This is a genomic window from Methyloversatilis universalis FAM5 (assembly GCF_000214035.2).
GTDB classification, from domain to species: Bacteria; Pseudomonadota; Gammaproteobacteria; order Burkholderiales; family Rhodocyclaceae; genus Methyloversatilis; species Methyloversatilis universalis.
This window is the reverse complement of record NZ_AFHG01000059.1, coordinates 1-229,230: the sequence shown is the minus strand read 5'-3', so window position 1 is coordinate 229,230 and position 229,230 is coordinate 1. Positions and strand designations below refer to the sequence as shown.

Here is a 229,230-nt window from a genome sequence, read left to right as displayed (position 1 = left end):
CCGAACCCGCCTTCCGCACCTTCGTGTTCAGCCTGTTCGCCGAGCGGGTCGCCGAACTGATGCAACTGGTCGAAGCCATCGCCTTCCAGCGCCTCGACCAGCGCCTGGCCAGTCTGCTGCTCGGCCACGGCCAGACCCTGCACACCACCCACCAGCAGCTCGCCGACGAACTGGGCAGCGTGCGCGAAATCGTCAGCCGTCTGCTGAAGAGTTTTGCCGAACAGGGGTTGGTGGCGCTAGGGCGCAACCAGATCGACATACTGGATCCGGCGGGACTGAGGGCGCTGGCGGCGGAGGGCAGATAAGGTCAATAATCAGAAGCGGATCGGCTTCCACCACAAGAACTCTCCGGAACGAAAATCCAACTCCAGATAGATCTCGCCAACTGACTCTACCCAAGCGGAGACGCCAAACTTTCCAGCTTGTCCGGTTGCAGGGTCAGCATAAGGGCCATCGATACTACGAAACCACCTTTCGACTGTATCGGATACGTCGTGCCCGAGAAGTTTCATGGGCACAGCCAATCTTCTGACTTCACGGCCATGACCATCCAACAGGAGACAGTTGTCTGGATGTAATTCCTGTTCGAATGCAATGAAACCTGATTCATCTGGGAGCACTTTGATACTGAGTCGGCTATCTGGATCAGATAGCCCTTGCGGTTCGCCGTCGAAGCACCACGAATAAGCGACGACTGGGCCGAAGGTTTGAAACCCTCCTTCTGTCTCGGACCGATATCGAGTCAAATCGCGGTCAAGCAAAACCTCCCCTCTGTTGTTATGCAAAGAGAAACATTCAACCTTTTGCTTAATCATCTTAGCTCTCGGTGACCGATAACTTTGAACACTGTTGATCGCTCGGAGGGAGACAACACGAAATGCACTTGGTTGCCGCCTCCGAGGGCTCCGGATTGAGCGCCGACAATACCGATGTGCGCACTAACCGGACGATTGATCTCTAATTCAACAACGTGCCGAACATCAGCCTTCATGCCTTCAGTAATTGCGAGCGCATCCCGCGCGTACCGCTGATCGGGAACACTGTCGAAAGTGGCCCACCCCCCGTAGGCTCTATCTGTTTTTCCTGCTTGTATTGCAGCGTAGCTCATCTCATCTATCACCATACTCACTCGCGTTCCCGGTGCTAGAACGGCCTCCACAACGGTGGTGCCTGGCTGCCACGCCGGTTGCCAGTCAGCCACCTTGACCATGGCTGCGTTCACATCCTCAGCTGTCTTGAACGCAGTGATGCTCCCTCCTCGATCCCTCAGAGAAGATAGCCAATGCGATTCGACCGTCTGACTAAGACGCTGACCAACTACGCCCAGCACATTGCCAGATCCTGTCTTCGCGGCCTCCAGACTTCCAAGAATCCTCTGCCCACCTTTCGCAGCAACTGCACCGGTCCCAGTGATCAGTAGTAGCCCGTCAGTGACCAACGCGGCTCGCATTTGCTGAGCGGCATCTGTCTGCCCGCTCGCTTCAAGACGATCCGCCTCATCTAGTCTGGCCTTGATGGCAAATTCGATCGTATCTGCAGGCGCGGAGAGAAACTGTCCGGCTGCTCTTGCGATCTGACTAAGTACTGCACGCGCTTCGGGGTCCCCTGGCGCGCTGACGATCAGCACACCGAGCTGAATAGTCCCTGCAAGGCTAGAGACAACAGCCTGCGCTGCACCGTTAGTCGCGTTGTATGCAAGCGCATTCGTCATCCTCGCCCTGTACATCACCTCCTGCGCACGTATGCCCGACAGCTCCCGATCCGCCACAGAACCCGGTTCGATGCGCTGGCCCTGATAACTGGCGACCGCTCGGGCGAGGTCGAGATAGGCAGACTGGCAGGCGGTACTCGATGGCGCGCTGCAGGCAGATTGCAGAGCCTGATCGCGACTGCGATCAAGGCCGCCCAGCCGCTGCATTTCGGCGTGGTCTTCTTCGGTGCATCGGCTCGCGATGGCGCACTTCTGCCGGAGACGTTCGAGCGACTGCGATTCGGCGTGCGTCAGGTAGTTGAACAAGGTGACGTTCTGCGCCGCCAGGCCGCCGGATACCGGATTACCGCCGGCGGACTCGGCCACGGCGCCGCCAGCGAGCATGGAAAGTGCTGTGAGCAGAGCGTTGCCGCCTGTGCTGCCGCTGAGGCCGAACGCTGCATCCAGAGGCTGTTCGACCAGTACGGCAGTCATGGCGCCGAGCGCGCCGGCCATCGGATCGCCGCCCCGCGCGGCTTCGGACAGGGCGCCCAGTGCGGCATGCGCCAGCAGATGCCCGGGGGTGCCGGCCTGGCCGAAGATGCCGTCGCCGATGCGGCCGGATCCAAGGGCAGCGGCCTGATTGACCGCGGCGTTCAGCATGGCGGTGTCGAAGCTGCCGCCGGTCACTTCGCCGATCACACCGGCGGCCAGCGTGCGCGCCATGAAGCGCTCGAACGGTAGGTCGAACGCCGTGTTTGCCCACTGCGCCGATCCGGCGCTCAGACCGCCGCTCAGCCCGGCGCCGAGTGCCTGGCTGAAGTCGAGGCCGCGTCCGGACACTACCTGGCCGACCGACGAAGCGACGGTCTGGGACAGGAAAGCGCTGGCCATGGTGTTACCGAGCCCGGCGCTACCGAGCGCCGAGGCACCGGCAAAGGTAGAACCGGACGACGCCATGCCGCCGATGAAGGACGAGATTTCCGGACCGATCATCGACGCGACCACGAAGCTGGCGGCCATGCCGAGCAGATCGCCAAAACCGGAATCCTTCTCGAAGCGGTAATGCAGATCGTCGCGCGCCACACCGCGCACATAGTCGTCGCCGAGCTGTTCGACCAACCGTGCTTCGAAGGCGGCGGTCTCGGTGGCCGACTGTTCGTTCGACGCCGCGAGCACACGGAACTCGCCGGACAGCGACTCGATGCGATTGACATCCATCGACAGGCGGGCCGCCTGCATGAAGCCGCCTGGCTGGACCTGACTGCCTTCGACAATGAGGGTGCCACCGCTGACGTCGAATTCCTCGTAGTAGTAGGCAGAGCGCTTGCGATTCCTGAGCGTGTCCGCACTGACCGACAGCCCGCCGTCACTGAGGATGAAGCCGGTGTTGTCGATCACCTCGCCGTTCAGCACGATGTCGACGTCGCCGGCCATCAGGCCTCCGGGCACGATGGCCAGCTGTTGCTGCCAGGACAAAGGAATGTGCAGTTGAGGGCGCAGCAGTCCGCCCCGCTCGATGTACCAGAGCATGGGGACCTCCAGCGACGACAGCTGGCTGGCGCGCAGTGTCGTGCCCAACGCGATGCCGTGTTCGAGCGCGAAGGCCATGCCGTTGGCGGCCAGCAGCGCACGCTGCTGTGCGTCCGGCGACAACCCGGTGACCGGATCCCAGGCGAGACCGGGAATGATCCAGGCACGGTGGGTGGCGGCAAGCAGCGAGTCGCGCAGCGCGACGATTTCCTGCTCAGGGGTATAGGCGAACGGCGCCGGGCTGCGCAGCGCCGCAGGCAGCGCGCTCATCAGCTGCGGGCCTGTATAGGTCCCGGCCTGGCGCATCCCGGCGTCCGTGCTGTAAGTGCCCGTTATGTCGATCAGCGCCGGCGGCATCACGAGCGGTGCGGTCAGGTGGCCAAAGTCGGCAGCGACATCGAATCCGTTGCGGATGGACTGGGCATGCACCGCCACCGAGGCCGCGTGCAGTTCGCCGGTGTTCACGAAGCGAGAAGGCAGCGGGGCATCGCCAACCTGGCCGGCGGGCGGAGGGGTCGGGCCCGGATCGGCGGGACCGGCACCGAAGCGGCCACCGGCCTGGATGATGGCCGGCAGTACGCCGAGCTCGACCGATCCCGAGGCGCTGCGCCGCCACTCGATCGGATCCTTGCAGACATCACCGCCCTGCCCGCCGCAGGACGCGCCGCCGTCTGAGGCGAGACGTGGATCCACCAGCGAGTAGTTCGACTGCCAGGTCGCCCCGTAACGACGATCCTCGTTCAGTACATCCGGTGCACGCAGCGCGATGTCTCGCCCTGCCAGCACCCGCGCCCCGCGGTTCTCGAATGCGCTGGACCGAACCGACAGATCACGCCCGGCCACCATGGAGGCCGGCGCGCCAGGCTGCTCGATGCGCACGCTGCACTGCCCGTCGTACTCTGTCCGGCAGCCTTCGTAGTATTCGTAATCGACCGTACGCTGCACCAAGTCGATACGGGTAGCATTGCTGACCTTCTGCGCGACGATGTCGATGTCGCGCTGCGCTTCCACGGTCGCCGCGTTATCGAAGGCGCCTCCGGTACGCACCCTGAAATCACGCCCGGCGAACAGGACATCGCGGTTCAGGTGATCGCGGGTCGCCTCCGCAGACTCGGCATTCACGAGCGCCAGCAGGGTCGCGGGCAGTTCATCGCGCGCGAGTCTCTTGTCCGGTGCAGGCAGCAGCAGAAGATCCTGGGCGGCCCGGAAGGTACGGCCGCCGCTCTGTGGCGGAGAGGCTGCCTGGTCCGGCTTCGGCAGGAACAGGTACAGATCTCGACCGGCCTGGGCACGGCCACCGCTATCCGACGCATCCGGTGCCCACCAGAGCATCAGGTCCCGACCGGCTTCGATGTCGCCAATCTGCGCCCCGGCGAGATCGAGCAGGCCGTCCTGTCCGATCCGGATCCGGCCGCTGTTGTGCAGCCGCGCCGGTTCGCCCGATGACGTACCTCCACGACGCGCTTCGCTTCCCGGAAGGCCACGGTGCGCATCCGGCGCGGTCACTTCTCCGGCCGCCGCGTCCATGCGGCCACCGGCGCGGATCAGCCCGCGATTCCACGCTTCGACCGCACCGGACAGCGCCAGGTCACCGCCCGCCTCGATGCGCCCGTCGTTGGTCAGCGCAGACCAGCGGTCACTGTTGTCGGGCACCAGATCCATGCCCAGCCGGCCATCCGCCACGAGCGCGCCTTCGGCGCTCACGGTCAGCACGGTGGCGATCACGGTGAGGTCGCGTCCGGCCTTCACCTGAGCGTCTACGCGGGTATCCGAAGCACCCGAAGTGTACAGGGCGATATCCCGGCCGGCCGACACCTCACCGCGCAGTTCGACCGGTCGCGTGGTCGCGATCAGCAGATCACGCGCCGCATGCAGCGGAGCGGTGGTCCGCACGCCGATGTCACCGCCCAGCGCGATGAGCTGGATGCTGTCCGCGGCCACCGTCTGTCCGATGTCGATGGCCAGCGGCACATCGCCCGCCTCTGCACCGGTCGGGAAAGCGTCCGAGCCTGGCGGACGCAGCGTGTCGGCCTCGACCTGCACCGCGCCGGCCAGCATGCGCAGTTCTCCGCCGGCGCGTATGTCGCCGCGGCTGCGCAGCGTCTGCGCCAGCAGATCCAGCCTGCTGGCCAGTGCGGTCAGGCCACCCGGCCCGATGTCGATATGCCCGCCGGACACGTCAAAGCCCAGACCGGCACTGTCTTCGATCAGGCGGCCGGTGGTGAGCTGCACGTGCGGCGTTCCGATGAAGCCGCAGCCATCGCAGTAGATGCCGTTCGGATTCGCGATGATGACTCGGGCCGGCGTACCGGCGACCTCGACCAGACCCTGCAGCGTGCTCGCACTGCCGCCGCTGACCTCGTTCACGATCAGCGTGGCGGCGGTGCCACCCAGCCGGAGGTTGGCCTCGATATCGCCCGCCAGCACGCTGCGGGTGCGACTCACCGCGTTGTTCAGTACCAGTCCGCCCGCGCTGACGTCGAAGCGGTTCCAGATATTGTGCGAACGCCCGGATGCGTCGGGGCGCGCGATGTCGACAAGCGTGGTCGCGCCAGCATTGCCCACGACAGGCCGTCTGTCCGCAGGCGCCGCCATATCGGGCTCGGCCCCGGCGACCGCCGCGCTCTGCAACGTGATGACGGCCGCCATCAGACTGGCCAGAGAGCGATGCAAAGCGCGCGGGCGCAGCGCCTTCATTGCGCAGCACCGGTGGGCAAGCCTGCATCCAGCCGAACGGCCGCCGACAGCGCGGCCGCCTTCTGCTGCATCTGTTCGATCAGCATGAGCCGTCTGAGCACCGGACGAGCTCGCTCGAAATCCGGCACGTCGGCCGACCGTCTGTCCTCGAGCTTCATCAACAGCCAGACGCCGCCGAGCCGGATCGGATCGCCCACCTCGCCCGCCACCATACGCGTCAGCTGCTCAGCCACTTCGCGCGGTAGGCCCTGAGTGCAGCCTTCGCGTACCGGCAGCGGAAAGCTCACCCAGCCCAGATCGCCGCCGCGCGCGGCGGACGGCGCCTGCGAATGCAGACGCGCCAGCGCGGCAAAGTCCGCACCGGCAGCCAGCTGGCGCAGCGCGCCGTCGATCACCTCGCGATCGCGATGCAGCAGCATGCGCAGGTGGTACTCCTCGTCACCGAGGCCGGACAGAACGTCCTGGTAGCGCGCACGCAGGGCATCATCGGTCGGTTCGACCGGCGTGATCTGGCGGGCGACATAGGCTTCGATGGCCGCCCGGTGGCGGGCGTCGTCCGCCGCGGTCGTCACGGTCGGAGACCGGTCATCCCCCGCTGCCTGTGCGCGGCGCCACAGCACCGCTTCGATCCGGGCATGCGTCGCCGCATCATCCCCGGCGGGCGCCCCCTGTGCCCGGGACACGGACGTCAAGGGGCAGAACAGCATGCATGCGGACACGATCAGAGGACGTGTTTTCATGGACTCACCTCTTTCGGGGGCAGACGCGACGCGCTACAGCAGATAGCCGACCGATACATGCAGACGCCACCCGGAGGACAGCGCGTCCGGATGACTGAGAGGGGCGCTGAGCGCGGTATCCAGTGTCCAGCCGCCGGCCTGTGCTCGCACGCCAACGCCGGCGCTGGTCAGCGTGATATCGGATCCGCCGATCTGCCGCACGCTGCCGCCATCCAGATGGACGAAGGGCAGCAGTCGCAGCGCACCGTCAAAGCGCGACAGCGCATGTCTCAGTTCCATCCGCAACAGGTGACCGCGATCGCCGAAGGTCAGGTTCTCGGCGTAGCCGCGAATCGAGCCCATGCCACCGAGATAGAGCTGTTCGGCGCCCGGCAGCGCGTTGCGCGCGTACTGTCCGGTGTACTGCAGGGCCAGTTCGGTCGCTTCCGACAGAGGCAACGCCGCGCCTGCATTCAGCGTCAGACGGGAGAACTGGTAGTGGGTGTGATCCGGCGCCAGGTCGGCCGTGTCACGGACCGCGCCGAACAGCCGCAGACCACGAGACAGCGCCGGTTCGATGAAGTACTGGCCGTAACCGGTGCGTCCGGTATGGACCCAGGACACCCGCAGCACGCTGCTGCGCCGGGTCAGCAGATCGACGCCGCCGATGTCACGCGCGATCCGCGCGTGAGACAGGCTGACATCGAGCGCATGCCGGGCCTGCGCCGACAGCGACAGCACCCGCTGCCAGCCCAGCTGCAGCGTCTGCGCATCGCTGCCGAAGCGCAGGCCGGCGAGGGTGCTGTCTGACTTCGACGCCGACGCGGTCACCGACCACAGCGACCAGCCCGCCGGTACCGAAAGCGAGGCCAGCAGCGCTTCGCTGTCGGCGCTTCGCAAGGTGAGGAGCTGAAAGTCCTCATACAGGCCCAAGGCATGAACGCAGCGGTACGCGATGCGCTGGCGCGCACTGCCGGTCTGTTCGCTGCCCTGGTTGTCAGCGCCGAAGGCCAGAGACCACAGCCGTTCGTCGCCGTGCAGTGTCAGGTCCAGCACGCTGTAGCCGGGCTGCGACCCCGGCAGCACCTTCACCTGGGCCTGCATCAGCCGCAGGCGGTTGATCTGCTGGACCCCCTGCTCCAGCGCCGCCTGACTCAGGACGTCCTCCGGCACCAAGGGCAGGACCCGGTCAGCCACACCGAGCGGCGAGATCGACGCTACCCGGCCCGGCACCACCTCGATCTCGACCACGCCCGAAACCGGATCAAGTGCGGCGACGCGTGATCGGCTGGTGATCCAGCGGGCTTCGATCAGCGCCGCATCGATCCGCCGGATCAGCAGCGACAGCCGTTGAATGCCCAGCGGCTGAGCCGCGAAGACGAGACGGAGCCACTCGAGCGTGGCGGCATCCAGCAGCCCGCGCGCATGGATGCGGATGTCCGGCGCCGCTAGTGCTTCGCCCGGCTCATCCAGATCGGCCGGTGAACGCGCCAGGGCGGGTGCGTCGGTCGGCCCCGCAGCCGGCGAAGGCAATGCATCGGACCGCAGCCGCGAACGAGCCTGCTCGGTACGCTGTTCGTCGATCAGACGCTCAGCCGGCTCCAGCGCCCGGGCAGGAAACGTCGGCGAGGCCGTGACGGCAATCAGTGCGGTAATCAGGACAGGACGTTTCAACGGCGGCACTCCTGGAAGCGCATCCGGCGGAATATCCATTTGTCATTTATTGATGTCAAGCACCCCGCGATAACCGGCAATCGGATGATGTGTAACCTGGGTCACTGAGCCGGCCCCGCCGTCGCAGCACCATGTGGCCACGGATCACTTCAAGGGAGAACCATCATGAAAAGCAATGTGGGCGGCATCGACAAGATCCTGCGCATCGTCGTCGGCCTCGCGCTGATCGCCATGGCGGCAACCGGCACCATCAGTGCGTGGGGCTATCTGGGTGTGGTGCCGCTGCTGACCGGGCTGTTCAATTTCTGCCCGGCCTATCCGCTGCTGGGCATCAGCACCTGCAGCGTGAAAAAGGACGCCTGACGGCGCACTTCAGCCGCACACGGTCCGGATGTGAAGGCATCCAGGCGAACGCCGGTCGAGGCTGAAGCTGAGGCTGTTCAGCCGCGCGCGGCGCAGTGGTTGGCGATGCGCACGTAGTCGGCGACTTCGAGCGTTTCGCCGCGGCGTGAGGGGTCGATGCCCAGCGCGGCCCAGTCGGCCACGTCGAGGTGTTCGCGCAGGGTGTTGCGCAGCGTCTTGCGGCGCTGGCCGAAGGCGGCCTTGACGATGGCGGACATCCGCAGCGGGTCGCGCGCGGTGAGCTGCTCGACCGGGCGCGGCTTCAGATGGACGATGGCCGACATCACCTTGGGCGCCGGCCTGAAGGCGCCGGGCGGCACGTCGAACAGGTGGGCGCACTCGAAGCGGTACTGCAGCATGACCGACAGCCGGCCGTACTCGTCGGTGTCGGGCGCGGCGACGATGCGGTCGACCACTTCCTTCTGCAGCATGAAGGTCATGTCGCGGATGCGCTCGGCGTGCTCCGCGAGGTGAAACAGCAGCGGGCTGGAAATGTTGTACGGCAGATTGCCGATCACCCGCAGGTCGGGACCGAGCGTGCCGAAGTCGAACTTCAGCGCATCGGTTTCGTGAATCTCCAGCTTGGGCGCCAGGTCGCCTTCGCGCAGCCGCTGCGCGAGGTCGCGGTCGATCTCGACCACGTGCAGGCGGTCGAGCTTTTCGCTGACTGGCCGGGTCATGGCGCCCAGACCGGGGCCGATTTCCACGATCACCTGATCCGGCTTCGGATCGATGGCGGCGACGATCTTGCGGATGATGTTGCCGTCGACCAGGAAGTTCTGGCCGAAGCGCTTGCGTGCGCGGTGACCTTCCATGTCAGTGCGTCCGGCGCGCGCGCGCCATCGAGATCGCGGCGTCGACCGCCTCGATCAGGCTGCCGGTGTCGGCACGGCCGGTGCCGGCCAGATCGAGCGCGGTGCCATGATCGACCGAGGTACGGATCAGCGGCAGACCCAGCGTGATGTTGATGCCGTGGCCGAAGGTGGCGTACTTGAGCACCGGCAGGCCCTGGTCATGGAACATGGCGAGCACCGCATCGGCGCCGTCGAGATGGCGCGGTACGAACAGCGTATCCGCCGGCAGCGGGCCTTCGAGGTCGAGGCCGTCGGCACGCAGCGCGTCGAGCACCGGCGCGATCACGTCCAGCTCCTCCCGCCCCATGTGGCCGCCTTCGCCGGCGTGCGGATTCAGACCGGCCACCACGATGTGCGGCCGGGCAATGCCGAAATGGGCGCGCAGGTCATGGTCAAGGATGCGCAGCGTGCGCGCCAGCGATTCACGGTTGATGGCGGCCGGCACCGCGGACAGCGGCAGATGGGTGGTGGCCAGCGCCACGCGCAGCCAGGGACCATCGGCCGTTGTCCGGGCGTCTGCACCGGTGCGGCCGGCCAGCATCATCACCACCTGAGGCGTGCCGGTGGTGTCGGCGAGGTATTCGGTGTGGCCGGTGAAGGCGATGCCCGCATCGTTGATCACACCCTTGTGCAGCGGTGCGGTGACCATGGCGGCAAACTCGCCGCGCATGCAGCCGTCGCGTGCGCGGTCCAGCAGGGCAAGCACATAGCGCGCGTTGGCCGGGTCGACCCGGCCTGCGACCGCCGGCGCCGCCAGCGGCACGTGCAGCACTTCGAGTTCGTCCGCTCCCTCGGTGTCCGGCCGCGAGGCGTCGTACGGGCGCAGTGCGAGATCGATGCCGCAGACGCGGGCGCGCTCGGCGATCAGCCCGGCATCGCCGATCAGCACCAGCCGGGCGTCGAAGCGGCGGCCGGCCAGCGCGGCGCACAGTTCCGGGCCGATGCCGGCCGGCTCTCCGGTGGTGAGGGCGATGCGCGGACGGCTCACCGCTCGTCGTTCAGCCGGATTTCGACATAGGCGCGGTCGCGCAGCTGGCGCACCCAGTCCTGATACACCTCTTCCGCCTTGCGCTCGCGCAGCGCCATGCGGGCGGCGGCGCGCTGGCGCTCGGTCGACACGTCCTCGACCCGGCGCTCGACCACCTGGATCAGGTGCCAGCCGAACGGGGACTGCACCGGTTCGCTGACCTGACCCGGCTGCAGCGCGTTCATCACCTTCTCGAATTCGGGCACGGTATCGCCCGGATACAGCCAGCCCAGATCGCCGCCCTTGGCGGCCGACAGGTCCTGCGAATTGGAGCGCGCCAGTTCCTCGAAGCTGCCGCCGTTGTCCAGGCGTTCCTTCAGCGAAGTGAGCCGGCGGCGCGCTTCGGCGTCGCTCATCACTTCGGAGGTCTTGATCAGGATGTGACGGGCACGGGTCTGGCTGACGCGACCGTCACCGCCACCCACGCCGCCGCGCTTGTCGACCACCTTCATGATGTGGAAGCCGGCCGGGCTGCGCATGACGTCGCTCACCTCACCCACCTTGAGCTTGGGCAGCATGTCCGCGAACAGCTGCGGCATGCGGTCGACCGGGCGCCACCCCAGGCTGCCGCCGGACAGCGCGTCCTGCGCTTCGGAATAGGACGCGGCCACGCGCGCGAAGTCCTCGCCGCGCCTGATCGCGTCGAGCGCGGCATCGGCGCGGGCCTTCAGCCGCAGCAGCGTTTCCGGGCTCGCGCCTTCCGGCACCCGCAGCAGGATGTGGGAAATGTTGTATTCCTCCGGCTGCTCCGCCTTGCGCTGCGGGCTGGCGAGGTAATTGTCGATCTCGCCTTCGGTCACCACGACCCGGCTTTCGACTTCGCGGTCACGCAGCCGGCTCAGGATGATTTCCTTGCGGATGTCGTCGCGGAAACTGGACCACGAAATGCCATCGCGTTCCACTGCGGAGCGCAGCTGGGTCGCATTCATGTTGTTGCTTTCGGCGATGCGGCCCAGTGCGGCTTCGAGCATGCGGTCATCGACGCGCATCTGCGTCTCTTCCGCATGCTGCAGCTGGACCTTCTCGTAAATCATGCGCTCGAGTACCTGCCGCTCGAAATCCTCACGCGGCGGGGGCGTTACGTTGCGGCCGCGCAGCTGGGCCATCGCCTGGTCGGTGCGCGCGCGCAGTTCGTACAGCGTGATGGCGTCGCTGTTGACCACCGCGACGATGCGATCGACCTCGACCACGTCGGCGGGCGCGTTCCGGCCGGCCTGGGCATGTACACCGGCGACATGGAACAGCGCGCAGGCGCTCAGCAGCAGGGCGAAAAACCGAGTGTTCAGCATGGGGGTGTTCCGTCGGAAATCTGGGCGGTCAGTAGTCGCCGCCGAAGATCGGATCGGCAGTGCTCTGGTTGATCTGGCCATAGCCCGGGATGCTGCGCTTGAGCGCATCCAGCGGGTTGGAACCGATGCGCGAAAAGTCATTCAGCTCGAGCTGGAAGAACAGCGCGGTGCGGGTGCGCTGGACGTTGGTCGCGATACGCTGGAACACGAAACGACCGACCCAGCAGCCGCCGTTGTATTCGAAGCCGGCGAGGCCTTCGACCAGCCGGCGGTCGGCGATCGAATAGTTGTGGCGGGCCAGCGCATACCAGCGGTTGGTCAGCGGCCACTGCGCCGACAGGTCGAGGTCGCGTACCTCGGCCGTGGTCACGCCCTCGCGGCGGAAGCGGTAAGAGGTGTTGAACACCTGCGCCTCGCGCGGATTCCAGCGCGCGGTGATGCTGTAGCGCTCGGTCTGCGAAAGGTCGGTGTTGTACTGGACGGCGGCATCGATCCAGGTCTTGTCCATCAGCTCGCCGGACACCGCGGCCAGCGTGCTGGCGATATTGCCGGTGCGCGGCGTACCACCGGGCAGCACCACGTTCTGGTCAGCGAAGTAGAAGCGCTGACCCAGCGCCAGACGGGCGCGCTCGGCGCCGGTCTGCGGGTCGATGAAGCGCGAGATCGCGGCTGCGGTGACCTGGTTGCTGTCGGCGATGCGGTCCTGACCGACGTAGACGTTCTCCGAGAAGATCTGCGCGAAGTTGAAGTCGGCCAGCGCGCTGTCGAAGACCGGGAAGCGGTTCTGGTTCTTGTAGCTCGACAGCACGTAGTACATGCGCGGCTCGAAGGTCTGGATGTAACCCTGGCCGAACAGGTCGGAATCGCGCTCGAACACGGTACCGGCGTCGAGGCTGAAAATCGGTATCGAGCGCGACAGCGAGGTCGGCTGGCCAGCGTTGTTGGTGCCGCGGTCGATCTGGTAATTGGTCAGATGCACGCCGAACTTGGGCGTCACGAAGAAGTACGGGTTGCGCATCGGCAGCGACAGCTGCGGATACAGCACCGCCCGGCGCCCCTGGTCGCGCCGCACGTCGTCGATCGCGAAGTCGGTGTAGTTCGCCATCGTGCTGAACACCAGTCCGCCGGGCAGATCGGACTTCAGCGCATTGAAGGTGACCGACGGCATCTGGCGGTAGATTTCCGGCCGGTTGGCCAGCGCCTGGTACTCGGTCGCCTTGGCGTTCACCCGCCACCAGTCGCCGTTGTAGGACAGCGTACCCTCACGCGGCAGATAGCTGAGCGAGGTGATGGCCAGGCGGGAACCCAGGTCGGTGTAGTAGTCGCGGTCGGACACCGAATTGATGTTCAGCGTGCCGCTCAGCCGTTCGTTCAGCTGGTGTTCGTGCTGGAAGCTGAAGGCGTAGCGGTTGCGGTTGGCGATGCTGTCGTTCGGCAGGTAGTCCAGCCGCAGCTTGCCGGCGTAGTCTTCCTGCAGGTAGCGGAACTCGTTGCTGAGCATCAGGCCGCGCGTGCCGAGGAAGCGCAGCGCGACCGTGGCGTCCATGTTCGGCGCGATGTTCCAGTAGTACGGCATCAGGAAATCGATACCGGTACGGTTGGTCACGCCGAAGGTGGGCGTCAGGAAGCCGGACTTGCGGCGGTTGTTCAGCGAGAAGTCCAGCCAGGGCGAATACAGCACCGGCACGCCCTTGAACACGATCTTGCCGTTGCGCCCCTCGCCGACCTCGGAATCGAAATCGAGGTTCAGCGTATCGACCTGGGCGTACCAGTCCGGGCTGTCCGGGCTGCAGGTCGAATAGGTGGCCTTGTCCATGCGCACCCGGCTGTCGCTCAGGAATTCCATCTGCTCGGCTTCGCCGCGACCGGTGGTGGTGCGCAGGTTTTCGCCGGTCTGCAGATTGCGCCGTATCGTGTAGCGCGGCTTCTCGAACACGCCCTCGCCCCGCTCCAGCCGATAGCGCAGCGACGGCCCTTCGACCACGTCCTCGCCGCGCACCAGGCGCACATTGCCGTCGGCCTGCAGTTCGTCGGTCGGCGGCGCGTAGGTGATGGCGTCTGCGGTCAGCGAGGTGCCCGGGCGGCGCAGTTCGGCCGCGCCGACCGCGCGCATGATTTCGTCGGTGGTGCCGTCGAGCTGGTCGGCGGCGATCAGCGTGGCGCGCGATTCCGGGTGTTTCTCGACGTATTCGGACAGCGTGATCGCGCCGCGCAGCATCCTGCTTTCATCGTCCTCGGGCACGGCGGGCGGCAGCGCGCCGGTATCGGCCGCCGGGGCGTTGCCGGCGAGCTGGGTCACCGCGGCCCCGGCCGGCAGTTCGGACGGCGAACGGCGGCGCGCCACCGGCGGCGTGCCGAGCAGCGCGCGATCCACCTTGAGCGGCGGCATGTTGCGCGCGGTGGTCACGTTGCGATAGGCCGGCGGCTCGTCGACCGATGCGGGCCCGCCCTGAGCAGCGACCGCTGCACCGGCCGCACGCGACGGCGGATTGCGCACCAGCGAACGATCGACCTTGAGCGGCGGCATGTTGCGCGCCGTCATGCTGTCGGCGATCGGCGTGCGTCCGGCACGGCTTTCGTCCGGCACCCGGACCGGCGCCGCGGCAGCGGGCGCCGCCGCAGCGGGGGCCGTCCTGGCCGGCTGAGGGGCTGCGACGGCAGCCGGAGCGGCCGCAGGCGCAGCCGCCGGGGTTTCGCCGGGCGCCGCCACCGGGAAGGTTTCGGCGGTCTGCGGAGCGGACTGCGCGGCCGCGGGCCCCTGATTCTGATCCGGGGCGTGTTCGGCCGTCTTGCCGGTCGCGGCAGGCTTGGCAGCGCCCTGCTTTGCGTCGGACTGCTTTGCGTCGGCCTGTTTCGCCGGGCGCTGCGACGGCGGCAGCAGGCCAGGATCGACCTTGAGCGACGGCATCGCATCGGCCGCCTGCGCAGTGCAGGACATCCAGGCGAGAGAAAGGATGACGGAACGCCGGAGCACGGATGAAAGGGCTGGAAGCGGGCTGATCGCGGGTTGCACACCGGCCTTCGTCCGGCGCCGACAGGTCGGCGGTCCGTGCGCGGCCGCGTTATAGAATCGCGCATCTTATCAAACGGCACCCGCATCCCGGCCGGCGACGGCAACTATTTGCAAGCGGGCGCCCCGGACACCCCCGACCATGACCCAAGACCTGCGCCTCGATGCGCTTACCGCCTGGCTGCACGCACAGTTCCCGGGCCAGCCCCTGGATATCCGCCCGGCTTCGGCCGACGCGAGCTTCCGCCGCTACTTCCGCGTCACGCTGCCGGACGGCAGCACCCATATCGCGATGGACGCCCCGCCCCCGCAGGAGGACTGCCGGCCCTTCGTCGCGGTGCAGGCCCTGTTCGAGGCGGCCGGCGCCCACGTGCCGGCGCTGCGCGCGCAGGACGTCGAACAGGGCTTCCTGCTGCTGTCCGACCTCGGCAGCACCACCTATCTGCAGGTGCTGGACGCCGAAAACGCGCCCGCGCTGTATTTCGACGCGACCACCGCGCTGATTTCGATGCAGAAGGCCAGCCGCCCGGGCGTGCTGCCGGAATACGACCGCGACCGCCTGCTGGCCGAGATGGAACTGTTCCCTGTGTGGTACGTCGGCCGCCACCTGAAGGCCGAACTGAGCGAGGCGGAAACGACTGCGCTGTACGAGGTGTTCGACCGCATCCTGGACGTGAATCTGGCCGAGCCGCAGGTGTTCGTACACCGCGACTATCACAGCCGCAATCTGATGGTGACCGCCCCGAACCCGGGCGTGATCGACTTCCAGGACGCGGTGTACGGCCCGATCAGCTACGACCTGGTCAGCCTGTTCAAGGACGCCTACATCGACTGGGACGAGGAACAGGTGCTGGACTGGCTGATCCGCTACTGGCAGGACGCGAAGCGCGCCGGCCTGCCGGTGCGCGAAGACTTCGCCGAATTCCATCGCGAATACGAATTCATGGGCGTGCAGCGTCACCTCAAGGTGCTGGGCATCTTTGCGCGGCTGTACCACCGCGACGGCAAGGACGGCTATCTGAAGGACATGCCGCGGGTGATGAACTACCTGCGCGCCGCCGCGATGCGCTACCGCGATCTGGCGCCGCTGGCCCGGCTGCTGAACCGCCTCGAAGGCATCACGCCGCAGGCCGGCTACACCTTCTGACACCGGCCCGCTCCGCGATGAAAGCGATGATCCTCGCCGCCGGCCGCGGCGAGCGCATGCGCCCGCTGACCGACCATCTGCCCAAGCCGCTGCTGGCGGTGGGCGGCAGGCCGCTCATCGTGTGGCACATCGAAGCGCTGCGCGCCGCCGGCATCACCGATCTGGTGATCAACCATGCCCATCTCGGTCACACGCTGGTCGAGGCGCTCGGTGACGGCAGCGCACTGGGTGTGCGCATCGCGTGGTCGGCCGAGCCGGAAGGTGCGCTTGAAACCGCGGGCGGCATCGCCCACGCCCGCCACCTGCTCGGTGAGGCGCCCTTCATCGTGGTCAATGGCGACATCTGGTGCGATGCCGATTTCAGCGCGCTCGCCGCTGCGGCCACGGCGCTGTCGGCCGACGGCGACCTTGCACGGCTGCTGCTGGTGGATAACCCGCCGCACAACCCCGGGGGTGACTTCGTGCTGCGCGACGGCCGGGTGTTCGACGAAGCGGACGGACGGCTCACCTTTTCCGGCATCGGCGCCTACCATCCGGCCCTGTTCGACGGTGTCGATCCGGATGCCCCGGCGAAGCTGGCGCCCCGACTGCGCGCGGCCATGCGCGAAGGCCGGGTATCCGGCGCCCGTCACCGCGGCCACTGGCACGATGTCGGCACGCCGCAGCGGCTGGCGGAGGTCGACGCGCTGGCGCGCGGCGGACGCTGAAACCGCCTCAGTCCGGCGCGAGCGGCAGACGCAGTTCGACCCGCAGACCGCCGCCCTCGGCTTCGCCCAGCGCGATCTGTCCGCCCAGGTATTCCACCACCTCGCGTACGATGGCCAGACCGAGGCCGGAGCCGCTGCCGGCCGAGCCCGGAATGCGGAAGTAGGGCTCGAACACCCGTTCGCGCAGGTCCTGCGGAATGCCGGGGCCGGCATCACTCACCACCAGCCGCGCCTGGTCTCCGTCACGCTGGAGTTCCAGCCGTATCGCCGTACCGGCCGGCGCATAGCGCTGCGCGTTGTCGATCAGGTTGCCGACCATGCTGGACAGGCTGTTGGCGTCACCGATCACGGTCAGCGGCTCTTCACCCGCCTGCAGTTCCAGCGCATGTCCGCTGGCTTCGCACGACAGATGGCGCTGCGCCACCGCGTCGCGCACCACCTCGCGCAGCGACAGCGGAATGTCCTGCGTGCCGCGACCGGCCCGGCTGTGGGCGAGCATCTGTTCGGCCAGATGCACGGTACGGGCCACGCCTTCGAGCAGGCTGTCGAGCGATCTGTTGAGCCGGGCCGGATCTTCGGCGCGGCGCGCGTTCTGGGCATGGATGCGCAGCGCGGCAAGCGGCGTGCGCAGTTCGTGCGCGGCGGCGTCGATGAAGCGCCGCTCGCGCGCCAGCGCATCGCGCACGCGGCCGAACAGCGCGTTGAGCGCGCTGAGCACCGGCGCCATCTCCGCCGGCACCCAGGTCAGCGTGAGCGGCTGATCGTCGCGCGGCGAGCGGTGAGCGATGCGCTCGGCCAGATCCGACAGCGGCGCCAGACCGTAGCCGATCAGCAGGCCGTTGAGCAGCAGCAGCACGCCCAGACCGATCAGCAGCGGCGCGCCGGTCGCCCAGCCCAGCTTGGCCGACAGCTCCTCGCGCGCATCGACCCGTTCGCCCACCTGTATCCACACGTCGCCGGAATGCAGCACGAACACCCGCCACAGGCTGCCCGCCAGATCGTGGTCGCTGAAGCCGGCGCGCATCGGTGCCATCGGCATGGACGGGGCCGAGGACGACCGGGCCAGCAGCCGGAAGCCGTCGCTGCCGAAGTTCTCGTAATCGCTCCAGATCTGGTACGCGATGTGGGTTTCGTATTCGTGACCGAGCGGGGTTTCGATGTCGTGGTGACCGAACAGCCAGTCCTGCAGCACCGCTGCCCATGACAGCTGCTGCGGGCTGCCCAGCTGACGGTCGCGTTCGCCCGCTTCGAGCTCCAGTGGCACCGGCAGCGACATGACCAGCGGCGCATTGATGGTGGCGTGCTCGACCTGGCGCGCCATCAGGCTTTCCAGCACGCGGGCGGAGGTGGCGAGCCGGGCGTCGAACAGCTCGTCCGCCTCGTCCTGGCCGGCACGCACCGCCAGCAGGGCGGAGGTGCCCAGCACGAACAGAAGGATGAAGGCGCTGCCGGCCAGCAGCAGCACCCGCAAGGACACGCCCTGCAGCGCGCGCATCAGTCCTGCCGCGCCACGGGCAGCGGGTCGATCACGTAACCGACCCCGCGCACGGTGCGGATGAGCTCCGGATAGAACTTCTTGCGCAGGTTGTGGATGTGCACGTCCAGCGCATTGCTTTCCAGTTCGCTGTCCCAGCCGTAGATGTTCTCGACCAGCTGCTGCCGGCTCATCACGTGGCCGATGTTTTCCAGCAGCCGGCGCAGCACCATGAATTCGCGGCGCTGCAGCTCGACCGGGCGCTCTTCGTGGCTGACGGTCAGGCCCGAGGTGTCGAGCGCGATGTGGCCGTAACGGATGAGATTGGACACCGAACCGCGGGTGCGCCGCTCCAGCACCCGCAGCCGGGCCAGCAGCTCATCGAGGTCAAAGGGCTTGACCAGATAGTCGTCGGCGCCGGCGTCGAGGCCGCCGATGCGCTGTGCCGTGGTGTCGCGCGCGCTGAGCACCAGCACCGGCGTGACCACACCGGCCTCGCGCGCGCGGCGCAGCACATCCATGCCGTCCAGCCGGGGCAGACCGAGGTCGAGCACCGCAATGTCTATGCCGCCGCCGCGCAGCGCGGTCAGCGCCTGCACGCCGTCGCGCACCCATTCCACCGTGTAGCGGGCACGCTCCAGCGCGTCGAGTATGCCGGCGCCCAGCAGTTCGTCGTCTTCGACCAGCAGTACCTTCATCGGTCGGTTTATGTCGTAACGGAATGCCGTCATTCTGACTCCGACCGCGAACAATTGCACCGGCAGGGCATGCTCACCTGCCGTTCCATGGACAGGCGCACGGCTTACTTCAGCTTCTCGCGTACCTTGACCAGCAGCGCCTCGATCTCCTTGCGACGCCCTTCGTCCGCCAGCGGGCGGGTCGGGCGCGGCGGCGCCTGCAGGGCTGCTTCGAGCGATGCGCGCGCCTTTTCGTACTCGCCGTTGCGGAACAGGAAGTCGCCCATGAAGTAATTGCTGTCCATGCCCTTGGGGTTGATCGCCAGCGCCTTGGTCAGCAGCTCGCGCGCCTTGTCCTTGTCACCGAAGCCGATCGGCCAGCCCGGCACCTGATAGTAGAGCGAGCCGAGACTGGTGTAGGCGGAGCCATCCAGTGCATTCGGATTCTTGGTCAGCGCCTTTTCCAGCGCTGCGCGGGCCTCCTTGGCCAGCGACAGCGCGCCCAGCCCGCCCTTGGCGCCGGCGTGACTGGCGACGATGATGGCGTACCAGATGTCGGCTTCCGCACGGTCCGGGAATTCGGCCCGCACCGCCGCGGCGTCCTTGCTCAGGTGTTCGAAAGCCTGTTCCTGCTTGTCCGCCGGCTGGCGGTACTTGATCTGTTCCCACTCGGACTGCAGGCGGGCCACCGATTCATCGACGCCGGCGAAGGCCGGCCCGATCAGCAGTGCGGCGAACAGCGCGCACGAGGCGCGGAGGAATGCGTTCACGGTTTGACTCCCTGTTGTGCGTGACGACGGATGACGGGAAGCTGCTTCGCGAGACTGGAGTCGACCAGCGCGGGCAGCATGCGGTTGATGCGGACGAACAGCTTTTCCGGCCAGCCCAGATGGCGCTCGGCGCGCGGCCCGTCGAGCAGCTTCAGCAGCTCGGCGGCGACCGATTCAGGCGTATCGCTTGCCACGCCCAGTTCGCTGTTCAGCGCGTTCTGGGCGTCGCTGTTCAGCGCGGTGCGGGTGGCGCGCGGCGCGAGGTACTGCAGCTGTACCCGGCTGCCCGCCAGTTCCCGGCGCAGCGCTTCGGTGAAACCGCGCAGCGCGAACTTGCTGGCGCAGTAGGCGACGCTGCCCGGGTGACCGATGTCACCCAGGATGGAGCCGATATTGACCACCCGCGCCTGGGTTTGACGATGCAGCTGCGGCAGCAGCGCGCGGGTGAGCAGCATCGGCGCGACCAGATTGGTCTGCACGATGCGTTCGATCTGCGCGTCCGACTGGTCCTCGAACCAGGCCAGTTCGCTGACGCCGGCGTTGTTCACCAGCAGATTGGGGCCGCCAGGCAGCGCTTCCGCCGCCTGCACGATGGCGGCACGGCCGGCCGCAGTATTCAGGTCGGCGGTCACGGTGCGGATCTGCACGTCGGGCGCCTTGCGCACCAGTTCGTCAGCCAGTGCGGCCAGCCGGGTGGCATCGCGCCCGACCAGCAGCAGCGCGCTGGCGCGGCTGGCAAGCGCACCGGCGAGGGCGCGGCCGATGCCACCGGCGGCGCCGGTAATGACTGCACGCAGACCGCTCTTCATGCCGCGAGCGCCTGATCGCTGGCCGGCAGCGCGCGGAACAGGTCGCCGTACAGGCGATACATGACGCGCGCCACGTGAATCACCGCCAGTCTGTCCTCTTCGTCCGCCAGGCCGTCCATCAGCGTGGCGAAGAACAGCACGTGGTCCTGGTCCAGGCTGCCGTGCGAATTGAGATAGCTGAAGGCCGCCGGCGGCAGGTGCAGGGTCTGGGCGATGCGTTCGGCGGCGGTCGTTGCGATCTGCACGCTGGTGCCTTCGAGCACATGCACCATGCCGAAGAAGCCGACCGGGTTCTTGCGCGCGATCCAGTCGTAGGCGTAGGACACCATCAGTTCGGCCTCGAGGCCCGGTGCGGAGCGGCGCGCGGTTTCGCGGTCGCCGCCGCAGGCGACGATGTCGTCGAGTATCCACTCCTCGTGGCCGATCTCTTCCTCGATGTATTCGGCCACCGCGCGGCGCAGCGACTCGTGGGTCGCCGGCAGGCGCGCGCCGCAGGCCATGAGCAGCGGCACCGTGTGCCGCACGTGGTGGAAGGCCTGTTCGAGAAAGGCGCGGTACTGGGTCAGCGTGACCCGACCGGACAGCGCGTCCTGGATGACCGGTGCGGACAGCAGATGGGCACGTTCGGCAGCGGTTTCACGCTGCAGGCGTTCATGAAACGACATGTTCGGGCACTCCGTAGGCATGTGCGTACAGCACGGCGAGTCGTTCGCCGTAATGGGCCCACACCGCATCACGGCGTACGCGGCCGTTGTCGGTCGCCAGACCGTTTGCGGGTGAGAAGGGTGCGTCGGCGCGCAGGCGGATGCCGATGCGCGCGTAGTCGGGCAGGCGGGCGTTGGCCGCGTCCACCGCGGCATCCAGCGCAGCGTCGCTGATGTCGCCGCGCGGCACGATGACCGCGGACAGCGCCGGCTGCGCTTCGCCGAACACCACCACCTGGGCGATTTCCGGCGCGGCCAGCAGTTCGGCTTCCGGCCATTCCGGCGACACGTTGCGGCCAAAGCTGGTGATGATCTGGTGCTTGAGCCGTCCGGTCACATGCAGTCGGCCTTCGGCGTCGAGGTGGCCGATGTCGCCGGTCGGGAAAGGCGCATCCGGCAGTGCCGGGGCGCCGAGATAGCCCGGCAGGCGGGGGCCGTCGACCAGGATTTCACCGCGGGCCGACAGCGATACCGTCAGATGGGGCAACACGCGGCCGACCGCGCCCGGCGGATCGTCCGGCAGATTGAGCGCGACCACCGAACCGGCTTCCGACAGGCCGTAGCCTTCGCAGGCCGGAATGCCCAGTGCGCGGGCACGGGTGATCAGGTCGGGCGACACCCGGGCGCCGCCGACCGCGACCAGCTTCAGACCGCGCGGTGCCGGCAGGCCGGCATCGACCGCCGCCACCAGCGCGGTCAGCATCTGCGGCAGCAGGATCAGGCTGTCCGGCTGCCAGCGTTCGATCGCCCCCAGCGCCACCCGCACGTCGAAGCGGCTGGAACCGGTCAGTCCGACCTCGGCCAGCGGCGGCACGATGCATTGGGCACCGGCCAGCCAGGCGGTGTCGGCGCCGGCCACGTTCTCCAGCAGCACCGCCAGCGGCAGCATGCACAGATGGCGCCGTATGCCGAGTGTGCGGGCGATGCCGGCCAGCGAGCCGCTGACCGCCGCCAGCTGATTGGCGCTCAGGCACACGCCCTTGGGCTGTCCGGTGGTGCCGGAGGTGAAGGTGATCTTGGCGGTGGCCGGCGGCAGCGACCGGGCCGGCTGCGCCGGCCCGCGGAACAGCGTGAGCCGGCCGGACGTGAGCAGGCTGTCCTCGTCACGCCCGAGGCGGTGAGCCCGCAGCGGGTCGTCGGTCATCAGCAGGCTGACACCGGCGGCATGCAGCGCGTGCCGACACTGGTCGTCGGTGAAGAAGGTGGGCAGCGGCAGCAGCACCGCGCCGACCTGACGCACCGCGCGGTCCGCGATCAGCCAGTCCTTGCCGTTGTCGGCCAGCAGCGCGATCACGGCACCGGCGCAGGCACCGTCCTCGATGCATTCCTGCATGCGCGAAGCCAGCGCGTCGACCCGGCGGCGCACCGCGCTGGCGTCGAATTCTCCCTGCGGGCCGATCAGCGACGGCAGCCCGGTATGTACGCTCATGCCGCCTCCACCCCCACGGTGTGCAGACCGCTGGCGATGCGTCCGACCATCACCGTCGGCGTATTGCGGTAATAGCTGCCCCAGCGCGCCTCGCCATCGCGCAGCCGCGCCGGATCCGCCGGCGCCACCGAAAAGATGGGAATGCCGAGGCGAACGAAGGAATTGGCCAGCGCACGGGTGGCGGTGAACACCACGTAATCGAGGCCGCGCGCATACAGGTGACGGGTCGCCAGCGCGATCAGCGCCCGGCCCATGCCGGCGGACGTGGCCGCCATATTGCCCACCTCGGCCAGCGCACCACGCGACACCGGTTCGCGCAGCACCTGCGACAGCGCCTGCTCGAGCGGCTGGTCCAGATACTGTTCGACGAACACTTCCGGCCGCGAGGCCGGCAGCGAATAGCCGAGCGCCGCCTGCCATGCGCCGTCCGGGCCGCGCACGCCGAGCAGCGTGTCGGCGAAATGGGAAATCACCGCACCGTAGGTGCGCAGGAAGCAGCCGGCGATATAGCGTTCGATCGACGCCCTTGCCGGATGTCCGTGGCCGATCACCTCCAGTTCAGGGGCGCTGTCCTCGACCCGGACGCCGATCACGCAGGCCTGCAGCGCGGACGTGCTGCCGGCGACGGCGTGGCGGGGGGTCAGTGCAATCAGTGCGGCGGTGTGCGGCATCGGATGCCTCCTTTTCGATGGAGGCATGCTCGGCGGCGAAGATTAAGCCGGACTTAAGCCGACCGGAGCGGATGCAACAGAACGTTTCGACCGGAGAAGGCCCTAAACTTCCGACCTGACCGAAAGCCGGAACCCGACATGCACCCCTATTCCGAACGCCGTGCCCGCCTGATCGAACGCATGGGATCGGGCGTGGCCGTCATCGCCACCGCACCGGAACGCGCACGCAACCGCGACACCCACTACGGCTACCGCCACGACAGCTATTTCTATTACCTGACCGGTTTCGCCGAGCCGGAAGCGGTGCTGGTGCTGGTCGCCGGCGACACGCCGCGCAGCATCCTGTTCTGCCGCGAAAAGAACGAGGAGAGGGAAATCTGGGACGGCTGGCGCCACGGCCCGGACGCCGCGCGCGAGAAATTCGGCTTCGATGAAGCGTACATCTACGGCGAACTGGACGCGAAACTGCCGGAACTGATCGCCAACCAGCCGCGGCTGCACTACGTGATCGGCGAGGACGCTGGCTGGGACCAGCGCATGATGGCCGCGCTGAACGTGGTACGCGCCCAGGTGCGCGCCGGACGCCAGGCGCCGTCCGAACTGCTGGACATCCGTCAGCCGCTGGACGACATGCGGCTGATCAAGGATCTGCACGAACAGACGCTGATGCGGCAGGCGGCCGACATTTCGGCCCGCGCCCATCGGCGCGCCATGCAGGCCACGCGGCCGGGCGCGATGGAGTACGAGATCGAGGCCGAAATCCTGCACGAATTCCGCCGCGCCGGTTCGGAAGCGCCGGCCTACGGCTCCATCGTCGCCGGCGGTGCCAACGCCTGCGTGCTGCATTACGTGTCGAACGATGCCGCGCTGCGCGACGGCGACCTGCTGCTGATCGACGCCGGCTGCGAACTGCGCGGCTACGCATCGGACATCACCCGCACCTGGCCGGTCAATGGCCGCTTCAGCGCCGCGCAGCGCGACGTCTACCAGCTGGTGCTGGACGCGCAGGACGCCGCCTTCGCCGAAGTGAAGCCGGGCGCGCGCTTCATCGACTACCACGACGCCGCGGTGAAGGTGCTGGCCCAGGGCCTGATCGACCTCGGCCTGCTCAAGGGCACGCTGGACGACGTGATCGAGAAGGGCGACTACCGCCGCTTCTACATGCACCGCACCGGCCACTGGCTGGGCATGGACGTGCACGACGCCGGCGAGTACCGGCCGCGCGGCGGCGGCCCCAACGAATGGCGGCCGCTCGAGCCCGGCATGGTGCTCACGGTCGAGCCCGGCTGCTACATCCGGCCGGCCGACGACGTGCCGGAGGCGTTCTGGAACATCGGCATCCGCATCGAGGACGACGTGATCGTGACCGCGGACGGCTGTGACATCTACACCGCCGCCGCGCCCAAGACGATTGCCGAGGTCGAGGCGGTGATGGCGGAGGTGCGCGGATGAACGACGCGGCCACCCCGCCGGTGCTCGACGCCTTCATCGTCGGCGCCGGCCCGGTCGGTCTGGCCACCGGCTGTGCGCTGCGCGCCGCCGGCCTGACCGTGCAGGTGGCCGACGCCGGCAGCGCCGGGCGCGCGCTCGAGGACAGCCGTGTGATCGCGCTGTCGGCCGGCTCGCGCGACATCCTGCGTACGCTGCAGGCCTGGCCGGCGGCCGACGCCACGCCGATCGGCACCATACACATTTCGCAGCGCGGCCATTTCGGCCGCACCGAACTGCGCGCCGCCGATTTCGGTCTGGACGCGCTCGGCCATGTGGCCCGCGCAGGCAGTCTGGTGCGCGCGCTGCGCACCCGCGCCGCCGCGCTGGATCTGGACATCCGCTACGGGCTCGCGGTCACCGGCGCGCGCGAGGACGGTGACGCGATCGAGGTATCCACCGCCGACGGCCTGGTACGGGCGCGCGTGCTGCTGTGGTGCGAAGGCCGGGTCGCCGATGACGAGGCGCTGGCGCGCAGCCGCGACTACGGCCAGCACGCGGTGATCGCGCTGGCCACCCCGGCCTCGCCGCACGGCCACGTCGCCTACGAGCGCTTCACGCCGCACGGCCCGGTGGCGCTGCTGCCCTGCGGCCGCGACTACGCGGTGGTCTATACCTGCGACGCCGCCGAGGCAGAAGCGCTGCGCGACGAGACCGACGCCCGCTTCATGCAGCGGCTGAGCGACGCGGTCGGCGGCCGGGTGCGCTTCACCGCGCTCGGACCGCGGGGCGCCTGGCCACTGGCGCTGCGCATGCGCGCCGACATCGTGCGCGGCCGTCAGGTCTGGCTGGGCAACGCGGCGCAGACCCTGCACCCGGTGGCCGGCCAGGGCCTGAACCTCGCACTGCGCGACGTCGGCCAGCTGGCTGAATGCCTGCTGCCCTCCCTCGCCCGCCAGGACGGTGCCCTGGACGAGGCGCTCGCCCGCTACGCCCGGCTGCGCCGCACCGACCGCGCCGCCACCGGCGGTTTCACCGATTTCCTTGCCCGCGTCTTCACGCTGGGTGCCGGCGCCCCGCTGCTCGGCCCGCTCGCCGGCCACGCCCGCGGCGCTGCGCTGGCGCTGCTGGACGCTTTCCCGCCGGCCCGGCAGTTCGTAGGCCGGCGCATGATGTTCGGTGCCCGCGGCTGGTAGCCCGTCGCGATGACAGTGACACAGTTGCGCGCCGGCACGGGGGCGGCTGCCTAGAATGCGTCGCACCCCACGCCGGCACCGCGCATGCTGTTCAATTCCTACGCCTTTCTGTTCGCCTTCCTGCCGGTCGCGCTGGCCGGCTACGTCCTGCTCGGACGGCGTTCGGTCACGCTGGCGGCCGGCTGGCTGACGCTCGCTTCGCTGTTCTTCTACGGCTGGTGGGACGCACGCTACCTGCCGCTGCTGCTGGGCTCCATCCTGTTCAACTACGCGACCGGGCGTGCCATCGCCGCCCGTACCGGCCGGCCCGCCGCCGGCCGCCTGCTCGCGCTGGGCATCGGGGCCGATCTGGCGCTGCTGGTGGTGTACAAATACAGCGCGCTGTTCATCGACAGCGCCAACCGTCTGGCCGGCCTCGGCCTGCCGGTGCCCGAACTGATCCTGCCGCTGGGCATTTCCTTCTTCACCTTCACCCAGATCGCCTTCCTGGTCGATGCCTGGGCCGGCAAGGTGCACGAAACGCGGCTGGTCCATTACGCGCTGTTCGTCACCTACTTCCCGCACCTGATCGCCGGCCCGGTGCTGCATCACGGCGAAATGATGTCGCAGTTCGAACAGGCGCGGAATTACCGGCTGCGGCTCAACAACGTCCTGATCGGCAGCAGCATTTTCGTGTTCGGCCTGGCCAAGAAGGTGCTGCTGGCCGACAACCTGGCACCGCTCGCCGGTGCGGTGTTCGAGGGTGACGCACATCCCGGGCTGCTGACCGCATGGGGCGGCGTGCTGGCCTATACCTTCCAGCTCTACTTCGACTTCTCCGGCTATTCCGACATGGCGATCGGCCTGTCGCGGCTGTTCGGCGTGAAGCTGCCGCTGAACTTCGATTCGCCCTACAAGGCGGCGACGATTTCCGACTTCTGGCGGCGCTGGCACATGACGCTGTCGCGCTTCCTGCGCGACTACCTCTACATCCCGCTCGGCGGCAACAAGCACGGACCGGTGCGGCGCTACGCCAACCTGATGACCACCATGCTGCTCGGCGGCCTCTGGCACGGCGCAGGCTGGAACTTCCTGCTGTGGGGCGGACTGCACGGCGCCTATCTGTGCGTGCAGCACGCCTGGTCCGCCCGTTTCCGGCTGCCGCGACCGCTGGCGGTGGCGCTGACCTTCGCCGCGGTGGTGGTGGCCTGGGTGTTTTTCCGGGCCACCACGCTGCACGGCGCACTCGACCTGCTTGCCGGCATGGCCGGCCTGCACGGCGTGGCGCTGCCCGAGGCGGTGGGACGGCTGACCGGCGGTGCCGCCCCGATGCTGGCGGCCGCCGGTGTCCGCTTCCATCCGGGCGGCGGCGAGCAGTTCATCGCCACCTGGGGCTGGGTGACAGTGGCCGCACTGATCGCCTTCCTGTGCCCGAACACCCAGCAGATCCACGCCAGGCTGCGTCCGGCCATCGAACGCGTGGCACCGTCCGGCGGCCTGCGTTTCCGGCTGAGCAGACGGTGGGCAGTCGGCCTGGGCCTGGCCAGCACGGTGTGCGTGCTGTCGCTGTCGCGACCGTCCGAATTCCTCTACTTCCAGTTCTGAGTGATGGCGCCACGCACGCGATTCGCCCGCATCTGGCTGCTCACGCTGCTGCTGGCCATGGGGCTGGCGGTGGCCTTCAACCGCCTGATCGATCCCTGGGGCCTGCACGACGGCCCGCGCTTCGAGGGCGTGAACGCGGTCAAGATCCGGCCCGAACGCCTTCTCGGCGAACTGAAGCTGTCGCGTGCGCTGCGCCGGGCGCCGGACGCGCTCATCCTCGGCAATTCACGCGCGGACATCGGTCTTGACCCGTCCGACCCGGCACTGACGGCACTCGCTGCGCGGCCCTTCAACATGGCGGAGCCAGGCGCTGCGCTGACCAGCCAGGTGCGCTATCTGGAAACGCTGCTGGAAGCCGGCATCCGGCCGCGGCTGCTGGTGGTGGGGGTGGAACTGTTCGACGCGCTGAATCCGCCGGACGGCGATGGAAAGTGGTATCCGCGCACCGATGCCTGGCAGCGCCAGCGCACGGTGATGACGCAGAGCCTGATCACGCTGGCCGCCACCACCGACAGCGTACGCACGCTTTACGCGCAGCGCGACCGCTTTGCCGCCACGCTGCGCGACGACGGCTTCAATCCGCTGCACGACTATGTCGCGCTGGCCGCCCGTGATGGCTACCGGGCGCTGTTCCGCCAGCGGGCGGCAGAGAACGTGAAGCGCATCCGTGGCCGTCACTGGCCGCAGGATCTGCCGGCGACCGAGGATTTCGTGGCCCTGCGGCGCCTGCTCGACATCGCCGGCGAGCACGGCATGCGGGTCGAGGTCATGACCTACCCCTATCACATGCACATCCTCGGCGCGCTGGCGCGCGAGCGGATGGATCGCGAAGTGAGCGACTGGAAGCGGGTGGTGGCCGACACCGTGGCCGCCGCGGCGGCGCGCGGCGTACAGGTGCGTGCCTGGGACTTCTCGCTGCCGGGTGCGGACCGAGCGGAAGCAGTGCCGGCTGCCGGCGACCGACGCACCATCACCCGCGGCTACTGGGAAGGCGGCCATTTCAAGGCCACGCTCGGTGCGCGCATGCTGGCCCGGGCACTGGCGCCGGTCACGCCGCCGGATGACGACTTCGGCCGCCTGCTCACGCCAGCCGCCGCGGCCGCCGACTGGGCCGGTGAAACACGTCGCGTGCTGGCCGCGCGGCCGGATCTGCAGCGTGACCTGGACACCGCCTTCGGCGTCCCCGCCACGGAATGAGTGACAGGCCGCACGCCCGATGGCGCGACATTTCGCCGCGCCGCCGCATCGCGGTAGAATCCCGCCCTTGCCCGTTTGTCCACCGCCCCGTCCAAGCATGCAGTTCGTCGGCTTCAATCTGCGAAACAATCTGTTCGTCGCGCCCATGGCCGGCGTGACCGACCGCCCCTTCCGCCAGCTGTGCAAGAAGCTGGGCGCCGGACTCGCAGTGTCCGAAATGGTCACCTCCAACTCGCTGCTGTACGGCAGCGCGAAGACCCAGCGTCGGGCGAACCACGACGGCGAGGTGGCACCGATCTCGGTGCAGATCGCCGGCGCCGACCCGAAGATGATGGCCGACGCCGCCCGCCACAACGTGGACCGCGGCGCCCAGATCATCGACATCAACATGGGCTGTCCGGCCAAGAAGATCTGCAACGTGATGGCCGGCTCCGCGCTGATGCAGGACGAACCGCTGGTCGCGCGCATCCTGGAGGCGGTGGTGCAGGCGGTGCCGGACACGCCGGTCACGCTGAAGATGCGCACCGGCTGGAACCGCGCGAACAAGAACGCGCCGATGCTGGCGCGCATGGCCGAACAGTGCGGCATCCGCGCGCTGGCCATCCACGGCCGTACCCGGGCCGACCAGTACACCGGCCACGCCGAGTACGACACCATCCGCACCGTGAAGGCGGCGGTCAGCATTCCGGTGATCGCCAACGGCGACATCACCACGCCGCAGAAGGCACGCGAAGTGCTGGACATCAGCGGCGCTGACGGCGTCATGGTCGGCCGCGCCGCCCAGGGCCGCCCCTGGATATTCCGCGAGATCGAGCACTTCCTGGCCACCGGCGAACTGCTGGCGCCGCCCGAGGTGAGCGAAATCCACCGCGTGTGCCGCGAGCACGTTGAAGACCTGTACGGTTTTTACGGCGCCGAGAGCGGCCTGCGCATCGCCCGCAAGCACATCTCCTGGTACACCAAGGGACTGGTCGGATCGGCCGCCTTCCGCCACGCGATGAACCGTCTGGAAACGACGGACGCGCAGATGGCGGCGATCGACGAGTTCTTCGGCCGCATGGCGGCCGACAACGACAGGCTCGCCTACGAGCCGGATGCCGACGACGACGCGCAGGAACTGGCCGCCTGAACGCCCGACCGGGCGCACTCAGCACCGACCATCAGGGAGACGCCGCCATGAGCGGACGCAGTGACATTGCCGAGTGCGTAAGACACTCGCTGGAACGATATTTCCGTGATCTGGACGGGGAACCGCCGAGCGGCCTCTATGACATGGTGCTGCGCCAGATGGAGCGCCCGATGCTCGAGGTGGTCATGCGTGAAGCCGAAGGCAACCAGACCCGCGCCGCCGACATGCTGGGCATGAACCGCAATACGCTGCGTCGCAAGCTCACCGACCACGGCATGCTCTGACGCCCGCCGTCCAGAGTCCTGACCCCATTCCTCAACTTCCCACCGGAATAGCGCATGAAAGTACAGCGTGCATTGATCAGCGTGTCCGACAAGACCGGCATCGTTGAATTCGCCACCGCCCTGACCGGGCTCGGCATCGAACTGCTGTCCACCGGCGGCACCGCACAACTGCTGGCCAACGCCGGCCTGAAGGTGACCGAGGTGGCCGACCACACCGGCTTCCCGGAAATGCTGGATGGCCGCGTGAAGACGCTGCACCCGCGCATCCACGGCGGCCTGCTCGCCCGGCGTGAAGTCGAGGCCCACATGCAGGCGCTGGCGGAACACGACATTCCGACCATCGATCTGCTGGTGGTGAATCTGTACCCGTTCGAGGCGACCGTGGCCAAGGCCGGCTGCACGCTGGAAGACGCGATCGAGAACATCGACATCGGCGGCCCGGCCATGGTGCGCTCCGCCGCCAAGAACTGGCGTGGTGTCGGCGTGCTGACCGACGCCTCGCAGTACGCCGGCGTGCTCGACGAACTGCGCGCGACCGGCGCGCTGTCCGACGCCACCCGCTTCGCGCTGTCGGTGGCCGCGTTCAACCGCATTTCGAACTACGACGCGGCGATCAGCGACTACCTGTCGGCGCTGAACGCCGACGGCACGCGCAGCGAGTTCCCGGCGCAGTCGAACGGCCGCTTCGTCAAGATCCAGGACCTGCGCTACGGCGAAAACCCGCACCAGCGCGCCGCCTTCTACCGCGACCTCTACCCGGCGCCGGGTTCGCTGGTCAGCGCGAAACAGCTGCAGGGCAAGGAACTGTCGTACAACAACATCGCCGACGGCGACGCCGCCTGGGAATGCGTCAAGAGCTTCGACACCGGCGCCTGCGTCATCGTCAAGCACGCCAATCCCTGTGGCGTGGCGCTCGGCGCCACCCCGCTTGAGGCCTATCGCAAGGCCTTCGCCACCGATCCGACCTCGGCCTTCGGCGGCATCATCGCCTTCAACACCCCGGTCGACGCCGCCACCGCCGAAGCGGTCAGCGGCCAGTTCGTCGAAGTGCTGATGGCGCCGGCCTTCACCGCCGACGCGCTGAAACTGCTGGCCGCCAAGGCCAATGTGCGCGTGCTGGAAATTCCGCTCGACGGCGTCGATCCGAAGGGCGCGACCGCCTGGGCGCGCGGCCGCAACCTGCATGACGTGAAGCGGGTCGGCTCCGGCCTGCTGATCCAGACCGCGGACGAACCGGAATCGCTGGAAGGTCGCCTCAAGGTGGTCACGAAGCGCGCGCCGACCGCACAGGAAATGACTGACCTCACCTTCGCCTGGCGCGTCGCCATGTACGTGAAGTCGAACGCCATCGTGTATTGCCGCGACGGCGCAACGGTCGGTGTCGGCGCCGGCCAGATGAGCCGCGTTGACTCGACGCGCATCGCACGGATCAAGGCGGAACACGCCGGCCTGACCATCGCCGGTTCGGTGGTGGCGTCCGACGCCTTCTTCCCGTTCCGCGATGGTGTGGACGTGCTGGCCGAAGCCGGCGCGAAAGCCATCATCCAGCCGGGCGGCAGCATGCGCGACGAGGAAGTGATCGCCGCCGCCGACGAGCATGGTCTGGCCATGGTATTCACCGGCACCCGCCACTTCCGTCACTGAGCTGTACCCGCGCACGATTGAGGAAGGACGCGACATGAAACTGCTGGTCATCGGTTCGGGCGGCCGCGAACACGCCATCGCCTGGAAACTCGCGCAGAGCCCGCGCGTGCAGAAGGTCTATGTGGCGCCGGGCAATGCCGGCACCGCACTCGAACCCAATATCGAGAATCTGCCGATCACCGATTTCGCCGAGCTGATCAGCTTCGTCGAGAACGAGAACATCGCCTTCACCGTGGTCGGCCCGGAAGCGCCGCTGGCCGCTGGCGTCGTGGACTGTTTCCGGGTGCGCGGCCTGAAGGTGTTCGGCCCGACCCGCAAGGCGGCCCAGCTGGAAAGCTCCAAGGACTTCGCCAAGCAGTTCATGGTGCGCAACAACATCCCGACCGCCTGGTACCAGACCTTCACCGACGCGGCCGCGGCGCGCGCCTATGTCGACGAGAAGGGTGCGCCCATCGTGATCAAGGCCGACGGCCTGGCCGCCGGCAAGGGCGTGGTGGTGGCGATGACGCTGACCGAGGCGCACGCTGCCATCGGCGCCATGCTGCCGGGCGACGACGGTGGCAAGTCGCGGGTGGTGATCGAGGAGTTCCTGCACGGCGAGGAAGCCAGCTTCATCGTCATGTGCGACGGCCAGAGCGCGCTGCCGCTGGCCACCAGCCAGGACCACAAGCGCCTGCTCGACGGCGACGCCGGCCCGAACACCGGCGGCATGGGCGCCTATTCCCCGGCACCGGTGGTCACGCCGGAAATCCATGCACGCGTGATGCGCGAGGTGATCCAGCCTGTGCTCACCGGCATGGCGCTGGACGGCCTGCCCTACACCGGCTTCCTGTACGCCGGCCTGATGATTTCGCCGGAGGGCGACATCAAGGTGCTGGAATTCAACTGTCGCATGGGCGACCCGGAAACCCAGCCCATCATGATGCGGCTGAAGACCGATCTGGTCGATCTGGTCGAGGCGGCGCTGGAGTATCGCCTGTCCGAAGCCAGCACCGACTGGGACCGCCGGGTGGCGCTCGGCGTCGTGATGGCGTCGGCCGGCTATCCGGAAGCGCCGCGCAAGGGTGACGTCATCACCGGACTGCCGGCCGCCACCGAGGACAGCCACGTGTTCCACGCCGGCACCGCAAATCAGGATGAAGCGGTGGTCACCAGCGGCGGCCGCGTGCTGTGCGTGACCGCACTCGGCGACACGGTGAAACAGGCGCAACGCGCCGCCTACGCGCTGTGCGACCAGATCCAGTTCGACGGCGCCCAGTTCCGCCGCGACATCGGCCACCGGGCGGTGCGGCGATGAGTACGCGGGCGGAACAGGTCCGCGCCTGGCTGCTGGATCTCCAGGATCGCATCATCGCCGGCCTTGAAACGGCCGACGGCTCGCCCTTCCTGACCGACGGCTGGGTGCGCGGCCCGGAAGAGCGCCTGCAGGGCGACGGCCGTACCCGGCTGATCGAGGAAGGCAAGCTGTTCGAGCGCGGCGGCTGCAATTTCTCGCATGTGCGCGGCGACCGCCTGCCGCCGTCCGCCTCCGCCCACCGCGCCGATCTGGCCGGTGCATCGTTCGAGGCGATGGGCGTGTCGCTGGTGCTGCACCCGCGCAACCCCTATGTGCCGACCGTGCATCTGAACGTGCGCTTCTTCACCGCCCAGCCGCAGGACGGCGACGCGGTGTGGTGGTTTGGCGGCGGCATGGATCTGACGCCCTACTACGGTTTCGAGGAGGACGCGGCGCACTTCCACCGCACCTGCCGCGATGCGCTTGCGCCCTACGGCAGCGACACCTGGGCGCGCTACAAGCAGTGGTGCGACGAGTATTTCCATCTCAAGCACCGCAAGGAGGCACGCGGCATCGGCGGCGTGTTCTTCGACGATCTGGGTGCCGACGGCACGGTGGAATTCGATCAGGCCTACGGCCTGACGCAGGCGGTCGGCGAGGCCTTCCTCGAGGCCTATCTGCCCATCGTGCAGCGCCGTCGCGACCTGCCCTACGGCGAACGCGAACGCGACTTCCAGGCCTACCGCCGCGGCCGCTATGTCGAATTCAATCTGGTGTTCGACCGCGGCACGCTGTTCGGCCTGCAGTCGGGCGGCCGCACCGAATCCATCCTGATGTCGATGCCGCCGGTGGTGAAGTGGCGCTACGACTGGCATCCGGAAGACGGCTCGCCGGAAGCGAAGCTCTACACCGACTACCTGCCGCCGCGCGACTGGCTCGCCTGAAGGCGCTGCCCGCAAGGGCAGGCAGCGCTCGCCGCGATGAGGCCGGTTGAGGCCTTGCCCGCCATGGCGGCGGGGGCCGCAGCAGCGGCCCCCGCTACCAGCCCGAACATCCCGATCCGATCAGCCAAAAAAATGGGCACCCAATGGGTGCCCGAACCGGGACTGCAGGAAGAACTGCTGAGCGGCCCGCCGGCTTTCGGGCTTGTGACCCTGGGCCGACGGACCTGCTCGAACTCAGAAGCGGTAACCGATACCGACCGAATACAGCATCGGGTCGATGTTCAGCGAAGTCACCTTGGCGCCGGTACCCTTCACGAAAATGTCGGTATCGATACTCACGTACTTCACATCGACGTTGAAGAACCACTTCGGCGCGATCTGGAAGTCGGCGCCCACCTGGGCGGCCCAGCCGAAGCTGCTGCGGTCGATGCGCAGCGGCACGCTGCCGCCGAGCACGCTGCCGGCGTCGAGATCCACGCTGCTGAAACGGGTGTAGTTCAGACCCAGGCCGGCGTACGGACGGATGGTGCCTTCCGGATTGAAGTGGTACTGCAGGGTCAGCGTCGGCGGCAGATGCTTGATCGAGCCGATGCCCACGCCGCCCAGTTCGACGTCATGTTTCTGCGGGTAGGTCAGGATCAGTTCGGCCGCGATGTTCTTGGTGAAGAAATAGGTGATGTCGATTTCCGGGAAGGTCTTGTTCTCGGCCTTCACGTCGATCGGCAGGTTCAGGCCGCCGGAATTGTCATTGTCCGGATTCATGTACAGCGCGCGGGCGCGCACCATCCAGTTGCCTTCGTCAGCCGCATTTGCCACGCCGGCCACGGCTGCCAGCGCAGCCACTCCCACCCACTTGATCGCCTTCATTGTTGTGCACTCCAGAGAAAGTGAAATCGCATTCAGTGGTGTGCAGTATTCCGAAGGGCTGATATCCCTGCGTTGACCAAGGTCAATCGGCGCTCAGAACGCGTTGCGATGCAACACGCGAGGCCCGAAGGCCCGGATCGACCGTACCGGCGAGCACGCCGGCCCGGGTCAGGCGCGGCCGCGCAGCCGCTCGATGCGCTGTGCGCTGTCCGGGTGGCTGTCCAGCCAGCCAGCGCCGTTCTTGCGGCCACGGCCTGCGGATTCGGACAGGCGCTGCAGCATGTCCGCCAGCAGCGCGGGCGAGCGCCCCTGGGCGCGCAGCGCCGCGGCGGCATAGTCGTCCGCCTCGCGCTCCATGTCGCGCGAATAGCCGGACTGGATGAGCGCGGTCGGCGCCATCGCGATCACGCTGCTGACGTCGCCGGCATACCAGGTCATGAACAGCGCCACCGCCGAGCCCTGCAGCAGCATGCGCATGCCATGCCTCAGTTCGACATGACCCAGCTCGTGCATCAGCACCGCCATCACGCGTTCGTCATCGCCAGCCAGGGCGACCAGTTCGTCGGTCACCACCAGCGTGCCGTCCGGCAACGCGAAGGCATTGGCGCCCACCTCGCCGCCGTGGCGGAACACCAGCGCATGCGGCAGCGTCGTGCGATCGGCCAGCACGCCGCGCAGCCGCGACTGTTCGTCTTCCGACAGCCGGCTCGGCGTGAGCATGTGTTCGTCGATCAGTTCCAGGGTCTGGCGCGACAGACCGGCCACCACCGCCTCTGGCACGCGCGGTGCGGCGATTTCCGCTGCCCACTGCAGACCGTAGCGCGCCGCGCCCCACAGCACGACGACGAGCAGCGCGAGCGCACCGGCCACCATGCGCAGATCGAAGGCGCTGCGCACGGTCAGCCGGTCGCGCTGTCCGGTGGCGCCGAGCAGGCGCGCGAGCGCGGCGTGATCCCTCACTTCGGCATGGGCACCGTCTTCGAAGGTGATCAGCCGGGGCGCCGCCCCCATCGGTTCCGACAGCCGCAGGTTGGCCAGCGGCGCCCGGCGGCTCAGCCCTTCCGCAGCCAGCAGCAGCGCGTCACCGTCCAGCGACAGCGTGGCCGGCCATGCGCGCGCGCTGTGGCCATCGAAGTACAGCGCCGCAACCGTCAGCGGTTCAGAGGGCGATGTCGACATCGAAAATATCTGCAGTCTCTTCGCCGGTGGCCGACACCGCCTGCTTCTGTCCGGCCACGAAATCATCCAGCGGACCGGCACTGACCAGCGTCACGCTTTCGATCCGGTAGCGCGCGGTGCGGATGGCGGCGAACGGCGCGAAGAAGCCCAGCGTGCACACGATGGCGATCAGATTGGTGAGCGTGATCGCGTACAGCGTACGCGCCCGCGCGTGTGACTCGAAGCGGTGGGCGCCGAGCCGGGTGCTGTTCCACACCAGGTTCTGCAGGCGCGCGGTCAGATAGGGCTGGATCAGCAGGAACAGGGCCACCCAGCCCGCAAGCACGGCCATCGGCACGAGCACCGCCAGCTCGCGACGCCCTTCAACGGCCTCGATCATGAGCAGCACCATGCCGCCGATCACCGCCATGCCCAGCAGCAGCAGAAGCAGCAACACGCCGTACATGCGGTAGAACGCCGACACCGGTGCGGTGAACCGGAAACGGGTGGCGCCGAAGCGCGCGTTGTCCAGCTGGTAGCGCTTCATGCGCTGGTGCCACATCGGCGCCAGCAGATAGAGCGTGAAGAGCGACAGCAGCGGCCACATCAGGAAGGCCCGGTAGGCCCCCTTCGGGTCGCCGTCGAAACCGAAGCGCAGGCCGCGCCAGCTGGTATTGAGCGCGCGGAAGCGCAGCGAACGCATCAGCAGCAACGGCATCACTGCCGCGAGCAGCCCGAGCACCAGCATGCCGAGCAGCGGCGACACCTCGAACGAAATGTTGTAGCCGAGCAGCAGCAGGAAACCGATCACCCGGCCCTTGAGGATGGCGCGCGGGTCGCCGTGGTAGTCGAAGGCGGCGCCGCCCAGCGTGGTGTGGCGATGGAAGTACTGCAGCCGCCGGACCTTGGCCCAGGCGGAATAGATGCCCAGCGTGAGCACGGTGAGCAGCAGGTTGACGATCCAGATGCCGAAGTACTCGCCGCCCCGGCCGGAAAACACCAGCGCCTCGGAGCGCGGTGCGGTGTCGACCGCGAACGGGCTGGCGAAGGGGTCCGCGGGGGCGGACGGCGGCGTGTTCTCGAAAGGATTGTTCATGCGGGATCCGGGCGGAAGAACATGCCCTGATCATGACACAGCCGCGCTGCGCGCGTTCAGCGCATCAGTGCGGCCGCGCGGAAATGGGCCTGCGCCTTTTCCGGTCGTTCGAGGTGTTCGGCCAGCAGCGCCAGTTCGACATGCACGACACGCGAGGGCTGCACCGCCAGCGCCGCTTCGAGATAGCTCTGCGCCTTGCCCCACAGCTGCTGGGTACGGCACAGCCGGCCCAGCGCCAGCAGCAGTTCGGCGTCGTCCGGGTGATCGCGCAGCCAGGCCTCGGCCTTTGCGATGCGGCCGAGCGCGTCGCCACCGTCGGTGTGGGCATACAGGGCCAGCAGCGAGGACTCCCAGCCCTGCTCCAGCCGCGATTCGATCAGCTTGCGTGCCTGCGCGGTCTGGCCGGCGGCCACCAGCGCCTCGGCCATTGCGCGCACCACCTGCGCGTCCTCGCGCTCGGCGGCCGGCAGCGCCTTCCAGTAGGCGTCCAGCTCGGCCGGATCGAGATCGTGCAGTGCCCCCAGATGCGCCTGGCGGCGCACCGGCGCCGCCTGTTCCGGCGTCAGCGCGCGGTGCTTCTGCAGCAGGCGCACCACCCGCAGCAGGCCGCTCCAGTCGGCCAGACCGCGGCGCGCCCGCATCGCCAGACGCAGCGCGGCGACATGGCGCTGGCCGCCGGACTGCAGCACGTCGATGCGCTCCAGCGCCTCGCTGAATTCGCGCCGGTCGGTCAGGATGTCGGCTTCGGTCATCAGCCGCGCGGTTTTCAGTTCGTCGAAGCGCTCGGCCTGACGCAGCCACTCGTCAGCCTGCGTCTGTTCGCGCATCGCATGCGCGGCGCGGGCACCGATCAGCGCGGCCAGGCCGGGCGATTCGCCGCCCTCGACCGCCACCCGGGCGCTGCGCTGGGCATGGCCGTAGCGGCCTTCGAAATACAGGCGGGCGGCGTCGCGCAGCGCGGTCACCGCGCGGCGGCGGCGCTGGCGCGCGCGGTAGCGGGCCGCACGCGCCGGCATGCGCATCAGACCGTCGATGAAATGGAACACGCTGTACAGCAGCGCCACGCCGAGCAGCAGCGACACGATGAACAGGTTGAGCGACAGTTCGATGCGCCAGGGCGACCACTGGATGAGCACGAAACCGTCGTTCTGACGGGCCGCGATCACCAGCCCCACGGCCAGCGCGCACAGGCCGAGCAGCCACAGCAGCAGGCGCACCATCAGCGCTTCTCCTCGCGCTGCACGGTGGGCCGCTGGCGCTGGGCCTTGAGCTGGGCCAGCGCGCTCATCGATTCGTTGAGGCCGGGCAGACCTTCGCCCGGATCGACGCTGGCGAGCTGGCGCAGCGTGGCCAGCGCGTTGTCGGTCTGGCGGGCGCGGGTGTCGAAATAGCGCTCCACCCACTCGCGCGCCAGCCGCATGTCCTCGCGCCACACTGCGCCATTGCGCTGGAGCAGCGCGATGCGGGCGTTGATCAGCCGCAGCTTCAGGTTCTCGCGCAGGAAGAAGCTGTGTTCCGGCGACAGCAGGGCCGGGTCCGGCCGGTCCAGCCGTTCGATGCGCACCAGCTGGCGCACTTCGGCCCACACCTCTTCCGCCAGCCGCTCGACCAGGGTCGGTTCGGCCGCAGCCGCCACCTTGGCGGGCGCCGGAGAGCCGGCACGCGAAGGCGAGCGGTCGAACGCCAGCGGCAGGCTGTCGATCGAACCGAGCAGCGTATCGATGCGCAGCGCCTGACCGGACAGATCGGCCATCGGCGCGCGGCGCAGGCGCTCCATGTCGTTGGCCATCGCGCGGCGCAGCGGCAGGAAGCGGCCGGTATCCACCCGCGCCAGACGGGCTTCGGCGGTCGACAGCGCGCTGAGCGCCAGCTTGGCATCGCCGGCCAGCTGCAGCTGCTGCTGACCCAGCACCAGCGCGTGCTCGACCTCGGCCAGCACCCGCTCGTCGTAACTGCGCACCAGGTCGTCCGCCAGATATTCATAGGCTTCGATGCGCGCCCGCAGTTCGGCCAGCTGCACTTCCTGGCTGCCGAGGCGGTTGCCGTAGGTGGCGATGCCGGCGGCTTCCTGTTCGGACGCGTCGCGCGCCTGCGCCGCCTGTTCGCCCACCACCTCGACCCGGCGGTGCAGCTCGGCTTCGAGCGTACGCATGCGGGTGAGCATGAAGAAGCTGGCCACGCCCAGTGCCACCAGCAGCAGCACGGCCAGCCCGAGCGCCCACAGCGGCACCACGCCTTCGCGTTTCGCGGGCGGCACCGGTGTCACGGCAGGCGTGGCGGCAGGGGTGGGCGTCGGAATCTGTTCACTCATGTCGTTCGCTTCGGGTCGCACGGATGCGATGAAAAGTAGTCAGTCAGTCCGGCCAGCAGACCGGTGTCGGCCGGAGCGGTTTCGATCACGCGGCGGAAGCCGCGTTCGCGCGCCTGTTCGGCGATGCGGGCATGCGGCGCGAACAGCGGCAGTGCCTGCAGCGCGTCCAGACAGTCCAGCCCGGGCAGCGCCGCCAGATTGCGCAGCGATTCGGACGAGGTGATGGTGAGCGCATGCAGCCGGCCGGCGCGCAGCGCGGCGCACAGCGGCGCGCCGTCGCCGGGCGGCAGGCGGCGGTAGCAGGTGATGAACTCGACCGTCGCGCCGCGCGCGCGCAGCGTGTCGCCCAGCAGTTCGCGTCCGCCGTCACCGCGGAAGATGAGCACCCGCCGGCCGGCCAGTGCGGCGGCCGACAGTTCGGGCAGTTCGAGCAGCGCCTCGGAATCGTAGCGGTGCTGCGGCGTGATGACGCGGGCGATGCCGCGCGTGCGCAGCGCCTGCGCCGACTGTTCGCCCACCGTGGCGGCCGGCAGCGCGGCCGGCCAGTCGCGCAGCGGCAGGATGGTGTCCAGCGCGTGGCGCACCGCGTTGGCGCTCACGAATACCGCCAGCGCCGCACCATCCAGATCGGCCGCGGCGACAGCCGACATGTCGGCCAGCGCTTCGATGTCGATCAGCGGAAATTCGAACGGTTCGCCACCGGCTGCGCGCAGGGCGTCCGCCAGCGCCGCCGCCTGCGCGCGCGGCCGGCTGACCAGCACGCCGCATCCGGCCAGCGCACCGCGATCCTTCATGGGTGGGCGAGGTCGTCGAGAATGGCCTGCGCGCCGTCGGCCCGCAGAGCCTCCACGCAGTCCGCGGCCAGCGCTTCCGGCTGGGCGACGTTGCCGCGCACCTCGGCGGCGGCGATGCGGCTGCCATCCGGCATGGCCACCCGGGCACGCAGCCACAGTGCACCGCCCTCCACCACGCAGTAGGCGGCCAGCGGCACTTCGCAGGAGCCGGCCAGCGCGCGCGACACCGCGCGCTCGGCACGGACGCAGGCTTCGGTGACCGGACAGACCAGCGGTGACAGCCAGGCCGCCACTTCGGGACGCGAGGCCAGCGCCTCGATGCCCAGCGCACCCTGACCCGCCGCCGGCAGCGACAGTTCGACCGGCAGCAGCGCGCGGATGCGGTCGCCCAGCCCCAGCCGCTTCAGGCCGGCCGCCGCCAGGATGATGGCGTCGTACTGCCCCTCATCGAGCTTGCGCAGCCGGGTGTCGAGATTGCCGCGCAGGCTGCTCACCGTCAGATACGGGAACTGGGCGCGCAGCTGCGATTCGCGCCGCAGGCTGGAGGTGCCGACCACCGCGCCCGGCGGCAGGTCGTCCAGGCTGGCGTAGCGGGACGACACGAAGGCGTCCTGCGGCAGTTCGCGCTCCATCGTCGCCACCAGCGCGAATTCGTCGGCCAGGGTCATCGGCACGTCCTTCATCGAATGCACGGCCAGGTCGGCGCGGCCTTCGAGCAGGGCGGTTTCGAGTTCCTTCACGAACAGCCCCTTGCCGCCCACCTTGGCAAGCGGGCGGTCCAGGATCTGGTCGCCGCGGGTGGTCATGCCGAGGATGTCCACGGTCGCGGAGGGGTACAGCGAGGACAGTCTGTCACGCACATGTTCCGCCTGCCACATGGCGAGGCGGGACTCGCGCGACGCGATCACGATGCGCGTGGGCTTCGGGTAAGCTTGGTGCTCCTGCTGCGGGACCGACGGCGCGCGATCTGCCGCATCGAGGTCCGCCGGGCCGGCCGGATGATCCATATGGAAAAGAGGCGTGTGGTGGTCAGTTAGTCGAATGCACCGCGCGCCGGCGTGAACGAGTGCCTACAGGCAGCGCGCGACACGGCCCGAATTCTAGCAGCCCCGGATGGAACATCGCAGCGCCCCCGCCAGTGCAGGCCGGTGGTGCGCAGACATTCAGACATTGATTTCGGAAGGATTGCCAGTGAATCAACAGGCCCAGACGCCGGTCGCGGTGCACGACCGCTCGGCGGACGACAAGGACAAGCCGCTGTTCGACGACATCCGCCTGCTCGGCCGCATGCTCGGTGACGTGGTGCGCGAGCAGGAAGGCAGCCGCATGTTCGAGCTGATCGAGAACGTGCGCCAGCTGTGCGTGCGCTTCCGCCGCAACGACGATCTGGATGCCCGGGCCGAACTGGCCAAGCTGCTCAACGGCCTGTCGGACGACGACACCATCATCGTGGTGCGCGCCTTCAGCTACTTCCTGCACCTGGCCAATATCGCCGAGGACCAGCACCACATCCGCCGCGCCCGCGCCCACGCCATCGCCGGCGATCCGCCGCGGCCGGGCACGCTGGCCAGCGCGCTGGACAAGGCGCTGGAGGCGAACGTGCCGGCCGAGGAAATCCTCGCCTTCTTCCGCGACGGCCTCATCGTTCCGGTGCTCACTGCCCACCCGACCGAGGTGCAGCGCAAGAGCATCCTGAGCCAGGAAATGAAGATCGCCCGGCTGATCGACGAGCGCGACCGCATGCGGCTGACGCCGGACGAGCTGGAAGAACGCGACGAGGCGGTGCGCCGCACCGTCACCTCGCTGTGGCAGACCCGCATGCTGCGCCGGACCCGGCTGTCGGTCGCCGACGAGGTGGTCAATGGCCTGTCCTTCTACGACTACACCTTCCTGCGCGAACTGCCGCGCGTCTACAACGCGGTCGAAGACCAGCTGGCCGCGGCCTTCCCGGAGCACAAGCGCGAGATCGGCAGCTTCCTGCGCATGGGTTCCTGGATAGGCGGCGACCGTGACGGCAATCCCTTCGTCACCGCCGACGTGCTGCGTTCGACGCTGCGCGTGCAGTCGTCCAAGGCGCTGGATTACTACCTGACCCAGGTGCACATCCTGGACACCGACCTGTCGCCGACCACGCTGCTGAACAACGTGAGCGACGAACTGCGGGTGCTGGCCGCCACCGCGCCGGACAAGTCGCCGCATCGCGAGGACGAGCTGTACCGCCGTGCGCTGGCCGGCATCTACGCCCGCCTGGCGGTAACCGCGCGCACGCTGGACCAGCACGAAGCACTGTGGAAGGCGGTCGGCGACGCCGACCCCTACACCAGCGCGGAAGAGTTCGTGCGTGACCTGGACGTGATCCACGAATCGCTGGTCGGCCACAAGTCCTCGCTGATCGCCCGCGGCCGCCTGCGCCGCCTGCGTCATGCCGCGCGCGTGTTCGGCTTCCATCTGGCGGCGCTGGACCTGCGGCAGAACTCCGACGTGCATGAGCGCGTGGTGTCGGAACTGCTGGCCAACGCGCACGTGTGCGCCAACTACCTCGAACTGCGCGAGGAACAGCGGATCGAGGTGCTGATCAACGAACTGGGTACGCCGCGCCCGCTCACCTCGTCCTTCATGCAGTTCTCGGCCGAGACCGAGGGCGAACTGGCGATCGCGCGCACCGCGGCCGAAATGCACCGGCTGTATGGCGAGGCCGCGCTGCCGAACTACATCATTTCCAAGGCGGACGGCGTGTCCGACATGCTGGAAGTGGCGCTCATCCTGAAGGAAGTCGGCCTGCTCAACGTGCACGAGCGCCGCGCCTCGATGAACATCATTCCGCTGTTCGAAACCATCGGCGACCTGCGCAACGCACCGCGCATCATGGACCGGCTGTTCACCATCCCGATCTGGCGCGTGCTGCTGGACGCCCGTGCCCTCACCCAGGAAGTGATGCTGGGCTATTCCGATTCCAACAAGGACGGCGGCTTCCTCACCTCGGGCTGGGAGCTGTACAAGGCGGAAACCAAGCTGGTGCAGGTGTTCAAGCGCCACGGCGTGCGGCTGCGGCTGTTCCACGGCCGCGGCGGCTCGGTCGGCCGCGGCGGCGGCCCCAGCTACCAGGCCATCCTGGCGCAGCCGGGCGGCGCGGTACAGGGTCAGATCCGCATCACCGAACAGGGCGAAGTGATCGCGTCGAAATACTCGAATCCGGAAGTCGGCCGGCGCAACCTCGAAGTGCTGGCCGCGGCCACCTTCGAAGCGACGCTGCTGGGCAAGCGCGAAGCCGCCGCGCCGGCGGAATTCACCGACGCGATGGAAGAGCTGTCGGGTCACGCGTTCGCGGCCTACCGCAATCTGGTGTACGAAACCCCGGGCTTCGAGAAGTACTTCTGGGAATCGACCGTCATCACCGAGATCGCCGAACTGAACATCGGCTCGCGCCCGGCCTCGCGCAAAAAGGGCCAGCGCATCGAGGACCTGCGCGCGATTCCCTGGGTGTTCTCGTGGTCGCAGTGCCGGCTCATGCTGCCCGGCTGGTACGGCTTCGGCAGCGCAGTGCAGGCCTACCGCGCGCAGCACGCGGACGGCATGGCCCGCCTGCAGGCCATGGTGCATGAGTGGCCCTTCTTCGCCACCCTCATTTCCAACATGGACATGGTGCTGTCGAAGACCGACATCGCGATTGCCAGCCGCTATGCCGAACTGGTGGAGGACGAGGCGCTGCGCGAAGCCATCTTCACCCGCATCCGCAACGAATGGCAGGCCACGCTGGACGCGGTACGCCAGATCACCGGCGCGCCGGAACTGCTGTCGACCAATCCGCTGCTGGCCCGCTCGATCCGCAACCGCTTCCCCTACATGGAGCCGCTGAACCACCTGCAGGTCGAGCTGCTGCGCCGCTTCCGTGCCGGCAACCGGCACGACCGCACCCGCCGCTCCATCCACCTCACCATCAACGGCATCGCCGCCGCGCTGAGGAACAGCGGCTGAGGCAGCCTGCGGCCGGCGACGCGTCCCCCGCGATCGCCGGCCGTGGCCCTAGCGCTCGGCGGTGCGGATATCGGCGAACTCGGCGCGCACCTGGGCCCACTGCCGGCGGCTGACCGGCAGCCGCTCGTCCAGCCCCTTCAGCACCACCGACCAGTGGCCGTCGGCGCCGTCGCGCACATGTTCGAAACCGGCTACCGCGTCGCGGGCAACCAGACAGTTGCGATGGATGCGCACGAAGCGGCGCGGGAATTCCTGTTCCAGCGCGGCCAGTGACTCTTCCAGCAGGTATTCGCGCTCGCCGGTGCGGGCGGTCACGTATTTCAGCTCCGCCCGCAGGTAGAGGATGTCGGCCACCGGCACCAGCAGGATGCGGCCGCGTTCGCTGCACGACAGCTGACTGCGCCCTCCACCGGGGTCAGCGCTGGCGCCGGCCTGACGCTCCGGCACACGTCTGAGCGCATCGAGCAGGCGGGCGGCGCGCACCGGTTTCATCAGGTAGTCGGTCGCCTGCAGTTCGAATGCCCGCACTGCGTACTGGTCGTAGGCGGTGCAGAACACCAGCACCGGCGGCCGCGGCAGCGCCGCCAGACGCGACGCCAGCTCTACGCCGTCCATGCCCGGCATGCGGATATCGATCAGCGCGACATCGGCGGCCTCTGCCGCCGGCAGCGCCGCCAGCAGCGCGAGCGCATCTTCACCATTGGCCGCCTCGCCCACCACGCGGTTCGGCAGTTCGGCCTCGATGTCGGACAGCAGCGCGCGCAGCCTGAGCCGTGCGGGCGCCTCGTCGTCGGCAATGAATACGCGCAGCACCGTCATGCCATGCTCCGGTAGGGAAAGCGGATGCGCACCCGGTACAGCCCGTCGCGTTCGCCGGCTTCCAGCTGCGCCTCCAGGTCGAAGAACAGCATGAGCCGCTCGCGCAGATTGTCGAGCGCCATGCGGTTGCCGCCGCCGTGACCGGCGGCGCGGCCGGCCAGCGGCAGCGGATTGTCGATCTCGACCAGCAGGTCGCCACCGGCCCGCTGCACGCTGACCCGGACTTCGCCGCGGCCGGCCAGCGGCTCGACCCCGTGATAGACCGCGTTTTCCAGCAGCGGCTGCAGCATGAGCGGCGGCACCCTGGCGTCCGGCGGGCAGCCCTCGGTCTGCCACTGCACGTCCAGCCGCTCGCCCAGCCGCAGCCGCTCCAGCTCGATGTACTGCCGGCACAAGGCCAGTTCCTCGCCCAGCGTGACCAGATCACGGTTCTCGCGCATCAGCACGCGGAACAGGTCGGACAGCTCCTCCAGCGCACGCTCGGCCCGGCGCGGATCGTCGCGGATGATGCCCAGCACCGCGTTCAGGCTGTTGAACAGGAAATGCGGCCGGATGCGGGCCGACAGCGCCATCAGCCGGGCCTGGGCGATGGCCGGGCCGAGCGCGCGCTCCTGCACGGTGAAGTAGATCATTGCGGCGACGGCCGCGAACAGCGCCCACAGCGCTTCGCGCACCGGCCAGTCGCGGCCGACCGGCAGGTCCCAGCCCGCCAGCGCGTCCGCCGCCAGCGTGCTGGCCAGCGCCACCGCGGCCACCAGCGCCCAGCCCGCGCGCACCGTCAGCCGGGGGAACACCGGCGCGAGCAGGTAGAGCAGGCCCAGCGCCAGGATGAGCGGCGGCTCGACCCGGGCCGCCATTTCAAGCAGATCGAAAGGCAGCGCCTCGCCGCTGCGGTTGCGCGCCAGCAGCGCCAGGGCGGCCAGCGCATTGACCAGCAGCACGCTGCGCAGCATCACGCCGAGGTTGCGCCAGTCCGGTGCGCGTGCCGGCCTCACCGCACGCCCCTCCCGGGACGCGCGTCGGCCGCCCGCTGAGGCATTTCGCCTCGCTGGCCTATAATTGCCGGTTTCCCGCAGCGTGCCGAACGTCTTTCCATCATGAGCGCATCTTCGCAGTCCGAACCGACCAAGGCCTGGTCGGGCCGTTTTTCCGAACCCGTGTCCGATCTGGTGAAACGTTATACCGCGTCGGTGTTTTTCGACCAACGGATGTGGCGTCAGGACATCCAGGGCTCGCTGGCCCATGCCGCCATGCTGGCGAAGCAGGGCATCATCGCCCAGGCCGATCTCGATGCCATCCGCACCGGCATGGCGCAGATCACGCAGGAAATCGAAGCAGGCCGCTTCGACTGGAACCTCGATGACGAGGATGTGCACCTCAATATAGAGAAGCGGCTGACCGCGCTGGTCGGCGACGCCGGCAAGCGCCTGCACACCGGCCGCAGCCGCAATGACCAGGTGGCAACCGACATCCGGCTGTGGCTGCGCGACGCGATCGACACCATCATTGGCCTGATCCGCGACTTCCAGCGCGCGCTGCTCGATCTGGCCGAGCACCACGCCGCCACGCCGCTGCCCGGCTTCACCCACCTGCAGGTGGCGCAACCGGTCACCTTCGGCCACCACCTGATGGCGTATTTCGAAATGCTGCGGCGTGATGCCGAGCGCTTCGCCGACTGCCGCAAGCGCACCAACCGGCTGCCGCTGGGTTCGGCCGCGCTGGCCGGCACCACCTTCCCGATCGACCGCGCATTCGTCGCCGCCGAACTGGGTTTCGACGAGGTGTGCCAGAACTCGCTGGACGCGGTGTCCGACCGCGATTTCGCGATCGAATTCTGCGCCGCCTCCAGCCTGCTGATGACCCACCTGTCGCGCCTGTCGGAAGAACTCATCCTGTGGATGAGCCCGCGCGTCGGCTTCATCGATCTGGCCGACCGCTTCTGCACCGGCTCATCCATCATGCCGCAGAAGAAGAACCCGGACGTGCCGGAGCTGGTGCGCGGCAAGACCGGTCGCGTGAATGGCAGTCTGATCGCGCTGCTCACGCTGATGAAGGGCCAGCCGCTGGCCTACAACAAGGACAATCAGGAAGACAAGGAACCGCTGTTCGACACCGCCGACACGGTGATCGACACGCTGCGCATCTACGCCGACATGATGGGCAGCACGACCGCCGCCGACGGCACGAAGGTGTTCAACGTGCGGGTCAAGGCCGAGGCGATGAAGAGCGCGCTGCGTCAGGGCTACGCCACCGCCACCGACCTGGCCGACTGGCTGGTCAAGCGCGGCCTGCCCTTCCGCGACGCACACGAGGCGGTCGCCCGCGCGGTGCGTCTGGCCGAACAGAAGGGCTGCGACGTGTCCGACCTCACGCTGGACGAGCTCAAGTCCTTCTCGCCGCTGGTCGATGAATCGGTGTTCGCGGTGCTGACGGTGGAAGGTTCGCTGTCGTCCCGCAACCACGTCGGCGGCACCGCACCGGAACAGGTGCGCGCCGCCATCGCCCGCGCCCGGGCCGGACTGGCCGGCTGACGCGGAATGCTTCTGCCCGGCGCCGGTCATGGTCGCCGGGCGTCCGCCACGCCGCCATGATGCCGACCACACGCTCCCGCCGCCGCTTCACCACTGCCCGCCGGGCGCCCGCCCGGCTGCGGGAGGCCTGACATGGACCTGCTCGGCAAGTACCGCATCCTGCGCCTGCTCGGCGAAGGCGCCACATCGAAGGTCTATCTGGCGCACGACCCCTTCGGCCGGCGCGAAGTGGCGATCAAGGTGGTGGCCCGTGGCGCCGACGACGGCAGCAAGACCGAGCGCTACCAGCGCAAGTTCTTCGTCGCCGAGGCCTCGCTCGCCGGCAAGCTCACCCATCCGCACATCGTGCAGATCTACGACGCGGTGGCGGAAGCCGATCCGGCCTACATCGTCATGGAGTATGTGCGCGGCGGCACGCTGGAACGGCACATCCAGCCGGAAAACCTGCTGCCGGTCGGCGACGTGCTGGAAATCATCTTCAAGTGTTCGCGTGCGCTGGATTTCGCCTGGCGCCTGGGCGTCATCCACCGCGATCTGAAGCCGGCCAACATCATGCGCGCCGACGACGGCGCGGCTGCTGGCACGAATGTGAAGGTGTCGGATTTCGGCGCCGCGATGTCGGTGTCGGCCAACGAAACCCAGGTGTCGGGCGTCGGCTCACCGGCTTACATGAGCCCGCAGCAGATCAAGGAACACCCGCTCAATCACCAGACCGACATCTTTTCGCTCGGCGTGGTGATGTACCAGCTGCTGACTGGCCAGCTGCCGTTCCAGGGCAGCAACAACTACAGCATGATGTACCAGATCACCCACGCCGAACCGGTGCCGCCGTCCGCCCTGCGGCCGGAGCTGCCGCCGGCGCTGGACGACATCGTGATGCGCGCGCTGCAGAAGTCGCTGGACGACCGCTACCCGACCTGGGACGCCTTTTCCTTCGATCTGGCCGAGGCCTTCCGCGGCGAGGCGCTGCGCGAACAGGACACGCGGATCGCCGACAGCGAGAAATTCAATTCGCTGCGGGCCCTGCCCTTCTTCCGCGACTTCTCCGACGTCGAACTGTGGGAGGTGGTGCGACTGGGCGAATGGCACCGGGTGGCCGGCGGACAGATGCTGCTGCGCGAGGGTGACGCCGGCGACGGCTTCTTCATCATCGCCGCCGGCGAGGTGAAGGTGACCAAGGGCCGCAAGCTGCTGAACGTGCTGTCGGCCGGCGAATGCGTGGGCGAAATGGCCTGGCTCACGCCGGAGCGCGGCACCCGCGGTGCCGACGTCTCCACGCTGTCGGAAGCGGTGGTGATCCATTTCGCCAACGCCACGCTGGAACACGCCTCCGAAGCCTGCCGCCACCGCTTCGACCGCGCCTTCCTGCGCATCCTGGTCGAGCGACTCGCGCTGGCCAACCAGCGCCTGACCGGAGTGTGAGCCGATGAGCGCGCGGCCGACCCCGGACTACGCTGCCGGCGGCACCCTCGGGCGCTACCAGCTGCGCCGCATCATCGGTCGCGGCAGTACCAGCACGGTATGGCTGGCCTGGGACCCGGAAACGCAGCGCGAGGTGGCCATCAAGTGCATCGACCCGGATGTGCTGAACGACAAGGTGCGCGGCAAGCTGCACCGCAACCTGCTGATCAACGAAGCGTCGCTGGCCAACCGGCTGCAGCATCCGCACATCGCCGCCATCCACGACGCGGTGGTCGGCGACGACCACGCGTGGATCGTGATGGAGTACGTCGGCGGCGGCACTCTGGAAGCGCACATCCAGCGGCCGGCCCTGCTGCCGGTCGATCGCATCGTCGAACTGATGTTCAAGTGCACCCGTGCGCTCGACTACGCCTGCCAGCTCGGCGTCACCCATCGCGACATCAAGCCGGCCAACATCCTGCTCACCCGCGACGGCGACCTCAAGCTGACCGATTTCGGCGCCGCGCTGTTCACCACCGTGGAACGCACCCAGGTCGAGGGCGTCGGCTCGCCGGCCTACATGAGCCCGCAGCAGGTGCGGGAAATGCCGCTGAACCACCAGACCGACATCTATTCTCTGGGCGTGGTGCTGTACCAGCTGCTGGCCGGCGAACTGCCTTTCCAGGCCAGCAACAAGTACAGCCTGGTGTACCAGATCATCCACGTCGAACCGCCGCCCCCCTCCACCCACCGCCCCGGTCTGCCCCCGGCGCTGGACGATGTGGTGGCGCGCGCCATGCACAAGGACGTGGCGCTGCGCTACGCGACCTGGGCCGAGTTCACCCACGATCTGGCGCAGGCCTTCCGCAATCGCCGGCTCAAGCCGCGGGACAATGCGGACAACGATGCCGAACACTTCCGGCTGCTGCGCACGCTGGCCTTCTTCCATGAATTCAGCGACGTCGAACTGTGGGAGGTGGCGCGCTTCACCCGGCTCGAGCGGGTGGCCGCCGGCACGCTGCTGATGAAGGACGGCGAACAGGGCGACCGGCTGTACGTGATCGCCGAGGGCGAAATGGCGATCGCGAAGAACGGACGCACGCTCACCATACTGACCGCCGGCGAATGCTGCGGCGAAATGTCGGTGGTCGCACGCGAGCGCAAGCTCCGCGCCAACGACGTTCAGGTGAGTACCGACAGCCTGCTGTGCGTGATCGACGGCCACAGCATCCGCCGCGCTTCGGAAACCTGTCGCATGCGCTTCTATGAAGCGTTCCTGCAGGTACTGGCCGGACGGCTGTCGACCGCCAACATGCGACTGGCCGACAGCGGGGGCGCGCCCGCATGAGCCCGCTGGCCCGGGAGATCGCCGCCACGCTCGGACTGCAACTGACCGGCGAAGCCGCGCTGCCGCCCGGACGCACCCGCAGCGCGCTGAAGCTCGATACCGGCGCCGGCGCACTGTTCATCAAGACCGTGCCGGCCGAACACGCCGACCGGCTTGCCGCCGAAGCGGACGGTCTGGCCCTGCTGCGTGACAGCGGCAGCTTCCGGGTGCCGGCACTGGCCGGCACCGGCGTCAGCGGAGAAGTTGCGTGGCTGGCGCTGGAATGGCTCGCGCTCAAGCCGGTCAGCGGCGACGACGACGGACGCGCTTTCGGTCAGGCGCTGGCCGCGCTGCACGCGGTGCGGGGCGAGCACTATGGTCTGGGACGGGACAACTGGCTGGGCGACAGCCCGCAGGAAAACGGCTGGTCGGCCTCCTGGCCGCTGTTCTACGCACAGAAACGCCTGCAACCGGCGCTCGAACGGCTGATCGCGGGCGGCGAGCGCGGCGAACTGATCCGTACGCTGCGCGCGCTGGTCGAACGGGTACCCGCCCTCTTCCTCGACTACCGGCCGGTACCGTCACTGCTGCACGGCGATCTGTGGCACGGCAACGCCGGCATCGCGGATGGGCGGCCTGCCGTATTCGATCCGGCCGTGCATTACGGCGACCGTGAAGCCGACTACGCGATGACCGAACTGTTCGGCGGTTTCCCGGTGTCCATGTACGCCGCCTATCAGAAGGCGGCGCCACTCGACGCCGGTGCGCCCGCCCGTCGCGGCCTTTACCGGCTGCACCACCTGCTGAATCACTTCCTCCTGTTCGGTGAGGCCTACCGGCGCGAAACCGAGCGCACCGCAGCACGCCTGCTGTCCGAACTGCGCTGATACGCCTGCGCCGATGCAGTGCCGCAGCGCAGCCGACGCAAGACAAGGTCTTGAACGGACGTACACATATCTTTGTTTAGATTAAGATTTTCTTACCCAAGGTTTTTGTGTGCAGTGCAACAAAAACCTGTTGACATCGCGTCGACCACCCCTATAATCGTAGTCATGGTGCAGCGCAATACGGACTGAGTGAATCAGTCGGTGATCGGGCTGCACACAAACTCAAGTGGCCTCGTGGGTGTAGGTGTTCTTGCCCGGTCGTGGTCGCTCTTTCAACACAAGTATTGGAGATAACCACCATGGCCTTTACCCCGGAAAACATTGCCGCCGCCAACAAGAACGGCATCGAAGCCCTGCTGACCCTGGCCAACACCGCCTTCGCCAGCACCGAGCGTCTGGCCGCGCTGAACCTGAACACCGCCCGTTCGCTGCTGGAAGACAGCGTCGCGAACACCAAGTCGCTGCTGGGCGCCAAGGACGTGCAGGACATCGTTTCGCTGCAGAGCGGTTTCGTGCAGCCGGCGATCGAGAAGGTCGTTGCCTACTCGCGCAGCGTCTATGAAATCGTGTCGCAGACCCAGGAAGAGCTGAGCAAGGTTGTCGAAGCTCAGGTCGGCGAAGTGAACAAGGCTGTCACCTCGACCCTGGATCAGGCCGCCAAGCAGGCGCCGGCCGGTTCGGACGTCGCCGTCGCCGCCGTGAAGTCGGCCATCGCTGCCGCCAACAGCGCCTACGACAGCATCGCCAAGGCCACCAAGCAAGCCGTGGAACTGGCCGAAGCCAACGTGAATGCCGCGACCTCGGCCACCGTGCGTGCCGTCGGCGCTGCCAGCACCACCGCGAAGAAGAAGGCGGCTGCCTGATCCTTCAGCACCTGCTGCAAGAAAAAGCCCCGCTCCGGCGGGGCTTTTTCGTTGACGCGCCGGAACGCGTCATCCGGATCACACGGTCGGTCAGGCGTCTGGCGCGATCACCAGACCCCGCTTGAGCACTTCGACCCGCATGGCCGCCATCGCGGCGGGCACCTTGTCGGCGGCGCCCTTGGCGCCCAGTTCGATGTGCGGCGTCGCATGGCGTGCATTGCCGAAGCTGGGCAGGCTGAACACGGTGACGCCGTACTCGGCCTCGGTCGCCTGCATCAGGTCGAGCAGCTTGCTCTCGTGCGCATCGAACACGAACATCGACGCTTCCACCCAGTCACGGGTGTGATGCAGATGCACGTACTGCGTGTCCAGCACCCACTTCATCATCGGCCACGCCATTTCCGGGAAACCGGGCACGAAGTGGTGATGGCCGCAGCTGAAGCCGGGAATGCGGTTGAAAGGATTCGGAATGATCCGGCTGCCGGCCGGGAATTCGCCCAGACGCAGCCGGTTTTCGGTGGTTTCAGCGCCGAAGCGCGCACGGATCTCGGCTTCCGCTTCCGGATGCAGCACGCAGTCCACGCCCAGTGCGGCCGCCGCGGCCTGCCGCGTGTGGTCGTCCGGCGTCACGCCGATGCCGCCGCAGGAGAACACGATGTCGTCGCTCGCGAACGAACGGCGATAGGCTTCGATCAGCCTCGGCCGCTCGTCACCCAGGTAATGCACCCAGGACAGCTGCAGCCCGCGCTCGCCCAGCAGTTCGCGCACCTTGGCGAAATGCCCGTCCTGACGACGACCGGACAGGATTTCGTCACCGATGATGTAGAGGCCGATGGCCATTTTCAAGCACTCCTTCTTGCCGCGCACACGCGGCCGGTTCTGGGATGAAGGCGGTCCAGGCCGCCCTGATTGCGTCGGGATCGGGCCGGTCACAGGCCCAGTTCGGACCACATGGCATCGACGCGCTGCTTCACGTCGGCATCCATCTCTATCGTGCGCCCCCACTCGCGGCTGGTTTCGCCCGGCCACTTGTTGGTCGCGTCCAGGCCCATCTTCGATCCGAGACCGGCGACCGGGCTGGCGAAATCGAGGTAGTCGATCGGCGTGTTGTCGACGATGACGGTGTCGCGCTTCGCGTCCATGCGCGTGGTCATGGCCCAGATCACTTCCTGCCAGCTGCGGATGTCGATGTCCTCGTCCACCACGATGATGGTCTTGGTGTACATGAACTGGCGCAGGAAACTCCACACGCCGAACATGACCCGCTTGGCGTGACCCGGGTACTGCTTGCGCATCGACACCACCGCCAGCCGGTATGAACAGCCTTCCGGCGGGAGGTAGAAGTCGGTGATTTCCGGAAACTGCTTCTGCAGCAGCGGCACGAACACCTCGTTCAGCGCCACGCCCAGCATCGCAGGTTCGTCCGGCGGCTTGCCGGTGTAGGTGGAGTGGTAGATCGGATCGCGCCGCATCGTGATGCGGGTGATCGTGAATACCGGGAATTCGGCGACTTCGTTGTAGTAGCCGGTGTGGTCACCGAACGGGCCTTCGGGCGCATGCTCGTAGCCGGACGGGTGGTTCGCGTCGGGCCGCAGTTCGCCTTCGAGCACGATTTCCGCACTGGCCGGCACATCGAGGTCATTGCCCACGCACTTCACCAGTTCGGTCCGGCTGCCGCGCAGCAGGCCGGCGAACTGGTACTCGGACAGCGTGTCCGGCACCGGCGTCACCGCCCCGAGTATGGTGGCCGGATCGCAGCCCAGCACCACTGACACCGGGAAGGGCGTGCCCGGAAACCTGCGCGCATGATCGCGGAAATCCAGCGCACCGCCGCGGTGGGCGAGCCAGCGCATGATCACCCGGTTGCGGCCGATCACCTGCTGACGGTAGATGCCGAGGTTCTGCCGCTTCTTGTCCGGACCGCGGGTCACCACCAGACCCCAGGTGATCAGCGGCGCGGCGTCGCCCGGCCAGCAGTGCTGCACCGGCAGCGCGCCGAGGTCGACATCCGGCCCTTCGATCACGACCGTCTGACAGGGCGCGGACGACACCTTCTTCGGCGCCATCGAGAACACCTGCTTCAGCATGGGCAGCTTGTCCCAGGCGTCCTTCAGGCCCTTGGGCGGTTCCGGTTCCTTCAGCATGGACAGCGTGCGGCCGATGTCGCGCAGCGCCTCCGCCCACCTGTCGCCGCTGACCCCCATGCCGAGCGCCACCCGCCCGGGCGTGCCGAACAGATTGCCCAGCACCGGCATGCGATGCCCGGTCGGCTGTTCGAACAGCACCGCCGGCCCCTGCGCGCGCAGCACGCGGTCGCAGATTTCGGTCATTTCGAGATGGGGCGACACCGGACGCGTGACGCGCTTCAGTTCGCCCCTCTTTTCAAGCTGCGCGATGAAATCGCGCAAATCGGTGTATTTCATTCTGTATTCCGGCTCGGCTCGCGGCCGATGGTAAGCGAGAACGCGCCCTCGGCGCAGCGCCCGCCGACACTGACCGGTGGCGGCGCGCGGCGTTCCGGTCGACTGTCTCAAGCCGGGCGGCAACCGGGCTCCTCCATGGCTGTCAGAATGCCCGTCCCGCACTTCACGACCGCACCATGATTGCCTGGTACGCAGACCATTTCGTGCTTCCGCTGCCCGAAACCCACCGCTTCCCGATGGCCAAGTATCGCCAGTTGCGCGAGCGGGTGGCGGCCGAACTGCCGGATGTCGACCTGCGCGAGCCGGCCGCGGCCACCGACGCAGAACTGTGCCGCGCGCACGACGCAGGCTATGTCGACCGCGCCAGCCGCGGCGAACTGAGCGTGAACGAAATCCGCACCATAGGCTTTCCGTGGTCGCCGGAAATGATCGAGCGCTCGCGCCGCTCGGCCGGTGCCACGATGAGCGCCTGCCGCAGCGCGCTGCGCGAGGGCGTGTCGGTGAATCTGGCCGGCGGCACCCATCACGCCAAGCACGCCAGCGGCGCCGGCTACTGCGTGTTCAACGACGCCGCGGTCGCCACCTGCATGCTGCAGGCCGAATGCGGCATCGCGCGCGTCGCCATCGTCGATCTGGACGTGCATCAGGGTGACGGCACCGCCGACATCCTGGGCGACGCGGATGACGTATTCACGCTGTCGCTGCACGGCGACCGCAATTTCCCCTTCCGTAAGGAAGTGAGCCACCTCGACGTCGCGCTGCCCGACGGCACCGGTGACCAGGCCTACCTCGCCGCACTGGACCAGGCGCTGGCGACCATGAGCCGGCGCTTCGAACCGCAGTTCGTCATCTACCTCGCCGGCGCCGACCCCTTCGAGGGTGACCGGCTCGGCCGGCTCAAGCTCACCCGCGCCGGTCTGGCGGCGCGCGACGCCCGGGTGTTCGACTTCTGCCGCCAGCGCGGGCTGCCGCTCGCGATCACGATGGCCGGCGGCTACGCCGAACGGATCGAGGACATCGTCGCCATCCACTTCGCCACGATCTCCGCCGCACGCGCCCTGCACCGCCCCGCCGCCTGACCGGCCCCTCCGCACCCGGTTGACGCACCGGCCGCGCTTTCTGGTAACTTGCGCGCCAGATATATTCCATTGGAATATATCTACCACCCATCCTGCGGAGGAGTCTCGTCCGATGAACACCCGACATTTCGGCGGCGCCGTCGCGCTCGCGCTGCTCGCGGCGGGCTGCGCCGCGCCGTACAGCGAAACGCCGCTGGCCACCAATTTCCCGACCAGCAAACAACCCAAGGTGCAGGCGGCCGGCCATTGGGCCGCCATCGCACAGGACGTGGCGCGCCAGATTTCCCGCGATCTCAGCGACAGCGGCCCGCTGCACGTGCAGGAAAGCCGCGCCCCCAGCGAGTTCGAGCGCGCCTTTTCGCGTCAGCTGGTGTCGGCACTGATGGCCGAAGGCCGCAGCGTGAGCCGCAGCCCGGACGCAGCGAAGGTGCTGGCATTCGAAACGCAGACCGTGCGCTTTTCGCCGGACCGCTTTCAGAACCGCCAGATCGGCGGGCTCACGCTGATCGCCGGCGGCCTGTGGGCGCTGGCGGCGGTCGATGCCAGCGCCGCCGGCGTGGCCACCGCCGGCGCCGTCGCCTACGACGGGCATCAGGCGCTCACGTCGGAATTAGCCCGCGGCGATACGCCGGCCACCGAAATACTGATCACCGTGCATGTGAGCGAAGGCGACCGCTACATCGCTCACCGCAGCCTGGTCTATTACGCGGCCGACAGCGACCGCCTGCTGTACGAAGGCGGCAGCGGCGTACATGCGGTCCATCTGAAGGGAGGGCAGTGACATGCGCCCCTTACGCCGACTGAACGCCCTGATCTGCTGCGTCGCGCTGTGCGCGGCCGGCTGCACACCGGCCGTCAAGCCGGATCCGACCTACGACGAGGCGGCCGCAGACCGCTTCGTGCCGACCAACTACCGCGCCGCCGACGCGCTGATCGCGCAGATCGGCGACCGGGTGGGTCCGGGCAATCCGCTCATCATCGCCACCGTGGTGAACATCGACGCGCTGGACCAGTCCTCGACGCTGGGCCGGCTGGTGTCGGAACAGGTGTCGTCGCGCTTCTCCCGCGCCGGCTATCACATGGTGGAGATGAAATTCCGCAACAGCGTCTATGTCCGCCAGAACCAGGGCGAACTGATGCTCACGCGCGAAATAAAGGACCTGGCGGTGAGCCATCAGGCGCGCGCGGTCATCGTCGGCACCTATGGCGCCAGCGAGGACCGGGTGTTCCTGAACCTGAAGGTGATCGACCCGGCCAGCAATGTCGCGCTGGCAGCGCACGATTACGTGCTGCCGCGCGACACCGCGATGAAGGCGCTGCTGCGCAGTCGCTGAAGCGCCGGGCGGCGGGCGGAATCCGGCACTTCAGCGGCCGCGCAGCCACCTCAGGCCGAGCGGCCACAGCGTGCGCTGCATGTCGGAGTGGAAGGGTGCGAAATGGCCGATCTTCGTGAGCCCGAAGCGTGCCGGCAGGAACTGCACCCGGCGGGTGCGGGCGGCGGTGAACCAGTCCAGCAGACGCTGCATCGCCGCCGGCGTGGCGTACGGATCGTCCGCCGACGCGCAGGCCAGTACCTGACCTCGGTAGGCGGCGAAAGCCGCCCGCGCCGCCTCGCCGTCCGGCGCACCGGACGCGCCGGGCAGCCAGCGGTAAAGACGGTCGAATTCGGGCCACAGCCGCAGCCCCCATTCCAGCGCCACGCCACGCGGCAGGTCTTCCAGCCAGCCCAGCCGCTTGCCCGGGAAGTAACCGAGCAGCAGCGCCAGAAGCGGCATCAGCAGATGCCAGCGCAGCAGATAGCCGAAGCGCTCGCGCGGTGCGTAATCCGGCCAGTAGGCGTACTGCGAGCCGACCAGCAGCAGACGCGCCAGCCGGGTATTGGACGGCGCCGAGCCGAGGCAGAAGCCACCGATGCTGTGCCCGACGCCGACCAGCGTACGACCGGGAAAGCGCACCGACAGCCAGCGGATGGCGGCATCGGCGTCGAGTGCGCCCCAGTCGTGCTTGGTCGCACGCAGGCCGCGCAGGCTGCCGTAACGGCTGTCGCCGATGCCGCGGTAGTCGAAAGTCATGGCGGGCAGTCCGTGCGTGGCGAGCCAGGCGGCGAAGCGGCCGTAGTAGCGGGCCGCAACACCGGTCGCGCAGCAGATCACCACCGCAGGCCTGCTGCCGTCATCCGACAGCGGACACCACAGCCGGCCCTGCAGACGATAACCATCGGCTGCGCTGAACTCGAAGGCTTCGGGCGCGGCCGCCTCGACGCGGGTCATGCAGCCACGTCCAGCCGCAGGAAGTACACGTAATCCATCTCCGGCGCCGGCAGGCCGAGCCGGGTGATGACCGCGGACATCTGGCCACGGTGGTGGGTGCCGTGGTTGAACACGTGCAGCAGCGTGCCGGCCCAGGGCGTGTCGCAGGCAACGCCGGCCATGTTCGGGTAACGCAGGCGGGACGCCAGCTGCGCGTCGTCCGCTGCCTCGATCAGCGACGGCCAGCGCGCGGACTGAGCGCGCACCCTCGCGGCCAGCGCGACGCGATCCGTCTCCACTTCGTCCGCCAGCGACGTCGCCGCGAAAGGCGATCCGGTAAAACGGCCGTACCAGATCAGGTCAGCCAGCAGCAAGTGATTCAGCGTGCCGTGCAGGCTGCGGAAGAACAGGCCGTGATCGGCCCGGTAGTCGGCGTCGCTGACCCCGTCGAGCGCGGCGAGCAGACGCTCGCCGGCCCAGGCGTGGTAGCGAGCCATGCTCAGGCAGTGGGCTTTCATCATGTCGGATTCGGGGCAGACCGGACGCGGCAAGGTATCAGTGGATGCGGACGCGCGGCGCGACCGGCTCGTCGAAGCGACCGGCCAGCACCGACGGAATGTCGGAGCGGCCGAGGCCGAGGTCGCGCAGCTGAAGGTCGTCCATCGCCCGCAATTCTGCCCGGGCGCGGCGGCGGCTGCGCGCCTCGACCACGCGCCGCCGCAGGCTACACCACCATTCTTGAGCGGACATGGCGCACCTCCTGGGTCTCTCCGGCATAGCCCCACGAATCCGCCGGCAGATCGGTCACCACGATGTAGCTCGCCGGATGCAGCGGGCCGACCAGTTCGTCCAGCGCCTGCCACACCGCGGCGATGTAGTTCGCCTTCTCCGGCTTGGTATTGGTGCCGGCCGTCACCCGCACTTCGAGATGGAAGGCGGTGAGCGCCTCGCCCGCCGGCTCCGCGCCGACCGACCAGTGCTCGACATGACCGACCGCCAGCGCCGTCAGCTCGCGCTTCTTGCCCAGCACTTCGGCGGTGAGATCGGTGACCGCACGGACCACGGCCCGTCGGGTGTCCGGGTCCAGTGGGCGGGACAGATTCAGCGTGATCATCGGCATGGCGGCATCTCCTGAGTGAATGGCCGCATCATGCCGCTGGCAACTGTGCCGATGAATGCACAGAAACTGCGCATTGAACCGGTACAGTCGCACCCCTTCCCGGGCTGTACCGGAACGGCAGCCGGCAAACTGTACCGGTCGCTGGATGAAGCATCGCAGTACAGTAGCGGCGTCGTGATCCACCGCCAGAAAGGACGCTGCATGAACCGCTACGAACAGCTGGCCGACCGCCTGCGCGCGGACATCCGTGCCGGCCTGTATCCGCCGGGTCAGCGCCTGCCCTCGGTGCGGCGCATCGCCACCCAGCAGGGCCTGAGCATCGCCACCTGCATTTCCGCCTACCGCAAGCTGGAGGCCCAGGGCTGGCTGGAGGCGCGTCCGCAGTCCGGCTTCTACGCGCGCACGCCCGAAGCGCTACCGCCGCGTGCGCACCAGACCTGCGACGACGAATGTCCGGGCGAAGTCACCATGTCGGAGCGGGTGGCCCAGGTGATGCGCGCGTCCCACCGCGAGGACCTGATGGTGTTCAGCACCGCGATCCCGCACGCGGATTTCCAGCCGGTGAAGGACGTGCGCGCCAGCCTGAGCCGCGCGCTGCGCGCAGACGACGCGGGCAGCGCGCGTTACGGCGAATTCATCGGCGAGGAGGCGCTGCGGGTGCAGATCGCCCGGCGCGCGGTCGAATCCGGCTGCCAGATCCACCCCGACGACATCGTCATCACCACCGGCTGCCAGGAGGCGCTGACGCTGGCGCTGCGCGCCACCACGCAGCCGGGCGACATCGTTGCCATCGAATCGCCGGCCTTCTTCGGCACGCTGCAGCTGATCGAGTCACTCGGGCTGAAGGCGCTGGAAATTCCCACCGACACCCAGACCGGCCTCAGCCCGGACGCCCTGGAACTGGCGCTCGAAAAGTGGCCGGTGAAGGCCTGCCTCGCCTGCACCAGCTTCAGTAATCCGAGTGGCGCGCTGATGCCGGACGCCAACAAGCGGCGCATCGTGCAGATGCTGTCCTCGCGCGGCATCGCGCTGATCGAGGACGACATCTACGGCGAGCTGGCGCACGACGGCGAGCGGCCACGCGTCGCCAAGGCCTGGGACCGCACCGGCCACGTGCTGCTGTGCTCGTCCTTCTCCAAAACCCTTGCGCCCGGGCTGCGGGTGGGCTGGATCGTTGCCGGGCGCTGGCGGCGCGACGTCGAGCGCCTGAAGTACGGCTCTACCATGGCGACCGCGCTGCTGCCCCAGCGCGCGCTCGCCGACTACCTGTCCACCGGCCGCTGGGAACGCCACCTCGCGCGCATCCGCCGCCAGTACGCGGAACAGATGGAACGCATGCAGACCGCGATCGCGCGCCATTTCCCGGCCGGCACCCGGTGCACCCGGCCGGCCGGCGGCTTCATCCTGTGGGTGGAACTGCCGGACCACGTCGACGCGCTGGCGCTGCAGGCGAAGGGGCTGGCGGCCGGCGTCAGTGTGGCGCCCGGGCCGCTGTTCTCGCCGCAGGGCAAGTACCGCAACTGCATACGCCTGATGTGCGCGGTGCGCTGGGACGCCCGGGTGGATAACGCGATGGCGGCCCTGGGCAGACTGGCTGCGGGCTGATCAGGGCACGGCGCCAGTTTCCCGCAGGAAGGCATCCACACGGGCCGTGTAGTGACCCGGTTCGCCCAGGGTGCTGTTGATGTCGCCGTGCGACAGGTCGAGTGGCAGCAGCTCGATGCGTCCGCCGGTGTCGCGCACCCGTTGCGCGAAGGCGTCGACCTGATCGCAGGCCTGGCTGCGCCGGCTGGAGCACACCGCCAGCCAGGGCGGCGTCGGGCCGCTCAGCCGATGGCGCGGCGAGGTGGCCGCCCAGAACGCCGGATCGGTGCCGAAGGCGCGGTCGAACAGTGGCGCATGCCGTTCGGTCATCAGCCGCGGCACGTCCAGCGCGCCGCTGTCGAGCAGCACCGCCGCACGCCAGGGCTGCACGCCGGCCGGCGGAGCGGCCGCCAGCAGCGCCACCAGATGCGCGCCGGCAGAATGTCCCATCAGCACGAAGCGGGACGGATCACCGCCCCAGGACGCCGCCAGAGACTGCGCCTTCGTCAGCGCAGCGGCCACGTCGTCGCGCTGGGTCGGCACGTCGGCCTCGGGCAGCATGCGGTAATTGACCGACACTAGGATGGCCCCTGCGGGCAGCCAGTGCGCCACCTTGTTGCCCACCACCCGGCCGTGCGCCTTGTCGCCACGCCGCCAGCCTCCGCCATGCACCATGAAGATGACTGGCGCACCCCGCACGCCCGGCGGAACGAACACGTCCATGCGCTGCGCCGGGTCCGGACCGTAGGGCTGGTCGCGCAGCACGCGGCTGCCGGCGGGCAAGCCGGCTTCGGTCGGCGCGGCGTCCCCGCGGCGCGCGCTCAGGCGTTCGCGCAAGGGGCCGGCGTGCGCGGCGGACATGGACAGCAGGCAAAGCGCGACGGTCAGCGCCGCCGCACAAAGGAAGGTGACAGGACGCGGCATGCGGAACACTCCGTGAGATCAGGACTGTTCCGGTGGACGCGCGACGGCGCCGGCGCTTACGGACGCAGCAGGTAATCCAGCACGATGCCGGCGAACACCGCGGCGCCGAACCAGTTGTTGTGCAGGAAGGCGCGGAAGCAGGCCGCCCGCTCGCGGCCGCGGATCAGCGTCCAGTGGTAGCCGGCGATGCCTGCTGCCACCGCCAGCGACACGTAGAAGGGCAGACCCAGCCCTTCGCGCGTACCCCACCAGGCCAGCAGCGCCAGCGTGATCGCGTAGCAGCTCATGATGGCTGCCACGTCGAAACGGCCGAAGGTGATGGCCGAGGTGCGGATGCCGATCTTCAGGTCGTCCTCGCGATCGACCAGCGCGTATTCGGTGTCATAGGCCACCGCCCAGAACACGTTGGCGGCCAGCAGCAGCCAGGCCTCGAACGGCACTTCGTACAGCTGGGCGGCATAGGCCATCGGCGCGCCGAAACCGAAGGCGATGCCCAGATAGGCCTGGGGAATCGCGAAGAAGCGCTTGGTGAAGGGGTAGCTGGCGGCGAGGAAGAGCGCGGCAAAGGACAGCGCAATCACCAGCCGGTGAAGCGGCAGGATGAGGATGAAGGCGCACAGCGACAGCCCGGCCGCCAGCAGCAGCGCCTCCCGCGTGCTCACCTCTCCGGTGGCCAGCGGCCGGTTCTTCGTGCGCTCGACATGGCCGTCGAAATTGCGGTCGGCATAGTCGTTCATGACGCAGCCGGCGCTGCGCATCAGCACCGTGCCCAGCATGAATATCCACACCATGAAGGGCGACGGGTTGCCGCCGCCGGACACCCACAGCGCCCACAGAGTGGGCCAGGCCAGCAGCAGGATGCCGATCGGCTTGTCCAGCCGCATCAGGCGCTCCCAGGCATTCAGTCGGGCGGACAGGTTCATGGCGCAAGCTCCGAAATCGCGGGCAGGAACACCTCGGTCACCAGCAAAGGCCGGCCGTGCCGCATGAACAGAGAACGGCGCGCCCACAGCGGCCCGCTGACCGCGATGCCCTCGGCGCGCACCCGGCGATGCAGCGGATGCCGCCAGTCCAGCCTGCGCACCGCCAGCGGCGAGCGGGCGATGCGCGCGTCAGCGAACAGCAGCGCGCCCAGCGGCCGGCTGCCGACGCCGCGGAACATGTGCCACACGCCGTGCAGATCGCGCGGATTCACCACGCTGTGCGCGAACACCACCGGCCGGCCGTCGGCACGCAGCAGCACCTCGCGCGACACCGCGCGCGCGCGGCCGCAGCCGACCAGACTGGCTTCATCGGCCGCCAGTGCGGCGCGTCCGGTGCGCAGCGGCTGCACCGAAAAATGACGGCAGCGCGCGCGGATGCGGGCGGTCAGCGAATGCGGATCAGTCAGCCAGCCGCGCAGCGGCGGCGGCATGAACAGGGCCGGCGAGCGCCACGCGGTGCCGGCTCGGGACAGGGTCATCGGGGATGCGGTGAAGAAGCGGAACCGGCCCGCATGATACCGCCTCGGCCTAGCGCGCCGGCCGGTCGTCGTCCTTCGGCAGTTCGGGCGCGCGGTCGTCGTCCATCAGCATGCGATGGGCCGGCCCTTCGAGATCGTCGAACTGGCCGCTGCGCGCCGACCAGATGAACACCGCGCCGATGCCGATCGCGATCAGCACCGACATCGGCACCAGCAGCCACAGAATGTCCATCAGCTTTTCTCCGGTGCCCGCCGCTGCAGGCGCAGCGCATTGAGCACCACCATCAGCGAACTGAGCGACATGCCGACGCCGGCCATCCAAGGCGTGATCCAGCCCAGCATGGCCGGCGGAATGGCCAGCAGATTGTAGGCGAAGGCCCAACGCAGGTTCTGGCGTACCACGGCCAGCGTGGCCTGGGCGCTGTCCAGCCCGCGGGTGAGCGCGTCGAAACGATCGGACAGCAGCACCAGGTCACCCTGGGCGCGCGCCAGTTCGGTGCCGCTGCCCATGGCCACCGACACCTGGGCCTGGGCCAGCACCGGCGCGTCGTTCACGCCGTCGCCCAGCATGGCCACCACGGCACCCCGCTGCTGCAGCGCCTCGATGTGGGCGCGCTTGCCTTCGGGCGTCATCCGCGCCTGCGCGTCGGCAATCCCCAGTTCGCCGGCCAGTGCGGCCACCGGCGCCGGTGCGTCGCCGGACAGCAGGCTGATTTCGATGCCTCGCTCGCGCAGGCGTGCCACCAGTTCGTGCGCGCCCGGGCGCAGCGTATCGCTGAGGTCGAAGCGGACCAGCAGGCCGCCTTCGTCACCCAGCCAGACCGGCGTGACCAGACCTTCGGGCGGCAGCGGCTGCGCGGCACCCGACAGCGCGCAGACGTAATCGGCCCGGCCCAGCCGCAGCCGACGGCCGGCGATGCGGCCTTCTACCCCCTGCCCTGTTTCGGCGACCAGATCGCTGACCGCTGGCAGCGCACCCGGGGCGGCCGCACGCAGCGCGCGGGCGATCGGGTGGGTGGACGGCCCTTCCAGCGCCGCCGCCAGGGCCAGCGCTTCGTCGGCACGGCATCCGCCCAGCGGCTCGACCGTCTGCACGTTCATGTCGCCGGTGGTCAGGGTGCCGGTCTTGTCGAACACCACATGGGTCACCCGGGCCAGCGTTTCGATGGCATGCGGCCGGGTGACCAGCAGGCCGCCACGCGACAGCACGCCGGTGCCCACGGTCAGCGCCGCCGGCGTGGCCAGCGACAGCGCGCACGGACAGCTCACCACCAGCACCGCGACGAACACCGGCAGCGCCTGCGACGGGTCCAGCCACAGCCAGACGGCTGCGGTGAGCAGCGCCAGCACGATGAGCGCCTTCACGAAATGCACCGCCACCCGGTCGGCGAACTGCACCACCGCCGGCCGGCTGGCCGAAGCGCGGCCGATCAGCCGGCGGATCGCCGCCAGCCGGGTCGCCTCGCCGACCTGTTCCACCGCCAGCACCACCGGTGAGGCGATGTTCAGGCTGCCGCCGACCACCCGGTCGCCAGGCGCACGCGCCTGCGGGCGCGATTCACCGGTGAGCAGACTTTCATCGACCTCGCTGCGGCCATCGACCAGCCGGCCGTCCGCCGGAAACACCTCGCCGGCCGCCACCGCCACATGGTCGCCGGCGGCCAGTCGTGCCACCGGCACCGCTTCGGTCGCGCTGCCCGGCCAGGCGGTGAAACGCCGCGCCAGCGCCGGCATGACGCGCGCCAGTTCCTCCACCCCGCGCACCGCGCGCTGGCGGGCCAGCATTTCCAGATAGCGCCCGCCGAGCAGCAGGAACACGAACATGGTGACCGAATCGAAATAGACCACGCCCGAATGCGTCACCGTGGCCCACAGGCTGGCGATGAAGGCGCTGCCGATGCCGAGCGCGATCGGCAGGTCCATGCCGACCCGCTTCGCCGCGAGGTCGCGCAGTGCGCGCGAGAAGAAGGGGGCGGCGGAATAGCACACCACCGGCGCGGTCAGCACCAGACTGGCCCAGCGCATCAGCGCGGCGATGCTGTCCGGCAGTTCGGCGTCACCGGCGGTGTACTCCGGCCACGCGTACATCATCACCTGCATCATGCCCAGTCCGGCCACCGCCAGCCGCCACAGCGCGTCGCGGCGCTCGCTGCGCGCAAGCGATTCGGCATGCGCGCGGTCGTTCGGCCAGGCTTCGTAGCCGATGTCGGCCACTGCCTGCAGGATGGCCGACAGCTGCACGCGCGTCGGGTCCCACACCACGCGGGCGCGGCGGGTGGCGTAGTTGATGTCCAGCGCCAGCACGCCGGGCAGACGGCCGACATGCTGTTCGTTCAGCCACACGCAGGCGGCGCAGCGTATGCCTTCGATGATGAGCAGCGCCTCGCGCGCGTCGGCACAGGCCGGGTGGGCGACCGTGCGCACGAAATCCGCCTGCACTTCCGGCAGGTCGTAGGCGGCGAGATCGCGCCCCGAGCCTTCGGGCGCGCTGTCCGGCAGCGTGTCGCGATGCGCGTAGAAGGCCTCCAGCCCGCCGCCGGCGATTGCCTCGGCCACCGCGGCGCAGCCGGCGCAGCACATCGGCCGCGCCTCGCCGGCCACGCGGACGCGATAGCGCACCGCCCCCTCGACCGGCAGGCCGCAGTGGTAACAGTGGACTGCGGAGGCGTCGACAGGTCGCAGGTTCAGCGGAGCGTCCGGCGCATTCATCGCGGAGGCGGAGATCGGGTCATGGCGTCGCATTCTAGGCGGGCACCGCGCGGGTGCCCATGACGTGAGTCAAGCACGCCGGAGCGCGCGGATTCAGTAATTTCTTGCAATTCCGGCCCCCGCTCGCCGCAAGCAGCCGTTGCACCCGGGTCGCGGCTGGACTAAGTGTGAAGTTCACGCCGGACAACACTGGCCCTGACCACCACCTTCACGCCCGGGAGGTCTGTCGCGGATGAAAAGAGAAGCCTTTGCCCTTCGGGACGACGCGCCTGCGCCCTCGCCCCGCCTCCGACTGATGACCGGACTGCTGTCCGACGCCGGCATCACGCTGAACGGACACGCCCCATGGGACCTGCAGATGCATCACCCGCGCCTGCCGGAACGCATCTTCGCCCATGGCAGCCTCGGGCTGGGCGAAGCCTACATGGACGGTGACTGGGACGCCGAACGGCTGGACGAACTGTTCGCACGCCTGCTGCGGGCGCGACTGGACACGCGCATCCGGCCGGCCGCGCTGCTGCTGCACGCCTTCAGCGCCCGCCTGCTGAACCGGCAGACACCGCGCCGCGCCTGGCAGGTCGGCGAACGCCATTACGATCTGGGCAACGACTTCTACGCCGCGATGCTGGACCCGCGCATGACCTATACCTGCGGCTACTGGCAGGACGCGGGCGACCTCGCGTCGGCGCAGGAAGCCAAGCTGGAACTGATCTGCCGCAAGCTGGGGCTGCGGCCGGGCATGCATCTGCTGGACATCGGCTGCGGCTGGGGCAGCCTGCTCGGCTACGCCGCCAAGCATCACGGCGTGCGCGGCACCGGCGTGACGGTATCGCGCGAACAGGCGGACTGGGCGCGCCAGCGCTACGCCGGACTGCCGATCGAATTCAGGCTGCAGGACTACCGCGCGCTGGACGACCGCGAGCGCTTCCACCGCGTGGCCAGCGTGGGCATGTTCGAACACGTGGGGCGGCGCAACTTCCGCACGCTGATGGAGGTGATGCGGCGCGCGCTGATGCCGGACGGCCTCGCGCTGCTGCACACGATAGGCAGGAACACCCGGCGCGGGGTGACCGACCCGTGGATAGACCGCTACATCTTCCCGAATGGGGAACTGCCGTCGGCCGGCCAGATCGGCGACGCGGTCGATGAGCTGTTCGTGGTGGAGGACGTGCACAACTTCGGTGCCGACTACGACCGCACGCTGATGGCCTGGCACGGGAACTTCGAAGCGGCGTGGCCGCGTTTCGCCGACCGGCTGGGCGAACGCTTCCGCCGCATGTGGCGCTACTACCTGCTGTCCTGCGCCGGCGCCTTCCGCGCGCGCGACATCCAGCTGTGGCAGTGGGTGCTGTCGCCGCGTGGCGTGGCGGGTGGCTATCGCTGTCCGCGCTGAATCGCGGACCCGACAGACCGCTCAGAGCATGGCCATGCGCGAGCGGTTGAGCGGCGGATTCTTCGCCAGATAGCGGCGGATGCCGCGCAGGATGGCGTCTGCGAGCTTGTCCTGGTAGGCGTCGTCGGTGAGCCGCTTTTCCTCTTCCGGATTGGAAATGAAGGCGGTTTCGACCAGGATGGACGGAATGTCCGGCGCCTTCAGCACCGCGAAGCCGGCCTGTTCCACCTGCGCCTTGTGCAGCGTGTTCACGCCGCCCAGTTCGCCCAGCACCGCGCGCCCGAGCTTCATCGAATCGTTCATCGTGGCGGTCTGCGACAGGTCGAGCAGCGTGCGCGCCAGATAGGGGTCGCGCCCTTCCAGATTCACGCCGCCTATCAGGTCGGCCGAGTTCTCGCGCTGGGCCAGCCAGCGTGCGGCCGAACTGGTGGCGCCGCGGTCGGACAGCACGAACACCGAACTGCCGCGCGCGTCCGGCCGCACGAAGGCATCGGCGTGGATGGACACGAACAGGTCCGCCCTGACCCGGCGGGCCTTGGCCACCCGGGTACCGAGCGGCACGAAATAGTCGTCGTCGCGGGTGAGCACCGCGCGCATGGTCGGATCGGCGGCGATCTTCTTCTGCAGCCGCTGGGCGACCTGCAGCGTCACGTTCTTCTCGTAGCTGCCGCCACGGCCGACCGCACCCGGGTCTTCACCACCGTGGCCCGGGTCGAGCACGATGGTGACCAGGCGGCTCACGTCGTCGTCCGCCGCCTGCTGCGTGCGCCGGCCGCCGTCGCGCGACGCGGTCTGGCGCACCGGCTCCGGCGCCGGTTCAGGTGCCTGCTGCGGATTGCCCTGCGCCGCGGTCTGCGGCGGCGCATCCGGCTGGTCCGGGGCGACGTCGCCCTGATACTGGATGTCGCCCTGCCGTGCCAGCTGCATCAGCGGATCGAGCGGCTGCGCCGGATAGATGTCCATCACCAGCCGGTGGCCGTACTGACCGACCGGCGCCAGCGTAAACACCTGCGGCTTCACCTCGGTCTTCAGTTCCATCACCAGCCGCACCACACCCGGCTTGTTGCGGCCGGCGCGGATGAGCTTGATATAGGGATCGGCGTCGGAAATCTTGCCCGGCAGGCTGCCGAGCACGTTGTTCAGTTCGACGCCTTCGATGTCGATTACCAGGCGTTCCGGGTTCTGCACCGTGAAGTGGGCGAACTTCAGCGCGTCGCGGGATTCCAGCGTGATGCGCGTATATTCCAGCGACGGCCACACCCGCACCGCCATCAGCGAGGTGGCGGCGGCGCGCCCGACCGGACTGACTGACAGCAGCAGCGCGGCGCCGGAAAATCCGAGAAAATCGCGCCGGCTCAGGCTGCGGGCGGACGGCTTGCCACGACGGCGGACAAACGGCTTAAACATGCCCGACCTCCTTCACTGCAGGCGACGAGCTGCGCGCGGCGCGCTTCGCCAACCACGGCGAGCGCCACGCGGAGATCGGGCGACGGCAGGTGAGCGCCGGCCTTGTCCGGCCATTCGACCAGACAGACGCCTGCGTTTTCACCGGTTTGCCCGAAATATTCGTCCAGACCTGCATCGATGAATTCATCCGGATGCGCGAAGCGATAAAAATCAAAGTGATACAACGGGAAGTTTAAGCTAGAAATAGCATACGGTTCAAGCAAAGTGAAGGTCGGACTTTTTACTTTTCCGCTGTGGCCCAGCGCCCGCAGCAGCCCGCGCACCAGCGTGGTCTTGCCGGCGCCCAGATCGCCCTCGAGAAAAACGCACAGGCCGGGCGCCAGCGCGTGTGCCAGCCGCGCGCCCAGTGCCTCGGTGGCGGCGGTGTCTGCGAGGTCGATGACGACGGTCGAATCATTCATGGCGGTGTGCGCGAAATCGGATCGGCCGCCATTATCCGCCCGGGCGGCCATGCGATGAGCGATGCCCTGCCCTGCAGCCCGCTCGAGCTTGCGGACCGCATCCGCGCGTGGGCGCACGAACTCGGCTTCGCCTCGGTCGGCATTTCCGGCATCGATCTCGGCGAGGCCGAAGCGCGTCTGCTGGACTGGCTGGCCGCCGGCCGTCACGGCGACATGGACTACATGGCGCGCCACGGCGTCACCCGCGCCCGCCCGGCGGAACTGGTGCCGGGCACGCTGTCGGTCATCAGCGTGCGCATGCCCTACTGGCCGGACGAAGCGGCCGACGCGCAGGGCGTTCTGGACGACGGTGAACTGGGCTATGTGTCGCGCTACGCGCTGGGCCGCGACTATCACAAGGTGCTGCGCAGCCGGCTGCAGAAGCTGGCGGAACGCATCGAAACCGTGACCGGCCCGTTCGGCCACCGCGCCTTCACCGATTCCGCGCCGGTGCTCGAAGTCGAGATCGCCCGCCGCGCCGCGCTGGGTTGGCGCGGCAAGCACACCCTGCTCATCCACCGCGACGCCGGCTCGATGTTCTTTCTGGGCGAACTGTTCACCACGCTGCCGCTGCCGCCGGACGCGCCGCAGCCGGACCACTGCGGCACCTGCACCCGCTGCATCGACGTCTGCCCGACCGGCGCCATCGTTGCGCCCTATCAGCTCGACGCGCGGCTGTGCGTGTCCTATCTGACGATAGAACTGGACGGCCCGATACCGGAGCCACTGCGCCCGGCCATCGGCAACCGCATCTACGGCTGCGACGACTGCCAGCTGGTGTGTCCGTGGAACCGCCACGCGAAAAAGGCGATGGAGCCGGACTTCGCGGTGCGTAATGGCCTGGACCGCGCCCCGCTGACCGCGCTGTTCGCATGGTCGGAAGACGAATTCAACCGCCGGCTCGAAGGCAGCGCAATACGGCGCATCGGCCACGAACGCTGGCTGCGCAATATCGCGGTGGCGCTCGGCAACGCGCCGGCCGCTCCCGCCATTTCTGCCGCGCTGCAGGCGCGCGCCGACCACCCGTCGCCGGTCGTGCGCGAACACATCGCCTGGGCGCTGGCCCGACAACATTCTCCGGACACCCCGACATGACCGACCGCCTGAACGACCTCGAAGCCCGCATCTCGCTGATGGACGACCTGCTGGACGCGCTGAACCGCACCGTGTTCGACCAGCAGCGCGCAATCGAGGCGCTGCAGCTGCAGCTCAAGCACGTCTATGCGCAGGTGCAGGGCATGCAGCCGGCCGAGCGCGCCGACGCGCAGCAGGACATTCCGCCGCACTACTGAGCCGAGTGGCGCAACCTGTTGCGCGCGGGCACTCACGGGCGAAGCACCGGACTCCTGGGAGCGGCGCCCCGCCGCGATGCAGCGGCTGCCGGCCGCACCCGAGGCAGATCACTCCGCTGCCAGCCGCTGCGGACGCCAGTTCGCCACCGCCCACGCGAGCAGCGCGTCGCGCCCCGCGGTCAGGGCGTCCGCCGGCGGCGGGTGGCGCAGGAAAGCGAGCGCTTCGGCCAGATCGGCCCGCGCGTCGGACGGTTCCAGCGCCGGTGCGCGCGTCTGTTTCGACAGCTTCTCGCCGTGCGCGTCCAGCACCAGCGGCACATGGGCGTAGTCCGGCTGCGGCAGACCCAGCGCCCGCTGCACCAGGATCTGGCGCGGCGTCGAGGTCAGCAGATCGGCGCCGCGCACGACGTGGGTCACGCCCTGATCGGCGTCGTCGACCACCACCGCGAGCTGGTAGGCACAGTAGCCGTCGGCACGCCACAGCACGAAATCGCCGGCGTCCGCCGCGACATCCACCGCGATGCGACCGAGCACGCGGTCGTCGAACGCCACTTCGCCCGCCGGCACCCGCAGCCGCCAGGCACGCGGCGTGACGCCGGGACGGTCGCGGCAGGTGCCCGGATAGCGCCGCGCGCCGTCGGACGCCAGCGGCTGGGATTCGAGATCGCGGCGGGTGCAGGCGCAGCCGTAGGCGGCCCCGCTGGCGATCAGCGTGTCCAGCGCAGCGCGGTAAAGCGCGGTACGCCGGCTCTGCCACACCACCTCGCCATCCCAGTACAGCCCGAGCGCGTCGAGCTGGCGAAGAATGGTGTCGGCTGCCTCGCGGGAGCAGCGCGGCTCGTCCACGTCCTCGATGCGCAGCAGCCAGCGCCCGCCGGCCGCACGCGCGTCCAGCCAGCTGGCCAGCGCGGCCACCAGCGAACCCCTGTGCAGCGGCCCGGTCGGACTGGGCGCGAAACGCCCGACATGCGGCCGGGCATCGGCTACCATGCCGGCTCACTCCCGAGGATCACCATGGCCACCGTAGAACTGACCGAAGACAGCTTCAACAGCACGATAGAGAACAGTCCTTTCGTGATCATCGATTTCTGGGCGCCGTGGTGCGGTCCCTGCCGCAATTTTGCCCCGGTGTTCGAAGCCGCGTCGGAAAAGCACCCGGACATCGTGTTCGCCAAGGTGAATACCGAAGAGGAACAGGGCATCGCCGCCGCCTTCGGCATCCGCTCGATTCCGACGCTGATGGTGTTCCGCGACCAGATCGTGCTGTACGGACAGCCGGGCGCGCTTTCCGCCGGTCAGTTCGACCAGCTGATCGAACAGGCCAAGGCGCTGGACATGGACAAGGTGCGCGCAGAGGTCGCTGCCCAGCAGCAGGACGGCGCGGCCGGCTGAACGCCGCAGTACGCCGACACGGCCCCCAACGAAAAAGCCTCCTTGCGGAGGCTTTTTCGTTGGGGCCTGACGGACGCTCAGACGTTGAACAGGAAGTTCAGCACGTCGCCATCCCTGACCACGTATTCCTTGCCTTCGGCGCGCATCTTGCCGGCCTCCTTCGCACCCTGTTCGCCCTTGTAGGCAATGAAATCCTCGAAGGCGATGGTCTGGGCGCGGATGAAGCCGCGCTCGAAGTCGGTGTGGATGACGCCGGCGGCCTGTGGTGCGGTGTCGCCCTTGTGGATGGTCCAGGCGCGCACTTCCTTCACCCCGGCGGTGAAGTAGGTCTGAAGGCCCAGCAGATCGTAGCCGGCACGGATCAGCCGGTTCAGGCCCGGTTCGTCGAGGCCGAGGTCGGCCAGGAAGGCCTTCTTGTCCTCGTCCTCGAGGTCGGCCAGTTCGGCTTCGATCTTCGCGCACACCGACACCACAGGCGCACCTTCCTTCGCCGCGAACTCGCGCAGGCGGTCGAGGTAGGGATTGTTCTCGAAACCGTCTTCCAGCACGTTGCCGACATACATGGCCGGCTTGATCGTGAGCAGGCACAGCGGCTTGATGATTACCTTGTCGTCGTCCGACAGGCCCAGCGTGCGGGCCGGCTTGCCCTCGTTCAGGTGGGGCAGCAGCTTTTCCAGCACCGCCACCAGCTTCTGCGCATCCTTGTCGCCGGACTTGGCCTTCTTGCCGTCGCGCGCGATGGTGCGCTCGACCGCGGCCAGATCGGCCAGCGCCAGTTCGGTCACGATGGTTTCGATGTCGGCGATCGGATCGACGCGGCCATTCACGTGCACCACGTTCTCGTCGTCGAAACAGCGCACCACATTCACGATGGCGTCGGTTTCACGGATGTTGGCCAGGAACTGGTTGCCCAGGCCTTCGCCCTTGCTGGCCCCGGCGACCAGGCCGGCGATGTCGACGAACTCGACGATGGCCGGCTGAATCTTCTGCGGCTTCACGATTTCCGACAGCTGGGCGAGACGCGGGTCCGGCACCTCGACGATGCCGACATTGGGCTCGATGGTGCAGAACGGATAGTTCTCGGCCGCGATGCCGGCCTTGGTGAGCGCATTGAACAGCGTGGATTTGCCGACGTTGGGCAGGCCGACGATGCCGCACTTGAGGCTCATGACTGTTTTCCCTGGGTAGATGCCTGAGTGGAGGCTTTGGGCGCCTTGCCGGTACCCGGCTTGGCATTGAGCAGCGTGGACACGCGGGTCCAGTCGCCGGCCGCGATCATCGGCCAGGCGTCGAGCGCACGCGCGATGGCGGCGTCGATGTCCTGCTGTTCCTCGATGCGCGGGCGATGCAGCACGTAGTCGGCCACTTCGGTGCCCGGCGCGCGGTCGCGCGGGTGGCCGATGCCGATGCGCAGCCGCCAGTAATCGTGTGTGGACAGATGGGCGCTGATGTCCTTCAGACCGTTGTGGCCGCCGAGGCCGCCACCGAACTTCAGGCGCAGTTCGCCCGGCGCGATGTCCAGCTCATCATGCACCACCAGTATTTCGGCCGGTGCGATGCGGAAGAAGCGCGCCAGCGCCCCGACCGACTGGCCGGAACGGTTCATGAAGGTCTGCGGCAGCAGCACGGTGATGCCGTCGGCGCGCGACGACCCGGTGAAGCCGTTGAAACGCGCTTCACGGTTGAGCGTGATGCCCAGCTTGCGTGCCAGCCCCTCACAAAACCAAAACCCGGCGTTGTGCCGGGTTTCGGAATAGTCCGGGCCGGGATTCCCCAGCCCGACGACGAGCCGGGGCACGGCCTTGGAACCGTTCCCGGACATGGTCGCTGATTACTTCTCTTCGCCGCCTTCGGCCGCGGCTTCGTCCGACTTCGCGCCGCGCGGCAGCGTCAGCGTGGCGACCACCGGATCGGTGCCGTGGGTCAGCGCTTCAACGCCGGCCGGCAGCTTGATCTGCGACACGTGGATCGACTGGCCAACCGACAGGCCGGACAGGTCGACTTCGATGAATTCCGGCAGCTGGCTCGGCAGGCACTGCACGTCGAGTTCGTTCATCACGTGCGACACGATGCCACCCTGGAGCTTCACGCCCGGGGCTGCGTCGGCGTTCACGAAGTGGAACGGCACCTTGGTGTGCAGCTTGTGGGTGGCGTCAACGCGCTGGAAGTCCACGTGCAGCACCTGCAGCTTGTAGGCGTGCATCTGGGTGTCGCGCAGCAGCACGGTTTCCTTCGTGCCTTCGACGTTCAGCGTCAGCACGGATGCGTGGAAGGCTTCCTTGCGCAGGGCGTGGAAGATTTCGTTGTGGTCGAGCGTGATCGGCGTGGCGGGCTTGTCGCCGCCGTAGATGATGGCCGGGACCTGGTCGGCGCGACGCAGGCGGCGGCTCGCTCCGGTGCCCTGCGCATCGCGCTTCTTGACGTTCATTTCGATGGACATGATGACTCCTGGTGGATGAAGGGTCGCCCGCGACCAGGCGACCCGGGGTGTCCCGCTTCAGTTACTCCATGAAGAGGGACGAAACGGATTCCTCGTTGCTGATGCGCAGCAGCGTTTCGGCCAGCAGTTCGGCGATCGACACGACACGGATGCGGTCGCAGGCCTGGGCGGCGGGCGACAGCGGGATAGTGTCGGTGACGACCAGCTGGTCGAGATCGGAACTCTGGATGCGGTTGAGCGCCTCGCCCGACAGCACCGCGTGGGTACAGTAGGCCAGCACGCGCGCCGCGCCGTGTTCCTTCAGCGCCTGAGCGGCCTTGCACAGCGTGCCGGCGGTGTCGACCATGTCGTCCATGATGACGCAGGTACGGCCGGTCACGTCGCCGATGATGTTCATCACTTCCGACACGTTCGCCTTCGGGCGACGCTTGTCGATGATGGCCAGATCGCACTCGAGGCGCTTGGCGAAGGCACGGGCACGCACCACGCCGCCGACGTCCGGCGACACCGCCATCAGATTCGGGTATTCCTGCTTCCAGATGTCACCGAGCAGGATGGGCGTGGCGTAGATGTTGTCGACCGGAATGTCGAAGAAGCCCTGGATCTGGTCAGCGTGCAGATCGACAGTGAGCAGGCGCTGCACGCCGGCGGCCTGGAGCATGTTGGCCACCACCTTGGCGGTGATGGGCACGCGGGCGCTGCGCGGACGACGGTCCTGGCGGGCATAGCCGAAATACGGCATCGCCGCGGTGATCCGGCCAGCCGAGGCACGCTTCAGCGCGTCGACCAGGATCATCAGTTCCATCAGGCTGTCGTTGGTCGGCGCACAGGTCGATTGCAGCACGAACACGTCCTTGCCGCGGACGTTCTCGAGGATTTCGACGTTGACTTCGCCGTCGGAGAAACGGCCGACCTGGGCACGGCCCAGCGACATGTTGAGCCGCTTGGCAACGTCCGCCGCCAGTTTGGGATTGGCGTTGCCGGTAAAGATCATCAGGCTGTCGTAAGCCATGCTGCCTCGCGAAACTCGGTAGTTGCTGAATTCAAACCGGCTTGCGCCGGACCTGCTGTACGGCCGCCCTGCTCCGCCCGGCCAGTCTTTCCCGATCGGCGGATACCGCGACGTCCTGTTCCAGTTCGGAACTTGTTCAGGCAGATGACCGGTCTCGACCCGTCGGCATGCCTGCTGCCCTGAAAACACATCGGGCAGGCCCACACTGGCTGCGAGCCTGCCCGATCATATTTGGCTGAGGAGGAAGGATTCGAACCTTCGAATGCCGGAATCAAAATCCGGTGCCTTGACCAACTTGGCGACTCCCCAAACTCTGCATCGACCCCGTCGCACACCTGCGGTGCGCCGCGGTTTCAAACCTTCATTCTCCTGCAGGGCTGCTGCGGAACAGCGGATGCTCGTCGAGCCCCTGTGCCACGAATCCCTGCCAGCCTGCCGGCCACTGCGCCGCCAGCCTGTGCTGCAACTGCCTTGCCGCCTCGATGTCCGCGTACTGCGCGAACACGCACGCGCCCGAACCGCTCATCCTGACCACCGCTGCGCCGGCCTCGGCCGCCAGCAGCGAAATCGCCTGACTGACTTCCGGGTAGAGCCTCGCGGCTACCGGCTGCAGATCGTTTCGACCGAAAAGGCGATCAATCGAGGGCGATGCAGCAAAGTCCGCTATTTTGCAGGCTTCGGTATCGCGTGTCAAATCCGGATCGGCAAAAATCCGTGGCGTCGGCACCGACACGCCGGGCGCCACCACCAGATAGGCGGCCGGTGGCAGCTGCAGCGGCTGCAGACGCTCCCCGACCCCTTCGGCAAAGGCCGAGCGGCCAAACACGAATACCGGTACATCCGCACCGAGCGTGAGGCCGATCGCCTGCAGCCGCTCGCGCGACAGGCCGAGCTGCCACAGCCGGTTCAGCGCGATCAGCACGGTGGCCGCATCGGAACTGCCACCGCCCAGTCCGCCGCCCATGGGCAGGCGCTTGTCGACCTCGATGTCCACGCCCTGCGTGCAGCCGGTTTCCCGCTGCAGCAGCCGGGCGGCTCTCACCACCAGATCGTCGTCCTCGGGCACGCCCGGTACGTCGTTCAGCCGGTGCACCCGCCCGTCGGCGCGCGGCGTGAAGCGCAGGCGGTCGCCATGATCGAGGAAGCGGAAAGCGGTCTGCAGCAGGTGGTAGCCGTCGGCGCGGCGGCCGACCACGTGCAGGAACAGATTGATCTTGGCCGGTGCCGGCAGCCAGACGCCCCATTCCACCGCCACGGCCTGCAGCGCGCTCATTGCGGTGGAAACCACTCGTCGATGCGCAGCCGGAAGCTGTATTCGCCGTCGCTGGCGTCGATCTGGCGCGGCAGCGCCTCCGGGCCGGCGCCGTCGTATTCGGTGAATTCGACCCGCCAGTTGCGCTCGGACAGCACCGCGATGCGCCCTGCCGCGTCGCGTGCGCGGACGTCCGCACTGCCGGCACGCCCAGTCACCCAGACCGCGGCGCGGGACAGTGGCAGCTCCATGCCGAACACGGCGCGCGACAGCGCGTCCAGCGACGCCGCCTCGGTCACCCGCTGGCGCTCGTCGATCAGCCGCACGCCACGCTCGTCACGCACCAGCTGCGCCAGCACCTTGCCCAGCGGGCCGTTGACCTGCAGTTCGTCATGTCGCGTCGAATGCGTCCAGTCGAGGGCGGCCGAACCGGTCTGATCCGGTCCTTTCACGACGAAGCGCCCGGACAGCGAAAAAGCCGGATCGACCGCGTCGCGGGCGCGCAGCGCGATCGGCGAGGCGGGCTCGTCGGACTGCGGCGGCACGGCTGCACAGCCGGCGAGCGCGAGCACGCCGGCACAGATGAACGCCCGCATCACGGAATGAAACGCTTGATGGTCTGTTCGAGCGCGGCGTTGTCCGGATGCTGGGCCGCGACTGTGCGCCACAGCTTTTCGGCGTCCTCGCGACGGCCGAGCAGCCACTGCACCTCGCCCAGATGGGCGGCGATCTCCGGATCCGGACGGATGGCGAACGCGCGCTCGAGATAGCCCAGCGCGCCATTCAGGTCACCGCGACGGAACAGCACCCAGCCCATGCTGTCGAGGATGAACGGATCTTCCGGCGCCAGTTCCAGCCCCTTGGCGATCAGCGCCTGCGCCTCGTCCAGCCGGGTGTTGCGTTCGGCCAGCGAATAGCCCAGCGCGTTGTAGGCGTGCGCATGATCCGGCTTGATCGCGATCAGCCGCCGCAACCGCTGTTCGGCCACCTCGATCTTCTGCTGCCGCTCGGCGATCATCGCGGTTTCATACAGCAGGTCCGGGCTGTCCGGTTGCGCGGCCAGCGCCTCTTCCAGCACCGTGGTGCCCTCGTCGGCGCGACCGGCGTCGCGCAGCAGCTGGAATTCCATCAGCGCCGAGCGTGCCCGGTCGCCGCCCGGCTGCGCCGCCAGCGCGTGCAGGTGCGCGCGCGCCTCATCCAGCTTGCCGCTGCGGCTGAGCAGCAGCACGTAACGCCCCTGCGCGCCCATGTAATGATCGCCCTGGCCGACCTGGCGATACCAGTCAAGGGCCTCGTCGGTCTGCTTCAGCTCTTCCGCCAGCTGGCCGAGATAAAGGCGGATCAGATTCGGATCAGCCGGCCGCTGCGCGAGCAGCTGCTTGAAATAGCCCTGGGCACCGGCGTAGTCCTGCATCTGCATCGCCAGCACGCCGACCGCGAACAGCACGTCCGGATTGTTCTGCGCGCCGCCGAGCAGCGATTCAAACTGCTTGCGCGCGGCCGGGAAATTGCGCTCGGACACCAGCGCACGGGCGTACTGCATGCGCACGTCGCGCGCCTGCGGATAGCGCTTCAGATAGTCGCCCATCAGCCGCGTGGCCGCCGGCGGATCGGTTTCGGCGGTGGTCTGTGCCTTCAGCAGCAGTCCCAGTTCCCACTCCGGACGCATCGCGTGCGCCTTGGCCGCGTCCTCCTGCGCGCGCTTGGTGTCGCGCGCCTGCAGCGCCGCCTGGGCGCGGGCGAACCACGCTTCCGGGTACTGCAGATAGGGCTCGGTCAGCCGGTCCACGATGCCCAGCACTTCGGTCTTGTCGGTCAGCCGCGCCAGCACGCGGTTCAGCCGCATCAGGCTTTCGCCGATCTGCACGCCTTCCTGCGCCAGCAAGGCGGCCAGCTGCGGCTCCAGTTCCTGCGGCCGGTTGGCATTGACCAGCAGGCCGGACAGCATCTGCCGCGCCTGTATCGATTCCGGATCCAGTTCCAGCCAGAGCTGGGTGGCCTGCAGCGCGACCTCGTTCTGCCGGCTGAAGGCGGCGATTTCCGACGCCCGCTTGGCGATGCGCGGGTCGCGGGTCGATTGGGCCAGATCCAGATAGGCCGCGGCCGACACCCCCAGCTCACCGCGCTGCGCGGCCACCTCGCCCAGCAGCAGCTGGTAGGTGATCTGGCGGGTCAGTTCGACCTCCGGCAGCGGCGCTGTGCGCGGCGCCGGTTCGCTGCGCTCTTCGGCCGGAGCGGCCGCGACCGGCGGCTTTCTGGGGGTCTGGGCGCAAGCGCCCAGCAGCAGCGGAAGCAGGGCTGCGAACAGCAGGGGACGGGATTTCATGGGCATGATCGCCGGGGACCTGTAGGAATGCCGATCAGGATGTGCAGGGGTGAGAGGGTGGCGCTTACGGGCTTTGAGTGGGGCCGCTAGAATTCGTTGCAGTCGCTTGCCGTTCCGCTGCGGCCTGCAATGATGCAGGCGGTCGGCCCGATGTTAGTCCAAATATGTCCTCGCCGACGTGCAGGACCCGCCCACGACCGCCGCGCTGACCCCTTCGTTCTCTCGCCCCGCCCCCCGCCGACCCATGCCTGAACTGCCCGAAGTCGAAGTGACCCGCCGCGGCATCGCTGCGCCACTGACCGGCCTCACCGTGAGCGCGGTCACCGTGCGCGAGCCGCGGCTGCGCTGGCCGGTGCCCGCCGGGCTGAGCACTTCGCTGCCCGGCCAGACCCTGCGCGACATCGAGCGACGCGCCAAATACCTGCTGCTGCGCTTCGACCGCGGCACCCTCATCCTGCATCTGGGCATGTCCGGCAGCCTGCGGGTGCTGGACCCGGCGGTGCCGGCGGAAAAGCACGATCATCTGGACATCGTGTTCGGCGACCGGCTGCTGCGTCTGCGCGACCCGCGGCGCTTCGGCGCGGCGCTCTGGCACGAGGGGCCGGACGACAACCATGCACTGCTGGCCGGTCTGGGTCCGGAACCGCTGGGTGCCGGCTTCACCGCCGCCGGGCTGCAGGCGGCCCTCGCCCGGCGCAGCTGCGCGGTCAAGCTGGCCATCATGGACAGCGCGGTGGTGGTCGGCGTCGGCAACATCTACGCCTCTGAAAGCCTGTTCCGGGCCCGCATCCGGCCGGGTACCGCAGCGCGCCGGCTGACCGGCCCGCAGTGCGCCCGCCTGCGCGACGAGATACGGGCCACTCTGAACGACGCGCTGGCGGCCGGCGGCAGCACGCTGCGCGATTTCCTGCACGCGGACGGCGAACCGGGCTATTTCCAGCAGTCCTATTTCGTCTATGGCCGCAACGGCCAGCCCTGCCGCGTGTGCGGCACGGCGATACGGCTGCGCCGCATGGGCGCCCGCTCGACCTTCTTCTGTCCGGCCTGCCAGCGTTAGCCGGCGGGGCCTGTGCTAGATTGACAGATGGGTGAAGGAGACGGCGATGGGCATGCAGGAGGAATTGTCGGCGTATGGCGCGTGGCGCACGCGGGTCGAACAGACGGTCACCCGTCTGCGCGGCTGGCTGTTCGAAGCCAATCTGAGCGATACGCACAACGACCAGTGCATGGACCAGCTTCTGCAGAAGCTGCGTGACGACCGGCTGGTGGTGGCTTTCGTCGCTGAGTTCTCGCGCGGCAAGTCGGAACTGATCAACGCCATCTTCTTCGGCGACCAGGGCACGCGGGTACTGCCGTCCAGCACCGGACGCACCACCATGTGCCCGACCGAACTGATGTACGACCCGGCGCGCCCGGCCTGCATCGATCTGCTGCCGATCGACACCCGGCGCGGCAATACGCCGGTCGCCGAATACAAGGCGCAGCCCGGCGCATGGACCCGCATCCTCCTCGACACCGCCTCACCCCAGGCGATGCAGCAGGCGCTCACCCGGGTCAGCGAACAGCGCCGGGCCACCATCGCCGATGCCGAAGCGATGGGCTTCCGCATCGACCTGAGCGGCGAAACCGGCCTGCAGCCGGACGCACAGGGCGGCGTGCAGGTACCGGCCTGGCGCCACGCGGTGATCAATCTGCCGCACCCGCTGCTGCGCCAGGGTCTGGTCATTCTCGACACCCCTGGCCTGAACGCGATCGGCGCCGAACCGGAACTGACGCTGTCGCTGCTTCCGGCCGCGCACGCAGTGCTGTTCGTGCTGGGCATGGACACTGGCGTCACCCAGAGCGACCTGGGCGTCTGGAAGACGCACGTGACCGCCGCCGGCGGTTCGCGTCAGGGCCGCATCGCGGTGCTGAACAAGATGGACAGCCTGTGGGACGGACTGCGCAGCGAAGCCCAGATCGAGGCGGAAATACAGCGCCAGATCGAATCCTGTGCGGTCACGCTGGACATCCCGGCGTCGCGCGTCTTCCCGGTCTCAGCGCAGAAAGGACTGCTGGCGCGCATCCAGCATGACGACGCGCTGCTCGCGCGCAGCCGTCTTCCGCAGCTGGAACGCGCGCTGGTCGAGGACCTTCTGCCGGCAAAGCGCGACATTGTCGCGGCGGCGGTCGAACATGACGCCGGTGAGCTGATCAGCCGCATGCGCGAACTGCTGGCGGGCCGCAAGCGCGGACTGGACGAACAGCAGGCGGAGTTTTCCGACCTGCGCGGCAAGAACCGCGGCGTCATCCAGTACATGCTGAAGCGGGTGAAGGCCGAGAAGGAAGAGTTCGAACGCGGTCTGGAGCGTTTCTACGCCACCCGCAACGTGTTCTCGTCGCAGACCAATGCGCTGTTCGCCCACCTCGGCATGGACGCGCTGCGCACGCGCACCAATCACACCCGCGAAGTGATGGAAGCGGCCAATTTCTCGCTGCAGCTGCGCGACGCGATGAATGCCTTCTTCGAGGGCGTGCGCGAAAGCCTGCGTCAGTCCGCCACCAGCGTGGACGAAATCTTCCACATGATGGAGGCGATGTACCAGCGCTTCTCGACCGAGCACGACCTCCGGCTCGGCGTGCCGGTGCCGTTCTCGGTGCAGCGCTACGAAAAGGACATCAATCGGCTGGAAACCGCCTTCCACCAGCAGTTCAACACCTGGCTCAACCTGCTCACCACCGAGAAGCGCCAGCTCACCCAGCGCTTCTTCGAAACCGTGGCGGTACAGGTGCGCAAGCACATGGAAGTGGTGAACCGCGATGTCGAGCACTGGCTGCGCGCCATCATGGCGCCGCTGGAAAACCAGGTAAGGGAACACCAGAGACAGCTGAAGCGCCGGCTGGAAAGCGTGAAGCGCATCCACGAGGCGACCGACACGCTGGAAGAACGGATCGAGGACCTGCGCCAGACCGGCGCGGCGATCGACCAGCAGCTGGAGGAACTGGGGCGCCTGCAGGGCGCGCTGGAGTCGGCGCTGCGGGCGCCGGTGCTGAGGGTGGTATCGGCGGCGGCCTGAGGCCGCTCGCCGCGGCGCTGCATCAGGCCTTGCCGGTCAGCCGGTTGTAGCGCTGCATCAGCGTTTCTTTCGATTCCTTGCGGTTCGGGTCATGCGGAATGCAGTCCACCGGGCACACCTGCTGACACTGCGGCTCGTCGAAATGACCGACGCACTCGGTGCATTTGTCCGGGTCGATCTGATAGATCTCGGGCCCCTGCGAAATCGCGCCGTTCGGGCATTCCGGTTCGCAGACGTCGCAGTTGATGCATTCGTCCGTAATGATCAAAGACACTTCACTTGCCTCCACGCATTGCTTCAACCTTGTCGCCTATCCGCGCCAGCACTGACGGCTGCACGAACTTGCTGACGTCGCCGTCCAGCGAGGCGATTTCCCGGACCATGGTGGCCGAGATGAACATGTACTGATCGGCCGGCGTCAGGAATACCGTTTCGACATCCGGGCGCAGCGCCCGGTTCATGCCGGCCATCTGGAACTCGTATTCGAAGTCCGACACCGCGCGCAGGCCACGCACGATGATGCGCGCATTGCACTCGTTCAGGAAATCCATCAGCAGGCAGGAAAAGCCGCGCACTTCCACGTTCGGATAGGCAGACAGGATGTCCCGCGCCATGTCGACCCGTTCGTCGGTCGTGAAGAAGGGCCGCTTCGACCGGCTTTCGGCCACGCCGACGATGACGCGGTCGAACAGTGCCGAGGCGCGCCGCACGAGGTCTTCGTGGCCGCGCGTGATCGGGTCGAAAGTGCCCGGGTAGACCGCGATGGTGCCGTTCATGATCGTTCCAGCAGCTGGTAATGGACTTGCCCCGCCCGCCCCTCGCGCGTCGCCCGGAAATCACCGAGCTCGGCCACCGGCTGTTCCGCCTCGCAGTAGATCACCGCGTCGTCGGTCAGCAGACCAGACAGATGCGGCCGCACGCGGTCGAGCAGGCCCTTGCCATAGGGCGGGTCGAGAAAGAGTACATCGAAGCGCTGCGGCGGATGGGCGGCGAATTCTAGCGCATCGCCCCGCACCAGCCTGACCTGGGGTGCCGGCAGCAGGTCGACCGCCTCGCGCAGCCGGCCGAAGGCGCGCGGATCACGTTCGACCAGGGTGACCGAGGCGGCGCCGCGCGAGGCCGCCTCGAAACCGAGCACGCCGGTACCGGCGAACAGATCGAGACAGTGCAGGCCGTCCAGATCCTGGCCCAGCCAGTTGAACAGCCGCTCGCGCACCGAATCCGGCGTCGGGCGCAGGCCGGGCACGGCGGCGACCGGAAGGAGACGGCTGCGCCACTGGCCACCGATGATGCGTATGCGGGACATGGCGCGGATTCTACCCGCGCCCTGCAGCCGCGGCGGCGGCCGCCGCCCGGCCGGCAACCGCTCAGTCGCCGGCGACGATCACCCGCACCATGTGGTCGGCGGACAGCCGGCGGCGGAAAGCGTCCTTCACCTGGGCGGCGGTCACCGCCTCGACCCGCTCCGGAAACTTGCTGAGCCAGTCCAGCGGCAGGCCGTAGAAGCCGATCACCGCCAGGCTTTCCAGCAGCTTGCGGTTGCTGTCGAGACGCAGCGAATAGCCATCGACCAGATTGCGCTTGGCCGCCTTCAGTTCGTCGTCGGTCGGACCGTCGGCGATGAATTTCGCCAGCGTTTCGTCGACCACCTTGAGCGCATCGGCCGCCTGCGCGCGCTGGGTCTGCAGACCGATCTGGAACGGCCCGGGCTCGCGCTGCGGGTTGAAATAGCTGTACACGCTGTAGGCATAGCCACGCTTCTCGCGCACTTCCTTGGTCAGCCGCGACACGAAACCGCCGCCGCCGAGGATGTAGTTGCCGACCTGCAGCGGGAAGAAATCCGGGTCACCGCGGCGGGTCACCGGCTCGCCGACGAAGATGTGGCTCTGGTTGGCCGGATGCGCGATGCGCTCGGTCACCGCCTTCGGCATGGTGACCGCCGGAATCGGCGCCAGCGGCTCGCCCGCCGGCAGGTCGCCGGTCAGCTGCAGCGCGATGGCTTCGGCCTGTTGGCGGGTCACGTCACCGACGATGGACACCACTGCCCGCGACGCCACGTAATGGCGACGGTAGTGAGCAAGCAGGTCGTCGCGGGTGATCGCGGCCACCGATTCGACGGTGGCGCTGCGGCCGTACGGATGGTCCCCGTACAGCGCACGGGCGAAGGCCTTGCTGCCGATCTGGTCCGGCTTGGTATCGGCTTCACGCAGGCTGGCGATGGCGCGCGCCTTCTCGCGCTCCAGCACGGCGGCCGGGAATTCCGGCCGGGTGAGCACGGTGCGCAGCAGCGCCAGCGCGCCGTCGCGCTCGCGGGCGCTGGACAGCGTCCGCAGCGACAGGCCGGCGCGGTCGTTGTCGGCCACGCCGGACAGGCGGGCGCCCAGATCGCTGAATTTCTCGGCCAGCGCGTCTTCATCCAGACCGCCGGCAGCGGCATCCAGCATGCCCTGGGTCATGCCGGCCAGACCGCTGCGGCCGGCCGGGTCGCGCGCAGCGCCGGCATCGAAATCGACCTGCAGGTCGATGATGGGCAGCACATGGCTTTCGACGAAATACACCCGGGCGCCATTGGCGGCCACCCAGTGCTGGATGTTCACGTTCGCCCACGCCGGAACGGACAGCGCGAACAGCGCGGCGGCCTGCAGCAGCAGATGTCGGAAGAATCGGTTCATCGGATTCACCAGAAGAAGATCGTTGCGGAAACGCATCAGTGGCGCAGGCCGGCCGGCTTGGCGCGCGGCTTGGCATTCGGATCAAGCGGCTGCGGATCGAGCACCGCCACGGTCAGCGTGTCACTGCCGAAATACTTGCGGGCCACCGCCTGCACTTCGGCCGCGGTCACCGATTTCAGCTTTTCTAGCATCAGATCGGCGTCCTGCCAGCGGTAGCCGGAGGCCTCCATGCGGCCGATTTCCATCGCCTGCACATAGGTGGAATCGAGCTTGTAGACCTGGGCGGCGACGGTGAGCGTCTTGATCCGCTCCAGTTCGGCCTCGGACACGCCTTCGTCCGCGATGCGCTTCACCTCGGCGCGCAGTGCAGCTTCCAGTTCGGCCACGCTGTGACCCTTGGCTGGCGTGCCGCCGAGCATGAAGGTGGTTTCGCCGCGCGCGGTGGCGTCGTAATAGGCCCCCACTTCGACCGCCACCTGGCTGCCGCGGACCAGCGCCTTCGGCAGACGGGATGCCGCGTGGCCGTCCAGGATGCCGGCCAGCACTTCAAGCGCGTAGGGCTCCCGGTCGTTCGACACATCGACCAGCTTGGGCACCTTCCAGGTCATGGCCAGCTGGGGCAGTTCGGCCGGCGCCTTCACGGTGATGCGCCGCTCGCCGGTCTGCACCGGTTCGGCGGTCATCTTGCGCACCGGCAGCTGAACCGGCTTCATGTGACCGTAGGCCTTCTTCACCTGTTCGAACACCTTCTTGTGATCCACGTCGCCGACCACCACCACATAGGCGTTGTTCGGCGCGTACCAGCGGCGGTACCAGTCACGCGCGTCATCCGGGCGCATGTTCTCGAGATCATTCATCCAGCCGATCACCGGCCGGCGATAGGGATGGGCGATGAAGGCGGTGGCCATCAGCTGTTCGTGCAACTGGGACTGCGGCTGGTCGTCAGTGCGCAGCCGGCGCTCTTCCATGACCACCTTCAGTTCGCGCGCGAATTCGTCATCCGAAATCACCAGATTGCGCATGCGGTCGGCTTCCAGCTCGATCATTTTCGGCAGCGCGGCAGCCGGTACCCGCTGGAAATAGGCGGTGTAGTCGTGGCTGGTGAAGGCGTTGTCGTTGCCGCCCGCACGGGCGACGATCTCGTTGAACTCGCCCGGCTTCAGGGTTTTCGTGCCCTTGAACATCATGTGTTCGAGCAGGTGGGCGATGCCGGTCGTGCCGTCATGCTCATCGATCGCGCCAACCCGGTACCACACCATGTGCATGGCCACCGGGGCCCGGTGATCTTCCTTCACGATCACATGCAGACCGTTGTCGAGCCGGGTTTCGTAGGGGTTCGCGCGTGCCGGCGAAATCGGAGCCAGCAGTGCGGCCAGCGCGCTGCACAGCGCGAAGCCACGGGAAAAACGGCGCAATTCCATCTGATACACTCTCCGCCAAAGTTCGCGATCAAGGCCAAATCCTTGATCGCGCCTGAATTTTCCAGCCGTGCGGCAAGCCGTACGGTGCTCCACAGACCGCCTTCCCACATGTTTGGTTTCTTCAAGAAGGACAAGCCCGCTGCCACCGAGGCCGCAGAGGCTGTACCCGCCGCGCCGGCCGCGCAGGATAGCGCGCCGGAGGCGGCCGCACCGAAAATGTCCTGGGCTCAGCGACTGCGTGCCGGGCTGTCCAAGACCCGGGCGCAGATCGGCGGCCAGCTCAGCGCACTGTTCTCGCGCACCAGGGTCGACGACGAACTGCTGGAAGAGCTGGAAACCCTGCTCATCACCTCCGACGTCGGCCTCGATGCCACCACCCACCTGCTGGACGTGCTGCGCGAGCGGGTGCGCCGCGAGCGGATCGAGGATCCGGCCCGACTGCGCGATGTGCTGAAGGAAGCGCTGACGAAGCTGATTGCGCCGCTGGAAAGGCCGCTCGATCTCGATGCGCACAAGCCCTTCATCATCATGATCGCGGGCGTCAATGGCGCCGGTAAGACCACCTCGATCGGCAAGCTGGCCAAACATTTCCAGGCCCAGGGCAAGAGCGTGCTGCTGGCCGCCGGCGACACCTTCCGCGCCGCCGCGCGCGAACAGCTGGAAACCTGGGGCGCCCGCAACAACGTAGCGGTGATCGCGCAGGATTCGGGCGATCCGGCCGCGGTGGTGTTCGACGCGGTCAACGCCGCCCGTGCCCGCAATATAGACGTGGTGCTGGCCGACACGGCCGGCCGGCTGCCCACACAGCTGCACCTGATGGACGAGATCGCCAAGGTGAAGCGGGTGATCGCCAAGGCCGACCCGACCGGGCCGCACGAAGTGCTGCTGGTGCTGGACGGCAACATCGGCCAGAACGCGCTGGCCCAGGTGAAGGCCTTCGACGCCGCCATCGGCGTGACCGGCCTGGTCATGACCAAGCTGGACGGCACCGCGCGCGGTGGCGTCATCGCCGCCATCGCCAAGCAGCACGCGCCGTCGCGTCCGATCGCGCTGCGCTACATCGGCGTCGGCGAGGGCGTGGACGATCTGCAGCCCTTCCGCGCCGCCGAGTTCGTCGACGCGCTGTTCGACAGCCCGCAGGCGGGCTGAGCGGCGCATGATCCGCTTCGAACAGGTCACCAAGCGTTATCCCGGCGGCCACACCGCACTCGAGCGCGTCGATATCGACATCGCGCGCGGCGAAATGGTGGTGGTGACCGGCCACTCCGGCGCCGGCAAGAGCACGCTGCTCAAGCTGCTGGCGGTGCTGGAGCGCCCGACCGAAGGCCGGGTGCTGGTCGGCGGCGAAAACGTGTCGGCGCTCAAGCGCGCCGCCCTGCCCTATTGGCGCCGCTCGATCGGGCTCATCATGCAGGACCAGCGCCTGCTGTTCGACCGCAGCGCCTTCGACAACGTGATGCTGCCGCTGTCCATCAGCAGCCATCCGCCGCGCGAGGCGGCAAAGCGGGTCAGCGCCGCGCTGGAGCGGGTCGGCCTCGCCGGCCGTGAGAAGGCGATGCCGGTCGAACTGTCCGGCGGCGAACAGCAGCGCCTCACCATCGCCCGCGCCATCGTGAACCGGCCGCAGATCCTGCTCGCCGACGAACCGACCGCCCACCTCGACGACGCCTACGCGCGCGACATCGCCGACCTGTTCCGTTCGTTCAACGAAGCCGGCGTGACCGTGCTGCTCACCACCCACGACGGCGGACTGTTCGAGCGCTACGCGCCGCGCCGGTTGTCGCTGGCCCACGGGACGCTGCAATGAACTGGCTGCGTCTTCAGATGCGCGCAGGCCTGCGCGCCGCCCGGCAGATGCTGCGCCAGCCTTTCAACACGCTGCTGGCTGCGCTGGTGGTAGGCATCGCCGCCGCCCTGCCGGCCACCGGCTACATGCTCTTGGGCAATCTGCAGCGGCTGGCCGGCACGGTCAGCGCGGCGCCGGAAATTTCGGTGTTCATGCAGCCGGCCGCGAGCGCCGACACGGTGAAGGACACCGAAAAGAAGATACGCGCGCTGCTGGCGAAGGACGGCCGGGTCGAACTCATTTCGCGTGACACCGCGCTGAAACGCTTCCGCGACAACGAAGGACTGTCGGAAATCCTCGACGCGCTGCCGGAAAACCCGTTCGCCGACGCCTTCGTCGTGCGGCTGAAGGACGCCGACGCACAGCGACTCGAAGCGCTGCGCAGCGAGCTCTCGAAGCTGCCCGAAGTCGAGCACGTGCAGCTCGATTCCGACTGGGCCAAGCGGCTGGACGCCCTGATCGCGCTCGGCCGGCAGGCGCTCACCATGCTGGCCGGCGTACTCGGCCTCGGACTGGTCGCGGTCACCTTCAACACGATACGGCTGCAGCTGCTGACCCAGCGCGACGAGATCGAGGTGAGCCGCCTGCTCGGCGCCACCGACGCCTGGATACGCCGGCCCTTCCACTGGTTCGGTGCGCTGCAGGGCCTGCTCGGCGGCGTGCTGGCCGGCCTGCTTGCGCTGGTCGCCACCCGCATGCTGGCCCAGCCCATGGGCGAGCTGGCCGGCCTCTACAGCCTTGAGTTCGTGCTGCGCCCGCTGGCCGCGCTCGACTGGGTGGTGCTGCTGGCGCTGTGCGCGCTGCTCGGCTGGCTGGGCGCCAGCGCTTCGGTGCGCCGCCACCTGTCGCGCATCGCCTGATGCCGATGCGCCTGCTGCCGATGCACCTGCTGCTCACGGCGACGCTGGCCCTGCTGTCGGCCGCCGCGCAGGCAGTGCTGCCGGCGCCGGTGCTGCAGGCGCTGAAAGCCGCTGAAATCCCGCCGTCGGCGGTGTCGGTGGTGGTACAGCCGGTCGAGGGCGGGCCGGCCCGCATCAGTCACCAGGCGAAACTGGCGATGAATCCGGCGTCGGTGATGAAGCTGGTCACCACCTACGCCGCGCTCGACACGCTGGGGCCGGCTTTCAGCTGGCGCACCGAGCTGCTGGTCACGAAGCCGCCGCGCGATGGCGTGCTCGACGGCCCGCTCTACATCCGCGGCAGCGGCGACCCGGCACTGGGCATGGAACAGCTCTGGCTGCTGCTGCGCGAACTGCGCAGCCGGGGCGTGCGCGACATCCGCGGCGACGTGGTCACCGACCGCAGCCGCTACGCCACCGCGTCCTACGATCCGGGCGCCTTCGACAACGAACCGATGGCGCCTTACAACGTCGGTCCGGACGCGCTGCTGTTCGCGCACAACGCGCTGCGCATCCGGCTGCAGCCGGTGGAGGGCGGCAGCCCGGCACTGTGGGCCGAGCCGCCGCTGGAGGGCGTGCAGATCGACAACCGGGTGCAGCTGGTGGCGGGCGAATGCGGCGACTGGAAGGACACGCTGACGGCGACCGTGCAGCCGGCGGGCGACGGCCGGCTGACGCTGCAGATCGGCGGGCGCTACGCGCGCGACTGCGGCGAACGCATCTGGAATGTGGCGCCGCTGCCGCACGGCGAATTTTTCGCCCGCGCGCTGCGGGCCATGTGGGCCGAGCTGGGCGGACGCCTCGCCGGGCGCATCCGCGATGGCGTGGTGCCGCCGGAGGCACTGACGCTCGGCGGCATCGATTCGCCGCCGCTGGCCGAGGTGGTGCGCGACATCAACAAGTACAGCAACAACGTGATGGCGCGCCAGCTCTTCCTGACGCTGGCGCCCGCGGGCGCGCCCGCCGATACCGCGGCGGCGCAGGCCGGCCTCCGTGCCTGGGCGACGCGGCGCGGGCTGACGCTGAACAGCCTGGTGATGGACAACGGCTCCGGCCTGTCACGCGCGGAGCGCCTGTCCGCCGCTGATCTGGCCACCGTGCTGCGACATGCCTGGGCCAGCCCGGTCATGCCGGAATTCATGTCCTCACTGCCGGTGTATGCAGTGGACGGCACGCTGCGCCGGCGGCAGAAAACGTCGCCGCTGGCCGGTCAGGCCCATCTGAAGACTGGCTCGCTGGCGGACACCCGCTCGATCGCCGGCTACCTGCTGGACCGCAACGGCAAGCGGGTGCTGCTGGTTGCGTGGCTGAACCACCCGAATGCCAAACGCGCGCAGCCGGTGCTGGATGCACTGCTGGAATGGGTGTGGGCCGGCAACCCGCAGGGGCTGCCGGTCACCGACTGATGCGATCCGCCCGGGGCCGGGCAGACGCCGATCAGAGGCCTTCCAGTTCCTTCTTCAGCTCGCCTGACTGGAACATCTCTTTCATGATGTCGCAGCCGCCGATGAATTCGCCGCGGATGTAGAGCTGCGGAATGGTCGGCCAGTTGGCATATTCCTTGATACCCTGGCGGATTTCCGCGTCTTCCAGCACGTTCACGGTGTGCAGGTTCTGCACGCCGAGGTGCTTAAGGATCTGCACCGCGGTGGACGAGAAACCGCACTGCGGGAACTGCGGCGTGCCCTTCATGTAGAGCACGACCGGGTTGCTGGTGACGGTTTCCTTGATGCGATCCTGCACGCTCATCTTCGTTTCCTTTGAGAAGTCGGTATTGCCCGTATTGAAAAAGCCGTCGGCACCACGCCGCCGGGGGTAAAGCTGTTCAGTCGCCGCCGCGCCGGCGGCCGCCGCTGACCCGTTCGATCCCTGCAATATCGCGCCATGACGCGACATCGGCAAGTCCCGCACAACGCATCAGTGCGCGCACCGCGGGCGCCTGGTCGTAACCGTGCTCGCACAGCAGCCATCCGCCCTCGGCCAGCCGGGGCGGCGCCTGCCGGCACAGGATGCGCAGGTCGTCCAGCCCGTCCTCGCCGCTGGCCAGCGCCGATGGCGGTTCGAAGCGCAAATCGCCCTGGGCCAGATGCGGGTCGCCGGTGCGGATGTAGGGCGGATTCGACACGATGCAGTCAAATTCTTCACCGGCAACGGCTTCCAGCCAGTTGGAGGCGATCCAGCCGACTTCAAGCCCCAGCCGCCGGCCGTTGTCACGGGCGATGGCCAGCGCCGCCTCGGAGCGATCCAGCGCCTGCACGCGGCCGCGGGGGCACTGCGCCTTGATCGCCAGCGCGATCGCGCCGGAGCCGGTGCCGGCATCGAGCACCCGGGGCGCCGGCAGAGCGGCGATGCATTCCAGCGCCCGCTCGACCAGCACTTCGGTGTCCGGCCGCGGAATCAGCACGCCGGGGCCGACCGCGATGTCCAGCCCGAAGAATTCGCGCCGGCCGACCAGATAGGCCACCGGTTCGCCGGCCGCGCGTCGCTCGAGCAGACGGTCGAGGGTGGCACGGGCGGGATCGGCCAGCGGATCGAGCCCGCGCGCGATCAGACCGGCGCGGTCGCAGCCCAGCGCGTGCGCCGCCAGCACCTGCGCGTCGCGGCTGTCGATGCGCGCGCGCGCCTCGCGCAGCCAGTCGTCCAGCGTCATGCGCGGGCGCCGCTCAGGCGCCCTCCTCCGCCAGTTGCGCGAGCTGTTCGGCCTGGTGCTCGTGCGCCAGCGCGTCCATCAGTTCGCTCAGATCGCCGTCCATGATCGCGTCCAGCTTGTACAGCGTCAGATTGATGCGGTGGTCGGTCATCCGGCCCTGCGGGAAGTTGTAGGTGCGGATGCGCTCCGAACGGTCGCCGCTGCCGACCAGACTTCTGCGGGTGGACGCGATCTGGCTGTCGCGCGCGCGCACCTGGGCGTCGCGGATGCGTGCCGCCAGCACCGACATTGCCTGCGCCTTGTTGCGGTGCTGGCTGCGGTCGTCCTGACACTCGACCACGATGCCGGTCGGGATGTGCGTGATGCGCACCGCCGAATCGGTCTTGTTGATGTGCTGCCCGCCGGCGCCCGACGCGCGGAAGGTGTCGATGCGCAGATCGGCCGGATTGATGTCGATCTCGCCCACCTCGTCCACCTCGGCCATCACCGCGACGGTACAGGCCGAGGTGTGGATGCGGCCCTGGGTTTCGGTCACCGGCACCCGCTGCACGCGGTGGCCGCCGGATTCGAACTTGAGGCGCTGATAGACGCCGTCGCCGCTGACGCGGGCGATGATTTCGCGGTAGCCGCCGAGGTCGGATTCGCTCGCCGACACCACCTCGACCTTCCAGCGATTGCGTTCGGCATAGCGCGAATACATGCGGAACAGGTCGGCGGCGAACAGCGCCGATTCGTCGCCGCCGGTACCGGCGCGGATTTCCAGGAACACGTTGCGGCCGTCGTCCGGATCCTTCGGCAGCAGCGCGCGCTGCAGTTCGCCTTCCAGCCGTTCCATGTCGGCGGCCGACTGTTCGATCTCACCCTGGGCCAGTTCCTTCATGTCCGGATCGGCCAGCAGCTCGCGGGCGGCCTCGCCATCGTCACGCGCCCTGCACCAGGCCTGGTAGAGCGCGATGACCGGGGTCAGCTCGGCGTGTTCGCGGGTGAGCTTGCGGTAGTGGTCGATGTCGGCAGTCACGCCCGGGTCGGCCAGCGCGGCGTCGAGGTCGGCCAGACGGGTCGACAGCTGTTCGAGTTTTTCGGCGATGCGCGGCTTCATGTGGGCGGAACGGGAGAAAGGCGTGGAACGGCGAAGGGTCGCAGCCCGACACCGTGACGACGGCGCTAGGCGTCGCCGCCGTGCTGCGGGAACAGGCGCTTGACCAGGCCTTCGATCTGTTCGCGCGCCTGCGGCGGCGCCTCGTTCAGCATGCGGGTGGGGCCGTGCAGCAGCTTGTTGGTGAGGTTGCGCGACAGCGTGTCGAGCACCCGCTCCGGCGATTCGCCGCGGGCGATGGCGCGCAGCGCGCGATCCAGCTCGGCCGCGCGCATGTCCTCGGCGTGACCGCGCAGCGCGCGGATGGCCGGCACCGCCTCGCGCGCCTGCACCCACTGAAGGAAGTTGGCCACCCGCGCATCGATGATGGCCTGCGCCTCGACCACCGCCGCCTGCCGGGCTTCCAGACCGGAATCGACGATCTGCGCCAGATCATCGACCGTGTAGAGAAAGACGTCGCCCAGCTTGTCCACCTCGCCCTCGATGTCGCGCGGCACCGCGAGATCGACCATGACAATGGGGCGGTGGCGGCGCTGCTTGAGCGCCCGCTCGACCATGCCGAGGCCGATGATGGGCAGCGGGCTGGCGGTACAGGACAGCACGATGTCGAACTCGGCCAGCCGTTCGCCCAGCTCGTCCAGCCGGATGGCGCCGACCTTGAGATCGCTGCGCTCGAAGCGGCTGGCCAGCGCCTGGGCGCGGTCCAGCGTGCGGTTGGCGATCACCATTTCGCGCGGCGTACAGCCTGCGAAATGCGCCGCACAGAGCTCCATCATTTCGCCGGCGCCCACGCAGAGCACGCGCTGGCCGGACAGGCTGCCGAAGATGCGTTCGGACAGATGCACCGCGGCTGCGGCCATCGACACGATGTTGGCGCCGATCGCGGTGGTGGAGCGCACCTCTTTCGCCACCGCGAAGCTGCGCTGGAACAGCGTGTGCAGCAGCGCACCCAGCGTGCCCGCACCTTCTGCCAGGCGCACCGCCTGCTTCATCTGACCGAGGATCTGCGGTTCGCCCAGCACCATGGAATCCAGCCCGCTGGCCACGCGGAACACGTGGCGCACCGCCTGCTGGTGTTCCAGCCGGTAGATGTAGGGGGCAAGTTCCTGCGCGCCGATGCGGTGGTACTGGGCCATCCAGTCCAGCGCGCTGTCCGGGTCGTTGGTCGCGCAGTACAGCTCGGTACGGTTGCAGGTGGACAGGATGGCTGCCTCCTGCACCGGACGCGCACGGGTCAGTTCGCCCAGCGCGTCTGGCAGCGATTCCGGCAGGAAGGTCATGCGCTCGCGCACCGCCAGCGGGGCGGTGTGGTGGTTGAGACCGAGCGCGAACAGGGACATGTGGGGCGGGCAGCAGACGTGGAGTAGGCGCGAAGCACCTGTTGGGACGAGATTATACCAGCGGCCCCGGAACTGCCTGCCAGCGAAAGGCGATGGTCAGCGGACGGTGGCCAGCAGCGCCGTCAGATGGACGCCCGGTATCGCGTAGCTGATGGCGCTGGGCTGGGCCAGCACGCTTTCCTTGCCGGCCTTCACCAGCACCATGTTCAGGATGCCGATCACCTCGCCGGAATCCGGATCGAACAGCGGGCTGCCGCTGTTGCCCGGATAGGCGGTGGCATCGAGCTGGAACACGGTCAGGCTGCCGCGGGCAAGCCGGGTGCGGTTCGGTGTGCTGAGGTGGGCGATGTTGTCCACCGGAATCACGATGGGCGTCAGGGCCGACACGATGCCGCGATGGGTGACCGGAATGAAGCCGAGCACGCTGCCGATCGGAAAACCGGTGAAGGCCACGGCCTGCCCTTCGCGCACCCGGCCCGAATCGCCCAGCGGCAGCGCCGGCAGCGGCGCCCCCTGGATGCGCAGGATGGCCAGGTCGTGCTCGACGCTGACCGCAACGATGCGCGCGTCGCGCGTCTGCTGCTTGCCATCGACGCTGGCGACCACCGCCAGCATTTCGAAACGGTCGGCATCGAGCTGTATGCCGGCCACGTGGGCATTGGTCGCCACCAGCGTGCCGTCGCCGATGGCGAAGCCGGTCCCCTTCAGTTCGAAATTGGGCGCCCTCAGCCGCATGTTTGTGCCGACGATGACGATAGACGGCTTGATGCGGGCAATGGTGTCGGGCAGATCGGCCTGCGCGATCAGCGGCGCCGCCAGCAGCGCCGCACACAGCAGGCGCCGGCGCGGATCAGCCACGACGGGACACGAGACGCAGCGCCGGCGAAGGCTGGGTGACCGTCTGGTCGTAGCGGTGTTCGGTCTTGCCGAACAGGGTCTGGATGCGCTTCACGTACTCGCGGGTTTCACGGTAGGGCGGCACGCCACGGTACCTGTCGACCGCGCCCTCGCCCGCGTTGTAGCCGGCGGTGGCGAGCACGACGTCACCTTCAAAGTAGGCCAGCAGCCAGCGCAGATAGGCCATGCCGCCGCGGATGTTCTGCACCGGGTCGTAGGAATCCCGCACATTGAAGCGCTGGGCGGTTTCCGGAATGAGCTGCATCAGCCCCTGCGCGTTCTTCGGCGAACGCGCCTTCGGATTGAAATTGGATTCGGTGCCGATCACCGCCAGCACCAGATGCGGGTCGATGTCGAACTGGGGCGCCAGTTCGCGGACGATTTCGATCACACGACGGCGGTCCGCGGTGGTGCCGAAAGCGGCTTCCAGATCCGGATTGATGGCCTGCGCCATCATGACCGGCTCGGGCTCCGGCGGGTCCTGCATGCACAGCGGCAGATCGCGGGTCGGTGCGCCGGTGAAGCGCAGCATGCGCTGCGCCTGCTCGTGGCCCTGGCGGGCGGCCAGGTCGAAGAAGGTGGCGGCCAGCGCGTCGTCGCGGTCCACGCCTCGTCCGTTGGCGTACATCCAGGCCAGATTGAACTGCGCGTCGGCGTCGCCCAGCTTGGCGGCCTGACAGTACAGCGCGGCTGCGCGTGCCGGATCGCGGCGCACGCCCTCGCCATGCTCGAACGCCCGCGCCTCGGCCACCAGCGAACGCGCCGCCACCTCGGGTTCAAGTGCGTGCGCGGACAGCGCGAGCAGGCAGGCGGACAGCAGGACGGCGGAGGACGGCAGGAATTTCATCAAGGATCAGGCGGCACGGGCCGGCGCGAAACGCGCCACATACCAGTTCATCGCTTCCGCAAGCCCGCGCGACACATCATGCGTGGGCGCGTAGCCCAGGCGCGTCTGCGCGCGGGAGATGTCGGCCAGCGAGTGGCGCACGTCGCCGGCCCGGAATTCGCGATACTGCGCCTGCGCACCCGCGATGTCCGGGAAGCGTTTCACGAGTTCGTCGCGCATCGCTGCAAACAATTGATTCAGCGAGGTCTGGCGATGGGCCGCGACGTTGTAGACCGTGTTCACCGCATCCGCGCTGTCGGTCAGGCCGGCCAGGAGATTGGCCTGCACAGCGTTGTCGACGTAGCAGAAATCGCGGCTGGTTTCGCCGTCACCGTTGATCTGCACGGTGTCACCCAGCAGCAGCGCGCGCGCCCAGCGCGGAATCACCGCGGCGTAGGCGCCTTCCGGGTCCTGGCGTGCGCCGAACACGTTGAAGTAGCGCAGGCCGACACAGGGCAGGCCGTAACAGCGGCCGAACACGTCGGCGTACAGCTCGTTCACGTACTTGGTCACCGCGTACGGCGACAGCGGCTTGCCGATCACGTCCTCGACCTTGGGCAGCGACGGCGAATCGCCATAGGTTGAACTGGAGGCGGCATAGACGAAGCGCGACACCTTCGCGTCGCGCGCCGCCACCAGCATGTTCAGGAAACCATTGACGTTGGAATCGTGCGAGGTGACCGGATCAGCGATCGAGCGCGGCACCGAACCCAGCGCCGCCTGGTGCAGCACGATGTCGGTGCCGGCACACACCCGGGCACAGGTCGCCGGATCGCGGATGTCGCCCTCGACGAAGGTGAAGCGTGCCGCGGCCCCGTCAGGCAGACCGGCGATCACCTCATCGAGATTGCGCCGGTGGCCGGTCGAGAAATTGTCCAGCCCGGTCACGGTCTGGCCGGCGTGCAGCAGGGCCTCGACCAGGTGGGAACCGATGAAGCCGGCGGCGCCGGTCACCAGCCAGCGCCGCGGCCGGTCGGACAGCGCAGCCTGCAGCGGCGCCGGAAGGGTGCTCGGAACGGTCATGCGTATCTCACAGACGCCATACGCTGACGCCATGCGCCGCCAGCGCATCGACGTCGAACTGGTACTTGATGTCGGCCAGCACGCCACCGTCCTTCAGCTTGGCGACATAGTCGGTGACCGGACGCGCCTTGAATTCTGCGTGCGACACCGCGGCGACGATGGCATCCACCTTCGGAACGGCGTCCCAGTCGACCAGCGACACGCCGTACTCGTGCTCGGCTTCGGCCGATTCGGCCACCGGGTCATGCACGATCACCTCGACGCCATAGCTCTGCAGTTCGCGGATCACGTCGATCACGCGCGAGTTGCGCAGGTCGGGGCAGTTCTCCTTGAAGGTGAGGCCGAGCACCAGCGCCTTGGCACCCTTCACCGAAGCGCCGCTCTGGATGAGCTTTTTCACCGTCTGTTCGGCCACGTACTTGCCCATGCCGTCGTTGATGCGGCGGCCGGCCAGGATGACTTGCGGGTGATAGCCCAGCATGTCGGCCTTGTGCGTCAGGTAGTAGGGATCCACGCCGATGCAGTGACCGCCGACCAGACCGGGCCGGAAGGGCAGGAAGTTCCACTTGGTACCGGCGGCCTTCAGCACTTCCTCGGTATCGATGCCGAGCTTGTTGAAAATGATGGCCAGTTCGTTCACGAAGGCGATGTTCAGGTCGCGCTGCGTGTTCTCGATCACCTTGGCCGCTTCAGCCACCTTGATGCTCGACGCTTCATAGACGCCGGCGGTGATGACCGCCTTGTACAGGTCGGACACCTTCTTCAGCGTGTCCGGCGTATCACCGGACACCACCTTCAGGATCTTGGTGACCGTGCGTTCCTTGTCGCCCGGGTTGATGCGCTCCGGCGAGTAGCCGACATTGAAATCCTGCTTCCACTTCAGGCCGGAGAACTTCTCGATCACCGGAATGCACACCTCTTCGGTCGCGCCCGGATAGACGGTCGATTCGAACACCACGATCGCGCCGCGCTTCATGTACTTGCCACAGGTTTCCGAGGCACCGACCAGCGGCGAGAAATCCGGCTGGTGTGCGTCATCGACCGGCGTGGGCACCGCGACGATGATGTAATCCGCGTCCTTCAGCGCCGCGCCGTCGGTCGTGACCGTCAGCTGGCTGGCGGCCCGCAGGTCCTCGCTGCTCACCTCTCCGGTCGGATCGACGAATTCGCGGTAGGCCGCCACCTTGGCCGCCGACATGTCCACGCCGAGGGTGGGCATCTTCTTTCCGAATTCGACGGCCAGCGGCAGTCCGACGTAGCCGAGGCCGATCACAGCAACTTGGGTCATGGTCTTGTATCCGGAGTCAGTTCAAAGGGTTTTCATCAGCGCAGCCACTTCGGCCGCCCGCTCGTACTTGCTGCCCAGTGCGGACAGGGGTTCCAGTTCCTTGCGCGCATCGGCCTTGCGGCCGGCTTTCGCCAGCGCGGAGGCCAGCGACAGCCGGAGGTCGTTCGACTGCGGTGCGATCGTCACGCCTTCGCGCATCAGCTTGATACCGCGATCCACCTCGCCGGCATCGACCAGGATGGCGCCCAGCGTGTCCAGCACCGCAGGGTTGGACGGCGAGATCGAATACGCCTTCTCGGCATACTCGCGTGCCTTCGGGTCGCCCGACTGCGCAGAAATCCACGCGAGATTGTTCAGTGCCGCCACTTCGGACGGCGAGCGCGCCAGCACCGTCTGGTAATGGCCCTTCGCCTCGTCCAGCTTCTTCTGGGCCAGAGCGACATCGCCGAGATAGAGCGGCACCACCACGTCCTTGGGCTGTTCCTTCATCCAGGCATCGACCAGGGCCTGGGCATCGCGGGTGGCGCCTGCCCGGCTGAGCGCCGCGTGCAGCCGGGTCAGGTTGGAACCGTTGTGCTCGCGGGTGTAGGCCTCGCGGAAGCTGCGCGCAGCGGCGTCCGGCTTGGACGAGGCCAGCATCAGCTCACCTTCCATGATGAAACCGACCGCCTGCTTCGGACGCTGGCGCTGCACGTCGCGGGCCACGCGCAGCGCATCGTCCAGCGCACCGCGCGAGCGGTGGATGGCGATCATCATGTTCTGCGCCTCCAGCGATTCGGGCTCGACGACCAGCGCCTTCCGGACCGTCTGGATCGCCTCCGATTCACGCTTGCCGCTCATCTGGGTTGCCGCCAGCATGAGCAGCGCGGGAAGGCTGCCGGGCTCGCGGTCGACAATGCGCTTGCGGGTGGCGATCGCTGCATCGAAATCGCCCGACTGCCCCTGGGCCATGGCCAGCGCCTGCAGCACCAGCGTGTCCTCCGGCAGTGCCGTGGCGGCATCGGTTGCCGCCTTCAGCGCGGCACGCCCGTCACCGGTCGCCATGTAGAGGTCAACCAGCGCCGCACGCGGCGACGCCAGCTTGGGATTGCCCTCGATCGCCTTGTTCAGCAGCGCGACCGCCTCCGGCACGCCGGCGCGATTGCGCGCCTTCAGGCCTGCCAGGGCCTGCAGCGCGTCGGCGTGCCGGGGATTGCTCTCGATCACCTTGCGGAAGCGCGCTTCAGCGTCCTCCACCTTGCCATCAAGCATGTCGAGCCGGGCGAGGTTGGCGACGGCCGGGAAATAGGCCGGTTCAAGTTCGACCGCGCGGGTGAAAGCGGCGCGGGCGCCTCTGGGATCACTCTTCAGCAGCAGCGCGGTGCCTCGCAGGTTCTGTACCGCGGGGTCCTTGGGCAGCTTGCGCTCCATCGCGTCGATCACGGACAGCGCCTGATCGGGCTCGCGATTGCGCAGATGGGTCACCACCAGCACGAGATCGGCACGCGCATCCTTGTCGCCCAGATTGACGGCACCTTCGAGTGCGCGCACCCCACCGCTGCGGTCGCCGGCAGCCAGCCGGCTGATGCCGAGCCGGGTCTGGGCAACCGGATCGTCGGGCGCCTGCTTCGCGGCCAGCGCGAAGGCCCGCTCCGCCGCCTTCGCGTCACCGGCGGTCAGATAGACCTGACCGACCAGCGCCTGGATTTCCGGATCGGATTCCCCGTCCTTCAGCAGCGGCGCCAGCGTCTGCTTCGCCTTGTCGGTACGACCGTTGCGCAGATAGCTGCCGATCAGCAGCTTGCGGATGAACAAGGTGTCTGCCCCGCGGGACAGCGCCTTTTCCGCGTGCTGTTCAGCCAGGGCATAGGACTGCAGCTCGTACTCGGTCGCCGCAGCCAGCCCCAGTGCAGGCACGAAATCGGGCGCCACCGCGAGCACCTTGCTCAGTCGGTCGCGTGCCTCGACGTACTTCTTTTCCTTCACGAAAAGCAGGCCGTCGAGATAGTTCGCGTCCGGCGAGCGCGGCACCACCTTGCGCAGCGCGTCCAGTTCCTTGCGCGCCTCCTCGATCCGCCCCTCGTTCGCCAGCGCGGAAATGACGATGGAGCGCGCGCGCACGTTCTCAGGCGTAATCTCGTACACCTTCCGGTAGGACGCCAGCGACTGCGCCCCTTGCCCCTGGAAGGCCTTCATTTCGGCGTCCAGGAACCATGCGTCCGCGGTCGGCTTCGGCGAGGTCAGCACCTTGTCGAGCAGCGCCTGCGCCGCCTTGAAATCCTTGTTCATGCCAAGCATGCGGGCCTTGCCGACCAGCGCATCCGGCTGTGCGCCGTCCAGGGCCAGCGCCTCGTCGAACGCCGCCAGCGCGCCATCCGCATTGCCCGCCGCGAGCAGGGCGCGCCCGACCAGGGCCCGCAGTTCGGCCTGAGCGGCCGGCTGATCCAGCCGGACCGCGCCAAAGCGGGACGCGACATCGGAGAACTGGCCGGTTTCGAGCAGCGCGCGCGCCAGCGCCGGCGCCACTTGAACTTCCGGGTGCTTCAGCTCCGCCGCGCGGTTGAGTTCCTTGACCGCCGACGCGGCGTCACCCACCCGCAGGTGCAGGCGGCCCAGTTCGAAACGGGCGGCCGCATTGCTGCCGTCCTGCTGCAGCGCGTTCTTCAGCTGGATGGCGGCGGTCTGGACGTCGTTGCGCTCGATGGCGGCACGGGCGTCGCCCAGCAGTTCTTCCGGCGATTTGCTGCGGCTGCAGGCAGTCAGGGCGACGGCGCACAGCAGCGCCGCAAGCAATCGCGAAGTGACGGGACGGGACATGTGCGGAAAGGACTCCGGTTCGATTTCAGCGCAGGCCGAAACGGTTCATCAGGTCGTACAGGGTCGGGCGGCTGACGCCCAGCAGTTCGGCGGCCTTGACCATATTGCCGTCCACGCGCGCGAGCACGCTGACCACCGCCTTGCGCTCGGCCTCTTCGCGGATCTGGCGCAGGTTGAAGAAGCCGGCGTTCTCCTCGGCCGGCTTCAGGCCGAGGTCGGGCACCATGATCTGGCTGCCGTCGGCCATGATGGTGGCGCGCTTGATGCAGTTCTCGAGTTCGCGGACATTGCCCGGCCACTTGTGCGCCTCGATCGCCGCCACCGCCTCGCGCGACAGCGACATCGAACTGCGCCCCTGCTCACTGGCGAAACGCTTGACGAAGGAATGTGCCAGCAGTGCGGCATCGCCCTCGCGCTCGCGCAGCGGCGGAATGGTGACCACGATCTCGGCCAGCCGGTAATACAGATCCTCGCGGAAACGGCCTTCTGCGATCAGGTTCTGCAGGTTCTGGTGGGTGGCGCAGACCACGCGCACGTCGATCGGAATTTCCTCGCGGCCGCCCAGGCGCTCGATCACCCGCTCCTGCAGGAAGCGCAGCAGCTTGGCCTGCAGCGGTCCGGGCAGGTCACCGATCTCGTCGAGGAACAGCGTGCCCTTGTGGGCTACCTCGATCTTGCCCGGCGTCTGCTTGGTGGCCCCGGTAAAGGCGCCCTTCTCGTAGCCGAACAGTTCGCTTTCCAGCAGGTTGTCCGGAATGGCGGCGCAGTTGATCGCGACGAAGCGCTCGCCGGCCCGCTCCGAGCGGTCGTGCAGGGTCTTGGCCAGCACTTCCTTGCCGGTGCCGCTCTCGCCCAGCAGCAGCACGGTGGCGCGGGTGGCCGACACCTTCTCGATGGTGCGCAGCACGCGCAGCATGTTGGCGTCACGGGTGATGAAGCGCCCCTCGGCCCCCAGGGTCTGGTTGGCCAGGCGCGCGTTCTCCATCTGCAGGTCGTGCAGCCGGAAGGCGCGCTCGATCAGCAGCGACAGCAGTTCGGGCTCGAACGGCTTGGCGTAGAAATCGTAGGCGCCCATGCCGATCGCGCGCAGCGCGTTGGCGCGGTCGTTCTGGCCGGTCAGCACGATCACCTTGGACTGCGGCGCGAGCGCAACGATGTCGCCCAGCAGCGCCATGCCTTCGGTCACGTCGTCGGGGGCCGGCGGCAGACCGAGGTCCATCGTGATCACGGCCGGTTCGTGACGCCGGATCTGCGCCAGCGCCGATTCGCGATCGCTCGCCAGCACCACTTCGTAATCGTCGAAGCTCCAGCGCATCTGCTTCTGCAGCGCGGGATCGTCCTCGACAATCAACAGCGTACGACCCTTGTCAGCCATGTCACTCCCGGTCAGGCGACGGCGGCCACCGCAGCCGTCTGCTGAGGAAACACGAGCCGGAACAGGCTGCCCTGGCCCGGCTCGCTGGTTACTTCGATGCGTCCACCCAGATCCTGGATGTAGCGGAAACTTTCGTAGGCGCCGATGCCCATGCCGTTCGCCTTGGTGGACTGGAAGGGCTTGAACAGGCGCTCGCGCACGAACTCTTCGGTCATGCCGCAGCCGCTGTCCTCGACCTCGACCACGACGCCTGCCGCTTCGTTGCGCGCCCTGATGCTGACTTTACCGGTTTGCGGCGTGGCATCCAGTGCATTCTGCACAAGATGCCCCACAACCCTTTCTATCCGGTCTTCATGCGCGCGGATGACCAGGCCGCTCTCCACCTCCAGCTCGACCTTGCAGGCGCTGCGCGCCCTTGCGCGGTGCAGACGTTCGAGCAGCGGCGTGAGCGCCACCGGCGCCGCCTGCTCGATCGGCTGAGTGCCCGAGCGCAGCTGCAGCAGCATGCTGTTCATGCGGCCGACCGCGTGTTCGATGGTGTCCAGCATGTCCTGCTGGAACTCCGGGTTGTCCTTGTGCTTCTGGGCGTTGCGCAGCAGCAGCGTCAGCTGGGCGATCAGGTTCTTCAGGTCGTGCACCACGAAGGCGCTCATTTTGGAGAACGCCTCGAACTTCTTCGCCTCGATCAGCGCTTCCATCGCCTGGGTCTGGCTCAGCACGCCGGCCACCTGACGGCCGGCGGTCTTGAGCAGATCGCGCACTTCCCAGTTCAGATCCAGCAGGGCGCGCGGCCGGCACAGCACGACGAAGCCGAGCGGCAGGTCCTCGCTGCCGAGCGGACAGATGAGCCAGGCCTCCGGTACCGCCGCCACCCACTCCGGCAGCCGCATGTTTCCGTACACGCCCGGCCGCGAGCGGTGCTCCTCGACATTGACCACCCACATGCGGCCGTGCAGCAGCGCCACCAGCGGGCTGTCGGCCGGCTCGCGCGCGTCGATGTCGGGCACGTTGAGGCGGGCTGCCGGTACGTAGTCGCCCTGTTCGTTGCGCAGCCACAGCAGGCCGCCCGGACTTTCGACCAGATCGGCCATGACCTGGATCGACGCCTCGCGCAGCTTGTCCACGCTGGACGCGCGGTACAGGGTGTCGGCCAGTTTCAGCCATTCGGCGCGGTAGTCATAGCGCAGGCTGAAGAAGTGCTTGTTGATGAACACGCGCAGCCAGGCGCGCACGCTGCCGGACGCGATCGACGCCACCAGCCCCAGCGCGCCGGCCGCCAGCACCACGGTCTGCAGTGCCGCGCCCCACTCGCCGCCGAAGAAGCGTACGTAATAGCCGGCCAGCGCGATGATCAGCAGCGCGGCACCGGCGATCACCAGCGCCGAGGTATGGAACACCGCTTCGCGCGACACATTGAGCCGGATCGACCATTCCCGCACACGGGCCGACGAGGCGGCGAACAGCGGCAGCGCCAGCGCATGCACCACGCCGCGCACCGCCCAGACCGTCGCGTCGATCTCGCGGAACATCAGCGCTTCGGCGAAGTAGTACAGATCGAACACCAGCGTGAACGCGAGGCCCAGCGTCATCGGCTTGATGCCCCAGCGCCACTGCTGCGGCGTGTTGCGATAGAACTGTTCGGTCATGACCGCGCCGAGCAGGCTGAGCGCAAGCCCGCCGCCCATCATGGCCGGCAGCACCGCCTGATCCCGCGGCAGCACGACGGCGGCGCCGGCATACAGCAGCGCACAGGGCAGCACCGCCAGCAGCACCAGGCGCATGAGCCATGACCGCCCGGTCAGCAGGTGGCGCAGCGGCCGGTGGCCGTCCGGGTCGACCACGCAGGCGGCGAGAAAACCGAGGAAAATCAGATAGTGCGCAGCGTCAGCGACATGGGCCAGCGTCCAGAACACCGCGCTGGGCAGCTTGACGAAGGCTGCCAGCGCCGCGCACCAGAATGCGCCGACCGCCATGCAGCCGCCGAGCAGCCGCGCCCGCGGCGCGTTGCCGGGACCGAGCAGCAGTTGAAGCGACAGCGCCAGGAAGCCGAGCGCTGCCACCATATAGGCATACAGCGCAAAAGCGGCCGGAAGTGAATCCATCGACATGCGGCAAGGTCCTGTGGGCAGAACCGCATTGTGCCCGCGGGGACGCGGGCGCGCAGCCGTCGTCCCGCCGGGAACCGGCTCAGCGTGCGCCGTCGCCGGTCAGCACGACACGGACCGTCTGCAGCAGCACCAGGATGTCGAGGAAGAGCGTGTGGTTCTTCACGTAGTACAGGTCGTACTGCAGCTTCTGCACCGCGTCATCCACCGAGGCGCCGTAGCTGTAGCGCACCTGAGCCCAGCCGGTAATGCCCGGCTTGACGCTGTGGCGGGCGGCATAGAACGGAATCTGGTCGGTCAGCTGATCGACAAAGAAGGGCCGTTCCGGGCGCGGGCCGACGAAACTCATGTCGCCGTGGAGCACGTTGAAGATCTGCGGCAGTTCGTCGATGCGGGTCTTGCGGATGAAGTGGCCGACGCGGGTGATGCGGTCGTCGTTGCTGCCGGCCCAGCGCGGCTTGCCATCGGCTTCGGCGTCCAGGCGCATGCTGCGGAATTTGAGCACCTTGAAGGTACGGCCGCCCTGCCCGACCCGCTCCTGCCGGTAGATCACCGGGAAGCCGCTTTCGATCGCGATGGCCAGCGCAGCCAGCAGCATGACGGGTGCGGTCAGCACCAGCAGCACGCTGGAGGCGACGATGTCGAACACGCGCTTGACCGCGGCCCGCGCGAAACCCTGGCGGAAGCCGTCGCCGTAGATCAGCCAGCTGGCACGCAGGGTGTCCAGCCGGACCTGACCGCGCATCCGTTCGAAGAAGCTGGACAGGTCGTTCACCGTCACGCCGGCCAGCTTGCAGTCCAGCAGTTCGCGCAGCGGCAGCACGCCGCCGCGGCGTTCGCGCACCGCCACCACGATTTCGTTGGCGCGGTGGTCACGGGCCAGCTGCATGACACAGCTGCCTTCCGGCATCACCATGGTCGAGGGCACCTCGACCGTATCCTCGGCGCCGACCGGCACGAACCCGACGATGGTATGGGTACTGCTGGCCGAGGTGGACACCGCCGCCCACACCGACGCCGCTTCCGATCCGGTGCCGACCACCAGGATGCGACGCGTGAACATGCCGGCACCGTCGGCCTGCAGGAAGGACGCGGCACGCAGCAGCAGGATGCCGCCGAAACCCATGCACAGCGAAATGTCGAGAGCGGGCATCGCGATGCTGCCCTGGGGCATCAGCCGGAACACCATGTAGGCCACCGGCAGACCGAGCAGGAAGGCGAACAGCACTCGACCGACCAGTTCGGACAGGTTGCGCGGCTGTTCCCGCTGGTACAGGCCAAGCGCACTCATCAGCAAGGTCATCAGCACCGCGAAGAGACTGGCGGGCAACAGGGCGGGCAACAGCGTATCCAGGCTGGCCGGCGCGCTGATCCAGGCCGCGCCGAAACCCGCGATCAGCAGCACGATCGCTTCGGCAATCAATCTCATGAGCGTGACGGACGGTACGTAGTGACTGAAAAGTCTGACCACAATCAACCCCTTCTGGCGCCTGCGGCAGCAAAGCCGGTCGCCGGCAGATATTCTTTCCGGCGCAGTCGGCCGGTTTGTTGAGGGCGAAAGATAGGGGGAGCGTCCGCAGGAGCGCGTGAATCCGGTCACATGAAGGCGCCGCCCGTGCGGTCAGTGATAACTAACGCACGTTGCGACGCCGTTTCAGCGGGGGTCCGCCCCTCCGGAGACACAAATTTCCACATTAAAACCGGGGCAGGACGGCACCGAGCAGCGCGAGCGCGCTCAGTCCGCACAGCAGCAGCGCCACCTTGCGCCGGCGGCCGGGCAACAGCACCCGGGCGATCAGCGCCTGCAGCCGGACGGTCAGCCTGCGGTCGATCAGCCCGCCGCCCTCGGCGTAGGCCGCGGCCAGCGTCTCCACCGACAGGAAGCGGATATCCGGAAAATCCCGCGTGGCCCTCGCCAGCAGTTCGTCCAGCGCCTGCAGGCTGTCCTGATGACGCGCGTGCCGCCCGACGAAATTGGATCGGTGGGTTTCCAGCAGCAGCGGACGGCGCTGCCGCCATTTTCGCGCCAGCGCCTCGAGTCCGTGGGGTGCGCGATGACCACGCACCGGCTCGTAATAGTCATTGCGCACCACCGCCATCAGCCCCGAAGCGCAGCGCTGACCGTTGCGATAAAGGTGGCCGCTGTCCACCGGCAGCCCGTCACGCCCGCGTGCCTCGTAACGTTCGCCGGGCGTCACGATCACCCGCACGCCGGCCGCCGCCCAGGCCGCTTCCACAGTGTCGTTCCAGACAAAGGTGGGGGGTACGGCCACCGCCGGTGGCCGGCCGAACACCCGGGCGAATTCATTCACTTCCGCGGTCGCCCGCAGACGGATGTCCGCCGGCGCGAGCGGACGCGACGGCAGCACCGAGGCGTCGGTCCAGCGCGACTGCAGCGGCGACGGCAGATCTTCGGTCGCGGCCAGGGGCTGCCGGCGCCAGGCCGCCAGCGCCGGATCGGCGCGGCAGGCAAGATCGAGCACTGCCGGGTGGTAATGCTGCATGCCATGCAGCTGAAGCGAGAACACGCGGTCGCGAACACCTTCGCTGATGCTGTCCAGGACCGGGCGCATCGCTGCGTCGTCAAGCAGGATGCCGGCCTCCGGCTCATCCGGCCGTGCCGGATCCGGGCCGGACAGCACCACGCCCAGCGTCATCACCGGAGGCCGGCCCTCGACGTCCGCGTAACGGCGCAGCACACCGGCGATGTCGCGCAGGGCATCGGCCTGTGCAGACGGGCCGAAACCCCAGTCATCCCCCTCAAAAACGAGCACGGGTGCGCGCAGGCAGGGTTCCGCCCAGGCAACCGCCATATCTCGCCTCAGCAGAAAAACAAAGGCTGCCCACAGCAGCCCGATCACGATCAGCCCGTACATCCGGTCCATCCTCCGGGAGCGGACTTTCGCACAGCCCGGCAGCGGGCGGAACTGCAGTATCGCGGCGTCCGTGACGCGCACCACTCGCGCCGGCACGCAACCCGGGCATGCTGTCGGCCGCGCCGGGCCCTGCGCCGGCCGCGCTGATCGACCGCCTGCCACCGGACACGATGTACCCCGAACCGAATCGTCACCCGCTGCTGCTGCTCACCGCCTACATGGCGCTGATCCTCTACGGAAGCCTGTTTCCGTTCAGCGGCTGGCAGAGCGGCGTCGACACCTGGGCCTTTCTCGAACCGGGCATGCCGCACCACGCGCTGTCGCTGCCGGATATGGTGGTGAATGCCCTCATCTACATTCCGATCGGTCTGCTGGTCCGCATCTCGATGGCACGGCGCGGCCTGCCGGCCGCCGCCCTTGCCGCCACCGTTCTGGGCGGGCTTCTGAGCCTGTCGGTCGAAACCGCCCAGGCCCATCTGCCGCAGCGGGTTCCGGCGCTGTCCGACCTGCTGCTCAACACCGCCGGCGCGTTCGCCGGTGCGCTGCTGGCCGGTCTGATGGCGCCTGACGGCCGCCTGGTCAGCCGCTTCGGCGCATGGCGGCAGCGGCATCTGCAAGCCGGGCCGGAAGCGAACCTCGCGCTGCTGGCCACCGGCCTCTGGGCCCTGGCCCAGCTCGCACCCTTCGTGCCCTCGCTGGACATCGGTCTGCTGCGCAACGGACTCAAGCCGCTGGCCCAGGTGCTGGACGACCCGTCCCGGTTCGAACCGGTGCGGGCACTCACCTATGCCCTGGAAATCGCCGCGCTGGGGCTGCTGATCCGCGATGCGCGGCAGCGCCCGGCTTCGGTCACGCGCGCGCTGTGGGCATTCTTCTTCGCGGTACTGGTCGGCAAGGCCTTCGTGGTGAGCCGGCAGATATCGGCCGAAGCGCTGGTCGGCGCGCTGGCCGGACTGACCCTGGCGCTCGGCTCACCCCGCGCACTCAAGCCGCGGCGGCCGGCACTGGCCGCCCTGCTTCTGGCGCTGGCGCTGACCGTGGGCGAACTGGCGCCGGAGCCGGGGCCGCTGCGCGTGCTGAACACGGTGCCCTTCCTCGCCCACATGACCAACCCGATGCAGGGCCTCAGCGTGCTGCTGGACAGCGCCTGGCCCTATCTGGCGCTGGCCCTGGCGCTGTATCGCAGTTCGTCGCGCAGCCGCATCGCCAGCGGCGTCATCGTTGCCGGCTGCGGGAGCCTCGCGTTTACGCTCGAATGGCTGCAGCAGTACGTCCCCGGGCGCACGCCCGATCTCACCACGGCGGTGGTTGCGCTCGCAGCCGCGGCGTTCGCGGTGAGCCAGCTGCCCCGGCGCAGCGGCACGAACACCGCTGCAGCCGGGCTGGCCGGCACCTTGGCCGTGGTGTGCACCTTCAGTGCGGTGGCCGGCCTGTGGTCGATCACGCGTACGCCTCCTGCGGTGGCCGCCACCTCGGCAAGCAAGGCCATGCTGCCGGAACCGGCCGAACTGAGGATGCCCGCCCTGCCCGGCTTCCGCACCGCCCACCCGCGGCTGCCCCATCCTGACGCCGGAGAGCGCGCCCGCATCGCGCAGGAGAATCCCGAGTACATCAATCAGCTGCTGACCCGCGCCCGCGGCGGACAGGGCGACCTGGCCGCCGCGATCGAAGCGGAATTCCTGCGCCCGGGCAGCCAGGACATGCGGGCGCTGACCGAGCGGCTGATCCGCCTGAAACCGAGCTGGCGCGGCCATGAACAGACCAAGCCGATCGCTCAGGGCTATGACTGGCTGCACGACCGGATTCCGCCCGATCTGATGCCTGCGCTCCGGGACAAGGTGATCGAGGCCTGCGAGTACCAGATCAAGGTCATCCGTACCGAGCGCCTGTCGCCGTACAACGTCTATCTGTACAACTCACCGCTGCAGGCACTGATGGCATGCGCGCTGTCCATCTACCAGGATGACCGGCGTGCCGACCCGGTGATGGCCTTCACCCACGACTACTGGCTGAACCGGGTGCTGCCGGTCTGGCGGCAGATCGGCGGGCAGAACGGCGGCTGGCATGAAGGCGGCGAATACGTGGGCATCGGCATCGGGCAGGCGATCTATCAGCTGCCGGCGATGTGGCGCGCCGCCACCGGCGACGACCTGTTCGCCCGCGAGCCGGCGATCCATGGCTTTCTCACCTTCCTGATCCACCGCGCACTGCCCGACGGCACCATACAGCGCTGGGGCGACGTCGCCTTCCCGCGGCGCCGGGTCGATGACGCACTGGCGCTGGCGCTCGAGTTCCGCGACCGCCACGCTTACTCGATGTTCGGTTCGCCGAAGGCACGGCTGGCCCCGACCTCCTGGCCCTGGGGACCGCTGCCCGATGCCACGCTGTACTCCGACCCGGAACAGCTCACCGGCCGCCCGCTCGCCCACTTCGCCGACGGACTGGGGCTGGTGACCGCGCGCAGCGGCTGGGACCGCAATGCCACCATCGTGAGCTTCAAGGCCGGCGACAACTACTGGTCGCACAGCCACCTCGACCAGGGCGCCTTCACCCTCTACACCGGCGTGCCGCTCGCGCTGGACAGCGGCTGCTACTGCGGCGGCTATGGCAGCGACCACTATCTGAACTACTACTACCAGAGCATCGCCCACAACACGGTGACGGTGACCGACCCGGCAGATACCGCGCCCAAGCCCGCCCGCAAGGACAAGGAGCCGCGGCCGATCGCGAACGACGGTGGCCAGCGGCGCGTCGGCTCGGGCTGGGACCTGCATGCCGCGCCGCTGGATCTGGACGACTGGCGGCGCCAGTACGACGACTTCCACACTGGCCGGCTGCATACGCTGTTCGACCAGGAGGGCCTGCTGGTCGCGCTGGCGGACATCACGCCGGCCTACACCAACAGCCAGAGCGGACCGGGCAGCTTCCATCACCGCACGCGGCGGGTCGAGAAGGCATGGCGGATCTTCGTGTTCGACCGGCCCAGCGGCACCGTGGTGGTGTACGACGACATCGAGACCGCCCGGCCGGATCTGGCCAAGCGCTGGCTGCTGCACGGCGCGCTGGCACCGGCGGTGGATGGCAACCGCTTCGTGTTCGAGCGCCCGCTCGGCGGCAGCCAGGCCGGCTCCGCCCGGCTCGAGGGCACCGTGCTGTTTCCGTCCGAGGCGCGGCTGACGCCGATCGGCGGCCGCGGTTTCGAGTTCTTCGCCGACGGGCAGAACTACGACGAGAACGGCGCCATCTGGGGCGAAATATCGCGGCACGCGGCCGATTTCGAAGCCGGTGCGTGGCGCATCGAAGTGTCGCCGGTGCTGGCGTCCCGTCAGGATCGCTTCCTGGTCGTGATGCACACCGGCACCGACGCCGCCGTTGCGCCACAGAAGATAGAACGGCTGACGCCGGGCGACGGCCGCATCGGCGCCCGGGTGGATGCCGGCGGGCGCACGCTGGAACTGCTGTTCCAGCCGGACCGGCTGGCGGTCGACGTGACGCTGCGCGACCCGGCCCGGCCAGAACTGCATCGCCGCCTGGAAGCTTCGGCGGCGCGTGCGCCGGCACGCAGCTGGATGCAGACGCTGCGCGAATGGATGCATCCCTGATGCGCGCCCTGGCCCGCCAGATCGGCCCGGCCGCGGCCTGGGCGCTGGTTCTGCTGCTCGGCTTCGAAGCCGCACTGCACTGCGACGCCTGGCTCTACCGTTACCGCTCGGTCTTCGCCGCCGGCAGAGCGGAGGACAAGATGCGGCACGCGGCCCGCCAGCAGCCCGACACGCTGTTCGTCGGAAACAGCCGCACCGACAACGGACTGTCGCCGGCCGCCTTCCGCGCCGGCGCCGACCTGCCGGACCGGCACGTCGCGTTCAATCTGGGCCTGCCCGGCGCCAATACGCTGGTACTCCGCGGCGTCGTGGAGCGGCTGCTTGAACGCGGGATGAAGCCGCCGGCCGACGTATTCATCGCGCTCGACGAAACGCTGTTCCAGGACGAAGATTCGCTCGGTTACTACGGTTTCTTCGCGCTGCGCGACGACCTCTGGCAGGACGGCCTGCACGGCGCGCTGTTCGGCTCCTGGCTGCGCAGCTGGTACTACAGCGGCAACCTGCGGCAGCTGCGCGAACCGGACAAGCTCGGCCGCTTCATCGAGGCCACCTTCCACGAGATCGAACCCGTAGGCGGCAGCGCCGAACGCACCGCCGGCTATCGTCAGGGCCGCAGCGGCGGTTTCCAGACCGCCGAACAGCTGCGCGCACAGGAAGCCGGTACGCGTGCGCCGCCCGACCCGCGCATGACCCGTCATCTGTTCGACCTGGTGGAGCGGCTGACCCGGGCCGGCAGCCGTGTGCACCTGATCGCGGTGCCGATGTTCGAGCGCGCGTCCGCCTTCGGGCCGGACGCGGCAGCCGGGCCCTACGCCGACATCCTGCCGGCCCTGGAGGCACGCGGCGCGCGCTGGCTTGAGGCACCGCCTGGCAGGCCGCTGCAGCCCGGCGACTTCGCCGACCCCGGTCATCTGAACGACAGCGGCGCCCGCGTCTTCAGCACCTCGCTGGGACAGGCGTTCGCACGCACCGCCCCCCCCCGGCCATGATATTCAGCCAGCCCGTCTTCTTCGTCTTCCTCGCGGTACTGCTGCTGCTCTACAGCCTGTGCCGCTCCCAGAGCGAACGCGCGGTCACGCTGCTGGCCGGCAGCCTGCTGTTCTACGCCTCGTGGAAACCGGCCTATCTCATCCTGCTGGTGCTGTCGGTCAGCGCGAACTACCTGTTCTACAGCGCGCTGTCGCGTACCCGCAGCCGCCGGACGCTGGTGGTCGCGCTGACACTGAATCTCACGCTGCTCGGCGTCATCAAGTATCTGGGCATGGTGATCGACACCGCGCTCGCCGCAGCGGGCCTCGCCGGCGTGGATATCCGCGGCGTCGACAGCAGCTGGACGCACTGGGCGCTGCCGCTCGGCATCAGCTTCTACACCTTCCACATGCTGTCGGTGATGATCGACGTCTATCGCGGCGAATGGACCACCCGCATCAGCTTCCGCGCCTGGTGGCTGTACGTGAGCTTCTTCCCGCACATGGTGGCCGGCCCCATCCTGCGTGCCTCCGAACTGGTCGAACAGCTCGGGCGCCTGCAGCCGCTGCAGGCGCGCGACCTCAAGCTGGGTGCCCTCATCTTCATGGGTGGCCTGATCAAGAAGGTGCTGTTTGCCGACAATCTGGCCGGGGTGGCGGACGATCTGCTCGCACATCCCGAGCGGCTGGACAGCGCAACCGCCTGGCTGGGCGTGACCGCCTTCGCGCTGCAGATCTATTTCGACTTTTCCGGCTACAGCGAAATGGCGATCGGCCTGGCACGGGTGTTCGGCATCACGCTGCCGCGCAACTTCCTCTATCCGTACGTGAGCCGCAATCCCCAGGAATTCTGGCAGCGCTGGCACATCACGCTGTCGCGCTGGCTGCGCGACTACCTCTATGTGTCGCTGGGTGGCAACCGCCGCGGCGCTGCCCGCACCCTGGCCAATCTGATGATCACCATGGTGCTGGGCGGGCTGTGGCACGGCGCGGCCTGGACCTTCGTCATCTGGGGCGCACTGCACGGCGGCTGGCTGGTGCTGCACAGAGTGCTCAAGCCGCTGCTGCCCGCGCCGGGCGCAGCGCTGCCTGCAGCACTTTACGCGGTCTGCAGCTGGGCAGTCAGCATGGTCATCGTATGGATCACCTGGGTGTTCTTCCGCGCGCCCAGCCTGGACGCGGCGCTGTCGCTGTGCGGCCGCATGTTCGGCGCCTCGGAGGCCGGCGCTCAGCCGCCGGAGGTGCGCAGCTTCGTCTGGCTGCTGACCGGGCTGACGCTGGGGCTGGTGCTGCTGGAACCGCGCCTGGTCGGCTTCGCCGCCCGCAGCACCGAGCGCTGGTCGCGTACGCCGGCTCTGCTGCGCGGCTCGGTCTACGCCGCCTGCGTGCTGGCGCTGGTGGTGTTCGGCGGCAGCACGCAGCGCTTCATCTACTTCGACTTCTGAGCCACGCGCTCAGCCGGCGCTGACGCCCAGCTCCTTCAGCCGCAGCATGATCTTTTTCTGGTCGCCCAGCTTGTCCCGGGCGTCCTGCAGCACCTTGATCGCCTCCTGCTTGCGGCCCTGCGCGACGTGCACATCGCTGAGGAAGGCCCAGGCATCGACCAGATTGGGATCGATCTCGAGTGCGGCCTCGAAACGCTCGCGCGCATCATCCGGCTGGTCGGCGAGCACGAAGCCGCGCCCCTGGGTGACCAGTGCCTCGGCGCGCAGCGGACTCTCTTCCGGCGCATGCTCGAGGAAATAGGCGGTTTCGGACACCGTGGCATTGGCGAAGAAACGCCGGCGGTTCTTGTCGGTGTAGTTGGCGTAGGCCAGCGCGACCGCCTTCATTCCGAAACAGTAGTGGTGCACGTGCAGAAAGGACGCTGCGCCGATCTTCTTCTCCCACACCGGGATCATGAGCTTGTTCTTGTTGTCGAGCCGGGCGCGGCAATACTGCGGATACATCGCAAAATCGCTCTCCTTCCAGGTCGTCGCCTCACCCGCCCACGCAGAGCCAGACAGCAGGCCCACGGCCAGCAAGGTCTTCCAGCGTACAGCCATCGTTCCACCCTCCAGTGCTCTGAATCCGTTCCTGCGGCATCATACCGCCCGCCCCTCACCCCTCCCGTGACCCGTGCAACGGACAGACCGAGCCGGCTCGGCTACTGTCGGCAGGCTATGGACACCCCCACCTCATGAGCTCGGCCCAGTCTTTCCGTTCCAGCGTGCGCTGGCTTTTCGTCGGAAGCACCGGCAATCAGATCCTGGGCTTCCTGTTCGGCATCGTTCTGACCCGGCTGCTGGCGCCCGAACATTTCGGCGTGCTGCTCACCACCCAGGTGTTCACCGGCTTCGCCGGCTTCCTCGCCGGCGGCGGCATGGGGCAGGCGCTGATCCGCTCGAAGGAAGCCACCGCTGACGACTACCGCAGCGTGTTCACGCTGCAGCTGGCGATAGGCACCGCGATCTACGCCTTCTTCTTCGCGCTCGCGCCGGCCTTTTCGGTGTGGTACGAAAACCCTATCTATACCGATCTGCTCCGGGTGTCCGCACTGTCCTTCATCATCCGGCCCTTCGTGAACCTGCCGACCACGCTGCTTCATCGCGGCATGAAGTTCAACACCATCGCGCTGTTCAACCTCGGCATCCTGATCGTGACCAATGTGCTGAGCGTGATCATGGCCTTCGCCGGCATGGGCGTGTGGGCACTGGTGCTGGGCGGGCTGATCGGCTCGCTGGTATCGGTGGTGGTGCTGCAGGCGATCACCGGCTGGCGACCCGGCTTCACGCGCGATTTCAGCCGTGCCAAGCATCTGGCGCAGTACGGGGCGCTGACCTCGGCCACCGACATCATTTTCTACCTGCGGCAGCAGGCGAGCACGGCCATCCTGTCATCCACGCTGGGCGCCGCCGCGGTCGGTCTGTACAACAAGGGGGAAAGCCTGGCCAAGATGCCGCACGCCTTCGTCACCGGATCGGTCTATCACGTGCTGTTCCGGGCCATTGCGGCGGAACAGGACAATCTAGACCGCTGCCGCTACCTGCTGTTCCGCAGCGTCGGCCTGCTGGCGGTCTATCTGACGCCGCTCTACATCCTGCTGTTCTGGGTGTCCGATCCGCTGGTCGGTTTCGTCTATGGCGAGAAGTGGCTGGAATCGGCGCAGGTCATCGCCATCATCTGTCTGGCCTGGCCGGCGCTGCTGATCGACAACATGGCCGGCGCAGTCCTCGGCGCACAGAACTGGCTGCACTACGAACTGCCGGTGCAGATCGGCGCGCTGGCGCTGACCGCCGTCGCGGTCTATGTCGGGCAGCACTACGGCATCGAGGGTGTGGCCGCCGCCATCGTGCTGGTGTTCTACCTGAGCAGCATCGTCATGTTCTGGCTGGCCGCGAAATGCCTGCGCGCACGCGTGCAGGAGCTGGTACGCGCGCTGCGCCCCGCGCTGCTGCTGAACATTCCGCTGCTGATCCTCAGCGGAGGCCTGTACCGGCTTCTGACCGGAACCGGCGGACAGCTCGATCTCACCGGTGCCATCGTGCTGACCGGCGTATCCGGACTGGCCTACGGGCTGGCCTTCCTGTTCGCACCGATCGAGTCGCTGGCAACCGAACAGGCCCGCTACCGCGGCCTGATCACCGCCCTGGTCAGGAGAATGCGCGGTGCTTGATCCGATCGCCTATGCGCTGGCCCGCAGATCGGCGGGCCACGGCCCGCTGATGCTGATGTACCACTCGGTGACCGCAGACCGACAGCCCGACTGGCCGTGGGCGGTGTCGCTGGACCGTTTCGGTCAGCAGCTCGATCTGCTGTCCTCACTCGGCTACCGCACCGCCACCATGGACGACATCGCTGCCGGACGGACATCGGACGCGGACGGTCCGGTCGCGGTGATCACTTTCGACGACGGCTACGAAGACAACCTGCTCGCGGTCGAGGCGCTCGCACGACGCGGCATGACCGCCACCTGGTTCATCGTCAGCGGCGCCATCGGCGACGAGCCGCACTGGCCCTACGACGGGCGCCCGGCAGGACGCATGATGGACGCGGCCGCACTGCGCGGCCTGAGTGCCGCCGGCATCGAGATCGGCTCGCACACGGTGTCGCACTGCCGGCTGACCGAGGCGTCCGATACCGATCTGGCACGGGAACTGGCGGATTCGAAGTCGACACTGGAAGACATCCTGGGCCGCGACGTGCGCAGCTTCGCCTACCCCTACGGCGACTGGGACACCCGGTGTGCCGAGGCGGTCAGGACCGCGGGCTACCGCCAGGCCTGCACCACCCGCACCGGCTGGGCGCTGCGTGACGGCAATCCCTACACGCTGCGCCGGCTGACAGTGTTCAACCACGACACCGCATCCACGCTGTGCCGCAAGCTGGTGCTGGCCAGCAACGACGGCAGCCTGGGCGCGCTGTCGCGTTACATGGCCCAGCAATTGCGCGCCCGGCTGACCTGAACCGCGCATTGCCGGCGAGGATGAGCCGAAATGCGCTCCAGCGCACGGCCGGGCCGCTTTTCCGCTTGATCGCGGCGCCCATGCACCGCACCATGCACAGCGCCTGCCGGTCCGCCGGCCCCCTCCGCCAACCGTCACCCTGCAGTCGAAACGCGTCGCATGAACCTGCCCCACGTGTCGATCATCATGCCCTGCTACAACGCGGCCGCCCATCTGGCCCGCAGTGTCGGCAGCGTGCAGGCCCAGACCTTCGATGACTGGGAACTGGTGGCCATCGACGACGGCTCCGGCGACGACACCGCCGCGCGACTTGCCGCGATGGCGGCGGACGATCCCCGCATCCGCGTGTTCACCCAGCCCAACGGCGGGGTCAGTCGCGCGCGCAACCGCGGCCTGAGCGAAGCACGCGGACGCTGCATCGCCTTCCTCGACGCCGACGACGACTGGCATCCGGATTTCCTCGCCCGCATGACCGGCGCACTGCGGGCCGAGCCGGACGCGGTGCTCGCCTACTGCGGCTGGCAGAACATCGGGCTGAGCGGCGGCCGGGCGCAGCCCTTCGTCCCGCCGGACTACGAAACGCCCGACAAGCGCGAAAAGCTGTTTGCCGGCTGCCGCTGGCCGATCCACGCCACGCTGACCCGGCGTGAGGCGGTGACCGCAGCCGGCGGCTTCGACACTGCGCTGAAGAACGCCGAAGACTATGCGATGTGGCTGCGCATCGCCGGTCGCGCCCCGATCACCCGGGTGGCCGAGGTGCTGGCCTTCTACCACTTCCATTCCGGCACCCAGGCCTCGAGCGCGCACGCACGTGCGGCCCTCGACTTCGCCGATGCGCAGCTCGACTATCTCGCTGACCATCCGGATTTCACCGCCACGCTGGGCGCGGACCGGATCCGGCAGATGGTGTTCGGCACCCTGCTGACGCGTGGCAACGAATGCTTCTGGAAGCGCAATCTGAAGGATGCCCGCCTCATCTTCAGGCGCGTGATGGCCGCCCGCTACGGCGGTGCGACCGACTGGCTGCGCATGCTGCCGGCCCTGCTGCCGGAGCGCGCCTACGGCCGGCTGATCGGCGCGCTGGACCGGCTCGGCGCAATGCGGACCGCCCGATGAAGATCACCTACGCCTTCTGCACCTACAACCGCAGCGCCCGTCTGCCGGCCCTGGTCGCCGCGCTGCGCGCGCAGCACTTTCCGGCACCGGCCGAACTGCTGGCGATCGACAACAACAGCAGCGATGACACACCGGCGGTGCTGGCCGCGCTGGCCGACGCACCCGGCATTCCGCTGCGCGCGGTATGCGAAAAGGCTCAGGGCATCGTGCCTGCCCGCAACCGCGCGCTGCAGGAAGCGCTGGACAGCGACATCCTCATCTTCATTGACGACGACGAACTGCCGGACCCGGGCCTGGTGGCCGCGGTGCATCACGCCATCACGGTCGAAGGGGCCCGCTGCGTCGGCGGTCACATCGGTGTGGACTACACGCCGAATGCGCGGCCGGTCTGGATGAGCGACGAGCTGCAGGCCTTTCTGGGCGAAGTCGATTACGGTCGCTCGGCGTTCTGGGTCACCGACGACAGTCACCCGCTGTGGTCCGGCAACATCGCCTACGACATGTCTCTGTTCCGCGACGACCCGTCGCTGCGTTTCGACCTGCGCTACAACCGCGCCGGCCTGGGCGTGGGCGGCGGGGAGGACGCGATGATGTTCCGCGAACTGCTGCGCCGGGGCACGCCCATCCGCTACCGGCCCGACATGTCGATCCGCCACCTGGTGGACGACTGGAAGCTCGAACGGCGCTACTTCCTGCGCCTGCACTACGCTGCGGGCAAACGCTACGGCGCGCACCGGCTGGAACACAGCGGCGGCCACCTGCTCGGCATGCCGCCCTGGCTGCTGCGCCAGCTGCTCGACCATGCCGGACGCTGGCTGGGCATGGTGGCCGGCGCCCGGCCGGGCCGCCTGCGCCAGGCCATGAATGTCGCGCACACGCTGGGCATGCTCAATGGCTACCGCGTGCGCACCGCCACTTCCGATCCTTCGCGCTCCGGCGCCTGAGCTGCCCGATGCCTACGCTCACCGTCCTCATCTGCACCCATAACCGCAGGCCGCTGCTGCAAAAGGCGCTCGACTCGCTCGACCGCTGCCGGCCACCGGCCAGCTGGACCGTGCGCATTCAGGTGATGGCCAATGCCTGCAGCGACGACACGCTGGACTGGCTGGCCCGCCGCAGCGGCCGGCTGCCGCTCAGCGTCGACCACGAACCGCGGCCGGGCAAGTCGAATGCGCTGAACCGCGCGCTGCCGGCCGTGAGCGACGACTGCATCGCCTTCGTCGACGACGACCACCGGGTGGATGAAGGCTATATCGACGCGGTATGCCGCGCCTTCGACGCGCGCCCGGACGCCGACCTGCTGTGCGGCCGCATCCTGCCCGACTGGGACGGCAGCGAGCCGGACTGGGCGCACGACACCGGCCCCTTCCGCATCTATCCGCTGCCGGTGCCGCGCTTCGATCTGGGTGACGCGATGACCGAGGTGTCGCCGGACCGCGCCATTCCGGGCGGCGGCAATCTGGCGATACGCACACCCTGGTGCGCGCGCATCGGCGACTTCTCCACCGAACTGGGTCCGCAGGGCCACAACCTCGGTGGCGCCGAGGACATCGAGTGGGTGAAGCGCGGGCTGGCCCAGGGCGCGCGGCTGGTCTATGCGCCGGACATGATCCAGTACCACTACGTCGATGGCGCGCGGATGACCACCGGTTACGTGGTGCGCAAGGCCTTCATGCGCTCGTCCTCGGTCGCCCGCATCGAAGGCATCCGCCCCGCGGCCTACATGCTGCGCAAGGCGGCCGGCTATCTGGGCTCGGCCGCGACCTCGCTGTCTGGCCACCGCCGCCGGCACTATCTGGTGCGCCTCGCCGCCGCACTGGGCGAACTGCACGGCGCACTCAAGAACCGTTGAACACTACAGACCGCACACCGATGCTGAGCAAACTCGCCAAACTGCGTGACCGCGAAATCGTCGTCAAGAACCTGGTGGAACTGAAACGCGACGCGCGCGGGCTGTGGTGGGACCTCACCCGCCCCGCCGCGAAGCCGCCGGTGTTCCTGGTCGGCTGTTCGCGTTCCGGTACCACGGTCACCTTCGAAACCATCGGCGCCTCGACCGAGCTGGTCAATCTCGGTTTCGAGATCCCGCAGTTCTGGAACGACCTGTACGGCCCGCTCAACAACGGCTGGCATTCGGAAGCGGCCGGCGCCGAACACGCACGACCGGAACACCGCGACGCCGCGCTGCGCTTCTTCTACCGCCGGCTCGGCGGCGGCCGCATCCTGGACAAGACCTGCATCAACGTGATGCGCATCGGCTATCTGCACGCGCTGTTCCCGGAAGCGAAATTCGTGTTCATCCAGCGCGACGGCCGCGACAACATCAGTTCGATGATCGACGGCTGGCGCCTGGGCCGCACCGATGGCGACTTCCACCTGTCACAGTTCCTCGGCGAGTTCCCGGAGCCGGTGGCGATCAATCACGGCGAATACACCGACTGGGCGTTTTTCCTCGCGCCCGGCTGGCAGGCCTACAACCACGCGCCGATCGAGGAGGTGTGTGCCTTCCAGTGGATCTGCGCCAATCAGCTCGCGCTCGACGCAGCCGCGGCGCTGCCGCCGGACCGCTGGATACACCTGCGCTACGAAGACCTGTTCGAACGCCCGGTCGACATGTTCCGCGACGTGTATGACCGGCTCGATCTCGAATTCACCGCCGACATCGAACAGCGCTGCCGCACGCTGGACCAGCGCCCGACCAGCATCGTGAAGGGCAAGCCGGCCAAGGCGAAATGGAAGCAGCAGAACCCCGAACTGATCGAACGCATCCTCGACCGCATCGCGCCGATGCAGGCCCGGCTCGGCTACGACAACCGGTCATGAGCGCACCAACCGTCAGCGTCGTCATCCCGGCCTACAACGCCGCCTGGTGCGTGGCGCGGGCGATCGATTCGGTGCTCGCACAGACCCGGGCGGCAGACGACATCATCGTCGTGAACGACGGTTCCAGCGATGACACCGCAGGCGTGCTGGCGCGCTATGGCGACGCGATCCGCGTCGTCAGTCAGTCAAACGCCGGGCTGTCGGCCGCGCGCAACGCAGGCATCGCCGCCGCCCGCGGCGACTGGGTCGCCTTTCTCGACGCCGACGACTGGTGGCTGCCCGGCAAGCTGGCCGCGCAATGCGCACTGATCGAAGCCGATCCGGCCCTCGGCTTCTGCGGCGGCGCCGCACAGACCGTGGATGCCGAAGGGCGCGCGCTGGGCAGCTGGGACCCGCCGGCCAGCCGCGGCGACATCCTGACCGACATTTTCGCGGTCCATGCCACCGTGGCCGGCAGCGGTTCGGCGGTGATCGCACGGCGCGAACTGTTCGCGCGCACCGGCGGTTTCGACACCACGCTGCGCAGCCTCGAAGACATCGACATGTGGATGCGGCTGGCCGCGGTCGCCCGCTACGACTGCGTGCGCGAGCGTCTGGTCTGCATCCTGCGCACACCGGGCAGCATGAGCCGCAACCGCGAGGTGATGCGCAGCAGCGCGCTGCAGGTGATGAACAAGAACCGCGCACTGCTGCCCGCCGCGGCGCGCGGTGCCTTCTGGCGCAACGCGATGGCCGGCGTGCTGGCCGACTACGCGAAGTGGCGCTACCGCGATGGCGAGCGGCTGGCCGGCCTGCGCGATCTGGCGCACGCCTTCGCGCTGGCACCGCTGGCGCGCGGCCGCCTGCTCGCCTCGCTGGCGCTGGCCATGCTGACCGGCCGCCAGGTCTGATCGCCGGCATGCTGAGCGTCGTCATTCCGGCTCACGACGCTGCGCGCTGGATAGGCGACGCGCTCGCCAGCGTGCACGCGCAGCCGGTGCATCTGCCGGTCGAGGTGGTGGTCGTGACCGACCGCTGCCGCGACAACACCGCGGCCATCGCCCGTGCCGCCGGCGCCCGCGTGATCGACAGCCCGGCGCCGGGCGCGGCGGCGGCGCGCAACGCCGGTGTCGATGCCAGCCACGGCGCCTTCATCGCCTTTCTGGATGCCGACGACCTGTGGCCTGCCGACAGCCTGGGCGACCGGCTGGCCCTGCTGGAATCGCTGCCGGAGGCCGCGCTGGTGTTCGGCGACTGCCGGCAGTTCGATGACGACGGGCACGGGATGCAGCGGCCGCACCGGCAGACGCTGTTCGAAAGCGGCAGACTGGACGCCGGCTTCTTCGGTCATCCGCAGCGGGTGATCGATCCGCTGACGCGACTGCTCGATGCCGGCTTCATCACCACCGGCAGCGTCATCATGCGGCGCGAGGCCTTCCTCGCGCTGGACGGCTTCGACCCGACGCTCGCGCTGGTCGAAGACCTGGACCTGTGGCTGCGGGCGGCCCTGCGCCACACCGTGCTGTGGCACCCCGCGCTTGCGCTGCTGCGTCGCCGGCATGGCGCCAATCTGTCGCGTGACGCGCACGCGATGGCGCGCGCGCACATCGCGGTGCTCGAACGCGTGGCTCGCCTGCCGGAGGCCTCGGCTCATCGCGCTCGCATCGCGGCGCTGCGCGGCAGGGCGCTGCGCGGACTGGCGCGTCAGGAAGCGGCGGCCCACCCGCTGCAGGCGCTCGGCCACCTGCTGCAGTCCCTGCGGCCATGAGCGCACCCGCCACGGCGGTCGGCCTGTTCGACCCCACCCGCAACACCCTGTCGCTGGATGCCGCGTGGGTCGCCGAAGGCCGGACCTGGCTCGCCGGCGAACGCTTTCCGGGCGAGGCGGCGGACGACCCGCTGCACGCCGGGCACGCGCCGACGGCCGATGGCCGCTACGCACTGGCCGCCCACGACGTGGCGGCGTCCGCGCTGGTGCTGGCCCGCGATCCTGCCGGATCGGTGTCGCTGTTCTGGCAGCGCGGGCGCGATGGCTGCATCCGCTTCGCCACCGACCTCGACGCGCTGCTGCGCAGTCTGCCGGACACACCGGCGATCTCCCGGCAGGGGCTGGACGAATTCCTGCGCTTTCTCGACATCGCGCCCCCCAACACGATCTACGACCGGGTGCATGCACTGGAAGCCGGGCAGGCACTGCGCCTGACCGCAGCGGGGGAACAGCCGCTGCCGCCGCCGCCTCCGGCCATCGCCCCCGGCCGCTATCCCGAAGCCTGCGACACGGTCGAAGCCGCGCTGACGGCCGCGATCGCACGCCGGCTGGTCGATGCCCGCTCGCCGGCAGCTTTCCTGTCCGGCGGCATCGACTCGGCGCTGCTGTGCGCACTGGCAGTCGGTGCCGGTTTTCCGGTCACCGCCTGGTCCGCCGGTTTCGACGACCCGGTGCTCGACGAATCGGCCACTGCCGCGCGCATCGCTGCGCATCTGGGCTGCCGTCACGAAGTGGTGCGGCCGGACACCGCCGCGCTGGCCGCCGCCTTCGAGCGCGTCCATGCGCGGGCCGAACAGCCCTTCTGCGATCCGGCCGGCATGCCCACCCGACTGCTGTACGAAGCCTGCGCCGCGCAGTCGGACCGTGCCCTTGACGGCACCGGTGCGGAAGCGCTGCCCGGACTCATGCCGGCGCGCTGGCGCCGCATCGCGCACGACCACGCAGCCCGTCTGCCGCGCGCGCTGCGACGCGCACTGGCCGGCGGCCTGCGACCGCTGCCCGGTGTCGGCGGCTATGCCCGGCTGTTCGAATTCGATGTGGTACAGGACCTCTACATCCGCTGGCAGGGCTTCCGCAGCGACGATATCGCGCGGCTGACCGGCCGCCGGCCGGACCTATCCGGCACCCGCTTCTACCGCGAGCACGCCGCCCTGGCCGGCGCCAGTCACCTGAAACGGCTGTCGGTGCTGCAGGGCGAAGCCCAGCCGGACGACCGCATCCGCCAGGCCGCGCGCGCCACCGGACTGCGCGTGGACCATCCTTTCGGCGCACCTCAGGTCAGCGGCCTGCTGCGCGCGCTGCCGGAAGACTGGGCCTGGCAGCCGGGACGCGAGAAGCGCCTGCTGCGCGATCTGCTGGCCCGGCAGGTACCGGAAGCGCTGTGGGACGCCCCCAAGCGCGGCTTCAACATCGACCTGCCCACGCTGCTGCGCAGACAGGACGCCGCGCTGGTCCGGTCAGCCCTGGACGCCACCGGCGCGCTGGACGCTGCCGGTCTGGACAGGGCGGAGGTCGTACGCTGGCGGGACCGCTTCCTCGCCGGCGACGACCGCGCCACCCACAGGGTGTGGGCGCTGACAGCCCTGTCGGCGTGGCTTGGCCGGCATCACAGTGCGGCATCTGCCCGCGCAGCGGACACGGCGCCTCGGCTACAGTGAGCGCCCGTCAAGCATCCCTCCGTCTCCGGCCGGCATGAGTCTGCACCCTGCATCGAGCACCCGCCCACCGGCGGCGCGCACCTCTGCCGAGGTGGCGCCGCCGCGGCTGCCGCGCGTGCTGATGTACTCGACCTACTTCCCGCCCGAATTCAGCGGCGCGGCGCAGCAGGCCCTGGTGCTGGCGCGCCAGCTGCGCGACCTGGGCCATCATGTCGAATTCGTCACCGTGCGCTGGCACGCACTGCCGGAGCGCGACGTGGTCGACGGATTCCCGGTGACGCGGCTGTACGCGGGTCGCGGCAGCAAGCACCGCGAACTGCGTCTGTGGGCCAATCTGTGCGCCTTCGTCTGGAAGCGGCGACACGACTTCGACATCCTGCACAGCCACGGCGCCTACTACACCAATGCCATCGTCGGTCCGCTGGCGCGGGCGGCCGGGCTCAAGTCCATCGTCAAGGCCAGCCTGTCGAACGATGATCTGCACGATATCGGACGCCGTCTGAGTGGCCGGCTGCACCGCGCACTGCTCAGCCGGGTCGACGCCTACGTGGCAATCAGCCGCGACCTGATGCGTGAGTTCAGCGACTGCGGCCTGCCTGCGGAGCGCATCCACTACCTGCCCAACGGGGTGAATACCGCCCAGTTCACGCCCACCGACGACGCGCGCCGGCAGGCGCTGCGCAGCACGCTCGGCCTGCCGGCGGACATGCCGCTGGCGCTGTACGCCGGCGTGATGGACGGCCGGAAGAACATCGAATGGCTGGCCCGTCAGTGGGTGGAACAGGACGGTTTCGGCACCGGTGCCCGCCTGCTCGCGGTCGGTCCGCAGAGCCGCGAGGATCCGGACGGTGCCGTGATTTCGCGACTTCAGGCCCTGGCCGCGCGCGCACCTCATCTGTTCATGCTCAAGCCGCACAGTAGCGGCATGGAAAGCTATCTGCGCGCCGCCGACCTGCTGGTGCTGCCTTCGCACCGCGAAGGACTGCCGAATGTGGTGCTCGAAGCCATGGCCTGTGGCCTGCCCTGCGTCGCGGCCGACGTCAGCGGTACCCGTGATCTGGTCCAGCACGGACGCACCGGTTACACCTATGCGCCGGACGATGCCGTGTCGCTCGGTCAGGCGGTACGCGAAGCGCTGTCGCCGGCCGGACGCGCGCTGGGGGAAAGCGGTCGGCAACTGGTGGAAGCTTCTTACGCGCTGTCGCAGGTGGCGGACGGCTACAGCCTGCTGTACCGGCGCCTGGTCGGAATGAAGGACGCGCGCCGCGACGTGAATGCGGTGCGCCGAATCGAAAAGGATGAACGATGAACAAGATCTGCGGATGGCTGGACGGCGGCAACGCGTCGACGGTAGCGGCGCCCGAGCGTGAGCAGGTGATCGGACGGATGGCGCATCGCCTCGGCGGCCTGTCCGGCAGCACCGTGCAGTCCCGGGTCGGCCAGAGCGGCGCGGTGGGCGTGCGCAGCCTGCCCGGCCACATCGAGCTGGGCAAGGACGGTGACCTGCTGATCGCGCTTGCCGGCCAGCCCCGCTGGAGCGACGCCGACCTCGCGGCACGCGCCGCGCACACCGGTTTTGCCCAGTCGCTGGCCCACGCCTGGCGCGAGCGCGGCAGCGCGCTGCTGTCCGCGCTGCACGGCCGCTTCTCGCTCGCGGTGCTCGACTGCGCACGCGGCGAAGCGCTGCTGGCCATCGATCGTGTCGGCGCGGAGGAACTGTGCTTCGCACAGCGTGGCGGCAGCCTGGTGTTCGGTGCCACCGCCGACGCGGTGACCGCCCACCCGGCGGTCAGGCCGGACATCGATCCGCAGTCGCTGCACGACTATCTGTACTGCCACATGGTGCCGGCGCCCGCCACCATCTACCGCGGCGTGTCCAAGCTGCTGCCGGCGCAGTTCGTTCATCTGCGCAAGGGCGCGCTGGAGACCGGCTTCTACTGGAGCATGCCGTACGTCGACGACGGCCCGGATGACTACCCGCGCTACGCCGCGGAATTCCGTCACCTGCTCGAGGAATCGGTGCGGGACGCCACCGGCAGCAGCCAGGTCGGCGCCTTCCTGAGCGGCGGTACCGACAGTTCGACCGTGGCCGGCATGCTGGCCCGGACCGGCGGCAGCCGCCCGCACACCTATTCCATCGGCTTCGATGCCGAAGGTTTCGACGAGATGGAATTCGCCCGCATCGCGGCGAACCATTTCGGCTGCACCGCTCACGAGTACTACGTCACCCCGGCGGATGTGGCCGCGGCAATCCCGAAGGTGGCCGCCATCTACGACGAGCCGTTCGGCAACGCGTCGGCGGTGCCCACCTACCTGTGCGCACGCATGGCCCGCGCTGACGGACGCACCCGGATGCTGGCCGGCGACGGCGGAGACGAAATCTTCGGCGGCAACGCCCGCTATGCGGACCAGGAAGTGTTCGAGCGCTACGGCCGCCTGCCGGCACCGCTGCGCATGCTGCTCGACGGCGTGTTCGGCCACCTGCCGGACGCACTGGCGGTGGGCGTGCTGCGCAAGGGCCGCAACTACGTGCAGCGCGCCAACATTCCGCTGCCCGATCGCATGGAGGTGTTCAACCACGTCGAGCGCGAAGGTGCGGCCAACATGCTGACGCCCCGCATCATGAAGGGCGTAGACACCGACCGGCCACGTGCCATCGCACGCGAGGTGTACGGGCGCACCCGCTCGTCCGCCATGGTCAACCGCATGATGCATCTGGATCTGAAGCAGACCCTGGCCGACAGCGACCTGCGCAAGGTATCGCGCATGTGCGAACTGGCGGACATCGAAGTGCAGTACCCGCTGCTCGACGAGCGGCTGATGGATTTTTCGGCCCTGCTGCCGGCCAGCTACAAGGTACGCGACGGCCAGCTGCGCTGGTTCTTCAAGGATGCACTGAAGGACTTCCTGCCGCAGGCCACCATCACCAAGTCCAAGCACGGCTTCGGCCTGCCCTTCGGGCTGTGGATGCAGCAGGACGCCACGCTCGGCAGACTGGCGACCGGCTCGCTCGACGCGCTGGTCCAGCGCGGCGTGGTGCAGCCCGACTTCGTCCGCCAGCTGCTGGAGCGCCATCGCAGCGAACACGCCTCTTACTACGGGGTCATGATCTGGGTGCTGATGATGCTGGAACAGTGGCTGCAGGCCCACCCGGATGCCCGTCTGGAAAGCTGACCCATGAGCACGCATCTCGCCGCGGCGGGTGATCGCCGCTACCTGGTCATCACCGAGCTGTTCCAGCCCACCAAGGGCGGAACGGCCGTGTGGTTCGACGAGGTCTACCGCCGGCTCGGCGGCGCCGGCACCCACATCCTGACCGCCGATGTGCCCGGTGCCGAGGAACACGACCGTGCCAGTCCGAACACCGTGCACCGGCTCGGCCTGAAGCGCTATCCGTGGATACGGCCGGAATCGCTGCCGGTCTATGTGGAGTTCTTCCTGAAGGCGCTGTCGGTCGGACTGCGCCATCCGATCGAGCAGATACACGCGGGCCGCGTGCTGCCGGAAGGTCTGGTGGCGGTGCGTGCGGCCCGTCTGCTGCGCAAGCCGGTCGTCATCTACGCGCACGGAGAGGAAATCACCACCTGGCGCCAGCCCCGGCGGATCAAGGGCATGCGCGAGGCGTACTGCAGTGCCGATCTGGTGATCGCCAACAGCACCTTCACCCGCGACCTGCTGCTTGATCTGGGCGTGCTGCCCGAACGCATCGTCATCATCAACCCGGGTGTGGATACCGAGCGCTTCCGCCCCGGTCTCGACGGCTCGCATCTGCGCGCCTCGCTGGGTCTGGGTCCGCAGTCGAAGCTGGTGCTTTCGGTGGGCCGGCTGTCCCGCCGCAAGAGCTTCGACCACGTGATGCAGGCCATTCCGGAACTGGTCAAGCGCGGACTGGACGTGCACCACGCGGTCATCGGCAAGGGCGAGGACGCCGACTATCTGGCCGGTCTGCGCGCGGCGTCACCCACGCCCGAGCGCATCCACCTGCTCGGCGGCGTCGGCGCGGACGATCTGCCGCTGTGGTACGCCGCCAGCGATCTGTTCGCCATGCCCAACCGTGACATCGGTGCCGACACAGAAGGTTTCGGCATGGTCTACATCGAAGCGGCTGCCTGCGGCCGTGCGTCGCTGGCCGGCAACACCGGCGGCACCGGTTCGGCCGTGCTCGACGGCGTGACCGGCCTGCGCTGCGAAGGCGATTCGGTGCCGGCCATCGCCGACGCGCTGTTCCGCCTGCTCGATCCGGCCAGCCGGTTCGGCGCCGAATGCGCGGCGCGCGCCCAAGCCCGCGCGCACGAGGAGTTTTCGTGGCACGCGGTGATGCGCAAGACGCTGGAACACTGCAGCCAGCTCGGACGCTGACCTTCGCGGCGGGCCGCACGCGGCCCGCGCCCCGCCGCACTCAGCCGTGCGGCATCGCGCCCGCCGGGCGCTTCTTCTTCAGCCAGGGAATCACCAGCCGACCGTTCTCCAGCAGGCCTGCAGGCTTGGTGCGCGCCCACTCCTCGTCGGACATGCCGGCCAGGCGCTTGCGGATGAGCCAGCTGGTCGCGATCACCGCCACCACCAGCATGTAGTAGTAGTCGTAGTAGGCCATGCCGAGGAACTGGCCGGCGACCGCATAGGCGATCAGGCTCACCTGCACCATGCGCATCATGTCGGCCACCCAGTGGATGTCCGGCATCTTGCGCGCCTGCCGCGCGGCCCATCCGGCGCTGAACCAGGTCATCAGGCCGAGCGTGAGGAACAGCGCCAGACCGATGAAACCATGCTCGCCCAGCACCTCGAACGTGACGCTGTGCACGTCGCGCACGTTGTCCGGGTCCGGCGCGTACAGCGCGAAGGTGGGCGACTGCCAGCACTCGAAGCCGCCGCCCATCAGCCTGTCCTTGGCCATGTTGAAACTGGTCCACCACGCGTTCACCCGCCCGCGCGCCGACGCATCCTCGTCGTGGGTCTTGATCGTACCCATGCGCTCGTACCAGGCTTCGGGCATCAGCGCCGCAATGCAGGCGCCGGTCACCACCACGATGATGCCGCTCATCAGCTTGCGACGGCTGTTGATCCATACGAACAGCGCCATCGCCGACATGCCCAGCAGCGCACCGCGCGACTGGGTGCCGATGGCGGCAAACGCGGTCAGCACCGTCCACGTCGTCATCAGCAGTTTCAGGGTCGGATTGGCCACCCGCGAGCGCACGAAAAACAGCAGGGGCACGGTCATCGCCATGGCCAGACCCAGTTCGTTATTCCCTTCGATGAAGGTGCCCGGCGGCCCCTGCACCCGGTGCACGCCGCCCTTGGAAATCGTGAAGATGCCGCCCTTGAGCCCGTAGAAACCGATCGAGGCGGCACACATGCAGACCAGCGCCTCGATGCGGTCGAAGCTGCGCATCAGGATGAGCGCGACGAAAATCATCAGCTGGATCTTCAGCACCTTGTCGAGCTGAACCACCGCGTAGTCCGGATACATCGCGAACGCGGTCGTGATGCACATCCAGATCACGAACAGCAGCAAGGTCACGGTTTCCCGCGTCCAGATGATTTTCTTGATTTCCTTCGAGAACAGCAGCGCCACCAGGGTGGTCAGCGCGACGATCATCGCGAACGGAAAGCGCAGCGAAAAGCCGTAGGCCATCCGGTGCGGATTCATCAGACTGATCCAGGTGAACAGGATGATGCCCACCCACGGAAAGCGCAGAACGAAGGGCAGCACCGTGAAAATGATCGATGAAACTAGAATGTCGCGCATGCTGGCTGTCTTCCTCAGGCCGCCACGCGGCTGACCACGTAGCGGAACTTGCCGGAGCCTTCGGCCGGAATGGCATCGACATGGTCGACCGTGATGTCCACGGTCTGGCCCAGGCGGGCCCGGAAGCCGTCACGCACCCGCTGGTCACCGTCTGCCGGGTAGGCCGGTCCGGACACCACCGCCACCCTGGTGTGATCGGTGGTGAGCTGCTCGATCCGGAACGCCTCGACACCTGGCATGTCGCGCAGGATGTAGATAAGCGCCAGGCCGTGCATGACAGTACCGTCCTGCGCCACGATGAAATCGGTGCTGCGGCCCTGGATGTCCTGCAGCACCGGCAGGCCGCGGCCGCAGGCGCAGGATGCGGTCGCCAGCGTGCCGATGTCGCCGGTGCGATAGCGGATGAAGGGGTAGTCGCGGGTGGCCAGATGGGTCACCACGATTTCGCCGGACTGCCCGTCAGGCAGCACGCGGCCGTCGCGATCGACGATTTCGACGATGATGTCTTCCGCGGTCAGGTGCATGGACCCCTGCGGACACTGGTGAGCGATGAAGCCGGCGTCACGGCCGCCATAGCCATTGGCCACCGGCGCGCCAAACACGTCCTCGATCAGCGTGCGCTGGTGGTCGTACAGGCGCTCGGAGGTGACGAAGACGGTACGCACGCCGATATCGTCCAGCCGCACGCCGGTGCGCCGGGCGCGGGTGGCGATATGGGCGAAGGCCGACGGATAGCCGAAAAGCATGCGAGGCCGCACGGCGCGCATCTCATGGATGAAGCCATCGACCCGGGCGTCCGACATTTCGAAAGCGGGCAGCAGCCGGGTGCGCATCAGGCCGTCGCGCAGCCGGCGCACGCGGTCCTGGGCGCCCAGTTCGATCGGACTGCCCCAGAGCACGATTTCCGGGTCGCCAATATCGACGCCCCACCAGCGGGTGGCACGCCACTTCGCGGCAACGTCGCGACTCACGCGCTCGTTGCCGATGTAGAAGATGAGCGGCACGCCGCTCGAACCGCCGGTGTTGAAACGCGCCAGACCGCGCGCATCATCGGCCTTCAGGGCGTCGGTGTTCGCGCGAATCAGCGGCTTGTCGAGAAAGGGCAGGCGCTGCAGGTCGGACACTGCGCGCACCGACTGCGGATCGAAGCCCAGGCTGCGGAACAGGTCGCGGTAATACGGAACATGCGTGGCGGCATGGCCGAGCAGCGTACGCAGGCGTTCGACCCGCAGCGCTTCCAGCCGCTCGCGTGGCCACCACTGCGACTGTTCCAGCGCTCGCCGGTCGGCCACTGTGGAATGCCCCTTCAGGCGCTCCTGCAGCGGAAACACGATGGATGAGATGAACAGGGACTGCAGACGATCGAAAACCATGGGACGTTGGCAGGCGGCGCGCGGCGGCTACTGAGGACGGACCGCGCCAGCTTAACCGCTGGCGCCGCCGGCCGGTGTGGCCGGGAGCACGCTGCGGTACGCATTCTCGATGCGGATGCGGACGGACGTCCAGGCGAACTGCGCGACGTGGGCGAGACCTTCGGTCCGCAGCGTCGCCGCGGTGTCCGGATGGTCGAGCAGATGCAGCAGGGCCTGCGCCATGGTTTCGGGGTCGGCCGGCGGCACCAGCAGCGCGGTCCGGCCGTCCTCGACCAGGAAGGGCACGCCTCCGACACGGGTGCTGACCACCGGCACGCCGCAGGCCAGCGATTCGAGTACCGAATTGGGCGTGTTGTCGACCCGGGACGGGTTGATCATCACGTCGGCGTCCGCGTACAGCGCCGCCACCTGTTCGCGGCCCAGCCGTCCGGCAAAGCGCACCGCGGCCGTGACGTCCAGCGCCGCGGCGAGCGCCTGCAGCCGCGCCAGTTCGGGTCCTTCACCGGCCAGCGTCAGCCGGGCGTCCGGACATCGCGCACGTACCAGAGCGAAAGCGCGCAGCGCGGTTTCGTTGTCGTAGATCGCCTCCAGATTGCGGGTGACGATGAAGTGCGGCGCATCCGGGCGAAAGGCCCGGCCGCGCGGCACGAAGCGCTCGACATCCACCGCATTCGGCAGCACTTCGGCGCGCATGCCGAAGCGGGCGAACACGCCCTGCAGGAAACCGGACGGCACCGCCAGCAGCGCAGCCCGGCGCATCGTGAAGCGGACGACGGCCGCCTGGCGTTCAAGAAAAGCGGCCGCTTCGCCGCCGCGGTAATTGACGATGACCGGACAGCCGCGCAGATGTGCGATCCAGATCGCCGGCGCGGCGAACAGATGCCAGGACCAGCCTGAATTGGCCATCACATGCATCAGGTCGTTGCGGCCGGCCGCACGCCACAGCGCGCAGAGAAAGGGCAGCAGCCGGCCGGCGGCGCGCAGCCCGCGCACCGACGCCAGCCAGGCCGGCCGGTAGGGCGCATTGGTCTGCACCAGTTCGACCTGCACGCCTTCGGCGGCGAGCTTGTCCGCCAGCTGGCGCGTCTGGTTGGCCATGCCGCCGGCGGGCGGCGGCAGCGGCCCGACCAGTGCGAGCCGGACCCCGACCAGACTCATGCAGCCGCCTGTCCGAGCAGGGAGCCGTATACGCCGCGGTAGCGCGCGACCGAATTCGTCCAGTTGCGTTCGGTCTCGACGAAGCGGCGACCGGCTTCGCGGATCTGCGACCAGCGCGATTGCATGGACATCAGCTGCAGCACGCTGCGCGCGAGGTCGTCGGCGTCGCCGGCGCGGAACAGCATGCCGGTTTCGCCGTCGCGGATCAGTTCCTTGTGGCCGCCGACGTCGGACGCCACCAGCAGCAGGCCCTGGGCCATCGCTTCCAGCGGCTTGAGCGGGGTCACCAGATCGGTCAGCCTCATCGAGTGACGCGGATAGACCAGCACATCGACCAGGCTGTAATAGCGCTGGACTTCGGCGTGCGGCACCCGACCGGTGAATTTCACGTGGTCCTGCAGACCCAGTTCCTGCACCAGGGCCTTCAGGTTCTGCTCCTGCGGACCACCGCCGGTCAGCAGCACGGCCACGTCAGGGGCCTTCTGCAGGATGGCGGGCAGCGCGCGCAGCAGCAGGTCCAGCCCTTCGTAGGCATAGAAGGAGCCGATGAAACCGAGCACCCTCTTCCCGCTCAGCCCCAGCTCGGCGCGCAGCGCCTCGTCCGCCGGAACGCGATAGGCGAAGTTGTCGATGTCCACCGCATTCGGGATGACGGTGATCTTGGATTCCGGCACGCCACGCTCCACCAGATCGCGACGCAGCCCTTCGCAGATGGTGGTGACCGCATCGACCGTGAACACGGCCCGCGTTTCCATCGCGCGCGTCGCCCGGTAGCGCAGGCTGCCTTCGGTGGTGGTGCCGTGATCGACTGCGGCGTCCTCCCAGAAGGCGCGGATTTCATAGACGACCGGAATGTCGAGGCGGCGAGCGACCAGCAGCGCCGGAAAGGCGTTGAGCACCGGAGAGTGCGCATGGATCACGTCCGGCTTGATGTCGCTGGCGACCTCGAGCAGACGCTTCTCGAGCGCGCGCATCTGCGCCCGCTCGCGCAGCAGCGGCACGCGGTCTATCGTGCCCGGCGTCCACGGCGTGCGGTGGAAGGTGAGGCCATCCACCTCCTCGACCAGCGGGCCCGGCGCGGTGTGCTTGACGCTGGTCACGTGATGGGTGTCCCAGCCCAGCTTGCGCTGCTCGCGCAGGATGGCCGCGGTACGGAAGGTGTAGCCGCTGTGCAGCGGAATGGAGTGGTCCAGCACGTGCAGGATGCGCATGGATCAGGCTCCGACCAGCATGCGGCTGCGACGGCCGAACATGCCCTGGGCAAGGCGGATCGAAACGGCCGAGAACAGCATGACCACGCACATCACGAGCAGGAACATCGGTAAACCTCCGGGCAGCAGGACTTCGTTGGCAGACGTCGGGGCATGCGTCGTGATCGACGAAATCGCCAGCTTGGACGCCGCGATGAAATAGGCATGCACGAAATAGATGCCGAAACTGATGTCGGCCAGGTAATCGATCCGCGGCGGCACGCGCGTGCTCCACCGGTCGAAGGCGAGCAGGATGAGCGGAATGGACAGCGGTTTGAGTACGGTCTGCAGGGTGAAGCCGGCCTGAACCTTCAGCACGTACATGATGTACAGCGCGAGCACCGCGCCGCCCAGCGGCCATGCCCACCTGCGCGCCCACGCCATGACCTGGGCGAAGTTGCGCGACACCCACATGCCCAGCAGATAGACCGGCAGGAAGTACACATACATGTTCAGCGGGCCGTAATGGCCGCCTCTGCCAGTGGTGGTGGCGTAAACCAGCAGCGGAATGATGGCCAGATAGAGCACCGGCTGCCGGCGGTCTATCCAGACGAACAGCGGTGCGCTCAGGTAGAACAGCACCATCATCGGAATGAACCACATCGGCGCCAGATGCTTGCCGGTCACGATGAAGGCCAGCACCTGCTCCCACTGCGGCATGTCGTAGAAGCCGGGCCACAGGCCGGGCCGCTGCGTGACGAACACGAACATCACGATCGCCGGCAGCGACAGCAGGATGTAGGGCAGCACCACATTCCGGAACTTGGTCGCGAGATAGTCGCCGTAGGCGAAGCGACCGGAAAGGTGATGGAACAGGAAGCCCGAAATGAACATGAAGTAGGTCGAGGACTCGTTCGTGAAGCCCAGGACCAGACGCTTGGTCAGCGAGTCGGGCCAGTCGACCACCGGCTGCACGTGCGCGCCGACGATGAGCACGATGGCCAGCGCGCGGAAGATGTGGATGGAGCGCAGGAAAGCCTTGGATCGTCCTGTGGTGACCGCGGTCATGCGCACTTCCGGCCGTCGCCCTGTGCGGAGGCAGCGGTGCTGTTGCGCAGGAAGGCATCGAACATGAGCAGCGTCCACAGCGAAGCGCTGTAGTCGCGCCGGCCGCTCTGGTGCGCGTCGACCAGATGTTCGAGATAGGGACGGTTGAACCAGCCGGTATCCGCCAGCCGGCTGCCCAGCACCGCATCGCGCACCCGCTGTTTCAGCGGACCGCGGAACCAGCGTGCCAGCGGCACCGCGAAGCCCATCTTCGGCCGGTACATGATGTCGTGCGGCAGGTGCGGTTCCAGCGATTTCTTCAGCAGGTACTTGCCTTCCTGCCCACGTATCTTCAGCGAAGCCGGCAGCGTGGCCAGCCACTCGACCAGCGGGTGGTCCATCAGCGGTTCGCGCACTTCCAGAGAGTGCGCCATGCTGGCGCGGTCGACCTTGGTGTTGATGTCGCCGACCAGATAGGTGTTCAGATCGAGATACTGCACCAGCGACAGCGGCTCGTCCGAGGTATGGCGTGCCGCGTGGCGGTGGAACACCTCGACCGCGTTATAGCCGCCGAGCGCCGACTTCATCTTCGGGCTGAACAGCTGCGCGCGCATCGGATCGCGCAGGATGGACACCGAATGGAAATAGGCTTCGACCGACGAGCGCGCCAGCGATTCGAAGGTGCTCTTGGCACGGAACACGCGCGGCGCCCAGTCGGCCTTCGGGTAGATCTGGCCCAGCGTGCCGAACAGCGGCTTGCGCACACCCAGCGGCAGACGCGCGCGCAGGCGCTCTTCCATCAGGTGCATGCGGTAGCGACGGTAGCCGCCGAAGCTTTCGTCTCCGCCGTCGCCGGACAGCGCCACGGTCACGTGCTTGCGCGCCAGCTGGCACACGCGGTAGGTGGGCAGCGCCGAACTGTCGGCATAGGGCTCGTCGTACAGCCAGGCCAGCGTGTCGATCAGGTCGAAGTCGTCCGAAGCGACCATTTCGACCCGGTGATTGGTGTGGTAGCGATCGGCCACCTGCTGCGCGAACTTCGATTCGTCGAAGGCCGGATCATCGAAGGCGATGGCACAGGTGTTGACCGGCGTGTCGGACGACTGCGCCATCATCGCCACCACCGCCGACGAATCGACGCCGCCGGACAGGAAGGCGCCCAGAGGCACTTCCGAAATCATTCGCAGGCCGACCGACTCGCGCAGCCGGCGTATCAGTTCTTCTTCCGCCTGTACCGCGTCGATCTGTTCGACGTGACCGAAGTCCACATCCCAGTAGCGGCGCGGCGCCGGCGGCGTTTCGCCGCGACGGATGCGCAGGCTGTGCGCCGGCTCCAGCTTGAAGGCCTGACGGTAGATGGTGCGCGGATCGGCGACATAACCGAGCGCGAAGTACTCTTCGACCGCCAGCGGGTCCATGTCCAGGTTGAGGCCGCCATGCGCGGTCAGCGCCTTCAGCTCCGAACCGAAAATGAGCTGGCCGTCGGGCAGCAACGCATAGAACAGCGGCTTCACCCCGAGGCGGTCGCGCGCGAGGAAAAGCACGTCCTGATTGCGGTCGAACAGCGCGAACGCGAACATGCCGCGGAAACGCTCGACGCAGGCCTCGCCCCACTGTTCCCAGGCGTGCACGATCACTTCGGTGTCGCTGCGCGTACGGAAGGTGTGACCCAGCGCGGTCAGTTCCGGAATCAGCGACTGGAAGTTGTAGATCTCGCCGTTGAACACGACGACGACCGAGCCGTCCTCGTTGGCCAGCGGCTGCTGCCCGCTCGCGACGTCGATGATGGACAGCCGGCGGTGGCCCAGACCGACCCCGGGCTCCAGATGCAGGTCGCCTTCGTCCGGACCGCGATGGTGCTGCGCCTCGTTCATCCGGTGCAGTACATCCCGCCCCACATCACGCCGGCTGCGCGTGTCGAAAATGCCAACGAAACCGCACATGCGGAAAGCCCTGTCAGTAAAGAAGCTGCCGGTGGTGACACCGCGCGGGCGTCAGCGCCGCACGGTCATGTCAAGATAGGTGTCGCGATAGGCTGCGACCATGGCTTCTATGCTAAAGGACGCCTCGATTTTCTGCCGTGAAGCACTACCGTGACGGTTCCGCAATGCGGCATCGGATGCGTACTGCTGCACATGCGACGACAGCGCCGCCACGTCGCCCGGCGTGAACAGACGGCCGTTCACACCGTCTTCTACCAGCTCCGGCGTACCGCCGACCGCGGTGGCCACCACCGGCAGTCCGCATGCCATCGCTTCGAGGATGGTGTTGGAAATGCCCTCGCCCAGCGAAGGCAGCACGAACAGGTCGAAGCAGCGCATCAGGTCGGGGATGTCCTTGCGCTCGCCGGCCAGCCAGGCGCGATCGGCGACCCCGGCTTCGTCCAGCAGACGCTGGCACTCGGCGCGACTGCCGCCGTCACCGACGATTACAAGACGCAGGTCTTCGCACCCGGGCTGGCGGGCCGCATCGATGAAGGCGCGCACCAGCGTCGGATAGTCCTTCACGCCCACCATGCGTCCCACGCTGCCGACCACGAAATGGTCGCCGCCGAAACCCGCCGGCAGCAGTGCGCGCCGGGCATCGGTGCGCGGGTGGAAGCGCTGCTTGTCCACGCCGTTGTAGATCTGGCGGATGCGCGCCGGTTCGACGCCGACCGTGGCGGACAGCCAGCTCTGCAGGTCACGGCTGACCGTCAGGTAACGATGGACGAAAGGCTTCACCAGCCTGCGCAGCCGGTTGTAGCGGCTGTTGCTGCCGTCGAGATCGAACACGTCGCGACCGTGCTCGCCGTGTACGCGCGCCGGCACGCCCGCCAGCCAGCCGATGATCACCGCCTCCAGCGCCGACAGGTTGCGCGTGTGCAGCACGTCCGGTCGCAGCGTGCGCAACATGCGCCAGAGACGGAAATAGTGGGCCGGATCCTTGCCCGGACGCTTCTTCACGTCGTGAAAGGTGACCCGGCCCGGACGGATGCGCTCGACGAAATGCGAATGCCCCTGCAGGCAGACGACGTGATGGTCGAACTCGCCCTGCGGAAAATTGTTGAACAGGTTCACCATGCCGTTCTCGATGCCACCGGTGCCGAAATGGTGGATCACATGCACCACCCTCTTCATGGCTGCATGGCCTGCCGGAGCGGGGCATCGAGTCCGTTCGCGAATGCCTGAAGACGGGCGCGCGCCGCCGGGTCCTCGCCCTGCTGCGGCGTCCACAGCACCACCGCATAGCCGCTGTCCTCGCCTTCGAGCAGCTGTGAGCGCGCAAACAGCAGCTTCGCGCGGACGGTGCTGACGGTGGGGACGCGACCCACCACGAACCAGTCGTGAATGAGCAGGCGCAGCGCGGACGAACGCAGACGCGTTTCGCGCACCGGGTGCTGCGCCATGTCGACCACCTGCTCGCCGACGTTGGACCACACCTCGTGCTCCTGTTCGATCATGAAATTGCGGGAATTGATCAGTTCCGCGTCCTGCCGCTGGCGCCCGTACCAGGCCAGGTGCACCACCACCACCTCGTCGCCGCGCCGGTACTGCAGCGTGCTCTGCCGGTCCGGATTCTGGAAGGTCGGCCGCCAGTCTGTCAGCGTCACGCGCCCGTCCCGCTGCCAGCCGCCCTCCAGCGTGGCCGGCAGCGCCATCGCAGGCGGTTCCGGCAGCGGCTGCTGCGCCAGATGACGGGCGTACATCAACGGCAGCCCGAACAGGCCAGACGCCAGCAGCGCGGTGACCAGCAGGCGCGGCAGCGAAAGCGTACGCAGGCTTCCGGCACCCGCTGCCGGCGGGGCGTCCGGTGCTTCGCTCTCCTGCCAGAACGAACCGACCCAGAACAGCAGCAGCATGATGATGCCGAAGAACACCCAGCCGTAGATGATGTGATCGACGCCGGTGGCCAGCTTCATGTCCGAGTAGTGCGCGAGCAGCACGATCATCAGCGCGCGGAATCCGTTGGCGACCACCGGTACCGCGACCGAAGCGACAATAAAGGCGGCCCGTCGCCAGATCGAGCGATAGCTCAGATAGGCGTAGAGCGCGCCCACCGTCAACGACGCGATCAGGTAGCGCAACCCGCTGCAGGCCTCGATCACCGACCAGCTGCCGGAAGGCAGTTCGAAGAAGGTGCCTTCGCGATAGACCGGAAAACCCAGCAACTGCAGCGAGGCCACGGTGAAGTCGGCGGTGTAGTTCATCAGCGGCAGCATCAGGTTCTCGCCCATCGGCACGCCGAGGAAGAGGAAGGCCAGCGGATAGGCGATCACCCACGCGATGCGCCAGCCCAGCACCGCCACGACCAGCGACGGAATCGCCGCGACGAAGGCGAGCTGGCGTACCACCTGCACACCGGCCATGTCGGCCACGGTCCACGCGGCGAACGACAGCGTGAGCCCGACCAGCCCGAGTGCGCTGGGTCTTGGCACGTGCGCCGCCAGCGCGCCGCGCTTGCGCCACACCAGCCACAGGAAAATCGGCGGCACGATGAGGCCGTGGGCGAAGGTTTCGGAACGCCACCAGATCTGCGCCATGGACGCCGCGGTGTCGAGGTAGAGACACAGCAGCAGCGCGAACAGCAGCAGGAAGGTGGCACCGGCGACGCGCCAGGCGGCGTCCGGTCTCTGCTCAGCCACGGGCATGGAGGAGGTCGGGGTGTACATCGTCGGTCGTTCCACGTTCTGTCGTCGGTTTCACCGGCGTGCCCAGCCAGGCATCAATGCCGGCCAGCGCGGCATCCCAGCGATAGGTCTGTTCGATGCGCACGCGCGCCGCGCGGCCGGCTTCGTCGCCGATCGCACGGTCGAACAGGCGCAGCACCTCGCGGGCATAGCCTTCGGCGTCGCCTGCGGTAAAGAAGTCCCGGCCGGGGGTCGCATCGAGGCTGGCCGCCAGCGTGTCCCACACCACGACCGGCCGCGCCATCGCCATCGCTTCAAGCACCTTGTTCTGGATGCCGCGCGCCACCCGCAGCGGCGCCACTGCACAGGCGGCATGCGCGACCCAGGGCCGCACGTCATCCACCCGGCCGGTCACCGTGACCCAGCCGAGCTTTTCCAGCTCGCGGACCGCCGGGGCCGGATTCATGCCGACCACGTAGAAGCGGGCGGCCGGTTCGACTGCGCGTATCCGCGGCATCACCTCATGGGCGAACCAGCAGGCGGCGTCGACATTGGGCCAGTAATCCATCGCGCCGGTGAACACCACCGGTCGCACCTCGGCCCCGTAAGGCGAAACGCCGGCGTGCGACGGATCGAAGAAGGCGGTATCCACGCCATTGGGCACCGCGCTGACCCGGCCCTTCTGGGCCGGTGCCAGCGCATCGAACAGGGCCACTTCGGCCGGCGTCACCAGATAGGCGGCATCCGCCGCGGCGACGGCACGCGTCTCGAAATCGAGCAGCGTGCGCGCCTCGCGCCGGTACAGCCAGGACATCGGCCAGCGATGGCGCGGCGCGTACTCCGACCACTTGGCCGAATCGACATCGACCAGATCGACCACGCGGCGTACCTGCGGATGGCGGTCGAGATACTGCGCCATGGTCGAACAGAACACGACCGCGCGCGTGATCCGGTGACGGGCGATGGTGTCGTCCACCCAGCGCTGCATCGCCGCCGAACGATAGTAGGCCACGCTGAGCGCCTCGCCGGTGGCCAGCGCCCGGAGCGACCACAGCTTGCGGCTGCGCGGCGCAATCACCTCGGTGTGCAGCTGCGCGCACTGTGCCGCCAGCGTCGGCACGTGAGGCAGGTCGGCCGCGTCGTCGACGAAGGTGCCGACGTGCAGCGCATGCGTACGCGCCAGATGCTTCAGCAGGTGATAGGAGCGGATCTTGTCGCCCTTGTTGGGCGGGAAAGGCAGGCGATGAGCGAGGAAGAGCAGCGGCTCCACGCGCTCAGCCCAGGTTGCGGACGATGAAAGGCCCGATCGTGTTGGCGAGCGCGCGCGGCATGCGGCGCCAGGTTTCGATCATGAGCTTGTATTTCGGATTCGACGGGTTGTTGCGCGGCAGGCTCTCGCGCTTGTACAGGCAGTACTCGTAGTGCAGCGGCGCCGGCTCGAAACCCCAGTTCTTCTTGAACGAGTAGGAGCCGGTGCCCTGCTTGCTGCGGCCGTAGTCGAACACGCGGATGCCGCGTTCGCAGGCGTGACGCATCAACTCCCAGTACTTGAAGTCGTTCGCTGCGAGGTCGCGGGCAGCGACCGCATCGCCGGCGTAATAGGGCAGGATTTCGTCGCGGAAATAGAAGCTCATGACGGTGCTGAGCAGCGCGCCGTCGGGGCCTTCGACCGTCATGACCGAACAGCGCTCGCCGAAGGTGGCACGCAGCGCGTCGAAGTAGCGACGCGACAGGGCTGGCGTGCCGTGGCGGTGCACGTTGTCGGAATACAGTTCGAAGAAGCGCGCGTTGTCGGCATCGAAGGTCGCCTTCAGGCCGTTGCCGATGCCCTTGCGCACCATCGCGCGCTGTTTGCGCGGAATGGCTTTCATGTTCTCTTCGACGTCCGGCGACAGCACCTTGCGGAAGGTGACGTACAAGTCTTCGGTCGGCCAGTCGGCATGGCGGGCCGCGACGTTGCGGAACTCGAGGTGGGCGACGCCCAGCGACTGCGCGATGCGCTGCGCCTCGGCTTCAAGCGCCTGCGCGGCCGCCTCGTCCTCCGTGGCGACACCGGCATAGACCGCGAACGGCAGCGACACCAGCGAGTGGCCGAACAGCCGGCTCTTCACTTCGGCCAGCGGCAGCACGCCGCAGATGCGGCCGCCCCGCTCGGCCAGCAGGTAGTGCGTGCGATGGTGGAACACATCGCGCATCAGGTCGCGCCACTCGAACAGATGGAAGAAGGTCGCCGGCGGGCAGCTGTCGACGAAGGCGTTCCAGCTGGCGCGGTCAGCGTCGGTGGCGGCACGCACGGTGACCGCGGTCACGAATTCCGCCTCAGGCCGCACGGGCGATCTCCGGAAACACCTCGTCCATCCGGCCCCAGCGGAAATCGCGCATCAGGCGCGCCAGCCGGCCCTCGGTACGATGCAGGTTGATGTAGTGACGGAAGCGCGACTTCGGGTCCACACCGGGCACGCGCGGCTGGTCGGCGTCGATTTCCCACGGGTGGCAGTAGAACATCGCCGGCTTGCGATCGCGCTTGTTCACTTGGCTCAGCAGCCAGCGCGAGGTGGCATACGGCAGCAGCCGGAAGTAGCCGCCGCCGCCGGCCGGCAGATTGCGGCTGCCGACGCGGACGGTGGTGACCGGCACTTCCATCAGCCCGTCGCGCGAGGCGAACGGAAAGCGCGGCGCGTCCGGCATGCCGTAATGGTCGTGCTTGACCGGATAGATGCTCGAGCTGTAGCGATAGCCGGCCTGCGCGACGCAGTCCAGCGCCCAAGGATTGGTATGACCGATCGAGAAGCTGGGCGCGCGGTAGCCGCGCACCTCGACACCGGTGATGTCTTCCAGCACCTTCTTCGCCCGCGTGATGTCGTCCAGAAATTCGGCCGGCGTCTGGTCGGTGGCGCGCAGATGGGCGGTGCCGTGGCTGGCAATTTCGTGGCCGGCAGCGGCGATGCGGCGCACCATGTCCGGGTGGCGCTCGGCGATCCAGCCCAGCGTGAAGAAGGTGGCGCGGTTGCCGCTGTCGGCCAGCAGACCGAGGATGCGGTCAACATTACGCTCGACCCGGCACTCGATCGCATCCCAGCGGCTGCGGTCGATGTAGGGCGCCAGCGCGGACACCTGGAAATAGTCCTCGACGTCTACGGTGAAGGCGTTGCGGATGTCGGCCGGGGCGTTCATGTCAAGCACTCCGTTGCAGCAGCCAGTTGTTCAGGTCGGCCGCGATGCGCTCGGCGGCGTGGCCGTCCCAGTACTCGGGTACGCGACCGCGCTTGCCGCCGGTGGCCAGGATGTCGTCCAGACTGCGCGCGAACAGTGCGTCGTCGATGCCGATGACGGTGTTGGTGCCCTGTTCCACCGTGATCGGCCGCTCGGTGTTCTCGCGCAGCGTCAGGCAGGGTACCGACAGTGCCGTGGTCTCCTCCTGCAGGCCGCCGGAGTCGGTGATCATGACGGTGGCGGCGCTCATCAGCCCCAGCATTTCCAGATAGCCCAGCGGCGGCAGCAGCGCGATGCGCGGGTTGTCCAGCAGCGCGCCCAGTCCGAACTTTTCCAGATTGCCGCGGGTGCGCGGATGGATGGCAAAAACCAGCGGCAGCCGTTCGGCCGCCCGGGTCAGCATGGCGGCCAGACGTTTCAGCTGTTCGGGGTCATCCACATTGCTCGGCCGGTGCAGCGTCACCACACCGTAACGGCCGTCGGCGATCAGCGCCGGAGCGATGCCATGCTCGGCCAGCGTTTTCGCCGGCGGCACCGCCAGCGGCTGGCTGGACAGCAGCGAATCGATCATGACGTTGCCAGCGAAATGCACCCAGTCCTGCGCGACGCCCTCACCCACCAGATTGTCGAGCGCGCTGCGCTCGGTGGTGTAGAGACGGTCGGAAATGCGGTCGACCAGGATGCGGTTGATCTCTTCCGGCATCGCGCGGTCACCGCTGCGCAGACCGGCTTCGACATGCACCACCGGGATGTGCTTCTTGACCGCGACCAGCGCGCAGGCCAGCGTGGAATTGACGTCGCCGACCACCAGCACGCACGACGGCCCGAGCTCATCGACCAGTGGCTCGAAGCGCTTCATGATTTCGGCGGTCTGCACCGCATGCGTGCCCGAACCGACCTCGAGATTGTGGTGCGGCGTCGGCAGGCGCAGGCCGCTGAACAGACGCTCGTTCATCGCGTGATCGTAGTGCTGGCCGGTATGCACCAGCACCCACGGGATCGCGGGTACATGCTGGTCGAAGGCGCGCAGGATGGGCGCCATCTTCATGTAGTTGGGGCGGGCGCCGACCACGCACAGCACCGGCGCCGTCACGCGCTTGTCACTCATTCCTGATCCCTGCCCGAAGGTTCGGTGGACCGTTCGGCGATTTCGTACAGCAGCGCCATGGTCTGTTCCAGCGTGCGTTCCATGCGCGCCAGACGCTCTTCCAGATTGCCGGCCTGATGGGCATTCACGTAATCGCGCACCCGTTGCGCCGAATCCGAATCCAGCTTGAACTGCGACAGATCCATATCGAACAGCGGCGGTGCTGCAAACAGGCCGCTGCCATTGAAGGCCGCAGCGCCGGCGCCCCCCGGCATCGGTCCGTCCGGGCGCTTGGCGGCCGCGGCGGCCGCCGCGGCCTCGCCGGCCTCGTCACGGATTTCGCTCACCACGCCGGCCACGTCCTGTGCCGTAAAGGCGGTCGCGCCACTCAGGAAGCCGGCCAGAAGCAGGCGGTCGCACAGCGTGTTGATGCGTCGCGGCACACCGTCTGTGGCCTTGAAGATGGCTTCGTGGGCGCCGGTTTCGAACGAGGGCTTACCGCGCCAGCCTACGTGCTTGAGCCGGTGCTCGATATAGGCCTCGGTTTCCGCGGCGTCCATCGGGCCGAGGTGGTAGGACGCGATCACCCGCTGCCGCAGCTGCTCCATGTGCGGGCTCTGCATGGTTTCCCGGAATTCAGGCTGCCCGACCAGGAAGCTCTGCAGCAGCGCGTGCTCGCCGAGCTGAAAGTTGGACAGCATGCGCAGTTCCTCGACCGCGCGCGGCGTCAGGTTCTGCGCCTCATCGACGATGAGCAGCGCACGCTTGCCAGCCGCGGTCAGCGACAGCAGGAACATTTCGATCGACAGCAGCAGGTCGGCCTTCTTCAGCTGCTTGTTGGGCAGACCGAAAGCCGCTGCCACCAGCCGCAGCGTGTCCTCGGCATCGAGGTGGGTGCTGACCAGCTGGGCGGCCACCACCTTCTTTGCATCGAGCTTCTGCAGAAGACTGCGCACCAGCGTGGTCTTGCCGGCACCGATCTCGCCGGTGATGACAATGAAGCCTTCGCTCTGATGCAGGCCGTACTCGAGATAGGCCAGCGCGCGGCGATGGCCCTTGCTGCCGAAGAAGAAGGACGGATCGGGATTGAGCTGGAAAGGCTTGCCGGAAAGACCGTAGAACGACTCGTACATTGGGGCGCAGGCGTGGTTGGCGACATCCCCGGCCGGAGACGCAACCGGCCGGAATCAGTTGAACATTGTCGAGAGCGTCGCGATCACTGCATTCTCGTCCACATCCCCGGCGGTGACTGTGGCACGCGTCATGCGCAGTCCAATAGAACCGGTGGTGCGCGGACTGAATTGCGTCGACCACGTGGTATTCAGCACATCGCGGTCCGACGACAGGGTCTGGGTGCGGCCGTCCGACTTCGAGCTGGTGAAGGACAGACTGAGCGAGGACACCGACCCCATCCGGTGCGAGTAGGTCGCGGTCCAGCCGCGCTGGCGGATCACGCGGGAGGCGGCGAAGTCGTCGCCGACCGCCGGTCCGATCGCACCGATGCCGCCATCGCTCTCGGTCTGGAACACGCTGAGCGAAAGCGTGTTGCGCGGACCGGTGCGGGTGGCGGACAGCTGCCAGCGGGTCTGCAGGTACTGACGGTCGGACAGGATGGGGCTGAGGCCCACGACGTAGCGGGACAGACCGTTGGCGCGCAGATAGGCTTCGATCATCTGCTGCCGCAGCACCGGATCAGGCTCGCTCGCGAACGGCTCGATCAGCGACAGCGTCTGCACCAGATCGGTGGTGCCGGTCGGCGACAGAAGCTGCTCGGCACGATTGGTCAGATTGCGCGAGTACGAGGCGGTAAAGGACGTGCGCGGCAGACGGTGCGTCAGATTGACGTTGTTGGTCCGCGCATAGGGACGCTGGTCGTAGTCGGCACGGAAAGTCGTGCGTTCCGACGGATTCCAGCCCATGCCCAGACCATAAGTCGACCCGCTGCGCTGGCTGGAGAAGTTGGTGTCTTCGTAGCCGTAACGCACGGTGAAGTCGGCGGTCGCGTCCGGGCGGTAGATCAGCGACCCGACGATGCTCTTGCGGTCGACCGAAGCGCTGCGATCCGACTCGGTGCGGTTGGACATCACGTCCACTTTCCAGCCCAGGCGCGCCGGATAGCTGGCCAGCGAGCCATTGAAGGTTTCGCTGGTCAGCGTGTTTGCGGCGAGCCCCGACGTCTCGCTGCGCAGCATGTTGTAGTTGGAGCGCCAGGTCGCCACATCGCCCAGCCTCACCGTCCCCATGAAGGACGGCGTGAACGAGTAGGTGCGGGTGCGCGACAGCTGGTTCGCCGCCAGCGTGGCATCGGTCGGTACCGCGTTGAATACCGACTGGTTGCGTTGCGCCGATACTGCCCGGGCATCGAGGAACATGAAGTCATCGATCACCTCGAAACGGCCGCTGCCGTTGAAATCCTGGGACAGGCGCGAATCGTAGGTGTCCTGCGTGTAATACAGATAGCGCGGGGTGTAGGCGGCATCGAGCGTCAGCCGCGGGCTTCTGCGCGTTACGCGCACCGTCGGATTGAGTTCGAGCAGCGTGTCGGACGACGGTGCGGTGGGCGAGAAATTGATGTTATCGCTCGCGATCGCCCGGGTAGTGACCCCGGTTTCCACCCGCCACCCCTCGGCCAGCACGTCGGCGGGGAACACCCCGGCCGTGCCCGCGATGGCCATGGCCAGTGAAGTCATCCGTAAGTTAAGCACGCGCATCAGCGGTTCTCGGCACTTTCTCGGAAACCGGTTTCTGACCCATAGCCGTAACCGTAGCCATAGTATCCGTAGTAGCCATCGGTCCGCGCATAGCGGGCCTTGTTGAGCACCAGCATCTTGACCGGACAGCCCTGCACCTTGGCCAGCGCCTGCTTGACCATCGTATGCGTCGTGCGTCCGGCTTCCACCACCATCACCAGCTGTCCCATGGACTGCGCCAGCGTCGGCGCCTCGGTGGTCACCATCAGCGGCGGCGAATCGAAAATGATGATGCGGTCGGAGTAGCGGTGGGCCAGCTCGACCAGCAGCGCCTTCATGGCACTGCTGGCCAGCAGTTCGGTGGCATTCTTGTGCGGCATGCCAGCCGGCAGAAGGGTCAGCTTTTCGACATTGGTCCGCAGCATCACGTCCTGCAGCCGCACGTCCTGATCGAGCAGCACGTCCATCAGCCCCTTTGCGGGCGGCAGGCCGAGCAGATTCAGGATGGAAGGACGGGCGACGTCGGCATCGACCAGCAGCACCCGGTTGTCCAGTTCCATCGCGATGCTCATCGCGAGATTGATCGAGTTGAAGCTCTTGCCCTCGCCCGGCACCGAACTGGTCACCATGATGAGGTTGCCGTTATCGACCGGCGCAGCGCCCTTGCCATGCGCGTTGGCAAGGATGGGACGCTTGATGACGCGGAATTCCTCGGCGATCTGGGAACGCGGCGCCGACGGCACCACCAGTCCCATGGAATCGAGCCGTGCCAGATCGAGTTCGACCAGGCGGGAGCTTTCGCCGGCCACCGGCTTCGGGCTGTCCGGCACCGCGGCCGGCGCAACCGGTGCGACAACGGCTGCGGGGGCGGGGGCGGACGGAGTACTGACCGCTGCCGGCGCGGCCGGTGCCGATTCGGCCGCCGGCGCCTGTCCGTCCTCTCCGATCTCGACGCCTGCACGCTTCAGGTGGGCCATCCGCTCGATGGCTTGTTCGATGATGCTCATGATTGATCCTCAGGCACTGCGCATCACGAGTGACACGAACGCGAGCATGGCGACATAGGCCGCGACCAGACCGCCCAGACCGCCGAAGAACACGAAGGTCCGGCGGCGCTCGTAACGCTTGCGCTCATTGGCAAGCAGCATCGAAACCGAACCGAGTACCGGCACGCCGGCCACCTCGGCCAGCGCACGGCCATCGTGAAACACCGGCCGGAGCTGGGACACGACGAAGGACGCCGCCACGCCCACCAGCATCGATGCGGCGAGCACCGCGGTCAGCAGGATAAGCCGGTTGGGCGCCACCGGTTCGGGCGACACGCGCGGCGGTTCGATCAGCCTGAATTCGGCCACGCCGGTCGCATCCATCTCTTCTGAAATCGATGCCGACTCCCGACGGGACACGAGGTTGTTGTAGTTGGTGCGGTGCACCTCGTAATCGCGGTTCAGCTGGCTGAATTCGGCTTCGAGTTCAGGCAGGAGACGCGAGGACTGCTTGAGCGTGGTCAGACGCGTCTGGTACTCGCCAACGCGTGCGCCCAGGGAGGCGACCGACGCTTCGGCGGAAGCCAGCGCGACCTTGATCTGCTGATACACCGGATTGGGAATCTGCGCGCCACTGAGCTGCGAACCCTGGTTCGGCTTGGCGTCAGCATTCTTCGCCGCTTCGGCTGCATGCTTCTCGATGATCTGCTTGCGCTCGTCCTCAAGACTGCGGATGCGCGCGCGCAGCTGCTGGATGTCGGGGTGCTTCTCGGTGTAGCGCTGGAGCATCCCTTCCACGTCATTGCGCAACGCCGAAATGCGGGCATCGATTTCCGCTGTCGACGGGCCGCTCACAGAACCGGAACCGATGCCGAGCGACGAGGCGTCAGCATTCAGGGTGGGCTCTTCGCCAGCCAGCTGGCGCTTGAGTGCGTCGCGCGAATTGGTGGCTTCGCGCAGATCGAGCTGCGCCTGATTCAGCTGCGCCTGCACTTCGCTGAGCGACCCGAAGTAATCCTTCTGGCCTCCGCCCGCACGCTCCAGGTTCTTCAGCTTGAATTCCTTGAGACGGTTCTCCGCCTCCAGCAGCTTGGCCTCGTAGGCCTTGATCTGTTCCTCGATGAACTTGCGCGCCTGGTCGGCATCCTGCCGCTTGCTGCCCAGACCGGATTCGACGAACAGCGTCACCATCGCCTGCACCACCTTCTGGGCACGCGCCGGCTTCTTGTCCCGGTAGGACACGATGTACAGGTTGTCACGGCCGGAACTGGACAGCTTGACGCTTTCCATCAGCTCGTCGATCAGCTTGTCGCGCTCGACCTTGGTCTTGGCTTCAAGATCGAGATCCGCCATGCGGATCAGCTTTTCGATGTTCGGCCGGCTGATCAGCGTCCGGCTCAGCATGTTGATCTGCTGGTCGAGGTTGGGCGTCACCGTAAGGCCGGACATCAGCGGCCGCAGGATGGACTGGGTATCGACATAGATCTTTGCCGAGGCCTGGTACTGGTCAGGCAGCACGAGCACCACGCCCATGCCGGCCAGACCGACCACCCAGGCCGCAATGAGGCCGACCCAGCGATAGCCCCATGCCGACCTGAGATAACCCGACAACTGGCGGAGAAAATCATCCACGGCTACTGAATCCTTCCGGCTGAAGCACGATGACGCGACACGCTCAGAACCAGCTCTGCGGAATGACCAGGATGTCGCCCGGCTTCACGTCCACATTGGCGCTGACGTCGCCACGGCGGATCAGATCCTTCAGGCGGACGTTGTACTGCTTGTCGCCCTCGGAGGTGCGCAGGATGGACGCCGCGTTGCCGTCGGCAAAGTCGGTGATGCCACCGACCGCGATCATCACATCGAGCAGCGTCATCTTCTGCTTGTAGGCCAGCGCCTGCGGCTTCGCGGCTTCGCCGATCACGCGGATCTGTTCGCTGTAAGGGCCGATCCCGCCCGCGACGATGACCGTGACGATGGGGTCGCGGATGTACTTGCCCAGCACCTGTTCAATCTCGCGGGCCAGAGTCGTGGGGTCACGGCCGGCAGCCGGCAGGTCCTCGAACAGCGTGCCGGTGATCTTGCCATCCGGGCGAATGGTGACTGTGGAGGAAATTTCCGGGTTGCGCCAGACGACGATGCTCACCGAGTCACCGGGACCCAGGATGTAGTTGTAGTCGTCGCTGTAGGCCTGGGTCGGCGCCGGCGGATACGGCGACGAGGCACAGCCGGCGAAGGCGATCGGTACCAGCAGCAGCGCCAGCAGGCGCAGCGTGGACATCAGACGGTCAGAAGTGAACATTGCATCCTCCAAAGGACAGCGGCCAGACAAGCCGCGAATCATAGCCAAGGCACCCGCCCGCGCGCTCTAATGCGTCACGGCCGGTCAGATGTTGTAGCGCAGCGCATCGACGATGGGCGTGCGCGACACCTTTCGTGCAGGCATCAGGGCCGCCGTCACCGTCGCCCCGACACCGACCAGAAAGGCCAGGAGCACGTTGTCCGGTACCACCCGGATGGACGCCGTATAGCCCACGTTCGAATTCGGCGGCGGCGGCATCGGAATGCCGACTTCGCTGATCGCCAGCGCCACCAGAATACCGACCAGCACGCCCACCAGGGCGCCGCACATGCCCAGCATCAGGTTCTCCGCCAGCACCAGCCTGAACACGTATCCTCGCGAATTGCCGAGCGCCATGAGCGTTCCGAATTCACCAACCCGTTCGAAGACACTCATGTTCACAGTGTTGAACACGCTGAGCAGCACCATCACCAGCACGATCCACTGCAGCACGCCGAACTGGGTGCGGTAGAGCTCCACGGTTTTCGAGTAGAAATCGGACAGCTGCACCCAGTCGCGGATGTCGAATCCCAGGCTTTCCAGCTTGGGCACCAGCAGTTCCTTCACCCGGGCCGTATCCACGGTGCGGTGCAGCAGCAGCACGATGGAATTCGACCCGTCGCGAGCGACCAGATTACGGGCCGCCGCCACAGGAATTCTTACGGCACGCGCATCGAAATCCTTTGAAAAACTCTGGAATACGCCGACGACGGCAAATTCGGTGGTGTTCAGCGCGCCGTCGGCGGTGTTCATGATGAGCGTCACCGTATCACCGGGCTTCAGCGCCAGCGCCTTGGCCACGCCGTCGCCGATCAGGATACCGCCGCTGTCGCTGTCCTTCAGCGCCCGGCCGGCCGTGATGCGGACGAAGGTGCCGAGGTGGTTTTCCTTGTCCGGCTCCACGCCCTCGCCCATCACCGCCCAATCGGCCTTGCCGTTGTTGAGCAGGCCGGTGAAGCTCACCCGCTGCAGCACCGTGTCCGCCTCGGGCATGCGCGCCGCGAACTCCGCGATCTTCTCCGCGTCGTCGATCATGAACTTCTCGGGCGAACGCGACCCCTGTTCATAGAAGCCCTTGCGGAAGACCTGCACGTGGCCAAGCTGGCTATGTATGGTGGCTTCGCCGAGCTGGGTGAGCACGTCGGCGACGAAACCGCCGCTCAGGATGAGGCCGGCCACCCCGAAGATGATGGCGGCCAGGGTCATCGCGGTACGCGATTTCTGACGGAGGATGTTGCGCAGAGCGAGCTTGAACATGGCGGTCAGCGGCTCTGCCTGAGCGCATCGACAATATTCATGCGCGACGCGCGCCAGGCCGGATAGAGGCTGGACACGAATGCGCTGGCCACCGCGATGGCCAGTGCCTTGGCCACGATGCCGAAGGTGAGCCGGATTTCGCCGCTGAAGCCCTGTTCCATGCCCGGCGGCGGCGGCAGCGGAATGCCGACCGCCGAAATCGCCAGTGCCAGCACGCAGCCGATCACCACGCCCAGCCCGCCGCCCACCAGGCCCAGCATCACGCCTTCCGACATGAAGATGCGGCGGATGCGCGCGCGGGTCAGCCCGAGCGCCATGCAGGTGCCGATTTCGCTGACCCGCTCCATCACGCTCATCGACAGCGTGTTGGAAATGCTCAGCACGATGATCATCAGGATGATGAACTGCACCACGTTGACCTGGCTGGAGAACAGGTCCTTCGTCTTGTTGTAGAAGTCGGACAGCTGATACCAGGGCACCAGTTCGAACTTGCCGGCCGGCATCACGCCTTTCAGTTCGGCCAGCTTGGCGTCGGTGCGCGCGGTATCGTCGAGCAGCACCAGCCACTGCTGGGCCCCGTTGACCCGCACCAGCTGCTGGGCCAGCGCCAGCGGCATGCGCAGCGCGGAGTCGTCGTACTCCTTGCTGACCGAGTTGAACAGGCCGACCACCGGTGCCTCGACCGCATTCACGTTGCCGGCGGCCGTGGTGGTCATCAGCACCACCGTGTCGCCGACCTGCACGCCGAGATTGGCCGCCAGACCGCGACCCATGATCATTTCATTCACGCCTTCGGCCGACAGGTTGCGGCCGCGGGTGATGGTGACCGAACTGGACAGCACCGACTCGGCCTTCGCGGACACGCCCTGGCCGAGGAAAGCGAGCGTATTGTCGCCCTTGCTGGCCAGCCCGTTGAAGCTCAGCCGGGGCGCGACCACCTTGACGTTGGAGCCGGATTCGATCTTCTGCCGGAGCGCGTCCTCGCCGTCGATCACGAAACCGTAGGGATCCGAGGTGCCGCGCTCGACGTAACCGGGCCGTACCACCTGAACATGACCGAGCTGGGACTTGATGGTCGATTCCCGCATGCCCTCCATCAGCCACTCGATGAAGCCGGCGGACAGGATCATGGCGATCACGCCGAAACTGACCGCGCCGATGGCAATGAGCGTGCGGCGTCCCTGACGGAGGACGCTGCGCATCGCCAGCCACAGGTCAAGCAGCCAAAACTTCATCCGGATTCAAGACTTCAGGTGCTAAGGTATTGCCAGCATAACAGTTTTCCCCTCACCATCCCCAGCTGTCGACGCATGCGTGGGAGATAGCCGGGACACCGGGCGAGACGATGACAACACAGTTCAGTTACGAAGAAGCTTTCAGCCGCAACCTCGGCTGGTTCACCGAAGCCGAGCAGGCCCGGCTGCGCCGGAGCACCATTGCCATCGCCGGACTGGGCGGTGTCGGCGGCATTCATCTGCTGACGCTGGCCCGCCTGGGCATCAGCCGTTTCCGGATCGCCGATTTCGACACCTTCGGCGTCCACAACTTCAACCGCCAGGTCGGCGCGACCATGAGCACGCTGGACCGTCCGAAGATCGAGGTGCTGGCAGAACAGGCGCGCGACATCAATCCGGACATCGAGATCGAGTGCTTTCCGCAGGGCGTATCTCCGGACGACCCGGACAGTTTCCTGAAGGGCGCGGACGTCTACGTCGACGGCCTTGATTTCTTTGCCTTTTCGGCCCGCCGCGCCACGTTTGCCGCCTGTCACCGGCTGGGCATTCCGGCGGTGACGGCGGCGCCGCTGGGCATGGGCACCGGCCTGCTGGTGTTCTCGCCGCAGGGCATGAGCTTCGAGGAGTATTTCCGGCTGGAGGGCTGCGACGAAACCGAGCAGGCGCTCCGTTTTCTGGTCGGTCTGGCACCCGCCGGCCTGCACCGCCCCTATCTGGTCGAGCCGTCCCGCATCGACCTGGCGAACAAGCGCGGCCCCTCCACGATGATCGCCTGCAATCTGTGCGCGGGCGTGGCCGCCGCCGAGACGGTCAAGCTGCTGCTGGGCCGCGGCGACGTGAGACCAGCCCCGTGGGGCCTGCAATTCGACGCCTTCCGCAACAGGATGGTCCGCACCTGGCGTCCGGGCGGCAACAACAATCCCATCCAGCGTCTCATCATTGCCATTGGCCGCCGGCAACTGCTCAAGCAGATCACGCGCGCCTGACACCCGGAGCTTCACATGCGTACGATAGAAAAAATCCTCGACCTGGCGCGCTGGGCACCCAGCGGCGACAACACCCAGACCTGGCGCTTCGAAATCCTCGCCGACGACCATGCGGTCGTTCACGGCCTAGATACCCGTGAGTGGTGCGTCTATGACCTGGACGGCCACGCCAGCCAGCTCGCCGTGGGCGCGCTGCTGGAGACGCTCTCCATCGCCGCCACCGGCCACGGCATGCGCGCCGACATCACGCGCCGCCCGGACACGCCGGACACCCACCTGCTGTTCGATGTCCGGCTGGAGGCCGATCCGTCGGTACAGCCCAGCCCGCTCATTCCCTGCATCGAGACACGCACCGTACAGCGTCGCGCCATGGGCAGCCGCGCGCTGACGCTGGACGAACGCAAGGCACTGGAGGCGGCAGTCGCGCCCTACCGCATCCTGTGGTTCGAAACGCTGGGCGAGCGGTCGCGCATCGCCAAGCTGAATTTCGACAGCGCGGAAATCCGGCTCACCATTCCGGAAGCCTTCCGCACCCACTCGACCATCATCGAATGGGGCGCCCGCTTCAGTGAGGACCGCATCCCTGAAGTGGCGGTGGGCGTAGACCCGATGACGGCCCGGCTCATGAAATTTGTCATGAAAAGCTGGGGCCGCGTCGATTTCTTTAACAGGTGGCTGTTCGGAACGCTGGCGCCGCGCATACAGCTCGACTACATCCCGGGCATCGCCTGCTCGGCCCACGCCTTCATGGTGGCGCCGACCGCACCGGTTTCGATCGACGACCATATCGCCGCCGGCCGTGCCATGCAGCGGCTGTGGCTGACCGCGGAACAGCTGGGGCTGCAGTCGCAGCCCGAAATGACACCGCTCATCTTCAACCAGTACGCCCGGGAAGGTAAGCGTTTCACCGCTAAGGACTCCGCCCGCCGCCGGGCTGCGGACCTTGCCGCACGCCTTGGCGCGCTGCTTTCGCCCGAGAACGTGGATCGCACCGTATGGGTCTGCAGGCTGGGGCGCCCTGCCCGGATCCCCGGCCGCTCCATTCGGCTTCCGCTGCCCAGACTGAATGCAGAGCGGGCGCACTGATCCCGTTGTCGGTAAACCTTACAGACCCTCGGGCAGCGCACACCGAATAGTCGTCCAAGGCAGACCTCAAAAAAAATAGTCCTTTATTTTCAGATCAGTAAAAATTATTTGAAAAAGTGGACCAGTGATTGCTTATAGCCAACCGTGGTTCTCCCAAGCCAACCAACGGAGTAATTCAAATGATCAAGTTCAAGCAAATCGCCGTTGCCGCAGCGCTGGCCAGCGCCTTCGCAGCAGCGCACGCAGCGCCGATCAGCGTGTTCACCCCCAACGGTCAGGTCAGCGGCATCGCTGCCTTCGACTGGGCCCCGTCGCCGGTGCTCGCCAAGGGCGGTAACGAAGCTTTCGTGCGTCTGGCCAACGGCCAGAACGACGGCGTGTCGGGCATCACCAACACCACCGCCGGCTTCCCGCTGACCGGTAACGCCTTCACGGTGTATTCGCAAGGTCGTCTGAACCTGTTCCAGAACGGTACCGGCGCAGCAACCGCTGGCCTCTGGACCGGTGCAGGCTCGACCGCCGGCAAGTACGAAATCACCTTCGAACTGGCCTACACCGAAATCGTCGGCGTCGCGAACACCTTCCCGACCAACCAGGCCTTCTTCGACTTCGCCGCCACCCAGACCATCAACTACTTCCGCGTCTATGTGCAGGATCTGGACGACACGGGTGCAGTGGCTTCGAACTACGCCTCCGGCGCCGGCTTCAATGACGGCAAGCTGGTGTTCGAAGGCAAGGTCGCTCCCGCCGCCTCGCAGGCTGGCGTGTTCTCCGACTTCAAGGTCGGCGCTGGCCTGACCAACCTGGGCAGCGACGGTGATGCGTCGAACGGCACTTCGTCCCTGTCGTCGAAGCAGAGCGTGAATGGCAGCGGTAGCACCCCGATCATCGATCTGCTGTCGGTCGTTCCGACCACCTACGACAACAGCTTCTGGAACGGCATCCTGACCGAGTTCCTGATCTCGAACATCAACCAGAACCTGCCCTTCACCTCGGTGGATCCGTCGGAACAGTTCCACGGCTCGATCACCCCGGACATCGGCACGGTCAACGGCGGCACGAGCTTCGTTCCGGGCCGTGGCCTGGTTGCTTCGGGTCCGGACATTCTGTTCCAGACCGACCCGAACGGCCCGCTGCAGGCTGTGCCGGAACCCGGCACCCTGGCGCTGGCAGGTCTGGCCCTCGGCGGTCTGGCACTGGCACGTCGCCGCAAGGCCTGATAGGCAAGCAGCTGCACCAGCAAAAACGGGAGCTTCGGCTCCCGTTTTTGTTTTGTCGCGCCAGAAATGTGACACCTCACAGAAGCGAACGCGCAGGGCATGCCCAGCGCTCTTCTTGATCTTCCCCCGAACGCCCGGAAATCAAAGCGTCGCGATCTGCCGACGTATGCCCTCACCGGCATCGTGCCGGAGGAAATCCGCCTGAACGGCGCGCGCCGCGTCGCGGAAAGCCGCGCCGGTTGAGCCGCTGATGCGGCGGATGGCCTCAGCCAGATCTTCGTAGCCTGCGGTGCCGGCACGCAGGGCAATGCCTGCGCCGGCATCCACGACGCGGGCCATGGTCAGGAACTGATCCATGTTCGAACAGACACCGATCACCGGCCGCCCCTGCGACAGCGCCTGATACACGGTGGCGCTGCCGCCGTTACAGATGACGAAATCAGACCGCGCAGCAGCTTCAAGCCCGGGCAGGTAGTCCGCGACGAAACAGTGCGGGCCGGGCGAGGCGACGTCGGAGCGACCGGCCGTCGCCGTCATCGCATTGACGCCGCAGTCTTCAAGCGCGCGGAACAGCTCGGGCAACAGGTCCACCCGGCCGGTGGACCCCAGCGTGACATAGGCCAGCGGACCGTCCGGCAACGCAGTCCACCACGCGGGCAGGGCCATGGCAGGCGACCACACGATGGGGCCGATGTAGTGGTGATGGGCCGGGCACTCCGGTCGTACCGGCACCAGCGCGGGCGTATCGGCATACAGCGTGCGGTCGCCATCGGTATAGGCGTAGCGAACGTCCGGAAACGTGCTCAGCCCGAACTTGCGCCGCATCGCATTCAGCGGCCCGGCATGCAGTCTGAACGCGATCGGCTGGCCCAGCCTGAACAGCGGTTCGGCGAGCCTGGGCCCCAGCACCCGGGTCAGGGAGATGTCCGGCAAGGGGAATCTGTCGTGCAGGGCCCACGGGCTCCAGTGCGCATTGCACAGCGCGAAGTACGGAATGCCGGCCACGCGCGCGGACACGCTCAGCGACAGCCGGAAGTCACCGATGACCACATCCGGCCGCAGCCTGCGCAGCAGCGCCACATCCTCGTCGACATAGCGCTCGAGTTCGGCCTTTGTATACAGCGGAGCACCGGCCGCAAGACGTTGCAGAAAGGTGGCGGCGGGGATGCTTTCCAGCGATTCACGGGCCAGACCGGTGCCACGGAAGCACAGATCGAATACCGGCGCCGAAGCGACCGTGACCTCATGATCGCCGGCGAGCGCACTGGCGAGCACCACCGGTCGCGCGACATGGGCCAGCGAGACCGCTTCCGCCACCAGCAGGACCCGGCGGCGTTCGGTCATCAGCCGCCCTTTGCGCGACCGAACAGACCGAAGCGGCTCAGTTCGGCGACAGTCTGCTGATAGCGGTCTTCGGACGGCTGGCCGCTGGCCCAGCCCGCGAACTCGGCCATGCCCTGATCCAGCGAGCACGCCGGCGCGTAGCCCAGTTCGGCACGGGATCGCGTCAGATCCGCGACGCAGCCAAAGATGTCGCCCACGCGGAACTCACCCCGGTCTTCCATCGTGACCGGCTTGCCGACCGCCCGGGCCAGCGCGTTCGCGATGTCGCCGATGGTGCTCGCCACACCGGCACCGACATTGAAGGTGGAACCGGACGGCACGTCAGCCACAAGCGCGCGCATATTGGCGGCGACGACATCGGACACATGCACGAAGTCGCGCACCGGCAGGCCGCCTTCATAGACCGAGATCGGCTGACCGGCGCAGATGCGCGAGTAGAAAATGGATACGACGCCGGTATAGGGATTTTTCAGCGACTGGCGCGAACCGAACACGTTGAAGTAGCGCAGGATGACCGCCGGCAGACCGAAGGTTTCGGCCGCGTAACGGACGAAATCCTCCTGATGCTTCTTGGTGATCGCATACACCGAGAACGGCTCGGAGCGCTTGTGCTCAGTCGTAGGCACCGCGTCGAGATCGCCGCCGCAGACCGGACAGGGCATCGTGAAGCGGCCAGACTCGAGCCGCTCGCGGCTGCGCGGCACCGGGAACTGCTCGCCATGCGTCGGGCAGACATAGGACCCTTCGCCATAGATGGCGCGCGAGGACGACAGCACCAGACGCTTCAGCGCATGGCCGCCCTTCACGATGCCCTCGATCAGCGTGGTGGTGCCGATCGCGTTGACGCGGGCGTAGTGCGTCATGTCGTACATGCTCTGACCGACGCCGGTCAGCGCGGCCAAGTGGTAGACCGCATCCACGCCGTCGAGCGCACTCGCCACGTCATCCGGATTGCACACGTCGCCGACCTGAAGCTCGACCTCGGGCGCGAGATAGGCCGGGCGCTGTCGCGCCTCGCCGTGGATCTGCGGATCGAGAATGTCCAGCGCGCGCACGCTGTGGCCTGCGGCCAGCAGCGCATCGGCGGTATGCGAGCCGATGAAGCCGGCTCCGCCCGTGATCAGCACCTTCATGTCAGGCCTCCGGTGAAGGTCAGAAGGAGTAGCGCAGTTCGCCGTAGTAGCGGTCGGAATTGCCGAAGCGGCCGAAGTAGCCGTTCGCATTGCCGCCGAAGAGGTCGGCGCCGAACTGGGCGCGCCAGTTCGACTGCACCCGCCAGATGAGCTTGGGCCGGAACATGTAGTCGTTGCGTACCAGCGACTGCACCCACAGCATTTCGCCTTCCAGACGCTCGTCGAACTTGTGGTTGTACAGCAGCGCCATGCCGTTCTCGCGCTTCGACGCCAGCAGGTCGGCGTTGCGGTCGATGTGATAGCGCTCGAAATACTGGATGTTGAAGCGCGATTCGTTCTGGAACGGGAAATCCAGGCCGATCGCGTAATCAACCATGTCCTGCCGGACCAGACCGTCCGGCAGCGCGGACGACACCGGCAGCCGGCGATCACGCGTGAGCACGCCTTCGGCACGCAGCAGGAAGCTGCCGAAATCCTTGGTCAGCGTAGCGCCGTACTGGTGTATCCAGTCATGCTCCGGCGTGTAGATGACCGTGGTCGGCGACGCGAAGCGGCGGGCGAAGGTGGGATTCACGTCCAGGCTGCGGTAGTAGAAGGCCGACAGGTCCCAGCCCTTCACCAGGGTGCCGACCCGCAGGCCGTAGTTCGAGTTGCTCAGCTTCGAATCCGGCCGCTGCTGCGCTTCGTAGCGCGCATTGACACCGGGGATCGCCGGCTGGGTCGGATAGAAATCACCGCCGAAGCGACCGATGTTGTCGACGCTCACGTACGGCACCCAGATCAGCTCGGCGCGCCAGTCGTTGCGGAAGTACTCGGCGCGGGCCGCCCACTGCGGAATGCGCTGCTGGTCGAATTCCTGGGTGAAGAACTCGCGCATGTCCCGGGCCGACACGACGTCGGCGAAGAACAGGCCGACCATCTCGCCCCACACGATGTGCTGACGGCCCAGGCGCAGCTCGACCTCGCCGACCGGCACGTCGACATACACTTCGCGCCAGGCGAATTCGCTGCGGCGGTCATCGCGCACCGCGGCGGGATAGAAGTCACTCTCCCAGCCGTAGGCGAGGTCGTAGTCGACGCGGCCGACCGCCTTCCACTTGATGCCCTGACCGAAACTGCCGCTGCGGCCCAGTTCGTTGCGCCAGCGCGCCTTCGACCAGTGGCTGTCACCGGACACCGTGCGCGCGAGCTCGAACTGGCTGAAACCGCGCCAGCCGGACACGCTGTCGCCGGAATTCGCGAGCCCCTCGGTCGATTTCTTCGCCTTGCCCTCCTCTTCGGCCGGCGGATCCGCGAACAGGTCGTCCATCGAATCGGCCGCCTGCACCGGGGACAGCGCGCAGGCGGCGGCAAAGGTCAGCGCGGCCAAGGGGCCACGGCGGAAGGACGGGAAGGAACGACGCATCATGAAGCGGCAGCCTGAAGTGAAGCGGTTTTCGGGGGTTTGACGTAAGCCCATTCGCCCGGCGCCTTCTGCACGCCCAGCGCAGTCAGCTCGCCGTCCTCGATCCGCACCAGGCGGTCCGCCATCGACATCACCCGCTTGTCGTGCGTCGAGAAGATGAAGGTGGTCTTCATCGTGCGGTTGATCTCGCGCATCAGTTCGAGAATGGCGTCGCCGGTCTTGCGGTCGAGGTTGGCAGTCGGTTCATCGGCCAGCACGATGGCAGGCTGAACCGCCAGAGCGCGGGCGATGGCCACCCGCTGACGCTGACCGCCGGAGAGCTGATTCGGCCGGTGAGTCATCTTCTGCCCGAGACCGACGATTTCGAGGAAGTAGCGCACCCGACGGTCGCGCTCTTCCTTGCCGATTTCCGGCAGCTGAAGCAGCGGGTACTCGACGTTCTCGTAGGCCGACAGCACCGGCAGCAGATTGAAGGTCTGAAAGATGAAACCGATGGTGCGGGCACGCAGGCTGGCCAGTTCGTCCGGTGTCTTGCCGGACACGTCCTGACCGTTGATCAGGATCTGGCCCGAGGTCGGCGTATCGATGCAGCCGATGAGGTTGAGCAGGGTCGATTTTCCGCTGCCGGACGGCCCCGCAATGGCGATGAACACGCCGTCCTCAATATCCAGCGTGATATTCTTCAACGCATTGACCTGCTGGCCGCCAAGCACGTAGCTGCGGCTCACATTCCGGATCTGGACGACGTTGTTCATCTGGAAGCCCGGTTCAGAAAACGGGTCATGCGCCCGGTGCTGGAGACAAGAACATGAATCATCCGAACACCCCCTGCGCACCGCAGGCGACGACTGCGCCCGGATGCGCACGACGCGCCCGCCATGCCCTGCTGCGCATCCTTGCGGCGACCGCGGTCTATACTGCACCGCTGTGGGTCGGATCGCAGGCGTACGCCCAAGATGCCGCAAGTATACTGGAAAAGGCCGACACCATCCGGTTCCCGCGCGAGCCCTTCCAGGTCGAAGTCAGCGTCACCTCGACCACCGCCAGCGGCGAAGAATTCCGCAAGTACCGCATCCTGTCCAAGGGCAACGAGAACACCATCGTGCAGACCACCGAGCCGGCCTCGGAGCGTGGTCAGATCCTGCTGATGAAGGCGCGCGACCTGTGGGTGTTCCTGCCCACCGTGTCCCAGCCGGTCCGTCTGTCGCTGGCACAGCGACTGACCGGCCAGGTGGCCAACGGCGACCTGGCACGCGCGAACTTCTCCGGCGACTACACGCCCAAGCTGCTGCGCACCGAGAAGGTGGATGGTCAGGACCATCACGTGCTAGAACTGACCGCGGTCGACCGCGGCGTGACCTATGCCCGCGTGCTGCTGTGGGTGCGCGCGTCGAACAATGCGCCGCACAAGGCGGAGTTCTATTCGCTGTCCGACAAGCTGCTGAAAACCTGCGTCTATGACGAATACAAGACGCTCGGCGGCAAGCTCAGACCGACCCGCCTGACCATGCAGGACGCGCTGAAGGCGGGCGAACAGTCGGTGCTGGAATACGGTGCCATGCAGATACGCGAAATTCCGGACAAGGTGTTCGACAAGGAATACCTGAAGAAACTACAGTAAGAAGAACAGTTCAGCGCACGCGGGACACACACCCGCGGCTCACCCGGTCAGATCATCATGTTTCTGCTCGAAGTCGGAAGCCTCAAGGAAAACTTCGCCAAGTACTTCGCGGTTGAAGCCGCCGTGGACGAAGCGATGAAGCATGAGGTGTATCGCGTCCGGCACCAGGTGTATTGCGAAGAACTGGGCTACGAGGAGGTCAATCCGGAGCACGAGGAAACCGACCCGTATGACGCCCAGTCTCTGCTGATCGCGCTGCGCGCGCAGAACAGCGGCCGCATCGTCGGATGCGTGCGTCTGGTGCAGGTCGATCCGGCCGATCCGGCCGCGGAACTTCCGTTCGAGCATCTGTGCCGCGACGCCATAGACCGCACCATCATCGACCCTACCCGCATCGATCGGCGGCATATGGTCGAAATCTCACGGCTTGCGGTGCTGTCGGACTACCGCAAGCGGAAAGGTGACAGCCGCGGCCCGATCGCGATTTCCGACGAGGATCTGGGCACGCGGGACCAGCCCCGTTTCCCCTACATTCCGGTCGGCCTCTATCTGGGCCTGCTCGCTGCCGCCGAACTTCACGGCGTCGAACACCTGTTCACGCTGACCGAAGCACGGCTGGCACGCCACCTGACCGCACTCGGCTTCCGCATCCACCTGATCGGCCAGGCGGTCGAGCACCGCGGCAAGCGCGTGCCCTCGGTCATCTACCGCAGGGAACTGATGGAGCACCTGCCACCCTTCATGCGCCCGCTGTACGACCAGCTGCTTGAAGAGATGTCAGCGCGCTACGCGCTGCCGGCCTGAAACGCCGCACCTCACCGGCTGCAGCCGCAGGCCGGCGCCTCACCCCTTTTTTCCACTCGCCAGCAGACGCATGCCGATGGCACCGTCCCGCCTGAATCGCCTGCACTCGCGCACGATGCGGACGCACAAACGAAAACGGCCCGCCATGAAGGCGGGCCGTCCGGAAATCTGGTGGCCTGGGGCGGAATCGAACCACCGACACGCGGATTTTCAATCCTTTCGTCGTTAAGCGCCTCGAACGACAGCGGCAAATCAATCGATTTTGTCGATAACCCGGTGCACTTCACTATCGACTGCTGCCGCATGGGCCCGATGCGCACCGGGCTGCAAATGCGCGTACCGGCGAACCATGATGCGCGTTTTCCAGCCGCCCAGGTCCTGCACCACATCGAGCGGCGTGCCCGCTAGTACGTGCCAGGTCGCCCAGGTGTGCCGAAGATCGTGCCACCGGACATGCTGTAACCCCGCCCTCCTCTTCGCCCGATACCAGGCTGACGTCGACGCCCTCTGCATCGGGTTCCCCTTGTAAGTAAATACATACTCACCGTGCCGGCCGCGCTGCGCCCGGAGGATCTCAAGAGCCGATTCCGACAACGCAGGCGCAAACGGATCACGAGCCTTCATGCGATCGCCTTCAAACAGCAGGAAGGACCGGTTTTGATGCACTTCCGTCCAACGCAGTCGGATGACGTTGGCCATGCGCAATCCCGTCGAGAGCGAAAAGACGAATGGTGCGCGGAGATGGTCCGGCAGCTCGGCAAAAAGTCGCCTAGCCTGGTCCGGCTCTAGCCAGGTCGTACGGCCACGCGGCTCCCTGAACATCGGGACATGAGGCGCCTTGTCCAGCCATTCCCAGACCCGAACGGCCCGCCGCAAGATTGCACGGACCAAGGCCATGTATCGATTCACAGTGGTCCGGCTGGAGCCTTCTGCGAGGCGAGCCCGAATGACAGCACGCAGAACATCGCCGTTGATGTCCGGCAAGGCATACATGGAGAGGTGGCCGGCAAGCCATTCAAGCTTTCTGCGGTCTTGCTCTATGGTGGCCTTGTCGAGGCGATCCTCTAGCCAGCGCTCGGCCGCTGCAGTCCACGTCCTCATAGGGAGAACTCCCGGAAGAGCTCATCGCGGAATCTCCACGCAGTCGTACTGAGAAAAGATACGAGGCGGCTTTGCACCCTCCGCCTTGCGCAGTAACGGGGTCGAAGGAAACTTCGATGAAATCGCGGCGACCGCCTCACGACAAGTCTTGACGCTGGAAAACGTCGGTCCGAATGACGGGGTGACGGACAGTTCTTCATTTCCATCACCCGCGTAGGCCGTCACAAGCACAACCAAGATCCACTGACTCATGGCTATCTCCGAAAACTTCAGGAACGTGGAGATATGCCATCGGCAGATGCCTAGAAGGACTTGAGCACATCGGCAATCTGGCCGATGTGCTCATTTCGGGCAAAAGGCCCGGTCGTGCTGCGCACCACCGAAAGTCAAAGGCGACGAAGTGCGCCTGCTGCGCACCTCGTCCAGCTCGAGGCCGGACCCCGGCCGATGGCCGGCAGGGGTTTGCGGGCTTTGCCCGGAGCCCGCTTCGCGGGGTTTCGGGTTGTCTCATTGCGACCAGCTGTGCCCGCCGTTCCATCCGCTTCCTTCCTCGCATATCGCTCCCGAGATCTGAAAGCAGGCAAGAACTCACGCCAGCGGTGAAGCCGCTGTCATGCCTTCTTGCAAGCTTTTTGGGTGGAGGACGCTTCGCGTGCTGTCCGCGACCCTTTGGGGCGAGGAACTCAGCGGATGGGACGGCAGGAGACGCCGCAGCCTGCCTCACGGAGAAAACCCGAAACAACGCGGGGGCTCCGAATCTAGCGGCTAGGTCGGCTTACAAGCGAAAGGACAGGGACATGCGCTACACACTCTCAGTGAATTATAGCGGCGGCGATGACGGCGGCTCAGACGAGTTCGACAGCCTGGCGGACGCGATGACGGTGCTGGAACTGCATCTGAAGGATCGGCACCGCTCTTCTCACAAGCAGGTGGTGCTGACGCGGCACTTCGACGGCTACGACATGGTGATGGCAGCGGAGACGGTGCCGGCGCTGTGGGTTCTCGACCTGGTGGAGGGCTGAGCCATGACGACGACTACATCGAACGGAATGCCTTTCAGCCTGCGCGTCCTTCAGTACGGGTGCCGATACACCACGGTCAAAGAAATCGTGCAACGGCTTGAGCTCGACAACGACGACTGCGCGTACGTGGTCGGAGATCCAGAGAACGCATCGTACGAATACGTAATCGCGCGTGGCCCAGACGTTACAGAGCATTCCAACTGCGGCTACGGCATTCCGAACGCAGCGCTTCGTGATGCGCTGATCAGTTACTACGGGAAGGGGGCCTGAGCCATGACGACGACCGAGAAGAAGGCGACGCCGGCCACGGCGGTGAAGAAGGCTCCGGCGAAGGCAAAGCGGCCGGAACTGACCAGCGTAGCGAATGTGGTGCTGGTGCCGCTCGATGACCTGCTGACGGATCAGAACATCCGGGAAGCGATGGACGAAGAGGGGCTGAGGGAGCTGGCGCGGGATATCGAGGCGCGCGGGCTGCTGCAGCCCATCGTGGTGACGCCGGCCAAGGGCAACAAGTACCAGGTCGTGGCCGGTCATCGCCGCGCTGCGGCGATCCGGCTCACGGCCGCGACGGCGGCGCCGGCGGTGATCACCAAGTTCTCGATCAAGGACGCGAAGATGGCGCAGCTCGCCGAGAACATCCAGCGCGCAGACCTCTCGCTGCTGGAGGAAGGCCGGGCACTGCTGGCGCTGCGCAATGAGGGCATGAGCCTGGCGGAGCTGGGCGAGCTGGTGAACAAGTCGCGCGCTTGGGTGTGCAAGCGGATCGCGTGCGTGGATGAGCTGCCGTCCTTCATCGCGGATCTGGTTGAAGACGGTGTCACCGAAGATCCGGAAATCATCCTGGCGATGAAGGAGCTGTTCCATCTCGACTGGTGGCAGGCGAAGCTGGCCAGGGACCGACTTCGGGCGGGTGAAGAAAGCCGGGAATCGCTGCGCGAGCTGGTGAAGAAGGCGAAGGAGCCGAAGGCACCGCCTGCGCCGTTGGTCGTGGCGAACACCGGCGGCGAGGAAGGTGCGGACACGAGCGGCGCCGGAGAACTCACGCTGAAGAAGGTGCAGGAGGACCGTGAGCGCATCCAGGCGGAGCAGCTTGAGATCGCGCGGAAGGCGCAGGCCCAGCAGCAATGTTACGCGTGGCGGCTGATCGAGGAAGCGAAGAGCGAGGAAACGACCACGGCCTACCAGCCGTTCAGAGGGACGCTTGAACCGGAGGCGCGGACCTACTGGAAGGAGGTGCTGGGCGACGCATCGACGCCGAACGGCTTTGAAATGATGGTGCGCCGGGCGGCGAAGGACTGTTACGCCAACGCGGAAGACTCTGACCTGCTGGTCGTGATGGCCTGGGCGGGGATGAAGCGGCAGCAGAACCTGCTGGCATACCCGACCGAAGAGGAGGTGGACGGGGTGCTACGGCAGTTCGTGGAGGAGTTCAGGGGGATGGTCGTTTCGCATGCGAAACCAGAACTCCTCTAGCCGTAGCCGTTACTTTGCGGGAGCGGCTTTCGCTCCCTTAATCCCCGGGTCATCTGTCGCACTATCGTTCGACCGCAATCCAAGTCCAATCTCTTGAATTAACGCACGCATCTTTGCATTCGCTTGCTCCGAGCCGTCAATTATTGCAGCCTTGTTATTCAAAGAACTTTCAACAATTGCCTTACACGCCTCTAGCAAAGCTGCCGTCGGAATCGCAAGCGTCACCACTGGCTCTTTAAGAACAGTTTGATCATCCGGCTTCAAACCTTGCCGGAAGGAGGAAAAGCTCAGTTTTGTAACACACGCCCCAAACATGAATGAATCAAGCTCATCAACAAATATTTCCCGTTTATTATTATCCACCCCTTAATCCTCCCGTTCCAATCTATCTACAACCCCACCAAAAAAAAGAGCGTTTGAAAACTCATTTTCATTACTTGGTGTGTGCCTGATAGCAAGCCATTCCTTCGCACGGCCATCACCTTGATGAGGGACCGTATTCAACGCGTATGCATCATCGGAATCAAGACCAATTTGTTGCTCTTGATAAACAACAACATAGGCACAAGGAGCAGCCACGTCATCGTCGTCAAAACTCTTGGCAAACAACGCTTCTGGCGTTTTACTCGAATTCTCCATAAGGAATCGACTAAACGACACGAAGCGCATCGACAACGCAACATCGAACGCCGAAGCCACCTTAAACAAGGTAGACACAGAGTACTTTCCGTAGGACGGATCTTCCAAGCGGGAAACGGTGGTCTGGCGAACACCACCCCCCATTTTTTTGGCAAAGAAGTCCTGCGTCCAACCACGCAACTCACGGTTCTCTCTAATCTGATGGGCCAAGCCGTGAATTACAATGTTTCGCGCATAGTGATCTCTGTAAGCCTTGTTAGTCAGTTTCTTCGCAATCGAATCCCGAATTTTGGCAGAAACACCTACAGGCATGCTCACCATGAGCTTCGTCTTCGACTTTGCGGCGCCGCTTGTTGGCCTGCTTGCACGCATCTTTCGGGACGAATTCATCACCCTTCTCCATCGCACAAAACAATATTGTGAATTCACTCCCCCCTGGGCCAAAATAACCCAAGGGCCGAATCTGCTTATTACAAGCGCGGAAGCGAATTTCATAGAGATCTTCGCAGTTTCCCCCAGCCAGTCTCGCAGCTTGCGGCCGAGTCCACGCGCTACGCGGGCGCTCTATCAAGTACTCCAATGCGGCATCAAAAGCCGCTTGGAGTTCCGGATCGGACTGGTCGTAGAACTCCTTCACTTGGTTACGCCCGCTGCCCGAGCAGAAGCACCTAACGCTCCACAGTGCCATAAGCCGACTTCAATCCTATAACAATTTTGTTGTAATCGATCTATGAGTTTGTAGCGGCACAGGCTGATAACGGCAAAAAGCTGTGCAGATCGTCACGCGGGTTTCATCAGGTCAAACGGACATTTCTTACCATATCGCATACCCAAACAGCAATACTGAAAACGTGCGCAGCATAAAACCACAGAGCCCACCTCCCCTTGAGGAATCGGAGAGACGGTAACTGACGAACCCTGACACAAGCGCCGAAGCATGCGATCAGCATCGACACAAGAAGCACCGAAGCCGATGCACTCATATGATTAACAAGGAAAAAAGCCACGGCACCCACCACCCAACAAACCGCCTTAACATGTTGTGAAGCATGCGCGGCTTGATAGAGCGCGGTAAGAAGCATGAGGCCGGTGAAGCCGAACGACGACGGCGCTTGGATGATCGAGGCGACCCCGACCACCGCCAGCCCCTTGGCGACGTTCGCCGCTGATGGCGCTTGGGCGAGCGCGACCAGGTAGGCCACCGTCGCAAAGCTGAACAGGATGTTGCCCGCCCACCACGGACTGAACCCTGTGTTGGCGAAGGCGAGTGCATAGACGGGCTGGGTGCAGATGGCCCAGATCAGCAGGCGCCTGGCGGTGGCCATGGCCTTGTGCGGCTTCAGGGTCAGCACGAAAGTGAGCCCGAAGAGCGGGAAGGCCAGGCGGCCGATCAGCCAGGCCCAGACCGAGGCGCGATCAAACAGGCAGGTGTTGATGTGGTCGATCAGCATGCAGATGCATGCGATCAGCTTCAGCACGTCTATCTGCAGCGGATGGATCGGGAGGACGGTGGCGCGTGCGGCTTCGACAGCCTTGACCGGCAGTTCGGCCAGGCGGGTGATCAGGGGGCGCGCCATGGCGAGGTAGCCGGCACGCGCGGTTGATACGGTTGCTGTTCGGGCTGTTTCTGCGTGCTGCCGCTGAGCCCTTCACGCGGTGGCGGTGCTTCAATGGCGATGCTGGACGGTGTCACGGTGGCGGCGGTGGCCACCAGTGGGGCGTTCTGGCGGGTGTCGTTCCGGCGTTCCTTCTGTTCCGGTGTGCGGGTATCCCAGGCCATGAAGAAGCCGTCCTTCACGATGGCCTGGCAGAGGTGTTCGGGCATGGGCAGGCGGGTGGCCTGCTGGCTGTAGCAGCGGCAGCTGCCTTTCAGATCCACGCATGCGGCGGGATACGGTGCCTGGGTCGGCTTGGTGACCTCGTCGTACATCGGGGCGCTGTACTCCAGACCGTCGACGCGCGGTTGTCTGTCCTGCAGGTACTGGGCGGTGGTGATGCGGCCTTCACGGGTGCGGCCGGGGCTGGTGCCCGCCGGCTGCTGCGCAGGCCCCTGATGCGGCCTTTGCTCGATGCGCGAGCCTTCGGAGAGCGGTTCGCCCTGGGTGCGGCCGTAGAACCATGAGACGGCATAGCCCACCACGGCGATGAAGAGCGGCGGCAAGACGAAGAGCAGGTAGTAGCGCAGCGGCCGTTTGGTCTTGTGCGTATGGACTTCGGCGGAGCGGTACCAGGCGAAGGCTTCCGGCGGGTACTTGAAGCTGTGTTCGAGTGCGGTGGAACGCGCGGACAGCGGGTTGTCCTTCACCGACTCGAATTCGAGCACCTTGGCTTTCTGCTGGCCGAACTGGCGGACCGAGTGGAAGTGCTTGCCGCAGAGTCGTCGGACATTGCTGTCGATCAGCATCGGATGCTGCGTGATCAGCACCAGATCGATGCCAAGGTGACGGTGCGTTTCGAGCTTGGCGACGTGCTCCGGCACGTTGGCGCCGTTGCCCCGTGGCCGGAAGACGCGCTGAGCCTCATCGATGATGATGATGGCGTTCGCTTCGCACTCGTACCACTTGGTAGCGTCTTCCAGCTCGATCCAGGGCAGCTTCAGCTCCGGGATGCCCGAGTAATACACCGGGCGTCCTTCGGCTTCGGCCTTCGCCTTGATGCGGGCCAGCGTGTGCAGGGTCTTGCCGGCACCGGGCAGGCCGGTCTGCAGCTCGATCACGTTGCACCCTCTTTTCGTGCAGCTCTAACCTTGCTGGACACCCTCACTTCACCACCCAGCGCTTGATGACGCCCTGGAAGCCGGACATGAAGAGCTTGGTGGCCAGTGCGGCGAAGATGATCTGCACCGCTTCACCGATCTTGAGCATGCCGACGAAGCCGGCGAGATCCGCCGGCAGGCCGGACATCTGGCTGAAGTAGTTCGCCTGGAACTGCTCGAGCAGCGGGTCGAGTGCGTTGTAGGTCACCAGTCCGAGGCCGAGCGCCATGAGGACGCGCCCGACCAGGGACGTGGCGATGCTCATCAGGATGCCGCCGAGCGAGGCACCGGCGATGACGGGGATCAGGGGAAGCGCCATGGTCAGACCTCACGCGGACGGGTTGCGCAGCACGATCAGTGCGGCGAAGAGATAGGCGAACGCCTGGACGAAGTTGCCGAGCCAGCCTGCGGCTTCGCACGGCTTCTCGAACGAGATCTCGAAGCTGTTGCCGCCGGGCAGCGGCACTGATCGCGGTGAGGGGCAGGTCGCGGCGATGGGCGAGGCGTCCAGGCTGGACGAGAACTTGCCGGTCACATCGAGCGGCGTGCCGTCCTTCTGTCCCTGGATGTAGGTCGAGCCGGTGTCACTGCCGGCCTGGGCGGCGTCGACCATGTCCGTGTAGACGTTGGAGGCCACCGCTTCGCAGTTGCGCTGATGGATCTCGCGCGCGACTGCGCACTGCACGGCGTCGCCTTCGCAGGTGAAGGAGCCGCAGGAGCCCCCGAAGCGACCTTCCTTGCAGAAGGCGGAGCTGGGGTTCTCCTTGCAGAAGGATTCCTTCGGCTCTTTCGTTTCCTTGCTTTCGGTGCTGGTAGTGGTGCCGTTCGGGCCGGTCGTGGTGGTCGTGGTGCTGGTCGTACTGGTGACCGTGCCGGTGCCATTGTGCGTGGCCCGCGTGTCCGTGGTCGTCGTCGAGGTCGTCTGATTCGGCGGGGTGCCGGTGGTCGTGGTTTCGGTCGTGCGGTTGTAGGTGGTGATCGGCTTGTTCTCCGAGGCCATCTCCGAGCAGGCGACGCACATGTACGAGCCATTGAAGTAGCCGGGGCACTTGCCGGTCGGGCAGCGCGGCGGATCGTCCGGCGGCGTGACGGGGATCGGGTCCGGGTCGCTGGGGCTGTCGTGCGATTCGGTTTCGCCGTTGCCTGGGCCGGAGCCGTTCAGATCCCCGGAGCAGAACTGACTGGTATGGACCAGACCGCGCACGCCGTAGAGCGTGCTGCCATTGCTCCAGGGCATGGTGAAACCTTCACCGACCGTGAGCTTGCAGCCGTCACGGCAGATCGCGGTCGGCGCGATGGTGTAGGGAGAAACGTAGTTCGAGCCGCCGGCCGTGCCTGCTGCTGCACATGGGGGCTGACAGACACCGGTCACGGTGTTCCTGACCTGGCCGGATGCGCACTCGGGCGGCGGCGGTGTGGCGCACTGCCGGGTGGTCGTGTTCATGACGGTTCCCGCGTCGCAGGCGCCATGCACCCACCAGGCGGAGAAGCCGCAAGGCAGTGAGCTGTCTTGGTAGTAGGACATCAGTTGCCACGGCGATGGAGGTGCTGAGCCACTGCACCCGTGCGTGGAACTGGGAACGCGCAGGCCGTAGCCGCCGGCGTAGGTGACGACCTGGTTAAGCGGCGCGGAGGGATTGGCAAGCGCCAGCAGCGAGAAGGATGCGGCGAAGACGCCGACGAGGAAGGCGGCAAGCGCGCGTACTGCGCGACGTGCGCTCAGTAGCGGAAGATGATCCATGCGGCCCCCAGCAGCGCGATCATGACGTATGCGCCCATGATGTGATTCCCCCAGGTGAATGCCGGGACCGACCGCAGCCCCCCGGGTTACTACTTGAACAACAACTGCAGAACTGCGCCTACAGCGGAGTTACATCGCGCGTGCGATCCACTTGTAGACCTTGATGCCCACCAGCACGACCAGGACGGCCGCACCGATGGCCGCGATCGGGGCGCTGGCGCCGCCAATGGCCGAGGTCACGGACGACACATCGACGCCACCGCCGGAGGCGTGCGCAGCGGTGCCGGCCAGCAGCAGGGGAGCGGAGACGACGACGCCACCGACCTTACGCAGGTACTTCTTCATGGTTGCTTCCTTTCACGAACAGGGTTTGGATTGCGGCGCGGATGCCAAATGCGACAGCCCATACGCCAATGATTGCGACCGCGATGGTCGCGCCTGCTTCCGTGCTCAGGGCGAAGGGGTTGCCCATCGCTTCCGAACCCGAAAGCACCACCATTTCGCAGGCCGAGAGGTCTGCGGGCTGGGGGTTCTGAACGACGAGGGCACCGCCCTCGCCAATGGTTACGCACTGCATGTCTGATCCTTTCTGCTGCGGGTAGTCGGGCAGGGAGCCGAGGCCGTTGGAACCGCCCTTGATCGAGGCGACCCTGGCGCCGGTGTAGGCCGGGCCGGGCGTGCCGTCCGCCAGGTAGAAGGCGTAGGACTCGAAGGGGCCGACGCCGCTTTCTGCATCAACGCAGAAGAAGCGGAAGGTGCCGTTCTCTTCGAACTGAGCGGCCACACAGTTGCTGGTCTGCGGCTGCATGACGCCGGACAGCGTGAGCGCCTGGCTGACGGTGTCGACGTAGCTCGCGTGGCACCCGGTGAAATAGGTGTCGCCGCCGATCTCTTCGCCGTACTCGTTGTACTGGGGCACGTAGACGTCAGACTGGTAGCAGCTCACGGTCAGCCCTTCCGTTCGGCGCGCATGGCACGCGGGTAGAGGCGGCCCATCTGCAGGCCCACGGTGACCGCCAGTTGCGCCGGCTCACCAGGCTTCAGCCCTTCGGCTGCAGGCAGCTCACCGAAGGTGCCGTCCGGCAGTTCCACCATGGCGATGCGCAGGCCGTTGCCGGCCCGCTTGACCTTGCGCACCGTGCATTCGGTGATCAGGTTCATGCGTGCAGTCTCCGCAGGCGAAGCCGCGCTTCGACACGGCCATTACGGACCTGGATCGTGCTGTACAGGCCCACTGTGTCCGCCTTCGTCACGTCGGGGTCGCACGGCACGTCACCGAAGCGGCCGTTGTCCAGTTCGACGTGAGCGACGTGGAAGGCCCCCTTGATCTGGGTGACCGACAGCACCCGCACGGTGCGGGAGAGAAAGTGTTCGCCGCTGCCGGTGATCGGCGGGGGCACCAGATGAGGATGAGACATCATCGAAATCCCTTTCGGCGGGACTCGCCCGCAAACAGGTTTAGTTAGATGTAATGACTGCGACTACCGGTGTTACTTCGTTTTGACACTCATGAAACGTGGAACCCATTCGATTTCGGTCTGGTACTCCTCAATCACCTCAGAGAAGTGGCAAAGCCGGAACAAGACATAGCGTTCCTCGAACTCGCTGCGACGCAGGTGATCACGTAGATAGCGCTGGGCTTCTTCCATCGTGTCAAACCAGCTGTCTGCGAGTTCCGAGCCATCGCCCGTATCCCAGCCATGCACGCCCCACGGGGGTGAATAGTCCGAAACCCTCATCACGACACCCCGAAAAGCTCCGCTTTCGGTGGCAATCGTTAAAACGATCATCTTGTTACGGACACGTACGTGGTACTTTCTGACTTCCATGATTTTTCCTTTCAACGCGGGCAAGCCCCGTCGAAAGGGGATTCCCGGCCGCTACTCGCGGCCGTTTCTTTTTTCCCTCCTGATCTTCACAACGTGGATGCACGCGAAGTGCGGCTTGCGCAGCGCTGACACGTCGAGGCCCTTGCTTTCCAGCGAAGCCAACCGGTCGGGGTGGTCACCTTCGGGGCGCCAATCGATACGCCGGCTCGGGTAGCGCAGCTGCAGCAGCGCACCACCGATCTCGGGCAGGCCAGCGCGACCGAGCGTGTTGCAGAACCACATGCCGAACTTGCCCGGTGCGTTCAGCACCGCATCGGCCAGCAGAAAGAGGAACAGGAACGGAGCGGCAAGCAGCGCAAGCGCTGTCTGCCACCACTTCGCACGCTGACCATTCACGGTCAGGCCGTTGCCTTTTAGTTCGATTTTCATGTCGTACTCCCTGAGGGGTTGAGAGGAGCGTTTCGCATGCGAAACGCTTGAACTTCAGGTTAGCCCTTCGGCGCCTGTGATGCCGGTGCCGATGCCTGCTTCTGCTGTCCAAGCAGGTGCAAGGGCTTTACCGAGACGATTTCCTTCTTCACGTCCTTGCCGGCCTGGAACTCGCGGATCTGGATTTCGGCCATGTAGGCATCGGCTTCCTTGATCGCCATGGCGTTCTTGCTGCCGGGCATCTTCAGCACTTCGAGGCCGAGGCCCCAGCTCATCGGATTGGGATCGTCCGGACGCGACAGCGGCACGGTCAGGAAGACTTCGGTGTAGTCGAAGTGGGTGCCGTTATCGAGCGTGAATTCACGTCCACGGGCACCCAGCACAACACGGCGTTCGGTGCGGATCTGGTCTTCGGCAAGATCAAACAGAATGGACATCGTCATTTCCCTTCATCAGTTGGCGGCCTGATACGTCGTGGTCCGATTCGGCCTGATCGGCGACGGCATAGGTGGGCATGTCAAGCGAGCGCTTGACCATCTGGCGGTACATCTCGTCGGTGGTGACATCGGCGACCAGGTCCTGCACGAACTGCTGTCCGTTGATGGCGATGGCGACCGCCAGGGCGGCACCGGCCGCGCGGCGCACGTAACGCACCATGGCTTCGTATCCCTTCTTGGCGGCGTGGCGCACCGTGGCAATGCGGGACTGTCGTTCGTTGAGCCATTCGAGCGCCGGATAGGCGCCGGCGAGGTAGTGGCCGGGTTTGAGCAGGGTGTCGAAGGGGATGACGCGGTCTTCGGCCTTGAGCTCCAGTTCGATCCGGGTCCAGGGCGATTCACGGTCGCCCATCTGCTTGCCCTTCTCATAGACGCGCAGGAACTTGCCGGACTGGCGACGGCCGACGTACAGCGTTCGACCCCGGCCGTCCGGGCGTGCCCAGTTGCCGACCTGGTTCATGGCGGGCGACTGCGGGGCTTGCGGGAGCCTGAAGCGGTCATTGCTCCAGTCGTCAAAGGCGCGGTCGACGTCGTAGCTGCCTTCGTGATCGTCGTGCGTGATGTCGATCCGGGTGATCTTCGCGCCGGTCAGCTCACCTGCGGTCAGGGCGCCGGAGGTGAGAAAGGCGTGCATCGCGGCTTCCCATCCGGGCGTTGCGTGCATGCAGCCTTCGCCGGTCAGCTCGAAGAGCATTGTTGCGCGCTGGCCGCCTACGGCGATGAAGCCGTAACGGCCGTCCTCGCCGAGTGACCAGGAGTGGCGGTAGAAGCGGTGACCCTTCTCGCGCTTGGCGTAGATGCCGAAGCCGAGGATCTTTTCCAGGCGCAGCGAGAGGTAGAGGGCAGCGTCTTCGGTACCGACGAACTCGGGAACGTCCCATCCGTTGTTCGCGTCGATGGCCGCAACCGGGAAGGTGACGGTCAGCCAGTCGATGAAGGCCTTGCCGTCACCCCGGGTGCTGGTTTCAAGAACGACGGACTCTTCGCCCTTCTTTCCGAGCACGTAGCGTTCGCCGTGCCGGTTGCGGGGCCAATGAGATTCAACGGAAGCGAACATGTCTGCTCCTCCAGGATGTTCCCGCGCGGGGTTTGGGGTGTGACTGGACTGTTCCCCCCCTATTAGTCAGGGGGGGCGCGGACGCGCCGGCCGTGCCCGACGGTCCCGGCGCGGCGCGACCGCGCTCGAATGTCTCGATGGAACCGCACTCGATGCAGATGCCGGAGAGCGCAGGACGGAGGACACGGCCGGCGAACGACAAGCGCGCTTCCCGCCACAGGAAGGCGCAGTCGTAGCAGCGCATGAAGATCCAGGTGAAGACAGGCAGGGTGATCACGAGCGATCACCCCGCGGAATAAGAAGCCCGGTAAGACGCCTCAGGGAGTGGGTTCGGCACCGGGTAAAGGGAGGAGTGTTACGCGCTGAATCTAGCACGCGGAATGAATATGCGAAATGGGATTTCACTTGAAACCCCTTCCGCGACGCTGGGCGTCCAGGATCGCCTGGGCATGGAAGCCGGCCCGGCGGGCGCGGTCCAGCTCCTTCTGCAGATGCCGCTTCTTCGACCGGCGCACAGGATCGGGCATCGGCGCCGAAAGCTGGCGCTCGAGGTCTTCGATCATGCGGAGGTGGCCGGGGTGGGTCATGACGACATACTGTCAAAAGTCTCCTAACAAAGTTAGAAACCTTTTGACAATTTGTCAAGCAACTTCAAACAACCTATCCTGCTAACAGGCAAGCAGATACAGACAGGAGGACACCGTGCGAACAGTTAGCAGCTATCTGGACGAACTGATTGACCGCCGCATTGCACGCAATGACGCGGACATCGCTCGCCTTCTGAATATTTCTCGCGCCACCGTGAGCATCTGGCGCTCGGGCGGCTCAGCACCTGGCGAAGATCAGGCGGCAGCACTGGCCGTGCTGCTGGAACGCCCTGAGTTTGTGGCGGTGTGCATGGCGCAGCGAACGAAGCGCGAGGACACGAAGCGGGTGTGGGAAGTGGTCGCGCAGATGCTGCACGAAGCGGAAGACCAAACGAAAACGGCCCGCCATGAAGGCGGGCCGTCCGGAAATCTGGTGGCCTGGGGCGGAATCGAACCACCGACACGCGGATTTTCAATCCGCTGCTCTACCAACTGAGCTACCAGGCCGAGTGAGTCGAAGATAATAGTCGCTGATCGGTCGCCTGTCAAAGGATTTCAGAGTTTCTGCATCCTTCACCAGCCGCCGCTCAACCCGGCTGGATCGCCGCCATCCGTGTGAACAGCACCACCTTGGCAATGATGAGCACCAGCTCGAGCAGCAGCAGGAAGGCGACCGCCAGCGCGGGCATCCAGCGGTCGGGAACGAAGCGCGGCAGCACATGGCGGCAGAGCCTGAACAGCGGCCGGCTGACACGGCCGAAGGCGCCGTAGATCAGGTTGTCATCACGCCGTGTGCCCGCCAGCAGCCACAGCGCGCCCTGACCCAGCAGGGTCAGCAGCAGCAGTTCGTTCAGCCCTTTCAGCAGCACGACCGAACGCAGCGCGAGTTCGACACCGTCCATGGCGCGCTCAGGCCTCGCGCGGCGCCGCGGCCGCACCCTCGATCACCCGCGGAAACGACACCCGTACGATGAGGCCGGTGTGACCCTGCTCATCGGCCGGATGGGCGTCGAGCAGTTCCACCTCGGCCCGGTGCAGTTCCGCGATCTCCCGCACGATGGGCAGGCCCAGTCCCGAGCCCTCGACCTGGGTGCCCAGCACCCGGTAGAAACGCTCGAACACCCGCTGCCGGTCCTCGGCGTGAATGCCCGGCCCGGAGTCCTCGACCTCGACCAGCGCGCGGATGTCCGCTTTCAGACGCACCGTCACCATGCCGTCATGCGGCGTGTACTTGATGGCGTTGTCGATCAGGTTCTTGAACATTTCACCGAGCAGCACGGGATTGGCATCGACATGCAGCGGCACGTGGGCGCGCTCGAAGCCGATGTCGATATGACGCCGGCGCGCGGCCGGCACCCAGTCCGCCACCTGGCTTTCGAGCAGCCCGTTCAGTTCGACCCGCTCCACCGCATGGACCTTCTCGGAACTGGCTTCGGCGCGCGCAAGCGCCAGCAGCTGATTGATCAGGTGAGCGGCGTTGGTGGAGCTGAGCAGAATCTTTTCCATGCAGGCGCGGATCTGCGCCGGATCCTGTTCCAGCAGCGCCAGTTCGGCCTGACTCCTGAGGCCGGTCAGCGGCGTCCGCATCTGGTGCGCGGCATCCGCGATGAAGCGCTGCTGCGCGGCGAGATTCAGTTCCAGCCTCAGCATCATGTCATTGAGGGCATGGATCAGCGGACGCAGTTCTTCGGGCACCCGCCGCACGTCGATCGGCGACAGGTCGGTGGGGCGCCGGGTCTCGATCACCGCCTGCAGCCGCTTCAGCGGCCACAGACCGCGCCCGAGGCCGAAATACACCAGCACCACCGCGATCGGAATGATGACGAACTGCGGCAGCAGCACGCCGGACAGGATGCGCGACGTGAGCGCCTCGCGCTTGTTCAGCGTTTCCGCCACCTGTACCGTCACGTAGGAGCCCGGAATGGTGGTGACCGGCTGGAACATGTAGGCGATGCGCACGTCCTCGTTGTTGATGCGCCCGCCGCGGTAGTACAGCTCGCCCGGCTTCCACTTGGGGTCGTCCGGCACGTCCGGCACTTCGCTGTCACCGGCCAGCAGCTCGCCGGCGCCGCCCAGCACCTGGTAGTAGATGATGTCCTCGCCGTCGATGTGGAACAGGTCGCGCATCTGCGGCGGCTTGACGAAGATGGCACCCACCGGCGTGAAGCGCACCTGCCGGCTCAGTTCGTACACGCTGTCGCCGAGCACCTTGTCATAGGGCGCATGGGCGATGTCGTCCGCCACGTTGTGGATGATGGCGATGCTGATCGGCCACACGAACATCAGTGGCGCGAGCATCCAGTCGAGGATTTCGCCGAACAGCGAGTTGTATTCGCCGGTCTTTTCGCCGGTGGTCTTGTTGCGGCGCAGCTTCAGCTTGTCACGCGACGGCATCCGGTCTTTCCAGGCAATAGCCCAAACCGCGCAGGGTCACGATGCGCAGGCCGCTGTGCTCTATCTTCTTGCGCAGGCGGTGCACATAGACCTCGATCGCGTTGTTGCTCACTTCCTCGCCCCAGCCGCAGAGGTGATCCACCAGCTGCTCCTTGTTCACCAGACGGCCAGCGCGCAGCAGCAGCACTTCGAGCAAGGCGGTTTCGCGTGCAGACAGTTCGATCGGCTGGCCATTGACGCTGGCGACGTGGTCGGTCTGGTCATAGGCCAGCGCCCCGACCTCGATGCGGGTGGGCATGCCGGTACCGCGCCGGGTCAGCGCGCGGACCCGTGCCTCCAGCTCGGGCAGCGCGAAAGGCTTGCACATGTAATCGTCGGCGCCGGCATCCAGCCCGCGTACGCGGTCGTCGATGCCGTCCTGCGCGGTCAGTATCAGCACCGGCGTCGCACACTTGCGCGCGCGCATGCGCTTGATCACCTCGATGCCCGACAGCTTGGGCAGACCGATGTCGATGATGGCCAGATCGAAGGACTGGCCGTGCAGCGCAGCGTCGGCCTCGCCGCCGCTGGCCACGCTGTCGACCGCGTAACCGGCGCGTCGCAGCGCCCTGACCACCGCATCGGAAATGACCGGGTCGTCTTCGGCAAGCAGAATATGCATCGCAATCCGGCCTTGCGGCCGCCTCCTCCATGAACGTCTGCTGCGTTCGTCCGGGCGCTGCGACCGCCGGCCGCATAACCCCACTGCGCGTCAGTGTAAGGGAGATGTAAGCGCTCAAGAATAGTCTGCGCAGCGCTGTTCTTCTTTTGGTCCGCGGGGGCACACCGGTCACACGGAACGCCCCGGGGAGCACCCTTCCCCTGCACGGGGTGCTCCCCGCCAATTTTTCCGGCCCGCCGCCCTGCCCTGTCCCCCGTACCGTTCTCCTCGCCGCGCCCGCACCGCCCCGGCCGAACCTTGCTGCGCGTTCATCCATGCCGCATGAGCCGGACCGTGGACGAAAAAAGGCCCGCACCTGGGTGCGGGCCTTTCGTGGTCAGCTGACCGGGCTCCGGCCGCCGGGGCGGCCGGAAGGACATTACATGTCCATGCCCATGCCGCCCATGCCACCCGGCATGCCGCCGCCCATGGCCGGCTTGTCGTCGGCCAGTTCGGCGACCAGCGCGTCGGTGGTCAGGATCAGGCCGGCCACCGAAGCGGCGTTCTGCAGCGCGGAACGGGTCACCTTGGCCGGATCCAGCACGCCCAGTTCAACCAGGTCGCCGTAGGTGCCGTTGCCGGCGTTGTAGCCGAAGTTGCCCTTGCCTTCCAGCACCTTGGCCACCACGACCGACGGCTCATCACCGGCATTGGCGACGATCTGGCGCAGCGGCTCTTCGATCGCGCGCAGCACGATCTTGATGCCGGCGTCCTGATCCGGGTTGTCACCCTTCAGTTCGCTGATGGTGGCGCGGGCGCGCAGCAGCGCAACACCGCCGCCCGGGACGATGCCTTCTTCCACCGCAGCGCGGGTGGCGTGCAGCGCATCTTCCACGCGGGCCTTCTTTTCCTTCATTTCGACTTCGGTCGCGGCACCGACCTTGATCAGCGCAACACCGCCGGCCAGCTTGGCCTTGCGTTCCTGCAGCTTTTCACGGTCGTAGTCCGAGGTGGCAGCGTCGATCTGGGTGTTGATGTTGGCAACGCGAGCCTGGATGGCGTCTTCCGAGCCGGCACCGTCGATGATGGTGGTTTCTTCCTTGCCCACTTCGATGCGCTTGGCCTGGCCGAGATCCTGCAGCGTGGCCTTCTCCAGCGACAGGCCGACTTCTTCGGCGATCACGGTGCCGCCGGTCAGGATGGCGATGTCTTCCAGCATGGCCTTGCGGCGGTCGCCGAAGCCCGGCGCCTTGACCGCAACAGTCTTCAGGATGCCGCGGATGTTGTTCACCACCAGGGTGGCCAGCGCTTCGCCTTCGATGTCTTCGGCGATGATCAGCAGCGGACGACCGGCCTTGGCGACCTGTTCCAGCACCGGCAGCAGATCACGGATGTTGCTGATCTTCTTGTCGTGCAGCAGCACGAACGGGGCTTCCAGAACGGCGATCTGGCGGTCCGGGTTGTTGATGAAGTACGGCGACAGGTAGCCGCGGTCGAACTGCATGCCCTCGACCACTTCCAGCTCGTTGTTCAGCGACTTGCCGTCTTCGACGGTGATGACGCCTTCCTTGCCCACCTTGTCCATCGCTTCGGCGATGATGTTGCCGATGTCGCTGTCCGAGTTGGCCGAGATCGAGCCGACCTGCGCGATTTCCTTGCTGGTGGTGGTCGGCTTCGAGATCTTCTTGATCTCTTCGACGATGGCGGACACCGCCTTGTCGATGCCGCGCTTCAGGTCGGTCGGGTTGAAGCCGGCGGCCACGTACTTGAAGCCTTCGCGCACGATGGCCTGGGCCAGCACGGTCGCGGTGGTGGTGCCGTCACCGGCGTTGTCCGAAGTCTTGGAAGCGACTTCCTTGACCAGCTGGGCGCCCATGTTCTCGAACTTGTCCTTCAGTTCGATTTCCTTGGCCACCGACACGCCGTCCTTGGTCACGGTCGGGGCGCCGAACGAGCGCTCGAGCACCACGTTGCGACCCTTGGGGCCCAGGGTGACCTTGACCGCGTTGGCCAACACATTGACGCCATTGACGATCTTGGCGCGTGCGTCGTCAGAAAACAGTACTTGCTTTGCAGGCATTTAATCTCTCCGATGTAGGGGTTTCAGCGACGGGGAGGCTCAGGCCTCGACCACGGCCACGATGTCTTCTTCGCGCAGAACCAGCAGTTCTTCGCCGTCGATCTTGACCGTCTGGCCGGCGTACTTGCCGAACAGCACGCGGTCACCCGCCTTCACGGCAGGCTGACGGACCTTGCCGTCTTCCAGAATCTTGCCGCTGCCGACAGCGATGATTTCGCCCTGGTCGGGCTTCTCGGCGGCGGAATCGGGAATCACGATGCCAGAGGCGGTCTTGCGCTCTTCTTCCAGACGCTTGACCAGCACGCGGTCGTGCAACGGACGGATTTTCATGCAATGACTCCTTGAGGATTGAAGACGCGAACCCAGTCGCGACGTTTGACGATATTCGGGGCGATGCGACACAGCGCATCGCCGTGTTAGCACTCACTGCCAACGAGTGCTAATAGTAGTGGCGCCCTGTTCCGATTTCAAGGGCGCATCTGCAAGGAAATTTCAGGCCGCTTTCGGACCGATCAGCCGGTTGCGGCCGGCCGACTTGGCCTGGTAGAGCAGCGCGTCAGCGGCGCGCACCGCCACATCCTCGTCCTGGTGAGTCGGGTCGGCCATGGCCAGACCGATGCTCAGCGTGACCGCACCGACCGCCGCGGTCGGCGAGGACTCGACCGCACAGCGCACCTTCTCGCCGACCGCCACCGCATCGTTCAGCGGGGTCGCCGGCAGCAGGATGAGGAATTCCTCGCCGCCGAAGCGGGCCACGAAATCGCTCTCGCGCAACGCACCGCGAAGCACGCCCGACACATGCCGCAGCACCGCGTCGCCCGCCGGGTGACCGTGGGTGTCGTTGATGCGCTTGAAGTAATCGATGTCCAGCACCAGCACCGCATACGCGGTGCGCATCCGCTTCATGCGTACGAATTCCTCGCGCAGCCGCTCGTTGGCCGCCAGCCGGTTGGGCAGGCCGGTCAGCACGTCCCGCCGCGCCTGTTCGCGCAGTTCGTCGTTCAGGCGTGCCAGTTCGGCGGTGCGCTCCTCCACCCGCGCTTCCAGCGCGTGATTGCTGGCTTCGAGCGCCTCGCGCCGGTGAATCAGCGTGGCCGCCATGCTGCGCAGCGCTTCGCCCAGATGCACCACCTCGCGCGTGCTGCCTGTTATCGCGAGCTCGGCCGACTCGTCGCCCTGCTCGATGCGCCGGGCCTGCAGCGCCAGATGCTCCAGCGGCGTACTCAGCCGACCGGCCGCCCACCACGCCAGCAGGCACAGGGTCAGACCCGCCATCAGCGAGAACAGCAGTACGGCGTGGCGCAGTTCGGCGACGTCGGCGATCACGGTGTGCAGCGGCTGGCGCACCACCACCTGCCAGCCCAGCGGCGCCTCGGGCACGATGTCCCGTACCGGTGCCAGCGTGGTCACGTATTCGGTCTGGCCGCCCCAGCGGTCGATCACCACAGGCTGCGTGCGCAGGCGCTCGGCCAGCGACAGCGGCATCGCGTCCCGCTCCGGATGGATGACGCGCCCCTGACGGTTCACGATCAGATACTCAAGCCCGCCGCGGTCGGTGTCACGCGACTTCAGCACCTGCAGCACCTCGCCGGCCCAGCGCCAGTGCGCATGCGCGCCGAGCACGCCACGCAGCCGGCCGGAGTCATCGAACACCGGCACCGAAAAATCGATGAAACGGATCGGCGCACCGTCCGGCTCGGGTCTGAGCAGACGGCTCAGCAGCAGCGCGTCGTGCACGTCGCCCAGATGCGGGCCCTTCTGTCCGCCGGTGAACCACGGGCGCTGTGACACGTCCGCCCCCATCAGCAGTCCTCCGGTGGAGGCGCGCACGACGCCATCCACGTCAGTCAGACCGATCCAGGAATAGGCGGGATAGGACTTCTGCAGCCGCTCCAGGCTGGGCTGGAACTCGACGCTGTCGAGCGGCGCCTTACGGAATAACGGTGTGCGGGCCAGCAGTTCCACTTCGCGCCGGCGCTCGTTGAGGTTCTCTGCGATCACCGCGGCGACCGCGACCGCCTGCTCGTGCAGCGCCTCGCCGCGGTCTTCCAGCAGACGCTGGGCATAGACATGGTCGATATACAGATAGGCGGGCAGTCCGATCAGCAAACCCAGACCGCCGCACAGCACCACCAGGCGTGTCCGGAAGCTCTGCGGCATCAGCGCCATATGGCCTCTCAGTCAGCAATGACGATGCCGCACGATACGCGATGCCGACGGACGACACCAAACCTTGATCCCGGAATGGCAAACTGCAGCCCTGCCTGCAGACCTCGTTACGGACTTTCGCATGACGCATCTCGACTCGCTGAAGCAGCACTCCATTGTGGTCGCCGACACCGGCGACATCGAATCCATCGCCCGGCTGAAGCCGCAGGACGCCACCACCAACCCGTCGCTGCTGCTGAAGTCGGCGCAGGACGCCCGCTACCGTCCGCTGCTCGACGGCGCGCTGGCGCAGGCGAAAGCCGCCGGCGAGGACGTATCCGGCGCGATCGACCGGCTGTTCGTCGCCTTCGGCTGCGAAATCCTGAAGCACGTGCCCGGCCGGGTGTCGACCGAGGTCGATCCGCGCCTGAGCTTCGACACCGAGGCGAGCATCGCGAAGGCGCGCCACCTGATCGCGCTGTACGAAGCGGCCGGCATTTCGCGCAGCCGCGTGCTGATCAAGCTGGCCACGACCTGGGAAGGCGTACGTGCCGCCGAAAAGCTGGAGCGCGACGGCATCCACTGCAATCTCACGCTGCTGTTCGGCATGGCCCAGGCCATTGCCTGCGCCGACGCCGGCGTCACGCTGATTTCGCCCTTCGTCGGCCGCATCTACGACTGGTACTGCGCGCAGCAGAAGGTGGCGGACATTCCGCTGGAGCAGGATCCGGGCGTGGCGTCGGTCACCCGCATATATGACTACTACAAGCAGCACGGCTATCACACCGAGGTGATGGGTGCGAGCTTCCGCAAGGTCGGTCAGGTCGAGGCGCTGGCCGGCTGCGACCTGCTCACCATCGCCCCTGACCTGCTGGACCAGATGGCCGCCCTGCCGGGCGAACTGGAGCGCCGGCTCGACCCGACCCGCACCACGCCGGCCGAGCGCGTCACGCTCGACGAGCGTGCCTACCGCTGGCTGCACAACGAGGACGCGATGGCGGTGGAGAAGCTGGCGGACGGCATCCGCCGCTTCGACGTCGACGCGCGCAAGCTCGACGCCTTTGTTGCCGGTCTGATGCGATGAGCGAACTGCCGACGGCCGACGAGCCGGACACGCCCTGCGTCGCCATCTGCAGCACGCTGTTCGACGAGGTGTGCCGCGGCTGCGGCCGCACCGTCATGGAAGTGGCGAACTGGGTGTTCATGACGCCGGACGAGAAGCGCGCGGTATGGACCCGGATACGCGCCGAGGGCTACCCGCGGCGCGACATCCAGGGGCTGACCGACCGGCCGGAGCGCAGATAGCCGCTCCGCACCGGCCACTCAGGTGTGCACGTTCAGGAAGGCCTCGTTCAGCTTGCGGTCGTGATAGAAGATCGCGCGCCCGAGGTCTTCCACCATCCACGTGATCACCGGCTTGTCCGGGTAATGGATGTAGCCGCCGGCAAACACCTCGTTGCGGTTGCCCGACGGGTCGAAGAAATAGATGGTCGCGCCGCGCGTGATGCCGTGCCGCGTCGGCCCGATGTCCAGCGACACGTCGTGCTTCGAGATCAGGTCGGCCGCGCGCAGCACGTCGTTCCAGGTATCGAGGATGAAGGAGCAGTGGTGGAAGCGACCCTTCTCCGGGTTGCGGATGAAGGCGATGTCGTGCGGTTTCGTTGAACAGGTCAGGAACACGCCCACCATCACGTCACCCGCCATCACCTGTTCGGCGATGGTGAAACCCAGCACTTCGGTGAACAGCTTCACCACCCCATCGACGTCGTCGCCGTACAGCAGGCAGTGATCGAAGCGGGTCGGCTGCATGCCCACCAGACCGTCCGGCCACGGGTCCGGATTCACGTCCGGCAGTCCGTTGCCCACCTTGTCCTTGGTCGCGAACAGTTCGATCGCATGCCCGGTCGGCACCGTGAAGCGGAAGCGCCGGCCGGTGTGCAGGTGCTCGCCCGCCGGCACCCACTGCAGATCGCTCGCCAGCCGGCTGCCTTCGACCTCCGCCGCCAGACGGTCCAGCGTCGCTTCGCTGTCCACACGGAAGCCCATGTAGTCCATGCCCGGCGCCTCCGCCGCACGCAGCACCACGCTGTGGTGGTCGTGTTCGTCCCAGGCCTTGAAATACACCCGACCTTGGGCATCCCGCCCGGTCTCGATCAGGCCCAGTACCTGCCCGTAATGCTTTACCGCGGCCTCCAGGTCGGTCACGCGTAGCGCGACATGACCCGGGCGCAGCACGCCCGTCATCGGCATCTCTCCGTCCTCCATCTGTTGTCATGGCCCGGCTCGTGTCCGGGCATGGAGGCTTTGCAATCGCCGTACCAGCGAAAGGCACCGCGGCAAGCTGCTGTTTATTCGAAGATTCAACAAAAATCTCGACATTTTCAGGCGGTGATTTCATGATTTGGCGAAACCGGGCCCGCGGCCACCTGCGGCATATCCGGCAAACCGACGACTGGACTCCGCCATGCCCCGTCCTTCTCACGGCCCGCTGACCGCCATCACCGACGCCATCGACGACCGCACGCTGGCGAAGAACGTGCACTTCGCGCCGGACAGCGGCCACATCCTGCTGTTCGACCAGCGCATGCTGCTGATGCACGGCTTTTCGGTGGCCGCACTGAGGCACGAACTGGTGGAGCGGCTCGGGCTGGACCGCACGCGCGAACTGTTCACCCGCATGGGCTACCAGCAGGGCGTGGCCGACGCGCGCTGCCTGCGCGAAGCCGAAGGCGGCGACACCGACGACACGCTCAAGCGCACGCTGGCGCTGGGCCCGCGACTGCGCGAGATCGAGGGCTTCGTGCGCAACCAGGCGGTCGAACGCATGCAGTTCAGCACCGACAGCGGCGAGTTCTGGGGCGACTACTACTGGCAGGCCTCGTGGGAGGCGGAAGCGCATCTGAAGCATTTCGGCATCAGCGGCTCGCCCGCCTGCTGGATGATGACCGGCTATGCCAACGGCTTCACCACCACGCTGATGGGCCGCCCCATCCTGTGGCGCGAACTGGAATGCGTGGCCATGGGGCACGCCCGCTGCCGGGTGATCGGCCGCCCGCTGGAAGAATGCGAAGACAGCGCGGACGACCTCGCCTTCCTGCAGATCGAGGACTTCGTGTCGGCGCCGCGCGGCCGCAGTTCGGCCGGCGCTGCCGCGGCGCCGGCCACGCCGGCCGGTTTGCCCGATCTGGTTGGTGCCTCCGCCGGCTTCAATGCGGTCGCCCATCTGCTGCGCCGGGTGGCGCCCACCGACGCCACCGTGCTGTTCACCGGCGAAAGCGGCGTCGGCAAGGAGCGCTTTTCGAAAACCCTGCACGCCATCGGCCCGCGCGCGAAAGGCCCCTTCATCGGCGTGAACTGCGCGGCCATTCCGGCCGAACTGGTGGAAGCGGAGCTGTTCGGCGTCGAGCGCGGCGCCTTCACCGGCGCGCATGCGTCACGGCCGGGCAAATTCGAGCGCGCGCACGGCGGCACCCTTTTCCTCGACGAAATCAGCAGTCTGCCGATGCCGGCCCAGGGCAAGCTGCTGCGGGTGCTGCAGGAAGGCGAGGTCGAGCGGGTGGGCGATACCCGGGTGCGGCCGGTGGATGTGCGCATCGTCGCCGCCGCCAACCGCAACCTGCGCGCCGAAGTCGCGGCCGGCCGCTTCCGCGAGGACCTGTTCTTCCGGCTCAATGTGTTCCCGATCGAGATTCCGCCGCTGCGCGAACGGCGCGAGGACATCGCGCTGATGGTGAACGTGTTCGTCGAGCGCTACGCGAAGCGCTTCGGCAAGCGCATCGCAGGCCTCACCCAGCGCGCGGCCGAGGCACTGTGGGCCTACGACTGGCCGGGCAATGTGCGGGAGCTGGAGAACATCGTCGAGCGCGCGGTCATCCTGGCCGACGACGGCGGCAACCTCGACGTGCAGCACCTGTTTTCCGGCGGCGAACGGCTGACCCAGCCGATGTTCAACCTGTCGGCCGGTGGCCGGCTCACCCGCGAAGCCGCCGAGCCCGCGCCGGGCGAACGCGCGCAGGACGGCCTCGACCGCCTGATCGCCTCGCTGGTCGATGCCGGCCTCGGATTCGACGAACTGGAACAGCGGCTGCTCGACCACGCGATGGGCCGCACCGGCGGCAACCTGTCTGCCGCGGCCCGGCTGCTGGGTCTGAGGCGGGGGCAGTTCGAGTACCGCACGAAGAAGCGCAGCGGCAGCTGAGCGCCGGGCGCCCGCCATATCGCGGCGAGGCGCCGCTCCCACCGGAATCTGCGCAGACTGCCGCCCGTGCTGTGGGAGCGGCGCCTCGCCGCGATGCGGCCTTGGATCAGGCATCGCCCCTGTGCCAGAGCGCCCGTCAGGCGGGCGCGGAACGGCGTCAGGACGGACGCGCTTCCAGACCTTCGACCCGGTAGCCCGCGGCAAGCCAGCCGTCGATGCCGCCACGCAGCGGGCGGGCGTGCTTCAGGCCGGCGGCGTGCATCTTCAGCGCCGCGCGCACCGCCGACACATCGTTCGGGCAGGCGCAGTACACGATGAGCGGCAGGTCGCGCGGCAGGCGATGGAGGTGCTCGCCGATCTGTTCAAGTTCGATGTGCAGCGCACCCGGTATGCGCACCGGCTCGGCTTCGGTGATCAGGCCGGAGCGCACATCGACCACGGTGACCGCGTCGCCGCGGTCCAGCATGGCCAGCAGGTCTTCCGGCGCCACCCGCTCCGACTGCAGCTGGCGCAGCGCGCGGCGGCGGTCCAGCCAGCGCCAGCCGATGTAGAGCGCGAGCAGCACGGCGACCAGCGCGGCGGCATAGATCCCCATTTCGGCCAGCGCATCGAGCACCGCATCGATCTGGGCCGCGAAAAGCAGACCCAGCAACAGCGCCGCACCGGCCCACAGCACCGCGCCGGCGGTGTTGAACAGCATGAAGGCGGAGGGCTTCATGCCGAGCGCGCCGGCCAGCGGCGGCGCCAGCGTGGACAGACCGGGCACGAACTTGGCGATCACCAGCGTGGCGATGCCGTAACGGGTGAAGGTGGATTCGCTCTGCCGCACGCAGGTGTCCGGCGACAGCGATATCCGGCACAGCAGCCGCAGCACGCGGTGACCGTGCAGGCGGCCGGCGACGTACCAGGCGGCGTCGCCCAGCGCCGAGGCGGCCACCGCCACCGCGAGCGCCAGCACGCCGTACAGCGGATCGTCCGCCACCCGTGCCCCGGCCAGCATGACCAGCGGTACCGCCGGAATCGGCAGGCCCAGCTGTTCCGCCAGCACCACCGCAAAAAGAAGCCACAGCCCGTACTGGGCCAGCAATTCGGTCACCCTGATCTCCGGAATCGATGCGGCCGTCACGATGACACGGATTCGTGACGGCCGGAAAGTCGTTCCGGACAGATGAGGGCGGCGGGCGGGATTTCCAGCGGGGGCGACGCGGGCGCACGGCTGCTGACCGGTGGCCTCGGCCGGCTCACCACCGCATCGCGGGCAGCGGCCCTTCCGGTGCCCGCCTGCGCGGAAACGGATGCCGGATACCGGCGGGGATCACGCGCTGCCCGCCGAAGTCCCCACTCCGCCCCTGCAGGCGATGGGGCGTCAGACGAACCGCGTCACCCGGTCGCGGGCAAGGCCCGCTCCGGCGTGGATGTCAGCCGACCGCGCGCAGACCGCCGCTGCGTTCGGCGTCGATCAGCTTCTTCAGCAGCCGGCGCACCCGCACCGCGGCGATGTCGTTGCTCATCAGCACCGGGTTCAGCGCGAAGAAATCGGTGGTGCCCATTTCGTCCTGCGTCGCCTGGATGACCGGGCCGTCCTCGTTCTCGAAGGCGGCGTGCATCGCACGTATCTTCATCGCGTTGTACTCGGCGTTCTCGACGTCGTGATTGCGCCGGGTGGCGAAGTAGTAATGGGTGGTCGTCGCCGATTCCGGCGTGCAGGTGTGCAGGTCGTACTGCCCGGTGCAGTGCTCCAGCGTGAGCGGGCCGTCGTCCTGCACCGCCGCCACCGTGAGCTGGATGTTGGCCGGCGGCGTCCAGGTGATGTCGAAGAAGTGCCGGGCCGGCGCAGCCGGGTCCGGCAGGAAATTCGCGAAAATGAGCATGGCCGGCTGCTGGCTCCACTCCCAGCGGGCGTTCACGCTGTCCGCGCCCTCCTTCACCGCCGGCACCAGCGGCGACAGCTGGCCGCGGGTACTGATGATTTCGCTGTGCACATGGTCGATGTGGCTCAGATCCATCACGTTGTCGATGATGAGCTCGTAGTTCACGTCCATGCGCATGTAGGTGTGGGCCAGCGCGTTCGGATGACCGTCATCCAGCGGGCCGAAATCGGGCAGCTTCGCCGGGTCGGCCAGCGCAGCGTCGCCCATCCAGATCCACACGAAGCCGTACTTCTCCAGCAGCGGGAAGCTGCGCACCTTCGCCGCCTTCGGGATCAGGCCGTTGCCGTGCGGGTTGTGGGTGCAGGCGCCGCTGCAGTCGAAGCGCAGCGCGTGGTAGGCGCACACCACATCGTCGCCGATGCGCTTGCCCAGGTGCAGCGGCGCGAAGCGGTGCGGGCAGCGGTCGTGCAGCGCGACCGGCGCGCCCTCCGCCTTGCGGTAGATGAGCACCGAGGTGTCGAGGATGCGGCGGTGGAACAGGCCCTCCGCCGGCACTTCGCTCGAAAGCGCCGCGACATACCAGCAGTCGGTCAGGAATTCGAGCTTCCTTTCGACCTTCTTTTCCAGCGCGTGAGTATTCATTCTTCTGTCTCCTCCGTCTTGTCGTGATGCGCCCGGCGGACACCGGGCACCTGGCTGCGTCTGCCGCTTCCGATCAGAGATCGAGCACCAGCAGCGCGGATTTCGAGCGCGAACAGCAGGGCGTGAAACAGCCGCCCGCAGCGTGTTCGGCCTCGGTGAAAAAGCAGTCGCGGTGGTCCGGCTCGCCGTCGAGCACACGCACCGCACAGCTGCCGCAGATGCCCTGTTCGCAGGACAGCGCCACGTCGACGCCGCGGGCGGCGAGTGCCGCCGCTACGGTCTGGCCGGCGGCGACCTCCACCGTGCGGCCGCTGCGTGCGAGCCGCACGCTGAAGGCCTCGTCGCCGCTGCGCGCCGCGGCGCCCCCGGAAAAGGATTCGGAATGGATGTTCGCGTCGGCCCAGCCGGCAGCGCGCGCACTGTCGATCACGTGCGCCATGAAGCCGGAGGGCCCGCATACGTAGAGACGGGCATCCGGCGACGGCGCGGCGAGCACCGCGGCGACGTCCAGCTTCTGCCGCGGGTCGCCGTCGTCGAAGTGCAGGCGCACCCGGTCGGCCCAGGGCGCGTCGCGCAGACGGTCGATGAAGGCGGTGCGCGAGGGCGTGCGGCTGCAGTAGTGCAGCGTGAAGTCGGCCTGTCCGTGTGCGAGCTGCTGCGCCATCGCCAGCATCGGTGTGATGCCGATGCCGCCGGCGAACAGCAGCGTGCGGCGGGCCGGTTGCAGCGCGAACAGATTGCGCGGTGCGCCGATGCGCAGCTGCATGCCGGCGCGTACGTCCTCGTGCGCGCTGCGCGAGCCGCCGCGACCGCCGGCCTCCTTCAGCACGCCCAGTTCATAGCGGGTGGCGTGCGCCGCATCGCCGAGCAGCGAGTACTGGCGCACCGCGCCGTTCGGCAACTGGACGTCGATGTGGGCGCCAGCGCTCCAGGCGGGCAGCGGCGTGCCAGCAGGAGACTCCAGCACGATATGAACGATGTCGTCAGCCACCCTCGCGTGGCGGGTCACGACGACCGGCAGATCGGGTGCGCTCATCGTGCGACGCCTCGCGCCAGGACGGGGACCGCCCGGGGGCTGTGCCGTGTGCAGCAGTGATTCATGTGTCCTCCGGATATTCTTGTGATGCGCGCGCTCAGGTCGCGCTGCATCCGGTTTTGCAATCCCCGTGCCATCCGGAGCGCACAGCGCAAGACACTGATTGGTATTGACTTTCCGAACTCCTCCGCTGCAGACGGCGATCACTGTGCGCGGGTTTCCGCATTTGCTGCGGCCCCGCTTTCGTCAAATGCGGAAATCGTCGGACAGCGGATGGGCAAAGGACCGCGGCTGAAAAAAAAGCGCCCCGGCACAGGGGGTATCCGTGCCGGGGCGTGTCCCGGCGAACCGGGAACGAGGAGTGCTGCTCACATCACCGTTGGCGTCACGCGGGCACGCGTGACCGGGGCGGGCTTCAGTTGCCGCCGCGCATGTTCTGCACCTGGAACAGGTTGGCCGGGCTCAGCTTGGGATCGACCTTGCCCTTGAACTGGCCGGTGGTGCAGTGCTTGGCCTGCACGTCCACCATCGAGAAGGAATCGTCGAGCGCAACACCGGTACCCTTGTTGATCGGCAGGTGGAAGTCCGGATGCGCCTTGCCTATCGTCCAGCTCTTCCACAGTTCGCCCTTGCGGTCGTACACCAGCGTGCGCGAGGCACCATACACTTGGGCGTCGAAATGCATCACGCGCTTGCCCACCGGGTGCGCCGGATTGACCGGAATCGCCTCGACCACATGCACCCTGCGCAGCTGCCAGGTGATATCCGGGAAGCACTCACCCTGGCCGGTGAAGCTCACGTACTTGTAGCCGTCCTCTTCCTTGAATTCGTCCGACAGCTTCATGTCGTTGTGCTTGTAGTAGGGCATCAGCAGGTTCTTGGTGCCGACGAACTTCCACTGCATGTCGGACACCCGGCTTTCATACCCTTCGAAGTCCTCGATCATCAGATCGGAACCGAGGAAGGCGTCGGTCACCTGACCGGCGGCCAGACGGCGCACCCGGCGCTGGAAGCCGAGATAGAGATAGGCGTCGTCGAACTTGGTATCGTCCTCGTACTTCTGGATCAGCAACTGGGTGTTCTTCAGATCCTGCGGTTCCAGCACCTGGGCGTAGATCGCGCGGTACAGGTTGGCGGCATTGGGCGTCACTTCCGGCGTCGGCGCGTGGTCGGTGCGGTGCTTGAAGTTCAGGAAGAAGAAATTGAACTTCAGCGTGCGCTCGAGCTGGCCGGTGCTCATGTTGCGGTACTTCCAGTAGAACGGATGGATGGCAGCGTTGTCGCCCCAGTTGGCGCCGTACTTGAAGTTCCAGGCCACCTTCTCGCCCGCGCGCGGGTCCGAGGTGCTCGGCTCTTCCGGGAAGGGGCGGCCACCGGCAAAGCCTTCGATCTCGCCGGTCTTGGCGCCCAGCTTGGTCTTGTTCAGATTCTTGCGGGTCGCTTCGACATAGCCCTTGGGGTTGGGGAAGCTCAGCGTTTCACCGACCTTGATCTGGTACCAGCCGTTCTTGATCACCATGTACATGCCGGCGTCCAGCGCGTCCTTGAACTGGTCGACGTTGTCCTTGCTGATGACCGTGCCCACGCTCAGCCCGGGAAAGGTCGGGAAACCCTTCTTGTACGGTTCGAAGGCGTTGTCGACATCGGCGTCGCTGGCCGCGAACGCCGGGGTGCACAGGCCGGCTGCGAGCAGGCTGGCGGCGAGTATCTTTTTCATGCGTGCGTCTCCTGATGCGCCGGGGCGGGCCGCCCCGGCTGTGCGGTTGAAGGTCAGAACTTGTAGCGGAGGGTGGCGAAGATTTCGTCCTCGGCCCAGGCGGCGCCGATCGGGCCGGCACGGAAGCGTCCCAGCGGTTCCAGCCCGCCCAGACCGCGCGAGAAGGCCTGCGCAGCGTTGCCCGGATAGTTCGGGCCGGCGGTGAAGGGCGGCCAGGGGTTACAGCCGCGGCAGTCATCGAACTTGTAGCGGTCGTTGTTGCTGCCGAACTTCACGTTGGCGCCCACCGTGAACTTCAGGTTGTCGCTGAGCAGCCACTCCACCTGCGGTGCGGCTACCGTCGACTGCGCGCGGAAGTCGTGCGCGAAGATGATCTGCGGGCTGAGCCGGTCGTTGTTCAGGAAGGCCTTGATCAGCAGCGTACCGATCACGTTGTCTTCCCAGTCGGGCATGCCCACCTTGCCGAGCGGGCCGTCACGCAGCGTGTGATCGAAGATGTGCTGGTAGAACAGCTGGCCGGAAATGAGCGTGGTGCGGCGCGGATTGATGAAGGGAATGAAGGTGGGCCGGTCGATGCCGATCACCGCGCGGAACACGTCGTTCGACGAGTACAGCTCGGGCTTGGCGGTGTTCGCGAACTCTTCGCCGTTGGTATAGGCCGCCTCGATGCGCACCGCCGCGTTCGCCGCTTCCCATTCGAAGTCCATCGAACCGCCGATCAGGTTCACCCGCGGGAAGTACATGTCGAACGAGATCAGGTAGGGCCAGTAATCGCGGAACTCGCCGTTGAAGGCATTGGTGGAGCGCTTGGCGCCGCGCAGGCTGGGCAGCTGCGAACGGTAGGTCAGCGCGTTCAGCGAGAAGGACAGGCCGTCCTGGGTCACGCCTTCGTACTTCACGCCGAGCTGGGTGTTCTTCAGCTTCCAGCCGGGCAGGTTCACCTCGTTCAGGCCGATCTGGCCGGGACCGAAGTCGGTGGCGAGGAAGGTGCCGGGCGCCACGTTGGCGAAGTTGGCCACGGTGCCGCCGTTGTCCCACAGGTTCTTCATGCCGCGGAAGAAGCAGCCCGCGTCGAGGATGACGTTGGGCGAGCCGCACTGACCGAGGTTGTTGGCGCGGAACTGGTCGAAGTTCCACACCACCTGCAGGTTGCGCTCCTGCATGGACTCGCTGCCGCCCATGCGGTACTCGGCCTGCACCATCCACATCGGAATGCGGATGTCCTCCAGCTCGTCGTAGATGTTGTTGCGCGAGTAATCGACCGGGTTGATCACGTCGAGCACGCGGAACAGATCGGTACGGCCCCACACCACCTGCTGCTTGCCGATCTTGACGAATACCGAGCGCTGATCGTCCAGCGCGAAGGTCTTCTTCACATAGGCCTCGCGGATGAAGTCGAGGCGCGAGTTGAATTCGGGGGATTCCAGCTCCGAGCGCTTCAGGTCGCCGTAGCCGCCAAAGTCGGTACACCCGCGCTTGTCGTAGTCGCAGGGCCGCACCGGCACACCGAAGGCCACGCCGCCCTCGACATCGTGCCAGCGGTCGCCGAGCACACGCAGGCCGTCGTTCGGATTGACGCCGGTGTTGAAGCCGAACACGTTGTTCACCAGGCCCAGACCGTTCACCGACACCCGGTTGATCGGGCCGCCGCCATGCGGACTGGCTATCGTGCCGCCCGGCGTGGTGGAGTCGAGCGTGATGGCGCCGCCCGCCTCCTTGCCGAACTGGTCATCGTTGATGCGGTAGGCACCGTCGAAGGTGCCGCGCAGCACGCCGTGGAACTCCCAGCCGTTGGACAGCGGACGGTCTGCCTCCACCTGCACCGTGTTGCGGAACTTGGACAGCCCGACCGTGCGACCGGTGTTGTCCTTGCCGCGGAAGCGGGTGTCGTTCTCGTAATAGACATCCACCTTCCACTTGTCGGCACCGCTGCCCAGGTCGGGCAGGTTGTCCTGCGCCGTCGCGCCCAGCGACATCAGGGCGCACAGCGCGCCGCCGAGGCCGATGCGGGCCGACAGGCGGCTTCTTTTCTTGTGTGTATCCACCTTCTTCCTCCTCCGTTATGTGCTGCTTGTCTGTCCTGCCGGGGCACTGCAAAAACCTCTCTGTCCTGGCGGCGGGCGGTGGCAGACCGCCCGGCCAGGCCGGTGCGAACGGGTATCAGGCCGCTGCGCGGGCGATCTCGCGCGGTGCGTCGTCCTCTTCCAGCACGCCGTCCTCGTCGTAGTGGGCGGCCACCACGAAGTGCGGGCGGAACACCACGCACCAGGCCGGCACGATGAGCATCGCGGCCAGCGCATTGACGATGAGCATGAAGGAGAGCAGGACAGCGGCATCCGACTGGAAGCGCAGGTCGGACATGAAGATCCACATGACGACGCCGGCGATGAGCGTCGCAGCGGTGAAGGACACCGCGTAGCCGGTGGTGGCGACCGCATTGATCACCGCGCGGTGGATGTTGCGGGTGACCGCCATCTCCTCGCGGATGCGGTCCATGAAGTACACCGCGTAGTCGATGCCGACGCCGACGCCCACCGCGATCACCGGCACCGTATTCACGCTGATGCCGATGTTGGCCCAGCCCATGTAGGCATAGGTCATCACGGTGGCGAACAGCATGGGCAGCACCATCAGCCAGCCGGCGTGCAGCGACTGGTAGTAGGCCATCACCAGGAAGAAAGCCAGCAGCATCACCGCCGGAATGATGATCATGTGGTCGGTGTGCAGCGCCTGGTTGGCCGCCGCGGTGACGCCGATGATGCCGCCGCCCAGTTCGATCTTCAGGCCGGGCACTTCGGCCTCGATGCGCTTCTTGCCCTCTTCGGCGAGCGCGACCACCCGGTTGATGGTGTCCGCCTGGTGGTCCTTATAGAAGAACACCATGTTGGCTTCGTTCTCGTCCGGGCTCACGTACTCCTTCAGCGCGCCGGGAATGGGACTGGACGCCATATAGGCGAACATCAGGCCACCCACTTCGTCGGCGTTGTCCGGCAGCTGCGCCCAGCGCGGATCGTCGTTGTGGGTGAGCTGGTTCACCACCCGCACCACGCCCGGCAGCGCGCGTGCGCCGCCCAGCGTCGGGTCGGACAGCATGTGGGCCTGGAAGCGCTCGATCGCCTGCAGCACCTCCGGCCGCTTGATGCCGCCCTTGTCCTCGGTGCGGGCGACCACGTGCAGCTCTTCAGAGCCCGGGAACAGCGTGTTGATCGCCGCGGTGGAGAGGTTGTAGTCGTGGTCGCGATTGAGCAGCGGACTGCCCGGCTCCGACTCGCCGAGCTGCACGTGGGCCACATACCAGCTGCCCACCACCACGCAGGCGAGCGACGCGAACAGGATGGCGCGCGCGCCGCCGTCGGTACCACCGGTACGCGCCATCGCGTTGCCGAGGAAGTTGCGCACACCTTCGTTGGCGTTCTCCATCGTTTTCGGCTGCGGCAGCACGGTGAGGGCCAGCGGCACCATGAAGTGCACCGTGAAGATGACCGAGAAGCCCCAGAAGCCGGCAGCCAGACCGAGCTTGTAGTTGAAGGGCGCGGCACCAAGAACCAGCACCGCGATACCGACCGCATCGACGATGATGGCCAGCGACCCCGGGCGGAACAGCGCGTCCAGCGCATTGCGCGCCGCCTGCTTGCCGTTCTTCACGATGGCCAGTTCTTCGTAGTAGCGCACCACCAGCTGCACGCCGTGCGACGTGGCGCGGGCGGCGATCAGAAAGGGAATGGGCAGCGACAGCGGTTCGAGGTTGATGCCGGCCAGCGCCATGAAGCCCAGGCCCCAGATCGACGACAGCGCAATGCCCAGCAGCGGCAGCGCGATGCCGTACAGGCGGCGGAAATACACGATGAGCAGCGTCGCCAGCAGCGCCAGCGTCCAGGCCAGGATCTGCACGATCTGGTCGAGATAGGTGTAGACCCAGCCGGTCAGCACCGGATTGCCGGTCACGTGCACCTTGTGGCCGTCGCGCGCCAGCGTGTCGCGCACCTTCTGCAGCGCGGCGAAGGTGGCCACGTAGTCAAGGTCGCTCTCGTTGAGCTGCGCCTTGATCAGCGCGGCCTTGAAGTCCGGCGACACCATGAGGCCGTACAGATTCGGGTTGGCGATCACGTCGCGCTGCATCTGCGCGAGTTCGTCCGCCGAATAGACTTTCGCCGGGTCGTAGTAGGGCTGCGACACGAAGCTGCCCTCGGGCGACAGGAACACCTTGCGCGCGGTACGGTGAGTCAGCGAAGCCACCAGGTTGTGGTTCACGCTGGGCAGGTTGTCGACGCCCTGCGTCGCCTCATTCACCAGCTTCAGCGTGTCGTTGTTGAAAATGGTGCCCTGCTCGACCTCGATCGCCATCACGATCATGTTGGCGCCGCCGAAGTTCTCCTTGATCCGGTTGTAGGTCTGGATGTAGGGGTGCTGCTGCGGCAGCAGGTCGGAAAAATCGGAATAGATACGCAGCTTGGGCAGCGCGGCGGCGAAGGCCAGCGTGACCAGGAAAATCATGCTGAGCACGATCTTCGGATTGGCGAAGATCCACCCTTCCGCCTTGTGCAGCGTGTGGGTGATGGACTTGCGGATCGGGGCGATCATTGGGCTGCTCCGGGTTTGGACGCGCCGCTGTCAGTCACGGCACGCAGCAGGCCACCGGGCCCGCCGATCAGAAGGGTGTTGTTCGAGGCAACCGAGACGCCCGCGGCCAGCGGTACCGGTCGCGCGTCCGGATAGGCCACCGCGATCCACTCGTCGCCCTGCAGCCTGACCACGGCGCCACCGGCGCCTACCGCATGCGGTGTGCCGGCGTGCATGAAAATGCGGTACAGCGGCGCACCGGCGCGATTCACCTGCGCCTGCCAGGTGAGACCGCCGTCGGTGGTATGCACCAGCTGGCCGGCCAGACCGCTGACCCAGCCTTCGGTGGCCGACACGAACAGCGCTGCGTAGGGATAGAACTCGGCGGGCAGCGCGCCACGCTTCGTCCACGTGTCGCCGCCGTCGGTGGTGACCACCACGGTGCCGAATTCACCGGTCGCGAAGCCGTTCTGCTCATCGACCATCTGCAGCGTGGTGATCTGCAGATCCTCCTGCAGGTCGGTCCTGACCCAGCTCTTGCCCTGGTCATCGCTGCGCACGATGAGCGCGCCGGTGCCGGCCACCCACCAGCGACCCTGGCGGTCGCAGTGCACCGCCAGCGCGGTGTGCGGCGCCTCCAGCGGCAGTGCGGTCCAGCCGGACAGCTTCGCGTCGGCGGTCCACAGCTTGCGGTAGAAATCGATGGCGATGAAGCGGCCGTCCGGGCACACGTCGATGCCGGTGATGGACGACGGCCCGGCCAGCGCTTCGCGCTGCCAGCTCTGCCCGCCATCGGCCGACACCAGCACCGCACCGCTGCGGGTGCCGGCGACCACCCTGTCGCCGTGGGCGGCCAGCGCCTGGATGCTGTCGTAGCGCTGCACCGGTTTCTGCGCCTCGGCGCGCGCGGCGCTCAGGTCGGGCGCCTGGGTGCAGCCGCTGGCGAGTGAGGCAAGCGCGGCACAGACGGCCAGCGCCCTGAATCCATAATGGTTCATGTGTTTCTCCTCCTTGCCCGGCTCTGCGGCCGGGTCATCAATCGGGATTGGGGGGGGTGGCTGCGGTGGCTAGCGCCCGAGGTCCTTGGCGCTGACGCCGCCGATGCCCCAGTGGGACTTCGGCACCTCGACGATCATCACGCGCACGGTTTCACGCGGTGCGCCGACCGCCTCGACCAGCGCCTGCGTCACCTTCTCGATGACGGCGCGCTTCTGGTCCTCGGTCCGGCCTTCGATCAGGTTGATCTGTGCGAATGGCATGGTTCATGTCTCCAGGGAAAGCGAAGGGCGGTCAGACGAAACGCACGCTGGTCGAACCCAGCGACTGGATGCGCAGGCTCACGCTGTCGCCGGCGGCCACCGCGACCGCCTCGGTGATGCCGCCGGACAGGATGAGCGTGCCGGCCGGGATCTCTTCGCCGCGCCGGCCCAGCATGTTGGCCAGCATGGCGATGGCCGCCGCCGGGTGGCCGAGCACTGCGGCACCGGCGCCGAGCGCCACCGGCTGGCCGTTCTTCTCCAGCACCACGCCCAGCGTGCGCAGGTCCAGGCCTTCGACCGGCGTGGCGGTGCCGCCGACCACGAAGCGCGACGACGAGCAGTTGTCGGCGACCACGCTCTTCAGGTCGAACTTGAAGTCGCGGTAGCGCGAATCGATGATTTCGATGGCCGGCACCACGAAGTCGGTGGCGGCGAGCACGGCCGCGATGTGGCAGCCCGGGCCTTTCAGCGGCGCCTTGGTGACGAAGGCGATCTCCGGCTCGACCTTGGGGTGGATGAGCTTCGACGTCACGATGTCGCCACCGTCGGCGACCGCGAAGTCATCGACCAGGAAGCCGAACACCGGGTCTTCGACGCCCATCTGCTTCATCTTGGCGCGTGAGGTGAGTCCCGCCTTCAGGCCGACGATGCGTGCACCGCGTGCCAGCTTGCGGGCGCGTATCGCGTCCTGCACCGCATAGGCGTCCTCCCAGTCCATGTCCGGGTGGTCGTCGGTGATCTTGGTGGTGTCGCGGGCTTCCAGCTCGCAGTTTTCGAGGCGCTCGGCGAGCAGCGCGATGGTGGTGCGGTCGAGGTTCATCGTTCAGCCCTCCGCCGCCGCGGTCGCCCGCTCGCGCGCCATCGTGATCGCGGTGTCCTCGATCATGTCCTCCTGCCCGCCCACCATGCCGCGGCGACCGAGCTCCATCAGGATGTCGCGCGGCGCGATGCCGTACTTGGCGCCGGCGCGCTTGGCGAACAGCAGGAAGGAGGAATAGACGCCGGCATAGCCCAGCGTCAGCGAATCGCGGTCGATGCGCACCAGGTGCTCCATCATCGGCAGCACCAGGTCTTCGGCCACGTCCATGATGCGGTACAGATCGACGCCGGTTTCAATGCCCATCCGGTTGGCGACCGCAACGAACACCTCCAGCGGCGTGTTGCCGGCACCGGCACCCAGCCCGTTGGTCGAGCCGTCGATGCGGTTCGCACCGGCCTCGATCGCCGCCAGCGAGTTCGACACGCCCATCGACATGTTGTGATGGCCGTGGAAGCCGATCTCGGTTTCCGGCTTCAATGCGTGGCGCACCGCGCTGACGCGCGCGCTCACGTCGTCCGGCAGCATGTAGCCGGCGGAGTCGGTCACGTACACGCAGTTGGCGCCGTAGCTTTCCATCAGCCTGGCCTGCGCGACCAGCTTTTCCGGCTCGATCATGTGGGCCATCATCAGGAAGCCCACGGTGTCCATGCCAAGCTTGCGCGCCAGACCGATGTGCTGTTCCGACACGTCGGCTTCGGTACAGTGGGTGGCCACCCGTATCGTGTGCACGCCCAGCTCGTGCGCCATGCGCAGGTGATCGACGGTGCCGATGCCCGGCAGCAGCAGCGCCGACACCTTGGTGTTCTTCATCGCCGGAATGACAGTGGAGAGGTACTCCTCGTCGCTGTGCAGCGGGAAGCCGTAATTCACCGAGGCACCACCGAGACCGTCGCCGTGAGTGACCTCGATCAGCGGCATGCCCGCCTCGTCGAGGCCGCGTGCCACCGCCAGCATCTGGTCCAGCGTGATCTGGTGGCGCTTCGGATGCATGCCGTCGCGCAGCGTGTTGTCGTGCAGCGTGACCTTCTTGCCCTTGAGATTCATGGTCGTGTCCTTTGCGCTCAAGCGGGGACGGGCTCGAGCGAGAGCGAGCCGTTGAGGATTTCTTCGGCGAACATCTCGGCCGTGCGCGCGGCGGCGGCGGTCATGATGTCGAGATTGCCGGCGTACTTCGGCAGGTAGTCGCCGAGGCCGGCGACCTCCATGAAGATGGACACGCGGTGGGTGTCCATGTCGATCACCGGGCCATTGACCAGGCGGTAGCCCGGCACATAGGCCTGCACCTGGCGGATCATGTCGTGCACCGATTCCTCGATCTCGGCCGCGCGCGGCGCCGATTCGGTGATGCAGTGGATGGTGTCACGCATGATCAGCGGCGGCTCGGCCGGGTTGATCACGATGATGGCCTTGCCCTTCGCCGCGCCGCCGACGCGCTCGATGGCGCCCGAGGTGGTGCGGGTGAATTCGTCGATGTTCTTGCGCGTGCCCGGACCGACCGAGCGGCTGGACACGGTGGCGACGATCTCGCCGTAGCTCACCGGCTGCACACGACTCACCGCCGCCACCATCGGGATCGTCGCCTGGCCACCGCAGGTGACCATGTTCACGTTCATCTCGCGCTTGCCGACGTGTTCCTTCAGGTTCACCGGCGGCACGCAGAAGGGGCCGATGGCGGCGGGCGTCAGGTCAATCATCATCACGCCCAGCGCATTGAGCTTGCGCGAGTTCTCGGCATGCACATAGGCGCTGGTGGCGTCGAAGGCAATCTGTATGCCATCGGCTTTCACGTGCGGCAGCAGGCCATCGACGCCGTCGCTGGTGGTCTTGATGCCCATGTCGCGGGCGCGCGCCAGACCTTCCGACGCCGGGTCGATGCCCACCATCCACACCGGCTCCAGCACCGGGCTGCGCTTCAGCTTGTAAAGCAGGTCGGTGCCGATGTTGCCCGGCCCGATCAATGCACACTTGATCTTGTTCATGCGGGGGTGTCCTCGTCTCCGGCGGCGTGCTTGCCGGCCGTCCAGCCGGTGTTCGCGAGCACGCTGCCAGCGGTTTGAAGGGGCTCGGACTCAAGCGTCGTTGCCAGTGAATCGTTCCAGCGGTTGAAGAAGCCAAAGAGCGCGATCACGCCGAGCAGCTCGACGATCTGGCCTTCGCTCCAGTGCGCGCGCAGACCGGCGAACAGTGCGTCGCTCACGTCGTTCGGCTGGCTGGCGGCAGCCAGCGCGAAATCGAGTGCCACGCGTTCGGCATCGGAGAACAGCGGGCTGGTCCGGTAGTCGGCGATGGCCGCCATCTTTTCCGCGGCAACGCCGTGGCGCAGCGCGCTGGTGGCGGTATGCGCACGGCAGTACAGGCAGCCGGCCGCCATGCTGGCGACGTGACCGATCAGGCGCTTGAAACCCAGATCGACCTCGCCCGCCGGGTCGTACACACCGCGGCTCAGCGCGATCAGGCCCTTCGCCAGCGCCGGCCGATACGCCATCGTGCGCAGGCTGTTCGGCACGAAGCCCAGCGTGCGCCCGAAGAAGGCGAAGTCGGCCGCCATGTCCGGCGTAGACTCGATCGGCAGGGGCGCGATGCGTGCCATGGCGTCGGTCCTAGACGAAACGCACCGAGCAGCCGCCAAGGCCGCCGATGGCGATGCGCAGACTATCGCCCGCCTTGACCGGAATGAGGGCGGCGAGCGAACCGGACAGGATCACTTCACCAGCCTTGAGCGGAATGCCAAGCCGGCCCAGCGTGTTGGCGAGCCAGACGACAGCGTTGACCGGATGGCCGAGGGCGGCCGCGCCGGCACCGGTGCCGACGATGTCGCCGTTCAGCTCCAGCACCATGCCGCACAGGCCGAGGTCGAGATTGCGCGGCGACACCGCGCGGTCGCCGAGCACGAACACGCCGCAGGAGGCGTTGTCGGCCACCGTGTCCTGGATGCGGATCTTCCAGTCGGTGATGCGCGAATCGACGATTTCGAAGCAGGGCATCACGCACTCGGTGGCGCGCAGCACGTCGGCGCCGGTGACGCCCGGGCCCATGATGTCGTGCTTGAGGATGAAGGCGATCTCTCCTTCGGCGCGCGGCTGGATCAGCGAGTTTGCGGCGATCGACTCGCCCTCGTTGTAGATCATGCCGTCGAGCAGGTAGCCGAAGTCCGGCTGGTGCACATTCAGCATGTTCTGCACGACTTTCGAGGTGACGCCGATCTTCTTGCCGACGATGCGCTCGCCGGCGTCGAGCCGGCGCGCAATCATGCGCTGCTGGATGTGATAGGCATCCTCGATCGTGATGTCCGGCTCGCGGCTGGTCAGCGGCGCCACGGTTTCGCGGGTGGTGAGCGCGGCGTACAGCTCGTCGCCGTAGCGCTGGATCTTGTCGGCTTGCATCATGTCCGGTGCCCGTTCAATTGGATTCGTTTAGGAAGTCGCCCACCAGGCGCGCGAAGCGGGCCGCGTGCTCGATCTGTGTCCAGTGGCCGCACTTGCCGTACACGTGCAGCTGGGCATTCGGTATCCACTGGGCCAGCGTGAGCGAGGTATCGAGCGGGATGACCAGGTCTTCGCGGCCGTGGATGACCAGCGTTTCGTGCGGCAGCGCCTTGATGTCCTCGACATTGCTGGCCATGGCGTCTACCCAGCGCTGACGCGGTGCCGGGAACATGGCGGCGAAGGATTCCTGGAAGCCCGGGCGGATCGACGCCTCGTAGCGCAGCTTCGCCAGTTCGTCGTTGGCCAGCGAGCGGTCGTAGGCGAACAGGTCGAGCAGGCCGCGCATGGTTTCGATCGACGGCGTGTAACCCCACACCGCGTCGAGCGCCGGCGTGATGTCGAAGCGCACGCCGACGCTGCCCATCAGCACAAGGCGGCGGATGCGGTGCGGGTGACGGATGGCGACCTGGAGTGCCAGACCGCCACCGAAACTGTTGCCGACCAGATCGGCCTGTTCGATGCCGAGCGCGTCCAGCACGCCGATGGCCTGGGCGACCCAGGTGTCCATGTCGTACCGGAGGTCGGGGCGGCGCTCGGTATAGCCGAAGCCGGCCATGTCCGGCGCGATCACACGGGCGCGTTCGGCCAGTGAAGGCATGACCAGCCGCCAGTTCGCCCAGGCGCTGACGCCGGGGCCGGAGCCGTGCAGCATGAGCACCGGGAAGCCGCTGCCCAGGTCGTGATAGTTGGTGGTGATGCCGGCGGCGACGATGCTGCGGGCGATTTCAGGATTCAGCGGTGCGTTCATGTCGGCGCTCCTCACAGCTTCACGCACACGTTCTTCAGCTCGGTGTAGAACTCGAGCGAATGCACGCCGCCTTCGCGGCCGATACCCGACTGCTTGGCACCGCCGAAGGGTGTGCGCAGGTCGCGCAGGAACCAGGAGTTCACCCACACCAGACCGGTGTCGAGTGCGGCGGCGACGCGGTGGCCGCGCGTGATGTCGGTGGTCCACACCGAGGCGGCGAGGCCGTAGTGGGTGTCGTTGGCCATGCGGATCGCATCCTCTTCGCGATCGAAGGGGGCGATGTGGCAGCAGGGGCCGAAGATTTCCTCGCGCACGACGGCGGCGGTTTCCGGCAGACCGGTCCAGATCGTCGGCTGCACCCAGGCGCCGTTCGCCAGTTCGCCCGGCATGTCCGGTACGCCGCCGCCGGTGACGACGGTGGCGCCCTCTTCCACCGCGCGGCGGTAGTAGGACAGCACCTTCTGTCTGTGCTCGGCCGAGATGAGCGGCCCCATGCCGGTGGCTTCGTCCTCCGGCCGACCCATGACCAGCGCCTCGGCGCCCTGCTTCAACGCGGCAACGAAGCGCTCGAAGATCGGGCGCTCGACATAGACGCGTTCGGTACCGAGGCAGACCTGACCGCAGTTGGCGAAGGCCGAACGCAGCGTGCCGGCGATGGCGGCATCGAAGTCGCAGTCGGCGAACACGATGGCCGGGTTCTTGCCGCCCATTTCCAGCGATACCGGCCGGGCGCCGCCGGCGGCCGCCTTCATGATGGCTTCGCCGGTGCGCGTTTCACCGGTGAAGGTGATGGCATTGACGCCCGGGTGGGTGGTCAGGAATTCGCCGGCCGAATCCGGGCCGAAACCATGCACCACGTTGTAGACGCCGGCCGGCACGCCGACCGCGTTCATCACCTCACCGAGCAGCGCCGCGGTCTGCGGCGTCTCTTCCGACGGCTTTACCACCACGGTGTTGCCGCAGGCCAGCGCCGGGCCCACCTTCCAGGTCATCAGCAGCAGCGGGAGATTCCACGGGCAGACGACACCGACCACGCCGACCGGCTTGCGCAGCGCGTAATTGATCGCGCCGCGGCCGTCCGGCGTGGCCATTTCGAAGAACTCGCCCGGCACGTTCTTGACCACGTCGGCGAAGATCTTGAAGTTGGCGGCACCGCGCGGAATGTCGAGGTGACTGGCCAGGCTGACCGGCTTGCCGGTGTCGGCCACTTCCGCAGCGACGAAGTCGTCGAAACGGCGGTTGATTTCATTGGCGACCGCGTACAGCAGTTCGGTGCGTTCGGTCACCGTCATGCGGCCCCAGGGGCCTTCGAGCGCGGCACGCGCTGCGGCGACCGCGGCATTCACCTCGTCGCGCCCGGCTTCGCTGACCGAGGCGATGACGCGGTTGTCCAGCGGCGAGCGCTTGTCGAAGCGGCGGCCTTCGCGGCCGGCGACGAACTCGCCGTTGATGAAGTGGCTGATCTGTTTCATCGATCTCTTTCTTGTGGGAGCGGCGCGTCAGCGCGCCGGGGTCAAATCGAGCGCAGCGAGTGCGGCGCGGGCGCAGTCCTCGTCCTGCGCTTCGGAACCGCCGGAAATGCCGATGCCGCCGATGCGCTCGCCGGCCACCACCAGCGGCAGGCCGCCGCCGAACATGACCATGCGCGGGCGCAGCGGCAGCCCCTGGCGGACCGCGTCGGAATGGGAAGAGAGGGCCGCCGCCCAGTCGCCGGTCGGCAGACCGAAGCTGGCGGCGGTATAGGCCTTGTCGATCGCGATATCGACCGAGTGCAGCGGCGCGCCCGGCATGCGGAGGAAGGACACCAGCTGTCCGGCGCGATCGACCACGGCCGCATTGACGCTGGCGCCGACCGACTGCGCGTGCGCGACCGCCGCCCGTACCGCTGCCGATGCCGCTTCCCAGCCCACCGTCGATTGCCGCGCTGCCACGTCCATGTCGTCTCCTCCGTGGGGCCGCTGTATCGCGACCTCTCACTCATCGATATTCGATGGACTTAACGATATAAAACGATTATCTCGACGTCAACGTTTTTTCTCGAGATTTTTGGCTTTTCACGGAGAAAGTTCGGCACTAGAATGCATGCATGCCCGCCCAACCCGTGGGGGCATTCAGGGAAACATCAAATGGATCAGTTGATTACCGGCGAATTTCAGGCCAACGGCGAGGCCTACGAGCCGAAAACCCTGGTCGATGGCGCCTACCGGCAGCTGCGACGCGACATCATCGAAGGCCGTCACGCCCCCGGTGCCAAGCTGCGTGTCGAACATCTGAAAGACGCCTACGAGGTCGGCGCCGGCACGCTGCGCGAAGCGCTGGCGCTGCTGGTGAGCGATTCGCTGGTGGTGGCGCAGGGCCAGCGCGGCTTCCGCGTGGCACCGATCTCGCTGGCCGATCTCGAGGACATCACGCGCACCCGCGTGATGCTGGAAAGCGAGGCGCTGCGGCAAAGCATCGAGAACGGCGACGAAGCGTGGGAAGGCAATCTGGTGAGCGCCTTCCACCTGCTCACCCGGGCCGAGGAAAAGCTGGCCGGTGACCTGGACGGCAGCGTGAACGAGTGGGAAGACCGCAACCGGGTGTTCCACGAAACGCTGATCGGCGCCTGCAACTCACGCTGGATACGCCACTTTCTGGCCATCCTGTACCGGCAGTCCGAGCGCTACCGCCGCATTTCGGTGCTGAACCGGCCGGTGCCGCAGGACGTGCACGAAGAGCACGAGCAGATTTTCAAGGCCGCGATCGCGCGCGACGCGGACGAAGCCTGCCGCCTGCTGTCGGGCCACATCTGGCGGGCCTTCCACACGGTGTCCGCTGTCCCCGAGCTGGCACTGGAATCGGCCAGTCGCAAGGTGGCGAACGGACGCTGACGGCCGGCGTAGCCGGACCTCGACCGCCCGGCCGCGACCGGGGCCGCTCCGACAGGACATGCACGCCTTGTCGGCGGCACGTGCAAGCTTCCGGTAGAAGCGAGCTCGCTCGCGATCTCGGCCGCAATCGACGCAAGCGGCGTGCAGCGGCCCTGCTGCGAGCAAGCGCGCCCACAGGATCTCGCCTCGTCAGCCCTTCTGCACCACCTCCTGCTTCAGCGCCTCGACGCTGCGCGCCATCTTTCCGACCACCTTCAGCTTCAGATCGCTGGTCGGATAGATGCGGCAGGCGAGCACGCACTGTCGGCGCTCGTCCTCCTCGCTGATCGCGCTGCGGCTCATCACGCCGGCGGTATAGGTGCCGGACAGCACCTCCACCTTGCACACGCCGCAGCCGCCCTGGCGGCAGCCGACCGGGATGCCTCGGCCGCCCAGCGCTTCCATGCCGCGCAGCGCGTTCTGCGTGTCCGCACACAGGTATGCGCGGCCGATGCCATCGAGCACGATGCTGTACGAACGCCCCATGGTCAGATCTTCCTGAACAGCGGGCTGCGCACCTGCTGCGCGTCGGCAGCCGAAAAGAACTTCTCGGTGTGGATGTCGCGCTCGAACAGCCGGCCCTGCATCAGCGCATTGATGCAGGCGTCGATCATGACCGGCGGTCCGCACAGATAGGCCTGGTGGCCGCGGAAATCCTCGCGGAAGTGGGCCAGAGCCGCCTCGTGCGCGAAACCGCGGAAGCCGTCCCAGTCGCTGCCCGCCGGCTCGTCGGACAGCGCCGGGACGTAGCTGAAGGCCGGATGCGCCGCCGCCAGCGCGACGAAATCGTCGTGGTAGTACAGCTCCGCCCGGTTGCGCGCGCCATACACCAGGGTGATCGGCTGCGCGTAGCCCCTGGCCAGCAGGTCGAGAATCATCGACCGCGGACTCGACAGCCCGGACCCGCCGGCCATGAAGATGAGCGGCCTGGCCGCGGACTCGCGCACGAAGAAGCGGCCGTAGGGACCGGACAGCTTCACCCGGTCACCCGCCTTCAGCGACTCGTGTATCCAGGTGGTGCCGCGGCCGCCGGGCACGATGCGGATGTTCAGCTCGACTTCGTTGCCGTTCGACGGTGCATTGGCGAGCGAGAACGCACGCGACATGCCCGGCTCGGCGCCGATGTCGAGGTTGATGTACTGGCCGGCCTGGAAATCGAGCGGCCGGTCCAGTTCAACGAACAGGCCCTTGATCGTCGGCGTGAGCTGTTCGATGCGGGTCACCGTACCGTGGAAATCCTCGACCGGAATGTTGCGCGCATCCGGCTCCTCGTCGATGTCCGCCTCGATCGTCACGTCACTCTGCAGCCGCGCGCAGCAGGCCAGGGTCTTGCCCTCGTCGCGCTCGAAATCCATCAGCGCGAAATCGGACGCCTCACCGTGGTCCACCTCGCCATCCACTACCTGCACCTTGCAGGTGGCGCACAGCCCGTGACAGCAGGCGTGCGGCAGCCAGATGCCCGCCCGCAGGCAGGCATCCAGCACCGTCTGGTCGTCCTCGACCTCCAGCGTCTGGCCCAGTGGTTCTATGGTCAGTGCGTAGGCCATCAGCTGCACGATCCCTGGATGCCGGTCAGGCCCGGCGTGCGAAAGCGCAGCACGTCCTTGTGACCCAGACCGTTCTCGGCCAGCGTGCGGTTGAAGTGCGGCGTCCACGGCTGGCCGGACTTCAGCCACTCCACCTTCGACCAGTCGATCCTGGCCCAGTCCGGGTGATAGCCGTAGGCGCCGGGCAGCACCTTCTCGACGATGTCGCCAAAACGCAGGGTCGGCGGGAAGGGAAAGGCCAGCGGCGCGCAGAACATCAGGTGGTCGTCCCAGCCGATGTACAGCAGCTGGTTGCCGTGGAAGTTCTCGACGCCGTCGCGCGGCGTGCCTGCATATTCCTTCACTGCAGCGACTTGCATGTCCTTGTCCCCCCTCAGTCGTTGCGCTTGGCCATGCCGCGCCATGCTTCGAAATTGCGCTGGTCTTCCGAGCCCTCGAAGTCGCCGTTGTCGCGCCCCGCGTTCAGCCGGTAGTGCTCCAGCACCGCCGCCAGCGGGTCGAAGCCCGGCGCGGTCGGGTCGCTGCCTTCGGGGAAGCAGTTGCCCTGGTAGATCTGATGCACCGGCAGCCAGGCCTGGACGTACTTCTCCGGCTCGTTGTCGAAGATGTGCTGGCAGTGGTCGGAACAGAAGTGGTACTTGCTGCCCTTGTAGTCACGCTCGCGATAGCAGATCTTCGTCGGGTCACCCGGCTCGGTGAACAGCATCGGGATCTGGCAGGTCTGGCACAGCATGGGCAGCGTCTTGTTGTAGAAGCGGTTGCCCTTCTGCTGCTGCTCGCGCCAGAACTCGAAGCGCGGCCGGTAGTGCTGGTCGAAGGTGTCCGGGTACTTCTGCGACAGCCACTGCATTTCTTCTTCGGTCGGCATCCAGGTGTGGAAGTCGGTGGCGCCGCTGTAGTTGTAGAACGCTGACCACACCTGGTGCGACAGGTGCTCCTTCTCCTGGCGGATCTGTTCGGCGCAGGCCGGCATCTTGATGCCGTAGCGGGCAAGGTCCTTGAACAGCGCGCCGCCGTTCTCCTCGAAATAGATTTCCCAGGCTTCCTTCCAGCTCATGACGCGCTTGGGCAGCATGTAGTCCATCATCATCGCGACGATGGACAGCAGGCGCACGCCGCGCCAGCACCACTTGTCTATCCAGCGCTGCACGATGGGCAGGTTGGCCGGGTCCTGCTCGAGGATGAACTTGATGCACTCCAGCCCCAGCGTCATGTGACGCGCTTCGTCCGACTGCGCCGAGAAGCCGAAGGTCATGGTGCCCATGTCGCCGTTGTAGGCCGCACCCGACACGAAGGGCACGAACAGCAGATTGGTCAGCACGTACTCGAAGGAGAAGCCGATCGACACGATGAATTCGAACGGACCTGCGGTGATCGCGTCGTCGAAGAAGCTCTTCGGGACCGACAGGTACCAGACGCGGTCGAACATGTGCGGCGCGTCGTGGAAGCCGTTGTAGTACTTGTTGTAATTCGACAGCGAATGGATCTGCGTCTGCGCGTGGCGCATTTCGTCGATCGCCTGCATCTGGCAGGCGACGCGCGCACCGGCACCGGGGAAGGCGCGGCCGACGTGGGCGAAGCCACGGTGGGCCATGTATTCCAGCGGCGTCACCGCGGTCAGGAAGATCTTGATCGCGTTCAGGTAGCGCGCGTCGGTCACGCCGAGGTGGCCGTTGCTCTGGCTGTAGGCGTCGATGATGGCGTAGAGCTTGCGCTCCTTCTCCGCCTGGTATTTCCAGTAGGCGTCCATGGTCAGCCGGAACGGGTCTTCCCACTTGTCCCAGTCATGGATCTTGATGCCTTCGTAGTCGGCGTACGGATACACCTTCTCCTTCGGCTGATAGGTGGTGTCCCACGCCAGATCACGGGTCATCAGCGTGTAGCGTTCCTTCAGGCCCAGCTTCTTCTTCGGTACCTGCATGTCCATCTGCTTTTCTCCTCAATGACGGAGCGGGTGCGGCCTCTGCGGTGGGCCGTCCGTGTCCCGCGTTCTCCCTCGGGTATGACTCAGTCGTTCCAGTGCAGCGTGAATTCGTCGTCGCTTTCGTCGATATGGCCGGACAGCGATATCAGGTGGGTGTGCAGCTCCTGCAGGTCGAACTCGCGGCCAATGCGTTCGGAGATCGATTCCCGCTTCACGGTGAGGCGCCCTTCGGCATCGATCTTCACCATGGCGGGCGATTCGACCGGCAGCGCGTGCGGGTTGTCGGCCAGGATGGATTCGATGATCGGACGCGTGTCGTCGTTGGTCTGCAGCGCGATGAATACCTTGGACATGGCGCGCCCCTCAGGCCGGCACGCCGCACTTGGCGACGCGGGCAGCGAACTGGGTGGCGAGATCGTCCAGCGCCGCGCCGGCGCGTTCGCCGAGCGCACGCTGTGCGAGCGGGGTCAGCGCATCCAGCGCACGGCTCTGCCAGGCGGCGATCCAGCCCCGCACGAGTGCGGCGTTCTCCGGCGATTCGGCACAGGCGGTCTTGATCTGCGCATCGACCCACTTGGCGGTTTCGGCATACCACTCGGTCATGAACTGGGTCAGCATGGCGACCGCGGTGCCGCCGCGCAGCGACAGCGCGTCCTCGACCAGGGTCTTGTAGAACAGCGGATACACCAGGCCGTCGAGCACCAGGTTCTGCGCGATGAACAGTTCGAACCAGTCCTGCACCACCAGACTGTCCTCGACCACACGGCGCAGGCCCTGCCAGTCGGCGGCGTACAGCCAGTGTTCCTTCGCGGTGGCCAGCGCGCCGGGATCGCCGAGCAGCAGGCCGATGCGGGTCAGGTACTGGGCGATGGCCAGGTTGTCCATCGCGTGGAACATGCAGGGCTGGGTGATGGCGGTGCCGTAGCCGTAGGCGCAGACCGAGGCGTTGTTCATGTTGGCGCCCCAGGCGACGTGACGCAGCGGCAGCAGCAGGTCGAGCGCGAGCTGGCGCACGTCTTCCGGCAGCAGCGCGCCGAGGTTGCGCGATTCGACGAAATCGAAATTCGATTCGGCGGTGTCCTGCTGGCGGGCGCGTGCCAGCGTCCAGGCGCCGTAGTAGTACTGGCGCGGATCCTTGAACGCGTACCAGTCCTGCATCTTCAGCGCGGTACGGGCGGCGTCGAAGATTTCGCGGTCCGGGTCCCAGGTCGGGCGATAGTGGAAGTTGGCGCTCGGCTGCAGGTCGAAGGTGCCTTCCTGATAGCGCGATGCCGGCTTGTCGCCGAAGCGGCGCTCGATATGGCCGTAGGTCTGTCGCTGCGGCTTGATTGATACGGTACGCAGATCGATCTGCATGCCAGTCTCCTCGGATGTGTTCTATTGACGCCCGTGGTCGCGCTCAGCGCGCGCCGCGGTTCAGCACTTCATTCAGTCGTGCGCCCACCGCCGGAGGCTGTCCGGCCCCGCCATCGAGCAGCACCACGTCCTGCGCCGCGCAGAACTCGTCGAAGGCGGCACGGGTGAGCATCATTTCGGCGAACAGCTCCGGCTCGCCGAGCGCGAAATCGAACTCGACGAAGCCGTCCTCGCGCTCAGCGGTGATGCGCACGTACTTACGGAAAGGATCGAATGCAGACGCCATGTCCGCCTCAGGTGTGCACGTTCAGAAAGGCTTCGTTCAGCTTGCGGTCGTGATAGAAGATCGCCCGCCCGAGGTCTTCCACCGTCCAGTTGATCGTGGGCTTGTCCGGGTAGTAGATGTAGCCGCCGGAGAACACCTCGTTGCGGTTGCCCGACGGGTCGAAGAAGTAGATCGTCGCGCCGCGCGTGATGCCGTGCCGCGTCGGCCCGATGTCCAGCGACACGTCGTGCTTCGAGATCAGGTCGGCCGCCCGCAGCACGTCGTTCCAGGTATCGAGGATGAAGGAGCAGTGGTGGAAGCGACCCTTCTCCGGATTGCGGATGAAGGCGATGTCGTGCGGCTTGGTCGAGCAGGTCAGGAACACGCCCACCATCACGTCACCGGCCATCACCTGTTCCGCGATGGTGAAGCCCAGCACCTCGGTAAACAGCTTCACCACCCCATCGACGTCGTCGCCGTACAGCAGGCAGTGGTCGAAGCGGGTCGGCTGCATGCCCACCAGCCCATCCGGCCACGGGTCCGGATTCACGTCCGGCAGGCCGTTGCCCACCTTGTCCTTGGTCGCGAACAGTTCGATCGCATGCCCGGTCGGCACCGTGAAGCGGAAGCGCCGGCCGGTGTGCAGGTGCTCGCCCGCCGGCACCCACTGCAGATCGCTCGCCAGACGGCTGCCTTCAACCTCCGCCGCCAGACGGTCCAGCGTCGCTTCGCTGTCCACACGGAAGCCCATGTAGTCCATGCCCGGCGCCTCCGCCGCACGCAGCACCACGCTGTGGTGGTCGTGTTCGTCCCAGGCCTTGAAATACACCCGGCCCTGGGCATCCCGCCCGGTCTCGATCAGGCCCAGTACCTGCCCGTAGTGCTTTACCGCGGCCTCCAGGTCCGTCACGCGCAGCGCGACATGACCCGGGCGCAGCACGCCCGTCATCGGCATTTCTCCGTCCTCCTTTGTTGTGTGGTGCGTGCTGCGGCGCACCAGCGATTCGGAAGAGCAGAAAGCAGGAGAGCGCTTGCCGAAACACCGGATGCAGCCGTCAGCCGCACCCTCTCCTATCCAAGAAGCGTGCCATACTCGATAATCGATAAAAATCTCGATATTTGGCGGTTTTGGGTGGGCGAGAGTACAGTCCTCCCGTCCACTGCTTGACGAGTTGATGAAGCACCCGAAGAGGTGTTCACCAACTGATGAACGCGTCAGGCGGAAGAAGACCGGCCACTCGGGTCACCCGGCATCGCGGAAGACGCCGGACCGGCTCGCAGGAGGCCGAACAGGCGCTGCGGCGCAACATCGGCACGCCGGCCTGGCGTGACCGGCACCGGTCTGGAGGAGGCACGGGCAATGGGTACGATCAAATACCCGCACAACAGTGATCTGCGTCGGCTGGTCAGGTTCTCGGCCGACGACGGACTGATCTGGCTGGCGGAAAACCGCATGCTGCTGATGCATTGCGTCGCCATGTCGGCGCTGCGCGCGCAGCTCATCCGGTCGGTCGGGCCGGATTCGGCGCGCCGCATCCTGACCCGCATGGGCTACGAATCCGGCATGCGCGACGCCGAACTGGCGCGCACGATACGGCCGGACCAGAACCCGATCGAATCCTTCTTCGTCGGCCCGCAGCTGCACATGCTGGAAGGCAGCGTGCAGGTGACGCCGGTGCACATCCATATCGATGTGCGCAGCGGCGAGTTCGACGGCGAATTCCTGTGGGAACACTCGTGGGAAGCCGAATTCCATCTGCGCGAATTCGGTCAGGCCGCCGACCCGGTGTGCTGGATGCAGATCGGCTACGCCTCGGGCTACACCTCGGCCTTCATGGGCCGCATGGTGCTGTTCAAGGAAACCGAGTGCGCCTGCTGCGGCGCCAACCACTGCCGCATCGTCGGCAAACCGGTCGAGGAATGGGAGGACGGCGAACAGTACGCCCGCTATTTCGAGCCGGAGAACCGCATCGCCCATCTGCCCTCAGCCGCCTGGGCCGGCGTCGCCCAACGCGACGACCGGATCGAGGCGCCCGCGCCGCCCGACCTGATCGGCAGTTCGGCCAGCTTCCGCCGCGCCTATGAACTGATGCTGCGCGCCGCCGGCACCACGGTGACCGTGCTGCTGCTGGGCGAAACTGGCGTCGGCAAGGAACGCTTCGCCCGCGTGCTGCACCAGATGAGTCCGCGCAAGGACGCGCCCTTCGTCGCGGTCAATTGCGCCGCCATCCCGAACGACCTGATCGAATCCGAACTGTTCGGCGTCGAGAAAGGCGCCTTCACCGGCGCCCACGCATCACGCGCCGGTAAGTTCGAGCGCGCCGAAGGCGGCACGCTGTTCCTCGACGAGATCGGCGAAATGCCGCTGGCCGCGCAGGCCAAGCTGCTGCGCGCGCTGCAGGAAGGCGAGATCGAACGACTGGGCGACGAACGCACGCGCAAGGTGAATGTGCGCGTGGTGGCCGCCACCAACGTCGATCTGGCGCAGGCGGTGAAGGAAGGCCGCTTCCGGCCCGACCTCTACTACCGGGTGCATGTGTATCCGATCCACATCCCGCCGCTGCGCGACCGGCTGGCCGACCTGCGCCTGCTGGTCGATACGCTGGTGGGGAAGTTCAACCGGGCCCACGGCAAGCATGTGCAGGGCGTGTCGGACAAGGGCTTCCAGGCGCTGCACGCCCACCACTGGCCGGGCAATGTGCGCGAACTGGAAAACGTGATCGAGCGCGGGGTGGTGCTGGCGCCGCAGCAGGGCTGGATCGAGGCGCACCACCTCTTCCTGTCTCTGGAAGCGGTGCTGGCACGCGAATCCGGCATTTCCGCCTGCGGCAAGCTGGAAGAAGGCTGCGGCGACGCGGTGCGCGAACAGCTGGTCGAGCAGATCCTGCGCAGCGGCATTCCGCTGGAAGCACTGGAACAGCAGCTGATGAAAACCTGCGTGGACCAGGAAGGCGGCAACATCGCCCGTGCGGCACGCCGACTGGGCATGAGCCGGCCCAAGCTGAGCTACCGGCTGCAGCGGACCGACGGCGAGGCGGCACCGGCGGACTGAAGCCCGCCGGTGCAGACCTTCATCAGCCGGCGCTGAGCGCGCGACCGCCGGTGAAGGCGGCGCGTGCGCCGGCGTCGAGCTTGCCGGCCGCGCGATTGAGGCCGCTGATCACCGCGAGCAGCGAGGCGGTGATGATGTTGCGATGCATGCCGGCGCCGAAGGTGGTGCCCGGCACGCCGTCGATCACGCATTCGACGAAGGCGATGGCGGCGGCATCGGCGCCGTGGCCGATCGCGCGTTCCTCGAAATCATGCACCCGCGCCGGCACGCCGAGCGCGTCGAGCGCGGCGGCGATCGGGCCGTTGCCGCGCCCGCTCAGCGTGCGCTCTACGCCGTCGACCCGGAGCACCAGCTCGATGCCCTGTTCATCGCCCGCCTCGCGCAGGTGATGCGTGACATAGACGAAGGGCGCGGTGGTTTCGAAGTACTGCTGCGCGAACAGCTTCCAGATGTCGGCCGCACGCACTTCCTGGCCGCTGCTGTCGGTGAGCTGCTGTACCGCGGTCGAGAACTCGACCTGAAGGCGTCGCGGCAGCGTGACACCGTATTCGCTCTCGAGCAGCCAGGTGACGCCGCCCTTGCCCGACTGGCTGTTCACCCGAATGATGGAATCGTAGGTGCGGCCGACGTCGGCCGGATCGATCGGCAGATAGGGCACTTCCCACACCGCGTCCGGCTTCTGCGCCGCGAAGCCCTTGCGGATGGCGTCCTGGTGCGAACCGGAAAAGGCGGTGAACACGAGGTCGCCGGCGTAAGGATGGCGGGCATGCACCGGAATCTGCGTGCACTGTTCGACCGTGCGCGCGATGTCGTTGATGCGCGAGAAGTCGAGGCCCGGATCGACACCCTGGGTGTAGAGGTTGAGCGCCAGTGTCACGAGGTCCACGTTGCCGGTACGCTCGCCGTGGCCGAACAGGCAGCCCTCGATCCGGTCCGCACCGGCCATCACCGCCAGTTCAGCCGCCGCCACCGCAGTGCCACGGTCGTTGTGCGGATGCACGCTGAGAACGACCGACGCGCGGTTCGCCAGATTGCGGTGCATCCACTCGATCTGGTCGGCGTAGTGATTGGGCGTGGCGATCTCGACGGTCGCCGGAAGGTTGAGGATGACCGGCCGCGCGGGCGTGCCGCCCCAGGCCTCGACCACCGCGTCGCACACCTCCTTCGCGAAATCGAGTTCGGTCGCGGTGAAGGTTTCCGGGCTGTACTGGAAGGTCCACTCGGTGTCCGGCTGCGCGTCGGTAAGGCGCTTGATGAGCAGCGTGCTGTCGACTGCGAGCTGCTTCACTTCGTCGCGGCTCATGTCGAACACGACGCGGCGGAAGGTCGGCGAGGTCGCGTTGTAGACATGCACGATGGCGCGCTTCACGCCGCGCAGCGATTCGATGGTGCGTTCGATCAGGTGCGGCCGCGCCTGGGTGAGCACCTCGATGGTCACGTCGTCCGGGATGTGGCCGCCTTCGATCAGCGTGCGCACGAAGCTGAAGTCGGTGTCGGACGCCGACGGGAAGGCGACCTCGATCTGCTTGAAACCGATGTCGACCAGCATCTTGAACATGCGCATCTTGCGCTCGCCGTTCATCGGCTCGAACAGCGCCTGGTTGCCGTCGCGCAGATCGGTCGACATCCAGATCGGCGCGCGGGTGATGCTGCGCGACGGCCACTGGCGGTCGGCGAGCGGAATCGGGGTAACGGGGCGGTACTTGGTATTCGGCTGCTTCAACATGACGGGCTCCGGCAAATGGGGAAAAGACGTGGCCGGCATGCAGGGCTGTCAGGCGGCCACGGGTTTCCTGGCCTGACAACCGCTGCGCAGTCGCAGCATCGGAATGTGTTGAAACGGCTCGAACATGACGGGAATGCTCCGGAAAAACGGAATTCACCTCCCGGTCCATCGACCGGAGGCAGCTACAGCACAACAGGAGGGGGGAGTTTTATGTGCGCGCGGGGCGCAGCAGCAGACCCGACGCGAGCAGCGTCGAGGAGAGGGACAGCAGTTGGGTCTGATGCGGGAGCATGGACAAGACCATAGGCAAGCAGGGAAAAGCTGTCAACCCTGAATTTCGCCAGCAAGCAGCTAGAATCGTGTTCTTCTGCCGGGCCGCGACCTGGCCCCTGCATCGAGCGGACAGCCTGCCGGCGGCCGCTCATGCCCTTGCAACGACACCCATCTTCAGAGTCCTCTGCTGCCCATCATGTCCGAACGCAACGCACCCGCCCCGGCTTCGAATTTTCTGCGCGCCGTCATCGAGAAGGATCTGGCCAACGGCACTTACGCCAGCCGCCGCTGGGCGCGCAGCCCGGGCGACGCCGCCCACCACGCGGCCGGCGAGCCCGACCCGGCGAAGATCCGCACCCGCTTCCCGCCGGAGCCGAACGGCTATCTGCACGTCGGTCACGCCAAATCGATCTGCCTGAATTTCGGTCTGGCCCGCGACTACGGCGGCGTGTGCCACATGCGCTTCGACGACACCAATCCGGAAAAGGAAAGCGTCGAGTACGTCGAATCGATCAAGGAAGCGGTGCAGTGGCTGGGCTTCGGCTGGGACGCTTTCGGCGCCTCGCAGCTCTATTTCGCCAGCGATTACTTCGATTTCATGTACCGCGCGGCGGAATACCTGATCACCGCCGGTCACGCCTACATCGACCAGCAGACGCCGGACGAGATGCGCGCCAGCCGCGGCACGCTGACCGAGCCGGGCACGAATTCGCCGTGGCGTGACCGCCCGGCGGACGAATCGCTGGCGCTGTTCCGCGAAATGCGCGACGGCAGGCACCCGGACGGTGCGATGGTGCTGCGCGCGAAGATCGACATGGCCAGCCCCAACATCAATATGCGCGATCCGGCCATCTACCGGATCAAGCACGCGCATCACCACAACACCGGCGACAAGTGGTGCATCTATCCGATGTACACCTATGCCCATCCGCTGGAAGATGCGGTCGAGGGGGTCACCCACTCGATCTGCACGCTGGAATTCGAGGACCAGCGCCCGTTCTACGACTGGGTGCTGGAGCGTCTGGCCGAAGGCGGCCTGCTGGCCCATCCGCTGCCCAAGCAGTACGAATTCGCCCGCCTGAACCTGACCTATGTCGTCACCAGCAAGCGCAAGCTGATGCAGCTGGTGACCGAAAAGCACGTCAGCGGCTGGGACGACCCGCGCATGCCCACCATCGTCGGCCTGCGCCGCCGCGGCTACACCGCTGAGGCACTGCAGCTGTTCGCCGAGCGCATCGGCGTGTCCAAGGCCGATTCGTGGATCGACTATTCGACGCTGGAAGGCGCGCTGCGCGACGACCTCGACGGCCGTGCCGCCCGCGCTATGGCGGTGCTCGATCCGCTCAGGCTCAAGCTCACCAACTGGGACGAGATATTCGGCGACAGACAGGCCGAGCCCAGCTCCGCGCCGGTGCATCCGCACCACCCGGAACGCGGCACGCGCAGCTTCAACCTGACGCGCGAAGTGTGGATCGAGCGCGAAGACTTCATGGAAGAGGCGCCCAAGGGCTACCACCGCCTGTTCCCGGGCAACAGGGCGCGGCTGAAGTACGGCTACGTGATCGAATGCACCGGCTGCGAGAAGGACGCCGACGGCCGCATCACCGCGGTGCTCGCGACCCTTGTGCCGGACACCAAGAGCGGCACCCCGGGCGCGGACAGCGTGAAGGTGAAGGGCGTCATCACCTGGGTGAGCGTGGCCGAAGGCCTGTCGGCCGAAGTGCGGCTGTACGACCGGCTGTTCACCGAAGCGCACCCGGACGCTGGCGGCCGCGACTTCCTGACCGTGATGAATCCGGATTCGGTCCGGTCGGTGCAGGCCTTCGTCGAACCCGGCCTGGCGGCCGCGGTCGCAGACGACAAGTTCCAGTTCGAGCGCCACGGCTACTTCGTGGCCGACCGGGTGGACTCGGTCGCCGGCCGACCGGTGTTCAACCGGGCGGTCACGCTGAAGGACAGCTGGGGCAAGTAGGCCGGCGCGTCGGTTTTCTTTACAGGCAGCCCAGCGCGCACGGGCAGGATGGATGGCCGGTGCGCGCAAACCCCTGTGAAGTCGCTGCATGCCCGCAAACGGCACGGAACATGCTTTACGCTTTACAGTTTTTAATGATCTGACCCCTACTGGTCGCCGCCGCTCACCGGGCGAGCGCCGAACCCTGCCTCAGGAGCGCTAGGAATGATGACGCTACGTGGAATTCTGCTGTCCGCAACGATCGCCGCCACCTCGTCCGGCGCCATGGCATCGACCGCCACGACCCTCGACCAGAACTTCAATCCGGGTGATTCCATCGTGATGGCCTTCATCACCCAGAGCTACCTTGGCCAGTCTTTCAAACCGAGCGCGGACAACATCGTGGGCGCAGGTCTGCTGCTGACCGGACCGGGCAGTGCCAGCGCAGAAATCAGGATAGATCTGTGGGCCGACAAGCCGACCGCCGGCGGCGCCCCGCTGCGCACCGGCGTTGCAAGCGGTGCCGGCAGCAGCTGGGTCGATGTGTTCTGGGACATCCAGTCCGTCGTGCCGGAGCGCACCTACTTCCTCACCTTCTCGACCAGCGCCAGTCAGGACAACGGCGTAGGTTTCGCCGGCAGCACGAATGCCGACTACCTGCGCGGCCGTCTGTACGCAGGCGTGACCAGTGGTGCCATCTACGCCGACAATCCGGCGTTCAACAATTTCGATTTCAGCTTCCGTACCTTCGCCGCAGCTGCACCGGTGCCGGAGCCTGCAAGCTGGGCCAGCCTGCTCGGCGGCCTCGCGCTGATCGGCGCGGCGCGGGCGCGCCGCCGCTGACCGGACGCCGCATGGCCCGGCAGGCTGTCCCGCTCGCACAGGCCTACCGCCTGCTGAATCACGGCCCCACCGTGCTGGTCGGTGCAGCGGCCGGCGACCGCCACAACGTGATGGCCGCGGCCTGGTGCATGCCGCTCGATTTCGATCCGCCAAAAATACTGGTGGTGCTGGACAAGGCCACCTATACCCGCGAACTGATCGAGCAATCGGGCGAATTCGCGATCAGCGTGCCGCCACGGGCGCTGCTCTCCGCCACCGTCGCGGTCGGCAACCGGAGCGGGCGCGACGGTGACAAGTTCGGTCCGCTCGGGCTGCATCACTTCGCGGGCGACCAGGTCGCCGCACCGCTGATCGAAGACTGCCTCGCCTGGCTCGAATGCAGAGTGGTGCCGGAGCCGCACAACCAGTCCCGCTACGACCTGTTCATCGGCGAAGTGGTGGCCGCCTCGGCGGACGACCGGGTATTCAGCGGCGGGCGCTGGCATTTCCGTCCTGAGGACGAGGCGCTGCGTACCCTGCACCACGTGGCCGGAGGCGCCTTCTTCGTCACGGGCGAAAGCGTCGACGGCAACTGAACTTCCGGCAGCCTTGCCGGCTCCCAAGACGGTCGTCCACCGGCCGTCGAAGGAATTCGCCCATGCGCCCCCTGTTCGTCAGTCTGCTGCTGTCCGCCGCCGCGCCGGTTTTCGCCGGGGGCTCCGCCACCGAATTCGGCTCGGCCTTCTACACCGGGCTGTCGATGAGCGTGGTGCAGGTGCGGGTCGCCAACGAGGCGGGCAAGGGCTACTTCGGGTCAGGCGTCGTCGTGGCCGAAAACGAGGTGATCACCAACTGCCACGTCACCCGGCAGGCGGTACGCATCGAGGTGGCCAAGGGGCCGCTGGTGTTTCCGGTGTTCGGGCAGAAGGCCGACATGGCGAACGACCTCTGCCTGCTGCGCACCGCGGCGATGCCGCTGCGTTCGGTGACGCTGCGCGACGCGGCCACCGTGAAGCCGGGCGAAACATCCTTCTACTACGGTTACTCGGGCGGCATCGAAGCGTTCTTCGCGCCCGGCCGGGTCGCCACCCTGCATCCGCACGACGGCAGCGCGGTACTCGAAACCTCCAGCGGCTTCGGTCTGGGCGGCAGCGGCGGCGGGCTGTTCGACGCCGAGGGGCGCCTGATCGGCGTCACCACCTTCCTCGCGTCGGGTCACAGCGGCGGCTATTTCGCGATGCCCGCGGACCTCATACACAGGCTGCGCACCCGGCCGGAGGCGGATGTCGCGCCACTTGACGGACGGGCGCTGTGGGAACAGCCGGATGACGGACAGCCGTGGTTCCTGCGTGTCGCCCGGCTGACCGCCCGCGCCCTCTGGCACGAGGCAGCCGCACTGGGCCAGGCCTGGACCCGCGCCGAACCGTCAAACGCCGACGCTTGGCATCAGACCGGCGTCGCCCTGGTACGCGACAGTCGACCGGACGAAGCCCTGCCACTGCTGCTGCGCGCCCAGGAAATCGCCCCCGACCATCCGGACGTGCTGTTCCATCTTGCGCTGGCGCACGCCCGGACAGGCGCGGCGGATGCGGCCCGGGAAATGCGGGACCGTCTTGCCCGCTCGGACGCCGAACGGGTGGCGAGACTGGATGAGGCGCTAGGCTGTTCGGCCTATTGCTAAAGGATTACAGCGAAAGTCCTGCAAACCCACTAAACTCCGTCTGATACAAGAACTTACATAGACGGGGTCTCCGGTGAAGGTCAGCCTTGCACGCCTGCTGCTCGCATGCGTGCCTCTGCTCGCGCAGGCGGAAGAATCCGCGGAAGGGCCTCGGTTCGAGGTACGCGCCTATTCGCTGTCCGGCGGCACGGTATTCAGACCTTCGGAAGTCGATGCACTGCTCGCGCCCTACACCGGCGGAGAAGTGGGTTTCAGCCAGATCGAAGCGGCCCGCACCGCGCTGCAGGCCGCCTATCACAGCCGCGGCTTCGGCGCCGCCCAGGTCAGCATTCCGGAACAGGAACTGAGCGGCGGCACCGTCATCCTCGAAGTGCTGGAACCGCGGCTGACCGAAATCACGCTGCAGGGCGCCAAGCACCACGACGAGGCCAACATCCGCCGCAGCCTGCCCGGGCTGATCGACGGCGGCATGCCCAACACCACCGACGTCGCCCGTCAGCTGTCGCTGGCCAATGAAAACAGTTCGAAGCAGACCGACGTCACCTTCAAGTCCGGGCGCAAGCCGGGCGAGATCGGCGCCACGATCTCGGTGGCCGACGACAATCCGGTACGCCGCTTCGTGACCGTAGACAACAGCGGCACGCCCTCCACCGGCACGCACCGGGTCGCGGTCGGCCTGCAGCACGCGAATCTGTTCAACCGTGACCACGTCGCGACCTTTCAGTACACCACCTCGCTGGAACAGCCTGCCGACGTGACCATTTTCGGTCTGGGCTACCGCATTCCGCTGTACGAAAGCGGCAATTCGATCGATCTGGTGGCCGGTTACTCGAACGTGAATTCGGGTCAGGTACAGGTACTGAATTCGACGGCCAGCGTGTCCGGCGCGGGCCGCATCTTTTCCGCCCGCTACAACTGGCATCTGCCGCGCGAGGGCGAACTGAGCCAGCGCATCAGCCTGGCCGCCGACTGGCGCGACTTCGACAGCAGCTTCGTGGTCGCGAACACCAATACCAGCCTGGTGCCGCGCGTGATCACGCACCCGATCAGCCTGTCCTGGTACGGCAACTGGCGCAACGATCTGCGCGAAGCGGGGCTGAACGTGAGCTTCGCCCGCAATCTGCCCGGTGGCGAGCACGGTGGCAGTACCGCCTTCGATGCGTCGCGCAACGGCGCAAGCCCGCGCTTTTCGGTGCTGCGCGCCGGCGGGTCCTGGCTGCAGCTGCTGCCGCGCGACTGGCGTGTGCGGCTTCAGGCCCAGGCGCAATACACGACGGACGAACTGGTGGCCGGCGAACAGTTCGGTATCGGCGGTGCCGATTCGGTGCGCGGCCTGCGCGAGCGTGTGCTGGCCGACGACAAGGGCTGGCGCCTGAGCGCGGATCTGGAAACGTCGGCCTGGCTGCACGACACCTGGGTCATGCGCGGCGTGCTGTTCGCCGACGCGGCGCACATCTACCGGGTGCGACCGCTGGCGTCGGAAGATGTGAGCAACGGTGTCTTTTCAGCGGGCGTAGGGCTGCGCGTCAACTTTTCCACGTGGCTCGCCGGGCGGATCGACTACGCTCAACTTATTGACGGAGCAGGCAGATACGACTCCGGCAGCCACCGCGTACACGCAAGCTTCAGTGTGAATTTCTGAAACGGAAGCCGTTCCGTCAGAGAACGGCAATGTGCTGTTCACATGCTTGAACACTGTCGCGGCACGCATCGACGCGCGCAACACGACGGACTTTCCTGCTGCATGGCCGGCCCCACCCGCGCGCGCGCATCCGCGCCCGAATTGACGGACCGGCCTCGAAGAACTTGAGGCTGACATGAACAAGGGGCGTTACAGACTGGTGTATTCCGACGAGCACGGCAGCTACGTGCCGGTGCCGGAGGAAACCAGCGCGCGCAGCAAAGGTCAGGGGACCCGCGCCTTGCGCCGCCTGGTGGCAGCCATGGCCGCGGCGCTCCCCGGTCTGGCGATCGCCAACCCGACCGGCCACCAGGTCATGCAGGGCCAGGTCGGCATCCAGCAGCAGGGCAGCACGCTGAACATCACGGCCAGCGACAAGGCCATCATCCACTGGAAGCAGTTCTCCATACAGCCGGGCGAAACCACCCGTTTCATCCAGCCGAACGCGAGCGCCACCGTGCTCAACCGCGTGGTCGGCCAGGACCCGTCGCAGATCCTCGGCAACCTGATCGCCAATGGCCGGGTATTCCTGATCAATCCGAACGGCGTGCTGTTCGGCGCTGGCGCCAAGGTCGACACCGCCGGTCTGGTGGCGTCCACGCTGAACATCAAGAACGAGGACTTCAACGCCGGACGGCTGAAGTTCGAAGGCGAAGGCGCGGCCGGCAGGATACGCAACGAAGGGTCGCTGAAAACCACCGGCGGGCCGCTGCTGCTGATCGCCACCGATGTCGAGAACACCGGCCTGATCACCGCCGAGAACGGCGACATCGTGCTGGCGGCCGGCAAAAGCGTCGAGATTGCCGATCCCCACCAGCCTGCGCTGCGTGTGCGCATCGAAGCAGGCGGCGAAGCGATCAACCTCGGTCAGCTGATCGCGAAAGGCGGCAACGCCGGCATGTTCGGCGCTGCACTGACCCAGGCCGGAAAGATTTCGGCCACAGGCGCGCAGCGCACCGCGGACGGCCGCATCGTGCTGCGCGGCACGAAGTCGGTCACGCTGACCGAAACCTCCGAAACCGCGGCCCGCACCGCCGACGGCAATGGCGGCGCGATAGAGATCAGCGCGCCGGAAGTGAAGATCGAGGCGAAGGCGGTGGTCGACGCCAGTGGCATTCAGGGCGGCCGCATCGATGTCACTGCCGGGCAGCGCGCCACGGTGGACGGCACGCTGCGCGCGACCGGAAAACTGCCGGCGCCGCCGGCAGCCGCACCGGCCCCTGCCGACATCGAAATGCCGGTCACCGCCGCCGGCCCGGCACCGGCGCCCGCAGTACAGCCGGTCGCGGATGCAGGCAAGGGTGGCCACATCCAGGTCACCGCCGACACGGTGGCCATCGCCGGCAGCGCCACGCTGGATGCGTCCGGCGACACCGGCGGCGGCTCGGTGCTGGTCGGTGGCGACTGGCAGGGTGCCAACCCGCTGGTACGTAACGCGCAGGTAAGCTGGGTGGGCAGCGGTGCCCGCCTGCTCGCCGACGCGCTGCTCGATGGCGACGGCGGCAAGGTGGTGGTGTGGGCCGACCAGGCCAGTGCCTTCCACGGCAACATCTGGGCACGCGGCGGACGCGACGGCGGCAACGGCGGCCAGGTCGAGGTATCCGGCAAGGTGGCGCTGCTGTATCGCGGCCGTACCGATACGTCGGCGGCACGCGGCCGCAACGGCTCGCTGCTGCTCGATCCGCTGTCCATCGTGATCCAGGGCGGCAGCGGCGACGGCGCGAACGACGGCAGCCTGAGCTACAACGGGGGCACCGCGGGCACCATCACCGCCGAATCGCTCGGCCCGACCGTGGTCTATGAGAGCGAACTCGAAGAACAGAGCAAGACCACCGACATCATCCTGCGCGCACAGCGCTCGGTCACGGTCGGCAACGCACAGTTCAACTACACCGCCAGCGGCAATGCGAGCGGCGAAACCGCGGGTCAGCTCACGCTGGCGGCCGGCAGCAGCCTGCTGATCGAAACCCGCAATCTGGGCGCCGGCGAAGGCGGCGTCAGCGCCGGCATCGATCTGGTGACCGGCGGCTGGCACGACGCCGGTCTGCGCATCGTGACCCAGGGCAGCGGCAGCATCACGATGCAGACCGGCTACAGCAACGGGGTGCGGGTCGGCGACCAGCGCGCAGACATCGTGCTGCCGGTGCTGCAGACCGCCAGCGGCGGCATTCTGGTGCGCGCCGGCAGCAGTTCGGTGATCGATCTGCGCGGCACCTACCGCAGCGATGGCGCAATCTCGATGCAGGCCGGCACGGTGAGCGGCGCAGCGGCCTTCAACGCGGCCGGCGGCACGCAGATCAGCGGTGACTACCTGCTCGGCAGCGGTACCGTGAGCTTTGATGGCGGCAACGCCTCGATCAGCGGCCTGCTCACACTGAATGGCAACCTGGCCGGCGCGTCGGCGCTGTCGGTGGGTGGACTGCTGTGGCAGGGTGGCCAGATGCTGGCCGGCGGCCGGGTCACGCTGAACGGCGCAGGCCAGATCGACGGCTCGAACGCCTATCGCTACCTCGGGCGCCGGCTCGACGTGGCCGGACAGCTCGATCTGTCCAACAGCAACGGCTACGAACTCATCGTCCTGAACGGCGGCGAGCTGCATCTGAACGCGGGCGGCGCGCTGTTGTCCACCACCGCGGACGGCATCATCCGGCTGACCGCCGGCAGCGGCGGCAGTGCGCTGCTGAGCGGCGATGCCGGCAGCCGCATCGAGGTCGCCGCCGGCCGCTCGCTCTACCTGCGTACCGACGGTGCGGCCGGCAGCGCGATCGCCGGTCAGTTCGACACCGCGGGCGACGGCGCACTGAGCGTGGACGGCGGCCGCCTCAGCACCGCTGCCGACACCGCATTCACCGGCACCGGAACACTGCGCCTCTTCAGCGGCGGCACTCTGAGCGGCAGCCACCGGCTGACGCTGGGCAACCGTTTCGAATGGAAGGGCGGCGCGCTCGACGGCAGCGGCATCGCCGTGCTGTCCGGCACCGGCGTGGTGGACAACAGTGCGAGCTATCGCTATCTCGCCCGCACGCTGCAGGTCGACGGCACGCTGACGCTGGGCAACAGTTCGGGCTATCTGCTCTACATCAACGATGGCGGCCGCCTGCACCTTGGCGCCACCGGCACGCTGTCCACCGACGGCAGTACCGCGTACATCTACATGAATGCCGGCGCCAACGGTGTCGCGCGGCTGTCCGGCGACACCGGCGCGCGCGTGGTGATCGGTGACGGCGCCCAGCTTTACCTGCGCACCGACAACACCGGCAGCAACCGGCTGTCCGGCACGCTGAACATCGACGGCGCCGGCATGCTGACGCTGGATTCAGGCAGCGTGTCGGTCACCGACACCGCACTGCTCACCGGCAGCGGCACCGTGCGCCTGAGCAATGGCGGCGACATCGGTGGTGCCGGCACCCTCACCATCGCGAGCAATCTGGACTGGCGTGGCGGTTCGATGAGCAACGCGGCCGGCACCACGGTACTGGCAGGCGCCACCACGATCGACAACACCTCGGGCTACAAGTACCTGGGACGACAGGTCGTGCTGACCGGCAGCATGACTCTGGGTAACAGCAGCGGCTACTACCTGCAGATCCACAACGGCGGCCGGCTGCATCTGGCCGGCGGCAGCCGTCTGGCCACCTCGACCGACAGCGGCATGATCTATCTGGCGGGCGGCACCAGCGGTGCGGCGCTGTCCGCGGACGCCGGATCGGCCATCACCGCAGCCGCCGGCACCGTGCTCACGCTGCAGTCGGACGGCAACCCGGTCAACACCCTCGCCGGCCGCTTCACCTTCGATGGTGCGGGCGAAGTGCGCATGCCGTCGGGGCTCTTCACCACCGCGGCGGCCACCACCTTCACCGGCAGCGGCCTGCTCCGCCTGAACGGTGCCACGCTGGATCTGCGTCACGCCACCGAATTCGCCTCACCGCTGGTTTTCGACAGCGGCGTGATCACCGGCAGCGGCAATGTGCTGCTGTCCGGCAACAGCCGCTGGAACAGCGGCAGCCTGACCGGCACCGGCACCGCGACCGTGTCCGGCCGGCTGCAGATCGAGAACAGCAGCGGCTACAAGTATCTGAGCCGACGACTGGTGGTGGATGGCGCGCTCGACTTCGGCAGCTCGACCGGCTACTACCTGCAGCTGAACAACGGCGGCGCGCTGCACTTGGGCGCGACCGGGGTGCTGCGGACCACGACCAGCAGCAGCGTCATCTATCTGGCCTCCGGCAGCGGCGGCATCGCCACCGTCAGCGCCGACGACGGCGCCCGGGTCATCGTGGCCAGTGGTGCCGACCTCGTCCTGCGCAGCGACAGCAACGGCAGCAACCGCATCGCCGGCAACTTCGAACTGACCGGCGCTGGCGATCTGGTGCTGGACAGCGGCACGCTGCAGACCGGCGCGGCCACCGTCGTTGACGGCACCGGACGGCTGCGGCTCAGCGGCAGTGCCACGCTGAATGCCGAACATGCGCTCAACATCGACAGCGTCTTCCGCTTCGATGGCGGCGTGCTCGGCGGCAGCGCGGCCACCACGATTTCCGGTGCCTTCACCTGGGCGGGCGGCACCATGGCCGGCACCGGCAGCACCACGATCGCCGGCAGCGGCACGGTGGATAACACCGCCGCCTACAAATTCCTGAACCGCAGCCTGACGGTGAGCGGCAGCCTGATGTTCGGCAACAGCAGCGGTTACTACCTGCAGCTGAACAACGGCAGCCGGCTGCGCATCGCGGCCGGCGCGACCCTGGGTACCAGTACTGCCGACGGCGTGATCTACATGGCCTCCGGCACCGGTGGCAGCGCACTGATCACCGCCGACAGCGGATCGAACATCCAGCTGGCGGCCGGCACCGCGCTGCGGCTGCGGTCAGACAACGCGGGCAGCAACGGCATCGCCGGCAGCTTCAACCTCGCTGGCGAGGGGGCGCTGCATCTGGATTCCGGCACGGTCAGCGCGGACGCCGCCACGGCCTTTACCGGCGATGGTCGCCTGCTGCTGTCCAGCGGCGGCGCGCTGACTGGCAGCGCACTGGTCACGATTGCGTCGGCATTCGACTGGACCGGCGGCAGCATGGCCGGCACCGGCACCACCCGCCTGCTGCGCGACGTGTCGCTCAGCGGCAGCGGAGCGCGTCACCTGAACCGCACGCTGGAAATCGCGGCCGGCCGCACGCTGTCGCTCGGCGACAACGTGACGCTGCAACGCTCGACCAGCAATGGCGGTACCGGCGGCATCGTGGCACAGGGTACGCTGCTCAAGTCCGCCGGCACCGGGACCGCCTATGTCACCTATCTCGACCTGAGCGGCAACATCGCCTCCAGCAGCGGCGTGCTGTCGATCTACGGCAACGCCGTGGGCACCTCGCTGAACGGCGTGAACGCATCGACCAGCGGCAGCGGTGCGCTGCGCCTCGATTCCGGACTGTTCACGCTCACCAACGGCCAGACCTTCACCGTGTCCGGCGGCCGCGCCGAACTGAGCGGCGCCACGCTGAGCACCAGCGGCAGCACGTCGATCACCGGCGGCGGCGTGTTCGCGCTGACTGCCGGCACGCTGAACGGCACCGGCACGCTGACCGTCACGTCCGGCTTCGACTGGACCGGCGGCACCATGTCGGGCACCGGCACCACGCGGCTGGACACCTCGGTCACGCTGACCGGCAGCGGGACCCGCACCCTGGACCGTACGCTGGAAATCGCGGCCGGCCGCACGCTGGATCTCGATGACAACGTTCTGGTCCAGCGCTCGACCAGCAATGGCGGCACCGGCGGCATCATGGCCCTGGGCACGGTCCGCAAGGCGGGTGGTACCGGCACCGCCTATCTGCGCTATCTCGACCTCAGCGGCAATATTTCCGCCCACCGCGGCGTCCTGTCGATCTACGGCAACAGCGCAGGCAGCCGCATCGCCGGCGCGGTGCTGTCCAGCACCGGCGGCACGCTGCGCGCCGACACCGGCACGCTGCTGCTGAACGCCGGCGAATCGGCGCAGATCACGAGCGGCACCTTCGAACTGTCGGGCGCCACGCTGACCGCCACCGGCAACAGCAGCCTGGACGGTGCTGGCACCTTCAGCTTCACCTCCGGCACGATCAACGGGCCGGGCACGCTTACCGTAAATACCGCGACGGACTGGAGCGGCGGCAACATGGCCGGCAGCGGCATCACCCGCCTGGCCGGCGCGGCGCGCATCCTCAGCGGCAGCACCCGCGGCCTCGGTCGCACACTGGAAATCGCCGGCAGCACGGTGGCCTCCAACCTGAGCGGTGCCGTTCAGATTCAGGACGGCGCCCGCATTTCGGTGCTGTCCGGCGGCACGCTGGAACTCAACAACAGCGCGGTTTTCAGCCATCTCGGCAGCGGTCGCATCGACAACGCCGGTCTGCTGCTCAAGACCGGCAGCGACAGCGCCTTGCTGGCCATGCCGGTGGGCAACACCGGCACGCTGCGCGTCGCCGAAGGCAGCCTGAGCGCCAACGGTTTCACCACCAACGCCGGTACGCTCGATCTGCGCGCCGGCAGCACGCTTACGACCGGCAGCCTGCAGAACACCGGTGTCATCCAGGGCAGTGGCACACTCAATCTCGGCAGCGGCACACTGACCAACGCCGGCATCGTGCGCCCGGGCGACGGCAGCAGCACCGGCACACTCACCGTCACCGGCCAGTTCGTGCAGACCGCGGGCGGTCGCATCGAGGCGGACGTGCTGGGCACCACTGCCGCGCAGCAGGATCACCTGAACATCAGCGGCAGCGCCCAGATCGACGGCGCGCTGGTGCTGGCGCCGGCCAGCGGCCTCACCTTCGGCGCCAGTGACCGCTACACCGTACTGTCCTGCGGTGCCGACGGTTGCCTGAGCGGCGCCTTCGCCAGCGTGAATACCGGCGGTCTGGCAGTCACGCCGACCACCTTCTCGAACGCCATCAGTTTCGCCACCGGCACCATTGCCAGCACCTGGATTTCGCAGACTTCCGGTTTCTGGGATGTCGCCGCGAACTGGGCCGGCGGCCTGATTCCGACCGCCAGCACCGATGTGGTGATCGACCAGGCGGGCGACCTCACGGTCACCATCCGGAATACCTCGCCGGCCAGCAACTTCACGGTCAATTCGCTGCGCTCGAACGAGAACATCACGATCACCGGCAGCACGCTCACATTGCGCGGTGACTCGGTGATCAACGGCCGGCTGTCGATGACGGCCGGCACGCTCACCATCGGCAGTCAGCTGGAAGTCGGTTCGATGACGCTCAGCGGCGGTACCGTCAGCGGCGGCCGCCTGATCGCATCCGGCACCGGAAACCTGCTGAATGGCGGAACGCTGAGCGCGCTGCAGCTCATGCTGGGCAGCCGCCTGACTACCAGCGGCACCAGCACGCTGTCCAACGTCACGCTGTCGCGCCTCGGCAGCGGCAGTGATGCCGGTCGCATCGTGGTGGCCAACGGCGGTGACCTGCGCGTGGTCGGTACGCTGACGCTGGACAACGGGTCGGTCACCCTCGCCTCCGACAGCAGCTCCACCTTCCTGCGCAGCACCTCGGGCGCCTGGAGCATCGCCGGCAATGGCGCCATCCTGTTCGGCGGCAGCCACAACGCCGTGCGCGCCAGCAATTACCTCGGCTACGGCTCCGGCACCTACAGCCTGTCCATCGGTTCAGGCGTCACCGTCTCCGGCTCCAACGGCGGCTACATCTACTTCGGCAACAACGGCGCCAACGCCGGCACCATCGAAGCAGCCACCGCCGGCCGCGAAATCGTCGTCAATGCCTGGAACACCACCGACACCTGGACCAACTCCGGCACCCTGCGCGCCAACGGCGGCATCCTCAGCCTCAGCGACGCCTGGTCCAGCGCCGGCACCAACGCGCGCATTCAGCTCGACAGCGGCACCCTCTTCCTCGGCGGCAGCTTCAATACCGCATCGTTCAACACCCTGGTCCGACCGGCCGATGCCGACCGCGGCACGCTCAACCTCGTCGGCACGCTGAACAACGCCAACGCAACCCTCAACCTCAACGGCGCAACCGGCACACTCAATTCCGGCGGCACCCTCACCGGCGGCACGCTGGCCATCGACAATGCCTCCGGTGGCGCATTCAACACCGGCTACGCCGGCATTTCCGGTTCGTCTTTCGGCGGCACGAATATCGCCACCCTGGACAACGTCCGCCTCACCGGCAGCACCACCATCGCCAACGGCGGCGACCTGCGCGTGGTCGGTGCGCTGACGCTGGACAACGGCTCGGTCACCCTCGCCTCCGATGGCAATTCCACCTTCCTGCGCGGCACCTCGGGTGCATGGAGCATCGCCGGCAACGGCGCCATCCTGTTCGGCGGCAGCCACAACGCGGTGCGCGCAAACAACTACCTCGGCTACGGCTCCGGCACCTACTCGCTCTCCATCGGCTCAGGCGTCACCGTCGCAGGCTCCAACGGCGGCTATATCTACTTCGGCAACAACGGCACCAACGCCGGCACCATCGAAGCGGCCACCGCCGGCCGCGAAATCGTCGTCAATGCCTGGAACACCACCGACACCTGGACCAACGCAGGCACCCTGCGCGCCAACGGCGGCATCCTCAGCCTCAGCGACGCCTGGTCCAGCGCCGGCACCAACGCGCGCATACAGCTCGACAGCGGC

203 protein-coding genes and 2 tRNA genes (1 of these 205 only partly in view) are annotated in these 229,230 nt (G+C 67.2%); 67 read left to right on the top strand and 138 right to left on the bottom strand.

Features of this window, described 5'->3' with window-relative positions; translation table 11 throughout:
- Window positions 1-305: the 3' portion of a Crp/Fnr family transcriptional regulator gene (locus METUNV1_RS18955; protein WP_008064592.1), read on the top strand. 358 nt of this gene lie to the left of the window's left edge; the window shows 305 of its 663 coding nt (coding positions 359-663); its start codon lies off the left edge, out of view; the stop codon is at window positions 303-305.
- Between the two features lie 9 nt (window positions 306-314).
- Here METUNV1_RS18955 and METUNV1_RS18950 read toward each other — a convergent pair whose 3' ends face one another.
- The 4 genes from METUNV1_RS18950 to METUNV1_RS18935 form a co-directional block, all read right to left on the bottom strand.
- Window positions 315-815, bottom strand: a complete 501-nt coding sequence (locus tag METUNV1_RS18950) for a hypothetical protein (protein ID WP_139026416.1) — start codon at window positions 813-815, stop codon at window positions 315-317.
- Window positions 812-5,920: a two-partner secretion domain-containing protein gene (locus tag METUNV1_RS18945; protein WP_008064590.1), complete on the bottom strand. Its 5,109-nt coding sequence runs from the start codon at window positions 5,918-5,920 to the stop codon at window positions 812-814. Before METUNV1_RS18945 ends, METUNV1_RS18950 begins: the two co-directional genes overlap by 4 nt.
- Window positions 5,917-6,492, bottom strand: coding sequence for a peptidylprolyl isomerase (locus tag METUNV1_RS18940; protein WP_008064588.1), 576 nt, complete (start codon window positions 6,490-6,492; stop codon window positions 5,917-5,919). Before METUNV1_RS18940 ends, METUNV1_RS18945 begins: the two co-directional genes overlap by 4 nt.
- Before the next feature lie 201 nt (window positions 6,493-6,693).
- Window positions 6,694-8,313, bottom strand: a complete 1,620-nt coding sequence (locus tag METUNV1_RS18935; protein ID WP_008064586.1) for a ShlB/FhaC/HecB family hemolysin secretion/activation protein — start codon at window positions 8,311-8,313, stop codon at window positions 6,694-6,696.
- A 165-nt stretch (window positions 8,314-8,478) separates the two neighbouring features.
- Here METUNV1_RS18935 and METUNV1_RS18930 point away from each other — a divergent pair, with 165 nt between their 5' ends.
- Window positions 8,479-8,676, top strand: a complete 198-nt coding sequence (locus METUNV1_RS18930; RefSeq protein ID WP_008064583.1) for a YgaP family membrane protein — start codon at window positions 8,479-8,481, stop codon at window positions 8,674-8,676.
- Window positions 8,677-8,753: 77 nt separating this feature from the next.
- Here the strand turns inward: METUNV1_RS18930 and rsmA are convergent, their stop codons facing one another.
- The 4 genes from rsmA to METUNV1_RS18910 are packed head-to-tail and all read right to left on the bottom strand — an operon-like array spanning window position 8,754 to window position 14,793.
- On the bottom strand, window positions 8,754-9,530 hold the full coding sequence (rsmA, locus tag METUNV1_RS18925; RefSeq protein ID WP_008064581.1) for a 16S rRNA (adenine(1518)-N(6)/adenine(1519)-N(6))-dimethyltransferase RsmA: 777 nt from the start codon (window positions 9,528-9,530) through the stop codon (window positions 8,754-8,756).
- Between the two features lies 1 nt (window position 9,531).
- Window positions 9,532-10,557, bottom strand: coding sequence for a 4-hydroxythreonine-4-phosphate dehydrogenase PdxA (gene pdxA / locus METUNV1_RS18920; RefSeq protein WP_008064579.1), 1,026 nt, complete (start codon window positions 10,555-10,557; stop codon window positions 9,532-9,534).
- Entirely contained in the window at window positions 10,554-11,885 is a 1,332-nt protein-coding gene (locus METUNV1_RS18915) for a peptidylprolyl isomerase (protein WP_008064578.1), read from the bottom strand. The genes pdxA and METUNV1_RS18915 overlap by 4 nt, the downstream gene beginning before the upstream one ends.
- Before the next feature lie 28 nt (window positions 11,886-11,913).
- Window positions 11,914-14,793, bottom strand: coding sequence for an LPS-assembly protein LptD (locus METUNV1_RS18910; protein ID WP_232416293.1), 2,880 nt, complete (start codon window positions 14,791-14,793; stop codon window positions 11,914-11,916).
- Between the two features lie 244 nt (window positions 14,794-15,037).
- Here METUNV1_RS18910 and METUNV1_RS18905 point away from each other — a divergent pair, with 244 nt between their 5' ends.
- Both METUNV1_RS18905 and murU read left to right on the top strand, forming a co-directional pair.
- Window positions 15,038-16,042: an aminoglycoside phosphotransferase family protein gene (locus METUNV1_RS18905; protein WP_008064575.1), complete on the top strand. Its 1,005-nt coding sequence runs from the start codon at window positions 15,038-15,040 to the stop codon at window positions 16,040-16,042.
- A 26-nt stretch (window positions 16,043-16,068) separates the two neighbouring features.
- Window positions 16,069-16,749: an N-acetylmuramate alpha-1-phosphate uridylyltransferase MurU gene (gene murU, locus METUNV1_RS18900; RefSeq protein ID WP_008064574.1), complete on the top strand. Its 681-nt coding sequence runs from the start codon at window positions 16,069-16,071 to the stop codon at window positions 16,747-16,749.
- 7 nt (window positions 16,750-16,756) lie between these two features.
- On the opposite strand, the gene METUNV1_RS18895 is transcribed toward murU, so the two are convergent.
- The 7 genes from METUNV1_RS18895 to METUNV1_RS18865 form a co-directional block, all read right to left on the bottom strand.
- Window positions 16,757-18,244, bottom strand: coding sequence for an ATP-binding protein (locus METUNV1_RS18895; protein ID WP_008064573.1), 1,488 nt, complete (start codon window positions 18,242-18,244; stop codon window positions 16,757-16,759).
- Entirely contained in the window at window positions 18,244-18,921 is a 678-nt protein-coding gene (locus METUNV1_RS18890; protein WP_008064571.1) for a response regulator, read from the bottom strand. Before METUNV1_RS18890 ends, METUNV1_RS18895 begins: the two co-directional genes overlap by 1 nt.
- A 104-nt stretch (window positions 18,922-19,025) precedes the next feature.
- A complete protein-coding gene (locus tag METUNV1_RS18885; RefSeq protein ID WP_008064569.1) occupies window positions 19,026-19,670 on the bottom strand; it encodes a tetratricopeptide repeat protein in 645 nt (214 codons plus the stop codon).
- Window positions 19,667-20,479 (bottom strand): SDR family oxidoreductase, encoded by an 813-nt coding sequence (locus tag METUNV1_RS18880; protein ID WP_008064566.1) that lies wholly within the window; start codon window positions 20,477-20,479, stop codon window positions 19,667-19,669. The genes METUNV1_RS18885 and METUNV1_RS18880 overlap by 4 nt, the downstream gene beginning before the upstream one ends.
- Window positions 20,476-21,144, bottom strand: coding sequence for an iron-containing redox enzyme family protein (locus METUNV1_RS18875; protein ID WP_043360337.1), 669 nt, complete (start codon window positions 21,142-21,144; stop codon window positions 20,476-20,478). The genes METUNV1_RS18880 and METUNV1_RS18875 overlap by 4 nt, the downstream gene beginning before the upstream one ends.
- On the bottom strand, window positions 21,131-22,612 hold the full coding sequence (locus METUNV1_RS18870; protein ID WP_008064546.1) for an AMP-binding protein: 1,482 nt from the start codon (window positions 22,610-22,612) through the stop codon (window positions 21,131-21,133). Before METUNV1_RS18870 ends, METUNV1_RS18875 begins: the two co-directional genes overlap by 14 nt.
- Window positions 22,609-23,283: a thermostable hemolysin gene (locus tag METUNV1_RS18865; RefSeq protein ID WP_008064544.1), complete on the bottom strand. Its 675-nt coding sequence runs from the start codon at window positions 23,281-23,283 to the stop codon at window positions 22,609-22,611. Before METUNV1_RS18865 ends, METUNV1_RS18870 begins: the two co-directional genes overlap by 4 nt.
- A gap of 138 nt (window positions 23,284-23,421) precedes the next feature.
- Here METUNV1_RS18865 and pepP point away from each other — a divergent pair, with 138 nt between their 5' ends.
- From pepP to hemF, 9 genes are all read left to right on the top strand, one after another.
- Window positions 23,422-24,735 (top strand): Xaa-Pro aminopeptidase, encoded by a 1,314-nt coding sequence (gene pepP, locus METUNV1_RS18860; protein WP_008064541.1) that lies wholly within the window; start codon window positions 23,422-23,424, stop codon window positions 24,733-24,735.
- Window positions 24,732-25,907 (top strand): FAD-dependent monooxygenase, encoded by a 1,176-nt coding sequence (locus METUNV1_RS18855; RefSeq protein WP_008064539.1) that lies wholly within the window; start codon window positions 24,732-24,734, stop codon window positions 25,905-25,907. Before pepP ends, METUNV1_RS18855 begins: the two co-directional genes overlap by 4 nt.
- Window positions 25,908-25,991: 84 nt before the next feature.
- Entirely contained in the window at window positions 25,992-27,491 is a 1,500-nt protein-coding gene (locus METUNV1_RS18850; protein WP_008064538.1) for an MBOAT family O-acyltransferase, read from the top strand.
- 3 nt (window positions 27,492-27,494) lie between these two features.
- Window positions 27,495-28,688 carry a hypothetical protein gene (locus METUNV1_RS18845; RefSeq protein ID WP_008064536.1) on the top strand — a complete coding sequence of 398 codons (1,194 nt, stop codon included), beginning with the start codon at window positions 27,495-27,497 and terminating at the stop codon, window positions 28,686-28,688.
- A gap of 97 nt (window positions 28,689-28,785) precedes the next feature.
- Entirely contained in the window at window positions 28,786-29,817 is a 1,032-nt protein-coding gene (dusB, locus tag METUNV1_RS18840; RefSeq protein WP_008064534.1) for a tRNA dihydrouridine synthase DusB, read from the top strand.
- Window positions 29,818-29,864: 47 nt separating this feature from the next.
- Window positions 29,865-30,101, top strand: coding sequence for a Fis family transcriptional regulator (locus tag METUNV1_RS18835; RefSeq protein WP_008064530.1), 237 nt, complete (start codon window positions 29,865-29,867; stop codon window positions 30,099-30,101).
- 54 nt (window positions 30,102-30,155) lie between these two features.
- Window positions 30,156-31,745: a bifunctional phosphoribosylaminoimidazolecarboxamide formyltransferase/IMP cyclohydrolase gene (purH, locus tag METUNV1_RS18830; protein ID WP_008064527.1), complete on the top strand. Its 1,590-nt coding sequence runs from the start codon at window positions 30,156-30,158 to the stop codon at window positions 31,743-31,745.
- A gap of 34 nt (window positions 31,746-31,779) precedes the next feature.
- On the top strand, window positions 31,780-33,042 hold the full coding sequence (purD, locus tag METUNV1_RS18825) for a phosphoribosylamine--glycine ligase (protein WP_008064525.1): 1,263 nt from the start codon (window positions 31,780-31,782) through the stop codon (window positions 33,040-33,042).
- A complete protein-coding gene (hemF, locus tag METUNV1_RS18820; RefSeq protein ID WP_008064524.1) occupies window positions 33,039-33,965 on the top strand; it encodes an oxygen-dependent coproporphyrinogen oxidase in 927 nt (308 codons plus the stop codon). Before purD ends, hemF begins: the two co-directional genes overlap by 4 nt.
- Window positions 33,966-34,199: 234 nt before the next feature.
- Here hemF and METUNV1_RS18815 read toward each other — a convergent pair whose 3' ends face one another.
- From METUNV1_RS18815 to hemC, 7 genes are all read right to left on the bottom strand, one after another.
- Complete coding sequence (locus METUNV1_RS18815) at window positions 34,200-34,832, bottom strand: OmpW/AlkL family protein (protein WP_008064523.1); 633 nt, start codon at window positions 34,830-34,832, stop codon at window positions 34,200-34,202.
- A 168-nt stretch (window positions 34,833-35,000) separates the two neighbouring features.
- Complete coding sequence (locus METUNV1_RS18810) at window positions 35,001-36,011, bottom strand: M48 family metallopeptidase (RefSeq protein ID WP_008064522.1); 1,011 nt, start codon at window positions 36,009-36,011, stop codon at window positions 35,001-35,003.
- Window positions 35,992-37,086, bottom strand: a complete 1,095-nt coding sequence (locus METUNV1_RS18805; RefSeq protein ID WP_008064521.1) for a YjgN family protein — start codon at window positions 37,084-37,086, stop codon at window positions 35,992-35,994. Before METUNV1_RS18805 ends, METUNV1_RS18810 begins: the two co-directional genes overlap by 20 nt.
- A 56-nt stretch (window positions 37,087-37,142) precedes the next feature.
- Entirely contained in the window at window positions 37,143-38,306 is a 1,164-nt protein-coding gene (locus METUNV1_RS18800; protein WP_008064519.1) for a heme biosynthesis HemY N-terminal domain-containing protein, read from the bottom strand.
- On the bottom strand, window positions 38,306-39,397 hold the full coding sequence (locus METUNV1_RS18795; RefSeq protein WP_008064518.1) for a uroporphyrinogen-III C-methyltransferase: 1,092 nt from the start codon (window positions 39,395-39,397) through the stop codon (window positions 38,306-38,308). Before METUNV1_RS18795 ends, METUNV1_RS18800 begins: the two co-directional genes overlap by 1 nt.
- Window positions 39,394-40,191 (bottom strand): uroporphyrinogen-III synthase, encoded by a 798-nt coding sequence (locus METUNV1_RS18790; RefSeq protein WP_008064515.1) that lies wholly within the window; start codon window positions 40,189-40,191, stop codon window positions 39,394-39,396. Before METUNV1_RS18790 ends, METUNV1_RS18795 begins: the two co-directional genes overlap by 4 nt.
- Window positions 40,188-41,198: a hydroxymethylbilane synthase gene (gene hemC / locus METUNV1_RS18785; RefSeq protein WP_008064513.1), complete on the bottom strand. Its 1,011-nt coding sequence runs from the start codon at window positions 41,196-41,198 to the stop codon at window positions 40,188-40,190. Before hemC ends, METUNV1_RS18790 begins: the two co-directional genes overlap by 4 nt.
- Window positions 41,199-41,382: 184 nt before the next feature.
- On the opposite strand from hemC, the gene ppc reads away from it, so the two are divergent.
- Window positions 41,383-44,166 (top strand): phosphoenolpyruvate carboxylase, encoded by a 2,784-nt coding sequence (gene ppc, locus METUNV1_RS18780; RefSeq protein ID WP_008064512.1) that lies wholly within the window; start codon window positions 41,383-41,385, stop codon window positions 44,164-44,166.
- A gap of 48 nt (window positions 44,167-44,214) precedes the next feature.
- Here the strand turns inward: ppc and METUNV1_RS18775 are convergent, their stop codons facing one another.
- A complete protein-coding gene (locus tag METUNV1_RS18775; protein WP_008064510.1) occupies window positions 44,215-44,985 on the bottom strand; it encodes a LytR/AlgR family response regulator transcription factor in 771 nt (256 codons plus the stop codon).
- The gene (locus METUNV1_RS18770) at window positions 44,982-45,980 is read right to left on the bottom strand and encodes a sensor histidine kinase (RefSeq protein ID WP_008064507.1); all 999 of its coding nucleotides are present in this window, start codon (window positions 45,978-45,980) and stop codon (window positions 44,982-44,984) included. Before METUNV1_RS18770 ends, METUNV1_RS18775 begins: the two co-directional genes overlap by 4 nt.
- Before the next feature lie 102 nt (window positions 45,981-46,082).
- Between METUNV1_RS18770 and argH the strand changes: the two genes are divergently transcribed.
- The 5 genes from argH (at window position 46,083) to METUNV1_RS18745 (ending at window position 51,994) form a co-directional block, all read left to right on the top strand.
- Window positions 46,083-47,516 (top strand): argininosuccinate lyase, encoded by a 1,434-nt coding sequence (gene argH / locus METUNV1_RS18765; protein ID WP_008064505.1) that lies wholly within the window; start codon window positions 46,083-46,085, stop codon window positions 47,514-47,516.
- 132 nt (window positions 47,517-47,648) lie between these two features.
- Window positions 47,649-48,938, top strand: coding sequence for a protein kinase domain-containing protein (locus tag METUNV1_RS18760; protein ID WP_008064503.1), 1,290 nt, complete (start codon window positions 47,649-47,651; stop codon window positions 48,936-48,938).
- A gap of 4 nt (window positions 48,939-48,942) precedes the next feature.
- Entirely contained in the window at window positions 48,943-50,265 is a 1,323-nt protein-coding gene (locus tag METUNV1_RS18755) for a protein kinase domain-containing protein (RefSeq protein WP_008064501.1), read from the top strand.
- Entirely contained in the window at window positions 50,262-51,131 is an 870-nt protein-coding gene (locus tag METUNV1_RS18750; protein WP_008064499.1) for a fructosamine kinase family protein, read from the top strand. The genes METUNV1_RS18755 and METUNV1_RS18750 overlap by 4 nt, the downstream gene beginning before the upstream one ends.
- 299 nt (window positions 51,132-51,430) lie before the next feature.
- Window positions 51,431-51,994 (top strand): phasin family protein, encoded by a 564-nt coding sequence (locus METUNV1_RS18745; RefSeq protein WP_008064497.1) that lies wholly within the window; start codon window positions 51,431-51,433, stop codon window positions 51,992-51,994.
- Window positions 51,995-52,084: 90 nt separating this feature from the next.
- Here the strand turns inward: METUNV1_RS18745 and METUNV1_RS18740 are convergent, their stop codons facing one another.
- Window positions 52,085-52,834, bottom strand: coding sequence for a competence/damage-inducible protein A (locus METUNV1_RS18740; RefSeq protein ID WP_008064494.1), 750 nt, complete (start codon window positions 52,832-52,834; stop codon window positions 52,085-52,087).
- Window positions 52,835-52,923: 89 nt separating this feature from the next.
- Entirely contained in the window at window positions 52,924-54,417 is a 1,494-nt protein-coding gene (gene ubiD / locus METUNV1_RS18735; protein WP_008064492.1) for a 4-hydroxy-3-polyprenylbenzoate decarboxylase, read from the bottom strand.
- Between the two features lie 176 nt (window positions 54,418-54,593).
- Between ubiD and METUNV1_RS18730 the strand changes: the two genes are divergently transcribed.
- The 3 genes from METUNV1_RS18730 (at window position 54,594) to METUNV1_RS18720 (ending at window position 56,830) form a co-directional block, all read left to right on the top strand.
- Window positions 54,594-55,496: a histone deacetylase family protein gene (locus tag METUNV1_RS18730; RefSeq protein ID WP_008064490.1), complete on the top strand. Its 903-nt coding sequence runs from the start codon at window positions 54,594-54,596 to the stop codon at window positions 55,494-55,496.
- A gap of 112 nt (window positions 55,497-55,608) precedes the next feature.
- Window positions 55,609-56,277, top strand: coding sequence for a hypothetical protein (locus METUNV1_RS18725; RefSeq protein ID WP_008064488.1), 669 nt, complete (start codon window positions 55,609-55,611; stop codon window positions 56,275-56,277).
- A 1-nt stretch (window position 56,278) separates the two neighbouring features.
- Window positions 56,279-56,830, top strand: a complete 552-nt coding sequence (locus METUNV1_RS18720) for a FlgO family outer membrane protein (protein ID WP_008064486.1) — start codon at window positions 56,279-56,281, stop codon at window positions 56,828-56,830.
- A 30-nt stretch (window positions 56,831-56,860) separates the two neighbouring features.
- Here the strand turns inward: METUNV1_RS18720 and METUNV1_RS18715 are convergent, their stop codons facing one another.
- The 4 genes from METUNV1_RS18715 to METUNV1_RS18700 are packed head-to-tail and all read right to left on the bottom strand — an operon-like array spanning window position 56,861 to window position 58,865.
- Window positions 56,861-57,766, bottom strand: a complete 906-nt coding sequence (locus METUNV1_RS18715) for an alpha/beta hydrolase family protein (protein WP_008064484.1) — start codon at window positions 57,764-57,766, stop codon at window positions 56,861-56,863.
- The gene (locus METUNV1_RS18710) at window positions 57,763-58,266 is read right to left on the bottom strand and encodes a DinB family protein (RefSeq protein WP_008064481.1); all 504 of its coding nucleotides are present in this window, start codon (window positions 58,264-58,266) and stop codon (window positions 57,763-57,765) included. Before METUNV1_RS18710 ends, METUNV1_RS18715 begins: the two co-directional genes overlap by 4 nt.
- Before the next feature lie 34 nt (window positions 58,267-58,300).
- Window positions 58,301-58,495 carry a YjiS-like domain-containing protein gene (locus METUNV1_RS18705; protein WP_043360334.1) on the bottom strand — a complete coding sequence of 65 codons (195 nt, stop codon included), beginning with the start codon at window positions 58,493-58,495 and terminating at the stop codon, window positions 58,301-58,303.
- Window positions 58,470-58,865: a tautomerase family protein gene (locus tag METUNV1_RS18700; RefSeq protein ID WP_008064479.1), complete on the bottom strand. Its 396-nt coding sequence runs from the start codon at window positions 58,863-58,865 to the stop codon at window positions 58,470-58,472. The genes METUNV1_RS18705 and METUNV1_RS18700 overlap by 26 nt, the downstream gene beginning before the upstream one ends.
- A gap of 201 nt (window positions 58,866-59,066) precedes the next feature.
- On the opposite strand from METUNV1_RS18700, the gene METUNV1_RS18695 reads away from it, so the two are divergent.
- Complete coding sequence (locus tag METUNV1_RS18695; RefSeq protein WP_008064478.1) at window positions 59,067-60,470, top strand: aminotransferase-like domain-containing protein; 1,404 nt, start codon at window positions 59,067-59,069, stop codon at window positions 60,468-60,470.
- On the opposite strand, the gene METUNV1_RS18690 is transcribed toward METUNV1_RS18695, so the two are convergent.
- The 5 genes from METUNV1_RS18690 to METUNV1_RS18670 are packed head-to-tail and all read right to left on the bottom strand — an operon-like array spanning window position 60,471 to window position 65,544.
- Window positions 60,471-61,373 carry an alpha/beta hydrolase gene (locus tag METUNV1_RS18690; RefSeq protein WP_008064477.1) on the bottom strand — a complete coding sequence of 301 codons (903 nt, stop codon included), beginning with the start codon at window positions 61,371-61,373 and terminating at the stop codon, window positions 60,471-60,473.
- Window positions 61,374-61,429: 56 nt separating this feature from the next.
- A complete protein-coding gene (ubiA, locus tag METUNV1_RS18685; protein ID WP_008064476.1) occupies window positions 61,430-62,296 on the bottom strand; it encodes a 4-hydroxybenzoate octaprenyltransferase in 867 nt (288 codons plus the stop codon).
- The gene (locus METUNV1_RS18680) at window positions 62,293-62,835 is read right to left on the bottom strand and encodes a chorismate--pyruvate lyase family protein (protein WP_008064475.1); all 543 of its coding nucleotides are present in this window, start codon (window positions 62,833-62,835) and stop codon (window positions 62,293-62,295) included. Before METUNV1_RS18680 ends, ubiA begins: the two co-directional genes overlap by 4 nt.
- Window positions 62,836-62,884: 49 nt before the next feature.
- On the bottom strand, window positions 62,885-63,067 hold the full coding sequence (gene ccoS / locus METUNV1_RS18675; protein ID WP_008064474.1) for a cbb3-type cytochrome oxidase assembly protein CcoS: 183 nt from the start codon (window positions 63,065-63,067) through the stop codon (window positions 62,885-62,887).
- Entirely contained in the window at window positions 63,067-65,544 is a 2,478-nt protein-coding gene (locus METUNV1_RS18670; RefSeq protein WP_008064473.1) for a heavy metal translocating P-type ATPase, read from the bottom strand. Before METUNV1_RS18670 ends, ccoS begins: the two co-directional genes overlap by 1 nt.
- A gap of 232 nt (window positions 65,545-65,776) precedes the next feature.
- On the opposite strand from METUNV1_RS18670, the gene cfa reads away from it, so the two are divergent.
- Window positions 65,777-66,937 (top strand): cyclopropane fatty acyl phospholipid synthase, encoded by a 1,161-nt coding sequence (gene cfa, locus METUNV1_RS18665; RefSeq protein ID WP_043360330.1) that lies wholly within the window; start codon window positions 65,777-65,779, stop codon window positions 66,935-66,937.
- 21 nt (window positions 66,938-66,958) lie between these two features.
- Here the strand turns inward: cfa and METUNV1_RS18660 are convergent, their stop codons facing one another.
- Both METUNV1_RS18660 and tsaE read right to left on the bottom strand, forming a co-directional pair.
- A complete protein-coding gene (locus tag METUNV1_RS18660) occupies window positions 66,959-68,344 on the bottom strand; it encodes an N-acetylmuramoyl-L-alanine amidase (RefSeq protein ID WP_008064468.1) in 1,386 nt (461 codons plus the stop codon).
- Entirely contained in the window at window positions 68,293-68,805 is a 513-nt protein-coding gene (gene tsaE, locus METUNV1_RS18655) for a tRNA (adenosine(37)-N6)-threonylcarbamoyltransferase complex ATPase subunit type 1 TsaE (protein ID WP_008064466.1), read from the bottom strand. The genes METUNV1_RS18660 and tsaE overlap by 52 nt, the downstream gene beginning before the upstream one ends.
- A 54-nt stretch (window positions 68,806-68,859) precedes the next feature.
- Between tsaE and queG the strand changes: the two genes are divergently transcribed.
- Window positions 68,860-69,939, top strand: coding sequence for a tRNA epoxyqueuosine(34) reductase QueG (gene queG, locus METUNV1_RS18650; RefSeq protein WP_008064464.1), 1,080 nt, complete (start codon window positions 68,860-68,862; stop codon window positions 69,937-69,939).
- Entirely contained in the window at window positions 69,936-70,136 is a 201-nt protein-coding gene (locus METUNV1_RS18645) for a SlyX family protein (RefSeq protein ID WP_008064462.1), read from the top strand. The genes queG and METUNV1_RS18645 overlap by 4 nt, the downstream gene beginning before the upstream one ends.
- Before the next feature lie 108 nt (window positions 70,137-70,244).
- Here the strand turns inward: METUNV1_RS18645 and gluQRS are convergent, their stop codons facing one another.
- A complete protein-coding gene (gene gluQRS, locus METUNV1_RS18640; protein ID WP_008064459.1) occupies window positions 70,245-71,126 on the bottom strand; it encodes a tRNA glutamyl-Q(34) synthetase GluQRS in 882 nt (293 codons plus the stop codon).
- Between the two features lie 24 nt (window positions 71,127-71,150).
- On the opposite strand from gluQRS, the gene trxA reads away from it, so the two are divergent.
- Window positions 71,151-71,528, top strand: coding sequence for a thioredoxin (gene trxA, locus METUNV1_RS18635; RefSeq protein WP_008064458.1), 378 nt, complete (start codon window positions 71,151-71,153; stop codon window positions 71,526-71,528).
- Window positions 71,529-71,605: 77 nt separating this feature from the next.
- Here trxA and ychF read toward each other — a convergent pair whose 3' ends face one another.
- The 8 genes from ychF to METUNV1_RS18595 all read right to left on the bottom strand — a co-directional run bounded on the left by ychF (window position 71,606) and on the right by METUNV1_RS18595 (window position 78,558).
- Entirely contained in the window at window positions 71,606-72,697 is a 1,092-nt protein-coding gene (gene ychF, locus METUNV1_RS18630) for a redox-regulated ATPase YchF (protein WP_008064457.1), read from the bottom strand.
- The gene (pth, locus tag METUNV1_RS18625) at window positions 72,694-73,350 is read right to left on the bottom strand and encodes an aminoacyl-tRNA hydrolase (RefSeq protein ID WP_008064456.1); all 657 of its coding nucleotides are present in this window, start codon (window positions 73,348-73,350) and stop codon (window positions 72,694-72,696) included. The genes ychF and pth overlap by 4 nt, the downstream gene beginning before the upstream one ends.
- A 9-nt stretch (window positions 73,351-73,359) precedes the next feature.
- Window positions 73,360-73,968 carry a 50S ribosomal protein L25/general stress protein Ctc gene (locus METUNV1_RS18620; protein WP_008064455.1) on the bottom strand — a complete coding sequence of 203 codons (609 nt, stop codon included), beginning with the start codon at window positions 73,966-73,968 and terminating at the stop codon, window positions 73,360-73,362.
- A gap of 61 nt (window positions 73,969-74,029) precedes the next feature.
- Window positions 74,030-74,980, bottom strand: coding sequence for a ribose-phosphate pyrophosphokinase (locus METUNV1_RS18615; RefSeq protein WP_008064453.1), 951 nt, complete (start codon window positions 74,978-74,980; stop codon window positions 74,030-74,032).
- A gap of 232 nt (window positions 74,981-75,212) precedes the next feature.
- Window positions 75,213-75,289, bottom strand: a tRNA-Gln gene (locus METUNV1_RS18610).
- 52 nt (window positions 75,290-75,341) lie between these two features.
- Complete coding sequence (gene ispE / locus METUNV1_RS18605; RefSeq protein ID WP_008064447.1) at window positions 75,342-76,253, bottom strand: 4-(cytidine 5'-diphospho)-2-C-methyl-D-erythritol kinase; 912 nt, start codon at window positions 76,251-76,253, stop codon at window positions 75,342-75,344.
- Window positions 76,250-76,828: a lipoprotein insertase outer membrane protein LolB gene (gene lolB / locus METUNV1_RS18600; RefSeq protein ID WP_008064445.1), complete on the bottom strand. Its 579-nt coding sequence runs from the start codon at window positions 76,826-76,828 to the stop codon at window positions 76,250-76,252. Before lolB ends, ispE begins: the two co-directional genes overlap by 4 nt.
- Complete coding sequence (locus tag METUNV1_RS18595) at window positions 76,828-78,558, bottom strand: tetratricopeptide repeat protein (RefSeq protein WP_008064443.1); 1,731 nt, start codon at window positions 78,556-78,558, stop codon at window positions 76,828-76,830. Before METUNV1_RS18595 ends, lolB begins: the two co-directional genes overlap by 1 nt.
- Before the next feature lie 244 nt (window positions 78,559-78,802).
- On the opposite strand from METUNV1_RS18595, the gene mutM reads away from it, so the two are divergent.
- A complete protein-coding gene (mutM, locus tag METUNV1_RS18590; protein WP_008064442.1) occupies window positions 78,803-79,615 on the top strand; it encodes a bifunctional DNA-formamidopyrimidine glycosylase/DNA-(apurinic or apyrimidinic site) lyase in 813 nt (270 codons plus the stop codon).
- Window positions 79,616-79,661: 46 nt separating this feature from the next.
- Window positions 79,662-81,614, top strand: coding sequence for a dynamin family protein (locus tag METUNV1_RS18585; RefSeq protein ID WP_008064440.1), 1,953 nt, complete (start codon window positions 79,662-79,664; stop codon window positions 81,612-81,614).
- A 22-nt stretch (window positions 81,615-81,636) separates the two neighbouring features.
- On the opposite strand, the gene METUNV1_RS18580 is transcribed toward METUNV1_RS18585, so the two are convergent.
- The 5 genes from METUNV1_RS18580 to METUNV1_RS18560 all read right to left on the bottom strand — a co-directional run bounded on the left by METUNV1_RS18580 (window position 81,637) and on the right by METUNV1_RS18560 (window position 85,707).
- The gene (locus METUNV1_RS18580) at window positions 81,637-81,888 is read right to left on the bottom strand and encodes a YfhL family 4Fe-4S dicluster ferredoxin (RefSeq protein ID WP_043360328.1); all 252 of its coding nucleotides are present in this window, start codon (window positions 81,886-81,888) and stop codon (window positions 81,637-81,639) included.
- 1 nt (window position 81,889) lies between these two features.
- Window positions 81,890-82,390 (bottom strand): pantetheine-phosphate adenylyltransferase, encoded by a 501-nt coding sequence (gene coaD / locus METUNV1_RS18575; protein WP_008064435.1) that lies wholly within the window; start codon window positions 82,388-82,390, stop codon window positions 81,890-81,892.
- A complete protein-coding gene (gene rsmD, locus METUNV1_RS18570) occupies window positions 82,387-82,920 on the bottom strand; it encodes a 16S rRNA (guanine(966)-N(2))-methyltransferase RsmD (protein ID WP_008064432.1) in 534 nt (177 codons plus the stop codon). Before rsmD ends, coaD begins: the two co-directional genes overlap by 4 nt.
- A 61-nt stretch (window positions 82,921-82,981) precedes the next feature.
- Window positions 82,982-84,322 carry a M16 family metallopeptidase gene (locus tag METUNV1_RS18565; protein ID WP_008064431.1) on the bottom strand — a complete coding sequence of 447 codons (1,341 nt, stop codon included), beginning with the start codon at window positions 84,320-84,322 and terminating at the stop codon, window positions 82,982-82,984.
- Window positions 84,322-85,707: a M16 family metallopeptidase gene (locus METUNV1_RS18560; protein WP_008064429.1), complete on the bottom strand. Its 1,386-nt coding sequence runs from the start codon at window positions 85,705-85,707 to the stop codon at window positions 84,322-84,324. Before METUNV1_RS18560 ends, METUNV1_RS18565 begins: the two co-directional genes overlap by 1 nt.
- Before the next feature lie 108 nt (window positions 85,708-85,815).
- Between METUNV1_RS18560 and ftsY the strand changes: the two genes are divergently transcribed.
- The 4 genes from ftsY to dacB are packed head-to-tail and all read left to right on the top strand — an operon-like array spanning window position 85,816 to window position 89,858.
- On the top strand, window positions 85,816-86,856 hold the full coding sequence (ftsY, locus tag METUNV1_RS18555) for a signal recognition particle-docking protein FtsY (protein ID WP_008064427.1): 1,041 nt from the start codon (window positions 85,816-85,818) through the stop codon (window positions 86,854-86,856).
- A gap of 7 nt (window positions 86,857-86,863) precedes the next feature.
- Window positions 86,864-87,514 (top strand): cell division ATP-binding protein FtsE, encoded by a 651-nt coding sequence (locus METUNV1_RS18550; protein WP_008064426.1) that lies wholly within the window; start codon window positions 86,864-86,866, stop codon window positions 87,512-87,514.
- The gene (gene ftsX / locus METUNV1_RS18545) at window positions 87,511-88,413 is read left to right on the top strand and encodes a permease-like cell division protein FtsX (protein WP_008064423.1); all 903 of its coding nucleotides are present in this window, start codon (window positions 87,511-87,513) and stop codon (window positions 88,411-88,413) included. The genes METUNV1_RS18550 and ftsX overlap by 4 nt, the downstream gene beginning before the upstream one ends.
- A complete protein-coding gene (gene dacB / locus METUNV1_RS18540; RefSeq protein WP_008064409.1) occupies window positions 88,413-89,858 on the top strand; it encodes a D-alanyl-D-alanine carboxypeptidase/D-alanyl-D-alanine endopeptidase in 1,446 nt (481 codons plus the stop codon). Before ftsX ends, dacB begins: the two co-directional genes overlap by 1 nt.
- Window positions 89,859-89,889: 31 nt before the next feature.
- On the opposite strand, the gene grxD is transcribed toward dacB, so the two are convergent.
- The 13 genes from grxD to METUNV1_RS18475 form a co-directional block, all read right to left on the bottom strand.
- Window positions 89,890-90,201, bottom strand: a complete 312-nt coding sequence (grxD, locus tag METUNV1_RS18535; RefSeq protein WP_008064399.1) for a Grx4 family monothiol glutaredoxin — start codon at window positions 90,199-90,201, stop codon at window positions 89,890-89,892.
- A gap of 76 nt (window positions 90,202-90,277) precedes the next feature.
- On the bottom strand, window positions 90,278-91,102 hold the full coding sequence (gene prmC, locus METUNV1_RS18530; RefSeq protein ID WP_008064397.1) for a peptide chain release factor N(5)-glutamine methyltransferase: 825 nt from the start codon (window positions 91,100-91,102) through the stop codon (window positions 90,278-90,280).
- A 13-nt stretch (window positions 91,103-91,115) separates the two neighbouring features.
- On the bottom strand, window positions 91,116-92,201 hold the full coding sequence (prfA, locus tag METUNV1_RS18525; protein ID WP_008064395.1) for a peptide chain release factor 1: 1,086 nt from the start codon (window positions 92,199-92,201) through the stop codon (window positions 91,116-91,118).
- Window positions 92,202-92,266: 65 nt separating this feature from the next.
- The gene (gene hemA, locus METUNV1_RS18520; RefSeq protein ID WP_008064394.1) at window positions 92,267-93,538 is read right to left on the bottom strand and encodes a glutamyl-tRNA reductase; all 1,272 of its coding nucleotides are present in this window, start codon (window positions 93,536-93,538) and stop codon (window positions 92,267-92,269) included.
- A 96-nt stretch (window positions 93,539-93,634) separates the two neighbouring features.
- Window positions 93,635-94,396: a S1 family peptidase gene (locus METUNV1_RS18515; protein ID WP_008064392.1), complete on the bottom strand. Its 762-nt coding sequence runs from the start codon at window positions 94,394-94,396 to the stop codon at window positions 93,635-93,637.
- Complete coding sequence (locus METUNV1_RS18510) at window positions 94,389-95,282, bottom strand: lytic transglycosylase domain-containing protein (RefSeq protein ID WP_008064391.1); 894 nt, start codon at window positions 95,280-95,282, stop codon at window positions 94,389-94,391. The genes METUNV1_RS18515 and METUNV1_RS18510 overlap by 8 nt, the downstream gene beginning before the upstream one ends.
- Window positions 95,283-95,288: 6 nt before the next feature.
- Complete coding sequence (locus tag METUNV1_RS18505) at window positions 95,289-96,344, bottom strand: SDR family oxidoreductase (RefSeq protein ID WP_008064389.1); 1,056 nt, start codon at window positions 96,342-96,344, stop codon at window positions 95,289-95,291.
- A gap of 7 nt (window positions 96,345-96,351) precedes the next feature.
- Window positions 96,352-97,632 (bottom strand): nucleotide sugar dehydrogenase, encoded by a 1,281-nt coding sequence (locus METUNV1_RS18500; RefSeq protein WP_008064388.1) that lies wholly within the window; start codon window positions 97,630-97,632, stop codon window positions 96,352-96,354.
- 21 nt (window positions 97,633-97,653) lie between these two features.
- Window positions 97,654-100,428, bottom strand: a complete 2,775-nt coding sequence (gene prsT, locus METUNV1_RS18495; RefSeq protein WP_081471390.1) for an XrtA/PEP-CTERM system TPR-repeat protein PrsT — start codon at window positions 100,426-100,428, stop codon at window positions 97,654-97,656.
- A 25-nt stretch (window positions 100,429-100,453) separates the two neighbouring features.
- Window positions 100,454-101,803 carry a PEP-CTERM-box response regulator transcription factor gene (gene prsR, locus METUNV1_RS18490; protein WP_008064386.1) on the bottom strand — a complete coding sequence of 450 codons (1,350 nt, stop codon included), beginning with the start codon at window positions 101,801-101,803 and terminating at the stop codon, window positions 100,454-100,456.
- A gap of 11 nt (window positions 101,804-101,814) precedes the next feature.
- Complete coding sequence (gene prsK / locus METUNV1_RS18485) at window positions 101,815-103,911, bottom strand: XrtA/PEP-CTERM system histidine kinase PrsK (RefSeq protein ID WP_008064384.1); 2,097 nt, start codon at window positions 103,909-103,911, stop codon at window positions 101,815-101,817.
- A gap of 79 nt (window positions 103,912-103,990) precedes the next feature.
- Window positions 103,991-105,337: a TIGR03013 family XrtA/PEP-CTERM system glycosyltransferase gene (locus METUNV1_RS18480; RefSeq protein WP_193374328.1), complete on the bottom strand. Its 1,347-nt coding sequence runs from the start codon at window positions 105,335-105,337 to the stop codon at window positions 103,991-103,993.
- Between the two features lie 265 nt (window positions 105,338-105,602).
- Window positions 105,603-106,784, bottom strand: coding sequence for a hypothetical protein (locus METUNV1_RS18475; protein ID WP_008064382.1), 1,182 nt, complete (start codon window positions 106,782-106,784; stop codon window positions 105,603-105,605).
- Between the two features lie 107 nt (window positions 106,785-106,891).
- Between METUNV1_RS18475 and METUNV1_RS18470 the strand changes: the two genes are divergently transcribed.
- Genes METUNV1_RS18470 through METUNV1_RS18460 form a run of 3 tightly spaced genes read left to right on the top strand, consistent with a single transcriptional unit; the run spans window position 106,892 to window position 112,799 of the window.
- Window positions 106,892-110,386 carry a VanZ family protein gene (locus tag METUNV1_RS18470; RefSeq protein ID WP_008064381.1) on the top strand — a complete coding sequence of 1,165 codons (3,495 nt, stop codon included), beginning with the start codon at window positions 106,892-106,894 and terminating at the stop codon, window positions 110,384-110,386.
- The gene (locus tag METUNV1_RS18465; protein WP_232416296.1) at window positions 110,371-111,375 is read left to right on the top strand and encodes a hypothetical protein; all 1,005 of its coding nucleotides are present in this window, start codon (window positions 110,371-110,373) and stop codon (window positions 111,373-111,375) included. Before METUNV1_RS18470 ends, METUNV1_RS18465 begins: the two co-directional genes overlap by 16 nt.
- Entirely contained in the window at window positions 111,372-112,799 is a 1,428-nt protein-coding gene (locus METUNV1_RS18460) for an MBOAT family O-acyltransferase (protein ID WP_008064379.1), read from the top strand. Before METUNV1_RS18465 ends, METUNV1_RS18460 begins: the two co-directional genes overlap by 4 nt.
- Window positions 112,800-112,808: 9 nt before the next feature.
- On the opposite strand, the gene METUNV1_RS18455 is transcribed toward METUNV1_RS18460, so the two are convergent.
- Window positions 112,809-113,399: a tetratricopeptide repeat protein gene (locus METUNV1_RS18455; protein WP_008064376.1), complete on the bottom strand. Its 591-nt coding sequence runs from the start codon at window positions 113,397-113,399 to the stop codon at window positions 112,809-112,811.
- 134 nt (window positions 113,400-113,533) lie between these two features.
- Between METUNV1_RS18455 and METUNV1_RS18450 the strand changes: the two genes are divergently transcribed.
- From METUNV1_RS18450 to METUNV1_RS18395, 12 genes are all read left to right on the top strand, one after another.
- Window positions 113,534-115,009, top strand: coding sequence for a lipopolysaccharide biosynthesis protein (locus METUNV1_RS18450; protein WP_008064375.1), 1,476 nt, complete (start codon window positions 113,534-113,536; stop codon window positions 115,007-115,009).
- Complete coding sequence (locus METUNV1_RS18445; protein WP_008064374.1) at window positions 115,002-115,799, top strand: polysaccharide deacetylase family protein; 798 nt, start codon at window positions 115,002-115,004, stop codon at window positions 115,797-115,799. Before METUNV1_RS18450 ends, METUNV1_RS18445 begins: the two co-directional genes overlap by 8 nt.
- Before the next feature lie 159 nt (window positions 115,800-115,958).
- Entirely contained in the window at window positions 115,959-116,915 is a 957-nt protein-coding gene (locus METUNV1_RS18440; protein WP_008064373.1) for a glycosyltransferase family 2 protein, read from the top strand.
- Window positions 116,912-117,859, top strand: a complete 948-nt coding sequence (locus tag METUNV1_RS18435; RefSeq protein WP_008064372.1) for a glycosyltransferase — start codon at window positions 116,912-116,914, stop codon at window positions 117,857-117,859. Before METUNV1_RS18440 ends, METUNV1_RS18435 begins: the two co-directional genes overlap by 4 nt.
- An 8-nt stretch (window positions 117,860-117,867) precedes the next feature.
- Window positions 117,868-118,767: a glycosyltransferase family 2 protein gene (locus tag METUNV1_RS18430; protein ID WP_008064371.1), complete on the top strand. Its 900-nt coding sequence runs from the start codon at window positions 117,868-117,870 to the stop codon at window positions 118,765-118,767.
- Between the two features lie 20 nt (window positions 118,768-118,787).
- Window positions 118,788-119,738, top strand: coding sequence for a sulfotransferase family protein (locus METUNV1_RS18425; RefSeq protein ID WP_008064370.1), 951 nt, complete (start codon window positions 118,788-118,790; stop codon window positions 119,736-119,738).
- Complete coding sequence (locus tag METUNV1_RS18420) at window positions 119,735-120,628, top strand: glycosyltransferase family 2 protein (RefSeq protein WP_008064369.1); 894 nt, start codon at window positions 119,735-119,737, stop codon at window positions 120,626-120,628. Before METUNV1_RS18425 ends, METUNV1_RS18420 begins: the two co-directional genes overlap by 4 nt.
- Before the next feature lie 8 nt (window positions 120,629-120,636).
- Window positions 120,637-121,485: a glycosyltransferase gene (locus METUNV1_RS18415; protein ID WP_008064368.1), complete on the top strand. Its 849-nt coding sequence runs from the start codon at window positions 120,637-120,639 to the stop codon at window positions 121,483-121,485.
- Window positions 121,482-123,143 (top strand): asparagine synthetase B family protein, encoded by a 1,662-nt coding sequence (locus METUNV1_RS18410; protein WP_008064366.1) that lies wholly within the window; start codon window positions 121,482-121,484, stop codon window positions 123,141-123,143. The genes METUNV1_RS18415 and METUNV1_RS18410 overlap by 4 nt, the downstream gene beginning before the upstream one ends.
- A 34-nt stretch (window positions 123,144-123,177) precedes the next feature.
- Window positions 123,178-124,452, top strand: coding sequence for a glycosyltransferase family 4 protein (locus METUNV1_RS18405; protein ID WP_008064365.1), 1,275 nt, complete (start codon window positions 123,178-123,180; stop codon window positions 124,450-124,452).
- Window positions 124,449-126,317, top strand: coding sequence for an asparagine synthetase B family protein (locus METUNV1_RS18400; protein ID WP_008064364.1), 1,869 nt, complete (start codon window positions 124,449-124,451; stop codon window positions 126,315-126,317). Before METUNV1_RS18405 ends, METUNV1_RS18400 begins: the two co-directional genes overlap by 4 nt.
- 3 nt (window positions 126,318-126,320) lie before the next feature.
- Entirely contained in the window at window positions 126,321-127,502 is a 1,182-nt protein-coding gene (locus METUNV1_RS18395) for a glycosyltransferase family 4 protein (RefSeq protein ID WP_008064363.1), read from the top strand.
- Between the two features lie 40 nt (window positions 127,503-127,542).
- On the opposite strand, the gene METUNV1_RS18390 is transcribed toward METUNV1_RS18395, so the two are convergent.
- The 19 genes from METUNV1_RS18390 to METUNV1_RS18300 form a co-directional block, all read right to left on the bottom strand.
- Window positions 127,543-128,892, bottom strand: a complete 1,350-nt coding sequence (locus METUNV1_RS18390; protein ID WP_043360325.1) for a putative O-glycosylation ligase, exosortase A system-associated — start codon at window positions 128,890-128,892, stop codon at window positions 127,543-127,545.
- A 14-nt stretch (window positions 128,893-128,906) separates the two neighbouring features.
- Window positions 128,907-130,265 carry a phenylacetate--CoA ligase family protein gene (locus METUNV1_RS18385; protein WP_008064361.1) on the bottom strand — a complete coding sequence of 453 codons (1,359 nt, stop codon included), beginning with the start codon at window positions 130,263-130,265 and terminating at the stop codon, window positions 128,907-128,909.
- A gap of 51 nt (window positions 130,266-130,316) precedes the next feature.
- Window positions 130,317-131,423, bottom strand: a complete 1,107-nt coding sequence (locus tag METUNV1_RS18380; RefSeq protein WP_008064360.1) for a glycosyltransferase family 4 protein — start codon at window positions 131,421-131,423, stop codon at window positions 130,317-130,319.
- On the bottom strand, window positions 131,420-132,634 hold the full coding sequence (locus tag METUNV1_RS18375; protein WP_008064359.1) for a TIGR04063 family PEP-CTERM/XrtA system glycosyltransferase: 1,215 nt from the start codon (window positions 132,632-132,634) through the stop codon (window positions 131,420-131,422). The genes METUNV1_RS18380 and METUNV1_RS18375 overlap by 4 nt, the downstream gene beginning before the upstream one ends.
- 3 nt (window positions 132,635-132,637) lie before the next feature.
- Complete coding sequence (locus METUNV1_RS18370) at window positions 132,638-133,681, bottom strand: acyltransferase family protein (protein ID WP_008064358.1); 1,044 nt, start codon at window positions 133,679-133,681, stop codon at window positions 132,638-132,640.
- Window positions 133,678-135,603, bottom strand: coding sequence for an XrtA/PEP-CTERM system amidotransferase (locus tag METUNV1_RS18365; protein ID WP_043360322.1), 1,926 nt, complete (start codon window positions 135,601-135,603; stop codon window positions 133,678-133,680). Before METUNV1_RS18365 ends, METUNV1_RS18370 begins: the two co-directional genes overlap by 4 nt.
- A 51-nt stretch (window positions 135,604-135,654) precedes the next feature.
- The gene (locus tag METUNV1_RS18360) at window positions 135,655-136,779 is read right to left on the bottom strand and encodes a TIGR03088 family PEP-CTERM/XrtA system glycosyltransferase (protein ID WP_008064355.1); all 1,125 of its coding nucleotides are present in this window, start codon (window positions 136,777-136,779) and stop codon (window positions 135,655-135,657) included.
- Window positions 136,776-138,290: an exosortase A gene (gene xrtA / locus METUNV1_RS18355; protein WP_043360319.1), complete on the bottom strand. Its 1,515-nt coding sequence runs from the start codon at window positions 138,288-138,290 to the stop codon at window positions 136,776-136,778. The genes METUNV1_RS18360 and xrtA overlap by 4 nt, the downstream gene beginning before the upstream one ends.
- On the bottom strand, window positions 138,277-139,539 hold the full coding sequence (locus METUNV1_RS18350; RefSeq protein ID WP_008064353.1) for a TIGR03087 family PEP-CTERM/XrtA system glycosyltransferase: 1,263 nt from the start codon (window positions 139,537-139,539) through the stop codon (window positions 138,277-138,279). The genes xrtA and METUNV1_RS18350 overlap by 14 nt, the downstream gene beginning before the upstream one ends.
- A gap of 4 nt (window positions 139,540-139,543) precedes the next feature.
- Window positions 139,544-140,599, bottom strand: a complete 1,056-nt coding sequence (locus tag METUNV1_RS18345; RefSeq protein WP_008064352.1) for a FemAB family XrtA/PEP-CTERM system-associated protein — start codon at window positions 140,597-140,599, stop codon at window positions 139,544-139,546.
- On the bottom strand, window positions 140,589-141,443 hold the full coding sequence (locus tag METUNV1_RS18340; RefSeq protein ID WP_043360317.1) for an XrtA system polysaccharide deacetylase: 855 nt from the start codon (window positions 141,441-141,443) through the stop codon (window positions 140,589-140,591). The genes METUNV1_RS18345 and METUNV1_RS18340 overlap by 11 nt, the downstream gene beginning before the upstream one ends.
- Before the next feature lies 1 nt (window position 141,444).
- Window positions 141,445-142,590: a non-hydrolyzing UDP-N-acetylglucosamine 2-epimerase gene (gene wecB / locus METUNV1_RS18335; RefSeq protein WP_008064350.1), complete on the bottom strand. Its 1,146-nt coding sequence runs from the start codon at window positions 142,588-142,590 to the stop codon at window positions 141,445-141,447.
- Window positions 142,587-143,702 (bottom strand): XrtA/PEP-CTERM system-associated ATPase, encoded by a 1,116-nt coding sequence (locus METUNV1_RS18330; RefSeq protein WP_008064349.1) that lies wholly within the window; start codon window positions 143,700-143,702, stop codon window positions 142,587-142,589. Before METUNV1_RS18330 ends, wecB begins: the two co-directional genes overlap by 4 nt.
- 54 nt (window positions 143,703-143,756) lie before the next feature.
- On the bottom strand, window positions 143,757-145,259 hold the full coding sequence (locus METUNV1_RS18325; protein WP_008064348.1) for a TIGR03016 family PEP-CTERM system-associated outer membrane protein: 1,503 nt from the start codon (window positions 145,257-145,259) through the stop codon (window positions 143,757-143,759).
- Between the two features lie 20 nt (window positions 145,260-145,279).
- Window positions 145,280-146,266 carry an XrtA-associated tyrosine autokinase gene (locus METUNV1_RS18320; RefSeq protein ID WP_008064347.1) on the bottom strand — a complete coding sequence of 329 codons (987 nt, stop codon included), beginning with the start codon at window positions 146,264-146,266 and terminating at the stop codon, window positions 145,280-145,282.
- Window positions 146,267-146,275: 9 nt separating this feature from the next.
- The gene (locus tag METUNV1_RS18315; protein WP_043360314.1) at window positions 146,276-147,877 is read right to left on the bottom strand and encodes an XrtA system polysaccharide chain length determinant; all 1,602 of its coding nucleotides are present in this window, start codon (window positions 147,875-147,877) and stop codon (window positions 146,276-146,278) included.
- A 43-nt stretch (window positions 147,878-147,920) separates the two neighbouring features.
- Window positions 147,921-148,547 (bottom strand): XrtA/PEP-CTERM system exopolysaccharide export protein, encoded by a 627-nt coding sequence (locus METUNV1_RS18310; protein ID WP_008064342.1) that lies wholly within the window; start codon window positions 148,545-148,547, stop codon window positions 147,921-147,923.
- Between the two features lie 84 nt (window positions 148,548-148,631).
- Window positions 148,632-149,843 (bottom strand): ABC transporter permease, encoded by a 1,212-nt coding sequence (locus METUNV1_RS18305; RefSeq protein ID WP_008064340.1) that lies wholly within the window; start codon window positions 149,841-149,843, stop codon window positions 148,632-148,634.
- Between the two features lie 5 nt (window positions 149,844-149,848).
- Window positions 149,849-151,078: an ABC transporter permease gene (locus METUNV1_RS18300; protein WP_008064339.1), complete on the bottom strand. Its 1,230-nt coding sequence runs from the start codon at window positions 151,076-151,078 to the stop codon at window positions 149,849-149,851.
- A 110-nt stretch (window positions 151,079-151,188) separates the two neighbouring features.
- Here METUNV1_RS18300 and METUNV1_RS18295 point away from each other — a divergent pair, with 110 nt between their 5' ends.
- From METUNV1_RS18295 to METUNV1_RS18285, 3 genes are all read left to right on the top strand, one after another.
- A complete protein-coding gene (locus METUNV1_RS18295) occupies window positions 151,189-152,064 on the top strand; it encodes a ThiF family adenylyltransferase (protein ID WP_008064338.1) in 876 nt (291 codons plus the stop codon).
- A gap of 15 nt (window positions 152,065-152,079) precedes the next feature.
- Window positions 152,080-153,150 carry a nitroreductase family protein gene (locus METUNV1_RS18290; protein WP_008064337.1) on the top strand — a complete coding sequence of 357 codons (1,071 nt, stop codon included), beginning with the start codon at window positions 152,080-152,082 and terminating at the stop codon, window positions 153,148-153,150.
- A gap of 179 nt (window positions 153,151-153,329) precedes the next feature.
- A complete protein-coding gene (locus METUNV1_RS18285) occupies window positions 153,330-154,370 on the top strand; it encodes a PEP-CTERM sorting domain-containing protein (RefSeq protein ID WP_008064336.1) in 1,041 nt (346 codons plus the stop codon).
- 141 nt (window positions 154,371-154,511) lie between these two features.
- Here METUNV1_RS18285 and METUNV1_RS18280 read toward each other — a convergent pair whose 3' ends face one another.
- Genes METUNV1_RS18280 through METUNV1_RS18265 form a run of 4 tightly spaced genes read right to left on the bottom strand, consistent with a single transcriptional unit; the run spans window position 154,512 to window position 159,007 of the window.
- Window positions 154,512-155,714 carry a glycosyltransferase gene (locus METUNV1_RS18280; protein WP_008064335.1) on the bottom strand — a complete coding sequence of 401 codons (1,203 nt, stop codon included), beginning with the start codon at window positions 155,712-155,714 and terminating at the stop codon, window positions 154,512-154,514.
- On the bottom strand, window positions 155,714-156,847 hold the full coding sequence (locus METUNV1_RS18275; RefSeq protein ID WP_008064333.1) for an NAD-dependent epimerase/dehydratase family protein: 1,134 nt from the start codon (window positions 156,845-156,847) through the stop codon (window positions 155,714-155,716). The genes METUNV1_RS18280 and METUNV1_RS18275 overlap by 1 nt, the downstream gene beginning before the upstream one ends.
- Before the next feature lie 19 nt (window positions 156,848-156,866).
- Entirely contained in the window at window positions 156,867-158,255 is a 1,389-nt protein-coding gene (locus METUNV1_RS18270; protein WP_043360311.1) for a DUF1302 family protein, read from the bottom strand.
- On the bottom strand, window positions 158,252-159,007 hold the full coding sequence (locus tag METUNV1_RS18265) for an ABC transporter ATP-binding protein (RefSeq protein ID WP_008064330.1): 756 nt from the start codon (window positions 159,005-159,007) through the stop codon (window positions 158,252-158,254). Before METUNV1_RS18265 ends, METUNV1_RS18270 begins: the two co-directional genes overlap by 4 nt.
- A 53-nt stretch (window positions 159,008-159,060) precedes the next feature.
- Between METUNV1_RS18265 and METUNV1_RS18260 the strand changes: the two genes are divergently transcribed.
- Together METUNV1_RS18260 and METUNV1_RS18255 are read left to right on the top strand one after the other, a co-directional pair.
- Entirely contained in the window at window positions 159,061-159,873 is an 813-nt protein-coding gene (locus METUNV1_RS18260; protein WP_008064328.1) for an outer membrane lipoprotein-sorting protein, read from the top strand.
- A 57-nt stretch (window positions 159,874-159,930) separates the two neighbouring features.
- On the top strand, window positions 159,931-160,677 hold the full coding sequence (locus tag METUNV1_RS18255; RefSeq protein WP_008064325.1) for a PEP-CTERM/exosortase system-associated acyltransferase: 747 nt from the start codon (window positions 159,931-159,933) through the stop codon (window positions 160,675-160,677).
- Between the two features lie 252 nt (window positions 160,678-160,929).
- On the opposite strand, the gene METUNV1_RS18250 is transcribed toward METUNV1_RS18255, so the two are convergent.
- A complete protein-coding gene (locus tag METUNV1_RS18250; RefSeq protein ID WP_008064324.1) occupies window positions 160,930-161,778 on the bottom strand; it encodes a tyrosine-type recombinase/integrase in 849 nt (282 codons plus the stop codon).
- Window positions 161,779-161,799: 21 nt separating this feature from the next.
- Complete coding sequence (locus METUNV1_RS18245; protein ID WP_139026415.1) at window positions 161,800-162,030, bottom strand: hypothetical protein; 231 nt, start codon at window positions 162,028-162,030, stop codon at window positions 161,800-161,802.
- A 545-nt stretch (window positions 162,031-162,575) separates the two neighbouring features.
- Here METUNV1_RS18245 and METUNV1_RS18240 point away from each other — a divergent pair.
- Genes METUNV1_RS18240 through METUNV1_RS18230 form a run of 3 tightly spaced genes read left to right on the top strand, consistent with a single transcriptional unit; the run spans window position 162,576 to window position 164,273 of the window.
- Window positions 162,576-162,800, top strand: coding sequence for a hypothetical protein (locus tag METUNV1_RS18240; RefSeq protein ID WP_008064318.1), 225 nt, complete (start codon window positions 162,576-162,578; stop codon window positions 162,798-162,800).
- Window positions 162,801-162,803: 3 nt separating this feature from the next.
- A complete protein-coding gene (locus METUNV1_RS18235; RefSeq protein WP_139026414.1) occupies window positions 162,804-163,070 on the top strand; it encodes a hypothetical protein in 267 nt (88 codons plus the stop codon).
- Between the two features lie 3 nt (window positions 163,071-163,073).
- The gene (locus METUNV1_RS18230; protein ID WP_008064316.1) at window positions 163,074-164,273 is read left to right on the top strand and encodes a ParB/RepB/Spo0J family partition protein; all 1,200 of its coding nucleotides are present in this window, start codon (window positions 163,074-163,076) and stop codon (window positions 164,271-164,273) included.
- A 9-nt stretch (window positions 164,274-164,282) separates the two neighbouring features.
- Here the strand turns inward: METUNV1_RS18230 and METUNV1_RS18225 are convergent, their stop codons facing one another.
- The 22 genes from METUNV1_RS18225 to METUNV1_RS18120 all read right to left on the bottom strand — a co-directional run bounded on the left by METUNV1_RS18225 (window position 164,283) and on the right by METUNV1_RS18120 (window position 181,090).
- Window positions 164,283-164,636: a hypothetical protein gene (locus METUNV1_RS18225; RefSeq protein ID WP_139026413.1), complete on the bottom strand. Its 354-nt coding sequence runs from the start codon at window positions 164,634-164,636 to the stop codon at window positions 164,283-164,285.
- A 3-nt stretch (window positions 164,637-164,639) separates the two neighbouring features.
- The gene (locus METUNV1_RS18220) at window positions 164,640-165,302 is read right to left on the bottom strand and encodes a helix-turn-helix transcriptional regulator (RefSeq protein ID WP_157257866.1); all 663 of its coding nucleotides are present in this window, start codon (window positions 165,300-165,302) and stop codon (window positions 164,640-164,642) included.
- Between the two features lie 404 nt (window positions 165,303-165,706).
- The gene (locus METUNV1_RS18215) at window positions 165,707-166,489 is read right to left on the bottom strand and encodes a TraX family protein (protein ID WP_008064315.1); all 783 of its coding nucleotides are present in this window, start codon (window positions 166,487-166,489) and stop codon (window positions 165,707-165,709) included.
- On the bottom strand, window positions 166,474-167,628 hold the full coding sequence (locus METUNV1_RS18210) for a zonular occludens toxin domain-containing protein (protein WP_008064314.1): 1,155 nt from the start codon (window positions 167,626-167,628) through the stop codon (window positions 166,474-166,476). The genes METUNV1_RS18215 and METUNV1_RS18210 overlap by 16 nt, the downstream gene beginning before the upstream one ends.
- Window positions 167,629-167,671: 43 nt before the next feature.
- On the bottom strand, window positions 167,672-167,986 hold the full coding sequence (locus METUNV1_RS18205) for a DUF2523 domain-containing protein (protein WP_008064313.1): 315 nt from the start codon (window positions 167,984-167,986) through the stop codon (window positions 167,672-167,674).
- 9 nt (window positions 167,987-167,995) lie between these two features.
- Window positions 167,996-169,408: a virulence factor TspB C-terminal domain-related protein gene (locus METUNV1_RS18200; protein WP_008064312.1), complete on the bottom strand. Its 1,413-nt coding sequence runs from the start codon at window positions 169,406-169,408 to the stop codon at window positions 167,996-167,998.
- A 129-nt stretch (window positions 169,409-169,537) separates the two neighbouring features.
- On the bottom strand, window positions 169,538-169,753 hold the full coding sequence (locus tag METUNV1_RS18195) for a major capsid protein (protein WP_008064311.1): 216 nt from the start codon (window positions 169,751-169,753) through the stop codon (window positions 169,538-169,540).
- Entirely contained in the window at window positions 169,734-170,354 is a 621-nt protein-coding gene (locus tag METUNV1_RS18190) for a hypothetical protein (protein WP_008064310.1), read from the bottom strand. The genes METUNV1_RS18195 and METUNV1_RS18190 overlap by 20 nt, the downstream gene beginning before the upstream one ends.
- A gap of 2 nt (window positions 170,355-170,356) precedes the next feature.
- Window positions 170,357-170,569 (bottom strand): hypothetical protein, encoded by a 213-nt coding sequence (locus METUNV1_RS18185; RefSeq protein WP_008064308.1) that lies wholly within the window; start codon window positions 170,567-170,569, stop codon window positions 170,357-170,359.
- Window positions 170,566-170,829: a hypothetical protein gene (locus METUNV1_RS18180; protein WP_139026412.1), complete on the bottom strand. Its 264-nt coding sequence runs from the start codon at window positions 170,827-170,829 to the stop codon at window positions 170,566-170,568. The genes METUNV1_RS18185 and METUNV1_RS18180 overlap by 4 nt, the downstream gene beginning before the upstream one ends.
- A gap of 69 nt (window positions 170,830-170,898) precedes the next feature.
- Entirely contained in the window at window positions 170,899-171,237 is a 339-nt protein-coding gene (locus METUNV1_RS18175; RefSeq protein WP_043360306.1) for a hypothetical protein, read from the bottom strand.
- 51 nt (window positions 171,238-171,288) lie between these two features.
- Window positions 171,289-171,666: a hypothetical protein gene (locus METUNV1_RS18170; RefSeq protein ID WP_008064304.1), complete on the bottom strand. Its 378-nt coding sequence runs from the start codon at window positions 171,664-171,666 to the stop codon at window positions 171,289-171,291.
- 59 nt (window positions 171,667-171,725) lie between these two features.
- Window positions 171,726-172,103 carry a hypothetical protein gene (locus METUNV1_RS18165; protein WP_139026411.1) on the bottom strand — a complete coding sequence of 126 codons (378 nt, stop codon included), beginning with the start codon at window positions 172,101-172,103 and terminating at the stop codon, window positions 171,726-171,728.
- Window positions 172,087-173,220, bottom strand: coding sequence for a replication initiation factor domain-containing protein (locus METUNV1_RS18160; protein WP_008064302.1), 1,134 nt, complete (start codon window positions 173,218-173,220; stop codon window positions 172,087-172,089). Before METUNV1_RS18160 ends, METUNV1_RS18165 begins: the two co-directional genes overlap by 17 nt.
- Before the next feature lie 401 nt (window positions 173,221-173,621).
- Window positions 173,622-173,783 carry a hypothetical protein gene (locus tag METUNV1_RS18155; protein WP_008064296.1) on the bottom strand — a complete coding sequence of 54 codons (162 nt, stop codon included), beginning with the start codon at window positions 173,781-173,783 and terminating at the stop codon, window positions 173,622-173,624.
- Between the two features lie 455 nt (window positions 173,784-174,238).
- Window positions 174,239-174,314, bottom strand: a tRNA-Phe gene (locus METUNV1_RS18150).
- 80 nt (window positions 174,315-174,394) lie between these two features.
- Complete coding sequence (locus METUNV1_RS18145) at window positions 174,395-174,709, bottom strand: hypothetical protein (RefSeq protein WP_008064295.1); 315 nt, start codon at window positions 174,707-174,709, stop codon at window positions 174,395-174,397.
- A gap of 7 nt (window positions 174,710-174,716) precedes the next feature.
- Window positions 174,717-176,201, bottom strand: coding sequence for a sensor histidine kinase (locus METUNV1_RS18140; RefSeq protein ID WP_008064294.1), 1,485 nt, complete (start codon window positions 176,199-176,201; stop codon window positions 174,717-174,719).
- Window positions 176,188-176,862 (bottom strand): response regulator, encoded by a 675-nt coding sequence (locus METUNV1_RS18135; RefSeq protein WP_008064293.1) that lies wholly within the window; start codon window positions 176,860-176,862, stop codon window positions 176,188-176,190. Before METUNV1_RS18135 ends, METUNV1_RS18140 begins: the two co-directional genes overlap by 14 nt.
- 418 nt (window positions 176,863-177,280) lie before the next feature.
- Window positions 177,281-178,921, bottom strand: coding sequence for a chaperonin GroEL (gene groL, locus METUNV1_RS18130; protein ID WP_008064292.1), 1,641 nt, complete (start codon window positions 178,919-178,921; stop codon window positions 177,281-177,283).
- 39 nt (window positions 178,922-178,960) lie between these two features.
- Window positions 178,961-179,251: a co-chaperone GroES gene (gene groES, locus METUNV1_RS18125; RefSeq protein ID WP_008064291.1), complete on the bottom strand. Its 291-nt coding sequence runs from the start codon at window positions 179,249-179,251 to the stop codon at window positions 178,961-178,963.
- A 162-nt stretch (window positions 179,252-179,413) separates the two neighbouring features.
- Window positions 179,414-181,090: a sensor domain-containing diguanylate cyclase gene (locus tag METUNV1_RS18120; RefSeq protein WP_008064289.1), complete on the bottom strand. Its 1,677-nt coding sequence runs from the start codon at window positions 181,088-181,090 to the stop codon at window positions 179,414-179,416.
- A gap of 121 nt (window positions 181,091-181,211) precedes the next feature.
- On the opposite strand from METUNV1_RS18120, the gene tal reads away from it, so the two are divergent.
- Window positions 181,212-182,153, top strand: coding sequence for a transaldolase (gene tal / locus METUNV1_RS18115; protein ID WP_008064287.1), 942 nt, complete (start codon window positions 181,212-181,214; stop codon window positions 182,151-182,153).
- Window positions 182,150-182,374 carry a DUF1289 domain-containing protein gene (locus tag METUNV1_RS18110; protein ID WP_008064284.1) on the top strand — a complete coding sequence of 75 codons (225 nt, stop codon included), beginning with the start codon at window positions 182,150-182,152 and terminating at the stop codon, window positions 182,372-182,374. The genes tal and METUNV1_RS18110 overlap by 4 nt, the downstream gene beginning before the upstream one ends.
- An 18-nt stretch (window positions 182,375-182,392) precedes the next feature.
- On the opposite strand, the gene METUNV1_RS18105 is transcribed toward METUNV1_RS18110, so the two are convergent.
- Complete coding sequence (locus METUNV1_RS18105; RefSeq protein WP_043360394.1) at window positions 182,393-183,319, bottom strand: catechol 2,3-dioxygenase; 927 nt, start codon at window positions 183,317-183,319, stop codon at window positions 182,393-182,395.
- A gap of 214 nt (window positions 183,320-183,533) precedes the next feature.
- On the opposite strand from METUNV1_RS18105, the gene METUNV1_RS18100 reads away from it, so the two are divergent.
- Window positions 183,534-185,267 (top strand): sigma-54-dependent Fis family transcriptional regulator, encoded by a 1,734-nt coding sequence (locus METUNV1_RS18100; protein WP_008064279.1) that lies wholly within the window; start codon window positions 183,534-183,536, stop codon window positions 185,265-185,267.
- A 157-nt stretch (window positions 185,268-185,424) separates the two neighbouring features.
- On the opposite strand, the gene METUNV1_RS18095 is transcribed toward METUNV1_RS18100, so the two are convergent.
- The 16 genes from METUNV1_RS18095 to METUNV1_RS18020 all read right to left on the bottom strand — a co-directional run bounded on the left by METUNV1_RS18095 (window position 185,425) and on the right by METUNV1_RS18020 (window position 203,342).
- On the bottom strand, window positions 185,425-186,363 hold the full coding sequence (locus METUNV1_RS18095) for a VTT domain-containing protein (protein ID WP_008064278.1): 939 nt from the start codon (window positions 186,361-186,363) through the stop codon (window positions 185,425-185,427).
- Window positions 186,364-186,685: 322 nt separating this feature from the next.
- Window positions 186,686-187,780, bottom strand: a complete 1,095-nt coding sequence (locus METUNV1_RS18090; protein WP_008064277.1) for an aromatic ring-hydroxylating oxygenase subunit alpha — start codon at window positions 187,778-187,780, stop codon at window positions 186,686-186,688.
- A gap of 73 nt (window positions 187,781-187,853) precedes the next feature.
- Window positions 187,854-188,816 carry a PDR/VanB family oxidoreductase gene (locus tag METUNV1_RS18085; RefSeq protein WP_008064276.1) on the bottom strand — a complete coding sequence of 321 codons (963 nt, stop codon included), beginning with the start codon at window positions 188,814-188,816 and terminating at the stop codon, window positions 187,854-187,856.
- Window positions 188,817-189,231: 415 nt separating this feature from the next.
- Complete coding sequence (locus METUNV1_RS18080) at window positions 189,232-190,533, bottom strand: DUF1329 domain-containing protein (protein WP_008064275.1); 1,302 nt, start codon at window positions 190,531-190,533, stop codon at window positions 189,232-189,234.
- A gap of 53 nt (window positions 190,534-190,586) precedes the next feature.
- Window positions 190,587-192,578, bottom strand: coding sequence for a DUF1302 family protein (locus METUNV1_RS18075; RefSeq protein ID WP_008064274.1), 1,992 nt, complete (start codon window positions 192,576-192,578; stop codon window positions 190,587-190,589).
- A gap of 115 nt (window positions 192,579-192,693) precedes the next feature.
- A complete protein-coding gene (locus METUNV1_RS18070) occupies window positions 192,694-195,114 on the bottom strand; it encodes an efflux RND transporter permease subunit (protein ID WP_008064273.1) in 2,421 nt (806 codons plus the stop codon).
- On the bottom strand, window positions 195,111-196,091 hold the full coding sequence (locus METUNV1_RS18065; RefSeq protein WP_008064272.1) for a WD40/YVTN/BNR-like repeat-containing protein: 981 nt from the start codon (window positions 196,089-196,091) through the stop codon (window positions 195,111-195,113). The genes METUNV1_RS18070 and METUNV1_RS18065 overlap by 4 nt, the downstream gene beginning before the upstream one ends.
- A gap of 69 nt (window positions 196,092-196,160) precedes the next feature.
- Window positions 196,161-196,352 (bottom strand): 4-oxalocrotonate tautomerase, encoded by a 192-nt coding sequence (locus METUNV1_RS18060; RefSeq protein WP_008064271.1) that lies wholly within the window; start codon window positions 196,350-196,352, stop codon window positions 196,161-196,163.
- Between the two features lie 31 nt (window positions 196,353-196,383).
- Window positions 196,384-197,172, bottom strand: coding sequence for a 2-oxo-3-hexenedioate decarboxylase (gene dmpH, locus METUNV1_RS18055; protein WP_008064268.1), 789 nt, complete (start codon window positions 197,170-197,172; stop codon window positions 196,384-196,386).
- A gap of 3 nt (window positions 197,173-197,175) precedes the next feature.
- Window positions 197,176-198,216, bottom strand: coding sequence for a 4-hydroxy-2-oxovalerate aldolase (gene dmpG / locus METUNV1_RS18050; RefSeq protein ID WP_043360302.1), 1,041 nt, complete (start codon window positions 198,214-198,216; stop codon window positions 197,176-197,178).
- 17 nt (window positions 198,217-198,233) lie between these two features.
- Window positions 198,234-199,151 (bottom strand): acetaldehyde dehydrogenase (acetylating), encoded by a 918-nt coding sequence (locus METUNV1_RS18045; RefSeq protein ID WP_008064266.1) that lies wholly within the window; start codon window positions 199,149-199,151, stop codon window positions 198,234-198,236.
- Entirely contained in the window at window positions 199,148-199,762 is a 615-nt protein-coding gene (locus tag METUNV1_RS18040; protein WP_008064265.1) for a carboxymuconolactone decarboxylase family protein, read from the bottom strand. Before METUNV1_RS18040 ends, METUNV1_RS18045 begins: the two co-directional genes overlap by 4 nt.
- Window positions 199,763-199,772: 10 nt before the next feature.
- Window positions 199,773-200,558 (bottom strand): 2-oxopent-4-enoate hydratase, encoded by a 786-nt coding sequence (gene dmpE, locus METUNV1_RS18035; RefSeq protein WP_008064264.1) that lies wholly within the window; start codon window positions 200,556-200,558, stop codon window positions 199,773-199,775.
- A 13-nt stretch (window positions 200,559-200,571) separates the two neighbouring features.
- The gene (locus tag METUNV1_RS18030) at window positions 200,572-201,405 is read right to left on the bottom strand and encodes an alpha/beta fold hydrolase (protein WP_008064263.1); all 834 of its coding nucleotides are present in this window, start codon (window positions 201,403-201,405) and stop codon (window positions 200,572-200,574) included.
- Window positions 201,406-201,416: 11 nt separating this feature from the next.
- A complete protein-coding gene (locus METUNV1_RS18025) occupies window positions 201,417-202,877 on the bottom strand; it encodes a 2-hydroxymuconic semialdehyde dehydrogenase (RefSeq protein WP_008064260.1) in 1,461 nt (486 codons plus the stop codon).
- Between the two features lie 27 nt (window positions 202,878-202,904).
- Window positions 202,905-203,342: a GlcG/HbpS family heme-binding protein gene (locus METUNV1_RS18020; RefSeq protein ID WP_008064258.1), complete on the bottom strand. Its 438-nt coding sequence runs from the start codon at window positions 203,340-203,342 to the stop codon at window positions 202,905-202,907.
- Between the two features lie 189 nt (window positions 203,343-203,531).
- Between METUNV1_RS18020 and METUNV1_RS18015 the strand changes: the two genes are divergently transcribed.
- On the top strand, window positions 203,532-204,275 hold the full coding sequence (locus METUNV1_RS18015) for a GntR family transcriptional regulator (protein ID WP_008064257.1): 744 nt from the start codon (window positions 203,532-203,534) through the stop codon (window positions 204,273-204,275).
- 189 nt (window positions 204,276-204,464) lie between these two features.
- Here the strand turns inward: METUNV1_RS18015 and METUNV1_RS18010 are convergent, their stop codons facing one another.
- The 8 genes from METUNV1_RS18010 to METUNV1_RS17975 all read right to left on the bottom strand — a co-directional run bounded on the left by METUNV1_RS18010 (window position 204,465) and on the right by METUNV1_RS17975 (window position 210,361).
- Entirely contained in the window at window positions 204,465-204,800 is a 336-nt protein-coding gene (locus METUNV1_RS18010) for a 2Fe-2S iron-sulfur cluster binding domain-containing protein (RefSeq protein WP_008064256.1), read from the bottom strand.
- Between the two features lie 2 nt (window positions 204,801-204,802).
- On the bottom strand, window positions 204,803-205,861 hold the full coding sequence (locus METUNV1_RS18005) for an NADH:ubiquinone reductase (Na(+)-transporting) subunit F (protein ID WP_008064255.1): 1,059 nt from the start codon (window positions 205,859-205,861) through the stop codon (window positions 204,803-204,805).
- On the bottom strand, window positions 205,861-206,220 hold the full coding sequence (locus tag METUNV1_RS18000) for a phenol hydroxylase subunit P4 (RefSeq protein WP_043360300.1): 360 nt from the start codon (window positions 206,218-206,220) through the stop codon (window positions 205,861-205,863). The genes METUNV1_RS18005 and METUNV1_RS18000 overlap by 1 nt, the downstream gene beginning before the upstream one ends.
- A gap of 14 nt (window positions 206,221-206,234) precedes the next feature.
- A complete protein-coding gene (locus tag METUNV1_RS17995) occupies window positions 206,235-207,788 on the bottom strand; it encodes an aromatic/alkene/methane monooxygenase hydroxylase/oxygenase subunit alpha (RefSeq protein ID WP_008064253.1) in 1,554 nt (517 codons plus the stop codon).
- A gap of 80 nt (window positions 207,789-207,868) precedes the next feature.
- Window positions 207,869-208,138 carry an MmoB/DmpM family protein gene (locus tag METUNV1_RS17990; RefSeq protein ID WP_008064252.1) on the bottom strand — a complete coding sequence of 90 codons (270 nt, stop codon included), beginning with the start codon at window positions 208,136-208,138 and terminating at the stop codon, window positions 207,869-207,871.
- Between the two features lie 10 nt (window positions 208,139-208,148).
- Window positions 208,149-209,141, bottom strand: coding sequence for an aromatic/alkene monooxygenase hydroxylase subunit beta (locus METUNV1_RS17985; protein WP_008064251.1), 993 nt, complete (start codon window positions 209,139-209,141; stop codon window positions 208,149-208,151).
- 43 nt (window positions 209,142-209,184) lie between these two features.
- Window positions 209,185-209,427 carry a phenol hydroxylase subunit gene (locus tag METUNV1_RS17980; RefSeq protein WP_008064249.1) on the bottom strand — a complete coding sequence of 81 codons (243 nt, stop codon included), beginning with the start codon at window positions 209,425-209,427 and terminating at the stop codon, window positions 209,185-209,187.
- A gap of 7 nt (window positions 209,428-209,434) precedes the next feature.
- Window positions 209,435-210,361, bottom strand: a complete 927-nt coding sequence (locus METUNV1_RS17975) for a catechol 2,3-dioxygenase (RefSeq protein ID WP_008064248.1) — start codon at window positions 210,359-210,361, stop codon at window positions 209,435-209,437.
- Window positions 210,362-210,766: 405 nt separating this feature from the next.
- Here METUNV1_RS17975 and METUNV1_RS17970 point away from each other — a divergent pair, with 405 nt between their 5' ends.
- Window positions 210,767-212,458, top strand: a complete 1,692-nt coding sequence (locus tag METUNV1_RS17970; RefSeq protein ID WP_008064244.1) for a sigma-54-dependent Fis family transcriptional regulator — start codon at window positions 210,767-210,769, stop codon at window positions 212,456-212,458.
- A 22-nt stretch (window positions 212,459-212,480) separates the two neighbouring features.
- Here METUNV1_RS17970 and leuA read toward each other — a convergent pair whose 3' ends face one another.
- The gene (gene leuA / locus METUNV1_RS17965) at window positions 212,481-214,184 is read right to left on the bottom strand and encodes a 2-isopropylmalate synthase (RefSeq protein WP_008064243.1); all 1,704 of its coding nucleotides are present in this window, start codon (window positions 214,182-214,184) and stop codon (window positions 212,481-212,483) included.
- A gap of 469 nt (window positions 214,185-214,653) precedes the next feature.
- Between leuA and METUNV1_RS17960 the strand changes: the two genes are divergently transcribed.
- The 6 genes from METUNV1_RS17960 to METUNV1_RS17935 all read left to right on the top strand — a co-directional run.
- The gene (locus tag METUNV1_RS17960) at window positions 214,654-216,429 is read left to right on the top strand and encodes a glutamine--tRNA ligase/YqeY domain fusion protein (protein WP_008064241.1); all 1,776 of its coding nucleotides are present in this window, start codon (window positions 214,654-214,656) and stop codon (window positions 216,427-216,429) included.
- A gap of 204 nt (window positions 216,430-216,633) precedes the next feature.
- Window positions 216,634-217,251 (top strand): PEP-CTERM sorting domain-containing protein, encoded by a 618-nt coding sequence (locus METUNV1_RS17955; RefSeq protein WP_008064240.1) that lies wholly within the window; start codon window positions 216,634-216,636, stop codon window positions 217,249-217,251.
- Between the two features lie 11 nt (window positions 217,252-217,262).
- Window positions 217,263-217,826 (top strand): flavin reductase family protein, encoded by a 564-nt coding sequence (locus METUNV1_RS17950; protein ID WP_008064239.1) that lies wholly within the window; start codon window positions 217,263-217,265, stop codon window positions 217,824-217,826.
- Between the two features lie 62 nt (window positions 217,827-217,888).
- Complete coding sequence (locus METUNV1_RS17945; protein WP_008064238.1) at window positions 217,889-218,911, top strand: S1 family peptidase; 1,023 nt, start codon at window positions 217,889-217,891, stop codon at window positions 218,909-218,911.
- Window positions 218,912-218,984: 73 nt separating this feature from the next.
- Window positions 218,985-220,553 (top strand): ShlB/FhaC/HecB family hemolysin secretion/activation protein, encoded by a 1,569-nt coding sequence (locus METUNV1_RS17940; RefSeq protein WP_008064237.1) that lies wholly within the window; start codon window positions 218,985-218,987, stop codon window positions 220,551-220,553.
- 175 nt (window positions 220,554-220,728) lie between these two features.
- Window positions 220,729-229,230 (top strand): two-partner secretion domain-containing protein (locus tag METUNV1_RS17935; RefSeq protein ID WP_043360298.1); only part of this gene is annotated, 8,502 nt, incomplete at its 3' end.

Coding starts and splice junctions, on each gene's coding strand:
- METUNV1_RS18950 (WP_139026416.1), bottom strand. CDS start 815: ATGATTAAGCAAAAGGTTGAATGTTTCTCTTTGCATAACAACAGAGGG.
- METUNV1_RS18945 (WP_008064590.1), bottom strand. CDS start 5,920: ATGAAGGCGCTGCGCCCGCGCGCTTTGCATCGCTCTCTGGCCAGTCTG.
- METUNV1_RS18930 (WP_008064583.1), top strand. CDS start 8,479: ATGAAAAGCAATGTGGGCGGCATCGACAAGATCCTGCGCATCGTCGTC.
- rsmA (WP_008064581.1), bottom strand. CDS start 9,530: ATGGAAGGTCACCGCGCACGCAAGCGCTTCGGCCAGAACTTCCTGGTC.
- METUNV1_RS18915 (WP_008064578.1), bottom strand. CDS start 11,885: ATGCTGAACACTCGGTTTTTCGCCCTGCTGCTGAGCGCCTGCGCGCTG.
- METUNV1_RS18910 (WP_232416293.1), bottom strand. CDS start 14,793: ATGCCGTCGCTCAAGGTCGATCCTGGCCTGCTGCCGCCGTCGCAGCGC.
- METUNV1_RS18905 (WP_008064575.1), top strand. CDS start 15,038: ATGACCCAAGACCTGCGCCTCGATGCGCTTACCGCCTGGCTGCACGCA.
- murU (WP_008064574.1), top strand. CDS start 16,069: ATGATCCTCGCCGCCGGCCGCGGCGAGCGCATGCGCCCGCTGACCGAC.
- METUNV1_RS18895 (WP_008064573.1), bottom strand. CDS start 18,244: ATGCGCGCGCTGCAGGGCGTGTCCTTGCGGGTGCTGCTGCTGGCCGGC.
- METUNV1_RS18890 (WP_008064571.1), bottom strand. CDS start 18,921: ATGAAGGTACTGCTGGTCGAAGACGACGAACTGCTGGGCGCCGGCATA.
- METUNV1_RS18880 (WP_008064566.1), bottom strand. CDS start 20,479: ATGAAGAGCGGTCTGCGTGCAGTCATTACCGGCGCCGCCGGTGGCATC.
- METUNV1_RS18875 (WP_043360337.1), bottom strand. CDS start 21,144: ATGTCGTTTCATGAACGCCTGCAGCGTGAAACCGCTGCCGAACGTGCC.
- METUNV1_RS18870 (WP_008064546.1), bottom strand. CDS start 22,612: ATGAGCGTACATACCGGGCTGCCGTCGCTGATCGGCCCGCAGGGAGAA.
- METUNV1_RS18865 (WP_008064544.1), bottom strand. CDS start 23,283: ATGCCGCACACCGCCGCACTGATTGCACTGACCCCCCGCCACGCCGTC.
- pepP (WP_008064541.1), top strand. CDS start 23,422: ATGCACCCCTATTCCGAACGCCGTGCCCGCCTGATCGAACGCATGGGA.
- METUNV1_RS18855 (WP_008064539.1), top strand. CDS start 24,732: ATGAACGACGCGGCCACCCCGCCGGTGCTCGACGCCTTCATCGTCGGC.
- METUNV1_RS18850 (WP_008064538.1), top strand. CDS start 25,992: ATGCTGTTCAATTCCTACGCCTTTCTGTTCGCCTTCCTGCCGGTCGCG.
- METUNV1_RS18845 (WP_008064536.1), top strand. CDS start 27,495: ATGGCGCCACGCACGCGATTCGCCCGCATCTGGCTGCTCACGCTGCTG.
- dusB (WP_008064534.1), top strand. CDS start 28,786: ATGCAGTTCGTCGGCTTCAATCTGCGAAACAATCTGTTCGTCGCGCCC.
- METUNV1_RS18835 (WP_008064530.1), top strand. CDS start 29,865: ATGAGCGGACGCAGTGACATTGCCGAGTGCGTAAGACACTCGCTGGAA.
- purH (WP_008064527.1), top strand. CDS start 30,156: ATGAAAGTACAGCGTGCATTGATCAGCGTGTCCGACAAGACCGGCATC.
- purD (WP_008064525.1), top strand. CDS start 31,780: ATGAAACTGCTGGTCATCGGTTCGGGCGGCCGCGAACACGCCATCGCC.
- hemF (WP_008064524.1), top strand. CDS start 33,039: ATGAGTACGCGGGCGGAACAGGTCCGCGCCTGGCTGCTGGATCTCCAG.
- METUNV1_RS18815 (WP_008064523.1), bottom strand. CDS start 34,832: ATGAAGGCGATCAAGTGGGTGGGAGTGGCTGCGCTGGCAGCCGTGGCC.
- METUNV1_RS18810 (WP_008064522.1), bottom strand. CDS start 36,011: ATGTCGACATCGCCCTCTGAACCGCTGACGGTTGCGGCGCTGTACTTC.
- METUNV1_RS18805 (WP_008064521.1), bottom strand. CDS start 37,086: ATGAACAATCCTTTCGAGAACACGCCGCCGTCCGCCCCCGCGGACCCC.
- METUNV1_RS18800 (WP_008064519.1), bottom strand. CDS start 38,306: ATGGTGCGCCTGCTGCTGTGGCTGCTCGGCCTGTGCGCGCTGGCCGTG.
- METUNV1_RS18795 (WP_008064518.1), bottom strand. CDS start 39,397: ATGAGTGAACAGATTCCGACGCCCACCCCTGCCGCCACGCCTGCCGTG.
- METUNV1_RS18790 (WP_008064515.1), bottom strand. CDS start 40,191: ATGAAGGATCGCGGTGCGCTGGCCGGATGCGGCGTGCTGGTCAGCCGG.
- hemC (WP_008064513.1), bottom strand. CDS start 41,198: ATGGATCATCCGGCCGGCCCGGCGGACCTCGATGCGGCAGATCGCGCG.
- METUNV1_RS18775 (WP_008064510.1), bottom strand. CDS start 44,985: ATGACGGTGCTGCGCGTATTCATTGCCGACGACGAGGCGCCCGCACGG.
- argH (WP_008064505.1), top strand. CDS start 46,083: ATGAGCGCATCTTCGCAGTCCGAACCGACCAAGGCCTGGTCGGGCCGT.
- METUNV1_RS18760 (WP_008064503.1), top strand. CDS start 47,649: ATGGACCTGCTCGGCAAGTACCGCATCCTGCGCCTGCTCGGCGAAGGC.
- METUNV1_RS18755 (WP_008064501.1), top strand. CDS start 48,943: ATGAGCGCGCGGCCGACCCCGGACTACGCTGCCGGCGGCACCCTCGGG.
- METUNV1_RS18750 (WP_008064499.1), top strand. CDS start 50,262: ATGAGCCCGCTGGCCCGGGAGATCGCCGCCACGCTCGGACTGCAACTG.
- METUNV1_RS18745 (WP_008064497.1), top strand. CDS start 51,431: ATGGCCTTTACCCCGGAAAACATTGCCGCCGCCAACAAGAACGGCATC.
- METUNV1_RS18740 (WP_008064494.1), bottom strand. CDS start 52,834: ATGGCCATCGGCCTCTACATCATCGGTGACGAAATCCTGTCCGGTCGT.
- ubiD (WP_008064492.1), bottom strand. CDS start 54,417: ATGAAATACACCGATTTGCGCGATTTCATCGCGCAGCTTGAAAAGAGG.
- METUNV1_RS18730 (WP_008064490.1), top strand. CDS start 54,594: ATGATTGCCTGGTACGCAGACCATTTCGTGCTTCCGCTGCCCGAAACC.
- METUNV1_RS18725 (WP_008064488.1), top strand. CDS start 55,609: ATGAACACCCGACATTTCGGCGGCGCCGTCGCGCTCGCGCTGCTCGCG.
- METUNV1_RS18720 (WP_008064486.1), top strand. CDS start 56,279: ATGCGCCCCTTACGCCGACTGAACGCCCTGATCTGCTGCGTCGCGCTG.
- METUNV1_RS18715 (WP_008064484.1), bottom strand. CDS start 57,766: ATGACCCGCGTCGAGGCGGCCGCGCCCGAAGCCTTCGAGTTCAGCGCA.
- METUNV1_RS18710 (WP_008064481.1), bottom strand. CDS start 58,266: ATGATGAAAGCCCACTGCCTGAGCATGGCTCGCTACCACGCCTGGGCC.
- METUNV1_RS18705 (WP_043360334.1), bottom strand. CDS start 58,495: ATGTCCGCTCAAGAATGGTGGTGTAGCCTGCGGCGGCGCGTGGTCGAG.
- METUNV1_RS18700 (WP_008064479.1), bottom strand. CDS start 58,865: ATGCCGATGATCACGCTGAATCTGTCCCGCCCACTGGACCCGGACACC.
- METUNV1_RS18695 (WP_008064478.1), top strand. CDS start 59,067: ATGAACCGCTACGAACAGCTGGCCGACCGCCTGCGCGCGGACATCCGT.
- METUNV1_RS18690 (WP_008064477.1), bottom strand. CDS start 61,373: ATGCCGCGTCCTGTCACCTTCCTTTGTGCGGCGGCGCTGACCGTCGCG.
- ubiA (WP_008064476.1), bottom strand. CDS start 62,296: ATGAACCTGTCCGCCCGACTGAATGCCTGGGAGCGCCTGATGCGGCTG.
- METUNV1_RS18680 (WP_008064475.1), bottom strand. CDS start 62,835: ATGACCCTGTCCCGAGCCGGCACCGCGTGGCGCTCGCCGGCCCTGTTC.
- ccoS (WP_008064474.1), bottom strand. CDS start 63,067: ATGGACATTCTGTGGCTGCTGGTGCCGATGTCGGTGCTGATCGCGATC.
- METUNV1_RS18670 (WP_008064473.1), bottom strand. CDS start 65,544: ATGAATGCGCCGGACGCTCCGCTGAACCTGCGACCTGTCGACGCCTCC.
- cfa (WP_043360330.1), top strand. CDS start 65,777: ATGAAAAGAGAAGCCTTTGCCCTTCGGGACGACGCGCCTGCGCCCTCG.
- METUNV1_RS18660 (WP_008064468.1), bottom strand. CDS start 68,344: ATGTTTAAGCCGTTTGTCCGCCGTCGTGGCAAGCCGTCCGCCCGCAGC.
- tsaE (WP_008064466.1), bottom strand. CDS start 68,805: ATGAATGATTCGACCGTCGTCATCGACCTCGCAGACACCGCCGCCACC.
- queG (WP_008064464.1), top strand. CDS start 68,860: ATGAGCGATGCCCTGCCCTGCAGCCCGCTCGAGCTTGCGGACCGCATC.
- METUNV1_RS18645 (WP_008064462.1), top strand. CDS start 69,936: ATGACCGACCGCCTGAACGACCTCGAAGCCCGCATCTCGCTGATGGAC.
- gluQRS (WP_008064459.1), bottom strand. CDS start 71,126: ATGGTAGCCGATGCCCGGCCGCATGTCGGGCGTTTCGCGCCCAGTCCG.
- trxA (WP_008064458.1), top strand. CDS start 71,151: ATGGCCACCGTAGAACTGACCGAAGACAGCTTCAACAGCACGATAGAG.
- ychF (WP_008064457.1), bottom strand. CDS start 72,697: ATGAGCCTCAAGTGCGGCATCGTCGGCCTGCCCAACGTCGGCAAATCC.
- pth (WP_008064456.1), bottom strand. CDS start 73,350: ATGTCCGGGAACGGTTCCAAGGCCGTGCCCCGGCTCGTCGTCGGGCTG.
- METUNV1_RS18620 (WP_008064455.1), bottom strand. CDS start 73,968: ATGTCCATCGAAATGAACGTCAAGAAGCGCGATGCGCAGGGCACCGGA.
- METUNV1_RS18615 (WP_008064453.1), bottom strand. CDS start 74,980: ATGGCTTACGACAGCCTGATGATCTTTACCGGCAACGCCAATCCCAAA.
- ispE (WP_008064447.1), bottom strand. CDS start 76,253: ATGAGCGCGCTGCAGGCCGTGGCGGTGGAATGGGGCGTCTGGCTGCCG.
- lolB (WP_008064445.1), bottom strand. CDS start 76,828: ATGCGGGCGTTCATCTGTGCCGGCGTGCTCGCGCTCGCCGGCTGTGCA.
- METUNV1_RS18595 (WP_008064443.1), bottom strand. CDS start 78,558: ATGAAATCCCGTCCCCTGCTGTTCGCAGCCCTGCTTCCGCTGCTGCTG.
- mutM (WP_008064442.1), top strand. CDS start 78,803: ATGCCTGAACTGCCCGAAGTCGAAGTGACCCGCCGCGGCATCGCTGCG.
- METUNV1_RS18585 (WP_008064440.1), top strand. CDS start 79,662: ATGGGCATGCAGGAGGAATTGTCGGCGTATGGCGCGTGGCGCACGCGG.
- coaD (WP_008064435.1), bottom strand. CDS start 82,390: ATGAACGGCACCATCGCGGTCTACCCGGGCACTTTCGACCCGATCACG.
- rsmD (WP_008064432.1), bottom strand. CDS start 82,920: ATGTCCCGCATACGCATCATCGGTGGCCAGTGGCGCAGCCGTCTCCTT.
- METUNV1_RS18565 (WP_008064431.1), bottom strand. CDS start 84,322: ATGCGTTTCCGCAACGATCTTCTTCTGGTGAATCCGATGAACCGATTC.
- METUNV1_RS18560 (WP_008064429.1), bottom strand. CDS start 85,707: ATGGAATTGCGCCGTTTTTCCCGTGGCTTCGCGCTGTGCAGCGCGCTG.
- ftsY (WP_008064427.1), top strand. CDS start 85,816: ATGTTTGGTTTCTTCAAGAAGGACAAGCCCGCTGCCACCGAGGCCGCA.
- METUNV1_RS18550 (WP_008064426.1), top strand. CDS start 86,864: ATGATCCGCTTCGAACAGGTCACCAAGCGTTATCCCGGCGGCCACACC.
- ftsX (WP_008064423.1), top strand. CDS start 87,511: ATGAACTGGCTGCGTCTTCAGATGCGCGCAGGCCTGCGCGCCGCCCGG.
- dacB (WP_008064409.1), top strand. CDS start 88,413: ATGCCGATGCGCCTGCTGCCGATGCACCTGCTGCTCACGGCGACGCTG.
- grxD (WP_008064399.1), bottom strand. CDS start 90,201: ATGAGCGTGCAGGATCGCATCAAGGAAACCGTCACCAGCAACCCGGTC.
- prmC (WP_008064397.1), bottom strand. CDS start 91,102: ATGACGCTGGACGACTGGCTGCGCGAGGCGCGCGCGCGCATCGACAGC.
- prfA (WP_008064395.1), bottom strand. CDS start 92,201: ATGAAGCCGCGCATCGCCGAAAAACTCGAACAGCTGTCGACCCGTCTG.
- hemA (WP_008064394.1), bottom strand. CDS start 93,538: ATGTCCCTGTTCGCGCTCGGTCTCAACCACCACACCGCCCCGCTGGCG.
- METUNV1_RS18510 (WP_008064391.1), bottom strand. CDS start 95,282: ATGAAATTCCTGCCGTCCTCCGCCGTCCTGCTGTCCGCCTGCCTGCTC.
- METUNV1_RS18505 (WP_008064389.1), bottom strand. CDS start 96,344: ATGACCGTTCCGAGCACCCTTCCGGCGCCGCTGCAGGCTGCGCTGTCC.
- METUNV1_RS18500 (WP_008064388.1), bottom strand. CDS start 97,632: ATGACCCAAGTTGCTGTGATCGGCCTCGGCTACGTCGGACTGCCGCTG.
- prsT (WP_081471390.1), bottom strand. CDS start 100,428: ATGTCCCGTCCCGTCACTTCGCGATTGCTTGCGGCGCTGCTGTGCGCC.
- prsR (WP_008064386.1), bottom strand. CDS start 101,803: ATGGCTGACAAGGGTCGTACGCTGTTGATTGTCGAGGACGATCCCGCG.
- prsK (WP_008064384.1), bottom strand. CDS start 103,911: ATGTCGATGGATTCACTTCCGGCCGCTTTTGCGCTGTATGCCTATATG.
- METUNV1_RS18480 (WP_193374328.1), bottom strand. CDS start 105,337: ATGAGATTGATTGCCGAAGCGATCGTGCTGCTGATCGCGGGTTTCGGC.
- METUNV1_RS18475 (WP_008064382.1), bottom strand. CDS start 106,784: ATGTACGGGCTGATCGTGATCGGGCTGCTGTGGGCAGCCTTTGTTTTT.
- METUNV1_RS18470 (WP_008064381.1), top strand. CDS start 106,892: ATGCTGTCGGCCGCGCCGGGCCCTGCGCCGGCCGCGCTGATCGACCGC.
- METUNV1_RS18465 (WP_232416296.1), top strand. CDS start 110,371: ATGGATGCATCCCTGATGCGCGCCCTGGCCCGCCAGATCGGCCCGGCC.
- METUNV1_RS18460 (WP_008064379.1), top strand. CDS start 111,372: ATGATATTCAGCCAGCCCGTCTTCTTCGTCTTCCTCGCGGTACTGCTG.
- METUNV1_RS18455 (WP_008064376.1), bottom strand. CDS start 113,399: ATGGCTGTACGCTGGAAGACCTTGCTGGCCGTGGGCCTGCTGTCTGGC.
- METUNV1_RS18450 (WP_008064375.1), top strand. CDS start 113,534: ATGAGCTCGGCCCAGTCTTTCCGTTCCAGCGTGCGCTGGCTTTTCGTC.
- METUNV1_RS18440 (WP_008064373.1), top strand. CDS start 115,959: ATGAACCTGCCCCACGTGTCGATCATCATGCCCTGCTACAACGCGGCC.
- METUNV1_RS18435 (WP_008064372.1), top strand. CDS start 116,912: ATGAAGATCACCTACGCCTTCTGCACCTACAACCGCAGCGCCCGTCTG.
- METUNV1_RS18430 (WP_008064371.1), top strand. CDS start 117,868: ATGCCTACGCTCACCGTCCTCATCTGCACCCATAACCGCAGGCCGCTG.
- METUNV1_RS18425 (WP_008064370.1), top strand. CDS start 118,788: ATGCTGAGCAAACTCGCCAAACTGCGTGACCGCGAAATCGTCGTCAAG.
- METUNV1_RS18420 (WP_008064369.1), top strand. CDS start 119,735: ATGAGCGCACCAACCGTCAGCGTCGTCATCCCGGCCTACAACGCCGCC.
- METUNV1_RS18415 (WP_008064368.1), top strand. CDS start 120,637: ATGCTGAGCGTCGTCATTCCGGCTCACGACGCTGCGCGCTGGATAGGC.
- METUNV1_RS18410 (WP_008064366.1), top strand. CDS start 121,482: ATGAGCGCACCCGCCACGGCGGTCGGCCTGTTCGACCCCACCCGCAAC.
- METUNV1_RS18405 (WP_008064365.1), top strand. CDS start 123,178: ATGAGTCTGCACCCTGCATCGAGCACCCGCCCACCGGCGGCGCGCACC.
- METUNV1_RS18400 (WP_008064364.1), top strand. CDS start 124,449: ATGAACAAGATCTGCGGATGGCTGGACGGCGGCAACGCGTCGACGGTA.
- METUNV1_RS18395 (WP_008064363.1), top strand. CDS start 126,321: ATGAGCACGCATCTCGCCGCGGCGGGTGATCGCCGCTACCTGGTCATC.
- METUNV1_RS18390 (WP_043360325.1), bottom strand. CDS start 128,892: ATGCGCGACATTCTAGTTTCATCGATCATTTTCACGGTGCTGCCCTTC.
- METUNV1_RS18385 (WP_008064361.1), bottom strand. CDS start 130,265: ATGGTTTTCGATCGTCTGCAGTCCCTGTTCATCTCATCCATCGTGTTT.
- METUNV1_RS18380 (WP_008064360.1), bottom strand. CDS start 131,423: ATGAGTCTGGTCGGGGTCCGGCTCGCACTGGTCGGGCCGCTGCCGCCG.
- METUNV1_RS18375 (WP_008064359.1), bottom strand. CDS start 132,634: ATGCGCATCCTGCACGTGCTGGACCACTCCATTCCGCTGCACAGCGGC.
- METUNV1_RS18370 (WP_008064358.1), bottom strand. CDS start 133,681: ATGACCGCGGTCACCACAGGACGATCCAAGGCTTTCCTGCGCTCCATC.
- METUNV1_RS18365 (WP_043360322.1), bottom strand. CDS start 135,603: ATGTGCGGTTTCGTTGGCATTTTCGACACGCGCAGCCGGCGTGATGTG.
- METUNV1_RS18360 (WP_008064355.1), bottom strand. CDS start 136,779: ATGAAGAGGGTGGTGCATGTGATCCACCATTTCGGCACCGGTGGCATC.
- xrtA (WP_043360319.1), bottom strand. CDS start 138,290: ATGCCCGTGGCTGAGCAGAGACCGGACGCCGCCTGGCGCGTCGCCGGT.
- METUNV1_RS18340 (WP_043360317.1), bottom strand. CDS start 141,443: ATGAACGCCCCGGCCGACATCCGCAACGCCTTCACCGTAGACGTCGAG.
- wecB (WP_008064350.1), bottom strand. CDS start 142,590: ATGAGTGACAAGCGCGTGACGGCGCCGGTGCTGTGCGTGGTCGGCGCC.
- METUNV1_RS18330 (WP_008064349.1), bottom strand. CDS start 143,702: ATGTACGAGTCGTTCTACGGTCTTTCCGGCAAGCCTTTCCAGCTCAAT.
- METUNV1_RS18325 (WP_008064348.1), bottom strand. CDS start 145,259: ATGACTTCACTGGCCATGGCCATCGCGGGCACGGCCGGGGTGTTCCCC.
- METUNV1_RS18320 (WP_008064347.1), bottom strand. CDS start 146,266: ATGAGCATCATCGAACAAGCCATCGAGCGGATGGCCCACCTGAAGCGT.
- METUNV1_RS18310 (WP_008064342.1), bottom strand. CDS start 148,547: ATGTTCACTTCTGACCGTCTGATGTCCACGCTGCGCCTGCTGGCGCTG.
- METUNV1_RS18305 (WP_008064340.1), bottom strand. CDS start 149,843: ATGTTCAAGCTCGCTCTGCGCAACATCCTCCGTCAGAAATCGCGTACC.
- METUNV1_RS18300 (WP_008064339.1), bottom strand. CDS start 151,078: ATGAAGTTTTGGCTGCTTGACCTGTGGCTGGCGATGCGCAGCGTCCTC.
- METUNV1_RS18295 (WP_008064338.1), top strand. CDS start 151,189: ATGACAACACAGTTCAGTTACGAAGAAGCTTTCAGCCGCAACCTCGGC.
- METUNV1_RS18290 (WP_008064337.1), top strand. CDS start 152,080: ATGCGTACGATAGAAAAAATCCTCGACCTGGCGCGCTGGGCACCCAGC.
- METUNV1_RS18285 (WP_008064336.1), top strand. CDS start 153,330: ATGATCAAGTTCAAGCAAATCGCCGTTGCCGCAGCGCTGGCCAGCGCC.
- METUNV1_RS18280 (WP_008064335.1), bottom strand. CDS start 155,714: ATGACCGAACGCCGCCGGGTCCTGCTGGTGGCGGAAGCGGTCTCGCTG.
- METUNV1_RS18275 (WP_008064333.1), bottom strand. CDS start 156,847: ATGAAGGTGCTGATCACGGGCGGAGCCGGCTTCATCGGCTCGCATACC.
- METUNV1_RS18270 (WP_043360311.1), bottom strand. CDS start 158,255: ATGATGCGTCGTTCCTTCCCGTCCTTCCGCCGTGGCCCCTTGGCCGCG.
- METUNV1_RS18265 (WP_008064330.1), bottom strand. CDS start 159,007: ATGAACAACGTCGTCCAGATCCGGAATGTGAGCCGCAGCTACGTGCTT.
- METUNV1_RS18260 (WP_008064328.1), top strand. CDS start 159,061: ATGAATCATCCGAACACCCCCTGCGCACCGCAGGCGACGACTGCGCCC.
- METUNV1_RS18255 (WP_008064325.1), top strand. CDS start 159,931: ATGTTTCTGCTCGAAGTCGGAAGCCTCAAGGAAAACTTCGCCAAGTAC.
- METUNV1_RS18250 (WP_008064324.1), bottom strand. CDS start 161,778: ATGAGGACGTGGACTGCAGCGGCCGAGCGCTGGCTAGAGGATCGCCTC.
- METUNV1_RS18245 (WP_139026415.1), bottom strand. CDS start 162,030: ATGAGTCAGTGGATCTTGGTTGTGCTTGTGACGGCCTACGCGGGTGAT.
- METUNV1_RS18240 (WP_008064318.1), top strand. CDS start 162,576: ATGCGCTACACACTCTCAGTGAATTATAGCGGCGGCGATGACGGCGGC.
- METUNV1_RS18235 (WP_139026414.1), top strand. CDS start 162,804: ATGACGACGACTACATCGAACGGAATGCCTTTCAGCCTGCGCGTCCTT.
- METUNV1_RS18230 (WP_008064316.1), top strand. CDS start 163,074: ATGACGACGACCGAGAAGAAGGCGACGCCGGCCACGGCGGTGAAGAAG.
- METUNV1_RS18220 (WP_157257866.1), bottom strand. CDS start 165,302: ATGAATTCGTCCCGAAAGATGCGTGCAAGCAGGCCAACAAGCGGCGCC.
- METUNV1_RS18215 (WP_008064315.1), bottom strand. CDS start 166,489: ATGGCGCGCCCCCTGATCACCCGCCTGGCCGAACTGCCGGTCAAGGCT.
- METUNV1_RS18205 (WP_008064313.1), bottom strand. CDS start 167,986: ATGGCGCTTCCCCTGATCCCCGTCATCGCCGGTGCCTCGCTCGGCGGC.
- METUNV1_RS18200 (WP_008064312.1), bottom strand. CDS start 169,408: ATGGATCATCTTCCGCTACTGAGCGCACGTCGCGCAGTACGCGCGCTT.
- METUNV1_RS18195 (WP_008064311.1), bottom strand. CDS start 169,753: ATGAAGAAGTACCTGCGTAAGGTCGGTGGCGTCGTCGTCTCCGCTCCC.
- METUNV1_RS18185 (WP_008064308.1), bottom strand. CDS start 170,569: ATGAACCTGATCACCGAATGCACGGTGCGCAAGGTCAAGCGGGCCGGC.
- METUNV1_RS18180 (WP_139026412.1), bottom strand. CDS start 170,829: ATGATGTCTCATCCTCATCTGGTGCCCCCGCCGATCACCGGCAGCGGC.
- METUNV1_RS18175 (WP_043360306.1), bottom strand. CDS start 171,237: ATGGAAGTCAGAAAGTACCACGTACGTGTCCGTAACAAGATGATCGTT.
- METUNV1_RS18170 (WP_008064304.1), bottom strand. CDS start 171,666: ATGAAAATCGAACTAAAAGGCAACGGCCTGACCGTGAATGGTCAGCGT.
- METUNV1_RS18165 (WP_139026411.1), bottom strand. CDS start 172,103: ATGTCCATTCTGTTTGATCTTGCCGAAGACCAGATCCGCACCGAACGC.
- METUNV1_RS18160 (WP_008064302.1), bottom strand. CDS start 173,220: ATGTTCGCTTCCGTTGAATCTCATTGGCCCCGCAACCGGCACGGCGAA.
- METUNV1_RS18155 (WP_008064296.1), bottom strand. CDS start 173,783: ATGATCGAAGACCTCGAGCGCCAGCTTTCGGCGCCGATGCCCGATCCT.
- METUNV1_RS18145 (WP_008064295.1), bottom strand. CDS start 174,709: ATGGACGGTGTCGAACTCGCGCTGCGTTCGGTCGTGCTGCTGAAAGGG.
- METUNV1_RS18140 (WP_008064294.1), bottom strand. CDS start 176,201: ATGCCGTCGCGTGACAAGCTGAAGCTGCGCCGCAACAAGACCACCGGC.
- METUNV1_RS18135 (WP_008064293.1), bottom strand. CDS start 176,862: ATGCATATTCTGCTTGCCGAAGACGACCCGGTCATTTCCGATGCGGTG.
- groL (WP_008064292.1), bottom strand. CDS start 178,921: ATGCCTGCAAAGCAAGTACTGTTTTCTGACGACGCACGCGCCAAGATC.
- groES (WP_008064291.1), bottom strand. CDS start 179,251: ATGAAAATCCGTCCGTTGCACGACCGCGTGCTGGTCAAGCGTCTGGAA.
- METUNV1_RS18120 (WP_008064289.1), bottom strand. CDS start 181,090: ATGGCGCTGATGCCGCAGAGCTTCCGGACACGCCTGGTGGTGCTGTGC.
- tal (WP_008064287.1), top strand. CDS start 181,212: ATGACGCATCTCGACTCGCTGAAGCAGCACTCCATTGTGGTCGCCGAC.
- METUNV1_RS18110 (WP_008064284.1), top strand. CDS start 182,150: ATGAGCGAACTGCCGACGGCCGACGAGCCGGACACGCCCTGCGTCGCC.
- METUNV1_RS18105 (WP_043360394.1), bottom strand. CDS start 183,319: ATGCCGATGACGGGCGTGCTGCGCCCGGGTCATGTCGCGCTACGCGTG.
- METUNV1_RS18100 (WP_008064279.1), top strand. CDS start 183,534: ATGCCCCGTCCTTCTCACGGCCCGCTGACCGCCATCACCGACGCCATC.
- METUNV1_RS18090 (WP_008064277.1), bottom strand. CDS start 187,780: ATGAATACTCACGCGCTGGAAAAGAAGGTCGAAAGGAAGCTCGAATTC.
- METUNV1_RS18085 (WP_008064276.1), bottom strand. CDS start 188,816: ATGAGCGCACCCGATCTGCCGGTCGTCGTGACCCGCCACGCGAGGGTG.
- METUNV1_RS18080 (WP_008064275.1), bottom strand. CDS start 190,533: ATGAAAAAGATACTCGCCGCCAGCCTGCTCGCAGCCGGCCTGTGCACC.
- METUNV1_RS18070 (WP_008064273.1), bottom strand. CDS start 195,114: ATGATCGCCCCGATCCGCAAGTCCATCACCCACACGCTGCACAAGGCG.
- METUNV1_RS18065 (WP_008064272.1), bottom strand. CDS start 196,091: ATGAACCATTATGGATTCAGGGCGCTGGCCGTCTGTGCCGCGCTTGCC.
- METUNV1_RS18060 (WP_008064271.1), bottom strand. CDS start 196,352: ATGCCATTCGCACAGATCAACCTGATCGAAGGCCGGACCGAGGACCAG.
- dmpH (WP_008064268.1), bottom strand. CDS start 197,172: ATGAACCTCGACCGCACCACCATCGCGCTGCTCGCCGAGCGCCTCGAA.
- dmpG (WP_043360302.1), bottom strand. CDS start 198,216: ATGAATCTCAAGGGCAAGAAGGTCACGCTGCACGACAACACGCTGCGC.
- METUNV1_RS18045 (WP_008064266.1), bottom strand. CDS start 199,151: ATGAACAAGATCAAGTGTGCATTGATCGGGCCGGGCAACATCGGCACC.
- METUNV1_RS18040 (WP_008064265.1), bottom strand. CDS start 199,762: ATGGCACGCATCGCGCCCCTGCCGATCGAGTCTACGCCGGACATGGCG.
- dmpE (WP_008064264.1), bottom strand. CDS start 200,558: ATGATGCAAGCCGACAAGATCCAGCGCTACGGCGACGAGCTGTACGCC.
- METUNV1_RS18030 (WP_008064263.1), bottom strand. CDS start 201,405: ATGAACGCACCGCTGAATCCTGAAATCGCCCGCAGCATCGTCGCCGCC.
- METUNV1_RS18025 (WP_008064260.1), bottom strand. CDS start 202,877: ATGAAACAGATCAGCCACTTCATCAACGGCGAGTTCGTCGCCGGCCGC.
- METUNV1_RS18020 (WP_008064258.1), bottom strand. CDS start 203,342: ATGGACGTGGCAGCGCGGCAATCGACGGTGGGCTGGGAAGCGGCATCG.
- METUNV1_RS18015 (WP_008064257.1), top strand. CDS start 203,532: ATGGATCAGTTGATTACCGGCGAATTTCAGGCCAACGGCGAGGCCTAC.
- METUNV1_RS18010 (WP_008064256.1), bottom strand. CDS start 204,800: ATGGGGCGTTCGTACAGCATCGTGCTCGATGGCATCGGCCGCGCATAC.
- METUNV1_RS18005 (WP_008064255.1), bottom strand. CDS start 205,861: ATGGCCTACGCACTGACCATAGAACCACTGGGCCAGACGCTGGAGGTC.
- METUNV1_RS18000 (WP_043360300.1), bottom strand. CDS start 206,220: ATGCAAGTCGCTGCAGTGAAGGAATATGCAGGCACGCCGCGCGACGGC.
- METUNV1_RS17995 (WP_008064253.1), bottom strand. CDS start 207,788: ATGGACATGCAGGTACCGAAGAAGAAGCTGGGCCTGAAGGAACGCTAC.
- METUNV1_RS17990 (WP_008064252.1), bottom strand. CDS start 208,138: ATGTCCAAGGTATTCATCGCGCTGCAGACCAACGACGACACGCGTCCG.
- METUNV1_RS17985 (WP_008064251.1), bottom strand. CDS start 209,141: ATGCAGATCGATCTGCGTACCGTATCAATCAAGCCGCAGCGACAGACC.
- METUNV1_RS17980 (WP_008064249.1), bottom strand. CDS start 209,427: ATGGCGTCTGCATTCGATCCTTTCCGTAAGTACGTGCGCATCACCGCT.
- METUNV1_RS17975 (WP_008064248.1), bottom strand. CDS start 210,361: ATGCCGATGACGGGCGTGCTGCGCCCGGGTCATGTCGCGCTGCGCGTG.
- METUNV1_RS17970 (WP_008064244.1), top strand. CDS start 210,767: ATGGGTACGATCAAATACCCGCACAACAGTGATCTGCGTCGGCTGGTC.
- leuA (WP_008064243.1), bottom strand. CDS start 214,184: ATGTTGAAGCAGCCGAATACCAAGTACCGCCCCGTTACCCCGATTCCG.
- METUNV1_RS17960 (WP_008064241.1), top strand. CDS start 214,654: ATGTCCGAACGCAACGCACCCGCCCCGGCTTCGAATTTTCTGCGCGCC.
- METUNV1_RS17955 (WP_008064240.1), top strand. CDS start 216,634: ATGATGACGCTACGTGGAATTCTGCTGTCCGCAACGATCGCCGCCACC.
- METUNV1_RS17950 (WP_008064239.1), top strand. CDS start 217,263: ATGGCCCGGCAGGCTGTCCCGCTCGCACAGGCCTACCGCCTGCTGAAT.
- METUNV1_RS17945 (WP_008064238.1), top strand. CDS start 217,889: ATGCGCCCCCTGTTCGTCAGTCTGCTGCTGTCCGCCGCCGCGCCGGTT.